At 60.6% G+C, this 217,690-nt stretch carries 199 protein-coding genes, 2 tRNA genes and 2 riboswitches; of the genes, 91 read left to right on the forward strand and 110 right to left on the reverse strand.

Features of this window, described 5'->3' with window-relative positions; translation table 11 throughout:
* Positions 1-260 precede the first annotated feature (260 nt).
* The 16 genes from AAF659_RS10730 to AAF659_RS10805 all read right to left on the reverse strand — a co-directional run bounded on the left by AAF659_RS10730 (position 261) and on the right by AAF659_RS10805 (position 19,798).
* On the reverse strand, positions 261-1,289 hold the full coding sequence (locus AAF659_RS10730) for a ParA family protein (protein ID WP_349751749.1): 1,029 nt from the start codon (positions 1,287-1,289) through the stop codon (positions 261-263).
* A gap of 486 nt (positions 1,290-1,775) precedes the next feature.
* Positions 1,776-1,976 carry a hypothetical protein gene (locus tag AAF659_RS10735; RefSeq protein ID WP_349751941.1) on the reverse strand — a complete coding sequence of 67 codons (201 nt, stop codon included), beginning with the start codon at positions 1,974-1,976 and terminating at the stop codon, positions 1,776-1,778.
* A 124-nt stretch (positions 1,977-2,100) separates the two neighbouring features.
* Positions 2,101-2,694, reverse strand: coding sequence for a hypothetical protein (locus tag AAF659_RS10740; protein ID WP_349751750.1), 594 nt, complete (start codon positions 2,692-2,694; stop codon positions 2,101-2,103).
* 62 nt (positions 2,695-2,756) lie between these two features.
* Positions 2,757-3,482, reverse strand: a complete 726-nt coding sequence (locus AAF659_RS10745; RefSeq protein ID WP_349751751.1) for a hypothetical protein — start codon at positions 3,480-3,482, stop codon at positions 2,757-2,759.
* Between the two features lie 61 nt (positions 3,483-3,543).
* Complete coding sequence (locus tag AAF659_RS10750; RefSeq protein ID WP_349751752.1) at positions 3,544-4,617, reverse strand: DUF3800 domain-containing protein; 1,074 nt, start codon at positions 4,615-4,617, stop codon at positions 3,544-3,546.
* A 222-nt stretch (positions 4,618-4,839) separates the two neighbouring features.
* On the reverse strand, positions 4,840-6,282 hold the full coding sequence (locus AAF659_RS10755) for a cobyric acid synthase (protein WP_349751753.1): 1,443 nt from the start codon (positions 6,280-6,282) through the stop codon (positions 4,840-4,842).
* A gap of 1 nt (position 6,283) precedes the next feature.
* Positions 6,284-6,895, reverse strand: coding sequence for a cob(I)yrinic acid a,c-diamide adenosyltransferase (gene cobO / locus AAF659_RS10760; RefSeq protein ID WP_349751754.1), 612 nt, complete (start codon positions 6,893-6,895; stop codon positions 6,284-6,286).
* 158 nt (positions 6,896-7,053) lie between these two features.
* Complete coding sequence (locus AAF659_RS10765) at positions 7,054-8,367, reverse strand: cobyrinic acid a,c-diamide synthase CobB (RefSeq protein ID WP_349751755.1); 1,314 nt, start codon at positions 8,365-8,367, stop codon at positions 7,054-7,056.
* A 184-nt stretch (positions 8,368-8,551) separates the two neighbouring features.
* A complete protein-coding gene (locus AAF659_RS10770) occupies positions 8,552-9,316 on the reverse strand; it encodes an ABC transporter ATP-binding protein (protein WP_349751756.1) in 765 nt (254 codons plus the stop codon).
* A complete protein-coding gene (locus tag AAF659_RS10775) occupies positions 9,316-10,296 on the reverse strand; it encodes a FecCD family ABC transporter permease (RefSeq protein WP_349751942.1) in 981 nt (326 codons plus the stop codon). Before AAF659_RS10775 ends, AAF659_RS10770 begins: the two co-directional genes overlap by 1 nt.
* 28 nt (positions 10,297-10,324) lie before the next feature.
* Positions 10,325-11,212 (reverse strand): cobalamin-binding protein, encoded by an 888-nt coding sequence (locus tag AAF659_RS10780; protein WP_349751757.1) that lies wholly within the window; start codon positions 11,210-11,212, stop codon positions 10,325-10,327.
* A complete protein-coding gene (locus AAF659_RS10785) occupies positions 11,212-11,514 on the reverse strand; it encodes a DUF2149 domain-containing protein (RefSeq protein WP_349751758.1) in 303 nt (100 codons plus the stop codon). The genes AAF659_RS10780 and AAF659_RS10785 overlap by 1 nt, the downstream gene beginning before the upstream one ends.
* Positions 11,511-11,957, reverse strand: a complete 447-nt coding sequence (locus tag AAF659_RS10790; protein WP_349751759.1) for a MotA/TolQ/ExbB proton channel family protein — start codon at positions 11,955-11,957, stop codon at positions 11,511-11,513. The genes AAF659_RS10785 and AAF659_RS10790 overlap by 4 nt, the downstream gene beginning before the upstream one ends.
* Before the next feature lie 38 nt (positions 11,958-11,995).
* On the reverse strand, positions 11,996-16,570 hold the full coding sequence (locus AAF659_RS10795) for a cobaltochelatase subunit CobN (protein ID WP_349751760.1): 4,575 nt from the start codon (positions 16,568-16,570) through the stop codon (positions 11,996-11,998).
* Positions 16,571-16,614: 44 nt separating this feature from the next.
* Positions 16,615-17,775, reverse strand: coding sequence for an NHL repeat-containing protein (locus AAF659_RS10800; RefSeq protein ID WP_349751761.1), 1,161 nt, complete (start codon positions 17,773-17,775; stop codon positions 16,615-16,617).
* A 25-nt stretch (positions 17,776-17,800) separates the two neighbouring features.
* Complete coding sequence (locus AAF659_RS10805) at positions 17,801-19,798, reverse strand: TonB-dependent receptor (RefSeq protein WP_349751762.1); 1,998 nt, start codon at positions 19,796-19,798, stop codon at positions 17,801-17,803.
* Between the two features lie 160 nt (positions 19,799-19,958).
* Positions 19,959-20,176: riboswitch (cobalamin riboswitch) on the reverse strand.
* A 154-nt stretch (positions 20,177-20,330) separates the two neighbouring features.
* On the opposite strand from AAF659_RS10805, the gene AAF659_RS10810 reads away from it, so the two are divergent.
* Entirely contained in the window at positions 20,331-22,190 is a 1,860-nt protein-coding gene (locus tag AAF659_RS10810) for a DUF3413 domain-containing protein (protein ID WP_349751763.1), read from the forward strand.
* Here the strand turns inward: AAF659_RS10810 and cobD are convergent.
* Genes cobD through AAF659_RS10835 form a run of 5 tightly spaced genes read right to left on the reverse strand, consistent with a single transcriptional unit; the run spans position 22,162 to position 27,023 of the window.
* Positions 22,162-23,175 carry a threonine-phosphate decarboxylase CobD gene (cobD, locus tag AAF659_RS10815; protein WP_349751764.1) on the reverse strand — a complete coding sequence of 338 codons (1,014 nt, stop codon included), beginning with the start codon at positions 23,173-23,175 and terminating at the stop codon, positions 22,162-22,164. The genes AAF659_RS10810 and cobD overlap by 29 nt on opposite strands.
* Positions 23,176-24,111 (reverse strand): adenosylcobinamide-phosphate synthase CbiB, encoded by a 936-nt coding sequence (gene cbiB / locus AAF659_RS10820; RefSeq protein WP_349751765.1) that lies wholly within the window; start codon positions 24,109-24,111, stop codon positions 23,176-23,178.
* 39 nt (positions 24,112-24,150) lie between these two features.
* Positions 24,151-24,465, reverse strand: a complete 315-nt coding sequence (locus AAF659_RS10825) for an AzlD family protein (RefSeq protein WP_349751766.1) — start codon at positions 24,463-24,465, stop codon at positions 24,151-24,153.
* Positions 24,452-25,174, reverse strand: a complete 723-nt coding sequence (locus tag AAF659_RS10830) for an AzlC family ABC transporter permease (RefSeq protein ID WP_349751767.1) — start codon at positions 25,172-25,174, stop codon at positions 24,452-24,454. Before AAF659_RS10830 ends, AAF659_RS10825 begins: the two co-directional genes overlap by 14 nt.
* Before the next feature lie 25 nt (positions 25,175-25,199).
* A complete protein-coding gene (locus tag AAF659_RS10835) occupies positions 25,200-27,023 on the reverse strand; it encodes a sensor domain-containing diguanylate cyclase (protein WP_349751768.1) in 1,824 nt (607 codons plus the stop codon).
* A gap of 160 nt (positions 27,024-27,183) precedes the next feature.
* On the opposite strand from AAF659_RS10835, the gene cobT reads away from it, so the two are divergent.
* Positions 27,184-28,230: a nicotinate-nucleotide--dimethylbenzimidazole phosphoribosyltransferase gene (gene cobT / locus AAF659_RS10840; RefSeq protein ID WP_349751769.1), complete on the forward strand. Its 1,047-nt coding sequence runs from the start codon at positions 27,184-27,186 to the stop codon at positions 28,228-28,230.
* Positions 28,223-28,855, forward strand: coding sequence for a histidine phosphatase family protein (locus AAF659_RS10845; protein WP_349751770.1), 633 nt, complete (start codon positions 28,223-28,225; stop codon positions 28,853-28,855). Before cobT ends, AAF659_RS10845 begins: the two co-directional genes overlap by 8 nt.
* On the opposite strand, the gene cobU is transcribed toward AAF659_RS10845, so the two are convergent.
* Genes cobU through AAF659_RS10870 form a run of 5 tightly spaced genes read right to left on the reverse strand, consistent with a single transcriptional unit; the run spans position 28,818 to position 33,145 of the window.
* The gene (gene cobU / locus AAF659_RS10850) at positions 28,818-29,360 is read right to left on the reverse strand and encodes a bifunctional adenosylcobinamide kinase/adenosylcobinamide-phosphate guanylyltransferase (protein WP_349751771.1); all 543 of its coding nucleotides are present in this window, start codon (positions 29,358-29,360) and stop codon (positions 28,818-28,820) included. The genes AAF659_RS10845 and cobU overlap by 38 nt on opposite strands.
* Positions 29,357-30,145: an ABC transporter ATP-binding protein gene (locus tag AAF659_RS10855; RefSeq protein ID WP_349751772.1), complete on the reverse strand. Its 789-nt coding sequence runs from the start codon at positions 30,143-30,145 to the stop codon at positions 29,357-29,359. The genes cobU and AAF659_RS10855 overlap by 4 nt, the downstream gene beginning before the upstream one ends.
* On the reverse strand, positions 30,145-30,975 hold the full coding sequence (locus AAF659_RS10860; RefSeq protein WP_349751773.1) for a FecCD family ABC transporter permease: 831 nt from the start codon (positions 30,973-30,975) through the stop codon (positions 30,145-30,147). Before AAF659_RS10860 ends, AAF659_RS10855 begins: the two co-directional genes overlap by 1 nt.
* Complete coding sequence (locus AAF659_RS10865) at positions 30,965-32,089, reverse strand: PilT/PilU family type 4a pilus ATPase (protein WP_349751774.1); 1,125 nt, start codon at positions 32,087-32,089, stop codon at positions 30,965-30,967. The genes AAF659_RS10860 and AAF659_RS10865 overlap by 11 nt, the downstream gene beginning before the upstream one ends.
* 21 nt (positions 32,090-32,110) lie before the next feature.
* Positions 32,111-33,145 carry a type IV pilus twitching motility protein PilT gene (locus AAF659_RS10870; protein ID WP_349751775.1) on the reverse strand — a complete coding sequence of 345 codons (1,035 nt, stop codon included), beginning with the start codon at positions 33,143-33,145 and terminating at the stop codon, positions 32,111-32,113.
* 107 nt (positions 33,146-33,252) lie between these two features.
* Between AAF659_RS10870 and AAF659_RS10875 the strand changes: the two genes are divergently transcribed.
* From AAF659_RS10875 to hemW, 9 genes are all read left to right on the forward strand, one after another.
* On the forward strand, positions 33,253-33,957 hold the full coding sequence (locus AAF659_RS10875; protein ID WP_349751776.1) for a YggS family pyridoxal phosphate-dependent enzyme: 705 nt from the start codon (positions 33,253-33,255) through the stop codon (positions 33,955-33,957).
* On the forward strand, positions 33,957-34,799 hold the full coding sequence (gene proC / locus AAF659_RS10880; RefSeq protein WP_349751777.1) for a pyrroline-5-carboxylate reductase: 843 nt from the start codon (positions 33,957-33,959) through the stop codon (positions 34,797-34,799). The genes AAF659_RS10875 and proC overlap by 1 nt, the downstream gene beginning before the upstream one ends.
* Positions 34,800-34,882: 83 nt before the next feature.
* Entirely contained in the window at positions 34,883-35,443 is a 561-nt protein-coding gene (locus tag AAF659_RS10885; RefSeq protein WP_349751778.1) for a YggT family protein, read from the forward strand.
* Positions 35,444-35,564: 121 nt separating this feature from the next.
* Entirely contained in the window at positions 35,565-37,499 is a 1,935-nt protein-coding gene (locus AAF659_RS10890; RefSeq protein ID WP_349751779.1) for a dynamin family protein, read from the forward strand.
* Positions 37,500-37,568: 69 nt separating this feature from the next.
* A complete protein-coding gene (metX, locus tag AAF659_RS10895; RefSeq protein ID WP_349751780.1) occupies positions 37,569-38,726 on the forward strand; it encodes a homoserine O-succinyltransferase MetX in 1,158 nt (385 codons plus the stop codon).
* Positions 38,716-39,309 (forward strand): methionine biosynthesis protein MetW, encoded by a 594-nt coding sequence (gene metW, locus AAF659_RS10900; protein ID WP_349751781.1) that lies wholly within the window; start codon positions 38,716-38,718, stop codon positions 39,307-39,309. Before metX ends, metW begins: the two co-directional genes overlap by 11 nt.
* An 11-nt stretch (positions 39,310-39,320) precedes the next feature.
* Entirely contained in the window at positions 39,321-39,767 is a 447-nt protein-coding gene (locus AAF659_RS10905; protein ID WP_349751782.1) for a DUF4426 domain-containing protein, read from the forward strand.
* Positions 39,757-40,365: an RdgB/HAM1 family non-canonical purine NTP pyrophosphatase gene (gene rdgB / locus AAF659_RS10910; RefSeq protein ID WP_349751783.1), complete on the forward strand. Its 609-nt coding sequence runs from the start codon at positions 39,757-39,759 to the stop codon at positions 40,363-40,365. Before AAF659_RS10905 ends, rdgB begins: the two co-directional genes overlap by 11 nt.
* The gene (hemW, locus tag AAF659_RS10915; protein WP_349751784.1) at positions 40,346-41,509 is read left to right on the forward strand and encodes a radical SAM family heme chaperone HemW; all 1,164 of its coding nucleotides are present in this window, start codon (positions 40,346-40,348) and stop codon (positions 41,507-41,509) included. Before rdgB ends, hemW begins: the two co-directional genes overlap by 20 nt.
* Before the next feature lie 59 nt (positions 41,510-41,568).
* Here the strand turns inward: hemW and trmB are convergent, their stop codons facing one another.
* Genes trmB through AAF659_RS10930 form a run of 3 tightly spaced genes read right to left on the reverse strand, consistent with a single transcriptional unit; the run spans position 41,569 to position 44,113 of the window.
* Positions 41,569-42,273, reverse strand: coding sequence for a tRNA (guanosine(46)-N7)-methyltransferase TrmB (trmB, locus tag AAF659_RS10920; RefSeq protein ID WP_349751785.1), 705 nt, complete (start codon positions 42,271-42,273; stop codon positions 41,569-41,571).
* A 32-nt stretch (positions 42,274-42,305) separates the two neighbouring features.
* Positions 42,306-43,817, reverse strand: coding sequence for a YifB family Mg chelatase-like AAA ATPase (locus AAF659_RS10925; RefSeq protein ID WP_349751786.1), 1,512 nt, complete (start codon positions 43,815-43,817; stop codon positions 42,306-42,308).
* 32 nt (positions 43,818-43,849) lie between these two features.
* Entirely contained in the window at positions 43,850-44,113 is a 264-nt protein-coding gene (locus tag AAF659_RS10930; RefSeq protein ID WP_349751787.1) for an accessory factor UbiK family protein, read from the reverse strand.
* A 302-nt stretch (positions 44,114-44,415) separates the two neighbouring features.
* Between AAF659_RS10930 and glnK the strand changes: the two genes are divergently transcribed.
* Together glnK and AAF659_RS10940 are read left to right on the forward strand one after the other, a co-directional pair.
* The gene (gene glnK, locus AAF659_RS10935; RefSeq protein ID WP_349751789.1) at positions 44,416-44,754 is read left to right on the forward strand and encodes a P-II family nitrogen regulator; all 339 of its coding nucleotides are present in this window, start codon (positions 44,416-44,418) and stop codon (positions 44,752-44,754) included.
* A gap of 71 nt (positions 44,755-44,825) precedes the next feature.
* Positions 44,826-46,070: an ammonium transporter AmtB gene (locus AAF659_RS10940; protein WP_349751790.1), complete on the forward strand. Its 1,245-nt coding sequence runs from the start codon at positions 44,826-44,828 to the stop codon at positions 46,068-46,070.
* Positions 46,071-46,154: 84 nt separating this feature from the next.
* Here the strand turns inward: AAF659_RS10940 and AAF659_RS10945 are convergent, their stop codons facing one another.
* The 3 genes from AAF659_RS10945 to AAF659_RS10955 form a co-directional block, all read right to left on the reverse strand.
* Positions 46,155-47,012: a class I SAM-dependent methyltransferase gene (locus AAF659_RS10945; protein ID WP_349751791.1), complete on the reverse strand. Its 858-nt coding sequence runs from the start codon at positions 47,010-47,012 to the stop codon at positions 46,155-46,157.
* Between the two features lie 64 nt (positions 47,013-47,076).
* Positions 47,077-48,168: an MFS transporter gene (locus AAF659_RS10950; RefSeq protein ID WP_349751792.1), complete on the reverse strand. Its 1,092-nt coding sequence runs from the start codon at positions 48,166-48,168 to the stop codon at positions 47,077-47,079.
* A gap of 18 nt (positions 48,169-48,186) precedes the next feature.
* Positions 48,187-48,921, reverse strand: coding sequence for an alanyl-tRNA editing protein (locus tag AAF659_RS10955; RefSeq protein ID WP_349751793.1), 735 nt, complete (start codon positions 48,919-48,921; stop codon positions 48,187-48,189).
* A gap of 239 nt (positions 48,922-49,160) precedes the next feature.
* Here AAF659_RS10955 and AAF659_RS10960 point away from each other — a divergent pair, with 239 nt between their 5' ends.
* Positions 49,161-50,558, forward strand: a complete 1,398-nt coding sequence (locus AAF659_RS10960; RefSeq protein ID WP_349751794.1) for an aminotransferase-like domain-containing protein — start codon at positions 49,161-49,163, stop codon at positions 50,556-50,558.
* A 3-nt stretch (positions 50,559-50,561) separates the two neighbouring features.
* Here the strand turns inward: AAF659_RS10960 and speE are convergent, their stop codons facing one another.
* Positions 50,562-51,449 (reverse strand): polyamine aminopropyltransferase, encoded by an 888-nt coding sequence (gene speE, locus AAF659_RS10965; RefSeq protein ID WP_349751795.1) that lies wholly within the window; start codon positions 51,447-51,449, stop codon positions 50,562-50,564.
* 120 nt (positions 51,450-51,569) lie between these two features.
* Between speE and speA the strand changes: the two genes are divergently transcribed.
* From speA to AAF659_RS11000, 7 genes are all read left to right on the forward strand, one after another.
* Positions 51,570-53,459: a biosynthetic arginine decarboxylase gene (gene speA / locus AAF659_RS10970; protein ID WP_349751796.1), complete on the forward strand. Its 1,890-nt coding sequence runs from the start codon at positions 51,570-51,572 to the stop codon at positions 53,457-53,459.
* Between the two features lie 116 nt (positions 53,460-53,575).
* The gene (locus tag AAF659_RS10975) at positions 53,576-54,172 is read left to right on the forward strand and encodes a sigma-70 family RNA polymerase sigma factor (protein WP_349751797.1); all 597 of its coding nucleotides are present in this window, start codon (positions 53,576-53,578) and stop codon (positions 54,170-54,172) included.
* On the forward strand, positions 54,169-54,825 hold the full coding sequence (locus tag AAF659_RS10980) for a ChrR family anti-sigma-E factor (protein WP_349751798.1): 657 nt from the start codon (positions 54,169-54,171) through the stop codon (positions 54,823-54,825). Before AAF659_RS10975 ends, AAF659_RS10980 begins: the two co-directional genes overlap by 4 nt.
* A gap of 11 nt (positions 54,826-54,836) precedes the next feature.
* Complete coding sequence (locus tag AAF659_RS10985) at positions 54,837-55,580, forward strand: SDR family oxidoreductase (protein ID WP_349751799.1); 744 nt, start codon at positions 54,837-54,839, stop codon at positions 55,578-55,580.
* Between the two features lie 84 nt (positions 55,581-55,664).
* Entirely contained in the window at positions 55,665-57,440 is a 1,776-nt protein-coding gene (locus tag AAF659_RS10990; protein ID WP_349751800.1) for an acyl-CoA dehydrogenase C-terminal domain-containing protein, read from the forward strand.
* A gap of 153 nt (positions 57,441-57,593) precedes the next feature.
* Positions 57,594-58,436: a phospholipase A gene (locus tag AAF659_RS10995; RefSeq protein WP_349751801.1), complete on the forward strand. Its 843-nt coding sequence runs from the start codon at positions 57,594-57,596 to the stop codon at positions 58,434-58,436.
* Positions 58,437-58,632: 196 nt separating this feature from the next.
* The gene (locus AAF659_RS11000) at positions 58,633-59,508 is read left to right on the forward strand and encodes a LysR family transcriptional regulator (RefSeq protein WP_349751802.1); all 876 of its coding nucleotides are present in this window, start codon (positions 58,633-58,635) and stop codon (positions 59,506-59,508) included.
* A gap of 28 nt (positions 59,509-59,536) precedes the next feature.
* Here the strand turns inward: AAF659_RS11000 and AAF659_RS11005 are convergent, their stop codons facing one another.
* Together AAF659_RS11005 and AAF659_RS11010 are read right to left on the reverse strand one after the other, a co-directional pair.
* Positions 59,537-60,139: a TetR family transcriptional regulator gene (locus AAF659_RS11005; protein WP_349751803.1), complete on the reverse strand. Its 603-nt coding sequence runs from the start codon at positions 60,137-60,139 to the stop codon at positions 59,537-59,539.
* A gap of 263 nt (positions 60,140-60,402) precedes the next feature.
* Entirely contained in the window at positions 60,403-62,529 is a 2,127-nt protein-coding gene (locus AAF659_RS11010) for a PhoX family protein (RefSeq protein WP_349751804.1), read from the reverse strand.
* 226 nt (positions 62,530-62,755) lie between these two features.
* Between AAF659_RS11010 and AAF659_RS11015 the strand changes: the two genes are divergently transcribed.
* From AAF659_RS11015 to AAF659_RS11025, 3 genes are read left to right on the forward strand one after another with little or no spacing between them, the layout of a single operon-like run.
* Entirely contained in the window at positions 62,756-63,937 is a 1,182-nt protein-coding gene (locus AAF659_RS11015; protein WP_349751805.1) for a BaiN/RdsA family NAD(P)/FAD-dependent oxidoreductase, read from the forward strand.
* A gap of 9 nt (positions 63,938-63,946) precedes the next feature.
* The gene (locus AAF659_RS11020; RefSeq protein ID WP_349751806.1) at positions 63,947-64,816 is read left to right on the forward strand and encodes an EamA family transporter; all 870 of its coding nucleotides are present in this window, start codon (positions 63,947-63,949) and stop codon (positions 64,814-64,816) included.
* Entirely contained in the window at positions 64,813-65,733 is a 921-nt protein-coding gene (locus AAF659_RS11025; RefSeq protein ID WP_349751807.1) for an alpha/beta fold hydrolase, read from the forward strand. The genes AAF659_RS11020 and AAF659_RS11025 overlap by 4 nt, the downstream gene beginning before the upstream one ends.
* On the opposite strand, the gene AAF659_RS11030 is transcribed toward AAF659_RS11025, so the two are convergent.
* The 6 genes from AAF659_RS11030 to AAF659_RS11055 all read right to left on the reverse strand — a co-directional run bounded on the left by AAF659_RS11030 (position 65,708) and on the right by AAF659_RS11055 (position 76,383).
* A complete protein-coding gene (locus tag AAF659_RS11030; protein ID WP_349751808.1) occupies positions 65,708-68,896 on the reverse strand; it encodes an efflux RND transporter permease subunit in 3,189 nt (1,062 codons plus the stop codon). The two genes, AAF659_RS11025 and AAF659_RS11030, sit on opposite strands and share 26 nt — an antisense overlap.
* Complete coding sequence (locus tag AAF659_RS11035) at positions 68,896-69,882, reverse strand: efflux RND transporter periplasmic adaptor subunit (protein WP_349751809.1); 987 nt, start codon at positions 69,880-69,882, stop codon at positions 68,896-68,898. The genes AAF659_RS11030 and AAF659_RS11035 overlap by 1 nt, the downstream gene beginning before the upstream one ends.
* 70 nt (positions 69,883-69,952) lie before the next feature.
* Positions 69,953-71,380 carry an efflux transporter outer membrane subunit gene (locus tag AAF659_RS11040; protein WP_349751810.1) on the reverse strand — a complete coding sequence of 476 codons (1,428 nt, stop codon included), beginning with the start codon at positions 71,378-71,380 and terminating at the stop codon, positions 69,953-69,955.
* Entirely contained in the window at positions 71,373-74,513 is a 3,141-nt protein-coding gene (locus tag AAF659_RS11045; RefSeq protein ID WP_349751811.1) for an efflux RND transporter permease subunit, read from the reverse strand. Before AAF659_RS11045 ends, AAF659_RS11040 begins: the two co-directional genes overlap by 8 nt.
* On the reverse strand, positions 74,513-75,700 hold the full coding sequence (locus tag AAF659_RS11050) for an efflux RND transporter periplasmic adaptor subunit (RefSeq protein WP_349751812.1): 1,188 nt from the start codon (positions 75,698-75,700) through the stop codon (positions 74,513-74,515). The genes AAF659_RS11045 and AAF659_RS11050 overlap by 1 nt, the downstream gene beginning before the upstream one ends.
* Before the next feature lie 53 nt (positions 75,701-75,753).
* A complete protein-coding gene (locus AAF659_RS11055) occupies positions 75,754-76,383 on the reverse strand; it encodes a TetR/AcrR family transcriptional regulator (RefSeq protein ID WP_349751813.1) in 630 nt (209 codons plus the stop codon).
* Positions 76,384-76,518: 135 nt separating this feature from the next.
* On the opposite strand from AAF659_RS11055, the gene tcdA reads away from it, so the two are divergent.
* From tcdA to AAF659_RS11075, 4 genes are all read left to right on the forward strand, one after another.
* The gene (tcdA, locus tag AAF659_RS11060; RefSeq protein ID WP_349751814.1) at positions 76,519-77,337 is read left to right on the forward strand and encodes a tRNA cyclic N6-threonylcarbamoyladenosine(37) synthase TcdA; all 819 of its coding nucleotides are present in this window, start codon (positions 76,519-76,521) and stop codon (positions 77,335-77,337) included.
* A gap of 2 nt (positions 77,338-77,339) precedes the next feature.
* Positions 77,340-78,182 (forward strand): fructosamine kinase family protein, encoded by an 843-nt coding sequence (locus AAF659_RS11065; protein WP_349751815.1) that lies wholly within the window; start codon positions 77,340-77,342, stop codon positions 78,180-78,182.
* Between the two features lie 189 nt (positions 78,183-78,371).
* A complete protein-coding gene (locus AAF659_RS11070; RefSeq protein WP_349751816.1) occupies positions 78,372-78,911 on the forward strand; it encodes a DUF6795 domain-containing protein in 540 nt (179 codons plus the stop codon).
* 32 nt (positions 78,912-78,943) lie between these two features.
* Positions 78,944-80,116 (forward strand): lipase family protein, encoded by a 1,173-nt coding sequence (locus AAF659_RS11075; protein ID WP_349751817.1) that lies wholly within the window; start codon positions 78,944-78,946, stop codon positions 80,114-80,116.
* 23 nt (positions 80,117-80,139) lie between these two features.
* Here AAF659_RS11075 and AAF659_RS11080 read toward each other — a convergent pair whose 3' ends face one another.
* From AAF659_RS11080 to AAF659_RS11095, 4 genes are read right to left on the reverse strand one after another with little or no spacing between them, the layout of a single operon-like run.
* Positions 80,140-81,084, reverse strand: coding sequence for an NADP-dependent oxidoreductase (locus tag AAF659_RS11080; RefSeq protein WP_349751818.1), 945 nt, complete (start codon positions 81,082-81,084; stop codon positions 80,140-80,142).
* 16 nt (positions 81,085-81,100) lie between these two features.
* On the reverse strand, positions 81,101-81,544 hold the full coding sequence (locus AAF659_RS11085) for an acyl-CoA thioesterase (protein ID WP_349751819.1): 444 nt from the start codon (positions 81,542-81,544) through the stop codon (positions 81,101-81,103).
* Positions 81,537-82,622 carry an SMP-30/gluconolactonase/LRE family protein gene (locus AAF659_RS11090; protein ID WP_349751820.1) on the reverse strand — a complete coding sequence of 362 codons (1,086 nt, stop codon included), beginning with the start codon at positions 82,620-82,622 and terminating at the stop codon, positions 81,537-81,539. The genes AAF659_RS11085 and AAF659_RS11090 overlap by 8 nt, the downstream gene beginning before the upstream one ends.
* 40 nt (positions 82,623-82,662) lie before the next feature.
* Complete coding sequence (locus tag AAF659_RS11095) at positions 82,663-83,442, reverse strand: alpha/beta fold hydrolase (RefSeq protein WP_349751821.1); 780 nt, start codon at positions 83,440-83,442, stop codon at positions 82,663-82,665.
* 105 nt (positions 83,443-83,547) lie between these two features.
* Between AAF659_RS11095 and AAF659_RS11100 the strand changes: the two genes are divergently transcribed.
* Both AAF659_RS11100 and AAF659_RS11105 read left to right on the forward strand, forming a co-directional pair.
* Positions 83,548-83,991, forward strand: a complete 444-nt coding sequence (locus tag AAF659_RS11100) for a PilZ domain-containing protein (protein ID WP_349751822.1) — start codon at positions 83,548-83,550, stop codon at positions 83,989-83,991.
* A 222-nt stretch (positions 83,992-84,213) separates the two neighbouring features.
* The gene (locus tag AAF659_RS11105) at positions 84,214-85,248 is read left to right on the forward strand and encodes an AraC family transcriptional regulator (RefSeq protein ID WP_349751823.1); all 1,035 of its coding nucleotides are present in this window, start codon (positions 84,214-84,216) and stop codon (positions 85,246-85,248) included.
* On the opposite strand, the gene AAF659_RS11110 is transcribed toward AAF659_RS11105, so the two are convergent.
* Both AAF659_RS11110 and AAF659_RS11115 read right to left on the reverse strand, forming a co-directional pair.
* Positions 85,245-86,030 (reverse strand): hypothetical protein, encoded by a 786-nt coding sequence (locus AAF659_RS11110; protein ID WP_349751824.1) that lies wholly within the window; start codon positions 86,028-86,030, stop codon positions 85,245-85,247. The two genes, AAF659_RS11105 and AAF659_RS11110, sit on opposite strands and share 4 nt — an antisense overlap.
* A 2-nt stretch (positions 86,031-86,032) precedes the next feature.
* The gene (locus tag AAF659_RS11115; protein ID WP_349751825.1) at positions 86,033-86,392 is read right to left on the reverse strand and encodes a DUF1499 domain-containing protein; all 360 of its coding nucleotides are present in this window, start codon (positions 86,390-86,392) and stop codon (positions 86,033-86,035) included.
* 79 nt (positions 86,393-86,471) lie between these two features.
* On the opposite strand from AAF659_RS11115, the gene AAF659_RS11120 reads away from it, so the two are divergent.
* Both AAF659_RS11120 and AAF659_RS11125 read left to right on the forward strand, forming a co-directional pair.
* Entirely contained in the window at positions 86,472-87,659 is a 1,188-nt protein-coding gene (locus AAF659_RS11120) for a M24 family metallopeptidase (RefSeq protein ID WP_349751826.1), read from the forward strand.
* Entirely contained in the window at positions 87,656-88,933 is a 1,278-nt protein-coding gene (locus AAF659_RS11125; protein ID WP_349751827.1) for a D-amino acid dehydrogenase, read from the forward strand. The genes AAF659_RS11120 and AAF659_RS11125 overlap by 4 nt, the downstream gene beginning before the upstream one ends.
* On the opposite strand, the gene AAF659_RS11130 is transcribed toward AAF659_RS11125, so the two are convergent.
* Positions 88,914-89,588 (reverse strand): class I SAM-dependent methyltransferase, encoded by a 675-nt coding sequence (locus AAF659_RS11130; RefSeq protein ID WP_349751828.1) that lies wholly within the window; start codon positions 89,586-89,588, stop codon positions 88,914-88,916. The genes AAF659_RS11125 and AAF659_RS11130 overlap by 20 nt on opposite strands.
* 143 nt (positions 89,589-89,731) lie before the next feature.
* Complete coding sequence (locus AAF659_RS11135) at positions 89,732-90,340, reverse strand: superoxide dismutase (protein ID WP_349751829.1); 609 nt, start codon at positions 90,338-90,340, stop codon at positions 89,732-89,734.
* A gap of 238 nt (positions 90,341-90,578) precedes the next feature.
* Here AAF659_RS11135 and AAF659_RS11140 point away from each other — a divergent pair, with 238 nt between their 5' ends.
* From AAF659_RS11140 to AAF659_RS11160, 5 genes are read left to right on the forward strand one after another with little or no spacing between them, the layout of a single operon-like run.
* The gene (locus AAF659_RS11140) at positions 90,579-91,274 is read left to right on the forward strand and encodes a GntR family transcriptional regulator (RefSeq protein WP_349751830.1); all 696 of its coding nucleotides are present in this window, start codon (positions 90,579-90,581) and stop codon (positions 91,272-91,274) included.
* Positions 91,271-91,603, forward strand: a complete 333-nt coding sequence (locus AAF659_RS11145; protein ID WP_349751831.1) for a hypothetical protein — start codon at positions 91,271-91,273, stop codon at positions 91,601-91,603. Before AAF659_RS11140 ends, AAF659_RS11145 begins: the two co-directional genes overlap by 4 nt.
* Before the next feature lie 12 nt (positions 91,604-91,615).
* Positions 91,616-93,628 carry a glycosyltransferase gene (locus tag AAF659_RS11150; protein WP_349751832.1) on the forward strand — a complete coding sequence of 671 codons (2,013 nt, stop codon included), beginning with the start codon at positions 91,616-91,618 and terminating at the stop codon, positions 93,626-93,628.
* A 14-nt stretch (positions 93,629-93,642) separates the two neighbouring features.
* Entirely contained in the window at positions 93,643-94,353 is a 711-nt protein-coding gene (locus AAF659_RS11155; RefSeq protein ID WP_349751833.1) for a sulfotransferase family 2 domain-containing protein, read from the forward strand.
* An 11-nt stretch (positions 94,354-94,364) separates the two neighbouring features.
* On the forward strand, positions 94,365-95,177 hold the full coding sequence (locus AAF659_RS11160; RefSeq protein WP_349751834.1) for a glycosyltransferase family 2 protein: 813 nt from the start codon (positions 94,365-94,367) through the stop codon (positions 95,175-95,177).
* Here the strand turns inward: AAF659_RS11160 and AAF659_RS11165 are convergent.
* The 3 genes from AAF659_RS11165 to AAF659_RS11175 are packed head-to-tail and all read right to left on the reverse strand — an operon-like array spanning position 95,174 to position 97,710.
* Entirely contained in the window at positions 95,174-95,866 is a 693-nt protein-coding gene (locus tag AAF659_RS11165; protein WP_349751835.1) for a hypothetical protein, read from the reverse strand. The genes AAF659_RS11160 and AAF659_RS11165 overlap by 4 nt on opposite strands.
* Before the next feature lie 5 nt (positions 95,867-95,871).
* Entirely contained in the window at positions 95,872-96,765 is an 894-nt protein-coding gene (locus AAF659_RS11170) for a glycosyltransferase family 2 protein (protein ID WP_349751836.1), read from the reverse strand.
* A gap of 33 nt (positions 96,766-96,798) precedes the next feature.
* Entirely contained in the window at positions 96,799-97,710 is a 912-nt protein-coding gene (locus AAF659_RS11175) for a glycosyltransferase family A protein (protein ID WP_349751837.1), read from the reverse strand.
* 263 nt (positions 97,711-97,973) lie between these two features.
* Here AAF659_RS11175 and AAF659_RS11180 point away from each other — a divergent pair, with 263 nt between their 5' ends.
* On the forward strand, positions 97,974-99,071 hold the full coding sequence (locus tag AAF659_RS11180; protein WP_349751838.1) for a glycosyltransferase: 1,098 nt from the start codon (positions 97,974-97,976) through the stop codon (positions 99,069-99,071).
* Here AAF659_RS11180 and AAF659_RS11185 read toward each other — a convergent pair.
* Genes AAF659_RS11185 through AAF659_RS11195 form a run of 3 tightly spaced genes read right to left on the reverse strand, consistent with a single transcriptional unit; the run spans position 98,980 to position 101,764 of the window.
* The gene (locus AAF659_RS11185; RefSeq protein WP_349751839.1) at positions 98,980-100,122 is read right to left on the reverse strand and encodes a CDP-glycerol glycerophosphotransferase family protein; all 1,143 of its coding nucleotides are present in this window, start codon (positions 100,120-100,122) and stop codon (positions 98,980-98,982) included. The genes AAF659_RS11180 and AAF659_RS11185 overlap by 92 nt on opposite strands.
* Positions 100,068-101,036, reverse strand: coding sequence for a glycosyl transferase family 90 (locus AAF659_RS11190; RefSeq protein ID WP_349751840.1), 969 nt, complete (start codon positions 101,034-101,036; stop codon positions 100,068-100,070). Before AAF659_RS11190 ends, AAF659_RS11185 begins: the two co-directional genes overlap by 55 nt.
* On the reverse strand, positions 101,033-101,764 hold the full coding sequence (locus AAF659_RS11195) for a 3-deoxy-D-manno-octulosonic acid kinase (protein WP_349751841.1): 732 nt from the start codon (positions 101,762-101,764) through the stop codon (positions 101,033-101,035). The genes AAF659_RS11190 and AAF659_RS11195 overlap by 4 nt, the downstream gene beginning before the upstream one ends.
* A gap of 179 nt (positions 101,765-101,943) precedes the next feature.
* Here AAF659_RS11195 and AAF659_RS11200 point away from each other — a divergent pair, with 179 nt between their 5' ends.
* On the forward strand, positions 101,944-103,011 hold the full coding sequence (locus AAF659_RS11200) for a glycosyltransferase family 9 protein (RefSeq protein WP_349751842.1): 1,068 nt from the start codon (positions 101,944-101,946) through the stop codon (positions 103,009-103,011).
* Positions 103,012-103,018: 7 nt separating this feature from the next.
* On the opposite strand, the gene AAF659_RS11205 is transcribed toward AAF659_RS11200, so the two are convergent.
* Positions 103,019-103,417 carry a DUF6165 family protein gene (locus tag AAF659_RS11205; RefSeq protein ID WP_160898365.1) on the reverse strand — a complete coding sequence of 133 codons (399 nt, stop codon included), beginning with the start codon at positions 103,415-103,417 and terminating at the stop codon, positions 103,019-103,021.
* A gap of 49 nt (positions 103,418-103,466) precedes the next feature.
* Positions 103,467-104,027 carry a hypothetical protein gene (locus tag AAF659_RS11210; RefSeq protein ID WP_349751843.1) on the reverse strand — a complete coding sequence of 187 codons (561 nt, stop codon included), beginning with the start codon at positions 104,025-104,027 and terminating at the stop codon, positions 103,467-103,469.
* Between the two features lie 170 nt (positions 104,028-104,197).
* Here AAF659_RS11210 and AAF659_RS11215 point away from each other — a divergent pair, with 170 nt between their 5' ends.
* Complete coding sequence (locus AAF659_RS11215) at positions 104,198-104,563, forward strand: hypothetical protein (protein WP_349751844.1); 366 nt, start codon at positions 104,198-104,200, stop codon at positions 104,561-104,563.
* Between the two features lie 4 nt (positions 104,564-104,567).
* Here AAF659_RS11215 and AAF659_RS11220 read toward each other — a convergent pair whose 3' ends face one another.
* From AAF659_RS11220 to lptM, 7 genes are read right to left on the reverse strand one after another with little or no spacing between them, the layout of a single operon-like run.
* Positions 104,568-107,747: an ATP-binding protein gene (locus AAF659_RS11220; RefSeq protein ID WP_349751845.1), complete on the reverse strand. Its 3,180-nt coding sequence runs from the start codon at positions 107,745-107,747 to the stop codon at positions 104,568-104,570.
* Positions 107,747-109,483: a diguanylate cyclase gene (locus AAF659_RS11225; protein WP_349751846.1), complete on the reverse strand. Its 1,737-nt coding sequence runs from the start codon at positions 109,481-109,483 to the stop codon at positions 107,747-107,749. Before AAF659_RS11225 ends, AAF659_RS11220 begins: the two co-directional genes overlap by 1 nt.
* Before the next feature lies 1 nt (position 109,484).
* Positions 109,485-110,453, reverse strand: a complete 969-nt coding sequence (gene xerC, locus AAF659_RS11230; RefSeq protein ID WP_349751847.1) for a tyrosine recombinase XerC — start codon at positions 110,451-110,453, stop codon at positions 109,485-109,487.
* Between the two features lie 23 nt (positions 110,454-110,476).
* Entirely contained in the window at positions 110,477-111,211 is a 735-nt protein-coding gene (locus AAF659_RS11235) for a DUF484 family protein (protein ID WP_349751848.1), read from the reverse strand.
* Positions 111,212-111,228: 17 nt separating this feature from the next.
* Entirely contained in the window at positions 111,229-112,173 is a 945-nt protein-coding gene (gene dapF / locus AAF659_RS11240) for a diaminopimelate epimerase (RefSeq protein WP_349751849.1), read from the reverse strand.
* Complete coding sequence (gene lysA / locus AAF659_RS11245) at positions 112,170-113,429, reverse strand: diaminopimelate decarboxylase (protein ID WP_349751850.1); 1,260 nt, start codon at positions 113,427-113,429, stop codon at positions 112,170-112,172. Before lysA ends, dapF begins: the two co-directional genes overlap by 4 nt.
* Before the next feature lie 20 nt (positions 113,430-113,449).
* Complete coding sequence (gene lptM / locus AAF659_RS11250) at positions 113,450-113,599, reverse strand: LPS translocon maturation chaperone LptM (protein WP_349751851.1); 150 nt, start codon at positions 113,597-113,599, stop codon at positions 113,450-113,452.
* A 103-nt stretch (positions 113,600-113,702) separates the two neighbouring features.
* On the opposite strand from lptM, the gene AAF659_RS11255 reads away from it, so the two are divergent.
* Complete coding sequence (locus tag AAF659_RS11255; protein WP_349751852.1) at positions 113,703-116,177, forward strand: EAL domain-containing protein; 2,475 nt, start codon at positions 113,703-113,705, stop codon at positions 116,175-116,177.
* Here the strand turns inward: AAF659_RS11255 and argH are convergent.
* On the reverse strand, positions 116,174-117,595 hold the full coding sequence (gene argH, locus AAF659_RS11260; RefSeq protein WP_349751853.1) for an argininosuccinate lyase: 1,422 nt from the start codon (positions 117,593-117,595) through the stop codon (positions 116,174-116,176). The genes AAF659_RS11255 and argH overlap by 4 nt on opposite strands.
* An 80-nt stretch (positions 117,596-117,675) precedes the next feature.
* Here argH and AAF659_RS11265 point away from each other — a divergent pair, with 80 nt between their 5' ends.
* The 6 genes from AAF659_RS11265 to AAF659_RS11290 all read left to right on the forward strand — a co-directional run bounded on the left by AAF659_RS11265 (position 117,676) and on the right by AAF659_RS11290 (position 123,666).
* Positions 117,676-118,725, forward strand: coding sequence for a sensor histidine kinase (locus tag AAF659_RS11265; RefSeq protein ID WP_349751854.1), 1,050 nt, complete (start codon positions 117,676-117,678; stop codon positions 118,723-118,725).
* Positions 118,722-119,447, forward strand: a complete 726-nt coding sequence (locus AAF659_RS11270; protein ID WP_349751855.1) for a LytR/AlgR family response regulator transcription factor — start codon at positions 118,722-118,724, stop codon at positions 119,445-119,447. The genes AAF659_RS11265 and AAF659_RS11270 overlap by 4 nt, the downstream gene beginning before the upstream one ends.
* 83 nt (positions 119,448-119,530) lie before the next feature.
* Positions 119,531-120,469: a hydroxymethylbilane synthase gene (hemC, locus tag AAF659_RS11275; protein ID WP_349751856.1), complete on the forward strand. Its 939-nt coding sequence runs from the start codon at positions 119,531-119,533 to the stop codon at positions 120,467-120,469.
* Positions 120,450-121,256, forward strand: coding sequence for a uroporphyrinogen-III synthase (locus AAF659_RS11280; protein WP_349751857.1), 807 nt, complete (start codon positions 120,450-120,452; stop codon positions 121,254-121,256). Before hemC ends, AAF659_RS11280 begins: the two co-directional genes overlap by 20 nt.
* On the forward strand, positions 121,253-122,407 hold the full coding sequence (locus tag AAF659_RS11285) for a uroporphyrinogen-III C-methyltransferase (protein ID WP_349751858.1): 1,155 nt from the start codon (positions 121,253-121,255) through the stop codon (positions 122,405-122,407). Before AAF659_RS11280 ends, AAF659_RS11285 begins: the two co-directional genes overlap by 4 nt.
* A complete protein-coding gene (locus tag AAF659_RS11290) occupies positions 122,404-123,666 on the forward strand; it encodes a heme biosynthesis HemY N-terminal domain-containing protein (protein ID WP_349751859.1) in 1,263 nt (420 codons plus the stop codon). Before AAF659_RS11285 ends, AAF659_RS11290 begins: the two co-directional genes overlap by 4 nt.
* 4 nt (positions 123,667-123,670) lie before the next feature.
* Here AAF659_RS11290 and AAF659_RS11295 read toward each other — a convergent pair whose 3' ends face one another.
* From AAF659_RS11295 to rho, 3 genes are all read right to left on the reverse strand, one after another.
* The gene (locus AAF659_RS11295; protein WP_349751860.1) at positions 123,671-124,402 is read right to left on the reverse strand and encodes a ferredoxin reductase domain-containing protein; all 732 of its coding nucleotides are present in this window, start codon (positions 124,400-124,402) and stop codon (positions 123,671-123,673) included.
* Positions 124,403-124,435: 33 nt separating this feature from the next.
* The gene (gene ubiD, locus AAF659_RS11300; protein ID WP_349751861.1) at positions 124,436-125,902 is read right to left on the reverse strand and encodes a 4-hydroxy-3-polyprenylbenzoate decarboxylase; all 1,467 of its coding nucleotides are present in this window, start codon (positions 125,900-125,902) and stop codon (positions 124,436-124,438) included.
* A 90-nt stretch (positions 125,903-125,992) separates the two neighbouring features.
* A complete protein-coding gene (gene rho / locus AAF659_RS11305) occupies positions 125,993-127,255 on the reverse strand; it encodes a transcription termination factor Rho (RefSeq protein WP_349751862.1) in 1,263 nt (420 codons plus the stop codon).
* Positions 127,256-127,568: 313 nt separating this feature from the next.
* Here rho and moaB point away from each other — a divergent pair, with 313 nt between their 5' ends.
* Genes moaB through AAF659_RS11325 form a run of 4 tightly spaced genes read left to right on the forward strand, consistent with a single transcriptional unit; the run spans position 127,569 to position 130,083 of the window.
* Entirely contained in the window at positions 127,569-128,144 is a 576-nt protein-coding gene (gene moaB / locus AAF659_RS11310) for a molybdenum cofactor biosynthesis protein B (RefSeq protein ID WP_349751863.1), read from the forward strand.
* Positions 128,144-129,364: a molybdopterin molybdotransferase MoeA gene (locus AAF659_RS11315; RefSeq protein WP_349751864.1), complete on the forward strand. Its 1,221-nt coding sequence runs from the start codon at positions 128,144-128,146 to the stop codon at positions 129,362-129,364. The genes moaB and AAF659_RS11315 overlap by 1 nt, the downstream gene beginning before the upstream one ends.
* Complete coding sequence (moaD, locus tag AAF659_RS11320; protein ID WP_349751865.1) at positions 129,357-129,617, forward strand: molybdopterin converting factor subunit 1; 261 nt, start codon at positions 129,357-129,359, stop codon at positions 129,615-129,617. The genes AAF659_RS11315 and moaD overlap by 8 nt, the downstream gene beginning before the upstream one ends.
* A gap of 1 nt (position 129,618) precedes the next feature.
* A complete protein-coding gene (locus tag AAF659_RS11325) occupies positions 129,619-130,083 on the forward strand; it encodes a molybdenum cofactor biosynthesis protein MoaE (protein WP_349751866.1) in 465 nt (154 codons plus the stop codon).
* On the opposite strand, the gene mobA is transcribed toward AAF659_RS11325, so the two are convergent.
* Both mobA and trxA read right to left on the reverse strand, forming a co-directional pair.
* Positions 130,069-130,695 carry a molybdenum cofactor guanylyltransferase gene (gene mobA, locus AAF659_RS11330; protein WP_349751867.1) on the reverse strand — a complete coding sequence of 209 codons (627 nt, stop codon included), beginning with the start codon at positions 130,693-130,695 and terminating at the stop codon, positions 130,069-130,071. The two genes, AAF659_RS11325 and mobA, sit on opposite strands and share 15 nt — an antisense overlap.
* A 15-nt stretch (positions 130,696-130,710) precedes the next feature.
* Positions 130,711-131,037, reverse strand: coding sequence for a thioredoxin TrxA (gene trxA / locus AAF659_RS11335; protein ID WP_077530165.1), 327 nt, complete (start codon positions 131,035-131,037; stop codon positions 130,711-130,713).
* A gap of 184 nt (positions 131,038-131,221) precedes the next feature.
* On the opposite strand from trxA, the gene ppx reads away from it, so the two are divergent.
* Positions 131,222-132,736: an exopolyphosphatase gene (ppx, locus tag AAF659_RS11340; protein ID WP_349751868.1), complete on the forward strand. Its 1,515-nt coding sequence runs from the start codon at positions 131,222-131,224 to the stop codon at positions 132,734-132,736.
* On the opposite strand, the gene AAF659_RS11345 is transcribed toward ppx, so the two are convergent.
* Positions 132,727-134,664 (reverse strand): ABC-F family ATP-binding cassette domain-containing protein, encoded by a 1,938-nt coding sequence (locus tag AAF659_RS11345; protein WP_349751869.1) that lies wholly within the window; start codon positions 134,662-134,664, stop codon positions 132,727-132,729. The genes ppx and AAF659_RS11345 overlap by 10 nt on opposite strands.
* A 25-nt stretch (positions 134,665-134,689) precedes the next feature.
* On the opposite strand from AAF659_RS11345, the gene AAF659_RS11350 reads away from it, so the two are divergent.
* The gene (locus tag AAF659_RS11350) at positions 134,690-135,199 is read left to right on the forward strand and encodes a DUF2390 domain-containing protein (protein WP_349751870.1); all 510 of its coding nucleotides are present in this window, start codon (positions 134,690-134,692) and stop codon (positions 135,197-135,199) included.
* Positions 135,196-135,921, forward strand: coding sequence for a BamJ family beta-barrel-assembly machinery protein (gene bamJ / locus AAF659_RS11355; RefSeq protein WP_349751871.1), 726 nt, complete (start codon positions 135,196-135,198; stop codon positions 135,919-135,921). The genes AAF659_RS11350 and bamJ overlap by 4 nt, the downstream gene beginning before the upstream one ends.
* Before the next feature lie 9 nt (positions 135,922-135,930).
* Here the strand turns inward: bamJ and rsd are convergent, their stop codons facing one another.
* Positions 135,931-136,404: a sigma D regulator gene (rsd, locus tag AAF659_RS11360; protein WP_349751872.1), complete on the reverse strand. Its 474-nt coding sequence runs from the start codon at positions 136,402-136,404 to the stop codon at positions 135,931-135,933.
* A 103-nt stretch (positions 136,405-136,507) separates the two neighbouring features.
* A complete protein-coding gene (locus AAF659_RS11365; RefSeq protein WP_349751873.1) occupies positions 136,508-137,020 on the reverse strand; it encodes a disulfide bond formation protein B in 513 nt (170 codons plus the stop codon).
* Positions 137,021-137,120: 100 nt separating this feature from the next.
* On the opposite strand from AAF659_RS11365, the gene AAF659_RS11370 reads away from it, so the two are divergent.
* Positions 137,121-137,597, forward strand: coding sequence for a flagellar basal body-associated FliL family protein (locus tag AAF659_RS11370; RefSeq protein ID WP_349751874.1), 477 nt, complete (start codon positions 137,121-137,123; stop codon positions 137,595-137,597).
* Here the strand turns inward: AAF659_RS11370 and rmf are convergent.
* The 3 genes from rmf to AAF659_RS11380 all read right to left on the reverse strand — a co-directional run bounded on the left by rmf (position 137,501) and on the right by AAF659_RS11380 (position 141,809).
* On the reverse strand, positions 137,501-137,779 hold the full coding sequence (rmf, locus tag AAF659_RS15125; protein WP_502949209.1) for a ribosome modulation factor: 279 nt from the start codon (positions 137,777-137,779) through the stop codon (positions 137,501-137,503). The genes AAF659_RS11370 and rmf overlap by 97 nt on opposite strands.
* Before the next feature lie 129 nt (positions 137,780-137,908).
* Positions 137,909-139,447, reverse strand: a complete 1,539-nt coding sequence (gshA, locus tag AAF659_RS11375) for a glutamate--cysteine ligase (RefSeq protein WP_349751875.1) — start codon at positions 139,445-139,447, stop codon at positions 137,909-137,911.
* Positions 139,448-139,460: 13 nt separating this feature from the next.
* Positions 139,461-141,809, reverse strand: a complete 2,349-nt coding sequence (locus tag AAF659_RS11380) for a Tex family protein (RefSeq protein ID WP_349751876.1) — start codon at positions 141,807-141,809, stop codon at positions 139,461-139,463.
* Between the two features lie 241 nt (positions 141,810-142,050).
* On the opposite strand from AAF659_RS11380, the gene AAF659_RS11385 reads away from it, so the two are divergent.
* From AAF659_RS11385 to pstB, 5 genes are all read left to right on the forward strand, one after another.
* Entirely contained in the window at positions 142,051-143,112 is a 1,062-nt protein-coding gene (locus tag AAF659_RS11385; protein ID WP_349751877.1) for a porin, read from the forward strand.
* 135 nt (positions 143,113-143,247) lie between these two features.
* A complete protein-coding gene (locus AAF659_RS11390) occupies positions 143,248-144,264 on the forward strand; it encodes a substrate-binding domain-containing protein (RefSeq protein ID WP_349751878.1) in 1,017 nt (338 codons plus the stop codon).
* 76 nt (positions 144,265-144,340) lie between these two features.
* Positions 144,341-145,591 (forward strand): phosphate ABC transporter permease subunit PstC, encoded by a 1,251-nt coding sequence (gene pstC, locus AAF659_RS11395; protein ID WP_502949208.1) that lies wholly within the window; start codon positions 144,341-144,343, stop codon positions 145,589-145,591.
* A 10-nt stretch (positions 145,592-145,601) separates the two neighbouring features.
* On the forward strand, positions 145,602-146,774 hold the full coding sequence (gene pstA / locus AAF659_RS11400; protein ID WP_349751879.1) for a phosphate ABC transporter permease PstA: 1,173 nt from the start codon (positions 145,602-145,604) through the stop codon (positions 146,772-146,774).
* 71 nt (positions 146,775-146,845) lie between these two features.
* Positions 146,846-147,658, forward strand: coding sequence for a phosphate ABC transporter ATP-binding protein PstB (gene pstB / locus AAF659_RS11405; RefSeq protein ID WP_349751944.1), 813 nt, complete (start codon positions 146,846-146,848; stop codon positions 147,656-147,658).
* 15 nt (positions 147,659-147,673) lie between these two features.
* Here the strand turns inward: pstB and AAF659_RS11410 are convergent, their stop codons facing one another.
* A complete protein-coding gene (locus AAF659_RS11410; protein ID WP_349751880.1) occupies positions 147,674-147,961 on the reverse strand; it encodes a PAAR domain-containing protein in 288 nt (95 codons plus the stop codon).
* 144 nt (positions 147,962-148,105) lie between these two features.
* Here AAF659_RS11410 and rep point away from each other — a divergent pair, with 144 nt between their 5' ends.
* Complete coding sequence (rep, locus tag AAF659_RS11415) at positions 148,106-150,148, forward strand: DNA helicase Rep (RefSeq protein ID WP_349751881.1); 2,043 nt, start codon at positions 148,106-148,108, stop codon at positions 150,146-150,148.
* Here the strand turns inward: rep and narL are convergent.
* Together narL and AAF659_RS11425 are read right to left on the reverse strand one after the other, a co-directional pair.
* The gene (gene narL / locus AAF659_RS11420; protein WP_349751882.1) at positions 150,143-150,817 is read right to left on the reverse strand and encodes a two-component system response regulator NarL; all 675 of its coding nucleotides are present in this window, start codon (positions 150,815-150,817) and stop codon (positions 150,143-150,145) included. The two genes, rep and narL, sit on opposite strands and share 6 nt — an antisense overlap.
* Positions 150,818-150,852: 35 nt before the next feature.
* Positions 150,853-152,706, reverse strand: coding sequence for an ATP-binding protein (locus AAF659_RS11425; RefSeq protein ID WP_349751883.1), 1,854 nt, complete (start codon positions 152,704-152,706; stop codon positions 150,853-150,855).
* A gap of 151 nt (positions 152,707-152,857) precedes the next feature.
* Between AAF659_RS11425 and AAF659_RS11430 the strand changes: the two genes are divergently transcribed.
* The 8 genes from AAF659_RS11430 (at position 152,858) to moaA (ending at position 162,807) form a co-directional block, all read left to right on the forward strand.
* Positions 152,858-153,460, forward strand: coding sequence for a hypothetical protein (locus AAF659_RS11430; protein WP_349751884.1), 603 nt, complete (start codon positions 152,858-152,860; stop codon positions 153,458-153,460).
* A 155-nt stretch (positions 153,461-153,615) separates the two neighbouring features.
* Positions 153,616-157,365, forward strand: a complete 3,750-nt coding sequence (locus tag AAF659_RS11435) for a nitrate reductase subunit alpha (RefSeq protein ID WP_349751885.1) — start codon at positions 153,616-153,618, stop codon at positions 157,363-157,365.
* Between the two features lies 1 nt (position 157,366).
* Positions 157,367-158,920 carry a nitrate reductase subunit beta gene (gene narH / locus AAF659_RS11440; RefSeq protein WP_349751886.1) on the forward strand — a complete coding sequence of 518 codons (1,554 nt, stop codon included), beginning with the start codon at positions 157,367-157,369 and terminating at the stop codon, positions 158,918-158,920.
* Between the two features lie 10 nt (positions 158,921-158,930).
* Positions 158,931-159,662 (forward strand): nitrate reductase molybdenum cofactor assembly chaperone, encoded by a 732-nt coding sequence (narJ, locus tag AAF659_RS11445; protein ID WP_349751887.1) that lies wholly within the window; start codon positions 158,931-158,933, stop codon positions 159,660-159,662.
* Positions 159,663-159,679: 17 nt separating this feature from the next.
* Entirely contained in the window at positions 159,680-160,363 is a 684-nt protein-coding gene (narI, locus tag AAF659_RS11450) for a respiratory nitrate reductase subunit gamma (RefSeq protein WP_349751888.1), read from the forward strand.
* 115 nt (positions 160,364-160,478) lie between these two features.
* On the forward strand, positions 160,479-161,291 hold the full coding sequence (locus tag AAF659_RS11455) for a peptidylprolyl isomerase (RefSeq protein ID WP_349751889.1): 813 nt from the start codon (positions 160,479-160,481) through the stop codon (positions 161,289-161,291).
* 60 nt (positions 161,292-161,351) lie between these two features.
* On the forward strand, positions 161,352-161,798 hold the full coding sequence (locus AAF659_RS11460; protein WP_349751890.1) for a hypothetical protein: 447 nt from the start codon (positions 161,352-161,354) through the stop codon (positions 161,796-161,798).
* A gap of 10 nt (positions 161,799-161,808) precedes the next feature.
* Positions 161,809-162,807, forward strand: coding sequence for a GTP 3',8-cyclase MoaA (gene moaA, locus AAF659_RS11465; protein ID WP_349751891.1), 999 nt, complete (start codon positions 161,809-161,811; stop codon positions 162,805-162,807).
* Between the two features lie 3 nt (positions 162,808-162,810).
* Here the strand turns inward: moaA and AAF659_RS11470 are convergent, their stop codons facing one another.
* The 4 genes from AAF659_RS11470 to AAF659_RS11485 all read right to left on the reverse strand — a co-directional run bounded on the left by AAF659_RS11470 (position 162,811) and on the right by AAF659_RS11485 (position 164,613).
* On the reverse strand, positions 162,811-163,275 hold the full coding sequence (locus AAF659_RS11470; RefSeq protein ID WP_349751892.1) for an Rrf2 family transcriptional regulator: 465 nt from the start codon (positions 163,273-163,275) through the stop codon (positions 162,811-162,813).
* 65 nt (positions 163,276-163,340) lie between these two features.
* Complete coding sequence (locus AAF659_RS11475) at positions 163,341-163,754, reverse strand: c-type cytochrome (protein ID WP_349751893.1); 414 nt, start codon at positions 163,752-163,754, stop codon at positions 163,341-163,343.
* Positions 163,755-163,819: 65 nt separating this feature from the next.
* Positions 163,820-164,311, reverse strand: coding sequence for a bacterioferritin (gene bfr, locus AAF659_RS11480; protein WP_349751894.1), 492 nt, complete (start codon positions 164,309-164,311; stop codon positions 163,820-163,822).
* Positions 164,312-164,406: 95 nt separating this feature from the next.
* The gene (locus AAF659_RS11485) at positions 164,407-164,613 is read right to left on the reverse strand and encodes a bacterioferritin-associated ferredoxin (RefSeq protein ID WP_349751895.1); all 207 of its coding nucleotides are present in this window, start codon (positions 164,611-164,613) and stop codon (positions 164,407-164,409) included.
* A gap of 257 nt (positions 164,614-164,870) precedes the next feature.
* Here AAF659_RS11485 and AAF659_RS11490 point away from each other — a divergent pair.
* Positions 164,871-164,947 (forward strand) — tRNA-Arg (locus tag AAF659_RS11490).
* A gap of 119 nt (positions 164,948-165,066) precedes the next feature.
* On the opposite strand, the gene AAF659_RS11495 is transcribed toward AAF659_RS11490, so the two are convergent.
* The 5 genes from AAF659_RS11495 to AAF659_RS11515 all read right to left on the reverse strand — a co-directional run bounded on the left by AAF659_RS11495 (position 165,067) and on the right by AAF659_RS11515 (position 171,204).
* Entirely contained in the window at positions 165,067-165,909 is an 843-nt protein-coding gene (locus AAF659_RS11495) for an iron-sulfur cluster assembly protein (RefSeq protein WP_349751896.1), read from the reverse strand.
* Between the two features lie 44 nt (positions 165,910-165,953).
* Positions 165,954-166,622 carry a thiaminase II gene (tenA, locus tag AAF659_RS11500; RefSeq protein WP_349751897.1) on the reverse strand — a complete coding sequence of 223 codons (669 nt, stop codon included), beginning with the start codon at positions 166,620-166,622 and terminating at the stop codon, positions 165,954-165,956.
* A gap of 16 nt (positions 166,623-166,638) precedes the next feature.
* Positions 166,639-168,402: a protein adenylyltransferase SelO gene (locus AAF659_RS11505; RefSeq protein ID WP_349751898.1), complete on the reverse strand. Its 1,764-nt coding sequence runs from the start codon at positions 168,400-168,402 to the stop codon at positions 166,639-166,641.
* A gap of 99 nt (positions 168,403-168,501) precedes the next feature.
* Entirely contained in the window at positions 168,502-169,890 is a 1,389-nt protein-coding gene (locus AAF659_RS11510; RefSeq protein WP_349751899.1) for a sodium:solute symporter family transporter, read from the reverse strand.
* Positions 169,879-169,987: riboswitch (TPP riboswitch) on the reverse strand. Its footprint overlaps the gene before it by 12 nt.
* A complete protein-coding gene (locus AAF659_RS11515) occupies positions 169,987-171,204 on the reverse strand; it encodes a protein adenylyltransferase SelO family protein (RefSeq protein ID WP_349751900.1) in 1,218 nt (405 codons plus the stop codon). (Overlaps the previous riboswitch by 1 nt.)
* 87 nt (positions 171,205-171,291) lie before the next feature.
* On the opposite strand from AAF659_RS11515, the gene AAF659_RS11520 reads away from it, so the two are divergent.
* Positions 171,292-171,864: a MarR family winged helix-turn-helix transcriptional regulator gene (locus tag AAF659_RS11520; RefSeq protein WP_349751901.1), complete on the forward strand. Its 573-nt coding sequence runs from the start codon at positions 171,292-171,294 to the stop codon at positions 171,862-171,864.
* Here the strand turns inward: AAF659_RS11520 and AAF659_RS11525 are convergent.
* Positions 171,861-172,754, reverse strand: a complete 894-nt coding sequence (locus AAF659_RS11525) for a LysR family transcriptional regulator (RefSeq protein ID WP_349751902.1) — start codon at positions 172,752-172,754, stop codon at positions 171,861-171,863. The two genes, AAF659_RS11520 and AAF659_RS11525, sit on opposite strands and share 4 nt — an antisense overlap.
* 147 nt (positions 172,755-172,901) lie before the next feature.
* Between AAF659_RS11525 and AAF659_RS11530 the strand changes: the two genes are divergently transcribed.
* The 6 genes from AAF659_RS11530 (at position 172,902) to tpx (ending at position 179,937) form a co-directional block, all read left to right on the forward strand.
* Positions 172,902-174,404, forward strand: coding sequence for an aldehyde dehydrogenase family protein (locus AAF659_RS11530; RefSeq protein WP_349751903.1), 1,503 nt, complete (start codon positions 172,902-172,904; stop codon positions 174,402-174,404).
* 79 nt (positions 174,405-174,483) lie between these two features.
* Positions 174,484-175,647 carry an alkene reductase gene (locus tag AAF659_RS11535; RefSeq protein ID WP_349751904.1) on the forward strand — a complete coding sequence of 388 codons (1,164 nt, stop codon included), beginning with the start codon at positions 174,484-174,486 and terminating at the stop codon, positions 175,645-175,647.
* A 380-nt stretch (positions 175,648-176,027) separates the two neighbouring features.
* Positions 176,028-176,774 (forward strand): ParA family protein, encoded by a 747-nt coding sequence (locus AAF659_RS11540; RefSeq protein WP_349751905.1) that lies wholly within the window; start codon positions 176,028-176,030, stop codon positions 176,772-176,774.
* Between the two features lie 150 nt (positions 176,775-176,924).
* The gene (locus AAF659_RS11545; protein WP_349751906.1) at positions 176,925-178,181 is read left to right on the forward strand and encodes an alginate export family protein; all 1,257 of its coding nucleotides are present in this window, start codon (positions 176,925-176,927) and stop codon (positions 178,179-178,181) included.
* A 107-nt stretch (positions 178,182-178,288) separates the two neighbouring features.
* Positions 178,289-179,272, forward strand: coding sequence for an NAD(P)/FAD-dependent oxidoreductase (locus AAF659_RS11550; RefSeq protein WP_349751907.1), 984 nt, complete (start codon positions 178,289-178,291; stop codon positions 179,270-179,272).
* Between the two features lie 164 nt (positions 179,273-179,436).
* Entirely contained in the window at positions 179,437-179,937 is a 501-nt protein-coding gene (gene tpx / locus AAF659_RS11555) for a thiol peroxidase (protein ID WP_349751908.1), read from the forward strand.
* On the opposite strand, the gene AAF659_RS11560 is transcribed toward tpx, so the two are convergent.
* Together AAF659_RS11560 and AAF659_RS11565 are read right to left on the reverse strand one after the other, a co-directional pair.
* A complete protein-coding gene (locus tag AAF659_RS11560; protein ID WP_349751909.1) occupies positions 179,934-180,590 on the reverse strand; it encodes a thiopurine S-methyltransferase in 657 nt (218 codons plus the stop codon). The genes tpx and AAF659_RS11560 overlap by 4 nt on opposite strands.
* A 33-nt stretch (positions 180,591-180,623) precedes the next feature.
* Entirely contained in the window at positions 180,624-181,160 is a 537-nt protein-coding gene (locus tag AAF659_RS11565; protein WP_349751910.1) for an LOG family protein, read from the reverse strand.
* Positions 181,161-181,296: 136 nt separating this feature from the next.
* Here AAF659_RS11565 and AAF659_RS11570 point away from each other — a divergent pair, with 136 nt between their 5' ends.
* Together AAF659_RS11570 and AAF659_RS11575 are read left to right on the forward strand one after the other, a co-directional pair.
* Positions 181,297-182,118, forward strand: a complete 822-nt coding sequence (locus AAF659_RS11570) for an alpha/beta fold hydrolase (RefSeq protein ID WP_349751911.1) — start codon at positions 181,297-181,299, stop codon at positions 182,116-182,118.
* The gene (locus AAF659_RS11575) at positions 182,099-183,070 is read left to right on the forward strand and encodes a sensor domain-containing diguanylate cyclase (protein WP_349751912.1); all 972 of its coding nucleotides are present in this window, start codon (positions 182,099-182,101) and stop codon (positions 183,068-183,070) included. The genes AAF659_RS11570 and AAF659_RS11575 overlap by 20 nt, the downstream gene beginning before the upstream one ends.
* Position 183,071: 1 nt before the next feature.
* On the opposite strand, the gene AAF659_RS11580 is transcribed toward AAF659_RS11575, so the two are convergent.
* Entirely contained in the window at positions 183,072-184,715 is a 1,644-nt protein-coding gene (locus tag AAF659_RS11580) for a methyl-accepting chemotaxis protein (RefSeq protein ID WP_349751913.1), read from the reverse strand.
* A 132-nt stretch (positions 184,716-184,847) separates the two neighbouring features.
* Between AAF659_RS11580 and AAF659_RS11585 the strand changes: the two genes are divergently transcribed.
* Entirely contained in the window at positions 184,848-186,503 is a 1,656-nt protein-coding gene (locus AAF659_RS11585; RefSeq protein WP_349751914.1) for an ABC-ATPase domain-containing protein, read from the forward strand.
* Between the two features lie 69 nt (positions 186,504-186,572).
* On the forward strand, positions 186,573-187,805 hold the full coding sequence (locus AAF659_RS11590; RefSeq protein WP_349751915.1) for an MFS transporter: 1,233 nt from the start codon (positions 186,573-186,575) through the stop codon (positions 187,803-187,805).
* Here AAF659_RS11590 and AAF659_RS11595 read toward each other — a convergent pair.
* From AAF659_RS11595 to AAF659_RS11650, 12 genes are all read right to left on the reverse strand, one after another.
* Positions 187,802-187,963, reverse strand: coding sequence for a hypothetical protein (locus AAF659_RS11595; RefSeq protein WP_349751916.1), 162 nt, complete (start codon positions 187,961-187,963; stop codon positions 187,802-187,804). The genes AAF659_RS11590 and AAF659_RS11595 overlap by 4 nt on opposite strands.
* A 3-nt stretch (positions 187,964-187,966) precedes the next feature.
* On the reverse strand, positions 187,967-188,962 hold the full coding sequence (locus tag AAF659_RS11600) for an ABC transporter ATP-binding protein (RefSeq protein WP_349751917.1): 996 nt from the start codon (positions 188,960-188,962) through the stop codon (positions 187,967-187,969).
* The gene (locus AAF659_RS11605; RefSeq protein WP_349751918.1) at positions 188,952-189,938 is read right to left on the reverse strand and encodes an ABC transporter ATP-binding protein; all 987 of its coding nucleotides are present in this window, start codon (positions 189,936-189,938) and stop codon (positions 188,952-188,954) included. The genes AAF659_RS11600 and AAF659_RS11605 overlap by 11 nt, the downstream gene beginning before the upstream one ends.
* Positions 189,935-191,266: an ABC transporter permease gene (locus AAF659_RS11610; protein WP_349751919.1), complete on the reverse strand. Its 1,332-nt coding sequence runs from the start codon at positions 191,264-191,266 to the stop codon at positions 189,935-189,937. Before AAF659_RS11610 ends, AAF659_RS11605 begins: the two co-directional genes overlap by 4 nt.
* Entirely contained in the window at positions 191,263-192,348 is a 1,086-nt protein-coding gene (locus tag AAF659_RS11615) for an ABC transporter permease (protein ID WP_349751920.1), read from the reverse strand. Before AAF659_RS11615 ends, AAF659_RS11610 begins: the two co-directional genes overlap by 4 nt.
* Positions 192,341-194,872 (reverse strand): ABC transporter substrate-binding protein, encoded by a 2,532-nt coding sequence (locus AAF659_RS11620; protein ID WP_349751921.1) that lies wholly within the window; start codon positions 194,870-194,872, stop codon positions 192,341-192,343. The genes AAF659_RS11615 and AAF659_RS11620 overlap by 8 nt, the downstream gene beginning before the upstream one ends.
* 162 nt (positions 194,873-195,034) lie before the next feature.
* On the reverse strand, positions 195,035-196,156 hold the full coding sequence (locus AAF659_RS11625; protein WP_349751922.1) for a toxic anion resistance protein: 1,122 nt from the start codon (positions 196,154-196,156) through the stop codon (positions 195,035-195,037).
* A gap of 2 nt (positions 196,157-196,158) precedes the next feature.
* A complete protein-coding gene (locus AAF659_RS11630; protein WP_349751923.1) occupies positions 196,159-196,815 on the reverse strand; it encodes a 5-bromo-4-chloroindolyl phosphate hydrolysis family protein in 657 nt (218 codons plus the stop codon).
* A gap of 6 nt (positions 196,816-196,821) precedes the next feature.
* Positions 196,822-197,718 carry a glycine betaine ABC transporter substrate-binding protein gene (locus AAF659_RS11635; RefSeq protein WP_349751924.1) on the reverse strand — a complete coding sequence of 299 codons (897 nt, stop codon included), beginning with the start codon at positions 197,716-197,718 and terminating at the stop codon, positions 196,822-196,824.
* Positions 197,708-198,493, reverse strand: a complete 786-nt coding sequence (locus AAF659_RS11640; RefSeq protein WP_349751925.1) for a vWA domain-containing protein — start codon at positions 198,491-198,493, stop codon at positions 197,708-197,710. The genes AAF659_RS11635 and AAF659_RS11640 overlap by 11 nt, the downstream gene beginning before the upstream one ends.
* A gap of 11 nt (positions 198,494-198,504) precedes the next feature.
* A complete protein-coding gene (locus AAF659_RS11645) occupies positions 198,505-200,232 on the reverse strand; it encodes a nitrate ABC transporter substrate-binding protein (protein WP_349751926.1) in 1,728 nt (575 codons plus the stop codon).
* Between the two features lie 94 nt (positions 200,233-200,326).
* A complete protein-coding gene (locus AAF659_RS11650) occupies positions 200,327-200,764 on the reverse strand; it encodes an OmpA family protein (RefSeq protein ID WP_349751927.1) in 438 nt (145 codons plus the stop codon).
* Positions 200,765-201,045: 281 nt separating this feature from the next.
* Here AAF659_RS11650 and AAF659_RS11655 point away from each other — a divergent pair, with 281 nt between their 5' ends.
* Genes AAF659_RS11655 through AAF659_RS11665 form a run of 3 tightly spaced genes read left to right on the forward strand, consistent with a single transcriptional unit; the run spans position 201,046 to position 205,071 of the window.
* A complete protein-coding gene (locus AAF659_RS11655) occupies positions 201,046-202,668 on the forward strand; it encodes a GMC family oxidoreductase (protein WP_349751928.1) in 1,623 nt (540 codons plus the stop codon).
* A gap of 28 nt (positions 202,669-202,696) precedes the next feature.
* Complete coding sequence (locus AAF659_RS11660; protein ID WP_349751929.1) at positions 202,697-204,415, forward strand: aldehyde dehydrogenase family protein; 1,719 nt, start codon at positions 202,697-202,699, stop codon at positions 204,413-204,415.
* A gap of 41 nt (positions 204,416-204,456) precedes the next feature.
* The gene (locus AAF659_RS11665; RefSeq protein ID WP_349751930.1) at positions 204,457-205,071 is read left to right on the forward strand and encodes a TetR/AcrR family transcriptional regulator; all 615 of its coding nucleotides are present in this window, start codon (positions 204,457-204,459) and stop codon (positions 205,069-205,071) included.
* Between the two features lie 17 nt (positions 205,072-205,088).
* Here the strand turns inward: AAF659_RS11665 and AAF659_RS11670 are convergent.
* Positions 205,089-205,164 (reverse strand) — tRNA-Gly (locus AAF659_RS11670).
* Positions 205,165-205,542: 378 nt separating this feature from the next.
* Here AAF659_RS11670 and AAF659_RS11675 point away from each other — a divergent pair.
* The 4 genes from AAF659_RS11675 (at position 205,543) to AAF659_RS11690 (ending at position 206,848) form a co-directional block, all read left to right on the forward strand.
* Positions 205,543-205,767, forward strand: coding sequence for an addiction module protein (locus AAF659_RS11675; RefSeq protein WP_349751931.1), 225 nt, complete (start codon positions 205,543-205,545; stop codon positions 205,765-205,767).
* Positions 205,768-206,145: 378 nt separating this feature from the next.
* On the forward strand, positions 206,146-206,466 hold the full coding sequence (locus tag AAF659_RS11680) for a DUF4258 domain-containing protein (RefSeq protein ID WP_349751932.1): 321 nt from the start codon (positions 206,146-206,148) through the stop codon (positions 206,464-206,466).
* Positions 206,467-206,468: 2 nt separating this feature from the next.
* Positions 206,469-206,687: a hypothetical protein gene (locus AAF659_RS11685; protein WP_095617284.1), complete on the forward strand. Its 219-nt coding sequence runs from the start codon at positions 206,469-206,471 to the stop codon at positions 206,685-206,687.
* 38 nt (positions 206,688-206,725) lie between these two features.
* On the forward strand, positions 206,726-206,848 hold the full coding sequence (locus tag AAF659_RS11690; protein WP_349751933.1) for a hypothetical protein: 123 nt from the start codon (positions 206,726-206,728) through the stop codon (positions 206,846-206,848).
* A gap of 543 nt (positions 206,849-207,391) precedes the next feature.
* Here AAF659_RS11690 and AAF659_RS11695 read toward each other — a convergent pair.
* The 5 genes from AAF659_RS11695 to AAF659_RS11715 form a co-directional block, all read right to left on the reverse strand.
* Entirely contained in the window at positions 207,392-208,411 is a 1,020-nt protein-coding gene (locus AAF659_RS11695; RefSeq protein WP_349751934.1) for a DUF4340 domain-containing protein, read from the reverse strand.
* Positions 208,412-208,414: 3 nt separating this feature from the next.
* Positions 208,415-211,288 (reverse strand): Gldg family protein, encoded by a 2,874-nt coding sequence (locus AAF659_RS11700; protein WP_349751935.1) that lies wholly within the window; start codon positions 211,286-211,288, stop codon positions 208,415-208,417.
* Positions 211,281-212,201, reverse strand: a complete 921-nt coding sequence (locus AAF659_RS11705; RefSeq protein WP_349751936.1) for an ABC transporter ATP-binding protein — start codon at positions 212,199-212,201, stop codon at positions 211,281-211,283. Before AAF659_RS11705 ends, AAF659_RS11700 begins: the two co-directional genes overlap by 8 nt.
* Before the next feature lie 183 nt (positions 212,202-212,384).
* Positions 212,385-213,923 carry a S8 family peptidase gene (locus AAF659_RS11710; protein ID WP_349751937.1) on the reverse strand — a complete coding sequence of 513 codons (1,539 nt, stop codon included), beginning with the start codon at positions 213,921-213,923 and terminating at the stop codon, positions 212,385-212,387.
* 23 nt (positions 213,924-213,946) lie between these two features.
* Positions 213,947-214,645: a hypothetical protein gene (locus AAF659_RS11715; protein ID WP_349751938.1), complete on the reverse strand. Its 699-nt coding sequence runs from the start codon at positions 214,643-214,645 to the stop codon at positions 213,947-213,949.
* 792 nt (positions 214,646-215,437) lie between these two features.
* On the opposite strand from AAF659_RS11715, the gene AAF659_RS11720 reads away from it, so the two are divergent.
* Both AAF659_RS11720 and AAF659_RS11725 read left to right on the forward strand, forming a co-directional pair.
* Positions 215,438-216,796 (forward strand): carboxypeptidase-like regulatory domain-containing protein, encoded by a 1,359-nt coding sequence (locus AAF659_RS11720; RefSeq protein ID WP_349751939.1) that lies wholly within the window; start codon positions 215,438-215,440, stop codon positions 216,794-216,796.
* 165 nt (positions 216,797-216,961) lie between these two features.
* Positions 216,962-217,636, forward strand: a complete 675-nt coding sequence (locus AAF659_RS11725) for a hypothetical protein (protein ID WP_349751940.1) — start codon at positions 216,962-216,964, stop codon at positions 217,634-217,636.
* Positions 217,637-217,690: the final 54 nt, after the last annotated feature.

Genomic DNA, 217,690 nt, shown 5'->3' on the forward strand with positions numbered 1-217,690 from the left:
CTGGGTCAGTTGTCGGTATCCCATCTGCTCTTCACTTTGGTCGGTAAAGGCGATGAGGGTACCGGCGGCGGCCCTCTTACCTCTACCCGGCTACACCAAAGTGCTGCAGTTATTATCTGAATTCAGGTTTATACCATCAAAAACGGACAAACCTTGCTCAAGATCATCTCGAAACTGTTCGCCTCCTGATTTTATATCAGTTTCTAATCGATGACGATATGAGAGCACATCAATCAGTGCAGTGTATACGTACTCAGACTTCATGAAATAGCCTCGGCTATCTTATTGATTTCTTCTCTGTATTCACTCATCCGTTCAAGCCAAGGCTCCCAAACTGAGCCATAATACATTCGTCCGTCACTTGATGCCTCTTTAGTATGTTCTTGCTCAATATCGAATATTGCACGCCCGAATAGTTGGGCGACAGGAGCCAATACAGCCACATCTTTTATGGATGCTGTATACGGATTTTTAAGATCAAAACCTGATTTAGGCTCAAACCCATTTTCTTTACATAATGAAGATTCAATTTCTTCAGTTATTTTTTCTTGCCATTTTACATATGATTCTTTAACTCGAGCCTTAGCGTGCACTTTAAAATTCTGGAGCACAATTCCTGCGAGTTTCGGTTTCCCTTCAAAAGACTCTATACCAAACGGAGTTAGGGAATCCGATATAACCCTGTGCGTTTCTATCCACTCACTTATTACATTTCCTAGCAACTTCACCGCTTGATAGCAAAACCGATCCGGAACAAGAGGAATAACTATTTCGTCACAACTTATAATAACAGTCTTTGTTATGGCACCGGTGCTTGGGCCAACATCACATAAGACATAATCGAACCCTCTGGCAGCCCCAAGATCTCTAAGCAAATTATTCAGAACAATATAACTGTTTTTTTCGTGGATATTTTCAGTTACTGCTTGATTCCAAGCAGTACCAAGGTATGTCTCGGCTCGGGAGAATTCCAGGTCACCTCTAAACAGAAAAAGTGAGTCATAGCGATTATGTTCTGTTAACTCGATTGATGCCTGATCAATATACCCCTGTTGGCCTTTAAATCTAGGGAGTAGAGCTTCATAAATTGAGCTCCCGGGAAGACCAACACTTGGATCATCAAGGTCATCGCGCGCCGCAAAGAACAATTCTGTTAGATTACACTGCGGATCACAATCCACCACCAAGACTCGCTTATTTTGTGATGACAGGTGTACCGCTAAATTAAACAACGTAGTGGTTTTAGATACGCCGCCTTTGTTGTTATAGAGGGTAACGATTTTTGACATCAGTATCTCCTTTTCTTCTTGATCCCTATTAGGTCTCCGGCACAAGCTATAAATCGGATTACGATCATGTATCAGCTGTCTGTAATTTATGTAAGATTGTCGGGGGAGCATAGCCTACGATGAGAGCATAGTCTACGAATTCATCAGAAGGATTATGAGGTAGTTTAATGATAAGGTGCGTTCAATTCTGAACGATTCATGCACCCTTGATTTAATCAGTCGCAGCATCCGCGAGGCGATCCAGGGTGTTGTTGATAATCAGTGGTTGTTTGGTCCTTTTGTAGCCCAACCCACGACAGCAGCATGCTACAAGCCTTTGCGTCATCAAAAACCCCATGGATGTAGGGTAATCCCCCGATCCAGCCGCCCATCCAATGACACCAACGGCCGCTCCAACGCACTTCCCGTCGTCACTCCACTATGAATCTCATACCCACTCATCCGCACCCCGCTTTCCGCAAAGGCGCCGGTCACCCGCCGCAGGTACTACCGTTCCACCAGCCGCATTTCAAGATCCAGCAGATTCAACCCTTCGGTTTCGCCGAGCTCGCCTTCGATGCCGCCCGGGTCGGCAAAGGTTTTGCCCTGCATCTGGAATCCACCACAGATCCCGAGGACCTTGCCGCCGTAACACAGGTGGCGCTGGATGTGATCGTCCCAGGCCCTGGGCCTTGAGGCCTTCGCGATCGGCTCGGGTGCTTTTGCTGCCGGGGAGGAGGATGAGGCTCACGCCGGGTTTGGGTTGGTCGGGGCCGATGAACGAGGAAGCTCAGCCGCGCTCCAGCCGCCCACCGTCGGCTGGAGCGCGTTATTAGCGTTCACTAGACATCACCTCGTATGCACGGAGATGGTTGTCTCCGGACAAAGTGCGACTACATGCACCAACCACTCTTGCATTAAAGGCGCCGCCAACCGCATTTATGAAGGTCTTAGGTTTGGCGGTGAAATACGACTCCACCATATCCAGCGAGTGGTCGGTAGCAAGGTCCCAGAACTCCGAATGGCCATTGTTCGGATTCTGGAAATACGTGGCCATTTCTTGGCTTGTTATGTAGACAAAATACGACCGAACCTTAACTCCTGTCGCGACATGCAGCTGTCGGTACAAGTCTTTGAAAACATGCCCGGCTTTCTGCGTTTTAGGTTGATTTAGGCCACCCGGCGGATCGCGGTCGTACTTGAATTCCAGTGCTACGGAGCCTCCGTCATACGCAGGAATCCAAGTGTCGATTTTGGCCCTATCAATCGCAGGATGAGGATACTCTAGCACCACCTCATGCGGCTTTATCCCGCTATCGAGTAGTGCCGCGAAGAACGTATATCGAACAGAATCTTCGGTTGTCACGACTCCACGCTTGAACCTCTCATCAAGTAGGTCTGCAAAGTATTCGAATATCTTGATCATCTTTTCATGGCGCTAACGCGCTGGATGAAGCGAAGCGTAATCCAGTCACGTTCAGTGTTTCGTTAGGACGTCTCTGGTTCGTTTTCATATTCCTCGACCAATTTCGGAACAATGCGCTGTATAAACCCCCTATACTTTTTCTTTGCGCGGGCGTCCGTCTTCCAAAGGAACTTCCATACACATAAAACCAAAGTGACCACGCTTGTTTGACTCGCCACTAGCGCAACATCCTTCCGCAACTCCTTTACAAATTCGTGGCCGATTTGCTTTTGCGCAAAGTCGCTCGCTCTTTCGATCTCTTCACGAACGTCACTCGGACTTTCGAATCTGGCCGCCTCTTGGATCGCTCGGTAGTACTTGTCAAGCTCAGGAAGAATTACACGTAGATAGCGATTACTGTTAATCCGAGCCGCCAGCAACGGCGAGTGCGGCGCGACGGCAGAACAAGCCTGAGAGAACCTCTCCGCGAAATCCCGGCTAAACTCCGCCCCTTGGGCTTCTTGAATGTCGGCAATGAGCTGCCGAAGCATTGGGGTCAAATTGGCGCGGTCTTGCTCACTACTATAGCCTGGATACTGATGCTCGAGTTCAGCAAAAAACACGTCGATGGCAAATCGATAATCGAGTACGGTTGCCGCCTGTAATATTCGGAAAAGCTCGATCAGATAGAACAAGGCCTCATTTATTCGGGCAATCCGCTCGACTCTCACCCGGTACCAGAAGCCCAGTCCGGACAACAGACCGCCAACGAGCGCGCCGGCTAACGCTGCCATGAGAGTTGTCGGCATGAGTACTCCTAACGTCGGCGCTCAGCTTTGCTGCGTCGGCTGTAGCGCATGGTTAGGAGTCCTATCTGTACCTCTCCAAGAATTCCGTAACTCCGTCGACAACACTCTGCCCTCCTTCATGCCGTGTATCAAGTTCATCTGGGGTTACCTCCGGCGTAGGCCAAACTGCGTCCCGGCCGAATCGGACCAGATTCGCCGCGTGAAGACCTTGCCAAAATTCACGATCACGAGGCGACATCGCAAACCCACTCATCCACTGCGCGGCAGCACTAGCCACTACGTCTACGAGCTGCAGACGCGGGTCTGAATGCGAGCTCCCGAACTGTACCTCTCTTGCTCGGAGCGGAAATACAAACTGGCGCCGGTCATAGCCGACTACCCGCTCCTCTTCCCCTCGGGATAGGAGTTTCTCAAGAGACTCCTTTTCCTCGAATAATGGCTTTGAGTCATCATGCAGTACGTCGAACTCGCCTCCAAGCTCGTCGCCCCAGAATGCACAATGCTGGACAAATGCCGGGATTGCGGGATCAAGCGAATTGCGGTCATTGGCTCGTAAAACTTCCCCGATTAACTCCTGACTTGCGATGATTGGAGCCAGTAACTGGCGATACTCGTGGTTACTACAGTTATCGTGGATTACCCATGCGGCTTGGTAGAACTGCTCGATCGTTTGCCGATCCCCAGTCCGTATCATATCTACGAAAGCATCAAGGAAAGCGCGCGTTTTTTGCTCGCCGCAGAATACTGGCATGCAATAGAAATGCAAGTGGGAGAGCGCTATGTTAGCGCCATCTTTATAAAGGTCGATTCCATCGCGGTGCGCTAGCGTTTCCACAAGGAGATCTACCACCTTTGTAACGACCATAAACCGCTTATGATAGAAGGTGGTTTTGACGTTGGAACCATCAAGCCTCTCATCCGCCAAGAGCTTTAAGATTTTCCCTCTACCTGACGCGCTGCGCTTTAGCCGAGAGTATTTGACTTCACTCGCCTGCGCAGTCCGTACTGCGTACAGGATTTCGTCCGCATCGCTGCTCGAAAGGGATGTGGACGCTAGGCAGAAAACGGGCTGATCTGCATTCAGTAGGTCCGAACCTGTGTTGCCCGATTCGTCAAAGGCGACAACCTGAATCATGATGCAGTTCCACTCCTAACAGAGGTTAGACCGCGTTATGTATTATTGAATATACAAGCGTTCTGAATAACACCACAATCGCGAACCTCGCCCTTTGACGCTTTTGATCCTCAAAACAATAGCCTATCTGATGACCAAGGGCCGGTCTATGTAATCGCTTGAATTCTCACTTTCGCGCAGCCAAAAGGATGGTCAAATTGGAAGGAGGCAAGCGGTATGGAGTCAGTCCCAGGTAAGCCGGTCCGCAGTGAAATGCTCGGCTACTGCATCAGCCAGCCGGTCCAGCTCTACCAATCTGTGTTGCTGATAATCAGAGATTGCTTGGTCGTTTTGTAGCCCAGCCCATATCAGCAGGGTGTCGCAGGCCTCTGCGTCATCAAACACGCCATGGATGTAGCAGCCCGCCACGGCCTGATCCTGATTAACCGCCCCATCCAACCGCCCATCCAATGACACCAACGGCCGCTCCAACGCCCTCCCCGTCGTAACCCCGTTATGGATCTCATACCCACTCATCGGCGTCCCGCTTTCCGCGAACACTCCGGTCACCCGTCGCAGCTGCTTCCCTTCCACCAGCCGCGTCTCAAGATCCAGCAGGTTCAGCCCTTCGGTTTCGCCGGGCTCGCCTTCGATGCCGTCCGGGTCGGCGATGGTCTTGCCCAGCATCTGGAATCCCCCACAGATCCCCAGCACCTTGCCGCCGTAGCGCAGGTGGTGCTGGATGTGTTCGTCCCAGCCCTGGGCCCTGAGCCATTCGCGGTCGGCTCGGGTGCTTTTGCTGCCGGGGAGGATGATGAGGTCGGCGCCGGGTTTGGGTTGGTCGGGGCCGATGAACTGGAGGTCCACCTTGGGGTGGAGGCGCAGGGGGTCGAAGTCGTTGTGGTTGCTCATTCTGGGGAGCGCGGGGACGACGACTTTGAGGGCGTCTTCGTCGGCGTCGGTGCCGGTGAGGCCGACGCTGTCTTCGGCGTCCAGGATGAGGCCCTGGAGGTAGGGGAAGACGCCGACGATGGGTTTGCCGGTGTAGTCCTCGAGCCATTTGAGGCCGTCTTCGAGCAGGGCCGGGTCGCCGCGAAAGCGGTTGATGAGCAGGCCGGTGACGCGGTCGCGTTCGGACTGGGAGAGGAGCTGGAGGGTGCCGACGAGCTGGGCGAAGACGCCGCCGCGGTCGATGTCGCCGACGAGCAGTACAGGGAGGTCGGCGGCTTCGGCGAAGCCCATGTTGGCGATGTCGTTTTCGCGCAGGTTGATTTCGGCGGGGCTGCCGGCGCCTTCGACGATGATGACGTCGTATCGTGCCTTGAGCGCTTCCCAGGCGGCCATGACGCTCTTGCGGGCTTCTTTCTTGAAGCCGTGGTAGTCGACGGCGTCCATGTTGCCGTAGACCTGCCCTCTGAGGATGACCTGGGCGCCGCGGTCGGTCTGGGGCTTGAGGAGCACGGGGTTCATGTCGCTGTGCGGTTCGATGCCGCAGGCCAGGGCCTGGAGGGCGGTGGAGCGGCCGATCTCGCCGCCGTCTTCGGTGACGGCGCTGTTCAGGGCCATGTTCTGGGGCTTGAACGGGGCCACGGAGACGCCCTGGCGGTGGAGCCAGCGGCACAGGGCGGCGACGATGGTGCTCTTGCCGGAGTCCGAGGTGGTGCCCATGACCATCAGCGATTGCATGTTAGAGCTCTACTCCTTTCTGGGCGCGGACGCCGAGGTCTTTGAAGGCGTGCTTGACGATCTGCATGTCGGTGACAGTGTCGGCCAGTTCGATGAGTTCTTTGGGGGCGTTGCGGCCGGTGATGACGACGTGCTGCATCTCGGGGCGGTTCTGGAGGTCGTCCAGGACCTGGTCGAGGTCGAGGTATTCGTAGCGCAGGGCGATGTTGAGTTCGTCGAGCAGGATGAGGCCGTAGCTGTCGTCCTGGAGCATGCGCTGGACTTCTTTCCAGGCGTTTTCGGCGGCTTCGACGTCTTGTTCGCGGTCCTGGGTGTCCCAGGTGTAGCCCTGGCCCATGACGTGGTAGTCGACGTTGGGTTGGTCGCGGAAGAAGCGTTCTTCGCCGGTTTGCATTTTGCCTTTGATGAATTGGACGATGCCGACTTTCATGCCGTGGCCCAGGGCTCTGGCGGCCATGCCGAAGCCGGAGGAGCTTTTGCCTTTGCCGTTGCCGGTGGTTACGAGTAGCACGCCCTGGTCTTTTTGGGCGTTGGCCATGCGTTCTTCCATGACCTGTTTCTTTTTGGCCATGCGTTTGGCGTGGCGTTCGGGGTCTTTTGCGTTCTCTCGCATCGTGTTCTCTCCTAGCCTGTTGATTCAGTGCCGGGGCGGGAGCCGGTAGTCCTGATCGGGAACCGCTATAATCCATCCATGGACGCTACGCGGTCGCCATCCATGGCGACCGAGTTTCCCGCTCAGGACTACCGGCTCCCACCCTTATACCTTTCGGTTTACCTAGCGTTGAAAAGATCCGCTACTAGTTTGGGGGCCGAGGGGAAGTAGCCGTGGAAGTAGCTCGCGGTCAATGAGCCTTGTTTGAACACGCGCTCCCCTTCACTGCCGTTTTTCTTGGTCGTTCTCATGGCCGGTTCCAGTTCCGTTTCGAGTTCGGAGTGGTGGAAGGTGTGGCCTCTCAGTTCGCCATTGTCGGTGTTCAGGGATTGGATGCCCAGAGCTTTGCGTTTGGGGGCCATGGAGACCCGGCCGGGCATGAGGGCGTAGAGGCTGTGTTCGGTGCCGTCTTCGGGGTCCACCAGGGATTCGGTGCAGGCCATTAGGCCGCCGCATTCGGCGTAGATGGGTTTGCCGGCCTGGTGGTGGGCCTGGATGGCGGCTTTCATGGGAGTGTTTGCGGCCAGTGCGCGGCCGTGGAGTTCGGGGTAGCCGCCGGGGAGCCAGAGGGCGTCGGCGTTCGGGAGTTCCGGGTCCGCGAGGGGGGAGAAGAACCTTAGGGTGGCGCCCATGGCTTCGAGGAGTTCGGTGTTGCCCCGGTAGATGAAGGCGAAGGCGGCGTCCTGGGCGATGGCGATGGTGGTGCCTTCGAGCAGCTTCGGGGGTTGATCGGGTGTTGTTGCTTCCAGGGTGACCTGGGCCGGGAGTTGGTCGAGGCCGGCTTCTTTGAGGACGTCGGCGGCGGCGTCGAGTTGTTGGTCGAGGTCGGTGATTTCGTCGGCCTGGACGATGCCGAGGTGGCGGTCGGGGATGTCGAAGGACTCATTTCTTGGGATGGCGCCCAGGAGGTTGATGTCTTCGGGGAGGCTCTCTTTGCACAGGTGGGCGTGGTAGCCGCTGCCGGTGCGGTTGGCGATGACTTCTTTGACTTCGAGGTCGTCGCGGTAGCGTGCCAGCCCGAGGGCGATGGCGCCGAAGGTCTGGCCCATGGCGTTGGCGCCGATGACGGGCAGTGCGGGGATGCCGCAGGCGACGGCCATGTCGGCGGTGCTGGGGTCGCCGTCGAAGAGGCCCATGGAGCCTTCGACCAGGATGAGGTCGGCGGTCTGGGCGGCTTCCGCGAGTCGCCAGCGGACTTCGTCCATGCCGGTCATCCAGCCGTGGACCTGGTAGACGGGATTGCCGGAGGCTCTTTCGAGGACCATGGGGTCCAGGTAGTCGGGGCCGTGTTTGAAGATTCGGACGGTGCGGCCTTCGTTTTTGTGGAGGCGCGCGAGGGCGGCGGTGACCATGGATTTGCCGTGGCCGGAGCCCGGGGCGGTGATCATGGCGGCGGCGGTGGTGCCTGTGATGGTTTTGCTTTGGTCTGTCATATCTAGTTCTCTGGTTTGTTGCCGGAGAGGGATCAGGGGTGTTCTTTCCGGGAATCGCTATAAATCCATCCATGGACGCTGCGCGGTTGCCATCCCTGGCAACCGAGCTTCCCTCCAAGAACACCCCTGATCCCTCTCTCAGACGATTTCCTATGAATTCAAAGACACTTCCCCTCTCAGCGACTCATGCCGGAACAAAGACGGGTGCTCCGTCCACTTCCGCCCATGCGAGGGGCTGGCCGTAGAGTTGTTCCAGGGCTTTGGGTTTGAGCATGCTGTCGGCCTTGCCCCAGCAGGCTTCGCCGTCCGGGTACAGGAGCAGGAGGTGGTCGCACCAGCGGGCGGCGAGGTTGAGGTCGTGCAGGCACATGACGACGGTGTGCCCGGCCCTGGCCTGTTCCGAGAGCAATTCCATCACGGCCACCTGGTGGCGCAGATCCAGGTGGTTGGTGGGTTCGTCGGCGAGCCAGATGTCCGGGTTCTGGGTCAGGGCTGTGGCCAGGGCCACGCGCTGGCGTTCGCCGCCGGAGAGGGTGCTCACGGGGCGGTCCGCCAGGTCGCTGAGTTCCAGGCGTTCCAGGGCCTTTTCGGCCATTGCGAGGTCGTCGCCGCCTTCCAGTTGCCAGGGTGAGAGAAACGGATGGCGGCCAATGAGGGCGGTTTCGAGGACGGTGGCGGGGAAGCCGTCCTGGCGTTCCTGGAAGACGAGGCCGAGCTGGCGGGCGATGGTGCTGCGGCGCAGTTGCTGCAGGGGTATGTCATCAATCCGCACGTCCCCGCTTCTTGAGCGATTAAGCCCACCGAGGGTGTGCAGCAGGGTGCTCTTGCCGGCGCCGTTGGGGCCGAGGATGCCCCAGGTCTGGCCGGGTTCCATGCGCAGGTCCAGCGGGCGGCCGTCCGCGCGCTCGGGGATGTCAATGATGAGTTGCTGGGTCTCAAGCACGGCCATCAGCGACTCCGATACAGCAGCACGAGGAAGGTCGGCACGCCCAGCAGCGCCGTAATCACACCCACGGGGAGCTGTTCGGGGGCGATGACGATGCGCGCCAGGGTATCCGCGAGCGTCAGAAGCGCGCCGCCAGCCAGCGCGCAAGCCGGGAGGATGAGGCGCTGGTCGTTACCCAGAACGAGGCGGAGCATGTGCGGGACGACCAGGCCCACGAAGCCGATGCTGCCGGCGGTGGTGACGGCCAGTGCGGTGAGCAGGCTGGCGAGGATGTAGATGGTCCATTCCAGCGGGCGCACGGCCACCCCCAGGGCGGCGGCCTGTAGTGGGCCGCGGGCCAGCACATTGAGGCTGCGGCCCAGGGGAATGACGAGCAGGCACACGAGCACGAGCAGTATCAGCGCCGGCCAGGGGGTCTGGGCGTAGGTGAGATCGCCCATAAGCCAGTAGAGCATGCCGGGGAGTTTGTCCGTAGGGCCGATGGCCAGCATCAAGGTGATGACCGCGCCCCAGCCGGAGGCGACGACGATGCCGGTGAGCAGCAGCCGCGCCGGGGTCCAACTGCCGGTGCCGTGGGCGAGGCCGAAGACCAGGAAGGTGGACAGCAGTGCACCGCCGAAAGCAGAACCTGAAAGGACGAAGGTGCCGGTACCCGCAAGCATGGCAGCCAGCGCGCCCACAGAGGCACCGCCGGAGACGCCGAGCACGTAGGGGTCCGCCAGCGGGTTGCGCAGCAGGATCTGCATAAGCGCACCGGCGACTGCCAGCAAACCGCCAGTGGCAAAGCCGGCCAGCGCGCGCGGCGCTCGCAGCTCGAAGATCAGGGTCTGATGCAGGTCACTGCCCTGCCCTGTTATGACGGCCCAGAGGTCGGCCGGCGCAATCGCGACGCTGCCGATGGCCACGGCCATAAGCAGTGCCACCAGCCCAGCTACGCCCAGCCACACCAATGGCAGAAAGGGGCGCCGGGCGGACGCGCCCATGGCGGTATTGCCCCGGCGGGCCACGGCGTCAGCGGCGTTCACGCGCGGTCTCCAGTTTCTGGCATAGCGTGGCGCCGCCTTCCAGCAGGCGAGGGGTGGGTCGCTGAAGGGTCGAAGGTGGCACGAAGAAAAGGTTGTCGCGCTGGGTAGCGGTCAGCGAATCAAACTGTTTCCATTCTTCCAGCCAGTCGCGGTTCTCTTCGCCCATACCGCCCGCCACAATGGCTTCCGGGTTACTGGCCAGCACGGATTCACGGTCAATGCGCGGCACCAGCCGGTCGAGCTCTGCATAGACGTTCTTGCCGCCACACAGCTCAATCACTTCGTGGATGAAGTGCTCGCCGTTAACCGTCATCAGTGGCTTATCCCAGACCTGATAGAACACCCGTACGGGCGCCGAATCGCCGTAGTCGCGGCGCAGCGACGCGATCCCCTCGCGGAAGCGTTCGGCTTCACGGTGGCCTTCGCTCTCACTTCCGGCCAGCACCGAGAGCCGCTCGATGGATCGCGCAATACCATCAAAGTCCCGGGGCTCCAGGTAGTACAGCGTCAGGTCCAGCTCTTCCAGGCGCTCGGTCTGCTCTTTGGGGTTGCCGGTAACCCAGGCGATGATCAGGTCCGGCGACAGGCTCAGGATCTTCTCCACATCCAAGCGCTTAAGGCTGCCAATGATGGGGAGCTCTTTCGCTGCCGCGGGGTAGTTACTGTAATTGACCACGCCTTTCACGGCGTCACCGGCGCCGGCCGCGAAGAGCAGCTCGGTGGCGCCTGGGGAGAGGCTGATGATGCGCTCGGCGGGGTCGTCCAGGCAGACTTCCTTTCCGCGGTCATCCGTGGCGCAGACTTGCGCCTGGGCCGCCGTGGCAGTAACGAGAACGACCATGACGATGGCAGTGAATCGGTGCAGCAGCCGCATCACTGGCTTTTCCCCTTGTCGATCATGATCATGCGACCGGTTTCCGGGTCTTGGTAGACCTGGCCCATGGGCTGGAAGCCTTCGCCGGACTCACCGGCGCCCTCGGGCAGTTCCGGCATTTCCCGGCCGGCTTCTACGTCCACCCCGGCCTGCTGGGAGTCGTTGGCTTTTTCCGACGCCGCCAGAGCCACCATCAGTCCAACCGCGAACACGAGCATGATATCAGCCAGGTTCGCCAGCGGGCCCATGGGATCTTCGTCGGAGACGTCGAAGCGGCTGCGGCGGTACTCAGGCACACTCATGCGTTGGCCTCCTCCAGCTCGGCCATGGCGCCGTCATACCAGCGCCGGCGCATACGCCCGAGCAGGAAGCCAAGAATGCCGGCGAGCAGCCCCAGCACCGTGGTGTTGAAGGCGACGGTAACGGCTTCAGCCAGGACGTCGAGTTCACCCCGGCCGAGGGCGGCGAGGCCGGGGCCCAGGGGAATGAGGGTGCCCATGAGACCCATCATGGGGCCGACGCGGGCGATGAGGTCGGCGCGGTCGATGCGGCGCTGGGCACGCGCGGCCAGCGGTGCGCTGTCACCGCGCTCGATCATGCGGCGCAGGCCGCCGGTGCGCTCGCCTATGGCAAGGCCGGTTTCCCAGAGGGCCAGGGCGATCAGGCCCAGAAGGGCGATGATCACCGGCTCCAGGAGGTAGCTGACCATGGTGTCCATGATGTCCAGAGTTGCGGATGTGAACATTGTTGCCTCGCTGACTTATAGGTTGTTCCGGAGGGCAGCTACGAGATACGCCTGCCGGCTACTACGCCGCCTCCAAGAAGGACCAGAGCACCGGCGCCGATAAACCATGGCAGCAGGACCTGGCCGCCTTCAGCGGACGCCTGTTCGTCCTTGGTTTGTTCGGACTGCTTGCCCTGCTTCTTCTCTTCGGCTTGTTGCTTCGCCTTTTCAGCGGCGTCCTGCTGCTGTGGTTTCTGTTTCATGCTGACCTCGCGCATGCTCACCGGCTGGGCCTTGCCGGACTCCGGTGCCTCCATGCGCGCGGCGTCGAGGACGGCTTTGAAGTCTTTCTTCAGTTCGGCGTCGCTCAGCTGCTCAGCCACCCACTGCATGGTGGGGTGGTCTGGCCGGGTGTGGCCGCTGCCGGGGAGGCCGTTTTCCACCACAAGTTGAGCAAACTCCTTACGCAGCTTGTTAAGGGTTTCCTCGTCGGGCTTCCAGAAGCCGCGGTGCGCTGCTACCAGAGTGATCGCCTGCATGTGGGTTTTAACGTGGACGTTGTGGTCCTTTTCGAGGAACTTATCCAGACCGAGATCATGGCGGTCTTCGAAGTAGACCTCGTTGATGTCGTCCCACACGGCGGATTTCACCACGTCCGGACTGGTGACCTGCCAGCCCCAAAGGTTGTCCAGAAAGTCGGCGGACATGGTGCGCGCGCCGGCGTAGCCCTGCTCCATGAGCGGCTTGATCCATTGCGGGTTGAGGTTCTGGCCGCGGAGTTCGCTCATCAGGGCCTGTTGCAGGGATTCGACCCTGGGGTTGTCCGGGTCGGCGTGCATCAGGACGCGGTTGTTCGGGGTTTCACCGGTTTCCTGTTCCACGGCCATGGAGAGACCGCCCTGGAAGTCGAAGCCATCGTCGTTGTCGAGCAGACCGTAGACGTGGCTGGCGCGCCCAAGATAAGTGCGACCCACGTTATCCAGACGATCCTTGAACGCATCGTGCGCGGCGCGGCCGCCCTGTTTGTCGCCCCCGAAGGCATAGCCCATGCGGCGGGTGTAGGCGTCGGCAACTTTGCTGCGGTCGTCCCAGGCGCCGGAGCGGTCGGCAAGGCGGTTAACGCCGGCCCCGTAGGAGCCTGGAGCCGTGCCGAAGACGCGCAGTGCGGCATCGGAGCCGGCTTTCTTGGCGTTGGCGCCGTTAGCCATCATCGCCTTGGTATCCGCCACCCAGCGCGCGGCCACGTCGTTTTCAGCCAGGCTTTCATTGCCGGGGTCACGCATGGCCTCGGGTAGCGGCTCCATAGCGGTTTCCAGGGCCCGGTCGAGCTGGGGATGCTTCGCCATGATGGTCTTGTAGGCCCCATCCAGCGCCAGACGCGAGGCCTGGTCGAGCATCACGAGCTGGTCCTCGTACAAGTCGCGGAACAGGCCGGAGGTAGTGAAGAGTGCGTCGCGGCGACGGCTGCGGTCTTCCAGCGGTACACGCTTGAGCCCTTCCACGATGCCCCGTGAGTTCCACTTGGGCTTGATGCCGAGCATGTCCAGGCCGAAGGCGATCATCACGCCTTCATCGCGGACGGTATCTGAGGCCCAGAGCACAATCGCCTCGCTGCCCTTGGCCTTGGGGTCGCCCTTGTTGCGGGCGTCCTGGGCCATTTCCGCGCCCAGAGACCAGGCGACGCGGGTCGGAACCAGGTCGCTGGAGAGGGCGTGGAAGTTGCGGCCAGTGGGCAGCACTTCAGGCGTACGCACAGGGTCATTGCCCTCGCCCGGCGGCACGAACTGGCCATCCAGACCGGCGAGCAGGTGATCCATTTCCTCGCCGGGTGACGCTTTCAGTTTTTCGCGCCATTCCGGCTGGGGTTCAGCGTCGTCACCGGCCATGGAATTGAGCATGGTGTCGATGCCTTCCTGCTTCCAGTCACGCCCGAAAACGTGCAGCCCCAGGGGCATGAAACTTTCCTGCATGGTGGTCAGGTAATGGCCCACTTCGTGCACCAGGAGCTCGTCGTCCACCTCTTCCAGGTGAACGGTTTTCTCATCCTCGTGATGGTGTTCGTGGCCGTGTTCCTCACCGGCATCGTGGTCATGCCCGTGGGCGTGCTCGCCCCCTTCCGGCTCTTTGCTGCCCTCAGCATGCTCATGATGGTGCTCGGAGTCGGCGTGTTCCTCGCCCTCCTCTTCCTCTTCACCATGCGTCTCCTCGCCATGGTGGTGCCCGGCGGCAAGCTCCTTCTCGATGTCCTGGACCATATCCAGTTCTTTGAGGCGCTTGCGCAACTCTTTAACGGCGCGGTCACGGGCGGACGAGTTCGGGTCGTTGGAGGATTCCCAGGTTTCCACGAGCTGGCGCAGTTCCAGCAGGTTATCGTACAGCTTGGTGGTCTCCAGCGGCGGCGTGAGATGGCTGACCATCACGCCCATGGCGCGGCGCTTGGCCTGGATGCCCTCGCCCACCCCGTCGACGATGTAGGGGTAGATGAGCGGCAGGTCCTTGCCCAGCAGTTCCGGGTAGTCGTCCTCGGCCAGGCCGGCGCGGCGCCGGGGCAGGAACTCGCGTGTGGAGTGGCGGCCCAGGTAGACGAGCGCGTCTGCGTTGAAGTCCTTACGCAGCCACTGATAGAACCCAAGGTACTGGTGCGTGGGCGGGAAGGTGGTGTTGGCGTGCAGCAGTTCCTCGCTCACCTCCCAGCCGCGCGGCGGCTGCGGGCCGATGAACACGTTGCCGAAGTGGATACCGGGGAACAGCATTTCGCCCTCGTGGACCATGGAGCGCCCCGGTGCCTCGCCCCAGCCAGAGAGGCCGGGGATGCCGGTTTGGATCAGGGCATCGCGCAGCTTGGTCACCTTGTCGGTGCTGTCCGTTTCATCGCGCAGCACGGTCCGCCAGCCGGTCTGGTACTGGTCGAGCAAGTCCAGCGCCCGCTGGGTCGCATCGTGCTCATAGTTGCGCAGCATGTGGCGCAGATCTTTCACACCATTCTTGAGCAGGTCATTGCCGAGCTTGGTGTGGCCATTGTTGGCGGCGTTTTTGAGCTGGGCATGGAGATAGCCCACGGGCCCGTTCTCCATCTCAGCCTGGACGGCTTTCGGTAGCTCCGCGAAGCGTTCCAGATAGGTTTCCTTACTGGTGGAGGGGACCTTGCCGGCCAGTTCCTCCAGGCCGGACTGCTGGTCCGGCAGGTTAACGCCGCGATCCTGGATCTCATCCAGCAGCGCCTCTGGCGATTCGGGCAGCTTACCGGTCTTGTAGCCGGCATCCTTGAGTCGGTTCAGAATCTCGAACAGCGACTCCGGTACGTTGAGTTTATCCGCACCAATGTTTTGCCGCCCTGGCGGGTGGTTGTAGTAGACCAGCGCCACGCGCTTATCCGAGTTGTCTTTGGTCTGCAGCGTCACCCAGCGATCCATACGATTCGCCAGGGCATTCACGCGCTCGCTCACCGGGGTTGTCAGCGTGAGCTCCACGCCGGTCTCCTCGTCAATGCGCGGCGGCTCCGCCACGGCCACCACCATGGGCTGGCTGATGCCCTGAAGTTCCGGCATGGCGAGCTGGTAGTGAACCGAGTCCCAGGGCAGGCCCTCGTCGGAGAGCAGCCATTCAGGCTTGGTCATCTTGGACAGCCGCATGCCTTTGATAACAGGCACGTCCAGATCCTTGAAGGCCGCGGTGACAGCCTCACGGCCATCGCCGCCGCCCACGGTGAAATACTGCAAGCTCACAATGCCGGACAGCGTGGCCGGTTTGATGCGTTCCTCCAGCGTCTCCACCGCCTCAACACTGGCGCCGCCCCAGCGCGCCAGAATTGTGAAGCACTGGATATCGCGTTCTTCCAGCTGTTCACAGGCCGCATCGAGCAGGTCCCGATCACCGGGGCGATCACCGGAATCCAGATCCAGAAGGGCCACGGCCGGGCCGTCATCCAGATTCAGCGAGTCCGGATCGGCACTGGCCTCGCCGTCGCGATAATAACGAATGGGCTCGCGGGGCTTGGGCTCAGGCACCTCAATGTCATACCCAGCCTGCGCCAACAGCCAGCGGAAAAGGCCATCCATGTGCTCAGGGCTGCGACCCTGGTAGAAGGCCCGGCCCTTGAGCCACTCGGACTGCTCCGGATAGGCCTCACGCTGGTCCGCCAGGTGGACGGACGGATCTTCCCCGGGCTCGGGGTTGGAGACCATCTCATTGATGGTCTTATCCGCGAGTCCATCCATCACAGGCTCGCCGTCAAGTCGGGCCAGACGTGTGATCCCCCGTTTGCTGTTCATGGCCATAATGGGCACATCGGCGCCCGGACCCTGGTCGCGCACAAGCCGGCGGATGCGGCCGGATTCTTCGCCGAACACGGCCGCCAACACCATGGCATCGGCTTCCTCCCAGAGGCTGACGACCTCCTCATCAGGGAGCGCCTTGAGCTGCTTAGGCGTCCGCAGCACGATGTTGTGCTCCGGGAAAGCCTCAAGGTGTTTCTCCGCTCCCGCCGCCATTTCAGCGGAGGAGCGGTCGGAGACGATGCCGACGATGGTGGCCGCTTGAGTAAGTGTGCTGAACATAAGCCCACAAAGCACAATGACAATGCATTTCCAGTTGCGACTGTTTGTGGACTGCTTGTTGCGCCTATGGGTTTTCACTTGCTACTCCTAATCCCTGTTGAGCGACCGACGACTGTACCCACTTATTCTGACAAGTTCGCAAATTCAATTTGCTTGGGCAGCAGATCCGTGGGAACAAAATCAACTTGCTGACTAGACTCGGGATCAAGGATGCGAATGCCGGGATTATCCGCAGCGCCGTCCGCAATCCAAAGGTTTCCGGAGGGGCCGGCTGCCAATGCACGGATATCAACGCCGTCAAAGCTTTCGATCAGTACCGGATCCTCGGCCGGTGTGGAAGGATCAAAGCGGAAGAGCGAAACATCCTTGAACGCGTTGTACTCAGTGAAATACAGCGTGTCCTCATCGATGACGGCAAGGCTGTCAACATCCTGATCCGCCACCCAGGAGGTTGTGGCATAGGTGTCAGGATTGACCTGGTCAATACCACCGAGGTTTTGGTCGTCCCTTGCACCAACACCGTGAATCACAAGGCCGGTTTCCGGATGGTAAGTGATCCCCTGAGGGTTCCGTGCAGACAGCTGAATGCCCTTCAGTTGACTGGCACTTGCGGACGTCTCGATTTCCTCGTCCGTGGCCGTATCCCAGGCGGAGACATAGGCCTCATTGGACGGACTGAAGTCACTGGCAAGTCGCTGCATGACGAGGAACAACTGATCGTTCACGACGGTTCCGGCCTGGACCCTCGGAACACTGCCATTCTTCGGTGTATACGGGGAAAGGTCCAGCTCACCCTGCTTGAACGCATCCTCGCTTTGCGCCTCAACATCAACAATCCAGGACCTCTCACTGCCATAACGCGGCAGATAGGCCTTGGAGCTATCGGTCAGCACAAGATCCCGGGGATTGGCAGAACCGCTATCGTTTTCATCAACCGTTGAGTATTCCCAGACAAAAAGACTGGGGTTCTCCAGGTCCACTTTGCCGATCTGGTCACTCTGAAAGCGCTCCGTCAGATAATAGTGCTGCCTGTCGCCGCGTACGCTGATGTCTGAAATGGTCTCGTGGTAGCCACCACTCGCCGTCAGTTCATCCTGGGTCAGGTCGATCAACTCCACCTCACCCGACTCGAAGCTGGAGTCAACCGTAGCCACAACGGCCGTGTCTGCCGATGTGCCCGAACCTGAGGGAGAGTCTGAGCTGGAGCTGGAACTGAAACAGCCACTCAACCCACCGGCTGCTGCCACCGCCACTGCGAGTACTGATAGCTTCTGAAATGTCACCTTTGGTCTCCTGATTGATACTGGTTTAAATCCGGTGTGTCACTGTGAAAAACGCCGAGCGTCCCGGCGCCGGGAATCGATTGAAATCCTGATAGAGCTCGTCACTGAGATTCCGCCCCTCCAGACGAAAGCTGGTCTGGTGGCCATTAGGCCACTGGGTTTCCCACTTGAGCGTGGCATCCAGCCTCTGACGTTGATCCGCTTTGAGCCGGTTGGCCGAGTCGTAATACAGGTCATCGTCAACACGCCATTTAAGCGTGGTATTCCAACGACCCGGGGACCATTCAATGCCCACCTGAAACGAGGTGTGGTAAATACCGGGAAGCTTCTTATCCTCGCGATCCCGTACTGATGACGACCGGTTCTCCGAGTCCTTGGCACTGACATTACCGGTCAGCTTCCAGTTGGGTGTCAGATTGATCCAGCTCTGTCCTTCAACGCCATAAATGCGAGCCTTGAGATTGACGTTGCGACCCACGCCGCGAGCATCAAATGTGGTGGCAATGGAGGGGTCGAGATCACGCCAGAACAGCGTCGTCTCGAAGCCTCCCCAGGACTGTTCAGTAAGGAGCGTCGTATCGAGATTCAGACCCTGCTCAGGGTCCAGGTCAGGGTTGCCGACAAAACGCCCCTGTTCACCGAAGCGCTCCTGGAGCGAGGGAATGCGGACTTGCTGCGCGATATTGCCAAATACCTGCCAGTTGCGGAGCGGCGAATACCCGATACCCAACTGCCAGCTGCTGTAGCTGTTGCGATCAGAGACTCGTTGGACAGTATCGTCGGGGCGGGTCTCATCAGAGCGCTCATCCAGGTGAAAATACCGGACGACGCCCTGCGTCCGCCATCTGCCATTACGACTGATCCACTCGTGACTCGAAGCCCCAACCAGCTGGCGCCGCTGCCTTTCATCGGCAGGTTCCGGATCGAGTTGATCATCTTGGTCGTAGGAAGCCTGGGAGAGATCACTCGAAAGCGTGAACGTATGTCCTCCAAGTAAATAACTGAACGAGTTGAGCAGCCCCACCCTGCTGGTTCGGGTCTCTACATCACTCCGGCCGACACCAACAAAGCCGCCCCGATTGTCGAAGTCTTCATCGCTTCTGAACCAGCTGATTCGATGGCTGCTGTGTAGCTTCCCTGAATGCCACCCCTTTTCGCCAATGTGAATCTGGCCTCGAGTCGTCTCGCGACTCAGGGATGCCTCGTTGTCGGGCCAGTTCTGAATGGTGGGAATGCCCTCGTCGCTCAGCGAGTGCTGTAGCAGAACATCCGCATCTAGGGTTTCCGAAAAGCGATGGCCTCCTTTGATGCTGAAGTCCGTCCTTTCAACGTAAGCATTACGACGCTTCGTTGTCCCCCCATCTCTCGGGTTGAACCAATCAGCTTTGTTCGGGTAGGAAAAGTCGTTATCACTCTGTAACCGGTTAACGGCCACCCACCCATGGGATCGCCCCTCCCCAACGCCCTGAAAAACACCGAGACGACGCGTCCCAAATGAACCGGCACCGGCGGTTAGTCGAGTCGTATCCGCGGCATCACGCTGCAAGGTCTCCATCAAAACCACACCGCCAATACTGGCATTTGCAAACTGCGCAGGCGGCGCGCTTGGATAGATCTGAATACGTTCGATGTTATGGAGGGAATATTCGTTGAGGTTCACGCCCCCTGTCATGGGGTCGTTGAGAAGCATGCCATCCAGATAAACCTGAACCTGATCATTCGAGGAGCCGCGAATGGAAGCCGTTGCGAAGCTGCCAACGCCGCCGGTCTGGCGGATCTGGGTGCTGGGCTGACTGGCAACGGCATCAGCGACAGTCGCCATTCGATTGCTCAGCTGATCACGCTCAACAACCCGGACCGGTGTGGTTGCATCCTCGGGGTGGGGCTGCCCGGCGATGTTGTCCTGAGCGCCCACCACGACGAGTTCCTCGGCGTTCAGTTGAGCATCCGCAGCAGTCGTTACTGACACCGTCAGGAGACAGACCGCAACAATAGGCAGAGCGTGATTCGAATCACCCCTCATGGCAAAAACCAACCTCTAACCAACTGGCCACGCTTCCCCGCGCGGCTCACTATGACTATTGCAGGAGGGACAAACTTAAGACAGGCGGTAGGAAAGCGCAGATGACACAGTGCGAACCGTGCGGGGAAGATCCAACCGGCCTGCCGTTGCCCACCGCAACGCATGGCGTTTCTTCCAGGCCGGTCTACGGACTGATGAGCAGATGCTTTGGCACCCTCAGCGACCGCCTTCCCGTGCTTCTCCGGCACAGTGGCGCGATGGCCGCCTTTAACTCAATCACCGTTGCGGGGGCAGTGCCGGAATCGCTGCTTGATGCAGCTCACCGGCTTCCCGTTTCAACCCTGTCTGCACAGGGACACCTGAAAGCGGGTTGAACCCTACCAAGGCCCCATTGGAGGGTCAACTCAGCCAATCCGGCTATTTCCGGCCTGATCGCAGGGAAACTACGGATGCAGCCGGATTTGGGCATTCAAAACAGAATAACTATAATAAACGACCTATCGATTACCGTTAAACATTGAACGAGGGTGGTTTGCAGCAAACTCAATTCAGACGCGCAGGTCAACGGGCAAGCTGGACCGGCTGGTTCCTTCTCATCAATGGCATTCTTGCACTGTTAGCCGGGCTCCGTTATCTGCCCTGGCTCACAATCCCTGACGGCATAACCAGCGTCTATTTAATACTGCTCTACCTGGCCCAGTTTCCCCTTCTGGCGCTAGTAGTTGGCCTTCCTTTGTTGGCGATCAGCCTGCTTCCCAGCAGGTGGCTTCTGATTGCGACCGGTACACTCTATGCCACCGGGGCGCTGGGCCTGCTTCTGATCGACACCGTCACCTATGCGCAGTTCCGCTTCCATCTCTCCGGTTTCGTGCTGGACATGGCGCTGAAAGGCGGCAGCCAGATCTTCTCCTTCCCCTGGCAGATGTGGGCGATTGCTGGTGCTGCCGCGCTGGGCCTGCTGCTTCTGGAACTCATGATTGGGCTTCTGTTGGCATGGCGACGCCCCCGTTTCCGCTGGCTTGCCCTTGGCCTGGCTGCGGTGTTTGCGGGCCAGCTCACGGTGCACAGTTGGCACGCCTGGGCCGATGCCAATCATGACAGCCGGATCACGTCGATAACCCGCGCGATGCCGCTTTATTACGGCGCCACAGCGAAGCGTTTCATGGAAAAAAACGGCCTTGTTGACCCGAAGGCGGTCCAGAAGAGCAGCGCCACAAGCGCCCTTTCAGGCAACCGCGGCGGTGGCCAGCTGAACTACCCCACCCAACCCCTTACCTGTGAGGCACCGGCTGAGCGGCCCAACGTGCTGATGATTGCGATTGATGGCGCTCGTGGCGACATGGTCGACCCGAAGTGGATGCCCAACATCCAGGCTTTTGCCGGTAACAACATCCAGTTCAGCAATCACTACGCCAATGGCAACGCCACCAAACCCGGCATCTTCACGCTCTTCTACTCCCTGCCAGCGGGCTACTGGGACACGTTCACCAGCCAGAAGCGGGCGCCTGTGATGATCACGCGCCTTCAGGAGCTGGACTACGAACTGAAGATCATGGGATCCGCGCCTCTGATCAGCCCGGCCTTCAACAAGAACGTCTTCGCTTCTGTGGAGAATCTGCGCCTGGAAACACCCGGAGACAAATCATGGGACTGGGACATCCGCATTACCGAGGACTGGCTCGCGTTCACTGAACAGCAGAGCAAATCCGATGACAGCGACCCGTTCTTCGGCTTTCTTTTCTACGACACGCCCCATGGTCATCGGGTTCCGGACGATTACCCGGTAAAGTTCCAGCCCTACTGGGATCCAGTGAACAAGCTCGCACTGGGACCGGATTTCAACCCGGAGCTGATGCGCAACAATTACAAGTCCACGCTTCACTTTGTGGATAATCAGATCGGGCGTGTTCTTTCGGACCTTAAGGAGCGGGGCATGCTGGCGTCCACGATCGTCATGATCACCGGCGATCACGGCCAGGAGTTCAATGAACACGGTAAGAACTACTGGGGCCACGGAAGCAACTTCGGCCAGTACCAGCTGCACACCCCCATGATTGTGCATTGGCCGGGGCACGGGAGCGAAACGCACAGCTACCGCACCGAAAACTTCGATGTGGCCCCCACCATCATGGGCAACGCCCTTGGGTGCGGGGCCACGGATCCGGAAATCTATGCCACGGGCAACGGCCTGTTCCAGCGTCGCGAGCGGGACTGGAGCATCGCCCACAGTTACATGGATTACGCGGTGCTGCTGGATGACCACCGCATCGTGCAACACGCGTCGGGGCGCGTGACAACCGTGGATAACCAGCTCAATAACGCGCCGGATTTTTCTCCGGACCCCGGAACAGTCAAGGCGGTACTTAACGAGATGTCGCGATTCTACCGTTAAGGTAATGCAGCGCACGCTCAAGGTGCTGCCATTCGGTCTGTGAGCCGGGAAGCCCGAAACGAAGGGCCGGAGGCGTTTCGAAAACCCGGACCAGTACCGCCTGTTCCGCTAATGATCTGGCGATGCGCACGGGATTGTCACAGGGGCAGTAGGCAAACAGCAGTGTACTACCCTGGGGCTCCAGCCCCGCTTCCCGCAGCATTGCGCCAAGCCATTGACTGTCGTTCCTGAGCCGGTGGGCAGCCGCCTGCTGCCAGGATGCATCCGCCAACGCCTGCTGCATCAGGTAACGAGTCGGGTGGCTGACAGACCAGGGGCCCAGGGCAGCGTCAAGCTGGTCACAGAGTTCATGCGGGCCGAACACCATCCCACCCCGCAGACCGGCCAGACCGAAGAACTTTCCCATTGAGCGATAGACGATCAGTCCAGCACGCCCGGTTTCCGGCACCAGACTCTGCTCCGGCTCCGCATCGATAAACGCCTCATCCACTACCAGCCAGCCGCCCTGCCCCACCAGCTGCTCGTGGCACGCCACAAGACGTTCCCGGCTCACCCACTCGCCGGTGGGGTTGTTGGGGTTGATCCAAACCAGTGCGTCCAGGCTTTCAATGGCCACCCTGGAAGGCAGATCGGAGAACGGGATGACGTCATGCCCAGCGGCACGCCACCATTGGGCATGCTCCGCATAGGCTGGATAGGGCACCCCGATACGCCCGGGCGCTCTAAGCCGGGGCAAAGCCTGTATCCCAGCCTGGGTTCCCGCAACAGGCAGGCATCCGGCATGCGCCGGCGCACCTGCCCAGTGCCGGGCAAGATCCGGCAGCCCGTCATCGTCTTCCGGAAGGCGCTGCCACACTCGTGCCGGGATATCCGGTACCGGCCAGGGCAATGGGTTGATGCCGGTGGACAGATCCAACCACTGCTGCGGCGGAATGCCCCATTCACGCACCGCTTGATTCAGTCGACCTCCGTGCGACACCGCCACTTAAAAGATCCCCGCCGGCGTCGATTCCACCAGCATTGCAAGCACTGCCAGCACAGCCATCCAGAGCACGAGATTGCGCCCGATCAGCTTGAGAACCTCCGGAATGGCTTCAGCGCTCGCGGGCGCCCCGGTGCCCAGAACAGGCCGTTCGCGCCAGCCATCGTGGTAGGGCGCGCCGCCCCCAAGCTGAAGGGCCAACGCCCCTGCTCCGGCCGCCATGACCGGACCGGCGTTGGGGCTATCCCATGCTGGCGCCTGCGTGCGCCAGCAGCGCAGCGCCAGGCCTGTGTGTCCGGTAAGGGCGTAACCGAGTGCCACCAGCCGCGCGGGGATCCAGTTCAGAACATCATCAAGCACAGCCGCGACACGCCCAAATCGGTTGAAGCGCGCTGTGCGATAGCCCCACATGGCATCCAGCGTGTTAACGACGCGGTGCAGAAGCAGCCCGGGCAGACCTGCCACGATGAACCAGAACAGGCTGGCAAAGATCGCGTCCGCGCCATTCTCAAGCAGCGACTCACTGGTTGCTGTGGCAACATCTGTTGCATCCAGCTCTCTGGTATCCCGGCTCACCATCATACCCACACGGGTCCGCGCTTCAGTCAGATTGCCCTCGACCAACGGACGGTAAACCGCCATGCCGTGCTCCGTCAGACTTCGCCAACCGATGCAGAGCCAAAGCAAGATGGCCGCAAGCGGCGCGCTGAAAACGACTGGCAGGAACGAGACCACTGCTCCCAGAACCACGAATGGCAACACCAGCAGCACAACCGCTAGCCCACCGTCCCTGGCCCGACCCTTACCCGTGCCATTGAAGTGTCTTTCGAGCCGGGTAATGACATACCCCAGCCCCACCAGCGGATGCCAGCGCCGCGGTTCCCCCCAAAGGCGGTCCAGGAGCAGAGCAGCAATGCAGATGATCAGCGTGAAAGCCATAGCGGTTCCGGGGTTGTTCGGGCGGCCCAGTTTACGCCATCACAACAGCTGCCGCACCAACGCAGCGGCCACGAATCCAGCGCCGATAGCCGGCAGGGAGCGCCCCGTTGCAATCATGATCACTGCCGTGGTCAGCAGCGCCGCCTTGGCGCCGAGATCGCCCGCAAACGCCATGGGCACGACAATGGCGATCAGCACGGAGCTGGCCATGGCGTTGATGAAGCTCTCCACACGCCGGCTCAGCGGCACCCGTGCCATCAGAAAAGCACCGCCAAACCGGGTGACCAGAGTCACCAGGGTCATGATGAGGATGATCGCCAGAATGCCCAGTGTGGTTGTCTCAATACGGATCACGAGCAGGCTCCAACCAGAACAGACCAACCACACCGCCAGCCAGCGCGCCCACAATCACATGGGTATGCGGCGGCAACCAGCGCCAGGCGAGCACCGCCGAGATGCCCGCCACCGTCCACGCCACCAGAATCCGGCGCGATTTCGGGCCGCCCAGCGCCATTGTTAGCAGGAAACACCCCAGCACCATGTCCAACCCGAAGGCTTCCGGGTTCTGAATAAGCCCGCCAAAATAACCTCCGAAGAGCGAGCCGACGACCCAGGCCATCCACAGTGCCAGACCTCCCCCCAGAATGGCCTCCAGATTCTCCTTCCCGGCCTGGTACTGCTGAAAGGAACGCGCCCAGTTGGCATCTGTGAGCACCACTAACAGGCCGTAACGCCGGGCCATCGGAAGCTTGCGCAGCATTGGGTAAAGCGAGGCACCCATGAGAATATGGCGAGAGTTGATCGCCAGCACGATAGCGACCAGCGGCATCAGAGACACCTCCTGACCCCAAAGCCCCAGGGCTGCAAATTGGGCGGCACCGGCAAAAACGGTCACGCTCATCAGCCCCGCCTGCCAGGGAAGCAGTCCGGCCTGGCCAGCTGCCAGACCAAAGGCAACGCCGAAAGTCGCCACGAAAACTGCTATAGGCAGCAACTGCAGGAACTCAGCCCTGACCTTGGCGGGGTTAAATCGGTAAGTCTCGTTGTACAGGTCGGTAGCCATGGCAATCCGTTTCGGGCGACTCAAATTAACCGAGTGGCGAACCGGGCCTGATCTCCTGGCTGGCATCATGCACGCAAACCCTGTTGCGCCCCTCCGCCTTGGCCTTATACAGCGCGCGGTCCGCCTGCTGAATCATTTCATTGGCTGTTGCGAACGAGTCCGGTTTCCGGATGGACACGCCAGCACTGACAGTGAATGAAAGCTCAGACTCATTACAGGGGACGCGTGTACGCGCCAGTCGCGCCCTCAGACGCTCGACAGCGCCAAGCGCGCCATCCCTGTCCGCGTCCACAAACACCAGAAGGAACTCTTCACCGCCATAACGGACCGCAATATCTGGTGCCCGGACTTCATCCGTCAGGATCCCACCAAGGATCTGAAGGCAGGCATCCCCCGCTTTGTGGCCGAAAGTGTCATTCAAGGCCTTGAAATGGTCAATATCGATCATAGCAACGCTCAGCGCGCGGTTGTCCCTTTCTGCACGAGCAATTTCCCGGGGCAAAGCATCCGCCAGGTAACGGCGATTCTTGAGCCCGGTTAGAACATCAGTGACGCTGAGCTGATTCAATCTCTGATTGGCCTGCTCCAGCTCTTCCGTGCGTGCCTGCACTCGTTCTTCCAGCTCCCGGTTATGGCGTTCGCTCTCCTCAAGCATCGCCTCCTGAGCCTCGAAACGCAGACGCCGCTCAATATTGATGCGCTGCGCCAGGGCGAACGACAGCAGAAGAATTTCCAGAAAAGACCCCACCTGGGCTGCTGAATCCGTAACGATATTGGCCGGCAGCACCCCGCCTTTACTGAGCGCCAGAATCAGCATCCCCAGCAACAGAAAGGACCAGGCAAGCAGGTAATAGGGCGCGGTTCTCTGGCCACGTACCCAGGCAACAACCCCGACAATGAAACCGTAAACTGTTGCAAAAACGGCAAGAGGGATGGCGATGATGATGGCCGAGTAGTAGCTGAGTGTTGCCGAAGCGAGCACCATCAGTCCCCCAACCACGGCCTCGCCCAACAGAATGGCATTGAGCCAGCGTGAATGGCGCCGCATCTCCAGAAAGGAACTGATGAATAATGCCGCAAAAGACAGGGCCAGACCGAAGAACACGATGAGCGACTGGAGATTCCAGTCCGGGGCGGTGGGCCATAGATAACGGAAAGTATAGCCGTTGATGGTGGCAACCAGGATCGCAATGGCGAAAACCACACCGACATACAGGATGTAATTACGATCCCGTACCGCCATGAACAGCAGCAGATTATAGAGCCCGATCGCAATCAGTGCGCCAAAATAGATCCCGTCCACCGTCGTTCTGAGCGTACTATGCGCCTGGAACGACGGCGGATCCCACAGAGTCAAGGGGACCTGAAGGGCCGTATCCGTCTGGACTCGGAGATAGAAATGGCGCGTCTCCCCGGGTTGCCAGCTGACCGGTACCGCAAATCGACGATGCTCATAGGGGCGTTCACTGAACAGTCGTTGCGCCCCCATTCGCACCAGTTTCCAGCCCGTTTCCCTATCGCTGCTGATATGCAGCCGCAGATCCTGAAGCAACGGGTAGTCAATGGAGAGGATGCGTCTGCGCGCGTGCGTCGAATCGTTCGCCAGGGACCACCGGATCCACCACGCAGAGTCATCATACCCCTTATTGAAGGTGGCCTCTGAATGCGACTCCCAGGCCTCACTCCGACGCACCTCCGCCAGAGTCAAACGCTGCCCGGGATCTTCCAGGACTTCTGTGGTTCCGGCGAGCTGCCGGTCGTGGTCGTCAGGCAACAGCGTTGCGGCCGACAGCGGTACTGCCACCACCATGAGCAGCAACAGCAGTACGGCTGACTGCCAACCTGACAATAGGCCGCACCTCATCTGTAAGACTCCCTGGAGCGTTTTTACAACGATGACTTGGCGCTAGTTTAGTTCGTGTTCTGACTCTTTGCACTTTTGCCCCACTCTGGCACTTGCGACTGCTTCAGAGTAAGGTGCAAGCATTTAACCAATGCAGTATCGAGCCATGACTGATCCTTTCTGGCAGCAGCCCCTTCCGAAACCCTCCCGCCCCCACTACAACCGGGCCACAGCCCGCCAGAAACAGTTGACCAAACCGCCCGGTTCGCTTGGGCAACTGGAAGCACTGGCCTGCCATCTCTGCGCGCAGCAGCACTGCGATCAACCGGCGGTGGATCAGGTGCACCTGGCGGTATTCGCGGCAGACCACGGTATTGCGGGAGATGGGGTCTCAGCCTTTCCTCAGGAGGTCACGGCCCAGATGGTGGCGAACTTCGCCGCTGGAGGTGCCGCTATCAGCGTTCTGGCCCGCCAGCTCGGCGCGACCCTGGAGGTCATCAACATGGGGGTGGCCCATCCCTTGCCGGACGACCGGGGCGTTACGGACGAATGGATTGCTGCAGGCACCGGCAACCTGATGCAGGAACCGGCAATGACAGCGCACCAACTGGAGCAGGCGCTGGAGGCCGGCGACCGCTCGGCGGCACGCGCGGCGGAAGCCGGCGCTGAACTGTTCGTGGGCGGTGACATGGGCATCGGCAATACCACCAGTGCCTCGGCTCTGGCCAGCCTGCTGCTGGGGGCCCGTGTCGAGGAGCTGGTTGGCCCCGGGACCGGCCTGGACGAGCTCGGCGTGGCCCGCAAGGCTCGCCGCATCCGGGCCGCTCTGCAGCGCCACGGCAGCGATACAGATCCCTTCCACGCGCTCGCTTCCCTCGGCGGTTTTGAGATCGCCGCGCTGGCTGGTGCGATGATCGGGTCGGCTCACCGGGGGATCCCAGTCCTGGTCGACGGTTTCATCGTCACCGCCGCAGCATTGGTGGCGACGCACCTGAGCCCGAATCTAATGAGCTGGATGCATTTCTCTCACCAATCCTGCGAGCCCGGCCACCGCTATGCGCTTAATGCCATGGGCGCCACGCCGGTTCTGGATCTTGACATGCGCCTGGGTGAAGGCAGCGGTGCCGCCATCGCCGTTCCAGTGCTACGCTCTGCCTGTGCGTTGCACAATCAAATGGCAACCTTCGCGGAGGCGGGAGTAAGCGATGGCTGACAGATCCGAGCGACCGGGCACTTTTTTTGACCTGATAAGACACGGTGAGCCAGAGGGGGGCCGCAAGTATCGTGGCCTGATCGATGACCCTCTGAGTAACCTGGGGTGGCAGCAGATGCAGGCTCAGGTCTTTGAATCAGACCGGTGGGACGCGGTTCTGACCTCGCCCCTGAAACGCTGCGCCGATTTCGCGGCCTCCGTGGCCGAAGCCCGGGGATTGCCCCTCTACCAGGAGCGCGATCTTCAGGAGATGAGCTTCGGCGACTGGGATGGCCACACTCCTGAGGCGATCGCCCGGGAAACCCCGGATGCCCTCAGGGCGTTCTGGCAGGACCCGGTCCACTGTCCACCGCCGGGTGGCGAGAACATCGCAACCTTTTTCCGGCGTGTCGAAGCGGCGATGACCCACTGGCGGCAGGAACTGGAGGGCCAGCGCACCTTGCTGGTTGGGCACGGGGGTGTCATTCGCATGATCCTGGCCATGGCCATGGCCACGCCCCTGGAACATGCCATGGGCGCAGTGTCTGTGCCGTTCGCCTGTCGCAGCCGCATCCGCATGGACCGGATCACGGAAACCCAGGAGTGGCTCAGCTGCCTGATGGCGCACCAGCCGGGGACCCCTTGAGTACCTGGGGTAGCCCAGCCACGCTCAGCACCACCTGATCACAACGCTGCGCCAGCGCCTGATTGAGCCAGCCCAGTTCGTCGCAGAAGCGGCGTGTCAGCGCATCCATACCGATCACGCCCAGGCCCACTTCATTGCTGACGATCACCAGCGGGCCGGGGTAGCGCTCCACCTCCGTCAAAAAGGCTTCGCGTTCGCGCTCGAGCGCACCCTCATCCGCACCCAGCAGATTCCCGAGCCAGAGGCTCATGCAGTCAATCAACAGACAGGGACCCGCTTCCCGGTGCCGAGCCAGAACGCCGCCCAGCGCTATTGGCTCTTCATCCAGTCCCCAGTCATCCGGGCGCCGCTGCTGATGGCGGGCAATGCGATCGACCATTTCCTCATCTTCAGCGGTGGCGGTGGCCACGTAGACGACAGACGACCCGCAGGCGGCTGCCTCAGCCTCGGCCAGCGCACTCTTGCCAGAGCGGATGCCCCCCAGAATCAGTGTTCGGTTGCTCATAGCCGTGTCCTTTTGCGGTGCCCCAGCGGTACCCAGAAGGGGGTCTCCGCCGAGCCCACTTCCTTGAGGGGTACGCCATACAGATGTTCCAGCCGGTCTTCGGTCAGCAGCGTCGCTGCCTCACCGGCTTCCCAGGTGCCGTCAGGGTACAGCATCAACAGCCGGTCCGCGTACTGGCTCGCAAGATTCACGTCGTGCAGCGATACCATGATCAATCGCTCATCATCCGCGTAATCCCGGAAGCGGTCCATCAGGGCCACCTCATGGCGCACATCCAGATGGTTCACTGGTTCATCCAGAAGAAGCGCTCCGGGCTCCTGGGCTAGTAGCGTGGCGATAGCCACGCGGCGCTGCTCCCCTCCGGACACCTGATCCGCCCGCATTGAGGCCAGTTCAAGAAGGCCCGTTTCCTCCAGAGCGCGCTCCACCATGGCGTGATCAGCCCGGCTCAGGGGCCGCCAGGGTGGGCGGTGGGCGTAGCGGCCGGCGCTGACCGCCTCACGCACCGAGTAGGGAAAGGCCACATCCTGATGCTGTAGAAGCAGCCCCAGCCGACGCGCCAGGACCTTGCGCGGAATACGCTTCAGATTCACTCCATCCACAGCCACCTGCCCCTGCAGCGGGGGCAGAAGGCCGGCCAGCGTGGCCATAAGTGTGCTTTTGCCAGAGCCATTCTCGCCCAGCACAGCCCAGAATTCCCCGGAACGTGCCTCAACGGTCACCGGTTCAGTAAGAGCCTCGCCGCGGTGTCCGAAAACGAGGCGATCCAGCTGCAGTGATGCCATCAGCTACCGATCCTTGTGCGCTGCAACAGGTACAGGAAGACCGGAATCCCCACGATGGCTGATAGGATACCGACCGGAACCGACCCCGGCACCAGTGGCAGATCGGCAACGGCCTGCAGGCCGTTGAGATAAACCCCTCCAACCAGAACGGAAAATGGCAGCAGGATCCGATGGCGCGCCCCGACGCGAAGCCGCACAAGATGAGGAACCACCAGCCCCACAAAGCCGATGGGCCCGGCCAGTGTAACCGCCAGCGCCGTCAGCACCGCTGCCAGAACGTAGCACACCACACGCACCCGGTGCACCTCCACGCCCAGCACAGCGGCCTGTTCATCACCGCGCACAAGCAGATCCAGTGCCGGGGCCATGATCCAGCCCGCCACCAGCGCCAGGATCAGGGTGATCAGGCCCCACCAGGGCGAGATGGGCCGGTTGAGGTCCCCCATAAGCCAGTAGAGCATGTCATGCACCGAAGCGCTGGACTCCAGCGCCAGCAGGAAGCTGATAACGGTACTCCAGCCTGCCGCCATCACCACGCCGGTCAGCAGCAGCCGTTCCCGGGGAACCCGGGCACCGTTCCCCCCCACAAGGAAGACCACTGCCAGCGAGAACAGGCTCATAAGCAGCGCGGACCCGGTAATCCACCAGCCGCTCAGCCCTAGCAGCATACAGACCAGCCCGGCGCTGGCAGCTCCCCCGGAGACACCCAGCACATAGGGCTCGGCAAGAGGTGTACGAAGCAGCACCTGCATGAGCACACCGGCCATAGCCAGCATGCCCCCGACAGCGAAACCAGTGAGCAGTTCCACCAGCAGGACGTTACCCATCATCCTGGATCGACAGTTTATCTACCGAGCTCGACAGTTCTTCCGCCGTCGCCGCGTCGGCCCCCAGCTTGATCATGAGGCGCAGGTCATTGGCGGAGTCCGCATGGGCCAGTGCATCCTTGTAGGTGATCTTGCCGTCCGCATAGAGGTGGTAAAGCGCCTGGTCAAAGGTCTGCATGCCGAGTTCACCCGATTTGGTCATCAGGTCCTTGAGTTTGTCCACTTCGCCCTTACGCACCATATCCTGAGCCAGCGGGGTATTGATGAACACCTCGATGGCCGCCACCCGACCGTTGCCATCCGGCGTGGGAATCAACTGCTGCGCGACGAGGGCCTTGAGGTTAAGTGAGAGGTCCATCCAGATCTGGTTATGCACCTCGGGGTTATAGAAGTTGATGATCCGGTCCAGGGCCTGGTTGGCGTTATTGGCGTGCAGTGTGGCCAGGCACAGATGGCCGGTTTCCGCAAAGCTCACGGCGTAGCTCATGGTCTGGGCTGTCCGCACCTCGCCGATGAGGATGACGTCCGGCGCCTGACGCAGGGTGTTCTTCAGGGCCATTTCGAAAGACTCTGTATCCACCCCCACCTCGCGCTGCGTGACAATGCAGCCCTCATGCTGGTGGATGAACTCAATGGGATCCTCCACCGAGATGATGTGCCCCCGGCTATTGCGGTTACGGTGGCCGATCATGGCAGCCAGGGAGGTGGACTTACCCGTACCGGTTCCCCCCACGAAGATGATCAGGCCGCGCTTGGTCATGGCCAGTTCGCTGATGACATCCGGCAGATCCAGATCTTCCAGTTTCGGAATCTCGGTTTCAATCCGGCGCAATACCATGCCACAGAGGTTGCGCTGGAAGAAGGCGCTGGCACGGAAACGCCCGATTCCGCGGGCACTGAGCGCGTAGTTGCACTCGTTGTGCTCGTCGAATTCACGAGCCTGTTTGTCGGTCATTGAGCCGTACACCAGCTCCCGCGTTTTCTCCGGGGTCAGCGGTTCCTTGGTCACCGGCACAATGCGCCCGTTGATTTTTACACTGGGCGGTACGCCCGTGGTAATGAACAGGTCCGATCCGTTTTTATCGACCACGACCTTGAGCAGCTTTTCGAGTTCCATGACTGGTTTCCACGCGCTTTATCAGAAATTGTCCGGCATCTTGGCCTTGGCCTGGGCCTCCTCACGGGAGATGGAGCCCTTCTGAAGCAGGTTCTTCAGATGCTGGTCCAGGGTCTGCATGCCGAGCTGACCGCCTGTCTGGATGGCAGAGTACATCTGCGCCACCTTGTCTTCCCGGATCAGGTTACGGATCGCCGCATTACCGATCATGATCTCGTGTGCAGCAACCCGGCCGCCACCGTTTTTCTTCAGCAGTGCCTGAGAGACCACCGCCTGCAGCGATTCCGACAGCATCGAACGCACCATGGACTTTTCCTCGGCGGGGAACACATCCACCACGCGGTCGATGGTCTTGGCTGCGGAGGTGGTATGCAGGGTACCAAATACCAGGTGGCCGGTTTCGGCAGCCGTCAGAGCCAGACGGATGGTTTCCAGGTCCCGCAGCTCGCCTACCAGAATGATGTCCGGGTCTTCACGCAGGGCGGAGCGCAGGGATTCGCCAAAGCCCAGGGTGTCACGGTGCACTTCCCGCTGGTTCATCAGGCACTTCTTGGAATCGTGCACGAATTCAATCGGATCCTCGATGGTGAGGATGTGGTCGTAGCGGGTTTCGTTGATGTAGTCGATCATCGCCGCGAGCGTGGTGGACTTACCCGAACCAGTGGGACCGGTTACCAGTACCAGGCCGCGCGGGTTGGAGGCAATGTCCTTGAACACCTGGCCCATGCCAAGGTCGTCCATGGTCAGGACCTTGGAGGGGATGGTCCGGAACACGGCACCGGAGCCCCGGTTCTGGTTGAACACGTTGACACGGAAGCGGGCGACACCGGGGACCTCGAAGGAAAAGTCGGTCTCCAGGAACTCTTCGTAGTCCTTGCGCTGTTTGTCATTCATGATGTCGTAGATGAGCCCGTGGACTTCCTTGTGTTCCATGGGCGGGAGATTGATCCTCCGGACATCGCCGTCCACCCGGATCATGGGGGGCAGGCCGGCGGAAAGGTGGAGGTCGGATGCGCCCTGTTTGGCGGAGAACGCAAGTAATTCGGTTATATCCATGGTGCCCTCAGACAGAACGTCGCAGAAAACCAGACATAGGTTGTAGCTTGGTTTTTCCAGGGGCAGACGTTACTTTATGAGCCGTCACATTCCCCCGGACAGAGCCAATGACCAGCATAGCAGAGAACCTTGAAAAGGCAGCCACACGCATCCGTTCTGCAGCCGAAGAAGCTGGACGGGACGCGCAAGGGGTGCGGTTACTGGCCGTATCCAAGACCAAACCGGCAAGCATGCTGCGGGAAGCTGCCGGCGCCGGGCAAACCGCCTTCGGTGAGAATTACATTCAGGAGGCGCTGGAAAAGATTGAAGCGCTTTCGGATCTGCCCGATCTGGAATGGCATTTGATTGGGCCACTGCAGTCCAACAAGACGCGTCTGGTGGCTGAGCATTTCCACTGGGTCCACAGCATTGATCGCGCCAAGGTGGCTCGGCGGCTGAGCGAGCAGCGGCCCGAGGGCATGACACCGCTGAATCTTTGCATTCAGGTGAATATTGATGATGAGCCGAGCAAATCCGGCGTTCGGCCGGAGGAGGTGCCTGGGCTGGCGCAGGCGCTGAGTGGGCTTGAAGGCTGCCGGCTGCGGGGACTGATGGCCATTCCGGACCCGGCTAATCCGCCACCGGTGCAGCGTGAGCGCTTCCGAGAACTGGCGGGGCTGCTGGCTGAGGTGCGACGCGGCGTGGATAATGAAGATCTGGATACTCTGTCCATGGGCATGTCCGACGACCTGGAAGCCGCCATCGCTGAAGGCGCCACCATTTTGCGCCTGGGCACTGCCCTTTTCGGACCCCGCGACTACGAGGCTCAGTGATGCAACAGGATTCGCAGCAACCCGCTATCTCTTTCATCGGCGCCGGCAACATGGCTCGCGCCATTCTGGGGGGCCTGGTCGCCAATGGCTATGACCCCACACGGATCTGGGCCAGTGCGCCGGAGGACAGTCACCTGCAGGGGCTGCGCGATGACTTCGGGATCTACACCACCACCGATAACCGCCACTGCGCCAGCCAGGCTGACATCCTGATCCTGGCGGTCAAACCGCAGGTCATGGCACAAGCCTGCCAGGACATTGCCAGCGTGGTTCGCAATACCCGTCCGCTTGCTGTCTCGATTGCCGCGGGGTTGGACTCGGAAACCATCAGTGGCTGGCTTGGCGGTGATGTGCCAGTAGTCCGCTGTATGCCCAACACGCCGTCCCTGGTCGGCAAGGGCGCGTCCGCGCTCTACGCGACAGAAAGCGTATCCAGGAAGCAGCGTGAGGCTGTAACCAGCATTTTCAGCAGCATCGGCCTGGGCGTCTGGCTTGAAGAGGAGCAGCAGATGCACGCCGTCACCGCCCTCTCCGGCAGCGGCCCCGCCTACTGCTACCTGCTGGTGGAGTCCATGGAGACGGCGGCGGTCGACGCCGGCGTGCCCCCGGAGACCGCCCGCCAGCTTGCCATCCAGACCATGGCGGGCGCCGCGCAGATGTGTTCGCAGGGCGACGAGGCGCCCGACCAGTTGCGGCGCAATGTCATGTCTCCCGGCGGCACTACGGAACAGGCGGTAGAGGCCCTGGAAAGCGGTGGCCTGCGCGGCATCGTGGCCAAGGCCTTCAATGCGGCGAAGACACGTTCGGCGGAGCTGTCGGAGCAGTTGAGAAAAGCTTTATAATCAGCGGCTATGCGTGACCGTTGAGCTTCACCGCAGAGCGGGGCGGTCTGATCTAGTATTTTCCAATCGGAGAAATTCGCTTTATGGGCACCGAAATCCTGGTTTCATCCCTCCAGATGCTCACCACCTTCTACCTGACGCTGCTGATCCTGCGGTTCCTTTTTCAGCTCTGCCAGGTGGATTTCTTCAACCCCATCAGCCAGTTCATTGCCAAGGCCACCAATCCGGTCACCGACCCCGTGCGGAAGATGGTGCCGCCGGTCAAACGATTCGATGGTGCTTCGCTGATTGTCGCCATCCTGTTCCAGGCGATCATGTATCTGATCATACTCAGCCTCGCCGGCTACGGCTTCCAGCCATTGGCACTGCTGGTCTGGGGCGTGCTCAAAGTGATCAGCCTGGTCATCACTATCTATTTTTTCGCCATCATTGGCATGATCGTGATCAGCTGGCTGGCACCCGGCAATCCACACCCCGGCATCCAGATCATTCACCAGATCACAGAGCCCATCATGGCACCGTTCCGCAACCTGCTGCCGCCTATGGGCGGGCTGGATCTGTCGCCGATTCTGGTCTTCCTGGTGCTGAACATGGTCCAGGTAGTGATGAGCAGTCTCCAGCAGGCCGCAGGCATGCCGTTCTGACAAACACACGCATGCAAACCGAAACATAAAAGCACGGGGGCGTTACACGCTCCGCCTCCAGGGACGTTCTATACGTCCGCATAATGTTGGTAAGCGGTTGCAGGGAGCACGGGGACCTAAGATGGCAGATGCAGTTACCCTCACCGATCAGGTCGAAGCGTACCACCGCTGGAAAAAGGATCTGGTTCGCAACATCACGCGGTACCGGCGCTGGTTGCAGTTCAACGGGCTGCTTGAGGAGGACATCGAACGCCATCTTCATCGCAGCATCCGCCTGCTCATTGAGGATGAGCTGACGATCGCCTTCGTCGGCGAGTATTCCCGGGGTAAGACGGAACTGATCAACGCCCTGTTTTTTGCCGGCCACGGTCAGCGGCTTCTGCCCTCGCAAGCCGGGCGCACCACCATGTGCCCAACAGAACTTTTCTATGACCGCCATGCGCGCTCCAGCTATTTGATGTTGCTGCCCATCGAGACCCGCAACGGCTCAATGTCTCTGCAACAACTTCGCCACCATGAGACGGCCTGGGAAACAGTTGAGCTCGATCCGGCCGACAGCAATGGCGTTACGACCACACTCGCCAGGGTGGCCGAGACACGCGCGGTACCGCGCGCTGAGGCGGCTGAGCTGGGCTTTAATGACGCCGTGCTCGACACCTCTGCGCAGGACCCGGATCTTGTGGTCATTCCCGCCTGGCGTCATGCCATGGTCAGCATCCGACACCCGGTTCTGGAGCGCGGTCTCAGGATCCTGGACACCCCTGGTCTGAACGCTCTGGGCTCCGAGCCCGAGCTGACGGTTTCCATGCTGCCCTCGGCACAGGCAGTGATCTTCCTCCTGGCGGCGGATACCGGTGTTACGGCCAGTGACATGGCCATCTGGCGGGAACACATTGATACCCGCGACTCCGATCACCGCGCCGGGCGTTTTGCGATTCTCAACAAGATCGACACGCTCTGGGATGATCCGTCCGGCAACGACCATACCGGCAGTGCCATTGAGCGAATCCGCGAGACCACTGCCCGTCAGCTCAGCCTCGGCATGGAAGACGTACTGCCCGTCTCTGCCAAACAGGGGCTTCTAGCGCGCTTGCGTGACGATGATGGGCTGCGCCGCAACAGTGGCATAGCGCAGCTGGAAGAGCTGGTCAGTGACCGCATCCTGGGCCGGCGTGAACAGCTGATCAGCGGTGAGTTGGTCGCTGATCTGCGCTCCATGATCCGCGACAACCAGGCCGCGCTGGCGAGCCAGCAGGCATCACTGGAGACCGAGCTTGAGCTTCTGGAAGCCCAGGGCAACGACCGGCAGGAAATTGCGGAACTGGCCGACAAAACCCGGCGCGACCATGATTTCTTCAATCGCCGGCTGATCACCCTGAAATCCAGCCGGCGCCTCATGGCGTCACAAGGGAAAATGCTGCGGCGGATTCTCAATCCGGAACGATTCGAGCAGCACGCTGAACACACGCGCGAGCGATTAGAGTCGAGCTGGACCACACCAGGGCTGACCGGCGCCATGAACGCCCTTTTTGAGGCGCTGGAGAACGACTTCAACAACCTCATGGCGGAAGGTCGTCGCGCGGAAAAAATGGTGGGCTCGATTTACCGCCGCCATGCGGGCAACGCCAGTGAGCGGTCGCCGGAACCGGTACCGCTGCGCCTGGGGCGCCACCTGATCGCCCTGCGCGATCTGCGCACCCGCGCCGACCGTTTCCGCCGGGACCCGCGTTCGCTACTGACGCAACAGAGCCGTCTGATCCAACAGTTCCTGACCACCATCGTCAGTGAAGCCCGCCAGATCATCCGTCGCACCATGGAGGATATTGACCGCTGGCCCGGCGAAGCCTTGATGCCGCTGCTGCAGCACACCCAGCAGCAGAAGCAGCGGCTGGAAAACCAGTTCCAACGGCTTCGCCATATCGTCGACGACGAAAAAGAGCTCAAAGCTGAGGCGGCCAAGCTGCGCCAGCAGCGCACAGTGCTGGATCAGCAGCTGCGCGTGGCGGGCAAGCTGGCTGAACGGATCGCGCCACCGCCGGGGACCCAGTTGCCTTAGGGCCGCCCCCTCGATACACTGCCCTGCCTGACCGGAACCGTTCATTACTGAAGGATCCTTTTGGCATTAATGGCTGCTCAATCCCCGGCCACCGACTCGGTGGGCATTGTCGAACCACAGAGCTTGCACTTCCCGGAGCCTCTCCGGCTGGAGTGCGGCCATACGCTGCCCGAATTCGACCTGGTGTTTGAGACCTATGGCACCCTGAACTCGGATGCCAGCAATGCGGTTCTGATCTGCCATGCTCTGAGCGGTCACCATCACGCCGCTGGCTATCATTCGCGCGAAGACCGCAAAGCCGGCTGGTGGGATGCCTGCATTGGTCCCGGCAAACCCATCGACACCAACCGATTCTTCGTGGTCTGCCCGAACAATCTTGGCGGCTGCCACGGCAGTACCGGCCCGACCTCCCAGAACCCGGACACAGGGCGCCCCTACGGGCCTGACTTCCCGGTCATCACAGTAAGAGACTGGGTCAAAAGTCAGGCCCGGCTGGCCGACCGCCTGGGCATCGCACAGTGGGCCGCCGTGATCGGCGGCTCTCTCGGTGGCATGCAGGCGCTCGACTGGGCGATCCACTATCCGGAGCGCATCCGCCATGCCGGCGTGATTGCCGCAACCCCCAGGCTCACGGCCCAGAACATCGCCTTCAACGAGGTGGCCAGGCGCGCGATCACATCGGATCCCGAATTCCATGAGGGCCGCTACCTCGAAAACGGCGTCATCCCCCGGCGGGGCCTGATGCTCGCGCGCATGGTCGGGCACATCACCTACCTGTCGGATGTCTCCATGGGCGAGAAGTTCGGCCGGGAACTGCGCGATCACGCCTACCACTTCGGTTTCGACGTTGAGTTCCAGGTGGAAAGCTACCTGCAGTATCAGGGGGTGCGTTTTTCCGAGTCCTTTGACGCCAATACCTATCTGCTGATGACGCGTGCCCTGGACTATTTCGACCCGGCCCGCGAGTTCGGCAACGACCTGACGCGTGCCATGGCAGAGGCCCGCTGCAGTTTCCTGGTACTGTCGTTCAGCTCTGACTGGCGCTTTGCACCGGAGCATTCACATAAACTGGTCAACGCCATGGTCGATGCCCGGCGCGATGTCAGCTATGCGGAAATTGATTCCGACTGGGGTCACGACGCTTTCCTGGTGCCGAACGAGCGCTACGAAAGTCTGTTCCGGGCCTACATGAACCGGGTGGCAAAGGAGCATGGCGATGCGGGCTGACCTCAAGCTGATCGAACCCTGGGTGGCGCCCGGCTCGCGCGTACTCGACCTGGGCTGCGGCGATGGCACCCTCATGGACTACCTCCAGCGCGAGAAGGGTATCGCCGGCTACGGGCTGGAAATCAACCCGGATTACATCGAGGAGTGCGTCCGCAAGGGCGTGAACGTGATTGAGCAGGACCTGGACGAGGATCGGCTGACCAGCTTCCGCGACCAGACCTTTGATACCGTGATCATGACCCAGGCCCTGCAGGCCGTGCGTCGGCCGGATCGCGCTGTCACGGAGATGCTTCGGCTCGGGCGCGAAGGCATCGTCACCTTCCCCAACTTCGGCTACTGGCGGCTGCGGCTGCACCAGCTCTGGAACGGGCGTATGCCCATGTCCAGCACACTGCCGCACACGTGGTACAATACGCCCAATATTCACCTGTGCACGGTGCGCGACTTCGAGGCGTTGTGTCAGGAACACCGAATCCGGATCAAGGATCGAACCGTGGTGGACAACGCCCATCGTTCCCGCTGGTACAACCGCCTGTGGCCCAACCTTCTCGGCCAGATCGCGGTGTACCGCGTCACCCGCTGACGGAGGTTACCATGGTAAAGTGCCGATCAAGCCTGCTGCTAGTGCTGACACTGGTAGCCGGGCTCGCCATGGGGTCGGAAAGCCCCGCCGAGTTCGACGGCTATGAAGTCCATTACGCCGCGCTGCCATCGACGTTCCTGGATAAGAAAACCGCTCGCCAGTATGACCTGGTCCGCAGTCGGGCTGTGGGTCTGTTGAATGTGTCCGTGCACCGCACCAATGGCGACAATGGGCCGGAGCCAATCACGGCTCAGGTCGAGGGGACCGTTACCAACGAGGCCCGCCAGGTTAAGGAGCTGTCTTTCCAGCGCGTACAGGAGGATGGCGCCATCTACTATCTTGGGCAGTTCCGGTACAGCGAGGGAAAGACGATGACCTTCGAGCTGGAGGCAGCGCCCTATGGAAAGTCGCAGACGCTGCCCGTGCGCTTTTCCCGGGAGCTCTATCATGACCAGTGAACACCAGTGTGTGCTGGCCAGCAACAATGCCGGCAAGATCGCCGAGTTCAACCGGCTGCTGGCGCCCTGGGGCATTGAGATCAGCGCCCAGAGGGAGCTGGGTGTGGACTCTCCTGAGGAAACCGCCACGACCTTCGTGGAGAATGCACTGATCAAGGCGCGCCATGCCTCGCGCATCAGTGGCCTGCCAGCGCTGGCGGACGATTCGGGCCTGGCGGTGGATGCCCTGGGTGGCGACCCCGGCGTATATTCCGCACGCTATGCTGGCGAGCCTGCGGACGATAACGCCAACAACCGCAAGCTGCTTGATGCCCTCACCAATAGGCCGGACGCCAAACGCACCGCCTGTTTCCACTGTGTGCTGGTGCTGATGCGCTCGCCGCAGGACCCAACGCCCATCATCTGCCACGGGCAGTGGTTCGGGCATATTGCCCATGACCCGGCCGGGGTTGGCGGCTTTGGTTACGATCCGCTGTTCATCGTACCGGAGGAGGGCTGTACCGCCGCCGAGCTGCCTGCTGAACGCAAGGCCCATCTCAGTCACCGTGGCCAGGCCATGGCCCAGCTTAGGGAGCGCCTTGCTGACACCCTCGCCTGAGCCCCTGACAGCACCGCCGCTCACGCTCTATGTGCACACGCCCTGGTGCGTGCGCAAGTGCCCGTACTGCGATTTCAACTCCCACACGGCACCCGAGACGATCCCGGAAGAGGACTACCTGGCCGCTCTGCTTGCCGATCTGGATGCGGATCTGGCAACGCCCGAGACCCGCCCCATCGAGGCCATCTTCATCGGCGGCGGCACGCCCTCGCTCATGTCGCCGGGATTCTATGAGCGGCTCTTTGAGGGGCTGGCTCACCGGCTGGATCTGTCCCAGCTCAGCGAGATCACGATGGAGGCCAACCCAGGCACTGTTGAAGAGGGCCGTTTTACCGGCTTCCGTCAGGCGGGCATCAACCGCCTGTCACTGGGCGTCCAGAGTTTCGATCCACAGCATCTGCACCGCCTGGGCCGCATCCATAATGGTGATGATGCCGCCCGAGCCGTCACGGCAGCCCAGGCCGCGGGCTTTGAACGCATCAATCTGGATCTGATGCATGGGCTACCCCAGCAGACTCCGGAACAGGCAGTGGCGGACCTTGAAGCCGCGCTTACATTCGGGACCGGTCACATCTCCTGGTACCAGCTCACCATTGAACCCAACACCGTCTTCCATTCGCAGCCCCCCACCCTGCCGGATGAAGACACCCTGGCCGCTATCCAGGAGGCAGGCGAAGCGCGCCTGCGCGAGAACGGGCTGCAGCGCTATGAGATTTCCGCCTGGTCACACCCGGGCGAGGAATGCCGGCACAACCTGAATTACTGGCATTTCGGCGACTATCTGGCTATCGGGGCCGGCGGTCACGGCAAACTCACCGAGCCTGGCGAGGACCGGATCCGGCGCTACTGGAAAACCCGCCGGCCGGAGGACTATCTCAACCGCATGGGCAGTCGCACCGCCGGTCGCCAGGATCTGGAGCACGGCGAACGGCCGCTGGATTTTCTCCTTAACGCCCTGCGCCTGAACGGGGGCGTGCCCGCCGGCTTTTTCCGAGCCCGGACCGGCCTGCCCCTGGACGCTATCGGAGGGGAACTGCAGCAGTTGCGGGCGCGCGGTCTTCTGGTGCCAGACGATGACCGACTGGCGGTAACCGAGAAGGGCGAGCGTTTTCTCAACGACGTGCTGGAGGCTTTCGTACCCTGAGACGCTTCGACGTGGAGCCACGGCCCTGATCAAGTCAAAGGGCCTACTGGTGACTGGCGTTACTGACGCTCAAACAGCATATCGGCAACCCCGTGCCCCCGGGCTTCACCGCGCTTTTCGAACTTGGTCAGCGGCCGATCCACCGGTCGCGCCACAGTGGTGCTATTTTCCGACAGATTGCGATAGCCAGCCGCGTCATTCATAACCTCCAGAATGTGCTCGGCGTAGGGCTCCCAATCCGTGGCAATGTGCAGCAGCCCACCGGGGCGGATGTAGCGGTGCAGCGTGGCAACAAACTCAGGCTGGATCAGGCGGCGCTTATGATGCTTCTTCTTGGGCCAGGGGTCCGGAAAAAGAATCAGAACCCGATCCAGACTGGCCCCGGGAACCGCTTCACTGAGCACATCCAGCGCATCGGCGCGGTAGATACGGATGTTGTCCAATCCACGCCCCTCCATTTCCATCAGAAGAGCGCTACAGCCGGGTTTGTGCACCTCCACACCAATGAAGTCCTGGTCCGGCGCCGCCTCAGCCATTTCCGCCAGCGACTGGCCCATGCCGAAGCCGATTTCCAGATTAAGCGGCGCCTGACGGCCAAACAGCTGCTGGCGATCGACGAGACCATCCGCAAGGCTGAGCCCAAAGCGCGGCCAGAGCCGATCCCAGGCATTCTGTTGCCCACGGGTCATACGTCCCGCGCGCAGCACAAAACTGCGTACGGAGCGTTCCTTGCTGCGGGCGAGGTCGTCGCTGGAATCGGTCATGGGGCCTCCGGCTCTGGAACGTGGGCCAGGGATTATCCGGATTCGGCGCCGGACTGCAAACGGTAACTCAAAGCCTCCACCAGATGCGCCTTTTCCACCCGGGCCGCGCCGGCCAGATCCGCAATGGTCCGGCTCACCCTCAGAACACGATGTAATGCCCGGGCGGACAGCCCCAGCCGACCCATGGCCTGCTCCAGCAGAGTTTCACCCTCGCTGTCCAGAGCACAGGCATGGTGCAGGGCCTCGCCAGCCAGTGCCGCGTTCAGTGCCCCACGCTGGTGCTGGATGGCGCGCAGCCCGCTGACCCGCTCGCGGACCTCAGCGCTGCTGGTCTCCCCCTTTTCCGGGCGAAGCAGCGTGCGACCGTCCTGCACAGGCACGCCCACATGCATGTCAAAACGGTCCATCAGAGGCCCGGAGAGCCGGCTCTGATAACGCAGTACCTGCTGAGCCGAACAGCGGCAGGCGATATCCGGATGGCCTTCATACCCACAGGGGCATGGGTTCATCGCAGCGATCACCTGAAAGCGAGCGGGGAAAGTCACGCGGGTATGGGCGCGGGCAATAACAATCTCGCCGGACTCCATGGGCTCGCGCAGCACCTCCAGAACCTTGCGGTCGAACTCCGGCAGCTCGTCCAGGAAGAGCACACCGCGGTGGGCCAGCGAAATCTCGCCGGGGCGCGGACTGCTGCCGCCTCCAACCAGGGCCACGGCTGACGCGGTGTGGTGGGGAGCCCGGTACGGCGGTGTGCGCCAGCCGCGTGCCTGGCTGAAGGACCCCGCCACCGAATGCACAGAAGCCACCTCGAGTGCGGCCTCACGCTCCAGCGGTGGCAGCAGGCCCGGCAGACGGCTGGCAAGCATGCTCTTTCCGGTGCCGGGCGGGCCGTGGAACAGCAGATTGTGACCGCCGGCTGCCGCGATCTCCAGGGCGCGCTTGGGAACATGCTGGCCCTGAACATCCATCAGATCCGGCACCGCGCCCTGCCCAAGGTCACCAGCCTCACGCGGCAGGATGGCGGACAAAAGCTGCACGCCTTTCAGATGGGAACAGACACTCAGCAGGTGATCAGCGGCATAGGTATCCTGCTGACTGGCCAGCCCCGCCTCGTCGGCATTGCCCTCTGGCACCATGATGGTGCGCCCCATTCCGCGGGCGCCCATCACGGCGGGCAGTATGCCCTCCAGTTGACGCAGGCTGCCATCCAGGGCCAGCTCCCCCAGGAATTCCATGCTGGCAACCGCTTGGGGCTCGACCTGCCCGGATGCAGCCAGTATGCCCAGGGCAATGGGCAGATCGAAGCGGCTGCCTTCCTTCGGCAGATCAGCAGGTGCGAGATTGATGGTGATGCGACGGGCGGGAAAATCAAAGCCGCTGTTGAGCAGGGCACTGCGAACCCGATCCTTGCTCTCACGCACACCCGCCTCGGGCATGCCCACAATGGACAGTGACGGCAGGCCGCCGGAAAGGTGGGTCTCAACGGTGACGGCGGGCGCATCAACGCCCACCCGCGCCCGCGTGTGGATCACGGCGAAGCTCATGGCAACATCCCTGTTGTTGGTGGTGGTTTCCGTTACTGCTGGTGGCTGTCCTGGCGCTCTTCCAGCTCTGCGACACGCTTTTCCAGCGCCTCGACCTTCTCCCGGGTACGCGTGAGGACTGCGGACTGGGCATCGAACTCTTCCCGGGTCACCAGATCCAGCCGGTCAATCACCGAGGTCACCGCCATACGCACGTTCTGCTCCACATCATCGCGGGCCACGCGGGCCATATCCGGCATGAACTGATCCAGCTGACCGCGCAGTTCACTGAAAAGGTCCTGGGGGCTACGTGGCATGACTCAACTCCTCGCTCGGTTGTTATAGGCATGCTAGCACAGCGCCCACGCCGGGCCCACCGCACTCACTCAGTGCCCGGTTTTGGGTCATGCCAGGGGCGAATGCGCTACAATAGGGCAATGCAACCGGGCCGCACCCCGGAAGCATCAGGTAAGTTGCTGTTTTGCAGTTTATTTCAGCGTTGGCACAGGGCGTGCAAAGGGCCACGCAGAGTCCGCACGACCTACTGCGGGCCAACGATGCACCCCGATTCAAGCCGCCATACCCAGTTCGGCTGGGCCGGCAACGAAAGGAGAAACCCATGAAACTTGTGACAGCGATTATTAAGCCGTTCAAGCTTGATGACGTGCGCGAAGCCCTGTCCGAGATCGGTGTCCAGGGTGTCACCGTCACGGAAGTCAAAGGCTTTGGCCGGCAGAAAGGCCACACCGAACTTTACCGCGGCGCGGAATACGTCGTGGACTTCCTGCCCAAGGTGAAGATCGAAATCGCCATCAGTGAAAAGCTGCTGGACCAGGTCATCGAGTCCATCTCGAAGGCCGCCAATACCGGCAAGATCGGTGACGGCAAGATCTTTGTCAGCGAACTGGAACAGGCGATCCGGATCCGGACCAGCGAAACCGGTGAAGAAGCCGTCTGACGCTGGGCGTACCCCGGCGTTCCAAGTCCTAATCCCGAATCTGAAAAGCCTTGTGCGGAGGGCTTATTCCAATGGAAAGCACAGTTAACGAACTGCAGTTTGCGCTTGATACCTTCTATTTCCTGATCTGTGGTGCCTTCGTCATGTGGATGGCGGCAGGTTTCACCATGCTCGAGTCCGGCCTTGTCCGGGCCAAGAACACCACCGAGATCCTGACCAAAAACGTGGGTCTCTACGCCATCGCCTGCATCATGTATATGGTCTGCGGTTACGCCATCATGTACGGCGGCGGCACCTTCCTGTCCGGCATCATGGACCCGGGTGTTTCCGAAGGTTTTACCTATGAAGCGGTTTCAACCTATGCGCCGGCTTCAGACTTCTTCTTCCAGGTTGTGTTTGTGGCAACCGCCATGTCCATCGTCTCCGGTGCCGTGGCCGAGCGGATGAAGCTCTGGGCGTTCTTCGCCTTCACGGTCGTTCTGACCGGCTTCATCTACCCGCTAGAAGGGGCCTGGACCTGGGGCGGTACTGCTGTATTCGGCATGTACAACCTTGCGGACCTTGGCTTCAGTGACTTCGCTGGTTCCGGCATCGTGCACATGGCAGGGGCGTCAGCAGCGCTTGCAGGTGTCCTCCTCCTGGGTCCGCGCAAGGGCAAATACGGCCCGAATGGCCAGGTCCGGGCGATTCCGGGGGCGAACCTGCCGCTGGCAACGCTGGGTACCTTCATCCTCTGGATGGGCTGGTTCGGCTTCAACGGCGGTTCCGTTCTGGCAGCGGCCAGTGTTGAGTCCGCCAACGCCGTGGCCATTGTGTTCCTGAACACCAACACCGCCGCAGCGGGTGGCGCCGTGGCGGCCCTGATCGTCTCGCGGCTGATGTTCGGCAAGGCCGACCTGACCATGCTCCTCAACGGTGCACTGGCCGGGCTGGTTGCCATTACGGCCGAACCCTCCACCCCGACACCACTGGCTGCCACACTCTTCGGTGCCATTGGCGGCATTCTGGTGGTGTTCTCGATCGTGGCGCTGGACAAGCTGCGCATCGACGACCCGGTGGGTGCCATTTCCGTCCACGGAACCGTCGGTCTGCTGGGTCTGCTGCTGGTGCCGATCACCAACGGCGGCGCGAGCTTCAGCGGCCAGATCATTGGTGCCCTGACCATCTTTGGGTGGGTCTTCGTAGCCAGCCTGATTGTCTGGGGCATCCTCAAGGCCGTCATCGGGATCCGGGTGAGCGAGGAGCAGGAGTACGAAGGCCTCGACATTGCCGAGTGCGGCATGGAAGCCTACCCCGAGTTCGAACACGCCAGCTGATCAACCACGCTGGCTCTACAGGGATGTAACGTGAACGAAAAAGGGGCGCCCGCGGGGCGCCCCTTTTTTCATGGTTCCCGCGGCTCAGCCCGAGCGCGTCTCCACCACCCGCACCACCGCATCCCCACGATTGGACGGCAGATCCAGACGTTCCCGATAATCCGCCGGATCATGAACCCGGACACTGGCAAAGCCCGCTGACCGGAACTGCTCCTCCACCTCGGTGGCATCCGCAAAATGGAAGGTCACGTCACTGGCGCTGAGACGCCCCAGCGCTTCGGCACCCAGGCGGATGGCACGGCTGAACCCGCCCTGGCGCGGCACCAGGTAGGTTTCCATGAGATAACGGCTGCCCGGATGGCGGGAACCGAGCGCGGCAATGCGTGCCCAGAACGGGGCCATATCCTCGAGCGTGAAATAGCTGGTCAGCCCCTCGGTGATCACCACAATGGGTTCACCGGGCCGGAAGCACTGCTCAACCACGCTTTCCATGGATTCCGGCCCCTCCCGGTGAAAGACATTGAGTGGTACAACCTGATGCCCGTCGCTCAAGGCCCCTTCGTGCTCGAGGGCACGACGCTTGCGTTCCGCCATACCGGGCATGTCCGTCTCCACGTAGGTCAGGCCGGGGAAACACTTCCGGAAGCGGTAACCGCGCGGGGACAGCCCGCTGGCGATCTCCAGCACCTGGGTCGCCCCCTCTTCCCGGATCCAGCGTTCCAGCAAGTGGTCCATGGTGCGGTGGCGCTGCAGCAGTATGGTGCGCAGGTTGCTGCCACCCAGGGACCGGCTGAGCCATTCCACGGGCAAAAACCCACGGTACAGCCAGGGCCCGGCCCCGGAGCCCAGAAATGCCGGTGCCAGGCTGTTGCGCCGCCAGACCTCACCGGTGTAAAGACCGGTGAAGCTGATGGAGGCGGTGTCGTCGGACTGTCGTCTCATGATTCAGGTGTCTCCCCTTTCCGGATCCCTGAAGCGGCGGTTGCACGCTGCCAGTAGACCAGCATCATAAGGCCCACGCCGGCAACCGGCAGTGACAGCACCAGGCTTCCGGACCAGCCCAGAAGGTGGTAGAGTGCGCCCGTTCCGGCGAATGGCACAGGGTCAGGAAGGCGCTGCCGCCCACGTACAGGAAGTTCCAGGCCACGCCCAGAAGGATCAGTGACGGCACCACGAAAAACGGCGCCTCCCCAGGCATGCCCGTAAGCGCTGAAAGCACCAACAGCAGGAACCCCACGCCCAGCACCCGGGTATGGCCAAAACGCTCCAGCAGCCGCCCGGTAAAGAACGACGGCAGGAACATGGCCACCACATGGAGCTGGATGGCCACACCCACCAGCGTATGGCTCCCCGGGCCAGTGTTGAGCGCCAGCGTCGACTGGACCATCAGCAGATTCATGACCAGATAGCCGGCCCCCGCACAGTACATGGCCAGGAACGCGCCTACCCCGGCCATGGAGGAAGGCACTGCCGGTGATTCCGCCCGTTCAGCAGTCGGCTTCGCCGATGAAGTGGCAGGCGCATTCAGCCCGGGCACACCCAGCATGACCAGAAAAGTAATGACACCGGCGAGCGAGAAGATCAGGTAGCTGTGGGTAAAAGACTGCCCCTCAAACAGGCCACCCGCCTCCAGGGTCAGCAGCGGCGCCAGGATGCCGGCCAGCACGCCCCCGGCCGTAACCAGGGCCACTGCCCGGGCCCGTAACGCCGCCTCAACCCCGTCAGTGGCGGCAAACCGGTAATAGTTGGCGTGGGTAATGAAGATGCCCAATAGCACATGGCTGAGGATCAACCCGGCAAAGGAGCCACCGCGGATGGCCAGGTACCCGGTCACCCCGGCCGCCATGGCAAAACAGGCGCCCATCAGGAACGCGGGCCGCCGGCCCACGGCGCCCATGAGCCGTGAGACCGGATAGGCGCACAGAATCACGACCGCAAACTGCAGCCCGTAGGGCAGTGTCGAAAGCCATGGCTGCGGTGCCAGTTCGGCGCCAACGATCGCGGCCACCGAAACGGAGGCCACGGCGCAAGTCAGGAACAGTGCCTGACAGATTGCCAGCAGATAAACCCGGAGTCGTTGTCGTGCCAGATCGTCCATGCATCTCTCCCCAGCCGTTCAGCCCACGTAATCCCTGATGGTAATGCGCCGGTTGTGTTTGCTCTTCTTCTCGATCTTTGCCACATGAAGCCCCTTGAGTTCGCCGGTATGACGGACATGGGTGCCGCCGCAGGGCTGCACATCGAGCCCTTCAACCTCCACCAAACGCAGCCGCTGCTCCGTGGTGGGTGGCAGCTTGACCGTGCGCACCTGCTTCAGGGCCTCTGCGATTTCTTCCCCGGTTCGCCAGAAATGGGTAACGCGGCGCTGGTTGGCGATTTCCTCCTGCAGCGCTTGGTCGAGTTCTTCGCGATTGAAAACGCTCTCGGGCAGATCAAAATCCAGCCGGCCGCGCTCCGCATGAATTGAGCAACCTGTCACCGGCGCGTTGATCAGGCCGCAAAGCACGTGAAGACAGGTATGCATGCGCATGTGGCGATATCGCCGGCTCCAGTCAATCTCAAAGCGGATGGTCTGCCCTTCCCGGGGCATGATTGAGGCGTCCACCTGGTGCGCGATCCGGACCTTCCCGGGCATATACTGCGCATCCGAAATACGAAGGCCTTCCCCGGCACCATCTCCCCACCTGAGCCACCCGGTATCCCCGGGTTGTCCGCCGCTCTCGGCATAGAAGAGGGTTCGATCCAGGACGATGCCCCGGGAGGTTACGTCGACCACCTCGGCCTCCCCTTCCGTTGCGTAAGCATCCTCCTCAAACAAACGTTCCGTGGACGTGATGGCACATTCCTGCATGACTTCTCCCTGATCAGTCCTCTGAATTCCTTCGGGCGTTACCATTTAAGCAGGGAGAGATGGAGAGAGTATCTCTCCCTGCGGCGGATTTTCATGTTTTCGCTCAGTACGACCACCGACGTATCAAGAGGTTGTACGGCATTATTTGTATCGATACAATAAATGAAAAATCTTCAATAAAACTTACAATTATAGAGACTATTGACCACAAAAATGATGTCAACAACAATATTGTTATCATGACAAAATGGTTTGAACGCTTCGACAGATCCGAGCGCCCCCACCACAAGCACATTGCCTCACTTATTGCACAGGGGCTGGCATCGGGCGAACTGCAACCGGGCGACAAGCTGCCCACACACCGCGCCCTGGCAGACGAACTGAATGTGACCGTGGGCACAGTCACCCGTGGCTATGCGGAAGCCGAGAAGCGGGGGCTGATCGTGGCGCGCACGGGCAGTGGCACCTTCGCCCGCTCCAGCGAGACGGAGCACGACGCCGAATTCGGCATTCCTCCGGAAAGTGAGGCGCCGGGAGCCATCAACTTCGCGTTGAGCTACTGCATCCCCGCCTACCGGGAACAGGCGCTCGCCGAGTCCCTGCAGTCTCTGGCCCAGGACCCGAAGGCACTGCACGATGCGGTCTCCTACCAGCCGCAGTTCGGGCTGGAGCGTCACCGGCGCATTCTCACGGAGTGGTTTGAACACTGGGGCCAGAAGCTTGACCCGGAGGAAACCCTGATCACCCTGGGTGGCCTGCACAGCGTGCACATTGCGCTGCAGGCACTGGTACGCCCCGGGGATACGGTTGCCTCAGCCAGCCTCACCTATCCGGGCATCATTGCCGCAACCCGCCAGCAGGGGCTTCGTCACTGCGCTCTGGAGATGGACGCAGAAGGCATACGACCGGACTCGTTCGAGGCCCTCTGCCACCAGCAGTGCCCACAGGTTCTCTATTGCACGCCCAACCAGAACAACCCCACGACCGCCTGTATGGGGTATGAGCGCCGGCAGGCGCTGCTGCGTATTGCGGCTCGCCATGGCGTCTGGATCCTGGAGGATGACATCCACCTGGTCAGCGCCGACGAGCGGCCACCGAACCTGGTTGAAATGGACCCGGAGCGGGTCCTGTACATCAGTGGCTGCTCCAAGGTCATGGCCGGCGGCCTGCGGGTGGGCGTGCTCCGTGGCCCCGCCAGCCTGATGGGGCGGCTTGGCGACAGTCTTCGCAGCCACTGCTGGATGGCGCCACCGCTGAATGCGGAGATTGCCTGTCGCTGGATCAGCTCGGGCCGTGCCAACGAACTGATGCGCTGGCAGCGTGGGGAGATCGGCCACCGCCAGGCACTGGCCGCCAATATCCTCGCGAATTACACCTACCAGGCACAGCCCTACGGGTTCAATCTGTGGCTCCACCTGCCCGAACCCTGGCGGCCCAACGAGTTCGTTGCCGCCTGCGAGCGGGAAGGCGTGTTGATCCGAAGCGGTGAGCCTTTTGCTGTGGGCCGTTCTCCCGTACCTCCCGCCGTTCGGCTCTGCCTTTCCGCAGAAGCCCATCGAGAGACAGTTGAAAAGGGTCTCAGAACCGTAGAGTCCCTGCTTAAGGAGCAGCCTCCTGCCGCTCCGAATACAATCTGAGCATCACCCCTCACCGCCGATGGGGTGATCCACGCCGATGATATCCTGCAGGAAGGGCGGTGTCGCCAGGGCTCCCCGGTGCACGTCCGCGCTGTAGTAGCGGGTCGGGAAGGGGCGCGCCCCGGCATCCGCCTCCCGGAAGTGTTCGAGCGGCGTCACCTTGCCGGCAATGGTGCAGCTCCACCAGCCCGTGGGGTAGACGGGCTGCGGGAATACCAGCGTCTTGCTTTGATGGTAGCCCGCAGCTTTCATGTCCTCATGCGCCTTGCGGATGATTGATTTCGGCTTTTCCATCAGCGGCGACTCGGTCTGCTGCACCATCAGGCCGTTCTCGCCCAGGGCCATATAACAGTCACGATAGAAATCCTTGGTGAACAGTCCTTCCGCCGGCCCTACCGGATCCGTACTGTCGATGATGATGACATCGAAATACCCCGGATCCGTTTCCTGGATCCACTTGATGCCATCACCAAAGAAGAAGTTCGCACGCGGGTCCTCATTCGCCTCGCACAGCTCCGGGAACCATTTTTCAGAAAGCTCCGTCACGCGCTGATCGATCTCCGCCTGCCAGACTTCCTCCACACCGTCATGGCGCAGTACCTCGCGCAGCGTGCCGCAGTCACCACCGCCGATGATGGCTACTCGTTTGGGGTTGCTGTGAGTGAACAGCACCGGATGCGTCATCATCTCGTGATACAGGAAGTTATCCCGGGTGGAGAGCATCACGCAGCCATCAATCGCCATGAGATAGCCGAAGGTCTCGGTCTCGTAGATGTTGATGGCCTGATAGGGCGACTGCTCCTCGTGCACCTTTCCCCTGATCCGGAGGGAGAAGGCGGAGGACTCCTCCGGGTAGATTTCGGTGAACCAGTTGTCGTCGAGTCCGCTCATGGTTCTCTCCTGCGCCTGGGTAAAGGAATCATTGTACGACCCGCCGGCACTGGACAGAAGTCTGTTCCATAAACGCGCGCGGCCTTACAATCTCTGGAAAGTCACCGACCCGGAGCCTGCATGCAAAGTGACACCCCCGGCCGCACCTGGAACATCGACCGCTGGAGTGAGGGCTACGTCACAGTCGGCAACGGGGGTGAGCTGCGCATCAATCCCGATACCCGCAGGCCTGGGCTTGTGCTGGCCGATGTGGTTACCCAGGTTCAGCAGCAGGGTGCCCGTCTGCCGGTACTGATCCGCTTCACCGATATTCTCCACCATCGTGTGAACCGTTTGTGCCAAGCCTTCAACGATCCCATCCGGCATCTTGGCTACCAGGGGGGCTACACTGCCGTGTACCCGATCAAGGTCAACCAGCAGCGCCGTGTAGTTGAAGAAATCATCCGCAGCGAGCCAGCCGCCAGCCAGGGCCAGATCGGGCTGGAGGCCGGCAGCAAGCCGGAACTGTTCGCGGTGCTAGCCCTGGCGCCCGATAATGCCTGCATCGTGTGCAATGGCTACAAGGATCGGGAAACCATCCGCCTGGCGCTCATGGGGCAGCGCCTCGGTCACCGTGTTTTTATTGTGGTGGAAAAGGCCTCGGAGCTGCCCCTGATCCTTGAAGAGTCGCACAGCCTTGGAATCAAACCACTGATCGGTGTGCGCGCCCGGCTGGCAACCATTGGCGAAGGTAACTGGCAGAACACCGGTGGCGAGAAGTCCAAGTTCGGGCTTTCGGCGAGCCAGATCCTGGCAGTGGTCGACCAGCTGCGTGAAGCAGGCGCACTGGATCGCCTCCAGCTGCTGCACTTTCATCTGGGCTCGCAGATCGCCAACATCCGGGATATCCAGACGGGCCTGCGCGAAGCCGCCCGCTTTCACCATGTGCTGCATGAGGCCGGCGCTCCCCTCAACACCGTCGACGTGGGCGGCGGCCTTGGCGTGGACTACGAGGGCACCCGCTCACGCGGTGCCTGCTCCATGAACTACAGCATGGAGGAGTACGCACGTCAGGTGGTACAGACCTTCCACGAGTCCTGCGCCCGCAATAACCTACCCCACCCGCATCTAATTACTGAATCCGGTCGCGCCATGACCGCGCATCACGCGGTGCTCGTGACCAACATCATCGACCGGGAAGCACCGGAAACAACTGACCCTGAGCCGATCCCCACCACGGCCCCGGCGCCGCTGCGCAACCTGTGGGCGGATTACCAGGCCCTGAGCGGTGACGGGCCTGAGCGTTCAGCGGTCGAGATCCATCACGACGCGGCCCAGGCCATGACAGATGTCCAGACGGAATTCGCGCATGGCCTGCTGTCACTGCAACAGCGGGCCCAGGCGGAGCAATTGCAGCGCCAGGTCGCCCTACGGCTGCGCGCGCGGCTCAACCCCGGCAACCGCGTGCACCGCGACCTGCTCGATGAACTCAATGAGCAGTGTGCGGAACGGCTGTTCATGAACCTATCAATCTTCCAGTCCCTGCCGGACATCTGGGGCATTGGTCAGATTTTCCCCATTCTTCCACTGCAGGGCCTGGACCGGTGGGGGTCGCGCCGGGCGGTACTACGGGACATGACCTGTGACTCGGACGGGCGCATTGACCATTACGTGGACAGGGACAGCATCGAAACAACCCTGCCACTCCCCGAGGACACCGACGTCGAGGAACTGGCGTTCTTCATGACCGGTGCCTATCAGGAGATCCTGGGGGACATGCACAACCTGTTCGGCGACACGGATGCCGTCGACCTGAGCCTGGATGAACGGGGCAATGCCTGCGTTACACAGCTGGCGCACGGTGAGACGCTGGCCAGTGTACTACGCCAGGTGAACCATGACCCTGACGAACTGTTGCGCCAACTGGCCTCCCGGCTTGAGGCAGCATGTCTTCCAGCCGGTGAACGCCAGCAACTGCTCAAACAGATCCACGCAGGGCTGGCAAGCTATACTTATCTCATTGATGAGTGATCCAGCCGTCATGCAGCCGCGTAAAGGACCTTACGTTTAATTTACCATCATGGCGGCGGGCACCTATAATGGAACTCAGAACAAGCAGCCAATCGGCAGCAACAAAGAGTCGGAATGTGACCACAGCCCCTGATAGCCCACGCGCCGAGCGCAGTAAGGACCATTGGAGTCAGCTTCTGGAACAGGTCGGCAGCCATCATGACAGGGCCGCCTTCCATCAACTGTTTGAGCATTTTGGGCCCCAGATCAAGTACTACGCCATTTCCAATGGCATCGCCCATCAGGCTGAAGAGCTCGTTCAGGAGGTGATGATTTCCATATGGCGCCGTGCCTCCACCTATGATTGGCGCAAAGCGGCCGCGTCTACCTGGATATTCACCATTGCCCGCAATCAGCGTATCGACATGCTGCGCAAGATCCAGCGAGGCAGCGCCGAGATGGCGATTGACACAGAAGATCTCTGGCAGATTCCAGGGGACGATGAAAAGGATCCAGTGCCATCGCTGCACCGTATCATGGCGGAGCGTCGCATCGGAGAATCCTTCGAGCATCTCCCACAAGAGCAGCTGACGGTTCTCAGGCAGGTCTATCTGGAGCACAAATCGCACCAGGACGTGGCCGAAGACCTTGATATCCCGCTGGGCACTGTCAAAAGCCGCGTGCGTCTGGCACTGAGCAAATTGAAAGTTATCCTTCAGGATCAGGATCTATGAGCACTCACCATCCCGATGAAGTCCTGCTGACGGAATACAGCGCCGGCTCTCTGAGCGATCCCATGGCTCTGTGTCTGCGCATCCACCTTGAGCGTTGCGCCCACTGCCGGAGTCAGCTCGACATGCTGAACAGTCTGGGGGCGGTCATGCTTGATCACAGTCAGCAGGCCAGCAAGGTCTCCGATGATCTTTTTGATAACATCATCGCGCAGATCGATGAAAAACCGACCTCCCAAACGAGCGGAGATCAAGCGAGCGAAGAACAGGAAGCATCTTTTGGGTCTCCGCTGGAACGGCTTCTGGGTAGCGACCTGCAGAGTCTTCCCTGGAAACGCCAGCTTGCAGACGTCAGTGTGTATGACCTGAGTGACCAGTTCCCCGGAGAGGAGCGGGTAACGCTGCAGAAGCTTTGCGCCGGCGGACGGGCACCATCCCACAGCCATCATGGTTCTGAAGCCACCCTGGTACTCACGGGGGCCTTTGCTGACGGCAATGGTGTGTTCAGCAGGGGTGACTTCGTGATTCTGGATGAGCACCATGACCATCAGCCCGTGGCGCTGCACGGCGAGGACTGCATCACTCTCTCGGTCATGGATGCGCCCGTTAAGCTGACCGGTCGGCTGACCCGGCTGCTCAACCCCTTCATCCGCTAGACGCAGAACCCATGGATACTCTGATTGCCGGCATCAGTAGCGGCATTGGCCTGGCCCTGGCAGCCCACGAGCTGCAACGCAATCCGGACACCCAGATACTTGGGGTGAGCCGACAGGCGTCGCGCAATGAGGCGGCTCTGGCATTGGCCACGTCTTTTCCCGGCCAGCTCACACTGGCTGACGCTGACGTCAGTGACCGGCAGGAACTGGGAAGCGCCCTGCAGAACCACCTGCCGGACAATACACACATGACACGTGTGTTGTTCGCTGTGGGCGTTCTTCATGGCGAAGGACTGTTGCCTGAAAAACGACTTGAGGATGTGGATCCAGAGGCGATGCTGCAGAGCTATCGCGTTAACGCCCTGGGATTTCTTAACACCGTGCAATCCCTGATCCCCTGGCTGCGCCATAAAGACCCGAAACTGATCGCCGCTATCTCTGCCAAGGTTGGCTCCATAGGGGATAATGACTTTGGCGGCTGGTATGGCTATCGCTGCAGCAAAGCGGCACTTAACATGGCGGTTCGCAACCTGGCCATTGAAACTCGCCGCCGGCTCAGACCCGCCACTGTCGTCGCCCTGCACCCCGGCACAACAGAAACAGCCCTGACCCAGCCCTTTCAGCAATCCCTGGCCCGCCTGACTGTTCATTCCCCGGAGGAGACGGCGGCCAATCTCTGGCAGGTGCTTGATCATCTGGGCCCGGAAGACAGTGGGCGTTTTCTCAACTGGGACGGCTCAGAGCTGCCGTGGTAATCGCCACCCGCTGAACCATACACCCCACTCAGGCGTATTGCCTCTCGAATTCTATGACCATTCACCATCACAGGGCGAATACCGATGGCTTATAACGCACCGGTTACAGATTACCGCTTTATCCTCTACAACGTACTTGGCGCTGACCGTCTGTGCGAGCTTGAACCCTATTCCGAGGCGACCCCGGATCTGATCAACGCCATCCTTGAGGAAGGCGGTCGTTTCATGCGCGACATCATTGAACCAACCAACGTTCCGGGAGACCAGGAGGGCTGTCAGTTCAATACGGATGATGCCAGCGTAACCACTCCCACAGGCTTCAAGGAAGCCTACAAACAGTTCTCCGAAGGCGGCTGGACCTCTTTGGATGCGCCCGTGGAATACGGCGGTCAGGGTCTACCACACATTCTCAAGTTCATCGTCGATGAAATGGTGTGCGCCACCAACCTGTCCCTCGGCATGTATCCCGGCCTGACCCATGGCGCCATCAGTGCATTGCACGAACATGGCTCGGAGGAATTGAAAGATACCTACCTGGAAAAGCTCATCTCCGGAGAATGGACCGGTACGATGTGCCTTACTGAACCCCAGTGCGGCACGGACCTCGGACTGATCCGCTCCAAAGCCCAGCCCGATGCCGATGGCAGCTATCGCGTCAGCGGCACCAAGATCTGGATCACCGGCGGTGAGCACGACCTCACTGACAACATCATGCATCTGGTTCTGGCTAAGCTGCCGGATGCGCCCGAGGGCACCAAAGGTATTTCGCTGTTCGTTGTGCCCAAGGTCATTCCGGAAACCGGTGAGCGCAACAGCATTGTCTGCGGCGGACTGGAACACAAGATGGGCATCAAGGGCTCTGCTACCTGCGTGATGAACATGGACGAGGCGCGCGGCTGGCTGGTGGGCGAACCCCATGACGGCATGCGCCAGATGTTCACCATGATGAACGAAGCCCGCCTGATGGTGGGTATGCAGGGGCTGGGGCTTGCGGAAGCCGCTTATCAGGTGAGTCTGGGCTTTGCCAAGGACCGCCTCCAGAGCCGTTCACTGTCCGGCCCGAAGAACCCTGACGGTGCCGCGGATCCCATCATCGTACATCCGGACGTGCGCCGCATGCTGATGAAGCAGAAGGTCCTCAACGAGGGCATGCGCGCAATGGCGCTCTATTCCGGGCATCAGCTGGATCTGTCCAAAGCCCATCCGGATCCGGAAACCCGCCAGACCGCCGATGATATCGTCCAGATCATGACACCGGTGGTTAAGGCATTCCTGACCGATGAAGGGTTTGCCAACTCCAATACCGGCCTCCAGGTGCTTGGCGGTTCCGGCTTCACTCAGGACTGGCCGATAGAACAGTACGTGCGCGACGGCCGCATCGCCCGCATTTATGAGGGCACCAATGGCATCCAGGCGATGGATCTGGTCGGGCGCAAACTCAGCCTTCATAAGGGCCGGTTGGTGCAGAGCCTGTTCGGGGCAATGTCCGGCTACCTGAAAGAGCACCCGGATTGCGCTCACCGTGACCAGCTCAAGGATGCCCTCGCTACGCTTGAGCACGCTGTAAACTGGCTGAATGACCATGCCAGGCAGGACCCTGAGCAGGCCGGCGCCGCCGCCACGCCCTTCCTCCGGCTGACTGGTCTGACCGTAATCGCCTGGATGTGGGTACGTATGGCTGAGGCAGCCCGCCAGGCCGAAGCCAACGGCGATGGCAACCAGGACTTCAACGAGGCCAAAAAGACCTCGGCGCGCTTTTTCTTCGACAAGGTGCTGCCGGAAAAGGACGCATTGCTTGCTGACATCGTTGATGGCAAAGACAGCGTAATGGCGCTGAATGACGATCAATGGGCTATTTAGGCTGAGACCTGGCCCATGAACCACTGATTTGACGCCGGGCCCAGGCCCGGCGTTTTTGTCTCCGGGCTCAGCCAGGCGTAAACTCGGGGTATGTGGATCCGATCGTCGTGTATACTTGCTCTGGTCAGTGCCTTGGCATGCTCCCCTCCAAGCATGGCACACCCTCATGCAGAGGGGACCACCTCCCAAAACAGCCCCAGCGGCGATGACCAGGCCCGTGAACACCTTTTCAGTGATTCCAGCATCTTCCAGCCCCACCGACGCAATTACCTGCTCCCGATAAGCTGGATCAGCTCACCCAACCAGGCTCCGGAAACACCCACCTACAGCCCCAAGCCCCACGGGGAGACGCTTGAACAAGAAGAGGCCAAGTTCCAGCTGAGCTTCCGATTACCGTTACTTACCGGCGTTTTCGAAGGCCCCAACCGGTTATGGTTTGGCTACACCCAGCTGGCATTCTGGCAGATGTACAACACGGATGAGTCGTCCCCCTTTCGGGAAATCAACTTCGAACCCGAAATCTTCCTGACCCACGATCTGGACTGGGAGCTTGGACCAGGGCAGCTGGAACTGATCACCATTGGTTACAATCACGAGTCCAATGGCAGAGAGGAACCGTTCTCTCGCAGCTGGAACCGGATCAAGGCCGGCGCGGTCTACAGAACCGACAACTGGACACTGACACTCGAACCCTGGTACCGGCTGAAACCCTCGCGAGCCGAAGACGACAATCCGGACATTGATCGGTACCTCGGTTACGGTGAGTTCAATGCGGTTTACAACCCGGCTGGTACCCATGCGCTCGGGATCACACTGATGAACAACCTGCGCGACGAACAGAACCGCACCTCTGTGGCCCTCAACTGGTCATTCCCCATCAGTGGGTCGATCAAGGCGCACGTGCAGTACTACAACGGCTACGGTGAATCCCTCATCGACTACAACGAACGCACCCACCGCATCGGGTTGGGCTTTTCGCTCAACGACTGGCTTTAAATAGGGGAGGGGCAGGCGATACCTGCCCCCGGAGGGGACCCGGCCAGCCGAGGGGCCTGACCGGTAACCGGCGGCATCACAGTGCGCGGGCAAACCCGCTCTTCCCTGACCCCGCGCGAATGATGCTGAACACACTTTACCCACAACAATCGATGATGGAAAATGATTAATTCTATTCAGTCCGTGAATTCCAATCATGATTCAGCGTCACCATCTTGAAATCCTACTGGCTCTGAATGAGAAGGGTACCCTGGGCGAGGCCGCCAGCCACCTCTGCCTGACCCAATCAGCCCTCTCACACGCCATGCACAAACTGGAGGAGCAAAGCGGTTCGCGCCTCTGGGCCAAACAGGGGCGGCGTCTGCAGCTGACCCAGGCGGGCCAGTACCTGCTGGAGCTTGGCCAGCAACTGCTGCCACGCCTGCAGGAGGCCGATGCCACCCTGCGCGCCTTCGGCGAGGGCCGGCGTGGCCGGCTGCGCATTGGTATGGAGTGCCATCCCTGCTACGAGTGGCTGCTCACCGTTGTCCAGCCCTATCTCCAGCGCTGGCCCGACGTGGACCTGGATGTGATCCAGAAATTCCGCTTCAACGGCCTGGAAGCACTGACCCAGCACCGGATCGATGTGCTGATTACCAGTGACCCGGTTTTCAGCCATGAACTCTGCCATACGCCGGTTTTCGATTATGAGCTGATGCTCGTGGCCGCTTCGGAAAACCCGCTCGCCGGGGGCAGCACCGTGACCCCCGAACGCCTGAGCCAGGCGCGGCTGATCCACTTTCCGGTGGCCCGGGAGCGGCTGGACGTCTTCACCCACTTCCTCTCGCCCGCCGGCCTTGAGCCGGCCCACCAACAGGAAGTGGAAGCCATGGAGATCATGCTCCAGCTCGTGGCGGCCAATCGCGGCGTCTGCACCCTTCCGGACTGGCTGGCCGAGCGCTATCGCGACAGCCAACCCATCACAACCCGCCGCCTGGGTGACGCTGGTGTCCACAAGACCCTGTACCTGGTGTACCGCCAGGACGACGCCAGTATTGACTACCTGGCGGATTTCGTCGGCTATGGCCAGTGATCACCAAACTTGGCCAGCATGACGCTGGTCAGTCCCCTTTGAGCCTGGCATCCAGGCCCGGAACCAGAGTTTCAGCCATCGCGCCCATGAACTGGCGGCGCAGGAAACGTTCCGTTTCCTGCTGGATGGCTTTCTGCTGCTCCGGGTGTTCAATGTAGTCCATGCCCCGGAACAACATGAAGCGGACCATGGTGCGGGCAATGTCCAGAACCGTGGTACGGCTGACCTGTGGCACCAGTGCCCGCTCGGTAACGTCATCCGCCATTTCACTCGCCGCCTCTTCCAGCTGCCGTGCCAGCGCCTGCCTCAGCACCAGGGACGGGCCATGGAGCTCGCGAACCGCCACCATGACCACCGCCGGATTGGTGCGGAAGTACTCATAGACGAAATACACCGACTCATGAGCAGCCTGGTCCGAGGTGGCCGCTGCCGTACGTAAACGCCGAACCTGGTGCTTGACCTCGGAAGCAATGCACTCAAGCACAAAAAGACCGAAATCATCCAGGTCCGAGAAGTGGCGGTAGAAGGTATTGGGGTTGAGACCCGCCTCACGGGCCAGCTCCCGGATCCCCAGTGAACTGATGCTCCGGCTGCTGGTTACCAGGCGCAATGAGGCCTGAAGCAGTTTCATCTTCCCTTCCGGGATGGACTGGGTACCGGGTCCGATCATCGCCTTAGTGTCCGCTGGTTGCGTCGGGTTTCCGAGCTCCTGCGGATGTGTTTCGTTCACCATCACCCAAGTCAGCCCGGACCATCATACGTCCGCCCCGACGGCTCGCAGGCGGTCGGGGCTTGATAGTTTACCAACCTCAACCCCCCAGCGCATGCTGGACTCGCTCTGCAACACTGGGCAAGCCCGGCACGGGGCCGGGCATTGGATGGACCAGGTCACGCTCAGAGCGCGATTTCGCCATCATCCTCGCGACGAATGGCAAGCGTCGTCGAGCGCGGCAGGTTACCGGGATCACCATTGCCCTTTGCCGGGAAGCTGTGTGACGGGCGGCTTCCGAAAGACTGGCCCGGATGCTGGACGTTGATGAACAGCGTGCGTGCATCCGGAGACAGCACAATGCCAGTAACCTCGCAGCGGCCGGGGCCTACGAAAAACCGCTTCAGGCTGGCCTGGTTCTGGGAATTCAGTGTCCGGTCACCACCAAGCCCAGCGGGCACGACCGCCAGAAGCTGATCATTGGTGGCTTCGGCAACCGCATTGCCCCCGTTGTCCGTCTCGATCCACATCACCCCTCTGGGGTCAAAGAACAGTCCATCCGGGCCAGCGAACTGGTTGGCTTCAGTCAGTCCGGAACGATTGATCGCCTCGGATTCGCCAGCCGGTGCCCCGAACGCGAAGATGTTCCAGGTGAAGCGGGTAGCGCCGGGTGCGTCATCATTCTCACGCAGGCGGATGATGTGGCCCCAGAGGTTGGGGTCACGGGGGTTCGGCGAATTGGGTGAATCCGTAACGTTGCGATCCTTGGCATCATCGCCCTTCTCGTCATTGTTGGTGAGGTTGAAGTAGATCTCACCAGTGTTCGGGTCCGTCGTTGACCATTCCGGCCTGTCCATTGGCGTTGCTTCAAGCAGGTCAGCGGCAATGCGCGCATAGGTCACCACTTCGGCCTGGCTGCTGAAGCGCGACTGGAGGGTCGGATTGCTGATATCCAGGGCCAACCATTTGCCCGTGCCATCCTCGCTGAACTGCGCCGCGTAGAGGGTGCCGTTATCGAGCATGTTGCGGTTGGGGTTGTCCGGGTTCCAGTTATCGGCGGTCACGAACTTGTAGATGTATTCGTTCTCGTCGTCGTCACCGCAGTAGAACGCGATCGGCTTACCCGCCTCGATGCGGCCGGGCTCCGCGCCCTCGTGGGCGAAACGGCCCATGGCGGTGCGCTTGACGGGCGTGCCGTTCGGATCGAACGGGTCGATCTCAACGATCCAACCAAAGTGGTTGGCCTCGTTGCGGAAGTCATCAGAGGCACCGTTACCCTTTGGCGTTGTATCCCAACGCGCGAAGTTGCCATCCACTTCACTCGAGTCGCCAGCAACGCCGTCCCAACGGTAGCCGAACCCGAAGTTGGTGATGGCGTAGCGGTTCTTCTCCTCGGGGATCGGATCCTCCTGGGTCGTAACGTAGCCGCGGAAATTCTCTTCACAGGTGAGGTAGGTATTCCAGGGTGTAAAACCGCGACCGCAGTTGTTGATGGTGCCTCGGCCCTGGGCGCCGGAGGGGCTGAATTTGGTCTGCAACACCTCGGAGCTTGCAGCCGGACCCGAGAAGGTCATGGGGGTCTCGGCGGTAATGCGGCGATTCATGCCGGTATCCGTGATGCGCCAGCGCCCGCTCATGCGCTGGATCTCAACAACGGAGACACCGTGGCTGGCCATTTCCTTGCGAACCTGGTTGGCGTTGGTGGGCAGTCCGGTTTCCGGGTCCGTCTCACGGTTCGGAACCGCTTTGCCGTCGCCGTCGAGCGTATACCCGTGGAAGAAAAGCATGTCCAGGCTTTCGTGGTTCACCACCAGCAGCCCGCGGTTGTCGGCGCCGTTAATGGGGAAGAAGTGCATGCCGTCGTGCCATTCGCCACTCTGCTGGTTCTGCTCGTCCGCAGTATTGCTGCCATCGGCATTGAACGCCGGAAAGGCGCCCAGTATCCCGGTGCCCCAGGGGATGAGCACGTCATAGGTATAGCCCTCTGGCAGGACGACGTCGTTCACGTCCTCGCCAGCAACGCCCTGCACGGAGTCGAACGAAAGCTGCGCGACCCGATCAGGATCAGAGCCACCACCGCTGGTTTCTCCGCCGTTACCGCTATCACTGCTGCACGCTGACAGGCCGGCGCCCATGAACAGAGTGCCAGCCGCCATTTCGAGGCTGCCTCGCAATGCATCTCGGCGCGACAGGCGGGCCTGGACTATGTTGCGGAAAGGCGTGCTCTGGTTGTTATGCTTGCTCGGTGACGTCTTGCCCCGCTTGGGTCTGTGCTTCCCAGGAAGGTTAAGCGTCTGATCATCTTGCCCCATGTTGATCCCTCTCTTGGTTTCTTGGTCCTCGTAGGTTCCAGCTACTTTAAGAGGGCGTTATGACACGCCGATGAATTCAGGGTCTGAAAATCCCCCTTCCCAGAATTTCAGTAACAGCACAAAGCGGCGCCCCATATCACGGGCGCCCCGGCCACTGGTTATCCGGGGTTGTCGGGCCTTAGAATATGGCCTCCACGGACCCAGCACACAGGCCAGCCCGATCATCATGCCCACCTCCTACGATGTCATCATCATCGGCGCCGGCGCCGCCGGGCTCATGTGCGCCGCCACGGCCGGCTACCGCGGCCGCCGGGTACTAGTGATCGAGCACGCCCGCCGTCCTGGCCGCAAGATCCTCATGTCCGGGGGCGGGCGATGCAATTTCACCAACCTCAACAGCACCCCGGCGAACTTCCTGTCCGACAACCCCGGTTTCTGCATTTCCGCCCTCAAGCGTTATACCCCGGACCATTTCCTGGAGCTGGTGGAACGCCACGGCATCGAGCACGAGGAGAAAGCCGCCGGCCAGCTGTTCTGCCAGGACTCGAGCCGGGAGATTGTGGATCTTCTGATGACCGAAGCTCAGTGGGCAGGCGTTGAGGTAATGACCCGAACCACGGTAGAGACAGTAGCAACACAGAATGGCGGCTATACGCTGAGCACCAGCGCCGGGCAATTTCATTCGCAAGCGCTGGTGGTCGCCTGTGGCGGGCTCTCCATACCCACCATGGGGGCAACTGGCTTTGGCTATGAGCTGGCCCGCCAATTCGGGCTCCCTGTTATTCCCACGCAGGCCGGGCTGGTGCCGTTCACACTGACACCCAATCTGAAGACACAGCTGGCACCGCTGGCTGGCATCAGCTGTCCGGTGGCGGTCTCTTGCAATGGCGAACAGTTCCGCGAACCCATGCTCGTTACCCACAAGGGGCTCAGCGGCCCTGCCATGCTTCAGATTTCGAGCTTCTGGCGCCCCGGTGAGGCACTGACGATCGACCTGCTTCCTGATAGGGACGCAGCCCAGTGGCTGGCGGACCAGCGCCAACAGCATCCTAACCGCGGGATTGGGCGAGCCCTCAGCGAGGCGCTGCCCAAGCGCTTTGCCCAGGCGTTTGCGGATCTTCAGGGCTGGCAGGAGCCGCTTCAGCACTTCAGCAAGTCAGAACTGGCCAGTACCGCAGAAACCCTGAATGATTGGCAGCTGACCCCGGCGGGCACCGAAGGGTACCGGACCGCCGAGGTCACTCTCGGCGGCGTCGATACCCAGGCATTGTCGTCAAAGACCATGGAGGTCCATGATCGACCCGGGCTTTTCTTCATTGGCGAGGTCGTGGATGTGACCGGTCACCTGGGCGGCCACAATTTCCAGTGGGCCTGGGCCTCTGGCGTTGCCGCCGGTCAGGCGGTCTAGGAGCAAAGCATGATCATCCTTGTGCTCATCACCATCCTCTGGGCCTTCTCGTTCAGCCTGATCGGGGTCTATCTTGCCGGGAATGTGGACAACGACTTCGCAGTGCTCACCCGCGTGCTGTGCGGGGCACTGGTATTCCTGCCGCTGTTGCGGTGGCGGGGCGTACCGAGCGGCTTCCAGCTGGGCATGACGCTGGTAGGTGCCAGCCAGTTCGGCATCACTTATTTGCTGCTGTACCGCTCTTTCGCCTTCCTCTCTGTTCCCGAGGTGCTGCTGTTCACCGTATTCACGCCCATCTACATCACCCTGCTGGATGATGCCCTGCACCGACGCTTCGCCCCGGTGGCCCTGCTCGCCGCCGCGCTGGCCACACTGGGCGCGGCGATCATCCGCTATGATGGACTCAGCGAGTCCTACATTACGGGGTTTGTCATGCTGCAGGGTGCCAATCTCGCCTTCGCCGCCGGTCAGGTGGGTTACCGCCGCCTGTATGAACGCTACTCACCGGCCGCGCCGGCCGCGCGCCTTTTCGGCTATTTCTTTTTGGGTGCCATTCTGGTAGCCCTGCCGTCTTTCCTGATCTTTGGTGACAGGCAGATGCTGCCGGCTACACCATGGCAATGGCTGGTTCTGGGCTGGCTGGGGTTCGCTGCCTCGGGCGCCGGGCTGTTTTTCTGGAACCAGGGGGCCCGCAAGGTGGACGCCGGCACACTGGCGGTTATGAACAACGCGCTGGTGCCTGCGGGGCTGCTGGTCAACCTGCTGATCTGGAACCGGGATGCAGACCTTCTGGGACTCGCGCTCGGCGGCGGGCTCATCGGCGTGTCGCTGTGGGTGAACCAGTTTTTCCGCAGTGAACTGAAGGGCGTGAAGCCGTGACCATCGCAACGGACGCTCCCACACGGATCCATACCCTGACGACTCCGGATAATCGCCAGCTGATGGGTCTCGAAACCGGCGCGGAAAATGGCACTCCCCTGGTCTACGCTCACGGCATGCCCGGCTCGGCGCTGGAGGCTCTGTTTCTGCATGAGCAGGCGCTGATGGCGGGATTCCGGGTGCTGGCCCTGGACCGGCCTGGCATCCGTGACTCCAGCTACCAGCCGGACCGGACGCTCCTTGACTACCCCCGGGATCTGGCTTTGTTCCTGGATCACCTGGCGATTGAACAGTGCGTCCACATGGGCTGGTCGAGCGGCGGATCTCGGACCCTGGCGGCGGCCCATGAGCTGCCGGGGCGGGTGCAACTCGCGGTGCTGCTTTCCAGCTATACCCATTTCCGGGAAATGCCAGGTGCCCAACGACTGCTGCTTCGCACGCTCTGGCCCGGGCCACTCATTGCGGATATCAGCCCGGCGCTGTTCCAGGGAGTGGTTTCACTAATCACCGCCATTGCACAGCGGCGACCGGATTTCTATATGGCACGGGCACGCAGCCTGTTCAGCGATGCGGATCACGCCATCCTGGCGGACCCTGGCCAGATCCGGCGTTTCCGGGCCAGTCAACTGGCCTGCCTGAACTCCGGCGCCCGCGCCATTGCCACGGACCTGCTGACGGAGATGGGTGACTGGGGGTTCCGGCTCGGGGATATCCATACCCGGACGCTGATCAATCAGGGCGCCGAGGACCAGCTTCTGCCCCCGGCCTATGCCCGGCATCTTGCCCGCACGCTTCCGGATTCCAGGCTCACGATGCTGCCACACTCCGGCCATTTCTACCCGTTGAGCAGGCCCTTTCAGGGCGACCTGTTCCACCGCCTCAGGGAGGAGCTCAGCTCACCTCGCGGTGGCCAATGAACACGTAGTAGGCCAGCGGTACCACGATCACCGTAAGCAGAGTCGAAAGGGCAAGCCCGAAAATCAGCGAGATCGCCAGACCGTTGAAGATCGGATCCATCAGGATGAAGAAAGCCCCCAGCATCGCGGACACGGCCGTTAACGCGATGGGCTTGATGCGCACGGCACTGGCCATGACAACGGCCTCTTCCAACGGCCTGCCCGCCTGCAGCAGCTGCCGAATGAACACCACCAGCAGAATGGAATTGCGAACGATGATGCCGGCCAACGCGATCATCCCGATCATGCTGGTGGCGGTGAACTCCTTACCCAACAAGGCATGGCCCGGCATGATGCCGATGAGCGTCAGGGGGATGGGCATCATCACGATCAGCGGCAGTCCGTAGGAACCAAACTGCGCCACCAGCAGCAGGAAGATGGCGATGATCCCAACAGCATAGGCAATGCCCATATCCCGAAAGGTTTCATAGGTGATCTGCCACTCGCCGTCCCACTTGATCGCGGCACTATCCGGCCATTCCGGCTGCTGGATGTAGTACTGAGGCAGGTTATCCAGTTCACCCGCCATACGGAACATGCCATACAGAGGGGAATCCACATCGCCCGCCATATCGGCCGTGACGTAGCTCACCGGCATCAGGTTCTTGTGATGGATGGCCCCGGGCCAGGTACTGGGTTCAATGGAAGCAACCTGTGCCAGAGGCACCAGCTCACCGGAACGGTTCCGAACCTGGAGAGACAGCAGCGCCGCCTTCTGAGCCCGATCCCCCTCATCCAGAATCACCCGTATCGGAACGGCATATTTGGCATTGGGGTCGTGGAAGTACTCGAGATTGCGTTTACCCAGGGTGGCCGAAAGCACATCCACCACCTGAGCCTGGGAAATCCCCAGGGTAGCGGCCCGCTGGCGATCGACCACCACACGCCAGCGCTCAACCGGCGCCTCCACGGTGGTGTCGATGTCCACCAGGCCCTGGATGCCCGCCATGCGCTCAGCCAGTGACTGGGCTTGCCGGGCACGAGCCTGGGGACTAGGCCCATAGACCTCAGCAACCACCGGCGACAGCACAGGGGGCCCCGGCGGCACTTCCACAATCTTCACAGCCGCCCCGTATCGTTCACCGATCGCTGTGAGCGGCGCCCGCATGGTCTGGGCAATGTCATGGGAGGCCTTTTCCCGCTCGTCTTTCAGGTTGACCTGGAGATCCCCCTGCCACGGCGCCTGACGCAGGTAGTACTGGCGGACCAGACCATTGAAGTTGATGGGCGACGCGGTTCCGGCATAGGCCTGCCAGTTGGTCACCGCCTCATGCTCCTCAAGATAACCCCCCATCGCCGTCAGAACCTGCTGGGTGGTTTCCATGGGCGTATTCTCCGGCATCTCCACCACCACCTGGAGTTCTGACTTATCGTCAAAGGGAAGCATCTTGAGGATCACCAGCATGAAGACCGGTAGAGCCGCTGCAACCAGTGTTAACGCAATAACACCCGAGGCCAGACTGTGCCGGCGCCAGCTGTGATTGCTCATGAAAGGCGTAAGCACACGGCTGAACAGGCGATAGAGACGTGGATTGACGGCTTCCGTGTCACGCTCACTTTCCCCTCCCCCACGATCACGGCGCCGCACGAGTCGCAGGGCCAGCCAGGGCGTAAGGATGAACGCCACCAGCTGTGACAGCACCATCCCGGCGGCGGCATTGATGGGAATAGGGCTCATATAAGGGCCCATCAACCCGGTGACGAAAGCCATGGGCAGCAGGGCCGCCATGATGGTCAGGCTGGCCATGATAGTGGGCGTACCAACCTCATCCACAGCCGTGGGGATCACCCGGATCGCCTCGTCATCGGCGTTCTGAATGCGCCGGTTAACGTTCTCCACGATCACAATGGCGTCATCCACCAGAATCCCGATGGCAAAAATCAGAGCGAATAGCGATACCCGATTCAGGGTGAACCCCCAAGCCCAGGAAAAGACCAGCGTGAGCAGCAGGGTCAGAAGGACGGATATACCCACCACCATGGCCTGACGCCACCCCATCAACGCCAACACCAGCAGCATCACGGAGAGTGTGGCCATGATCAGGTCCGAGATGAGCTTGCGCGCTTTGTCGCTGGCGGTCTGACCATAATCGCGGGTAGTGAGCACCTCAACAGCGTCCGGAATAACCCGCCCGCGCAGCTGCTCCAGGCGATCCGAAACCGCCGTTGTTACATCGATGGCGTTCTCACCGGTTTTCTTGGCCACCGCCAGGGTCACCGCCGGATAACGTTCCCCCGGCGCCCGCTCACCCGCAGGGCCAAATCCCAGCTGGACCGAGGCATCCGGAACCGTGCCCCCACGGCTGACCGACGCCACGTCCGACAGATGAACTGCGGCGCCGTTGTTCTGCGCCACCACGAGAGACCGCAGCGCATCCACCTGCTGCAGTGGCTCCCCTGGCTGAACCGGGATGGACAGCCCTGACCGGGTAATCCGGGTTTCCTGGCCGGTTGCGTTGGCAGCTCGGATCGCCTGCTGGAGGTCGCTGACGCTCAGACCATAACCAGCCAGGCGCGCGGGCTCGATACGAACGTCGAGACGATCCTGGATACCACCCACCGTATAGATGTCCCGCGTCCCGGGCACCCGTTTGAGTTCCGTCTCGAGGGTATGCGCAAGGCGCGTCAGATCCTCGGCGCTGTGACGCCGTTGCGGATCATAAAGCGTCAGGGTCATGACCGGGACATCATCAATGCCCCGGGGCTTCACTACAGGTTCGCCAGCGCCCAACCCTTTGGGAAACCAGTCATTGTTGGACTGGACCTTGTTGTGGATACGCACAAGCGCTTCCCGCCTGGGAATCCCAACCTCAAACTGGACCGTGATTACCGCCTGCCCCTGACGCGAGACCGAGTAGATATCGTCAACGCCTCGGATCTCATCGAGGATCTGTTCGCCCGGAGTGGCGATCAGACTTTCAACCTCACGGGCACTGGCTCCTGGGAAGGTCACCATGACGTCCACCATGGTGACGTCAATCTGGGGCTCTTCCTCCTTGGGCGTAACGATGACCGCAACAACCCCAAGCACAAGCCCGATCAGCGCGAGCAGCGGGGTGAGGCGATTGTTCTGGAAAACCCGAGCGATCTGCCCGGACGGCCCGAGCCTGCCATTGTGTGTCATCAGTAGAGAGCCTCGCGGCGCACGGATTCACCCTCGCCGACCCCGGCAAGCACTTCCACCCGATCACCCCGGTGGCTCCCCAGCCGAACCTGACGCAGCCGTGGCTCATCATCCGGCCCGCGCACGAATACCGCCCGTAACTCACCGCGGCGGTAGATGCTCGACTCAGGCACCCACAAGGCTTCCCGCTGGCCGACCGGGATGCCTACCTTGACCAGCATTCCGGGAAACAGCCGCGCCTCAGGATCCGTCAGCGCAAGCCGCAACCGGAAGCTGTGGCTCTGCTGATCTGCATAGGGGTAGAACGTCATTGCTCCGGTTTGCAGTCGCTGACCGCCATCAAGGGTAACGATCGCCTGGCGCTCAGAGCGCACGCGGCTTGCGTACTGCTGGGGCAGCGAAACCACCACCCGGAGCTTTTCCAGCGATAGCCCGCGCATCAATGGCTGCCCTGGGGAGACGGATTCTCCCATCTCAACCATGCGCTCGGTCACGATGCCACTGTAGGGGGCGTGCACACGGGTGTAGCTGAGCTGCTCGCGGGCTTCGGAGAGTGTGCCCTCAGCTCGTGAGACGCGGGCTTTGGCGCCATTAAAGCGATTCTGGGCCTGATCCAGATCCTGCTGGGAGGCGACATCGCGTTCATGCAGCTTTTGCACGCGTTCAAGATTCTGGCGGGCATCGGTGAGTTCGGCCTCGGCTTCTTCAAGACTGGAGCGAGCCTGTTCCAAACGAGCCTGCTCACTACTGTCCTCAAGACGGACGATGAGCTCACCCTCCGCAACGGCATCGTCCACATCATGGGGCAGTTCAACCACGGTTCCGGCGGTCTGGGCAGAGACCGTGCTTTCACGCACGGCCTCAATCATGCCATCAAGACGAAGCGTCTCAGTGAGTGTCTCCTGACTGACCGCCACCCACTCCGCGGAAGCGGCTTGCGTGCCACCCAGTAGACACAGAAGAACAATCATAAGAGCCCGGCGCATGCCTGCCTCCTCGAATTAGACCAAGCTAATATGAGAGTCTAGCATCCGCATGCCCGGACAGGAAGGTAACTCAGGACGGGGCGTCAGCCTCATCCAGCGCCCAGCCACCGCCCATGGCCTTGAACAGGGTCGCCGTCGCATTAAGTCGATCACGAATGGCATTGGTGAGCGTCAACTCCGCGTCGAGCAATACCCGCTGGGTATCCTGCACCGTCAGGAAATCCGTCAGACCTTCCTCATAGCGCAGCTCGGCCAGTTCCAGTGTTTTCTCCAATGCCGTCACTTGATCCCGCAGTCGGCTCACACGTTCATCCGTTGCCTTATAGACGGCCAGGGCATCGCGTACCTCACGGAACGCCTCCTGCAGGGTCACCCGGTACTGGGTCTCGGCCTGATCACGCAGACTGCGAGCGGCCTCCACCCGTGCCTTATTGCGACCGAAATCGAAGATCGGGCCAAGCACGGAAGCGCCGACTTCCCAGGTCTCCGCCGGAGCGGTGAACAGGTCGCCTGACTCGATGGCAGCACTGCCTGCGGAACCACGGAGGTTGAAGCTGGGCAGGCGTTGCGCCTGGGCCACACCGACCTCCTCTGTCGCTGCGATAATGGCTGCTTCGGCAGCCCGGATGTCCGGACGGCGCTCCAGAAGATTGGAGGGCAGAACTTCCGGGACCTGCTCGGGCAACGTGATATCACCGAGGCTGCCTTCACCGAAATCCAACTCGCTGGTGAGTTCACGTGGTGTCATGCCCACGAGCACCCCCAGAGCCGTCTTCAACTGGGCAACACGCTGGCGCTGCTGAGGCACCAGTGCACGCGTCGCTTCCAGCTCGGATTCCGCCTGGCGGAGGGTCAGCTCATCAGTGTCACCGCCTTCATAACGGGCCCGCTCGATCCGAACGGTTTCCTCGCGCGTCTCCAGCGTGCGCTCGGCAATGGCAAGGGAGCGCTGGGCCGCACGCAGCTCGGTATAGGTGGCCACCACATCCGCGATGGTGCTAAGGCGCACCGAGTCATGGGTGAACACCGACTCCTGCAGCGCCGCCTCGGCGGCATCACTCTGGCTTTCCAGCCGGCCCCACAGATCGACCTCATAACTGAGCAGGCCGGTTACCGAAAACATGTTCCCGGTGCTACGGCCACCCAGTGGATTGGCCGCGCCGGATTCGCGCCCCCGGGCGGCATCAGCCTGGCCCTCGATGGTGGGCATCTGCTCGGCATCCGCCAGCCCCAGCCGGGCGCGGGCCTCCTGCAGCCGCTGATACTGCAGCTGCATGTTGAGGTTATCGTCCAGAGCCCGTTCCACAAGGCGGTTGAGCACGGGGTCGTCAAACCGGTGCCACCAATTGGACCAGTCCGCACGCTCTTCGCCGGTCAGAAGAACCTCGTCCGGCCACTCTTCCGGCACCTCCACCTGCGGCTCCTTATATTCCGGGCCGACCGCACAGCCCGCCAGGAGTAAAGGCAACGTCAGTGTTGCAAGCAGTGCCCTACGCATCAGAAACCTCCCCGGAGCTGTTTTTGCTTCCGCTATTGCTCAACCAGATCGAGAACTCCTCGAAAAGCCGGTAAAAGAGCGGCACGAAGAAAAGCGCCAGGGTACTCGCGACGATCATGCCACCGACCACCACGGTACCGATCTCCTGCCGGCTGGAAGCACCGGCCCCGGTCGCCACCACCAGTGGCAGCGAGCCGATGATGAACGTCAGCGCCGTCATCATGATGGCCCGGAAACGCTGCTGGGCCGCGGCTATGGCCGCATCCTTGGGCGACAGCCCTTGCTTGCGGTTCTGCGCCGCGAACTCCACGATCAGGATGGCGTTCTTCGCGGCCAGCCCAATCAGCACCAGCAGCCCCACCTGGAAGTAGATGTCATTGGGGAAGCCGCGTAGCAACGAGGCCAGCGCCGCCCCAAAAACGCCGAACGGAATCGCTGTGGCCACGGCCAACGGCAGGGTCAGACGCTCATACTGAGCCGCCAGAATAAGGAACACCATAACCAGCCCGAGACCGAAGGCAATGGTACCGGCCTGGCCGGCCGCCTGAAGCTGATACGCCTGACCGATCCAGCCCAGTGGCGTATTCGACCCCAGGTTTTCGTCCGCAACCTCCTGAAGCGCCGTCATCGCATCGCCGGTTGTGTAGCCCGGCGCGGGATCCGCCGCAATGTTGGCAGCCGGGTAAACATTGAACCGGTTAATGATGTCCGCGCCGGTCTCCCGGGTCAGTGTAACCAGGGAGCTGACCGGTATCATCTGGCCGCTGTTGGAGCGCACAAAGACCCGCCGCAGATCTTCCGGCCGGCTCCGGAACTCGCCTTCGGCCTGCATGTTCACCTGCCAGTTGCGACCCTGCATGGTGAAGTCATTCACGTAATAGGTTCCGAAAGTGCTCTGCATGGCGGAGAACACCTCGCTGACCGGCACATCCAGCGCCATAGCCTTCTTGCGATCCACCTCTGCCTTATAGCGCGGGATACTGACGTCCAGATCCGTTCGCGCATTGGTCAGAACCGGGTGCGCGTTGGCGGCCTGCACCATTTCCTGCGTCAGGCTGTGCAGTTCCTTGGTGGTCATGCCGCGCTGGTCCTGTATGAACGCCTCGACACCACCGGTAAGCGACAGCCCCTGAATGGGCGGCGGTACAAAGGACATGACGTTGGCTTCCTCAACGCCAGCCCCCATGCCCATGATCTTGTTGGTCACAGCAGAGGCCGACTGACCCGCTCCCTGGCGCTTGTCCCAGTCCTCAAGCGTGACGAAGGCGATGCCGGCATGTGAGCGCATGGCGCTCGCGAGCATGTCGTAACCGGCAAACGCAGTCACATTCTCGACTTCCGGCAGTTCCAGCACGTTGTTAACCAGTTCCTCACGCACTGCTTCACTGCGGCCAAGTGACGAGGCCGGCGGCAGGTAGGAGGCCATCAACACATAGCCCTGATCCTCCTGGGGGACCAGCCCGGAGGGCAACCGGTCAAGCATCCAGAGTGTCGCGCCGATGAACACAAAGAAAAGCACAACGCCGACGACAGCATGGTTCAGGATCCAGGTCACACCGCCAACAAAGACATTGGTGACCTTTTCAAAAGCCGCGTTGAACCACTGGAAAGGATTGGAAACATCCTTGGGTTCGCTGTCCAGCAGGCGAGCGCACATGGCTGGGGTCAGTGTCAGCGCCACAATCCCCGAAATCACGATGGAAACAGCGATGGTCACGGCGAACTGGCGGTAGAGCTCACCCGTCAGCCCGCCCAGAAAACCAACGGGTGCGAAAACCGCCACCAGCACCAGAGTGGACGACACCACAGCGCCGGAAACCTGCCCCATGGTTCCAACCGAGGCGCCATAGGCACTCATGCCGTGCTCCTGCATCAGGCGCTCAACGTTTTCCATGACGATAATGGCGTTATCCACGACCACACCAATGGCCAGAATGAGCCCGAACAGCGTCAGCAGGTTGACCGAAAAGTCCAAAACCGTCATGCCCGCAAAGGTGCCGATCAGTGCCACGGGGATGGCCATCAGCGGAATCAGGGCGGCCCGCAGGTGCTGCAGAAAGACAAAGGTCACCAGCGACACCAGCACCAGCGCGATCACCAGGGTGATCACAACCTCCTGAATCGAGACTTGAATGAAAGTCGTGGTGTCGTAAGGAATCTCGTACTGGATGTCCTCGGGGAAGCGCTTTTCCAGGTCTTTGAGTACTTCCCGCACGTTGGTCGCGGTTTCCAGCGCATTGGCGCCGGGCTGCAGGTAAACACCCAAAGGAACCGCCGCCTGGCCATTGAAACTGGCGGAAAAGTCATAGTTCTGCGCGCCGAGCTCCACGCTGGCCACATCCCCCAGGCGCAGCGATGCCCCATCACTGGTGGTGCGCAGCATAATATCCTCGAATTCCGAGGGATCGCTCATCTGCTTGGGCGTGGACACACTGAAGGTGAACGCCTGGTCCACTGGGGCTGGTTGAGCACCAAGCCGGCCAGCGGCGAACTGTGAGTTCTGTGACCTCAGTGCCTTGGCCACATCCAATGGCGAGATGTTGTATTCGGCCATCTTGTCCGGCTGCAGCCAGATGCGCATGGAATAGTCTTTGGCGCCAAACAGCGACGCATTGCCCACACCCGGCGTGCGGACCAGTTCATCAATTACGTTCAGCAGCGCGTAGTTGGAAATGTCGATGGTGTCGGTATTGCCCGACTTCGAAGACAGCGCCACAACCTGAAGAATTGAAGTGGAGCGGGCCTCAACCTTTACGCCCTGCTCGCGCACCGACTGGGGCAGGCTGGACACGGCCCGCTGAACCCGGTTGTTGACGTTGATCGTCGCCTGGTCCGGGTCCGTTCCCACCTCAAAGGAGACCGTGATCTGGACGCTGCCGGCATCGGTGCTGCCTGACTCCATGTAGATCATGTCGTCAACGCCGTTGATTTCCTGTTCCAGCGGGGCAGCCACGCTGTCAGCCAGAACCTCGGCGCTCGCGCCAGGGTAGCTCGCTTCAACAACCACCTCAGGTGGGACCACATCCGGGTACTGTTTGACCGGGAGCCCCATCAGCGAGGCCGCCCCCGCAATCACAATGATGATGGACAGGACCGCCGAGAAGATCGGGCGATCAATGAAGAATCGAAACATCAGTTGCTCTCCCCATCGCTCTGGCCGCCGACTTTAACCGTCATACCGGGCTGACGGATGCCGGCCATGCCTTCAACCACTACCCGGTCACCCGTTTCCAGACCCTGCGTAATGATCCGCCGGCCATCGACGACCTGGCCGGTTTCCACAGAGCGGGGGTGGGCCTTGTTCTCATCATCGACAACAAAGACCTGAAGGCCTCCATTCTGGCCGTCAGACACAGCCTTGGCAGGAACCGTGACAACATCCTGAAGCGTCTGGAGCTTCACCCGGATCCGCACAAACTGGCCAGGGACAATGCGCTGCTGTTCATTGGGGAACACCGCACGGGCGGTCACCGTGCCCGTCTCTGGATCAATGGTGCTGGCTGTAAAGTCGATGGTGCCCTTCTGGTCATAGACGCTGCCGTCCGGCAGGATCAGCGACGCAGTACTGCGATGATCGCCCTTATCATCGGAGCGCAGGGCCTCGCGCGCCCGGCGTCGGGCTGCGGCGTCGTTTTCGGGAAGCGCAAAGCGCACATGGACCGGGTCCATCTGAGTGATGTGCGTCAACTCGGTGCCACGCTCGACCAGGTTGCCCTCGGATTGGGACTCGAGCGAAGTCACCCCGGTTACTGGCGCCTCCACATCGGTATAACCCAATTCAAGCTCGGCGCGCTCAACCTCTGCCTCGGCCACCGCGACCTGCGCCTGGGCCAGTTCAAACGCGGACTGTGCATTGTCACGTTCACGCTCACTGACTGCGTTCTTTTCGTAAAGACTGGACACCCGGTTCCATTCGCGCCTGGCCTGATTGAGATCCGCCTTGGCGGACTGCAGCTGGGCCCTGGCGGCCTGCAGCGCTACCTCAAAGGGTTCCGGGTCAATCCGGAAAAGAGCCTCATCCTTCTGAACAACCTTACCCTCATCGTACAGTCGCTCCTCCAGAACGCCCTCCACGCGGGCTCGCACCGCCACTTCACGTGACCCCCGAACCCGCCCGGCGTAATCCTCACGGATGGTCACATCCTCGGTCTCGACTTCAGTGACCGACACCGGAGGCGGCGGTGCGCTGCCACCTTTCTGGCTTTCGCCACTGCCGCCACAGGCCGCAAGGCCCAGCGTCAGTACCAGCGCGGCGCTGACGCCACCAACACGACGGGCAGCGCCGCCCGCTTTGACTTCTGTCCGGGTCAACTGATTCATGATTGCTTTTACTCCGCGACAATAACGATCGGTGTGATAAAAAAACCTTGGCCTCAGCCAGTGTGATCATCCGGTTTGAGGATGCCCCTGAACAGCAGATCGACGATTTCATCGGCTTTCCGCGAACGGGACTCCCGGTCGCCGGCCAGACGCTGGGAGAAGACCGCGCCATAGAGCAGATCGCTGAACACTTCCTGAGCCAGCTCCGGGGCCATGTCCGAGCGCATGCGTCCCTGCTCGATCAATGCCTCAAAGCGCTTACGCCACTTTTCCTTGTGACTCTCTTGATAGACGAAATAGAGCGGTTTCGTGTTTCTGGGGAATTCAGCGCGTTCCTGGATGAAGAGCTCGACGGTCTCCGGGTTCTGCTCAAAGAACTCCAGGTACCGATGAATCCCGAGCCGGAGCTGCTCCAGTGGATCCGTCAGCGTATCCACCACGTCGTTCACATGCCGGGTCAGATCCTCGAGCGCTTTTTCAACCGTGGCCATGAACAGCGCCTCCTTGCCCGGAAAGCAACGGTAGACCGTGCCCTTACCCGCGCCGGCGCGTTCCGCAATACGATCCATTTCGGCACAACGGAATCCCACCTCGGCGAATACCACCGCAGCGGCTTGAAGCACCTCACTTCGGCGTTGCTCCGGTGTTTTGTGAGTACGGGTTGAGCGTTGGGAATGATCCAAACGTCGCTTCCTCTTTGCGGACTGACCAGTCCGTCTAATGATACAGAGACCCTTGCGGACTGACAAGTCCGTCCTTCTGATATCAACTTTCTGGTAGAATCCGCAATAACCGATACACCCTGTATGGAGCCCTCCGTGACACCAGACTCCTTCACTCAACGCTTTGGCGGCATAGAGCGCCTTTACGGCGAGACAACCGCGCGCGCATTCGCTGATGCCCACATTGTTGTTGCCGGACTCGGTGGCGTTGGCTCCTGGGCCGCAGAAGCTCTGGCCCGCAGCGGCATCGGTGCGCTCACCCTGATCGATATGGATGAAATCTGTGTGACCAACACCAACCGCCAGCTCCACACACTGGCGGACACCATCGGGCGCTCCAAGGTTGAGGTAATGGCCGAGCGACTCCAGGCGATCAACCCGGAGTGCCGCGTCACAGCCGTAATGCAGTTCGTCACCCTTCGGAACATGGAACAGGTTCTGCCCCGGGAGTGTGATGCAGTGGTGGACGCCATCGACAGCGTCAACCACAAGGCCGCCCTGCTCGCTAACTGTCGCAGGCGCAAACAATGGGTGATCTGCGCCGGCGGAGCCGGTGGCCAGACCGATCCCACGCGTATCCGGGTTGCCGATCTCAGCCGGACCACCCAGGATCCGCTTCTGGCCAAAGTGCGCAACCTGCTGCGCCGGGAATACGGCTTTTCCCGCAACCCGAAGCGACGCTTCAACATTCCGGCAATCTACTCCGAGGAGCAACTCACCTACCCGACCCCGGAAGGCGGCACCACCCGCCAGAAACCCAGCGACGGGCCCACCCGTCTGGATTGCAGCTCGGGCTTCGGAGCCGCCAGCTTTGTGACCGGTACCTTCGGTTTTGTCGCGGCCTCAAAGGTGCTTGAACAGCTGGCCCGCCGCCATGAAAAAATGCGGGCCAAAGCAGACACTGAAGGCAAGTGATCATGGCCGGTGTTCAGCAAGCTCTGGCAAATCAGCTTAACAGCGCGGTAACAGCCATTCAGCCAATCGGCGGGGGCAGCATCAACAACGCGGCACGGCTGACCCTTGCGGATGGCCGGACACTGTTCCTCAAGACCCATCCATCCCCGCCCGCCGGCTTCTTTGAAGCGGAAGCAGCCGGCCTGCAGGCACTGGCAGCAGCCCATGCCGTACGCATTCCGGCAGTGATCGCGGTTGCTGAACAAGGGCTGTTACTGGAATGGCTTGAAGGCCGGCACGGGCGGAACTTCGCCCGCCAGCTTGGGGAACAGTTGGCACAGCTTCACAGCACCACTGCCAGCGAGTTTGGCTTTGAGCGGGACAACTTCTGCGGCCTGACCCCTCAGCCCAACCCGCGCATGCGCGACGGCTTCCGGTTCTTCGCGGAAGCGCGCCTGCTGCACCAGGGGCGGATGGCGCGCGACAGTGGCCGACTTGGCAAGAACGACATCCAGCAGCTGGAATCGCTCGCCGGCCGGTTGCACCGCTGGATACCGGAACAACCCGCCAGCCTGATCCACGGCGATCTCTGGTCCGGCAACATTCACTCCGGCCCGGAAGGCGAGCCGGTACTCATCGACCCGGCCACCCATTACGGCTGGGCCGAAGCGGACCTGGCCATGACCACACTGTTCGGTAGCCAGCCACGCGCTTTCTACGAGGCCTACCTCACCAACAGTCCGGTGGAGAGGGACTGGGAGGAGCGGGCACCGCTTTACAATCTTTATCACGAGCTGAACCACCTGAACCTTTTCGGTGGCCCCTGGGCCAGCGGCGTTCGGCAAACCCTTAAACGGTTTGGGTGAAACAGGTTTGTGAGACGCATCACACTGGCGTTCTGTGGCCGACTTGACGGGGTGCGGCCCAATGGCATAATTGAACCCAGATTAAGAGACAGGATGTCAGCCACAGGACACGGAAATGGTCAGCACCCCCGCACCAGCTGCAACTTCTGCGACTGATAAGCGACGCGCCGCCACTACGGTACTCCCGGTATGACCCATCACCGCACCGTTGCCTCATGGCGCAGGCTCAGCCTGATCCCGTTACTGATGGCTACCAGTTACTTTCTGTATTCCAGCGAGGTTATGGCCGATATGTTCGGATGGTTCAAACGTTATGATGTGCATCTTTCGCCGGAGGTTAAGGGGCGGATTCTGGAGGATGGGGAGCCGATAGCCGACGTCGATGTTTATCGGGAACTCATATACGCGGAACACTACATGGAGAAAACTGTCACCGATTCCGAGGGCCGTTTTTCATTTCCAGAGAAAACGATACGCTCACGTGAGCCTGGGAAACTCCTTGGCGTGGAACATATCACGCAGTCCATCACAGCAGACCACGGTCAAAAAACCTACCTCCTGTGGCGAACTACCAGTACCAGCACAACTCCTGAAAGAGTCATAGTGGAAAAGCTGAATCATATGGAATGTGATCTAAGCAATGCTGAAACGCTGCACCATTTCACTATAGCTGAACACCCTAATTTCACTCACAACGTTAGGGGCATCTGCCGCTGGCAGGATAGCTAAACCAAGGAAAATAAATCACAAAAGGATTTGTTATGAGCACACTCACCCCGAAGATAGCATCGGAATTAGCGGATGCTGTTTATCAGGTTCGACAACCAGACCGTACAGGAAACTACGCTCTGGAAATCAATCCGGGTCTTCAGAAGGCCTTCAACATTGAACCTAAGAAGAACCTCGTCGTTGGAGAAACTGGCGGTTTCTTTGGGCTTTATACCAAAAAGTCCGGATTTGCCGTTATTGGAGAAGGCCAAAATCGATTCCGTAAGGACACTGTCATTGCAGTACGCGGTAGCAAGACGGATGCTGATTACCTGACCAACTTCGACGTTGGCATCTCGACTGCAACGAATAATCAGAGCGTTCATTCAGGATTCGAAGAAACCTTTTCAAGCATGCGTCCGATAATGGAGAAAAAGCTCCAGGCACGTATGCATCAGCTTCGTGGCGAGCACACCATTCACTGCGTAGGACACAGCCTCGGCGGCGCTTTAGCATCGCTGATAGCGGATTGGGTTAAAGCTCGCTTCCAAACCCAAGTCAAACTCTACACCTTCGGCGCACCACGGGTAGGCCTGAATGGTTACGCTCTAACCAATACAGCCCGTATTGATAATCACTACCGCTGCACTCATGGAGCCGACCCGGTTCCACTGGTTCCTGTTTGGCCATTCATCCACGCACCCACTGAAGGCGCCGGGGAATACCGACTCGATGGTGCCGAAAGCATCAGCTTCACGGCCCACTCCATGGGAATCAACGGTACACCTGGCTATCGCAATACCGCGATGGCCGATGATTGGAGTGAGCTGAAACGCCAATCCAAACGCTTTCTTAATCAACCCGTCAGACTGCGTCACGAAGACCGGCTACAAGCTTCTTTTACTAATTACTGGTCGGAAAAGCTCAACGCCGCCCTAATCACCCTGTTAAAAGATGCCGGATACTATTCCGCTCTCGCAATTCAAAACACCATGAGTTCTGCTCTGACCTTCTATGACCGACTAGCTCGATCCTTGGAAAAAATTGCGGAAGCATCAACGAAATTTGCCGAACAGACGGCAGGCCTTCTGGGTCATATGCTGGTCTTCGCGGGAAAAGCTGCGGTAACGGTGACCAAGCTCACCTATCAGTTCATCCGCTGGGTCTTCGAAACCACCATTGGAGCACTGAACAAGTGCGTTAAAAAGGCGCTGGAAGCACTGTAGTGGCTCCAGAGCCGCTCTACGTCTTAAGGCTGCAGCACCAGCTTCCCCCGCACATGCCCCTCCTCCTGCCGGCGATGGGCCGCGGCCGCGTCGCCCAGGGGGAAGGCGGCGGCGACGTGGAGGTCCGCGTCGCCGCGATTGAGCAAAGCCAGAATTTCTTCCAGCTGCTCAGCGTCCGGCTCCACCACATAACCGACGGCCTGAATCCCTCTTGCCGCAGCAGCGTCGTTGATCTGCTGCGCGGTCACCGTGGGTGCCGTAACAAGCTTACCGTGCTCGCCCAGAGTGGTGAGCGCAGCTTTGCCGGCCTCGCCGCCGACCAGATCGAGCACGGCGTCAAGACCGTAGCAGACGTCATGAACGTCCTCGTTTTCATAGTTGATCACGTCGTCGGCGCCCAGCTGATGGAGGAAATCTTCATTGGCCCCGGAGCCGGTGGTGACGACATGGGCACCATGCTGAGCCGCGAACTGCACCGCGAAGTGGCCCACACCTCCGGCGCCTCCCAGGATCAGGAGCTTCTGGCCAGGCTGCAGCCCGAGATGGGTAAACAACCCCTGCCAGGCCGTGAGCGCGGCCAGCGGGACAGCACCGATTTCCTCCAGCCTCAGGCTCTCCGGGGCCCGACAGAGCTCGTCGGCCTGCACCAGGGCCTGTTCGGCGTAACCGCCGCCGGCCCGGGGGAAACCGGTCATGCCTACCACAGGATCGCCCGGATGCCACTCGTCTACGTCGGCGCCCACCGCCTCAACGGTACCGGCCAGTTCAAAGCCCGGCACCCAGGGAAGATGCTCCCGAATGGCGTTGGCCACGAACCCCTGACCGGCGCGGGTCTTGAAGTCGATGGGATTTACCCCGGCGCTGGCTACGCGCACACGTACCTGGCCCTCACCGGGTTCAGGCACTGCTGCTTCCCGCAACTCCAGGGCGCTGGCATCACCGAATTCAGAAATGACGATCTGGCGCATGAGGTATCCTCCGGGATTACTGATCGTGGCTGGCTTTTTTCAGCAGATCCGCCATGGGCTGCGGAATGCGCGCCGGGCGTTGGGTCGCAGTATCAATACATACATGGCGGGACTCCGCTTCCACCAGGGTCCGGCCATCACTGGGCCGCACCAGCTGGAACAGACGCCCGGAACGCAGCTTGCCATCGAACTCGATCAGCCAGGTGCCAAGGATCAGTTCGTCCCCCGCCAGAGCGGCCGCCTTGTAATCAATCTCGGTGCGCACAATGGCCATGGCGCGCCCGAGTTCCTCCTGAAGCTCCCAGGTCAGCCCCACCGACTCGATGTGCGCCCAACTGATCTCTTCCATCCACTGCAGGTAGATGGTGTTGTTGGCATGCCCGAGCCGGTCCACATCCTGTTCCGCGACCCCGATGGTCATCGTGAAGGGGGCGGGCAAACGCCATTGCCAGTCACTCATCCGGTTGCTCCCTCAGGGCCCTGAGCGCCCTGTCGTATTCCAGTCGACCGATACGGTCATTATAGAGTGACCCGAAGTAGAGCGCACCATCGCGCGCTTTCACTGACGTGATCATTTGCAAGCGCTGCCCGGTAGGATCATGCAGACTGCCCAGCATCCGGCCCTGCTGATCAAACGCAAGTACAAGCCCATAGGCTTGCGGTGCAGGCTGAAGCGATTCCGGCAGCTTAGCCACCTGCTCTTTAAGCCAGGGGTTTGGATGGAACGCATCCATCTGTGGATTGCGCTTAGTGGGCAGGGCAACCCAGATAATGCCATTGTCATCTGCAGCAAGATTATCCGGAAAACCGGGCAGGTTGCGGGCAAAAACCTCGCTCGTTCCAGCTTTCTCCCCTTCGAGCCAGTACTGCTGGATGCGATAGCGCCAGGTTTCGTTCACCAGAACCGAGCGCTCATCCTTAGTGAGTGCCACGCCGTTGGCGAAGTACAGATCGTCCATCAGCGTTTCAGTTTCACCGGTTTCCGGATCATAACGCAGAAGTCGCCCATGAGGGCGTGACTCCAGCATATCCAAACGGTAGTCCGGCTGATGGAAGCGGCTGCTGGCATCCGTGAAATAGATGCGCCCATCCGAGGCAATGGCCAGATCATCAGTGAAGGCGAAAAGCTTGCCTTCGGAGCCGGTGCTCAGCACCTCAATCGAGCCATCGGGCGCCACGGACAGCAGCCCCTTCCAGGCATCCGCCACAATCAGATTGCCGTTGGCATCAAACTCCAGGCCCAACGGCCGCCCGCCGGTATTAGTAAAGGTTTCCACCGCCCCTGCCGGAGTCACACGGATGATCCGCCCGTCGTCCAGCCCTGCATAGACGTTGCCGTCGGCATCGACCTCGGTGTCTTCCGGGCCCTGGATCTTCCCCCTGGCCAGTACGTCCGCATGCTGCAGCGCCTTATTCGGTTGGGCTGGCCCTTCCAGCCCCGGTCCCTGCGGGGGATCCCAGGCTACGGAATCAACCGGCGACGGCCAGAGGAGGAAGGATCCGATGACCAGCAGTAAAGCGATAAGGAGTGTGAGCAAGATTTTTTTCATTGTTATTCGAGATCTCAGGTTTCTGTATTCAGGTGGCCCCGGCAAGAAAACGATGGCAGACGCGGGCGAACAGTTCGGGTTTCTCCGCATGCAGCCAGTGCCCGACTTCCGGAATCACCTTCAGATCGGCATTCGGGAAATAACGCTGAACGGCGTCCTGATGGCTGCTTTGGATGTAGTCGGAATTGCCGCCACGGATGAACAGGGTTGGCCCCTCGTAGACGCCATCCGCCATCGGCGCCGCCATGATCTGTTTGTAACAGGCCAGGATCCCGCTCACATTCATTTGCCACCGGAAGCCGCCTTGAGCCGGTATCAGGTTGGTCAGAAGGAACTGTCGGACGCCCTTTTCCGCGATGTATTGCGACAGCACGGCATCGGCTTCACGGCGGGATCTGACAGCCGCCGGATCCAGCGTTTCCAGCGCCTGCTGAATCGCGTCATGATGCGGCTCATAGGTCACCGGCGCAATGTCTGCAACAATGAGGTCCGCCACGCGGTGCGGTGCCATCAGGGCCAGTTCCATGGCAATCTTACCTCCCATGGAATGTCCCAGAAGGTGGGCCTGTTCCAGACCCTCCCCGTCCATGTAGGCCCGCACATCCGCCGCCATCTCGAGGTAGCTCATGCTGTCGGTATGCGGCGAGTCACCATGATTACGCAGATCCAGGCTGTGCACCTCATAATCCGGTGCCAGGCGCCGGCGAACACCCCCCAGGGTATCACCGGCCCCGAAGAGCCCGTGCATGAGTATCAGGGGCGGACCTTCTCCCTTGACACTCGCGTTGAGCTTCACGATTTCGGTCAAAACGATTTCTCCGTGTCATACTTCACGTTCGGCACTAGCGAAGAACCGGCGACGAACTTAGACTCGTGACATCAAGCAGTGTAAGCCTAAATGGAACCCAGCCCCATGGCCACAGCATCACCTCTTGCGGATGAGCGCCGCCAACTGACGCGATTCCCCGCCGCAGAACTCGAAGTCCGGCTTCAAGTGGGACACACCCGCTTCAGTCGCAGCGAAACAGTCGAAGCAGCTGATTTCACCCGAGAGGGTGTTGCCATCATCACATCCCGGAGTCTGCGCCTGGGACAGAAAGTGCGAATTGACCTGATCCTGCGGTTGGACCGCAGTGAAATCCGCCAACATCGATTGGTTGCCATGGTTACCAATGTTCGGGCAGAGGGAAACCGGTACCGCTATGGCCTGAGGTTTGACTATAGAGCTAATGCAACCATGCGGGCGCTCGAGACACAGGCTCGGCTCGGCCGTATGGAAGGGATTCTGGCGCGGATCGAAAAAATGAAGGCCCGTCACCGCAGCGGTGAGGACCTCATCAGGGATTACGGTTCCTGAGCGCTATCTTCAGTTGAATACCGGGATCTCGCTGAGATAATCGAAAAGAGCCTTGAGATTGGCCTTTTCTTCGTCGGTATGCGGAACGCAGATTGCCGGATTGAGCTCCATATCCATAACGCAACTCCTTGGGTTTGTCATCAATTCAGGTATTATTCTATCCCGCAATGCCTGACCCGGCTTGACGCACCCGCTCAACCTTTTGACAGGTGGTAACAGTCGATGACAGACAGCCCCACGGTGAGCGCCTCCGGCACTCTTGCTCTCACCCACTACCTGACCAGCCGGGGATTCGCCACCCAGGACCATATCGATGGCATCCTTGGGATCTCATCCGAGGAGCTTGAGGATCCAGACTGCCGCGTGGCTGTACACAGCCATAACCAGCTGTGGCAGGAGGCGCTTCTCCTGACCGGAGACCCGGCCCTGGGGCTGCGCTTGGGTGAGATCGTGGACCCCGACCGCATGGGGCTGATGAGCCACATCGTGTTCAACAGCGACACCATTGAACATGCGCTCGAGGAATACATGCGGCTCCACCGGCTCGTGAACGAGGCGGTGCACCTGTACCAGACCCGCGAGGGCGACCGGATACGGGTCACCTGGCACGTACCGGATCCGGCGCTGTACTGCATTCCCGACATGGACCGCACCCTCTCCGCTGCGGTTACCCGTGCACGCCACTTCATCCATCCCAGGCTGGCCATTGAGCAGCTGAGCCTGGCGCATGAGGACCCCGGGTATCGCGCCCACTACGAACGGATCTTCCAGTGCCCGGTGACTTTCGGCGCTGGAGAGACCAGCCTGTGCTTCCCGGCCCGTTATCTGGACTCACCGCTGCCCCACCGCAACCCCTATGTGCACTCGGCCCTGACCACGCACGTCAATCGACTGCTGCGCCAGCTACGCCCACGCAAGACGGTGTCCGAGCGGGTCCGGCGGATCATCCAGAAACACCTTCCGCGCACGCCGGATGTGGATCGGGTGGCGTCAGCAATGCATATGAGCCGCCAGACACTGTACCGCAAGCTGAAAAAGGAAGGGGAAAGCTTCCAGAACCTGGCTGAAACGGTACGCCGGGAGCGCGCCCTACAGTACGTCGCCGAGGGCGAGTATGGCCTGACGGAAGTAGCCTTCCTGCTGGGGTTTTCGGAGCTGAGCGCCTTCAGCCGCGCCTTCAAGCGCTGGACGGGCGAAAGCCCCGGCCATTACCGCACCAGGCACCGTGAGACACAGACCTCGACCATCGCCGACTAGTCCTCCCCGAACCGCAGCACCAGATGATTCACCAGCCGCTGCAGGCGCGCCCGAACATGGCGGGCATGGGCGGCTACCTGTTGGTCGCAACCCGGCTCTGCCAGAGCCTCAGGTGACAGATCCGGCTGATACAGCTCACTCGCCAGCCCCAGTTGCGGGATGCGCCCACCCAGCAACCGGGGCAGACTCACCACGCCGCTCTGCTCCGTGGCCCGGCGCAGGTGCGCGGGCAGAGGGGCCGTAAGAAAGCGCGCTGCCGATGGTATGGGCACAGGCCGGCCCAGCCTTGCAGTACCGCTATGGGCAAGCAACAGCACAGGCACTTGCGCCCGAACCGCCGCCTCAATAAAGCGGTGACTGCGGAAGGGCTGTATGTCGATGCCATTGCCTACGTTGCTGTACTCACCCTCCGGCATGATCGCGCAATCATTGAAGGTGGCACCACCCAGCTTCGCAACGAGATCGTCCACCCCGGACTCCGCGGTGGTCTGCACCAGCCGCTGCGCCAGTGGCCCGACTCCGGGCAGCCGATGAAAACCGCGCCAGGTCACCCCAAACGGCACCCGCTCACCCCCTCCGTGGCGCACCATGGTCCGCACCAGTGCCGTCAGTGCTGGGGCGGGCCCGAGCATAGGGCCATGGTTCATGATGATCAGAAGCTGCGGATGAGCTTCCAGGACTTCAGCCAACTGGTCCATACCTTCGCCCTCAGCCTCATCGCGGTAGAACAGCGGGGCGAGGCGATCAGCCACAGGCAGGAGATCGCGATAGGTCCGCGCCATGGCTAACGCTTCATCAGCTTACCGCGAACGACTTCCAGCCGGCGACGGTTTGCACCGAAATCCGAATACCCGAGCCGCGAGGCCGAACGCACCTGGATCAGGCCCTGTTCCCTATCATGAACAAAATCCAGGTCATCCACGAACCGCAACAGCTTGGTTCGGGCTTCCGCTCGCAGGGTCTGCGGCGTCTGCTCAACAATCGCCACCCCGGGCATAGCCTCAAGGATACCCGGGAGGCGCTCCCAGCTGCTTTCATCATCTGGAAAAGGCTCAATGTACTGCTTTCCGTGACCCTGGCTGGAAACACAGTTGGGGGTGCGTGGGCAGGGTCTGAGCTGGGGACTTCCTGCATCAGTACTCATACGGACTCCATTCTTAGCGACAGAATCGGGCTGAATCTGCTTCACTTACGTGAGGATCAGACATTACCAGAGGCCAGCAATGGATCACACCGCTTACCTTGAGGCACTGCGCAGCACAGCTGCAGGCACCGAGCACAGTTTTGACGCCAAGGAATTCCGTTTGCGCCGTCAGCGGGTCGCCACCGCCATGAACGAGGCCGGCCTGGAGGCACTGCTGGTAACCAACCCCGGGGAGATCAACTACCTCACCGGTTACCGGACGTTTGAAGTTTCCGTTCATGCAGCCCTTATCTTCCGACCGGAACGCTGTTTCCTCCAGGTTCCTTCCATCGAAACCGGCCCGGCAGCGGCCACTGCTCTGGTGGACGAGGTGGATGGCTACCGGTGGGAGTCTGTCCAGTCCGTGATCGCGCCCCTGGTGGACCAGCTTCGTGACTGTCGGTGGATCGGCGTCAATCAATGGGGTAATGGCTTGCGCCCTGGCGTTCTGGACGCCCTTAGGGCACAGCTGCCCAATACCGTATTCCATGAATCCAGCGCCGTAATGGACAGCGTCCGGCGGGTTAAGACGGCGGCGGAGCTGGAACGCTTGCACGAAAGCGCCCGCATGACCATGGCAGGTCTGGAAGCCGCCATGGCCGTAATCGAGCCCGGAGTGAGCGAAAACACCATTGTCGCCGAAGGTTCGCGGGCGATGCTGGCAGCCGGCAGCGAGTTCATGAGCCTGCAGCCTATTGTAGTAAGCGGGCCGCGCAGCAGTGTGATTCACCTCAACCACCAGAGCCGTGTTGTGGCCCCCGACGAATCCGTCTTTCTCGAATTCGGTGCCGTCCGTCACCGCTACACGGCTCCCCAGATGCGCACAGCCGTGGCCGGGCACGCCTCAAAGCGGATGGAACAGCTCAACGATGTGTGCCGCCGTCTGCACGACACACTGGTCACCCGGATGCGTCCGGGGCAGCGCTTCTGCGACGCTGCAACGGCAGCCAACCGGGTACTGGCAGATGTGGCGGATGACGTCTTTTTCTCCGGTGTATTCGGCTACACCGTGGGTGCGCAGTTCCCCCCGAGCTGGGTCGAGGGGACCGGCTTCATCGCCGAAGGCGAGCAAACCCCCTTCGAACCAGGCATGGTGTTCCACCTGCCCTTGTGCCTGCGTGCACCGGGCGAGTTCGGAATCGGCATGAGTAACACCGTGGTCGTGGCTGAAAACGGGGCTATACCGATCACCAGCAACGACTGGCAGCTGCGGGAGTCATCATCATGAGAGCCATTATCGTTGGTGCTGGCATCGTCGGTATCACCACTGCCCGGATGCTGGCACGCAGAGGGTATACGGTGACCGTAGTGGATGCCCACGAGGGGCCGGGCCTGGAAACCAGCTATGCCAATGCCGGCCAGCGTTCCTATGGCCATGTCTCTCCCTGGGCGGCGCCGGATCTGATCGCGGTTGGGCTTAAGGGCCTTATTCGCCGGCAGGGCCCGCTGAAGATGCACATGCCGCCTGCCCCGAGAACCCTCGGTTTCCTGCTTCAGACGCTGCGTTACGCCTGGGAAAACGGCCGCTATGAGGCCAGCAATCGCGCGTTGCTCCAGCTGGGTCAGGTCAGCCGCGACGCTTTCAACGCTATTGATCACGAGCTTCCGGAAGGCTTTGATGGACACCATCAGGGACTTCTGGAAATCAGTCGTGATCCGGTGGAATACGCTGGCCTCCAGAACAAAGCGAAAGCGCTTCTGGAACAGCAGATCGAACACCAATGGCTCAACGCCAGCTCGGTCAACCATCAGGAACCCGCTTTGGCGGCAACCGGGAATCTTCAGCCATCGCTGCTGATCAACGGCGATGGAACAGGTGATTGCCACCGTCTTTCACAGCTTCTCATGGCGCAATGCCGCGAAGCGGGTGTCCGGTTTTTGTTCAACACAACTGTGACCCAATGGGAACACGATGGCTATGCTCTAGAGGGGGCGCACGTTTGCGACGGCAGCAGCAACTGGCTGGAAGCGGCTGATACAACCGTGGTCTGTGCCGGCTGCGCCTCGCGGGACCTCACTCGACCACTCGGCGTAAAACTGCCGGTCTACCCGGTCAAGGGCTATTCGCTGACGGCGCCGCTCGATAACCCCGACAAGGCGCCCCGCTCCACGGTCGTGGATCTGGATAACAACGTCGCCATCACGCGGCTCGGGGACCGGATGCGCGTTACCGGGTTCGCCGAGCTTACGGGCTTCAATCGCCGCATTCCCGAGTCACGCCTGCAGGTCCTGCAGGAGGCCGTGCACGAGCGCTTTCCCGGCGCTGCGGATTTGCGACACGCGGAACCCTGGACCGGCTTCCGCCCGATGTTGCCGGACGGCCCGCCTGCCTTGGGAGCCGGCAACCTCCGGAATCTGTGGTTGAATACCGGTCATGGAACCTTTGGCTGGACACTGTCAGCCGGCAGTGCCGAGCTTCTGGGGCGCATGATGCATGGCGAGGCCGCGCCTATTGATGTGAGGGCTTTCGACCCCCGCCGCTTCAGCAACGTAACTCGCTGACAGCTGACCTCAGCCCCGTATTTCCTTCAATGACAGGCTGCACCAGGGGCAACGGAATGTCCGGGTGACGCCAGACCTCAACACCTCCCATATCAAAACCAGCCCCCTCGAACACCCGACGGGTGTCGCGGTTGATGTTGCAACCGCAGGCAAGCGACCTCCATAGGGGATTGAGGCGCTGCTGCCAGCGGGCCAGGCCCGGTTCACCGGCACTCACGTGTTCAAAGAACAGCAGCCGGCCACCGGGCTTCAGTACCCGAGCCATCTCAAGCGCAGCCCGGTCCGCCTCCGGAATGGTGCAGAAAACGAGGAAAGCCACCACGGTATCAAACCGATTGGCCCCGAAGGGCATAGCCTCAGCCCCTGCCTGCATCAGCTCCACCGGGGGCCCGTCATGTCGCCTCGCCACGCGCTCGCGGCACTCGGCCAGCAATACCTCCGAAGGCTCCAGGCCTGCAATGCGCTCAACATGCGGCCCGTAATAGCTCAGGCTGAGACCGGTACCGATGCCGATTTCCAGTACCTGTCCTGACGCCTGGCTGAGCAGTTCCTTCCGGACATCGGCCAGTCTGCGTTCTGCCAGCTTCAGTACGGGTGAGAAGACATACCGTTCATAAACCGCAGCCAATGACACTGGAACTGTCTCCCGGAACATGGCGAAACACTCAGAATAACCGGAACACAACTACGCAAACACCCAAAGACTCGCCTGTCCATAAACAGTAAACCCCCGACCGGGCAAACCCGGGCGGGGGTTGAACTGACCATGCACCCTTTCAGAGGGCGGAGAGTACCCGCTTACGCGTTGTTGAGCTGCTCTTCAGCGTACTCATAATTGGCCAGGTTGTTCAGGAAGTTCATAACGTAATCCGGACGACGGTTGCGGAAGTCCAGATAATAGCTGTGCTCCCAGACGTCCAGCGCCAGCAGCACCTTGCCTTCGCCGGTTGCCAGCGGGTTAACGGCGTTCGGCGTTTTGGTGACCTTCAGCTTGCCGTCGTTGCCAAGTACCAGCCAGCCCCAGCCGGAGCCGAACTGGCCAACAGCCGTGGTCTTGAACTGCTCTTTGAAGTCATCCACAGAGCCGAAGTCTTCAGCGAGCTTCTGTTCGAGCTTGCCAGGAATACCGCCACCATTCGGAGACATGTTTTCCCAGAAGAAGTTGTGGTTCCAATGCTGACCCGCCTGATTGAATACCTTCTGCAGGTCATCACGACCGTAGGCGAACTTGACGATCTCTTCCAACGTCTTGCCCTGCAGGTTGCTGTCCTGCTCAACCAGGCTGTTCAGGGTCGTGACATAGGTGTTGTGGTGCTTGCCGTGGTGGAGCTCAAGCGTTTCCTGGCACATCCCCCTTTCCGCCAGTGCGTTGTAGGAATAGGGAAGACTGGGGAGTTCAAAAGCCATAGTGTTTCCTCCTTAACGGCTTTGAGTGTTCGGTAGAGAGCCTCAGTTATGGACGTTAACACAATTTTCGACCCCTCAGTGCTCATGCTTGAGTCGATCCTGACGCCCACGCCAAAGGTCTACGATTAAACCATGGGATCGGTTTGACGGAAATCAAGGGGGCGATCTTGAAGAACCGCTGATTTGTGCAAAGATGGCATGATACGATTCAACCGAAGAATGAGCCTGGGTGCCGGCAATGCAGTCATTCAAACCCCGCGAAACCCTGAGTGAACAGGTTGCCCGTCACCTCGAGAACATGATCGCTTTTGAGCAGCTCCAATCCGGTGACCGCATCCATGAAAGCAACATGGCCAAGGAACTGGACGTCAGCCATGGAGCGGTGCGGGAAGCGCTGCTGATGCTCGAGAAACGCCACCTGGCGCAAAGCGTACCGCGCAAGGGTACATTCGTGACCACTCTGGACGAAGACTTTGTGCGCAGTCTCTATGAGGCGATGAGTGTTTTCCTCAGCCACACGGGGCGCAAGCTTGTTCGCCAGTGGGAAACCGCCGATATGGAACGACTTGAAGCGCTCTATGAAAGCATGTGCGAATCTTACCGCAATGGTCAGCTTCTGGAATTCCTGGATACCGGCATTGAATACACCCAGGCTTCATTGGCCTACGCCAACAACTATTTCATTTCAGCCGCCATCAATGACCTCTGGCCCTCGGCCAAGCGCTGCGCTTTCGTGGCCCTGCGCCAGGGCAACCGGGTGCTGGAGGACAACCTGAGCCATATGCGCGCATCACTCGATCTGCTGCGTGCACGGGACGAGGAAGGACTGGTGCAGAGCGTCCATGATTACGCGATGAAACAGTGTGAGCAGGTGATTGCGTGTTTGCCCGAAAACGCGAACGGAACGGGGGCTCAGGGAGCGGCCGGATCATGAGGCGACACCAGGTTCTGCTGCTCACACCGCTGATACTGCTGCTGGCTGGCTGCAGTCTGGTCCAGCCTGAAAAAAAGACTCCTTCGGAGCCGGAAGCGGACATTGACTGTGAATGGACGGTAATGCGTGGCGTTGCGGAACTGGTGAGTTTCGAGGAAAATACTGCGGCGATGGACTTCTTCCCCGGGGAGATCCGATTCCATACTGAGATGGGTGATCGCGACTGGGCTCCAGGGGATGAATTCAAGGTGCTTCTCGAAACATCGGACCATCCTGAATGCGGAGAGCCCAGAGTGGTCGAATTGAGCCCACTCGAGCCTGACGCCTGACCGGAGTCGACATTGCCCTTTTCCCTTCATGCTCTGGTCGCATTTGCTGTTACCAGCCTCTTTGCAGTCGCAATCGCCGGCTCCCTGATCGTTGACAGCCTTCTTTCCGGCGCCACCTACGGCGTTGCGCTTGCCGGCCTCGGATTCATCGTCATAGCCAGGCTGCGCGGCGGCCGTGCGCTTCCTCCCGCTGACCGGGAGATCAAGCTGATCGGCTTTGCCCTGGCGTTCTTTGCACTCGTCAGCCTTGCCACCTGGGCCCTGAACGGTTTCGGGTACGAGGATTTCAAGAACCTGGGCAAACACGGGCGCCTACTGCTTTTCTGGCCACTTCTTGTCGCGCTGGCACACTCAGGCCTGCGCGAGAGACCTGCTTTCCTGGGCCTCGCGGCCTGCGCTTCCCTTTCCGGGCTGGTCTCGCTGGAACCCCTGCTCTGGGGGGAGACCGTTCACCGGGCGAACGGTGGCACCAATGCCATCCCCTTCGGCAACCTGGCCCTGCTCAGCGGCCTCATGCTTCTGAGCATGGCGGGCCCCCTCTTTAGCAACAGACGCTATCCGCCCTGCCTCCTGGCCCTGCTGGCGGGCGCACTGGGGCTGGCTGCCGCCTACCTTTCAGGCACCCGGAACAACCTTCTCGCCCTGCCAGTGCTGATTCTGTTTCTGGTTCTTGTTGCCGGCCCCCGTCAGCGTGTTCTCTCAGCTGTTGTGGGCGTTCTTGTTCTGGGACTCTTTGTGGGCCTGGAATCACGACTCGGACAGGGCGTTCTGTCCCTGCTGAATGGCAACTACGGTCGGGGCATCGAGTACCGTTTCGACGTCTGGCAGCATGCTCTGGGCCTTTTCACCAGCAGCCCGCTTACGGGCGTGGGCGTGGAGGGCTACGCTCAGGCCCTCCAATCCGGCATCGAAGCAGGCGAGCTGCCCCAAGGGCTGGCTCGCTGCTGCCTCGACCACGCGCACAACGACCTGCTCCAGATCCTGGCGACCCGCGGTCTCGCCGGGGCGCTATCCTGGCTGTTGCTGCTTGCCATTCCATTCGCCCAGTTCCTGCGCTATACACGCCATGAAAGCGCCCGGGTCGCTGCACTGGCCAGAGCCGGTGCCCTGGTACCGCTCGCCTACCTGGTATTCGGGCTGACCGAGGCCGCGCTTGAACGTGGCATCTACATCACCTTCTACCTGCTGACCGTTACCACACTGACCCACCTTCTGTTCCGGGCTCTCGATGAGAGCCTGACCTGTACTCGGGGCCAGCGCCTCAGCGCCACCGTGATCACCTACAACGAAGCGGACAACATTGGCCGCTGCCTCGAATCCCTGAAGGGCCTCGCGGACGAAATTATTGTTGTGGACAGCGGGAGCACCGACGACACGGTCGCCATTGCCCGGCAATACACGGACAGAATCACTGTCACTGACTGGCCCGGCTTCGGCACCCAGAAACAAAGAGCCCTGGAACAGGCAACAGGGGAATGGGTATTGTCCATCGATGCCGATGAACGGATAACGCCCTACCTCGCCCGGGAAATCAACCACAGGCTTGCCGGAGAACCCAATGCGGATGCCTTCAAGCTCCGCTGGGCCGTGACCATTTACGGCAAACGCCTGGACTTCGGCCGCAGCGCCCGCGCTCCCTTGCGGCTATTCCGCAGGGAAGGGGCAGCGTTCTCCAGTGCCCGGGTTCATGAAGCCATACTCCTTCCGGATGGGGCCCGTATCCGTACCCTGCGCGGTCGCCTGACCCATTACACCCACCGGGATTATGGTCATGCTCTGTCCAAGAGCGCGCAGTACGCCTGGCTCAGCGCCCAGCAGAAAGCGGCGAAAGGACAGCGTACCCGAACACTGCTTTACCCCAGCCTCAGGGCCATTACAACCTTTGTTCAGGTCTATATACTACGGCTTGGATTTCTGGACGGGCCTGTTGGGTACCTGATGGCGGTAACCTATGCCCAGACCAGCTTCACTACCTACGCGGGACTCTGGACCATGCAACGGCAAAGTCACTCCACGCACAGCTGAACGACGTATCGAACATGAAGCATTTCCTGGTCAATCGGGTTATCACGAGCTGGCGACCTTTCTACCGACGTTACCCCCTCAACAGCCAAGCCTCGGTCACGAGCATCAATGACCGCAACCTGGTGAATTTCGAGCTGGGCGTTTTCTGCAGCAGAATCCCCAAGGCTGCGAACTCTGCGGTCGTCACCAACCTCGCTTTCCTCAAGTTCGGGGAACACCTGCTCGATCGTGACGCCAAAAAGTGCTTCAAGAGCCCAGCCGAGCTTTCCCGGGATGAAGTCCAAGCACTCGATAACCTCTATAAATTCTCGATTGGCCGCAACCCTTATACCCGAGTGCTATCCGCCTACCTCGACAAGGTGGAGCGGGTCACCAAAAAGCACCGGCAATATCCCTCATTTCCGGATTTTATTCGTTACCTTGAAACCAAAGGCCTTTACAGCAATGCGCACTGGGTCCCGCAGACCGAACTGTTGACCCTCCCTGCTCACCAATACCATCTGCTTGGCAGGACTGAAGACCTGGAAAACACCCTGAGTATCGTGTTCAGCAACCTGCAACCTAAATACCAGCTTGATGCCCCAATTACAGCAAAACGTCAAACCCTGGGGGCCAGCAAAAGGTTATCTGAATACTACAGCCCGGATCTTGCAGACAGGGTATACAGATTATACGAAAATGATTTCGAAACCTTTGACTACCCTAAAGAACTATCGCTGGGATAAGACGCGCCATCATGCAACTATCAGTCATCATAACGACCTATAACTCTCCGGTGTGGCTGGAGAAAGTCCTGTGGGGCTATACACAGCAATCCCACCATGACTTTGAGATCATCATTGGTGACGATGGCTCGGGCCAGGAAACCCAGGCATGCATCGACAGGTTCCGCAACGAGACCAATCTGGATATCAAGCACCTGTGGCAGGAAGACAACGGTTTCCGAAAATGTCACATTCTTAACCAGTGCATCCTTGAAGCCAGCGCTGAGTACCTCGTATTCACAGACGGCGACTGCATCCCACGCCATGATTTCCTTGAAACACATGCCCGGGAAGCCCGACAAGGCTGTTTCCTGTCCGGTGGTTACCACAAACTTCCCATGACAACCAGTGAAAAGATAGCCAAGGATGACATCCTTTCAGGTCGATGCTTCGACCTTGCATGGCTCAAGTCCAACGGACTCCAATCGAGCTATAAGAACAAAAAACTGACCGCCTCGCCTCAAGCGGCAAAACTCTACAACGCCATCACGCCAACCAAGTGCAACTTCAAAGGGTCAAATGCTTCTGCCTGGAAGGAAGACATCATCAATGTCAACGGATTTGACGAGCGAATGGTTTGGGGTGGACTTGACCGGGAGTTAGGGGCAAGATTGAAGAATGCGGGTATAAAGCCCAAACACGTTCGTTACAACGCCGTCGTGCTTCACCTGGACCACAAAAGGGGCTACAAGGATCCTGCCGCGGTTCAAGAGAACAAGAACATAAGGCTGAGAATTGAAAAGGAAGGCATAACCTGGACTGAGTGGGGAATCCGTAAGGCCTAACCCAAAATACGCTTCAAGAGGCTGGAGCCGTTTTCAGTGAAGGCCCTGTTAACAACTTCCGTTTCGTAGCGGTCTGAGCGGTACTTTTCATCATAGATTGAGTCCTCTGTTTCCTGTGAAGCCAGATAGCCGGATTCATGACCCAGGTGCCAGATCGGGACATTGTGCGATCTGGCATAAACAGCGAACCAGATATCAGCCATATTCCTGGCCTCAAACGCCTCTATCGGCACCTGGAAGTAACGCGTATCAAACGCCATGACGCCAGTCCCGCCAAAATCAACCTTAAGCGTCTCGGGTTCATGCCTTGCATAACGGTACTTGTAGGACTTACTGCGATAAAAGCTCCTCACGGGATACTTCCTGAAGGTCCTTCCGTTATAGGTCACCACTCCCAGTTCATCCACTTTTGCGATGGTATCCCTAACGTAGGTGGGAGGGTAGATGATGTCATCATCGCATGAAAAATAGTAACCCTTGTTCTGCGCCTGAAACAGGAACTTCCCTGCGTCACCAAGGGAATTGTCAGAAATCAAGCCATTGATTTTACTGTCCTGGGCATAGGGGTCCGTTTCATACCCATTGAGGCACAGATTGATCTCATCAACTTGATGGTAGAGACTCTCTATCGTCCTATCCAGCTTCTTTTGCCTTGAAGGCACGGATGCAATATTAGCTGAAATGACCAACTGCCCTACCCCCATAGCTTGCGAAGCGACACTTCCAACTGACTGAGCAACTTTCGCCAGCCGGTACCTGTCAGAGGGTTATATGCCCATGGCCTGGGCGGTGTTACCGGAACGCACTCCAGGTAATCCTCGGCGATGGCAATCCGCTCAGGCGTACGCTCCAGTAACTGCCTGCTTTCGGCCTCATCCATGATCCGGAATGGATAGAAACCACACTTCCTTTTCCTTTCCGCAAGCCGGAGACCAAGTGTCTTTTTCTTTCCTCTATAGGCCGGTACCTCCGGCAACCACATGGCGAAAGGGGCTTTCAGGAACCCCATCGGGGCGCTTAACGAGCTTGCCTTTCGTTCATTATCCGGCTCCGAACCTTCAAAGCGCCATCCGAGGCTCATAAGCCGATCCGGCTTCGCTATGAAAAGCGCGGAAAAATAGCGCCCAGCACTGCGTTCGTCTGGCTCGCGAAAGAAAAGCTGGCGTTTTTCGTCAAACTGATAGGAAGCCCCTTTAGCGACACTTCTGCCTCGAGCAAAACAGGGGCTCAAAAAAGCGATGTCCGGATTCGCGTCAAAGGTGGCTTTGATCTGCTCAACTTCAGCCTCATCTACCCTCCTGACCACCTGGGTGTCATCCTGAAGAAAGCAAACCAGGCGTTCGTTCCGGCATGCGTCAAGTGCGGCCTGCATATTATTATAGAGGCCCCCAAGACGCCCCATGGAGGTTTTCCCGGACCTCTTTACCGGATACTTCTCTGAGAGCCGATCAAGTATTTCCACCGTTTCGGCATCATCACTATCATCATCAAAAATGAGAATATCAGCGCTGGGAACGCAACGCTCTATGGAATCCACACAGTTGGCGAGGAAACGGCCACGATTGAATGAAAAGATGCAGAAAAACACGTGCTACTCCCTAGAGGCAGGCCTTATGAAAGGCTATTTGCGTTCCCGGTACCATGACTGCAGCAGCCGCAACGCGGTTCGGAGCCGTTTATGGGTTTCTCCCCCGGAGTAGCGGCCTTTCTGGACATGCCGTATACGATAGACGCCCGGAATCTGGATAGGGCTCCCTTGAGTCCGAACCAGCCAACGAAACGCCCGGTCCTCATGGGCCTTCCTCCAACGGTCCGCCGGCGTCTGGTACAGCCTCAGCGAGCGGCAATACCCCACCGCCCGACAAACGTCACCATGGGTAACCTGTAGCGGGCCGGTCGCACGAGAGGGATAATGGGCCGTAAAGGCATGGTCATCGACATCCACGAGCGAGGGTTGCCCTGCGCCCTGCTGCAACATGGGATTATCTTCCCGCAAAAGCTCAGAACACCGTTCTTCCGCAGGGTACAACAAGGCATCGCGACGACCCTGCAACTGCTCAGCCAGGGCATCAAAGCACCCATCGCGAAACATCAGATCACAGTCCGTGAACCAGACCCAGTCCGCCTGTGTATTCAGCGCGGCCTGGTTACGACCGATGCCACGTCGAAACAGCTCTTCCTTACGGTAGGGAACCCAGTTCCAGGTCACATTGGGAACATCCTGTTGCTCAAAGAACGCCAGTAGCCGCTTTGTCTGTTCATCCTCGGGGCTATAGCAAACCGTCATGGTGACATGAAGCCCGGAACCGGAAGGGGGATAATGAACCAACGAACTCAGCTGGTAGATCAAAAAATGGGCGTACTGCCAGCAATGGCTGACCACCTCCAGTTTGAGCGGCCCGGTCCGGGCAGCGCGCTGAGATGGTTCGGGGAGATTTGGCTCAAACCAGCGTGCCGGCACCCAGCCTTTGGCTGCCAGACGGTAGAACCAGAGTACAAAATAGGCGTAGAGGCCTTTTAATCGAGAGCCCATAGGAGACCGTTGCGCCACTCATAGAGCGTTTTTAGCGAGGGCTGATGGTAGCACGCTGATTACCCGTGCGACAGCTTCCCCGTTGGCCGCCGTAATCCCCTCCAGGTCGTTGATGGTTCCCGATCAACCGGCATGCGCCTAGAATGGGATACCGTTGCACTGTCACTCATCGGCGAAACCCATCTTCAAGCGATGGTCCAGGGGGAATGCCAGCGTTGTTCACAAGAAAACACAACCGAACGCAATTCGGCTTGGTGAATTGCATGAATAACCGGGGCCTGGGAACCGAATCCCGTCTTTTGCGGGATTTTTTCAAGGCCCATTTCCCCGATGTCGATTTTCAGATCTACCAGATCCCGGCAGGACGCAAAGGGAAGGATTTTGACGCCACATGGCACACCAAGCGTTCATTCCTGAGATGGCTGAACAGCAAGGACGTGGTGATGACGATTGAGCAGTTCATGCCCAACCTCTTTCAGGCCTGCCGTGAACGTGGCATTCGTACCATATGGCGCCCCAACCACGAATGGATCCCCCCCCACTATGGGCCGGAAGACTTCCGCCAGGTGGACATCATCATGGCGCCACAGCATGCCTGCGCCGACTTGCTGGAACAGCACTTCGGGCTCAGGAACGTCGTCCGGAACCCCTGGATTACCGAGCTTCCGATCCAAGAGAAACAGCCTTCACGGGACAAAATCTTGTTCCTGTTCAATGCTGGTCGCGGCGGGCTTGGCGAACGGCGTAACCATCAGGTGGTAATAGACGCGTTCAGCAAGGTGCTCGCCGAGAGAGACGATATCCACTTCACCCTGAAAACCCAGACGGACCTTGATGTCTCTCCCTTGGCGCCATTTCGGGGGGAAAGCTTTACCTATAGCCACAGGAACACCTCCTACAGGAAGAACCTGGCCTATTACCGCTCCGCCGACTTTTCCGTGGCGCCTTCAAAATGGGAAGGGGTTGGCTTCGCCATCCTTGAAAGCCTTTATTGCGGTACCCCCGTGCTCACTACGGACGCCCCGCCCATGAACGAATGGGTTCGGCACCGGGAGACCGGTTACCTGGTGCCTGCAACCTACCCGGATCTGGCACTCCCCATTCCCCATGACCGGATTAACCTCAAAGGCGTCAACTGGGTCCGGGCAGCACTTTGCGAAGTGAATGACGTAGTCGAGGGGATTCACTGGCTCGCTGATAACAAAGACAGCGTTTATGAGCAATTCAATAGCATTAACGGCCGCGAGTTGGCGCAGCGCCAATCGGATTTCATTGCCTGTTTTCGGGCGTTGATTGATAACGGGTTTCAGCTAGATCGCGCTGAAGCCGGAACCAGATCCTCAACTTCCGCCATAGATTGAGCGGCTTGGAGGCAAGATGGCTGTGCTCCTTTGCCAGGAAACGGTCAACTGCTTCAAGAACCCGCTCACTTGAACAGCCATCCGCAAAACTGTGCAGTTCCCGGCAGTAGGCCCGCATAGCGGCGACGAGGTGTTCCGGTCGCTGCAGGGCCCGCTTCAGGGCAGGCTCAACCTCGGATGCCTCCCCCACGTCAATCAACCAGGGCCCCGGCATGCGGGTATTGAGGGTAACCACCGGGCGATCAAGGAACATGAATTCAAACATGATGGAGGATGTATCACAGAGCATCACATCCGCCATGGGAAGGGTTGCGATCAGGTCTTCGTCACTTTCAATGAAGGTCAGGTTGGGGCCTGACAGAGCCCGGTAGCGCGCCACCCATTCCGGGTCCATCTTGGGGTGCAGCGTGACCAGTAAATGCCAGCGGCCGGAATCGGCCATGCGGGCAATCTCGTCATACAGTGCCGGGGCGGCTGTTACGCTGCGGCTGAAGGTGGAGGCGAAGAATACGGTCGGTCTGTCGCTGCTCTCCGCGGGGCCCGGGCTCTCAGCCTCCTTCAGCAGCGGGTCCAGCTTGGGCCAGCCGGTATGAGCCACGGAGAAGAATCCCTTCTCCCGGGCCAGCTCCTGGAAACGTTCAGTGTCTCCCTCGGCATGGGTGCAGTACAGGTCGAACCAGCCGCGGATCCGGTAGTGGTCGCTCTCCGCCTCGGTCTCGTGGCCCCGCTTGTTTCGTGCCAGACCGTGGAACACCTCCACCTTGATGCCCGGAAAGAACCAGGGTACCCAGTCGCCCGGCACAAAGGTGGCGACCGCGCCGTACGCCATGACCTCCCGCACCGTCTCCAGCCTCAACTCGTCCTCCCGCAGTGGAGCCGTGCTGCACCCGGCCACGAACCACGCGACCTCGTCCCCACGTGCACGAATGGTCTCCTGGAGGGGGCGCAGGATGGAGTAGGAATAGGGCTGGTTCACGAAGAACAGATAGCGCGCCATCAGGCCTCGACCTTCTCGAAATAGCGCCTCATGACCAGCAGCGAGATCAGCCATTCGCGGCGTGTGTCCATGAAGCGGGCCACATGGGCCTGTGCGTTGCGGATGATGGCTTCGGCCGCCTCCGGATGGGCATTGTAGTAGCGGATTTGCTCTTCCAGATCCGAATGGTCATCCGCCAGGCAGGCGTAGTGCACATCGGGTTCCAGCGCTCCCTCCATGAACCAGGTCTCGTAACGGGGCCGACGCATCAGGCACAGGGAATTGGAGGCGAGGATCCATTTCAGGTTGGTGGCCACATCGTTCCCTTCAATGCTCACGATGTAGCGGTAGCCAAGCTGTTCCGAGGCCGGCATGAATCCCGTATGCCAGGGCTTGCCGATCGACTCCTCATGGTTGCAGCCGACATCACAGAGCGGGCTGTCATGATAGCGCTCGAGAAAGGCCTTCCGTTGGGGCTGGCTGCCCTTGCCCCGCCAGATGGCAATGGGCTCTTTATCCCGGAATTCCTGATGATCCGGCACCATGAAGTAATGGCGAACCTGGTTGAGCTTGAGCAGCACGGAGTTGGCGTTCTCTCCGGCTGGCGCAACAGGGCGGCTTTTCACGAAACTCGGGTATTCCGGTATCCAGGTCACATCCCCGAACTCATAGCGGAAGGGGCGGTCATCCGGAAGGCACCTGAGCAGGCGCTTGAAGTCGAGATAGTAAGCGGATCGCTGGCCCCGGCGTGAGAACTGCTGTGGCCGTATCGCCTCGGGGCCTGGATTGAACGGTGCTTCCAGCCGGTTGTACCAGGCCACCCGCGCCTCCACCTCCGCCTTCGCTTCCGGCTCCAGCGCCGCGTATTCCTCCATCAGGCGCTGCCCGTGCCACAACCAGTAGGAGCGGGGTACCAACAGGTCGAACAGTGCGGTGAGGTAATAGCCCAGCTTGTGCAGATTCCGTTCATACCGGGTCGTCAACTTCATGGGTGACCCGCTCCTTCACTGTAGCCCGCAAGAACATGCTCCCAGGCTGTGTCCAGCCCCAGTGGCGAGTCAGTCCAGTCCAGCTTCAAAAGTGACCGGTGAAAGCGGTCCAGGTTGCCACGCTGCCAGCGTGCCCCCGTAATGCCGCGCGCCCGCTGTCGCCCCTTGTCGAAATCAATCACGTAGACCGAGCCATTAACCCAGAGGATATTGAAGGCGTTGAGATCCGCATGATCGATGCCCTCGTCATGAAACCTGCGGACCGTTCGGCCCACCGCTTCCCAGTGTTCCGCTGCCAGGGTACCGAGCACGGATGGCAATGGCTGGGCGGATTCCAGCCGCTCCACCAGGATCGCCGCCCGGTAGAATACCCCCGCCCGCGGCCAGAAAGCAGCAGCCACCGGCGCTGGAACAGGCAGCCCCCGTTCGACCATGCGCTGAAGCAGTTCAAATTCCGCAAAGGCCCGGCTCTGGGCAACCCCGGTGCGGACATAGGCATCCCTGGAAAGATGGGCCATAAGCCCACCGCGCTGGTAGAACCGCAACACCAGTTCACCACCCGGCGCCGTCACGAACCAGGCACCACCCCGGCCGCCCGCGTCCACCGGCCGTGCAGCGCTTCCCCAGGCATCGGGTCGGAACCAATCAGTGTTGAATGAAGGCGACCAGACGGCGCTCACCCGGAAACGGGCACCATCATCGCCGAAAAAGTCTGAGGAATGGCTCATCGGGGCTGCCCTGATCGGATTCGCTCGCGTCGATTTCCTGCGGGAAATGGGACGTCACAGGCATACTGCGTTATGATATGCCTTCGTTGATGCAGATGGGTGATGGTGCGCCCGCTGCCTGCGGCATTCTAGCAAGCAACAATCAGACGACTCCAACCCGGGCCAGTCCGACCTAATCCATGCTGAATGATTCAGCCGGCACATCCGTCAACTCCATCTGCATCCTCCGCCTTTCCGCGATCGGCGACGTCACGCATGTACTGCCGGTCATACACAGCCTGCAGAAACAGATGCCCGGCGTACGCATCACCTGGATCATCGGTAAGATGGAAGCGCGCCTGCTCGAGGGGCTGCCCGGTGTCGAGTTTATTGTATTCGACAAGAGCGCCGGTCTGCGTGGTTACATTGACCTCTGGCGTCAGCTGCGGGGCCGGCGGTTTGATGTACTGTTCCACATGCAGGTGGCACTGCGCGCCAATATTGCAGCCCTGCTTGTGCCAGCGAGCACCCGGGTTGGCTACGACCGCGAGCGCAGCAAGGACCTCCACGGCCTGTTCATCAACCAGCGTATCCCCAGAAGAAGCGGGCAGCACGTGCTTGACTGCCTGGCCAGCTTCCCTACGGCCCTGGGGCTCAAACCAGCGGAACCCGAGTGGCACCTCCCGGTTGCCGAAACGGACAACGCATTTGCGGACCGTGTACTGGACCCTGCCCGCCCGAACCTGGTGATCAGCCCCGTTGCCAGCCATGAGCTCCGGAACTGGCCTACACAACGGTATGCGGCGCTGGCGGATTACGCGGTACACCAGTACGGGGTACGCATCATCCTGGTCGGTGGTCCTTCGGAACAGGACCGGCAGTACTGTCAGGCGATCGAAGAAGCAATGCAGGAAGAGGTGCTCAACCTCTGCGGGCAGGACACCCTGAAACAGCTCGCGGCCCTCATGGCCCGGGCGGATCTTGTCATTGCCCCGGATACCGGACCGGCGCATATCGCCAACGCCATGGGCACCGACGTTCTGGGGCTCTTTGCCAGCTCCAATCCATACCGCTCAGGTCCCTATAACTCAATTGAGTGGTGCGTTAACCGTTACCCACAGGCATTGGAGCGCTTTACCGGCAAGCGGGTCGAGAGCGCCCGTTGGGGCGCCAAGGCAGAGTTCAACGGCGCCATGGAACTGATAACCGTTGACGACGCCACCGCCATGCTTGACCACTGGATGGCCCGGCGCCGTCAGACTGCCTGAGCCTCCATCAGCGGCTGTAATCGCGATAGGATTTCTCTTCCACGAAACGTGACCCCAGGGTGAGGTTGACCCGTTTCTTGAGCGCCGCGCGCTCGTCGTTGGTGAAATAGACCGAGCGGGCCAGCTCAATAAAGCGCTCACCGAAGCGCCCCGCAGCCTCCTCTTCCCGGATAGCGTCCTCAATCTCCCAGAGTTTCTCGTTGACCGCCTTCAGCTCCCGGCGCTCCGCAGCAACACGGTCGGGCTCCGTAATAGCCTCCTGCCAGTGCTGGCTCAATGCTTCGAGTTCCGTGTGCACGTGTTGGAGCTTGTCCGCATCCTCGATCCGCTCAGACTTGATCTCGAGGATGGTGATCTTATCCAGTACTTCACCAAAGGAAACCGGTATCCGGATCGTGTCAGTCATTGGCGTTCTGTCGCACCCCTGATGGCATGAAATCGAGCGCAGCAGTCTATCATCCGTTGCCCGCCTTTGGTTCATCAGCCAGTGACAGATGCGAAACATCCGGCGCCGGCGGCTCGGGCTTTTCCTCTTCAGCTCCGAGATCCTCGCCGGGCGGCGCCACCGACCATTCATCCAGGTGCTCGAAAACGGGTTCCGGTTCCTCCCGTGTGTCCCCCAGCCGCTCGCCCGGAGCGCCCAGGCTGAGATCCGAGCCGGCCAGAATGGAATCCACCTTCTCACCCGCCACCGGCAGCCGGTCACCCGGTTCCACGGCCACATCGCCGCCTGCAGGCGATGGGTCACGGCCCTCATCCGAGCGGGCTTGTGGTTGCTCCACCGTCCCGGCCTGCTGCATGGGCTCAATATGCGCCACCAGCCCGTTCTTCTTCATGGCGGCCTGATACTTGTGCGCCGTGGCCTCATCAAGACGGTTTCTGATCACCACACGCTCGCCGGAGAACATCTTGTCCAGCTGGGCATCATTGGCCTTGAACAGACCCTGCGCCCTCTGCCGCGCCTGCTGCTCATCCAGGCCGGATTCCCATTGCCCGCGAAATACCAGTTGATACATAGCATCTGCCTGTTGTTGCGTGTGTCTGTTTCACAGCATAGCGCACATGGGGCCTGTGATCGCTGTATCACGGTAGAAACTGAAACGTAAAAACGCTGTCAAACCGGCTGCATTATCCCGTGCACCCTAGGATAATCACACCGTTATGCCCTGTTACGCCGGATGCAATCATGAACCGACCTTTCACAAAGCAGTGGCTCACTCTCCTGGCGAGTGCGATTCTGTCTGGCCTGAGCACACAGGCTGTTGCCGAGGATGATCTTGGCGAGCGCCTGGGGGCAACCCTGAAGCAGCTGCATGCCAGCTATGAAGGATATGAGCGGGCAACGATTCCGGAAAACGGACACCCCAAGACCTATCTGCTGCTGGACTTTGAAGGCGACAACCTCAGCCGGAACGAGCAGCGCCAGGAACGCATTCACCACATCTGCAGCCGCATACTCACCAACCGGGATCTGGTGGCAGATCTCTCCAGCCAAGGGGTTCACATGGTCTCAGTTGCTTTTAACCAACGCTATCAATACGACTGCCTTTGATCCCCTACGCCTGGTCCTGCACAAACCCTTCCCCGGCGAACTGCTCCAGCAGCTGCTGGACCCGATCCAACTCGAAACCATCAACCGCGTCGGCCAGCTGATTCGCAAACACAGCCAGCTCCTCCACGCCAAGCTCGCGGGCTTGTGTCTGCAGTTCCTCCGCAAAGGCCTGGAGTGCTTCCGGATCGCCGCTATCGACCAGTGACGTCGCCTGGGGAATCAGCGAGTAACGCAATACCCGCATCACTCGCTTCTGGTGTTCCTCACCACATTCATGCCAGAGGGTGAAGTCCTCACGACCACCCCCGTCCTCCGTCGAGTCCAGGTCGATGCGTTCGTGGCGAAGGTAGTCGGCCAGCTCGCCAAGCAGGATTTCACGGCTAACCGGTTTATGCAGATAGCCATCGAACCCGGCTTCACGGATGCGCGCCGCCTCACTGGTCATGACCGAGGCGGTAAGCGCTACTATCGGAATATCATTGAGCCGACGATCCTCACCAAAGGCGCGCAAAGCCTCAAAGCCATCCATTTCCGGCATGCGGATATCCATCAACACCAGCGCCGGCTGGAAATCGCGGGCACGCTCCAGCGCCTGGACACCGTTTTCCGCCTCATCCACCTCAAGCCCTTCGGGCTCGAGCACATCCCGCACCAGCTGGCGGTTTACCGGATTATCATCCACGATCAGAACCCGGCTGCGCTCAAACCGGTAGCGCACCGCCACGCTCTCATCGTTCACATCCGGAGCGGCCAACGCTGTTTCCACATCACGCAGGTGCACGCAGAAGGTCGTACCCTCGCCGGGCTGGCTGCGCACACTGAGCTCGCCGTTCATCATCTCGACCAGCTTGCGGCTGATCGCCAGCCCCAGACCAGTGCCGCCGTACTGCCGACTGCTCTGCCCAACCTGCTGCTCAAAGGCCTCGAAGATCCGCTCCTGTTGCTCCTCGGGAATGCCGATGCCGGTGTCGACCACCTCGATGCACAACTCGGGGGCCTCGCTCTCCTTCCAGGCCACACGCACCCGGACTTCACCATGGTCGGTGAACTTGATGGCATTACCCACCAGGTTGAACAGCACCTGGCGCAGGCGGGTTTCATCCAGCACCATCACCGGTGGCATGTCCTGATCCATTTCAAAGACCAGATCCAGCCCCTTTTCGCGCGCGCGGATTGCAAAGATATGCCGCACGTCCTCCAAAAGCCGACTCAGATCCAGCGGCCCGTACTCCAAGCGCATCTTACCCGCTTCCACGCGCGAAAGGTCCAGAATGTCATTGATCAGCGTCAGAAGACTTCGGCTACCCGCTTTGATGGAATCCAGATAGCCCCTCTGGCGGTCATCCGTAATGGTACGCTCAAGCAGCTCCGTGTACCCAATAACAGCGTTCATGGGCGTGCGAATTTCATGGGACATGTTAGCCAGGAACTCGCTCTTGGCGCGGTTCGCCTCCTCCGCCTGGTCCGCCAGATCCTCCGCACGCTGTTTGGCATCAATCAGTTCCTCCTCACTGCGCCTGAGCGCCTGTTCGGAGCGTACCCGTTCACCCACCTCACGCGAGAGCTTACGGTTCCAGTAAAAGAACGCCGCCAGTACCAGAAACGCGATAATGGCGACACGACGGACCACGGTGTAATCCGCCTGCTGTTCCACGTCGAGCTTGATCCAGCGGTTATAGACCTCATCAAGCGCTGATCGGTCGATCCGGCTCAGCGCCTTACCGAGAATTCCCACAAGTTCCGGGTGCTGGGCACGCACGGCCAGCCGCAGATCGTACTGGAACGGCGCAATGCTGGTGATACGCAGGTTATCCAGCCCGAGTCGCGAAACATTATAGCTGACGCCCGGAATATGGGTGATCATCACATCGAGCTCATCCTCCGAGACTTGCCTCAGCCCCTGCCTGATGGAGGCGGTTTCCGTGATATTCAGGGCTGAATGATGCCGATTGAGGTATTCCCCAGCTGCCATGCCCTGGACCACACCAACCCGGTCTGAACCATCAAGCTCGGACAGATCCCCCACGAACCGGTGATCGTCCCTTACCACAATCGCCACAGGCAGGCTGAGATAGCTGCGTGTGAACAAATGTTCGTCCTGACGATCCGGCGTACGGGGCAGCGCCGGCACCACGTCCACCGTTTCGTCACCGAGCATGGCATCCGCGTTCTCTCCGGGCTGGACCGGAACACGCTCAAACGTGTAATCCAGCTCCTTCTCCACCAGTGCCAGAAGATCGGGAATCACTCCTTCCAGCTCACTTTCGCCCCGGAATTCAACCGGCGGCCAGCCAGTGCGCATGGCCACCTTCAGCTCCGGATGATCCGCCAGCCACTCACGCTCCTCCGCGGTGAGCACCACCTTCTCTTCCTGATCCCCGAAGATGACGTCGTGCCCCATCCAGGCCCCCTGAATATTGCGGTGTTCCAGGGTCGTCATCGAGTCAATAGCAGCATCCAGAACCCCCCGCAGGCGGCCCTGCTCAAAGGGCACAGCATAGGACATAGGCAGCGGCCGCTCTTCCAGAACCTGTACCCGCTGGATAGCACGCAGCTCATTGTTTTCCAGATAACGATCTCCCACGGGCACAGGGGCAAGCAACGCATCCGCCTCCTCGCTGCGCAGCATATCCATGGCCTCGCTGAGCGTCAGCGCCGCCAGTGGGGTAAAGGAAGGGATGCGATCCAGCAATTCAAAGGGATAACGGTCGCCATCCAGAAAGACCACACGTTGATCCTCCAGGCTCCCGAGCCTGCTGATACTGGCGTTGTCACGGCGAGCATAGATGGCGTAACGCACCTGCATGTAAGGGCGGGTAAACCGGTATTCACCGGCGGAGCGGTTGGCAAAGCGCATACTGATCGCGTCGATCTGACCCTGAGCCAGCATACGCTCCAGAAGCAGCGGGTTGCCGCCCACCATTTCCACCCGCTTGCCCAGCTTGCGCTCCAGGAGCCGGGCATAACCTGATTCGGTGCCCAAAACCCGACCGAATTCATTACGGTATGCCAACGGCGGTCTTCCCGAGGGAATCCCGAGGCGGATACGCTCCTTATCCTGCAGCCAGAGCTTCTGTTCCACACTGAACTCTGGGAGGTTGTCGGTTGCAGGAAACGGAACCGCCTGGGCTGCAACCGGCAGAATCAGCGCCCACGCTATGGCGAGAAACATCAGCAAACGCATCAGCGTTCAGCTCCGGAGCGTCTGTCCTGCTCACCGCCCAACAGCACCTGATTACGACCATTCTCTTTGGCGCGATAAAGCGCACGGTCTGCAAGATCCAGCAACTCGTGTGGCCCATCAACTTCCATGAAACCGGTGACACCCCCGGAAAAAGTCACCTCCACGCGCTCATGCCGGAAATGGAATGGCAGCGACCGGATGCGCTCGCGCAGTTTCTCCAGTACCTCAACCGCCGTATCCGGGGGCGTGGAGGGCAACAGAACAATGAACTCCTCACCGCCGTAACGGGCGATGTAATCCGTTTCCCGAAGGTTCTCCCGCACCGCTCGGGCCAGAAGCTGCAGCACCTTGTCGCCGGCCAGGTGGCCATAGGTGTCGTTGATGTCTTTGAACCAGTCGATATCAATAATGGCAAGGCTCGTTGGCTCACGATAGCGATGCCAGCGCCGGTACTCCTCGTCCAGCCGTTCCTCCAGTGCCTCGCGGTTGGGGAGCTGGGTCAGCATATCGGTAGCAGCCTTTTCCCGCTCCTTCTTGAGCTCTTTCTGTGCCTCGTGGGACTCCGCTTCCATGGCAGCCACTTTCTCCTGCAGGTCCTCAACCTGAGCCCGGAGCGTCTGCTCGCGATCCGCCTCCGTCTCACGGTACTCTTTCAAAGTGGCGTTAAGGCGTTCCACATGCTCGCGTACCGCATGCTGCAGCCCGCCCAGTTCGGTCGCCCCAAGCGCACTGCTGCCCATCTCATCCAGTTCCTGATCTATACGCTGATCAAACTGTTCGGACACTTCCTGCCAGTGGCCAAAGTCCAGCGCTCCGGTTTCAAACTGGGTTCGCAACCGTACCAGCCGCTCATCCAGCCCAGCGAGAAACTGCTCGAATTCGCGCTGTCCACGACCCACAGCAGCGACTATAAGATGCACAACCTCATCCAGTGCCGCCTGGAGATTGCTCCAGCTCTCACTCTCGCGAACCCGTTCAACTAAAAGCTCAACCCGTTCCTGGGCCGGTCCAGGCAGCACAATATGCTGCTGGATGTGGCGAAGCAGCTGCAGCAATCGGGCGCTGAGGTTACGGAACTGCTCATCATTCGCACTCGGCTCACCACTATCGAGTTCAAGTCCACCGGCCTCCTCCGCCACTTCTTCCCGGGCAGCGGCGCTCGCACTGAATTCCGCCATATCTTCACCCGAAGCGGTTTCAGTACCACTGTCATCACCCGCTTTTCCGCGGCGTGCGAAAAGACGCTGTAGCAACGACCCTTGGGTTGATGACTCACCCGAGGCATTAAGAACCCGCTCCTGGACATCCGCGAGCTGCTCAAAAAGTTCCGGAAGGGCATTGAAGCGCCCCAGCGTCTCCGTCGGAGAACGTTCGAGTGCCTTCAGTTTCCGGCGATCTTCTCGCTCCGCTTTGGCACGCAGCGGTTCGATCAAGCGCGCGATGGCCTCCTGAAGCCGGCGGATGATCTCATCACGCTCCTCATCAAATCCTGACACCCGTTCTTCAAGCGCTTCCTGGAGCCGCATCAAGCGATCGGTATCCGGCGTCTCGGAGCGTGCCAGTTCGCGCAACTCGCCGAGTGAGCGATCCAGCTTCGTATCCTGGCCCTCGGCAACGAGCGACACCCGAACAAGCAGCCGCTGCAGGCTGTTCTGGCGCCCCTGCCACTGCTTCTCGTCCTGTTCGTGCTGTTCCAGTGCGGCAATATATTTCTGCCGCCAGTCCTGGTCACTCATGTCACCCCTGCTCCGTCCCGGATTCCGTTTTTCTGTCTTTCCGCCGTCGCGCGCGGGGATGCGCGCTGTCGTACACCTGAGCCAGGTGCTGGAAGTCCAAATGAGTATAGATCTGTGTGGTAGCGATGTCAGAATGGCCCAGTAATTCCTGCACGGCGCGCAGATCACCACTGGATTCCAGCAAATGGCTGGCAAAGGAATGACGCATAAGATGCGGGTGAAGTCCCTGGTCAGCCTGCCGCAGCTGGCCCCAGCGGCGCAGTCGCGCTTGCACGGTACGACGGTGAATGCGCCGGCCATGGCGGCTCACGAAAACGGCCCTTTCATCCGCACCGGTAAAAAGCGCACGCTGCTCCAACCAACGATCCAGAGCCACCAACGCAGCACGCCCGACCGGCACAATGCGAGCCTTGCCGCCCTTGCCCGTAACCCGAACGCTGGCATCATCACGATCCAGATCAGGCTGGTCCAGTGCCACCAGTTCCGCCAGTCGCAGCCCGCAAGAGTAGATCAGTTCCATCATGGCGAGGTCGCGTACCTCCAGCGGGTCTTCCGGGGTCTGCTCCAGCAGATGATGCATCTGGTCCACATCCATCACACTGGGCAGCGGGCGCTGATCGCGCGGCGGACGGATATCGAGGGCGGGATTATCGAAGACAATGCCTTCCCGGATCAGGAAACCGTAGAACCGCCGGATAGCGGAAAGATGGCGCGCGATGGTGCGACCGGAGCGCCCTGCACGGGCCAGGCCAGCCACATAATGACGCAGCTGCGATTGGCTCAGCGCAACGGGATCGGAGCCCTGGCTCTGACACCACTGGCTCAGCTTCTGAAGATCCCGCCCATAGTGTTCACAGGTCCTGTGGGCGCTGCGCTTTTCCGAGGCCATGTAGCGCAGGAAGCGTTGCATCGGCTCCGGCAGCGCCCCGGCCGACTCTATCCGTTCAGCGTGCGCATCAGTGGACGCCATGCGGGAGCTCCAGGAGTGGTGGTTCAGTGACCGGCTTCCGACTCGGATGCAGGGATAGAGCCTTCCGGCGCCAGTAGTGGCGGCAGAAGCCGGCCCAGGGTATCGCTGATGTAGGTCATGAACAGTGACCCCATGCTGCTGTGGAAATAGCCCTCATCGACGCTGGCAATGGCAATCAGTCCAACGCAATCATTACGTCGAACGGGGATCACGGCGGCTGATCCCACCTGTTCCGGGGCGGCAAACAGAGCATCGCGGTGGCTGTCGCGCAGGCGGCCAAACAGCGGCTGGCTTTCATCCAGCACTTCGCCGAAAGTCTCTCGGGCCTCGCTGCGATCCAGATAGCGCACTGCCCCACACTGGGACGGCACCTCACCCTCCGTCAGGATCGTCAGGGTTGCCCCCTGAAGCTGGAATTCACCCCGGATGGTCTCATCGAGCACCGCCGCCACTTCCTCAGCGCTACGGGCATCCAGCAGCTGCATGAGCAGGCGCTTGCTGCGCGCAAACAGCTGATCGTTCTGGCGTGCGATGCCGATCAGACCGGCAAGTTCCTCGCGCAGGGCGTCCCGCTGCTCACGGAACAGGTGCACTTGGCGTTCGACCAGGGAGATGGCCGAGCCACTATCATGAGGTAGACGTAGCCTCTGAAGTAGATCCTCGTGACGCTCAAAGAAATCCGGATTAGTCTCGAGATACTCGGCCACAGCCGCTTCAGAAACCGTCGCGCTAGCCGGTTCGGCTGTCGGGTCTGTCATTCACTACCTCCCGTCTGTCAGGCGGAGTTGCCGTCCCGACCCTTTTTCTTCCTGTTGTTCTGGGGGCGGCCACCACCCTGGCGGGAACGGCGTCCGTCACCGGGTGGCTTGATTCGCCCTTCGAAGACCCGCATGGCGGGCCCTTCCATCGTAACAGCTGCCCCGTCTCCCGGCCACGAAATGGTCAGCGTGCCACCAAGCAGTTCCACTGTGACCTGCTCAGCCAGAAGTCCACGCAGGCGCCCCGCCACAACAGCGGCACAGGCGCCACTGCCGCAGGCCCGTGTTTCCCCGACACCGCGCTCGAACACCCGCAGCCGGATCCGATCAGGTGCCACCACCTGCACGAATCCGGCGTTGGACCGTGCCGGGAAACGTGGATGGGCCTCGATCGATGGCCCCAAACTCGCCACAGGAGCTGCGTCGACGTCATCCACTATCAGCACGCCGTGAGGGTTCCCCATGGAGACAGCGGAAAGGATCAGCTCCTCACCGTCGACCAGTACCGGATAGGCCACCGCCTGTTCATCCGCTGCGAACGGAATGGCCGCAGGCGCCAGCTCAGGCACCCCCATATCCACACGAACCAGTCCCTTCTTCGTCACCTCCAGTGTCATGATACCAGTAGCCGTCTGCACCCGTATCCGGTGCTGGCGGGTCAGTTGCTGATCACGCACGAAACGCGCAAAGCAACGAGCGCCGTTACCACACTGCTCTACCTCGGAACCATCCGCGTTGAAGATGCGATAGCGGAAGTCCACATCCGGCCTTTCCGGCGGCTCCACCATCAGAAGCTGGTCAAAGCCCACACCCAGATGCCGGTCCGCCATTTTACGGATCTGACCAGCCTCCAGCTGTACCGGCTGGGTAATGGCATCCACCACCATGAAATCATTGCCCAGACCGTGCATCTTGGTAAAACGCAGCCAGCCGCCACGGCCCCGGCGCCCGTCACCGCTCATGAGCCCAACTCCGGCAGCGGCATTTCCGGTGCCAGCTGCTCCTCCAGTGTCTCTCTGCGGCGAACCAGATGCACGTCAGCGCCATCCACCAGAATTTCCGGCGGACGATTCCGGGTATTGTAGTTTGAACTCATGACGAAACCGTAGGCGCCAGCCGAACGCACAGCAAGCAGATCGCCCGCTTCAATGGCCAGCGACCGTTGTTTACCCAGAAAATCCCCGGTTTCGCACACTGGCCCCACAACATCGTAAACCGCTAACTCAGTGTTGGTGCGCTGTGTAACCGCCTCAATCCGCTGCCAGGCGGAATACAGTGAAGGCCGGATCAGATCGTTCATCGCGCCATCCACAATAGCAAACCGATGCTCATCACCACCTTTGATGCCTTCCACACGGGTCACCATGATCCCGGCATTCGCGGCAATAGAGCGCCCCGGCTCCAACAGCAGCTCCAGATCCCGGTCAGCCAGGCGCTGCTTAAGGGCGTCTCCATAGACGCCTGGGCTGGGTGGCTGCTCATCGCCGTAGGGCACGCCGAGTCCGCCGCCCATGTCCAGATGCTCAATGACAATACCGTCCTCAGCGAGTGCATCGATGAGCGCCAGCATACGCTCCAGGGCGTCCATCAACGGCTCCAGAGTCTGGAGCTGGGAACCGATATGGCAATCCGCTCCGACAACGTCCAGTCCAGGCATTGCCGCAGCCCGACGATAGAGCTCATGGGCCTGTTCAATCTCGACACCGAACTTGTTCTCCTTCAGGCCAGTGGAGATGTAGGGATGCGTCTGCGCGTCCACATCCGGGTTCACCCGCAGCGACACTGGTGCGGTCTGGCCCCTTGCGGAAGCCACGCTGCTGATCATCTCAAGCTCAAAGTCAGACTCCACGTTGAAGCAGCGCACGCCGGCCTCGAGAGCCCGCTCGATCTCCCAGCGCTGCTTGCCCACCCCGGAGAAAACGGTTGCCGCCGGATCCCCCCCAGCCCGGATCACACGCTCCAGCTCGCCCCCTGAAACAACATCGAAACCAGCTCCAAGGCGAGCGAGTACGTTGAGTACGGCCAGGTTACTGTTGGCCTTGACCGCGTAGCAGATGCGGTGCGATCGCCCTTCGAGAGCCCGGTCATAGGCGTTGAAATGGCGCTCCAGCGTCGCCCTGGAATAAATGTAGCAGGGCGTTCCATGCGTTTCGGCAATGCGGCTTACCGGTACCGATTCTGCGTGAAGCTCACTGTTGTGTTGATTAAAGAAGTCCATGGATCGACCATTCGCCCTGATCAGCAGAGGTGACTGGAGATGGTTTGCACAACCGGTGAGCGGGCATTACCCGGTGCGTCCCGATCGCCTTCCCTATAGAGCGGCCCCTTCTGCCCGCACCCGGCCAGAATCAGCATCAGCGCCATCAGCGCCAGCAGTGATCCGCGCATAAGCCATCTCCCCAAATAAACGGAGTATTGTAACGCCCCAGTGGATGGATCTCATACACAGATGTCGCCCTGCTCACCGCACTTTCTGCTAGTCTCGGGTGTCATGAGGGAATATCTGATCAAGCGGGTCCGCACCGAACCAGGCACCAACAGCAACGCCGAGCCGGCCAGCCTGCAGGTTGATGACGAGGGCATCATCCAGGCAGCCGATGACGCTGCCGAGGCCCTGTTCGGCTACGGTATTCTGGAGATGCAGGGGCTGCCCATGCACCAACTGGTGGCCAGCCGCGAGGACAACCCCCTTATGCCCCCGCTCAGTGACGCTCTGGAGCAGGGCCAGAACGCGCTCATCACCGTCCGCCACGCCTCCGGCTACTTCTTCTCCATCAGCCTGCGCAGCGCTACCAGCGAAACCAGTGGGAATACTGAGGATGCCATGCGCATCCGGCCGCGCCAGGCCACACCGCTCGATACCCGGGTATTCCGCCTGGCGGAACACAGCGGCGGCATTGGCATCTGGGAAATGGACCAGGATTACAATCGTCTGCACTGGTCAGAAGGCCTTTATCACCTCCTGGATCTGCCCCCGGGCAACCAGCTGGACCCTGAACATGTGCTGTTCTACTTTCAGGAGCACCAGAGCCAGGTCCGCCAGGCCATTCTGCAATGCCTGCGCCAGGGCGAGCCGTTTTCCATGGAAGTACCGGTTCTCACGGCTAACCAGAACCACCGCTGGCTCCGGCTCACTGGCCGCAGCCTTGACGATTCCGGTAAACGTCGACTGATCGCCGGAAGCGCCGTGGACATTACTGCCCGCCGAGCGGATGCCCATTCCGCGCAGGTATGGAAGTACCGGACCGAAAGCGTCATGGCAGCCTCCAATGACCTTATCGTCATCATGAACCCGGAGCTGGAGATCGTGGCGGTCAATCAGGCCTACAGCGAAGCCTTCCATGCCGCTTTCGGCGTTACCCCCAACGTGGGTGACAAAATGCAGGATCTGCTTGTCGACCACCCGGAAGAGCGACGGCTCTACGCCCGCCTCTGGGAGCGAGCCATGCGCCAGGAGGGATTCTGCATTGAAATGCCGCTGGCTCAGTCCGAAGAACAGCAGACGGTCTACGAGGTCCAGTTCAACCGGATCTTCTCGCCCGGCGGCGAACTGCTGGGCGCCGCTCATGTGGGGCGGGACAAACGGGTCGCCCAGCTCGATGGCGAGGATCACGTCCATTACCTGAACCGGCATGACCCGCTGACCGGACTTCTTAACCGTCGAGAAATCCTCCAGCGCCTGCATCGTGCCCTTAACCTCCAACGTGAGGCTGGTACCCCGCATGCCTTGATGCACATGGACCTTGACGGGTTCAGCACCCTCAACGCACGTTTCGGTTCCGGCGGTTGCGACCGCTACCTGCGTGAGCTCAGCAGCATGATCTCGGGCCGGCTCCGCCACCGCGACGCCATCGCCCGGGTCGCCAGCGACCAGTTCGTGGTCATCCTGGACAACTGCGCCACAGAGGAGGCGGTTAAAGTCTGTCACAACCTCCGCGACGCCATTGGCGGATTCAGCTTCGAATGGCGGGGAGACACCATCCAGACCACCGTCAGCTCCGGACTCCTGCCGCTGCATCTGGTGCCGGACGCGCCGCCGGAACAGTGCCTGACCCTGGCCGCCGACCTGTGTGAAACCGCCAAGGCTACCGGTCCCGCCAGCGTGAATGTCTACCGCACCGACGAAGACTCTAGCCAGGAGACCGCAACCCGCGAGGATCTGGCACAGCTGATGTATGCCATCACCACCGATGCCATAGAACTTCACTTCCAGGCACTGCGGCCGATTGCCAGCGCTACCTGGGGTGACCATGTGGAAGTGCTCGCACGCCTTCAAAGAGAGCCGGACGACCAGGGCCGGCGCGAGGAAGAACTCTGGCGCCCGACTTCCTTCATGCCGCTGGCGGAACGCTTTGACATGGGCTATGCCCTGGACCGGCGCGTCATCGCCCGCGCCCTGGCGTGGCTTGAGGACAACCCACTGATGCAGCCCCGGCTGAAGATGATCAGCTTCAACCTGTCCACCAGCAGCCTCATGGACGAGAGCTTCGCCGACGAGGTGGCACGGCAGATCGAAGCCAGCTCCTTTGAGGCGAGCAGCTTCTGCTTTGAAATCCAGGAAGCCCATGCCTGCCGGCACCCGGATGAGGCCCGTCGCTGTGCCGAGGCGCTGCGGGCGGCAGGCTGCCGGATCGCACTTGACGCGGCTGGCGTCAGCGGCCAGACCCATAACCTGATTAATGACCTGGGAGCCCGTATTATCAAACTGGATGAAAGTCTGGTGCAGAACCTGGCGGACAACCCACTGCAGGCCATCATGGTTGAGGCCATCCACCGCATGGCTCTTATGTGCGAGGCGGTGACAGTCGCCCCCTTCATCGAGGACGATGCCACCCTTCGCAAGGTGCGCGAGCTGGGCCTGCACTTCGGCCAAGGCTATCGCCTGACCGCCCCCGAGCTTCTGGACAGACTCGCCCCTCCGCCCCAGCCCGGCAACCGGGGCGGCCTGTTCAGGGCTCGCAGTTAATCCGACGCACTCGCATAACCAAGTCCCTCAAGCCTCTGCATGGCATCCCGAGCGGCTTCCCGGACCCGTTCCGGTGCCGTCCCGCCCACATGGTTGCGGGCGCTCACCGAACCATCCAGCGTCAGCACCTGGTAGACATCCTCAGCAATCACCCCGCTGAACTGCTGCAGCTCACTCAGTGTCAGATCCTCCAGATCCCGGCCGTCATGGTCGGCCCAGGCCACTGCCTGCCCGACCACCTCGTGCGCATCCCGGAATGCCAGACCCTGGCGCACCAGGTAGTCCGCCAGATCCGTAGCAGTGGCAAAGCCACGCCGGGCCGCGGCCCGGGTGTTATCCCCGCGCACAGAGAGGGCCGGCATCATGTCAGCGTAAGCGCGCAGGCAACCCCTGACGGTATCCACCGTGTCAAAAAGGGGCTCCTTATCCTCCTGATTATCCTTGTTGTAAGCCAGCGGCTGGCCCTTCATCAGAGTCAGCAGGGAAACAAGGTGGCCATTCACGCGGCCGGTCTTACCGCGTACCAGCTCAGGCACGTCCGGGTTCTTCTTTTGCGGCATGATCGAGGACCCGGTACAGAAACGATCCGGCAGATCCACAAAACTGAACTGAGCAGACGTCCAAAGAACCAGCTCCTCGCTGAAGCGCGAAAGATGCGTCAGAAGCAGAGCGCCAAAGCTGCTGAATTCGATGGCGAAATCCCGGTCACTCACTGAATCCAGCGAGTTGGCGGTAGGGCCGTCAAAGCCCAGCAACTGGGCAGTGTAATACCGGTCGATGGGATAACTGGTGCCGGCCAGCGCTGCAGCCCCCAAGGGCAGCCGGTTAACGCGTTTACGGCAGTCGAGCAGACGCTCATGATCCCGCTGCAGCATCTCGTTCCAAGCCAGCATGTGATGACCGAAGGTCACCGGCTGGGCACTCTGAAGATGGGTGAAGCCGGGCATAATGGTGTCTGCCTCGCGTTCCGCCAACGCCACCAGCCCGGATTGCAGGCGCGCCAGTTCCACGGCGATGGCGTCGATCTCATCGCGCAGATAGAGCCGGATGTCAGTGGCGATCTGGTCATTTCGGGAACGTCCGGTGTGGAGCTTCTTCCCGGTGACGCCAATGCGCTCGGTAAGCGCCGCCTCGATATTCATGTGCACATCTTCAAGACTCACCGACCACTCGAAACGTCCCGCCTCAATGTCCGCATGCACTGCTTCCAGCCCCGCGATGATCTGATGCTCTTCCTCACCGCTAAGCACACCGACTTTCGCCAGCATTCGAGCGTGGGCAATGGAACCGCGAATGTCATGGTGGTAGAGCCGCTGATCAAACCCCACTGAGGCCGTAAACCGCTCTACAAAAGCATCCGTGGGCTCGCTGAACCGCCCGCCCCAGAGTTTGGCCGCCTCTTTCCGCTCGTCGCTCATGGTCTATCCTGTTGTCATGGAATCAAATGCACCTGCAGACCGCGTAGTATAACAGCCTTCCAATCCGGGCCCTATTCACCATGAAACAGACCCATGCAGCACAACATGATGGCGGCTTCATCCCGGACCTGTGCCAGGTCCGCGCCGTCTTTCTACTAGTGCTCACCACTGAGCTGGTGGTACTGCTGTTCGCCCTGGCCCGTCCCTCTGATGGGCTTCTGGACTGGCATTATCTGGGTCTGGCCTCACTGCTGGCTCAATGGGTTACCCTGACCGCCGCTGGCCTGATCTGCGCCCTCAGACATTACCTGGAAAGGCTGGGTATCGCGGTGGCCGCCACGGCCATCACCGTTCTGGTGCTGGCAGATACCGCCGCTTTCACGCTGCTCGGGCAGTGGTTGCTCAACCCGGCCCTGTCGCCACTGGACGCCCCATCCACGCTGCTGCGCAACCTGCTCATGGCTGCGCTGATCACACTGATGCTGTTGCGCTACTTCCATCTGCAGTACCAGCGCCGTCGCCAGGAGGAGGCGGAAATCGAAGCCCGAGTCGCCGCCCTTCAGGCCCGCATCCAGCCGCACTTTCTGTTCAACAGCATGAACACCATCGCCAGCCTGATCATCTCGGATCCGGAGCGTGCCGAGGAAGTGGTTCTGGATCTGTCCGAACTTTTCCGGGTCAGCCTCAACACTGCAGGTGATCGGCTCATCCCGCTGGCAGAAGAACTGCGCCTGTGCGAACGCTACCTCGCTATCGAGCGGCAGCGCCTGGGGCCGAGGCTGCAGATTGAATGGGATCTGGACGAGGCAGCGAGCAGCCTGCCTGTGCCGCCCCTGATCCTGCAGCCACTGCTCGAGAATGCGGTCTATCATGGCATACAGCCACTGACCACCGGCGGGACCATACGGGTGGAATGCGAGCTGACACGACGCTGGCTCTACATCCTCGTCCATAATCCGCTTGCCGACGACCAGGCAGGCCGCCACCAGGGCCAGCGCATGGCGCTGGACAACATCCGCGCACGGCTGCAAGCGGTCTACGCAGACGCGGCCGCACTCAAGACCAGCGTGGGAGCGGATCAGTTCATCGTAACGCTGAGACTGCCAGGAAACAGGGAGAACGACGCATGACGGAGCACCGCGTCCTGATCGTCGATGATGAGGCTCTTGCCCGAGACCGCCTGCGGCGGCTGCTCGAAGCCATGGACGGCTGCCATGTCTGCGCGGAAGCCGCCAATGGCACTGAGGCACTGGAGCAGGCGGGCGAACAGCGGCCGGATGTAGTCCTCATGGACGTACGCATGCCGGGCATGGACGGCATTGCGGCGTCTCGTGAGCTGACCGCCCAGGCCACACCTCCGGCGGTAATCTTCTGCACCGCCTATGACGACTACGCGCTCAGCGCCTTCCAGGTGGAGGCCACAGACTACCTGGTCAAGCCCGTACGCCGCGAAGCTCTGGCCAGCGCTCTGGCACGGGCCGCCCGCGTCAACCGCCTCCAGCACCGGCAGCTGGCACCGGAGGAGAAAGCCGCGATCGTGGTCCGTAACCAGGCAGGCGTCGAACGGATTGAGCTCGACAGGCTCTACTACGCCAACGCCGACAACAAGTACGTCACACTGGTGCACGATCAAGGCGAAACCCTGTGTGACTACAGCCTGCGCGATCTGGAGCAGGCCCACGGCGAACAGCTGCTGCGCATCCATCGCCACTCGCTGGTCAATCGACGCTACCTTAAGGCACTGACCCGCACCCAGTCCGGTCATCAGGCCCAGCTCTCGGATCCAGCGAACACCCGTCTGCGTGTCAGCCGCCGTCATGCGGCCGCAGTGCGCGATTACCTGGAAGGCTGAAGCGCCAACAGGCGACAACCGCCCCCTGAAACGCTACCCTAGGACCTGCTAATACCATCCACCCATTGAGGAACCGCCACTCCATGGCCCGAGACACCCTGCGCATCGCCACCCGCCAAAGCCAGCTTGCCCTTTGGCAGGCCGAACACATCCAGGCCCAGCTCGAGCACGCCCACCCGGAACTGAACGTGGAACTGGTGGGCATCAAGACCCGTGGCGACAAGATCCTGGACGTGCCACTCGCCAAGATCGGCGGTAAAGCGTTGTTTGTGAAGGAACTCGAAGAGGCCATGCTGGACGGGCGTGCGGACATCGCGGTGCATTCCATGAAGGACGTTCCCATGGTATTTCCGGAAGGATTGGATCTAATGGCCATCTGCGAACGCGGTGCACCCACGGACGCCTTTGTCAGCAACCACCATGCTGACGTGGACGCCCTCCCCGAGGGCGCCGTCATCGGCACTTCCAGCCTCCGCCGCCAAGCGCAGCTGGCGGCGCACCGGCCCGACTGTCGGATCGATACCCTGCGCGGTAACGTCAACACCCGCCTCGGCAAACTGGATGATGGCCAGTATGACGCCATCGTGCTGGCCACCTCCGGCCTGCGCCGGTTGGGCTTCGACGAGCGCATCCGCTATGAGATTCCGCCGGAGATCAGTCTGCCAGCAGTTGGCCAGGGCGCACTGGGCATTGAATGCCGCAACCACGACGCCGAGCTCGTCGCCATGCTGGAACCGTTGATCCATGCGGATTCACGCGACCGTGTACTGGCGGAACGCGCCCTGAACACACGCCTGGAAGGGGGCTGTCAGGTCCCCATCGGCGCCTATGCTGAACTGGAAGGAGATGACCTTTATCTGCGCGGCCTGGTCGCTTCTCCGGATGGCAGCCGCGTCCATCAGGTTGATGGCCGTGCCCACCGCAGCGACGGCGAAGCGCTTGGCCGGCGACTGGCTGAACAGCTTCTGGAAAAAGGTGCCGGGGCCATACTGGCGGAAGTCTATGGTTACGAACCCGAGTAATGCGCCCCTCGCCGGGCGGCGGATCCTGGTGTCGCGCCCGGAGCCCAAAGCAACGCAAACCTGCCGGGCACTAGAACAGGTCGGTGCCCGCACCCAGGCCCTGCCACTGATCGCCATCCAACCGAGGACACTGGATGGCCGTGAGCGCAGTCTGATCCAGGAACTCGATAATTTCCAGAAAGTCGTCGCGGTCAGTCCCAACGCCGCCCATCTGCTGATGGAGCAGGCGGATGAATGGTGGCCCCAGTGGCCTGTTGGCCTGGAGTGGTGGGGCCCGGGAGAAGGCACAGCGCGGGTCTTCAGTGAGGCTGGAGTTCCGGGGCAGGCCCCGGCCGGCGGTCATAACTCCGAAGCGCTTCTGAACTGTACAGCCTTCCAGCCGGAGGCAGTTGCCGATCAGAAAATCCTGGTCGCCCGTGGCGAGCAGGGACGGGAACTGCTTTTGCGCACGCTTACACAACGGGGCGCTCGGGTTGAGGTACTGCCACTGTACGCACGCACCGCCGTGGAGTGGCCGCAAGCGGGAATCCAGGATCGTCTGGTCAGCTTTGACCCGGATACCGTGCTCGCGCTTTCAGGAGAAACATTGAAGCACCTGCTCGAGGTGGGTCAGAATACAGACACGAAGCTGCGGCAACGCTGCCTCGTGGTACCGGCGGAGCGGGTTGCCCAGCAGGCCCGGGATGCCGGCTTTCGCGACGTCCGGGTGGCCCTGGCCATGAGTCCGGACGGGCTGATCGACGCCTGCATGGCGTCTTCCTCAATGCGGAGTAACGGACACTCGTGAACAACACCAACAAACAGCTCCCGGCGACCACTAAAGCCAGCCCCCAGCCCAGCCCGGCACGGCTCTGGCCGCTGTGGCTGATCATTCTTGTTCTGGCCTTGGGTCTGCTCGGCTCCGGTCTCATGCTATGGGAACAGCATCGCAACCTGTTGCAACAGCACCGCAGCCAGCAGCAACTCAGCGAGCGCCTGGATACTCTGGACAACGCAACCTCAGAACTGCGCCAGAACCGACAGTCTCGGCTCAACGCACGTGAACAGCGACTCAACCGCCTTGAGGCCAAGCTCGACGAACAAGCCAGCACTCTCAACACGCAGTCCCGCCAGATTGCCCATAACGCGCGCTCATTGCTCGGGCTTGGTCAGCGCACCCAAACCGACTGGCTGCTGGCGGAAGCGGAATACCTTCTGCGCGTGGCCAACCAGCGGCTGGAACTTGAAGGCGACCACCAGGGCGCCCTGCGCCTGCTGCAGAATACTGATGACCTGCTCGCAGGCACCGATGCAGCCGGCGTTCACCCCATTCGTGAGGCCCTTGCCGAAGAGATCCTGGCACTGCGCACCATGGAACCGGTGGACCGGACCGGGATCCATCTGCAGCTGGAAGCCGCCATGGGCATGATTCCGGATTTGGGCAGTGCCCAGTCAATGGATGGAAACGCCCCGTTGCCGGGCACCAACAACACAGCCTCCCAGGAATCGGACGCCGGCGCCTGGCACAAAGTGCTGGGCATTCTTGATCGTATGGTGCGTATCCGCCGCGTAAACGAACCCTCTCAGGCACTGCTGACACCGGCCCAGGAAACCCAGGCGCAACTGCATCTTCAACTGATGTTCGAGCAGGCTGCCGCCGCCCTTCTGCGTGGCGATGATGCGATCTATCGGCGCTCTCTCGGGCGCGCAGATGACTGGCTGGAGCGTTGGTACAACACCAGCAACCAGACCGCTACGGCCCTGCGCGATCTGATCAGCGAACTCCGGGACGAACCCATCAACGCCGTAACGCCCGACATCAGCGACTCTCTGGCACTGTTGAAGGCTCGGATAAGGAGCCGTGCGGAGACATCGGGCCCGCAGCAGTCGGATGAGAACAGTGACACACCAGAGCAGCCACAAACTGACGCTGGCGGCAATGGGGAGACTGGCGAATGAGAGCCCTGCTTATTGTGCTGTTGGTCGCCCTGCCGGCTGGCACCCTTCTAAGCCTTGGTATAGCCGAGGACCCTGGCTACATTCGCGTCAGCATAGGCTCCTGGCTGGTCGAAACCAACTTCTGGGTGGGCGTTTCATTAGCGGTTCTGGCCGCACTGCTCCTGCACTGGCTTCTGGATATGCTACGGGGGCTTCGCCTCAGCCCCGGGGCCATGGGCCAATGGGTGCGCAACACTGGCCGCCGACGGTCCCGACGCGTAACCACGCGTGGTCTGCTTGAATTGGCCGAGGGCAACTGGGGGCGGGCACGCAAACTACTGGAAAGCGGAGCCGGCAATGCGGAGACACCGCTCATCAATTATCTGTCAGCTGCGGAAGCAGCACATCAGCAGGGTGATCAGGAAGAAGCGGATCGTTTTCTGCGCCTGGCCTGGGAAAGCACCGCCGGCTCAGACTTGGCTGTGGGCCTGACTCAGGCACGACTGCAACTCAACGCTGAGCGCAACGAGAAGGCCCTGGCGACGCTGCTGCGCCTGCGCCGCAAGGCGCCCAACCATCCGCATGTAATGCGCCAGCTCGCCAACGTCTATCGCAACCTTGAGGACTGGCAGGCCCTCAGCGAACTGCTACCCGAGCTGCGCCGTCACGCGGCTCTGGATGAGAGCAGCCTCAACGAGCTGGAGCAGGAAGTCTGGCTCAATGTCCTCGACCAGGCCGCCGAGCGGCTGGAACGCCAGCCTGCGGAGCAACGTAATCTGGATCACCTGGATCGGGTCTGGGATCAGCTTCCTCCGGCCCGGCGCAAAGATGAATCCGTTGTCCATCATTATGCAGATCACCTTGCCCGTCTGGGAGCGGAATCCCGGGCCGAGAGCCTGCTGCGCAAGGTGCTTCGCCAGAACTGGAGTGACCTGCTGGTTAATCTTTACGGCCGCATCCGAGGGGCGCGGGCGGATGAACAGCTGCTCATGGCTGAGAACTGGCTCCACCAGCGCCCCAATAACCCTGAGTTACTACTGGCGTTGGGCCGCATCAGCCTGCGCAACCAGCTCTGGGGCAAGGCGCGTGAATATCTGGAAACCAGCCTGAGTGTGCGTCACAGCCAGGAGACTGCTGCTGAACTTTGTCGACTCTACGCCCATCTGGGGCGCTATGAAGACAGCGTGCGGCTGCTGCGCCAGGGCGTTCTGGAACATCATGGTCTTCCCAGGCTGCCCATGCCGGAACCGCGGCGCCGAAACAGTACCCCGGCTCGCTGACGCATCACTCCCGGGGAGCGTACTGCAGTACGTCTGAGTGAAAACAGGCAGAATCCAACCCTGCCGGCGTCAGACCATCCAGAACACTGTAAACCATGGCCGGTGACCCGCTGGCCATGACCGTAACCTGATCCAGCTCATGACCATCCGCCAGTATGGCTTCGGCGAGGCGCTCATGATGGCAATCCGAGGCCGCATCCGCCTCGCATACCACCGGGCGAAAGCGGAATCCAGGCCAGTCCTGTTCCCAGCGCTCGGCAGTGCTGCGCAGATACATGTCACCGGCTTCCCGGGCTCCCCAATAGAGAGTCACCGGCTGCTCCATCCGGCTCGAGCGCAGATAATCCACGATGCTCTTGGCCTGGGCGAATCCAGTCCCCGCCACCACCAGTAGAAGCGGCATCTGTGGTGGCTCGGTCAGGAAGGCTTCGCCATAGGGCATGGAGATCCGGGCGCAGCCTTCGTGGCGGAGATACGCCATCACTTCACTGGCGTTTTCCCATTCCGGCGGCGCCTGGATGTGCAATGTCAGCTGTTCGGCGCCGGGCGCGCTGGCAATGGAGAACCAGGCCGGATCCCGACCCGGCAGGTGGATGGCCAGATACTGGCCCGCACTGAAAGGCACGGGCCGCCCATGAGGCCACTCGAACCTGACCTGATAGATGTGATTACCAACCTGCCCGATTTCATTGAGATGGAACAGGTCTGTCTTAGGCTGTTGCGCGTTGACGTTCATACTCTCCTCTTACGCGCGCCAGGCCAGCACGGTTCAGTCGAGACCGAGCTGCGGCCAGAGTTCGTCCACCCGGCGCTTAACGTCGTCGCTCATGCTGATGGGGCGCCCCCACTCTCGATCAGTCTCCCCGGCCCACTTAGTGGTGGCGTCCAAGCCCATCTTGGAACCCAGTCCGGCCACCGGCGAAGCGAAATCCAGGTAATCGATGGGCGAGTTATCCACCAGGGTGGTGTCGCGGGTCGGGTCCATACGGGTCGTGATCGCCCAGATTACGTCCTGCCAGTCGCGGGCGTTAATGTCGTCATCCACCACGATCACGAACTTGGTGTACATGAACTGGCGGAGGAAAGACCATACACCCATCATGACGCGCTTGGCATGGCCCGGATACTGTTTCTTCATGGTCACAACGGCCATGCGGTAGGAGCAGCCCTCGGGCGGTAGATAGAAATCGACAATCTCCGGGAACTGCTTGCGCAGGATGGGCACGAACACCTCGTTCAGGGCCACGCCCAACACCGCCGGTTCGTCGGGTGGGCGCCCCGTATAGGTGCTGTGGTAAATCGGATTTTTCCGGTGAGTAACACGCTCCACCGTGAACACAGGGAAGGTTTCCACTTCGTTGTAATAACCGGTGTGGTCTCCGAAGGGCCCCTCGGGCGCTGTGTCATCCGGGTAGATATAGCCTTCCAGAATGATCTCAGCACTGGCCGGCACCTGCAGCTCGCCAACACCGGCGTTGACCAGCTCCGTACGGGAACCACGCAGAAGCCCGGCAAACGCGTATTCTGAAAGCGTATCCGGAACCGGCGTCACCGCGCCCAGAATAGTGGCCGGGTCAGCGCCCAATGCCACAGCCACCGGAAAAGGTTCGCCCGGATGCTGCTGTTGCCACTGCTGCAAATCCTGGGCACCGCCACGATGGGCCAGCCAGCGCATAATCAGACGGTTACGCCCAATACGCTGCTGGCGGTAAATGCCCATATTCTGGCGTTCTTTCTCCGGTCCACGCGTGACCACCAGTGGCCAGGTGATCAACGGCCCCGCATCCCCGGGCCAACAGGTCTGAACCGGCAGCTGGTACAGGTCCACATCCTGGCCCTCCCGAACCACCTCCTGACAAGGCGCGGAACGCAAGATCTTCGGCCCCATCTTCATGACCTGACGGAAGATCGGCATCTTGTCAAAAGCATCCCGGAACCCCTTGGGTGGCTCGGGCTCTTTCAGGAAAGCCAGCAGTTCGCCAATCTCACGCAGGCTGTCGACACTGTCGCGCCCCATCCCCAGCGCCACGCGCCTGGGCGTGCCGAAAAGGTTCGCGAGTACAGGCATGTCATGGCCGGTGGGGTTCTCGAACAGGAGCGCTGGGCCCTCACGACGCAGGGTCCGATCAGCGATCTCGGTCATCTCAAGGTTCGGATCCACCTCGGTGGTGATACGCTTGAGTTCGCCCTGCTGTTCCAGCTGCTCGATGAAGTCGCGCAGGTCTTTGTATTTCATCGATGCCTCGAGGAGTGGGAATCAAAGGATAGGAACGAGAGGCAGGCATCATAGGCTCCTGCTTCCCGTTCCCTGTTACTTACACCTCAATCACCGCTTCTTCATGGCCTGGAAGAATTCTTCATTGGTCTTGGTGTCACGCAATTTATCGAGCAGGAACTCCACGGCGGCCACGTCGTCCTCCATGGAATGCAACAGCTTGCGTAGAATCCAGACCCGCTGCAGTTCGTCTTCACTAACCAGCAGATCCTCACGGCGGGTGCCGGAACGTCGCACGTTAATGGCAGGGTAGGTGTGACGCTCGGCAATGCGGCGATCCAAATGCACTTCCATGTTGCCCGTACCCTTGAACTCCTCGTAGATGACCTCGTCCATCTTTGAGCCGGTATCCACCAGAGTCGTGGCCATGATGGTCAGGCTGCCACCTTCCTCGACATTACGTGCCGCCCCGAAGAAACGTTTGGGCTTTTCAAGGGCATGGGCGTCTACACCACCGGTCAGCACCTTGCCCGAGGACGGGATCACGGTGTTATAGGCCCGGGCCAGACGGGTGATGGAATCCAGCAGGACTACCACGTCTTGCTTGTGCTCGACCAGGCGCTTGGCCTTCTCGATCACCATCTCGGCCACCTGAACGTGGCGAGCCGGTGGCTCATCGAAGGTGGAGGCAACCACCTCGCCACGGACCGTGCGCTGCATCTCTGTAACCTCCTCCGGGCGCTCATCGATGAGCAGCACCATCAGATGACAATCCGGGGAGTTGCGCACAATGGACTGGGCAATGGTCTGCATCAGCAGTGTCTTACCGGCCTTGGGCGGAGACACGATCAGGCCGCGCTGGCCCTTACCAATGGGGGAGACGAGGTCCAGTATCCGCGCCGACAGATCCTCAGTGGAACCGTTACCGGCCTCCAGCCGCAGCCGTTCTTCCGGAAAAAGCGGCGTCAGGTTCTCGAACAGGATCTTATGTCGCGAATTGTCCGCTTTGCCAAAGTTGATGTCATTGACTTTCAGAAGCGCGAAATAGCGCTCGCCATCCTTGGGTGGCCGGATCTTGCCGGAAATCGAATCCCCGGTTCGCAGATTGAACCGCCGGATCTGGCTTGGCGAAACGTAGATGTCGTCCGGCCCTGCCAGGTAGGAAGAGTCAGCGGAACGCAGGAACCCGAACCCGTCCTGGAGGATCTCGAGTACGCCATCGCCGTGGATGTCCTCACCGCTTTTGGCGTGTTTCTTGAGAATCGCGAAGATTACATCCTGCTTTCGCGACCGGGCCATGTTTTCGAGGCCCATTTCCTGGGCAACCTCAATCAGTTCGGGAACAGGTTTTTTCTTGAGTTCGGTCAGGTTCATAGATTGTCTGGGATTACGTCTGGATGGATAGGATGAAGTTGGTTGTTATCAGACTGCCGGGGAAGCGTATGTCCGGATTGCCCGGTTTCTGCCGATCAGGGGCGATCCAGTGAAGCCAGAGTCAGAACGGAGATCCGGGATTGGCGGATTAGTGGGGCACTGATCCGCCCGCCTTGAATCAGGAAATATCAAAATACACCATTTTCAGGGGCAGTGCAAAACCCCCATGCTTACCTCGCAGGAGGCATTGGTTCAGCCCATGGCGGGCCTTACCATAGCCCCATCAAGGACCTGTCACAGGAGATCCGACTCTATGGCCGCAGCCAGTGAATTTGTGCCCCTCAATCTTGCTATCCTGACAATCTCAGACAGCCGGGGGGCCTGTGAAGACAGCTCCGGGCAGTTCCTGGTGGATGCCGCCCTGGAGGCAGGCCACAGCGTCGTGGCACGGCGCCTTCTGCACGACGACACCTGTCTGATGCGGGCGCTGGTCAGCCGCTGGATTGCCGATCCGCACATTCAAAGCATTCTGATCACCGGCGGTACTGGTCTGCAGGAGCGGGACAGCACCCCTGAGTCTCTGGGACCGCTGTTCGACAAGACCGTTGAGGGCTTTGGTGAAGAATTCCGCCGCCTCTCGGCGCAGGAAATCGGTAACAGCACCATCCAATCGCGCGCCCTGGCGGGACTGGCGAATCACACCGTCGTTTTCTGCATGCCAGGCTCCACCGGCGCCTGCCGCACCGCCTGGGAAGGCATTGTCCGCGACCAGCTCGACAGCCGCCATCGCCCTTGCAACTTTGCCGCCCTCATCCAGCGTAAACCGGAAAAAGACCTCAGCGGATTGGATCAGCCCATTCCACTGGATGCCGCCCGGGGAGCAAACTGATGGCCGGCGCCGACACACTGATCAGCGTGGATGAGGCCCGGGCCCAGCTGATGCAAGCCGCCCGGATTCTGCCCGGCACCGAAACCACGCCCCTGAACGGGGCGCTCCAGCGGATCCTGGCTGACAGTCCGGTTTCAGCAGTACAGGTACCACCGGCAGACAATAGCGCCGTCGATGGCTATGCCCTGCGTGCAGGAGACGCACAGGCGCAAACTTTGCCCGTCTCTCAGCGCCTCCCCGCCGGGCAGGCACCGCAGCCACTGGAACCGGGGACTGCCGCCCGCATTTTTACTGGCGCCGCCATTCCGGAGGGCGCCGACACCGTTGTGATGCAGGAGAACACGCAAGCCGAAGGCAACCAGATTCGGCTGCTCCAGAGCCCAGCCGCTCATCAGAACATCCGGCGCGCGGGCCAGGACATCGATACCGGCGCCACGCTGATCAACGCCGGTACCCGGCTGGACCCCTGGCATCTGGGGCTTCTGGCCTCCGCCGGGCTACCGCAGGTCACCACCTTCCGGCCCTTGCGCGTGGCCATCATCAGCAGCGGTGACGAGCTGGTCCCGCCCGGCCAGCCTCTTGAACCGGGGCAGATCCACAACTCCAACCAACCCATGCTGACCACACTGGTGCGCGCCGCCGGCTGGGACCCTGTCCCCTTCCACACCATGGCCGATACCCTCGAAACCACAAAGCAAACACTGGCCCAGGCCTCACAACAGGCGGATGCGATTCTCACCACCGGCGGCGTCTCAGTGGGTGAAGAGGACCACATCCGCGACGCTATCCAGGCGCTGGGCGAACTGAATCTATGGCGCATGGCCATCAAGCCCGGCAAGCCGCTGGCTTTTGGTCATATCAGTGACACGCCAGTACTCGGGTTGCCCGGCAACCCAGCCGCGGTTCTGGTCACCTTTCTGATCCTGGGCCGCCCCTTCCTGAGAGCTTGCCAGGGGGAAAGCGGTGAACTCATGCCTCAGGCCTACCCGCTACCCGCGAGGTTCACAGTGGACCGGCCTCAGGGTCGGCGCGAGTTCCAACGGGTACGCTGCCGCTCCAGCGAGGGCCGAAGCTGGCTTGAGCCTGCCCCGACCCAGAGCTCGGGCGTTCTCAGTAGTGCCTGCTGGTCGCACGGCCTGGCGGTCATTCCGGAGCACCAGAGCGTGGAAGCAGGGGATCTGATTTCATTCATGCCGTTTGCGGAGCTGCTCTATGGCTGAATCCAGTATCGCCCTCCGATTCTTTGCAAGCCTGCGCGAACGCTTGGGTACCGGGGAAGAGCAGTTGCCAGCCAATAACATTGCCTGTGTTGGAGATGTGCTGGAACAGCTGCGCCAGCGTGGCAGTGAGTGGACTCAACTGCTGCACGGTGACCGCGTGCTCATGGCGGTCAATCAGGCCATGGCCCGCGAGGATACCCCGGTCCAGCCAGGCGACGAAGTTGCCTTTTTCCCGCCGGTAACCGGAGGCTGATATGCTCCGAATCCAGTCTGCCCCCCTGGTCACGGAACCGGCATTAACCCTGCTGGAGGGCGACGCTCCTGCGATAGGCGCCGTCTGCAGCTTCACCGGCCTGGCCCGGGATCTGGGCGACCACAGTGGCGTTGAGAGTCTGTTTCTGGAGCACTACCCGGGTATGACTGAAGCCGCTATACAGGATGTGATCGAAAAAGCGGCGCAACGCTGGGCAATCCACCGCACGGCGGTACTGCATCGTGTAGGCGAGATTCAGGCAGCCGAGCGGATCGTTTTTGTGGGCGTCAGCAGCCGTCACCGCCAAGAAGCCTTCGAGGCCTGCCAGTTCATAATGGACTATCTGAAAACCAGCGCGCCTTTCTGGAAGAAAGAAATAACAGCGGATGGCGAGGGAGAATGGGTGGAGCAGAAAGTCAGTGACCGCGAGGCAGCGCTACGCTGGTCAGACTCAGACAGTGCCTGACTCGGGAGTGCTGCGGACCCGAGCCTGATCCGCAGGCTGGTTCACATTGATAAAGCCTTGCGCCATGGCGCGGCAATCCATCCATTCCGCACCCAGCTGCTCCGCCAGAGCCAATGCCCGACGCTCGCCACGGCAGAGATAGCGTTCAACGCGACCCAGCAGCGCCACCGGGTAGTAACCGTGCAGCGGGTGACGCCGGTCCCCGGTATCCGAAAGACAGGGAATGGCTGGACGGCACCGTGCCGCTTCCAGAATCTGGACTGCCCAGCCCGGGGGCAGGCCTGGCGTATCGCAGGGAGCCGTTATGACGCCCATGAACCCCTGCATCCGCGCCCAGCGCAAGCCCTCGGTCAGCCCCGCCACGGGGCCGGCCTCGGGAAAGGCGCAGTCGGGCAGAATGGTATCCGCCCAACTGCTGTAACGATCCATGTTACGGTTGGCACTGATCGCCATGGAGGCGACGACCGGCGACAGAACGTCAACCAGATGGGCCACATAGGCGCGCTCGTCGAGCCTCAGAAGCCCTTTGTCTTCACCACCTATCCGGTTTCCGCGGCCACCCGCGAGAATCAGACCACCAACCACCATACTGCCTCTCAGCGCCTCGGCCATGCCCGGGCGGGCGTATCACAGGTTACTGTCGAGGAAGGCCGTCAACTGCGATTTGGACAGCGCACCTACCTTGGTGGCGTCCACGTCACCGTTCTTGAACAGCATCAGGGTCGGTATGCCCCGGATGTTGAAGCGCGGCGGTGTTTGCTGGTTCTCGTCGATGTTGAGCTTGGCGATCTTGAGCTTGCCCTCGTATTCGTCCGCGATTTCCTCGAGAACCGGGTGGATCATCTTGCAGGGCCCGCACCATTCAGCCCAATAGTCTACAAGAACCGGCACGTCCGACTTGAGGACCTCGTCTTCGAAGGTGCCATCAGTCACGCTCACAATGTTGTCGCTCATCGCCCTACTTCCAAATTGCCGCTGTATGAATGGGAATTGACGCATCGCGCCCGGTTGTTACCGAACACGCTGGCTTTCCCTCTGTTACATAGACCGTTCCGCAGGTTAGTATCCGGCTCAGGAAACCAGCCCTGGACACGGCGCTGTTCAGAATATATGGGCTTTCAACAGGATTTCAAGACAGGTGACTTCTCCGAAAAGTTCCCAGGATGCCCCCCGGCTACTGGCCGCCGTCGACCTAGGCTCCAACAGCTTCCACATGGTTGTAGCTCAGGCCGCTCACGGCGAGATCCGCACCATTGAAAAGATGGGCGAGAAGGTCCAGCTGGGTGGCGGGCTGGACAGCGACAACTACCTCTCCCCTGAAGCAAGCGAGCGCGGCCTGGCCTGCCTGCAGCGTTTCGCCCAGCGCATCCGCAGCATGAAGGCCGACTCAGTGCGGGTAGTGGGCACCAATGCGTTGCGCGCGGCACGCAACGCGGATCACTTCATCCAGGCCGCCGAGCAGACACTGGGCTGCCCGGTTGAGATCGTGGCCGGGCGCGAGGAAGCACGACTGATCTATCTGGGCGTTTCCCACACCCTCTCAGATGACATCGGCCCCCGCCTGGTCATCGACATTGGCGGCGGCAGCACGGAATTCATCATCGGCGAGCGCTTTGAAGCCCTTGAGACGGAAAGTCTGCACATGGGCTGCGTCTCGTTCCGCAACAGCTACTTCCCGGATGGCAAAATCTCACGCAAACGCATGGATAACGCCATCACCCACGCGCGCCAGGAGCTGCTCAACATCCAGCAGCGCTTCCGCCGCCGGGGCTGGCAAAGCTGTGTCGGCTCTTCCGGTTCCATCAAAGCCATCGCCGGTGTAGTGAGCGAGCTCAGGCTGGCCCGTGAAGGCGTTACCTGGGAGGCCATGAAATCGCTGCGCAAACGCCTGATCGACATTGGCAAAGCAGACAAACTGGATAGCATAGGCGTACGCGAGGATCGACGCAGCATCTTTCCGGCAGGCTTCGCGATCCTCTATGCGGCCTTCGAAGCCCTGGATATCGAGTCGCTGAGCTTTGCCGACGGCGCCCTGCGCGAGGGCGTGCTCTATGATCTTCTGGGGCGGGACAACCACGAGGATGTGCGTGAACGCACCATCCAGGCGCTGCAGGGACGCTATTCCGTAGACCTGGATCACGCCGCAGCCGTAGAGGCCACGGCTACCCGCGCACTGAAAGAGGTCAGCCCGGCGTGGGGGCTGGAAAGCGGCTATTACCACAACCTGCTTTGCTGGGCCTGTAGGGTGCACGAAATCGGGTTGGCACTCAGTCACACCCAGTACCATAAGCATGGCGCCTACCTGATGACCCATTCGGACCTCCCAGGGTTTTCTCAGGATGATCAGCGTGCACTGGCAACCCTGGTTCGCACGCACAGGCGCAAGTTCCACAACGGTCTGTTCAAGCACCTGTATACGGACGAGATCCAGCCCATCAAGCGGCTTGCCGTGATACTGCGGCTCGCGGTGCTATTGCAGCACGCGCGTACCGGCGAGGCTCCGCCGCCGTTCAGTCTCAGTGCCAAAGGCCCAAGGCTGACAATCGCCTTACCGGATGACTGGCTGCAGGCCCACCCGCTGACGCGCGCGGACCTGATCAGCGAACGCGACACCATCAAACAGGCGGACATCAACCTGGTCGTTCAGGAGTAGGCGTCCGCCTCCAGTGATTCAAGCGTCTCACTGGCCTCCAGCCAAGCCGATTCAGCCTCGGATTCAAGGCGCGCCAGCTCCGCCTGACGATCCAGCAGCTGCTTCAGCTCGCTCTTGCGCTCAGTGTCATAAAGGCCGTTGTCGCCAAGCGCTTGCTCCACCTCGGCCTTTTCCCTGGCAATACGGTCCAGCTCTTTTTCACAGCGCTCAACCTCCTTTTTCCAGGGCACCAGCTTCTGACGCTGTTGTGCAGCCGCCTTCTTCCGCGCTTGACGCTCAGCGGCGCTTTCCTTGATCTCCGGCTTCGCTGCCGGCGTCTGCGCGCCTGCCTTTTTTTTTCCGCCCCCGGATCCGGACTCCCCGCCTTCGGCGAGCCAGCGCTCGTATTCGTCCAGATCGCCATCGAATTCGGTGACGGTACCGTCTGCCACCCGCCAGAAGGTGTCCACGGTATTGCGCAGCAGGTGGCGGTCGTGGGAGACCAGCACCATGGCGCCGCTGAACGACTGCAAGGCCATCGTCAGGGCCTGACGCATTTCCAGGTCCAGGTGGTTGGTGGGCTCATCAAGAAAAAGCACGTTGGGCTTCTGCCAGGCGATGATGGCAAGCGCCAGCCGCGCTTTCTCACCCCCGGAACAGTTGCGGATGCTTGCCAGCGCGTCATTCCCCCGGAAGCCGAAACCACCCAGAAAGTTGCGGATGGACTGATTCGAGGCCTCCGGCGTGAGGCGCTGCAGGTGCAGGAAGGGACTGGCGCCCAGGTCCAGTTCATCCAGCTGGTGCTGGGCAAAATACCCCGGGCGGAAATGTTCACCCGTGACCCGCTCGCCACTCAGAAGGGGCGTGGCCCCACGCAGCATGCTGATCAGGGTGGATTTGCCGGCACCGTTCACACCCAGAAGGCCGATACGACTGCCCGGCAACAGATGCAGATGGATGCCACCGAGAAGCGGCTCGCCATCATAGCCCACAGCACCGCCGCGCACCGTCAGCAGCGGATTGGACACCTTGTCCGCCTCTGGAAAACGGAACTCGAACTGCGAGTCCACGTGCGCCGGGGCGATGCTCTCCATGCGCTCCAACGCCTTGATGCGGCTCTGTGCCTGCTTGGCCTTGCTGGCCTGGGCCCGGAAACGATCGATGAAGGCCTGGATCTCGGCCACCCGTTTCTGCTGCTTCTCGTACTCCGCCTGTTGGCGTGCAAGCCGTTCCGCCCGCTGGCGCTCAAACGCATGATAGTTACCGGCGTAGTAAAAGAGCTCGCGGTGTTCGAAGTGGATGACATGGGTCGCTACCCGATCCATGAAGTCCCGGTCATGGGAAATGAACAGCAGCGTGCCCGGATACTGCTTGAGCCAGCCCTCCAGCCAGTAGCAGGCCTCAATATCCAGGTGGTTGGTGGGCTCGTCCAGCAGCAGCAGTTCCGAGGGCACCATCAGCGTCTGAGCCAGGTTGAGACGGATGCGCCAGCCGCCGGAGAAGCTGTCCACCGGCCGGTCCATGTCGTCATCCGTGAAGGCCAGCCCCCGTAGCAGGGCCTCTGCCTGGCGCGGGGCATCCCAGGCCTGGAGATTGTCCAGCTCGCCATGCACCCGGACCATCTCATTCTCATCACCACTGGCTTCAGCACGCGCCAGGCGCTCTTCCAGCCGGCGCAGTTCGGCGTGGCCGTCGAGCACGAAGTCGCGCGCGGTACGCTCGCTACCACCGACTTCCTGGGCCATGTGGGCGATACGGCAGCCACCAGGGATCTGGATCTCGCCCTGCTCGGGGGCCAGCTCCCCCAGGATCATTTGAAAGAGACTGGACTTGCCGGCACCATTACCCCCAATGAGTGCAACCCGCTGCCCGGGCTGAATGGTGGCGGAGCAATCCTCGAGCAGCCACTGGCCGCCGCGCTGAAGTGTTAGGTTATTAAATGCGATCATAACGGCATTCTACAGGAAAGACCCCATGCCACGGCAGGAGCCTCCGGACAATCTCTTACTGGACAACCCCTTCTGGCAGTATGTGCTGGCTCTCTGGGGTCACGGGCAGTTTGCGCAGCGATGCCTTGAAGCCCAACGCCAGGGTCAGGCGGTCGCCCCCATTCTGGTCGCGTTGTTCTCTGCCGCCCGTCACCAGTATGCGCCCGCAACCGAACCGATCGCGATCCAACAGTGGCGCGAGGCGGTCACCAGCGACCTGCGCGCCCTCAGAATGGCCCTATCGAAGCGCAGCAACGCCACCACGCCACTGCGCGACACCATCAAGCAGGCGGAGCTGAAAGCCGAGCAGGTGGAGCTGGCCTGGTGGTGGCAGTATCTGGCGGATAACGAATCCGTCACGGATCCGGATCTTTCGCGGGCCCTGCTGGCCCGGCATAATCTGGAAAGCCTTCTGCCGGAACTCGACCCAGGCCTTGCGCAATCGCTGGTCCAGCTCTGGCGGGAGATCGAGCAAGCCAACGGAGAACCAACATGATGCGACGCACTCCCCTTGCGCTGCCCCGCAGCACCATTGCCGGCGCCTGCCTGATGCTGGCGGTCGGCTGCAGCGCCGAATCCAACGTCCCCCTGGAGTCCGACAAGCAACGTCTCGGCTACGCCATGGGCACCATCTTTGGTGATCGAATCAGCCAGAACATCGAAGATTTCGACCGCGAAGCCTTCATGAGCGGCATCCGGGACAGCCTGGAAGAAGGCGAACCACGGCTCTCCGACAAAGAGGTCCAGCAGATTGTTCGTGATTACCAGCAGCGTATGACGGATGGCACCAGCGGTAACCAATCTTCGGATTCGGAAAGCCGAGGTGATGGCGAAGACAACCTGGCTGCTTCCAGAGCCTTTCTGGAAAAGAACCGCCAGCGCGAAGGCGTAACCACCACTGACTCAGGGCTGCAGTATGAGGTGATCGAGGAAGGCAATGGCGAATCACCGGAGGCAAACGGTCGGGTCACAGTCCATTATACCGGTGAATTGATCGACGGCACGGTTTTCGACAGCTCCCGGGAACGGGGGGAGCCCACCACCTTCGGATTGCAGCAGGTCATCCCGGGCTGGACCGAGGGACTACAGCTGATGAATGAGGGCGATCGCTATCGGCTCTACATACCACCGGAAATGGCCTACGGCGAGAACGCCCCGTCTTCAATCGGCCCCAATCAGGCACTGATCTTTGATGTGGAACTGATCGAGGTCAAGTAAGAGCCCGGATCAGGCCACCTGGTCGGAATGCGCGTTATGGAGGTTCTCAATCAGCAGATCCTCCAGTTCAAAACGCTCCTCCATGATCTCACCCAGGCGTGAGACACGGGCGTACATGGCGCGCATGTCTTCCTCGGTTTGCTCGCTCACCTCGAGCAGATCATTGAAGGCCAGCATTTCCTGAGTGGTCTTGCTGATCTTGGGGTAGACCCGGTTGGCTACCTCAATACCGCCGTCATCGAATTCCAGCGCCTCATTCATGAGCTGTTCGTACACTTCAAAATGACCGGCGGAACTGTAATCCAACAGCTGCTCACACAGCGAGGCCAGCTGCTCATAAAGCGCCTCGGGCTGGCTGAAGTCCGGGCTGTTGGCAAGACCGCAATACTGTACGATCAGTTGCTGGCGAGACTTCAGCCAGCGGTCGATCAGCTCACTGACGCCTCCCCAGCGCTCCCGGGCATCCTGGCAGTCTTCGAGCATATTCCCCTCCCCTCAACAAATCAGCTGCTCTCGGGAACCCCGGGCGGGCCCCCTGATTGCTGGCATTCAGCGTCATGTGCATTTTCAAAGTACCGCAACATCATTAGTCCAGCAACCCATGCTGCCGCTGTCCAGAGCCGGCTACCAGCAGTCCGATGCCTGCCAGCACGGCAGCCGCGAACAGCACAAAACTCCAGCCCGGGATACTCAGCCCCATAAACTGCCACTGGACTTGGGCACAGTCACCTGACCCCTCCAGTGCCATCCGGACCACCTCCGTCAGCGGGAATGTCTCACGCAGATAATCATAACCGGGCCCACAGGGCGGCACCTGGTCCGCGGGCAGATTCTGGAGCCAGAGCTGGCGCCCGGCCAGCCCCATGCCGGCCAATGCCGGAATCGCCAAAAGGCCTCCCCCGAGGCGCACGCCCCATCCGCGAGGTCCGATCAGCGCCGCCAGCAATGCCACCAGACCCAGCCCCACAAACGCCATGCGCTGAAGCATGCACAGGGGGCAGGGCTCCAGGCCCATCATATACTCCATATACAACGCCACAGCGAGCACCCCCGCGCATGCCAGCGCAATAAGGGTGAACAGGGCCCGGTTGAATCGCATGAACGCTCCTGCTTCCATTTGTCCGTACCGGATGCACAACCGCATTCGGCCACCTACAATGGCAACAAGTTACCACCTACAATCACAGGCAGCATCCTTCATGCGTCAATTCATCGCTCTACTGATGATCCTGGTCTCACCCTTGGCACTGGCCGCTGGCGGTGGCGGTGATAAGGGACCACCCTCCACCTACCTTGAACTGTCTCCGGCGTTCGTGGTCAATATTGGCGACAAGGAGCAGACCCGCAGTTACGCCAAGGCACAGGTGACACTGCGCTTCCATGAAGCCAAAGCACGCAAGAAAGCCGAGGCACACACGCCCTGGTTGCGGCACGAAGTGGTGATGCTGATGAGCGACCGGTCTGTCGAGGCACTGCGCAGCTCTGAGGGTCAGAAGCAACTGCGTGCGGACATTCGGAAAGCGGTCAGTAAACGGCTGGTCAGTGAGATCCCGGCACTGGCGAAGACCTCAGAGGCGGGTCAGGCCGACAAGGAAGACAAAAGCCAGGACAAGCCGGAAGCTTCAGGGCCATTGCGTGAAGTACTCCTGCCTGATTTCATTGTGCAGGCGCGGTGACCGTCCTCCCATCCCGCCTCCCAGGCGGCCTGGACAACTTCCGTGCGGTACGGACAGCGCGATGGTTCCATGTGCACAGAAGCCGCCATGTAGCCATGCTGGTATGCCTTGTTCAGCGATTCCAGATCCCAGCCCAGATCTCCGCTCCTGGCCATGACCCCGCCCCTCCGGATGCCGATCATCGATAACAGGCAATACACTGTTACTCTTTGCAACAAACAGTAACAGCGCCCCCTGTGATCAACAACTGAACATTCCTGGACTGTGCGCTACTACAAGCTGTCAGTCTGACGGCAATCACAACACATCATTCATTCCGCCAGGTAGCGGGCGAGAAAGGTCTCGAAATCCTCGTTTTCACTCGCCTCAACGGCTTCCTGTTCCGCCAGCGACTGGGTCGCCTGCGCCGCCAGGTGCGCATGCCAGCCATCAGTTGCCTGCTCGCGAAGCTGTTTCTGCTGGCCGCTGGCCCTAGCCAGCCCCCAGTCCACCAGCGCCTGACCGTCGCCAAGCTCCTTGAGGAGGCGACCCGAGGGCGTCTGGGCGGGATCATCGAGGCGCGTACGCATGGTTGCCAGTACAGCCCGGTAGCGTTCACTTCCCGGCAGAACCGCCGCCAGCTCTTGCATCTGGTCCAGAATACGATGCCCCGCCTGCGCCAACGGTTCCGCCCCGGCTCCGAAGCAGAAGCGGGCACCCTGATCGCGCCCATGGCGAACCACATCCTGGAAGGCATTATCCAGGCTGTCGCACTCATTATCGTCGATCAACGGACTGTCTCTGACCAGACAGTTCAGCAGGAACAGATCCATGAAATCCAGCTGGTCCTCATTCACGCCCACCGCCGAGAACGGATCCAGGTCAAGGCAGCGCACCTCCACGTATTCCACGCCCCTTTCCTGCAGGGCATGCAGCGGTTTCTCACCGGATTCGGTGGTGCGTTTGGGGCGGATGGCGCTGTAATACTCGTTTTCGATCTGCAGCACACTGTCGTTGATCTGGATGCGTTCGTCATCATGGAAAAGACCAATATCCCGGTAGGGTGGCCAGGTGGTGTGGATGGCGTTTTCCAGAGTGTCGGTATAGGTCTCAAGCCGGTTGAAGCAAATGTCGAGCGAGGACTGGGCCTGATTGTTATAGCCCAGGTCACTCATCCGCAGCGAGGTGGCTCCCTGCTGAAAAAGCGTCTGTTCACCAAGCGGTTGCAGACGGGAGCGGTTGCCGTCCATGAAACTGGTATCCAGCGCCGGCGAGGCGCCGAAAAGGTACATTAAAAGCCAGCTGTGGCGGCGGAAATTGCGGATCAGCCAGAAGTACTGCTGGGTACGGAAGTCCGCCAGTGGCCCCGGATCGCCCAGCTGCTGCTGCCACTGCTGCCAGAAGGCATCCGGCAGCGAGAAATTGTAGTGGGTGCCGGCGATGCTCTGCATGATGCGCCCGTAGCGCCAGGCCAGGCCCCGGCGGTAGACGGTCTTGAGCATGCCGATATTGGAGGTGCCATAATGCGCAATGGGAATGCTCTGCTCGCCGTCCAGGCGACAGGGCATACTCAGGGGCCAGAGCTTTTCCTCACCGAGATGGCGATGAACATAGGCATGGATGCCCTCGATGGCGGCCATCAACTCACTGGTGGACGCACACACCGGGGTCACCAGCTCGAGCAGCGCTTCGGAGTAATCAGTGGTAATTGCCGGGTTGGTCAGCGCCGAGCCCAGTGCTTGCGGATGCGGCGTCTGAGCAATGGCGCCTTCAGCGTCGACCCGCAGCCCCTCTTTCTCCAACCCTTTGCGGAATCCAGGCCAGTCATCTCCGGCGATCGACTCCAGAGCCCTGAAACGGCGTTCCCCCATGCAATACTCCCGGTTAATGCTCTTTGTCAGACTGGCGGGCGCGGGCAAAGGCTTCCGCCATGGTGCCGCCAGCTTCCGGCTGCTTCGGTTGCGACCCACGGCCGCCTGCGCTCTTACGCCGCTCTTTCCCTGTGGGTTCACTCTTACCCGCATTCTGCGGCTTGCCCTTGCCCTGGGTGGCCTGCCCGGGCTCATCACCCATACGCATGGTCAACTCAATACGCTTGCGATCCTGGTCCACGGAGAGCACTTTGACGGTCACCACATCGCCAGCACGGACCACATCACGCGGATCCTTCACAAACTCAACGGACAGCGCCGAGATGTGAACCAGCCCGTCCTGATGGACCCCGATGTCCACAAAAGCCCCGAAGTGGGTCACGTTGGTGACGTTACCTTCCAGCTTCATGCCGGGTTCCAGGTCAGCGAGGGTCTCCACGCCTTCACGGAACTGTGCGTGCTGGAATTCCGGACGCGGATCCCGGCCAGGCTTTTCAAGCTCATTCAGAATGTCGCGGACCGTGGGTTCACCAAAGCGCTCATCCGCGAGTCTGGCTGAGTCCTGCGCCCGCGTGAATGCGTGATCACCGATAATCGCCCCCAGGGAGCGCCCCTCCCTCTTCGCCAGGGCCTCAACAAACCCATAGGCTTCCGGGTGCACCGCCGAGGCGTCCAGCGGGTTCTCTCCGTCCATGATGCGCAGAAAGCCGGCGGCCTGCTCGAAGGTCTTTTCCCCCAGCCGGCTGACCTCCATCAGTTCGCGGCGGCTGCGGAACATCCCCTTCTGTTCCCGGTGGCGGATGATGTTCTCGGCAATGCCCGTGTTCAGCCCGGCCACCCGAGTCAGCAGCGGTACGGACGCGGTATTGAGGTCCACGCCCACGGCGTTCACACAGTCCTCGATTACGGCATCCAGGGTGCGCGCCAGCTGCACCTGGGAGACATCGTGCTGGTACTGGCCCACGCCGATGGACTTGGGTTCGATCTTGACCAGTTCGGCCAGCGGGTCCTGAAGGCGGCGGGCGATGGAGACGGCGCCCCGGATGGTCACGTCCAGGTCCGGCAGTTCCCGGGAGGCGTACTCCGAGGCGGAATAGACCGAAGCCCCGGCCTCGTTCACCATGACCCGGGTCACGCCCAGCTCCGGATAGCGCTTGATGAGATCCCCTACCAGTCGGTCCGTCTCGCGGGAGGCGGTGCCGTTGCCAATAGCGATCAACCCGACGCCATACTGGCGGCACCAGCCGGCAAGCTGCTCGATGGACTGGTCCCACTGGTTCCTGGGCGCGTGCGGATGAATACTTCCCTGATGGAGGAAGCGGCCCGTGCCGTCCACAATCGCCACTTTCACGCCGGTACGCAGCCCCGGGTCCAGACCAATGGTGGCCGTCTTGCCGGCGGGCGCGGCCATCAGCAGGTCTTTAAGATTGCTGGCGAAAACCTGGATGGCCTCGGATTCGGCGCGCTCGCGCAGGCTGCCCATGAGGTCCGTCTCCAAGTGAGTGCTGAGCTTAACGCGCCAGGTCCAGCGCACCACCTCGCCCAGCCAACGATCAGCCGGGCGCCCGTCATCGCGGATACCCCAGTGCGAGGCAATCATACCTTCCGCCGGATGGGGCGCACGGCTGTCCGCCTCAGGGTCTGCCACTTCAATGCTGTACTGCAGCACGCCCTCATTACGACCACGGAAGATGGCCAGAGCGCGATGGGAAGGGACTTTCTTCAGTGGCTCGCGGTGGTCGAAGTAATCGCGGAAACGCGCGCCTTCTTCTTCCTTGCCGCTAACCACCTGGACCCGGAGCTGACCGTCCTGCCACAAGAAATCACGCAGCCGGGCCAGCAGGTCTGCATCCTCGGCGAAGCGCTCCATCAGAATGTATCGGGCACCATCCAGAGCGGCCTTGGTATTTTCAATGCCGGTCTCGCTGTTGAGATAGTCCCCGGCCAGCCCTTCCGGCTCCTGATCAGGATCCGCGAACAGGGCGTCCGCCAGCGGCTCCAGCCCTGCCTCCCGGGCAATCTGCCCTTTGGTACGGCGTTTGGGCTTATAGGGTAGATACAAGTCTTCCAGCCGGCCTTTGGTGTCCGCCTTACTCAGGCTGGCCAGCAGCTCGTCGGTCAGCTGCCCCTGTTCCCGGATGGTATCAATGATGGTGGAACGCCGGCCCTCCATCTCACGGCGATAGCGCAGCCGTTCGTCGAGCTGGCGCAGCTGGCTGTCGTCCAGCGAGCCGGTGATCTCCTTACGGTAACGGGCGATGAAGGGAACCGTTGCGCCCTCATCCAGAAGGGCGACGGTGGCATCCACCTGACGCTGGCTGATGCCCAGTTCGTTGGCAATGGCCTGATTGATCGAGCTCATGGGGAACCATTTCCGGTGGGTTGAAATCCGGCGCCATTATAGCGATGCGGCCGAGCAGGTACAGGCCCAGGTGTTTTTCACCCTTTTCGAACACTTCCTAGCCCGTAAAAAAAATGTCACAGTTTTGCAACCTGAGGAGTTCTTTCTGTCTCGCTTTTCTTTTGAATGTCAAATAAGCATAGAACGGTGGGCATTGCCTCATAACCACCTGCTGATTAAACCAATAACCGGGAACCGAACCATGACACGCAAGCACCTTCTCGCCGCCGCTGTTACCGCAGCCCTCGCCGCGCCCAGCGCCCAGGCCGTTGAATTCACTGCCCAGAAAGGCCTCAGCCTGGCGGAGAACACCACTTTCAATCTTTACGGCACTGTTGAGCCCAAGGTCATTTCTGAAAAGAAGCGGACGCCAGATGAAAATGGAGACGTAGACCGCTCGAACGAATTGGCAGATGAGGACTCCACCCTCGGTTTCGCCTTCGAAACCCGCCTCGGTAACGCTGTGACCGCCTTTGGTCAGATCGAGCTGGAATACGAAAGCGATGGTGACGACGGCAGTGGCGCCTTTGACGCGCAGGACAGTGCTTTTCTCGGCGTCAAGGGCGACTTCGGCAAGGTACAGGCAGGCAACTTCGACAGCGTCTACGAGGATCTGATCATTGATGCCACTGAAGTCGCCGAGGATGCCGAAATCTCGGATGAAGCCTTCGCTGGCGAGGACAACCAGATCGCCTATTACAGCCCGGACTGGAACGGCTTCAGCTTCCGCACCCAGGCCCGGATCCAGGGGCGTGATGAGGGCCCGGCCAGTGAGGACAGTAATGAGATTGGCCTTTCCGTTGCCGGTGGTTATACCGCGGCTAACTGGGGCCTGTATGCCGGTTACGATGACCGCAAGGCGGAAACAACCGATGAATTCAGTGACGGCAGCACAATCGGTACCGGTGATGACATCTACGTGGGTGAAAACACCTACGGCATATCTGGCACTTACAGCATCGACCAGCTCGAATTCGGCGCCAAGTACTCAATCCAGGACAACCTGGAAGGCGATCCCGCCGGCGACGAAACCACCTTTACAGCCCTGCGCGGCACCTTCAGCCAGAACCGTACTGAGTACTACGGCGCTATCCAGCGCGTCTCCCCGGATAACGAAACATCCGTCAAAGAGCGGGACGAATTCACCGTAGGCGTTTCCCATCAGCTCTACCAGCCGCTGAGCCTGTGGGCAGAAGCTGGCTGGTACGACAAAAAGAACGACGAAGGCGACAACGTCATGGTTGGCGCCATCTTCAGCTTCTAACGTCCCGGGCATGGGCTGCTGCCAGGGTGTGGCGCTCTGGCAGTGAGCCACTCCAGCGCTCTGTCATAAAAATGTCACAAAACTCTCATAAAGTGACAACCTGATTGATCACGAGGCAACCATAGGAGTCGCCTGATGCAGACCTGGAAAAAATCCGCCATCGCCCTGGCCGCACTTGTGAGCGCGAGCACGGCTTCTGTCGCCCAGGAGCGCGACCAGATCCGGATCGTTGGTTCAAGCACCGTTTACCCCTTCGCCAGTTATGTGGTCGAAGAGTTCGGGGCCACCACGGAGTATCCCACTCCAACCATTGAATCCACGGGGTCTGGTGGCGGCATCCGGCTGTTCTGTGAAGGCACTGGTGCCGGCACGCCGGACATCACCAACGCCTCCCGCCGTATGAAACCCAGCGAATTTGACCGCTGCCAGGACAACGGCGTAAAGAAGATCACTGAGGCCATGATCGGCTCCGATGGCATCGTCCTGGCCCAGAGCAAAGCCAATGATGATTTCAACGTTACCCGTGAAGAGATCCTGTTGGCAGTGGCCGATAAGGTTCCGAAGAACGGCGAACTGGTAGACAATCCCCACGACAACTGGAGTGACATCGACTCGAGCCTTCCGGACCGTGAGATCGAAATCCTTGGCCCGCCAACCACCTCCGGCACCCGCGATGCCTTTGAGGAACTGGCTATGGCGGCTGTCAGTGAAGAAGCCGGCTACCCAGGTGAGTACACCGATGTCCGCTCTGACGGTGCCTACGTGGATTCAGGTGAAAACGACAACCTGATCGTCAAACGCATTCAGGAAAACAAGGCGGCTATTGGCGTCTTCGGTTACAGCTTTCTGGAGGAGAACCGCGACAGCATCAAGGCCCTCAGCGTGAATAGCGTTGAACCCACGACCGAGAGCATTTCCAAAGAAGATTATCCCATCGCGCGGAGCCTGTGGTTCTACATCAAGAACGCCCACGAAGGGGACGTGGTGTCGGGTGTTGACGGCTACGTCAGCCTCTTCATGGACGATCTGATGATTGGTCCGAACGGGCTGCTCGTTGGTGAAGGCCTGATTCCCCTGAATGGCGAAACCCGCAGCAAGTGGCAGGAACGCGTTGCCAATCGGGTTGAACTCAAACGTAGCGATCTCAAGTAATCTCTGGTAATTTCCCGGCTGCTTTCCGCCGCCTGCGGGCAGTCGGGTTTTCGAGTGTACAGGGGAGGCAACAACAGTGGGCGTAGGTGAAACCACGCTGTTCATGCTCGCGGGACTGATCCCGCTGGGTTACGCCGGATTCTTCCTGGGCCGGCGCAAGGCACTGGCAACCCAGGCCGATGGCAACCGCCTGCACTCCAGGCCCCAGCAGTACGGTTGGTACTCAGTAGTCGCCATGGCGGTGCCCGCCATCGGGGTCGCCTTTGCCGCCTCCCTGCTCAATCTTCTCGGCTGGATTGCTCTGCCTTCAGAGCTGGTGCTGATCATGACGCTGGTCACAGCGGCAGTCGGCTTCGCCTGTGGCCTCAAGGCAATCCGCCCCAACCTGCGCGCCCGCAATACCCTTGACCGGCTGATTCGCTGGCTGCTGCTGGGCGCGGCTCTGATTTCCATCATGACCACCCTCGCCATTGTGCTGTCGGTCATTTTCGAGGCCATGCGCTTCTTCCGGGAAGTCAGTGTCTGGGAATTCATAACCGGGACCGTCTGGTCGCCCGGGGATTCTTTCCTGGAAGCTGCCGGCCGCGGTGATGAAGTCAGTGAGGGCGGTGGTGGTGTCTTCGGTTCGGTACCTCTGTTTGCGGGTACCTTCATGGTCACCGCCATCGCCATGGCAGTGGCATTGCCCATCGGGCTGCTGTCCGCGATCTTCATGTCCGAGTACGCATCGCTGCGCACCCGGGGCGTGGTCAAACCAATCCTCGAGATCCTCGCCGGCATTCCCACGGTGGTCTATGGTTTCTTCGCCGCCATCACCGTAACGCCCATTGTGGTGGACATTGCCGGCTTATTCGGGCTCGACGCCTCCTACAGCAACATTCTTTCGCCCGGCATCGTCATGGGCATCATGATCATTCCTTTCATCTCGTCACTTTCGGATGACGTGATCAACAGCATTCCCCAGAGCCTGCGCGAGGGCGCCTTCGCGCTGGGCACCACCCGTTCTGAAACCATCAAGAACGTGGTCGTGCCCGCCGCATTACCCGGCGTGATATCCGCCTTCCTGCTGGGGGTCTCACGCGCCCTGGGCGAAACCATGATCGTGGTGATGGCGGCGGGCGTTCGTCCCAACCTGACCTGGAACCCGCTGGAAGACATGACCACGGTCACCGTCAACATTGTCTATTCGCTGACCGGAGACCAGTCCTTCGACAGCCCTCAGACGCTCTCCGCCTTTGCCCTGGGGCTGGTGCTGTTCATTGTAACCCTGACGCTGAACATCATCTCCACGGTGCTGGTGCGGCGCTTCAAGCAACAATACGACTGAGCGATCCGATATGAGTACGCGCAAACTGACCGGCTCCGCCAACGATGCCCGCATCCGCCGGCGCTACCGTGCCGAACGGCGCTTCAAGGCGTACTGCATTGGGGCGGTTACCATCGCCTTCGCCATCATCGTGGCGTTCTTCAGTGACATTATCAGCCAGGGTTACACCGCCTTCTGGCAGCATGAGGTCAAGGTCACGCTTGAGTACAACGAGCGCTCCGCCCGTCTGAGCCAGTTCGCGCTGCCCGGGGAGATGCGTGAGGTCGCCTCACGGGGTGCAACACGCTCCATACCCTTAGCCATTGACCGCAACCCCGACCTGATGGGCACCACCGATGAAAAATGGGTGCCCGTGAAAGCGGAAATTGACCAGTATCTCAAACACGGTCATTCCATCAGCAACGATCTAAAGAAGAAGGTCGATACCCTCTTTGCGGAAGGCCAGATCCGCGAGGCTTTCAATACCCGCTTTTTCACCACCGGCGACTCCAAGCTGCCGGAACTGGCGGGTATCTTCTCGGCGGCTGTGGGCACCCTCTATGTTCTGGGCATCACTCTGATCTTCGCCTTCCCCATCGGGGTCATGTCGGCGGTCTATCTGGAGGAGTTCGCCCCGGACAATAAGCTGACCCAGACCATCGAGGTCAACATCAACAACCTGGCTGCGGTGCCGTCGATCATCTTCGGCCTGCTGGGTCTGTCCCTGTTCATCAACTTCTTCGGGGTTCCCCGTTCCTCAGCACTGGCCGGTGGCCTGACCCTGGGTCTGATGACTCTGCCGATCATCATCATAAGCACCCGCGCGGCATTGCGAGCCGTACCCGATCCCATCCGCCTTGGCGCCTTCGCCATGGGTTGCTCCCGCTGGCAGGTGGTAAGGGACCATGTGCTGCCGTCATCACTGCCAGGCATACTCACCGGTACCATCATCGGGCTGGCCCAGGCCATGGGCGAAACGGCGCCGTTGATCATTGTGGGCATGATCGCCTACATCCCGGAGGCGCCTTCCGGCATCTTTGAGTCCGCCACGGTTCTTCCGGCACAGGTCTTCACCTGGGCCTCGGAACCCCAGCAAGCCTATGTGGAGAAGACGGCTGCCGGCATCCTGGTGCTGCTGGCGGTGCTCCTGACCCTGAATGCAACGGCCGTCTTCCTGCGGCGCCGGTTCGAACGCCGCTGGTAGCGCTAGTCGAGGTGCTTATGTACTCTGAAGCCACAACCGAATCACCCGAGACCACGGAATCAGTGACCGCTATGACCGGGCAGACCGACACCGACACACCGACCCCCAGGGCCGAAGCCGCCAACAAAGACGTCAAGGTCAGGGCCGAGAATTTGAATCTCTGGTATGGCCAGACACAAGCGCTGCACAACCTTAATCTCAACATCTATGATCGGGAAGTAACGGCCATGATCGGCCCCTCGGGCTGCGGCAAGAGCTCATTCCTGCGCTGCCTCAACCGCATGAATGACCTGATCCCGAGTGTGCGGATTAACGGGGAAATCACCCTGGATGGCGAAGACATTTACGATCCCGATGTGGACGTCGTCCAGCTGCGCAGCAACGTGGGCATGGTCTTCCAGAAGCCCAACCCCTTCCCCAAGAGTATCTACGAGAACATTGCCTACGCACCACGATTGCATGGCATCGTGAACAGCCGCAGAGACCTGGACGAATTGGTGGAACACTCGCTAAAACGCGCAGGACTCTGGCGGGAAGTATCGGACCGGCTCGAAACACCGGGTACGGCCCTCTCCGGCGGCCAGCAGCAGCGTCTGTGCATTGCCCGTGCGATTGCCGTGAACCCGGAAGTCATCCTGATGGACGAGCCGGCTTCCTCCCTGGACCCGTTGGCCACGGCCACCATTGAGGAATTGATCGACGAGCTGAAGGACCGCTACACTATCGCCATCGTCACCCATAACCTCCAGCAGGCTGCGCGCGTAGCCAGCTATACCGCCTTCTTCCATATGGGCGAAATCGTGGAGTTCAATGACACGGACACGCTCTTCACTAATCCGCGCGAGCAGAAGACCGAAGACTACATTACCGGTCGCTACGGCTGATCCGATTATCCGGGCTCAGCCGATGAGCACCGTCGGGTTGCCGACCACCAGCTTACCCCCGTGGGCTGTCGCACAGCCCAGGGTGGCGGCAGGCCTGCCATTGATGAATACCGTCGGCGAGCCTTCACTGACGGTGTCCGGCGGTCCTAGACAGACGGCCTTGTCGCCCTGACGGACGGCGGGGCACCCCCCGATCAGCACATCCGGTGCGCCTTCAACGGCAGGACCGCCCACATGGGGTTTGGGCCCATCAAACTGGGGACAGACGTGAAAATCGCCGAGGGTGGCAGCGGGTTTGCCCATGAACCTCTCCCTGTTCCTTTTCTGATCTGATACCTGCTTTGCCGATTCGGGGTGAATCGAATTCCTTGTGCGCCTGTGAGCGCACAGGACGGAATTAAATCACTGCTGCCAGCGCCAATCAAGCCACGCCCTCTCAATGCTATAATGCAATGCCATTCAGGAGGACTGCCCGTGGCCGATCTCAACCCCCGCCAACGCGAAGCCGTTAAATACCTGGACGGACCCCTGCTGGTGCTCGCCGGCGCCGGCAGCGGCAAAACCAGCGTCATCACGCGCAAGATCGCCCATCTGATTGAGTACGCCGGCTACCCTGGGCGCCACATCGCTGCCGTCACTTTCACCAACAAGGCAGCCCGTGAGATGAAAGAGCGGGTCAGCAAACTGGTCGACCGGCGCGCCGCGCGGGGCCTGACCGTGGCCACATTCCACAACCTCGGACTGACCATCCTGCGCGAAGAACACGACGCGGTCGGCTACCATCCAGGCTTCTCCATCTTTGATGCCGAGGACGCGCGCGCCCTGCTGCGTGATCTGTTAGCGGAGCACGCCCCGGACACCGGCCTCGGGATTGGTGATCTGCAGGCGACCATCTCCAGCTGGAAGAATGCGATGCTGCTGCCCGACCAGGCGCTGAGCCGGGCCAACGAGGCCCGCGAGGAGCGCTTTGCGGTCATTTACCAGCATTACGCGGACTACCTTAAAGCTTATAACGCCCTGGACTTCGACGACCTGATCCTGCTGCCGGTGCTGCTGTTCCGCAACCACGAGGAGGTGCTGCAGAAATGGCAGCGCCGCATCCGCTACCTGCTGGTGGATGAGTACCAGGACACCAACCTGAGCCAGTACGAGCTGGTACGCATGCTTGTGGGCCACCGTCAGGGCCTGACGGTGGTCGGTGACGACGACCAGTCCATCTACGCCTGGCGCGGCGCGCGGCCGGAAAACCTGGCCCAGCTCAAAGAGGACTTCCCGTCGCTGAAGATTGTCAAGCTGGAACAGAACTACCGTTCCATGCGCCGCATCCTGAGCACAGCCAATACCGTTATCGCCAACAACCCGCATGTTTTCGACAAAGCCCTGTGGAGTGACCTGGGTGTGGGCGATCCCATCCGCATTCTGCGTACCCGTAATGAGGAAGGCGAGGCCGAACGCATCGCCTCCGAGATCCTGGACCAGCGGCTTCGCAATCGCTCGGAATACCGCGACTTCGCCGTGCTCTATCGAGGCAACCATCAGTCGAAACTGCTGGAGATCAAGCTCCAGGCTTACCAGATCCCCTACAAAATCTCCGGCGGAACCTCATTTTTCGCGCGCAATGAAATCAAGGATGCGATGGCGTATCTGCGCCTTCTGACCAACCCGGATGACGATGTCGCCTTCCTGCGCGTGGTCAACGTCCCGCGCCGGGAGATCGGCCCGCGCACGCTGGAGCAGCTCACCGGCTACGCTCGCCAGCGACAGATGAGTCTGGTGCGTGCTCTGGATGAAGTAGGTGCCGAAAGCCATATCCAGGGCCGGGCCCTGGAGAAGCTGCGCCGTTTCACCCACTTCCTGCACGACGTTCGCGCCCAGCTGGAAAACGGCGATGACACCCTGGACGTGATCCGCCGGATGTTTACTGAGGTGGAATACGAAGAATGGTTGCACCAGAACGCTTCCAGCGCCAAGCAGGCCCAGAAGCGCATGGAGAACGTGTGGTACCTGCTGGATTCCATCGAGCAGATGGAACCGGACGAAGACGACGGCGATACAGAACAGACCCTGGAGGACGCCGTCAGTCGCCTGGTACTGCGTGACATTCTGGATCGCCAGGAGGAAGAGGACGACAGCGACCGGGTCCAGCTGATGACCCTGCACGCCTCAAAAGGGCTGGAGTTTCCTCATGTCTTCGTCATGGGGCTGGAGGAGGAACTGCTGCCGCACCGCAGCAGCATCGAGTCAGAAACCATCGAGGAGGAGCGGCGCCTGATGTACGTGGGCATCACCCGCGCCCAGCGCACCCTGACCCTGACCTACACTGCCCAGCGCAAGCAGTACGGCGAACTCATTGAGCCCATTCCCAGCCGCTTTCTGGACGAAATGCCGGACGACCATGTGGAACGCGAGGGCAGCTCGGACAAAGACCCCGAGGCGAACCAGCGCCGCGGCCGAGCCACTCTGTCAGCACTTATGGACGACCTCTCATGAGGTTTCGGAGTACCCCTCCTGCACCGCCCAGACGGCGGCTTCCACCCGGGAACGCAGCCCGAGCTTCTTGAGCAGGTGCTTGACGTGCACCTTCACGGTGCCCTCGCTGATATCCAGCCGCCGGGCCACCATCTTGTTGGAAAGCCCCTCCGCGATGTGGCGCAGAATGTCTTTCTCGCGCGGGGTCAGGCTGGCGTAGTCCGGGCCCTGCGTTTCCGGGGTTTGCTGCTGGCGCAGGGCATCCGCCAGCAGGGTGGTCAGCCGGTCACTGATCACCAGCTTGCCTACGGCCGCCTGGTGCAGACGACCCATCAGATCCTCGGGCTCCATGTCCTTGAGCAGATAGCCATCCGCTCCGGCACGCAGCGCCGTGACCACATCATCCTCGGCATCCGATACCGTGAAAATCACAATACGCCCGGGAAAGCCATCATCACGGAGCCTGCGCAGCGTTTCATGCCCATCTGTCCCGGGCATATTCAGATCCAACAGGATCAGATCCGGATCCAGTTCTTTTGCAAGCCGCAAACCCTCCTCGGCATTACTCGCCTCTCCTGCCAGGGTCATGCTGTCTTCCATGTCCAGCAACTGGGTAATACCCCGGCGAAGCAGGGGGTGGTCATCAATCAGAAGAAGGCGAGCGGGGTTGTTTTCTTCTGGCTGGCTCATGGTTTTATCCCGTTACTGGTCAGTTGCCGAAAAGTTCAGGAAGCCTGGATCAGGCTGGAGTTGTTCTGGGGAATCATCAGGCGCACTTCAGTGCCCCCTTCCTCCCGGTTATGCATGCTGATCTCGCCGCCCAGGGTCTGGCTGCGATCACGCATGATCACGATGCCATAGTGACTCGGTGGTACCCCATCATCAGGCAACCCGACGCCATTATCCCGAACCACCACCCGCAGAGCCCCATTGTGCTGGTAGACGTGCACGGAAGCCTGGGTCGCGCTGGCATGTTTGAGCACGTTCGCCAGCGCTTCACGCACAATCTGAAGCACGTGGATCTCTTCATTGGGTGAGAACATCCTGGGCGCCATATTGTATTCCAGTGACACGGGGTAGCCCAGCCGCTCACTGAACTCTCTCACCGTCTGGTTCAGGGCCTCCTCAAGCCCGGGCGAATCGAACTGCAGACGAAAGGTTGTCAACAGCTCACGAAGCTGGCGGTAGCCGTTGTTGAGCCCGTTTCGAAGCTCCTGGATCACCTCCCCTTCGCGGGCATCCACCTCACGGCCGGATTCCTGCTGGATTCGCTGAAGGCGGGCCACCTGCATCTTGAGATAAGACATCGATTGCGCCAGCGAGTCATGCAGCTCACGCGCGATCACGGTGCGTTCTTCCATCAACGTCAGCCGCTGCTGCTCGGTCATTCGCTGATTCAGGTAGACAGCGGTACCCAGCTGGTCTGCCAGGGTCTCCAAAAGCTGACGTTCATGTTGCTCAAGCTCCCTGCCTCTCGGGTACCAGACCTCCAGGGTCCCCACCAGCTCATCACCGGTACGCACCGGCAAAAGCAGGCGCATACGGTCTTCCTCGGGCTGATCCAGAAAACTGTGGCAACCAACCAAGCAGGCATCACAGTTGAAAGAACGGCAATGGTCCGGGCGGGTTTCCGCGAACGTCGTCACCGCCTCAAACGAGGCCTCGTTCTCCCGTTCATGCAGATAAAGACTGACTGGTCCAATGTTGAGCAGGCTTTCAAGCTGCTGCAATAAAGGAACGGATCCTTCACACAGATCCGTCGCCGCGTAAAGAGACCGGCTGGCGCTGTGCAGAAGCTGCAGCGCCCGGTGACTGCGCTCCAGTTCATCAGCACGGGCGGCGGCCCGGGACTCCAGATCCGCATACCGTCGCGAGAGGGATGCACTCATCTGATCAAAGCTGCGGCCAAGCACGCCCAGCTCATCCTGGCCCCGGAACTCTGTGCGCCGGGAAAAATCCTGATGCGCCGCTGCCCGCGCTATGGTCAGAAGCCGGTTCAAAGGCTCAACCACACGCCGGCGCACATCAATGAACAGAACAATCACCACTGCCAGGGTCAACAGCAGGGACAGCACCTGCACCATGGCCAGCAGCGTAATCCGGGATTCGGCGCGGCGTTCAAGAGCGCCCACCAGATCATCGACCTCCGTTATAAAAGCGGTGGTGGTACGCACGGGCATGCTGGCGATACCGTCACCCTCAAGCGCGCCTTGATAGGCAGGCCGGATCAGAGCCAGCCAAGTCAGCCGCACCCGCTGATAGCGGGCTGTTACCGGATGATCCAGACCGGGCATGACACTGTTGAGCAGTGGGCTCTCCAAACGGTGCGTGATCTGCTGCATCTGCTGTTCAAGCGCCTGCCGCGCCCCGCCAGGCGATTCCTCGCTCTCAACGCCGGCAAGGGTTACCAGGCGCTGCAGCTCCATACGGATCAGACCCGAGTGGTTGATGGCAGTGGCATCACCTCTGGCACTGGCAGAGATGATCAGCGAAACCACAATATTGATCAGTGCCACGATCACAACGGCGGCCAGCGCCACACCAACGCGGGCAATCAATGAATCCCTGAAAAGACGCATGAGGCTCTCGGCAAGTGATAACGGACTCGGCGTACGCCGAAAGTAATAGACATACTACACCAATTCAACAGCCAACTACCTCTTAAGATCTTTTGACCCTCTCAGGGGTTGAGCAGACACTTGAACAGTTGAACCACAAGTGGTCGTTACCATGGATAAGGTCTTGAATCTGATGCCACCCACAGGCCACAAATGGAATCTCTCCAGTTCCCTGCCCCTGGCCACGCTGGTTCTGGCACTGGCGGCGGGCAGTTGGGGCGTTTTCTGGGCGCTGATCACGCTGGTCGCTCAGGGCTTCGAACTGACCAGCACGCAGTTCAGTGCCATCCTGCTGGCGCCGGCCATCGTGAGCGTTCCGCTCCTGTGGCCGTGCTACCGATGGGCCCTGGGTGCCAGCAATCCCGGCAATCTACTGTTAATCGCCTTTATCGCCCTGATACCGTCGCTCGCGGGGCTGGCGCTGGCCAGCCACTTCAGCCACCTGCTGCTGGTAGGCATGGGGCTCGGCATTGTCCCAGGCTGCTTTGTTATCGGGATCGTTTACCTGCGCAAGCTCACCCACATTCCCTGCGTCATTCTGACCGTTACCCTCCTGATGCTGAGCATTCTCGGGCTCATCTTCGCCTATGCCTCCACGCCCCTCATCACCGAGGCTTTCGGCTGGCGTTTCACGCCCCTGATGAGCATCGCGCTGATTGTGATCGCCGCCAGCTTTCTCGCTGCTCTCGGCGAAGCCCCTGAACCTCAGGTGTGATGCCCGCCTATCCCTTGATGGGTAGACCCCGGTTATCTCGTGGTATCCATGCAGACCCAATGCTTCTTTTTGCCCAGAATAGGATCCATAAGCCTGGACATTGAGAAAGCTCAACATTCAGGTAGCGCGAACAGGGCAACCCTGAGGAGATCAAAATGAGTAACTTTCTGGACCGACTGACGTTCTTCAAGCGCCAGAGGGAACCCTTCGCCGATGGCCACGGGGTTACCGTGGACGAGGATCGGCGCTGGGAGGACGGCTACCGCTCACGCTGGCAGCACGACAAGGTGGTGCGTTCCACCCACGGCGTGAACTGCACCGGCTCGTGCTCCTGGAAGATCTACGTCAAGAACGGGCTGGTCACCTGGGAGACCCAACAGACCGACTACCCGCGCACGCGCCCGGGGCTGCCCAACCATGAGCCGCGTGGCTGCTCCCGCGGTGCCAGCTTTTCCTGGTACATCTATAGCGCCAACCGCCTGAAATACCCCATGGTTCGCCGCCACCTGGTGGAACTCTGGCGCCAGGCCAAGCAGCAGCATAACGACCCGGTCGAAGCCTGGGCCTCCATCGTCCAGGACCCACACAAAGCCCACGCCTATAAGTCCCGGCGTGGCCTGGGCGGCTTTGTGCGCGCCGACTGGACCGAAGTACAGGAAATCATCGCCGCCGCCAACGTCTACACCGCGCGCGACTACGGTCCGGACCGGATCATCGGTTTCTCCCCGATTCCCGCCATGTCCATGGTCTCCTACGCCGCCGGCACCCGTTATCTGTCGCTGATCGGCGGCGTCTGCATGAGCTTTTACGACTGGTACTGCGACCTGCCGCCGGCTTCACCCCAGACCTGGGGCGAACAGACGGATGTGCCGGAGTCCGCGGACTGGTTCAACTCCACCTTCCTGATGATGTGGGGCTCCAACGTGCCGCAGACGCGCACGCCGGACGCCCACTTCATGACCGAAGCCCGCTACCGGGGCACCAAAACGGTCACGGTGACGCCGGACTATTCCGAGGCGTCCAAGTTCGGCGACGTCTGGCTCAACCCCAAACAGGGCACCGATTCCGCCCTGGCCATGGCGCTGGGCCATGTCATCCTCAAGGAATGGCACGTTGAGGGTAAGAGCGATTACTTCGACGACTACGTGCGCCGTTACACCGACCTGCCCTACCTGGTGCTTCTGGACGAAGAGAACGGCAATACCGTCCCCGGGCGTTTCCTGCGTGCCTCAGATCTGGCGGACGATCTCGGCGAAGACGACAACGCCGACTGGAAAACCATTTCCTGGGACGAAAACAGCAGCACTCTGGTCGCGCCTACCGGCTCCATCGGTTTCCGCTGGACTGAAAACAAGGGCAAGTGGAACCTGGAGCAGAAGACCAGTGACGGCAAGGACATCCACCTGCGCCTGAGCCACATTGACAGCGCGGATGACGTCACCAGCGTGGCCTTCCCCTACTTTGGGGGCGGCGGCAACCCGCACTTCTCCCATACCAGCCACGATCCGGTACAGCAGCGCCGCGTGCCGATCCGCACCATTACCCTGGCTGATGGCAGCAGTGCGCGTGTCGCCAGCGTGTTCGATCTGATGGTGGCCAACTACGGCATCGACCGGGGTCTGGGCGGCGACCACGTGGCCAGCTCTTACGATGACGATGTGCCCTACACCCCGGCCTGGCAGGAAGCAATTACCGGTGTACCGCGCGAGAAGGTCATCACCATCGCGCGCGAGTTCGCCGACAACGCCCACAAGACCCAGGGCAAGTCCATGATCATCATCGGTGCCGCGATGAACCACTGGTACCACATGGACATGAACTATCGCGGCGTCATCAAGATGCTCATGCTGTGCGGCTGTGTCGGCGTCTCCGGCGGTGGCTGGGCGCACTACGTGGGCCAGGAGAAGCTGCGCCCGCAGACCGGCTGGGCCCCCGTCGCCTTTGCAATGGACTGGCACCGGCCACCGCGCCACATGAACTCCACCTCCTTCTTCTACAGCCACACCAGCCAGTGGCGGCACGAGACCGTGGATATGGAGGAGATCCTGTCACCGCTGGTCAATGCGGATGACTGGAACGGCTCCATGATTGACTACAACGTGCGCGCCGAGCGCATGGGCTGGCTGCCGTCCGCGCCGCAGCTGTCGCGCAACCCGCTGCAGGTGGCGCGCGAGGCCAAGCAGGCCGGCATGGAGATCAAGGACTATATCGTGCAGTCGCTGCGCGACGGCAGCCTGCAGTTCGCCAGCGAAGATCCGGACAATCCGGCCAACTTCCCGCGCAATATGTTCGTCTGGCGCTCCAACCTGCTGGGCTCCTCGGGCAAGGGTCACGAGTACTTCCTCAAGTACCTGCTCGGCACCGAGACCGGCCTGCAGGGCAAGGATCTGGACAGCATTCCCAATGCGGAGAAGCCCGAAGAAGTCCAGTGGCGCGAGGCGGCTACCGGCAAGCTGGACCTGCTGACGACCCTGGACTTCCGCGTGTCCACCACCTGCATGTATTCGGACATCGTGCTGCCAACGGCCACCTGGTACGAAAAGCACGACATGAACACCTCCGACATGCATCCGTTCATCCACCCGCTGACGGCGGCCGTGGATCCGGCTTGGGAGTCACGCTCGGACTGGGACATCTACCGCGGCATTGCCAAGAAGTTCTCGGAGCTGTGCCAGGGCCATCTGGGTGAGGAAACCGATGTGACCACCCTGCCGCACATCCACGACACCCCGGCGGAGATGGCCCAGCCCAAGGATGTGAAGGACTGGAAGAAAGGTGAGTGCGAACCCATCCCGGGTAAGACCATGCCCAACATGGTGGCGGTGGAGCGCAACTACCCCGAGACCTACAACCGCTTTTCCGCGCTTGGCCCGCTTATGGACAACGCAGGTAACGGCGGCAAAGGCATCACCTGGAAAACTCAGGATGAAGTCGAGTTTCTGGGCGATCTCAACGGTCGCGTGACCGAAAACGTCAGCACCAAGGGTCGCCCCAAGATCCGGACGGCAGTCAACGCCTGCGAGACCATTCTGAGTCTGGCGCCGGAAACCAACGGCCACGTGGCGGTGCGCGCCTGGGATGCGATGAGCGAACAGACCGGCCGCGAGCACGCGCACCTGGCACGCGCCCATGAAGGCGAGACCATCCGCTTCAACGATATCGTGGCCCAGCCGCGCAAGATCATTTCCTCGCCCACCTGGTCCGGCATCGAGTCCGACAAGGTGAGCTACAACGCGGGCTGGACCAACATCAACGAGCTGATCCCGTGGCGAACCCTGACCGGGCGCCAGCAGTTCTACCAGGATCACCTCTGGATGCGCGCCTTCGGCGAGACTCTGTGCGTGTACAAGCCGCCGATCGATATGAAAACGATCGACCCAATCATGAACCAGAAGGGCAACGGCAACACCGAGATCGTTCTCAACTTCATCACGCCGCACCAGAAGTGGGGCATCCACAGCACCTACACGGACAATCTGTTGATGCTCACGCTTTCGCGCGGCGGCCCGATCGTATGGATGAGCGAGAAAGACGCGGCCAAGGCCGGGCTTGAAGACAACGACTGGATCGAAGCCTTCAACATCAACGGTGCGATTACGGCGCGGGCAGTGGTCAGCCAGCGGGTGCCCGAGGGCATGTCGATGATGTACCACGCCCAGGAGAAGATCGTGAACACGCCCGGATCCGAGATCACCGGCAACCGCGGCGGCATTCACAACTCCGTCACCCGGGCCGTTCTCAAGCCGACGCATATGATCGGCGGCTACGCGCAGCAGAGCTACTTCTTCAATTATCACGGAACCGTGGGTTCCAACCGCGACGAATTCATCGTCGTCCGCAAGATGAGCAACATCGACTGGATGGACGAGGAATCGGGCGATGCCATGCGAACAGAGGGGGCATGACATGAGGATACGCGCACAGATCGGCAAGGTGCTGAACCTGGACAAGTGCATCGGGTGCCACACCTGCTCAGTAACCTGTAAGAACGTCTGGACCTCCCGCGAAGGCATGGAATACGCCTGGTTCAACAACGTCGAGACCAAGCCCGGCGTGGGCTACCCCAAGGAGTGGGAGAATCAGGAACGCTGGAAAGGCGGCTGGAAGCGCCTCGACGACGGCAGCATCCAGCCCCGCATCGGCGGGCGCTGGCGGGTACTGGCGAACATCTTCGCCAACCCGGACATGCCGGCGATTGATGACTACTACGAGCCCTTCGACTTTGACTACGCGCACCTGCAGAAGGCCGGCGACGCCAAGACCATGCCGACGGCACGGCCGCGCTCACTGCTGACCGGCAAGCGCATGGAGAAGATCGAATGGGGCCCGAACTGGGAAGAAATCCTGGGCGGTGAATTCAAGCACCGCTCGCAGGATTACAACTTCGAGGGCATCCAGAAGGAGATCTACGGCCAGTTCGAGAACACCTTCATGATGTACCTGCCCCGGTTGTGCGAGCACTGCCTCAATCCCACCTGTGTGGCGTCCTGCCCCAGCGGCGCCATCTACAAGCGGGAAGAGGACGGCATCGTACTGATCGACCAGGACAAGTGCCGGGGCTGGCGTATGTGCGTCTCTGGCTGCCCGTACAAGAAGATCTACTACAACTGGAAGTCCGGCAAGTCCGAGAAGTGCACCTTCTGCTACCCACGTATCGAAGTGGGCCAGCCAACCGTGTGCTCCGAGACCTGCGTGGGCCGGATCCGCTACCTGGGCGTGATGCTCTACGACGCCGACCGCATTGAGGAGGCCGCGAGCACCCCCAACGAGCAGGACCTCTACGAAGCGCAGATGGATGTGTTCCTGGATCCGAACGATCCGGAAATCATCGACGAAGCGCGCCGTCAGGGCATCCCGGACGACTGGCTCGAGGCCGCCCAGCACTCCCCCGTCTACAAGATGGCCATGGAGTGGAAGGTCGCGTTCCCGCTGCACCCGGAATACCGGACGCTGCCCATGGTGTGGTACGCGCCGCCGCTGTCGCCCATCCAGTCGGCCGCCGAGTCCGGCAAGATCGGCTATAACGGCGCCATCCCGGATGTGGACCAGCTGCGCATCCCGGTGCGCTACCTGGCCAACCTGCTGACTGCCGGTGAGGAGCAACCCATCACCCACGCACTGGAGCGGATGCTGGCCATGCGGGCCTTCATGCGCGGGCGCAACGTGGACGGGGTCGAGAACATCGACGTACTGGAACGCGTCGGCCTGAGCGTGGAAATGGTCGAGGAGATGTTCCGTTACATGGCCATTGCCGACTACGAAGACCGCTTCGTGATCCCGACCAACAAGCGTGAATACGCCGAATCCATCTACGACGGCCAGACCGAACGTGGTGGCTGCGGCTTCAGCTTCGGCAGTGGCTGTAACGCCGGTGGCGGCGACGACGCCGACGTGTTCGGCGGCAAGCCCAACAACAAACGCCAGTTCTTCGCCGTGCGCGTGGACAAGGTCGGGAACTGAGGAGATCGAAATGCTGGCATTAAGAGCACTGGCGCACCTGATGGCCTACCCGAACGCAGCCATGCAGCAAGCGCTGCCGGAAATGGCCGAGGTTGTCCGCAACGAGCAGCGGCTGGCGGACGGCCCCAAACAGGCCGTTGTTGATCTGATCAACGAACTCGAAAACCAGCCCCTGGGTGAAATTCAGGAGGAGTACGTGAGCCTGTTCGACCGCGGCCGCCACCTCTCACTGCACCTGTTCGAGCATGTGCACGGCGAGTCCCGGGACCGCGGCCAGGCCATGGTGGACCTGATGGAACACTATCGCCTCAACGGCTACGAGCTGGACGCCAAGGAGCTGCCGGATCACATTCCGCTGTTCCTGGAATACCTCTCCACCCAGGACGAAACCGAGATCACCGACATGCTCGGTGATGCCATGCCCGTCATGGTACTGCTTGGTGCACGTCTGCAGGAGAAGGAATCGTCCTACGCGGCGCTGTTCCACGCCCTGGAAGCCATCGGCGGCAGCTGTGAACAGGCGCGGGATATGCGTGAGCTGGCCTCCACCGAAGGCCCGGACGAAACCATTACGAAAATGGACGAGATCTGGGAGGAGGAGCAGATCACCTTCCTTGGCAACAATGACCCGGCCGGTGGTAGCTGCGGCAACACGAGCTCTGGCGCCGCCACCAGCCCAACGGACGAGATCCCGGTGCGCTGGGTGGACAACCCCGGCGCCCAGGCCGCCGGCCAACGCTGATTGAGGGGAGAGACACCATGGAAACCTACATCAACCAACTGATCTTCGGCGTCGGCCCCTATCTGGCCGGCACCATCTTCCTGCTCGGCAGCTTCCTGCGCTACGAGCGTGGCCAGTACACCTGGCGGGCCATGTCCAGCCAGACGTTGAATAACCCGCCGTGGTTCCGTTGGGCGAGTATTGCCTTCCACGTCGGCATACTGCTGCTGTTCTTTGGCCATCTCTTTGGCCTGCTGACGCCAACACCGGTCTACAAAGCCGTCGGCCTGACGCCCGGCGCCAAGCAGCTGATCGCCATTGTTGCTGGCGGCATCTTCGGCCTGCTGTGCTTTACCGGACTGAGCTACCTGGTCTACCGGCGGCTGTTCAATGCCCGGGTGCGCGCCAACAGCAGCCCTATGGACACGTTCATCATCTGCCTGATCTATCTGCAGCTGATCACCGGCCTGGGGACGCTGTTTATCTCCACAAGCCATCTGGACGGCTCCGTCATGGTTCAGCTGGCCCACTGGGCCCAGAACATCGTCACCTTCCAGGCAGGGGCATGGCAGTACATCGTGGACGTGCACTGGATCTACAAGACTCACATCTTTCTCGGCCTGCTGATGTTTACCGCCTTCCCGTTCAGCCGGCTGGTGCACATCTGGAGCTGGCCGGTGGAATACGTGGCCCGGCGGTACCAGATCGTAAGGCCGCAGTGACCGGACTCTTTCCAATGGGTCGACAGGAGCCGGGGATGCTTTCCGGGAACCGCCACAAGTACACCTGTGCAAGCATCCCCGGCTCCTGCCGCCCCAACCGACCCCCGGAGGTAGCATGCAAGCCATCCCTATTCAGCAAGTCGCCGGTGGCGAAATCCTGGTTAACGGTCGCACTATTACCGAAGATGCCATTGATCAGGAGGTCCAATATCATCCGGCATCATCCTTTCAGGAAGCCCGAAAAGAAGCGGCACGCGCTCTGTCTATCCGCACAATGCTGATCACAGAAGCGGAACGCCAGGGCATCACCGGTGAAAACCGTGAGACAGCAGAAACCCAGGAAGAAGCCCAGATCCGCCTTCTGCTCGACCAGGAACTGGACAACCCGGAGCCGGACGAAGCCGCCTGCCGCCAGTACTTCGAAAGCAACCGCGAGCGCTTCCGGTCACCCAGCCGGTACCATGTCTCCCACATCTTCCGCCCAGCACCGGCTGACGATGCCGAGGCCCGCGTGGCCGCCCGTGAGCGCTGCCGCCGCATCATCCGCATCTGCCAGGCGGACGCCAACCGGTTCACCCGGCTCGCGTTCAAGCACTCAAAATGCCCCTCCGCTGAGGCTGGCGGCGATATGGGCGTCGTGGGCCCCGGCGACACCGCCCACGACTTTGAGAAAGCACTGGATCGCCTCCCGGAGGGTGAGATATCAACCCACCCCCTGGAAACCCGCTACGGCTTCCACGTGGTCTGGCTGCACGAGCGCCAGCGCGGTGAGCTGTTATCCTACGAAGCCGTTAAGGAAAAAATCGCCACCTATCTGAAGGAATCCGTCTGGCGCCGCTCCGTCAGCCAATACCTCCAGATCCTGGCCGGTCGCTCGCGCATTGAAGGGATTGATCTCAACGGAGCCGATAACCCATTGGTACAGTAGGGGCTATACTGTTGAGGTCAAAAGAAGCTGGCGACAATCACCGAATACAGAGGCATTCAAATGGCGGTAGAAACCTTCACCCCCGAACCAAGCATCACCACCTTCGACGACCTGGCCAAAATGTCCGAGATGGACGGCCCCGGCACCAAGCTGCTGGTCGTGCTCATCAACGTACAGCGTCTCCAGGAAAAAACCGCCAGCGGCGAACACGCTGCCATGGACGACCAGGGCTCCCTCATGCCCCTGATGGTGCGTGACTTCCCCTTGACACCCGAGACCCGCCTGAAAGACATTGTTGCAGAGGCGGATCAGGTCAGCACCAATTGGGAATTTCTGATGACGGCCGTTCTCCCCGGGCGCAACGGCGAGCCCCTGCCCGAGGACGAAACCGAGCAACACCTCACGCGGATGGCCCAGACCCTCACTACCGGGGAGAACCTTGATCAGTTCGCTATCTTTACACGTGAAGGCGAACCCGTACAGCTCCAGGCCATGAGCGAGCAGTAAGGAGAATACGATGTCCGAACCGCAAAAAGCGCTGGTCGACCAATTCGGGCGCACCATCACCTATGTGCGCATCTCGGTCACGGATCGGTGCGACTTCCGCTGCGTCTACTGCATGAGCGAGGACATGGAATTCCTGCCGCGCCAGCAGATACTCAGCCTGGAGGAAATCGCGCGCATCGCCCGGATCTTCCGTGGACTCGGCGTTGAGAAAATCCGCCTGACCGGCGGCGAACCACTGGTCCGCAAGGATATTGTGAAGCTGGTCGAGGACATCGGAAATCTTGAGCTCAATGATCTTGCCATGACCACCAACGGCAGCCAACTGCCTCACATGGCCCATGACCTCAAGGCCGCCGGCATGGACCGGCTCAACATCAGCCTCGATTCACTGGACGCGGAAAAGTTCCGTAATATTACCCGAACCGGGGACCTCAACCGCGTCATCAAAGGCATTGATGCCGCCGTCGAAGCCGGCTTCAAAGGCATCAAGCTCAACAGCGTCATCATGAAGAACAGTAACGACCATGAAGTGCTGGACCTGGTTGAGTTCGCACGTTCACGCGGTATCGATATCAGCTTCATCGAGGAAATGCCGCTGGGCGAGATCTCCGATCACACCCGGGACGAAACCTTCTGCTCCAGCGACGAGGTTCGGGAAATCATCGAGCAGCGTTACAGCCTCATCCCCAGTACCGCGGATACCGGTGGCCCCTCGCGCTACTTCCAGATGCCGGACTCACCGAGCAAGGTAGGCTTCATTTCTCCGCATACCCATAACTTCTGTGGCGACTGTAACCGCGTACGTCTGACCGTGGAGGGGCGGCTGCTGCTTTGCCTGGGGAACGAACACTCAAAGGATCTGAAGGGGCTGATGCGGCGCTACCCTGAGGATGACGAACCAATCCGGGAGGCCATTATCAGCGCCATGGACCTCAAGCCCAAGGAGCACCACTTCACTACTGACGGCGATGTTCAGATCCTGCGATTCATGAACATGACTGGCGGCTGAACGTCACGCGGTCTCTGCGCCAGGCTCATCAACAGGGATGTTTAGAAGCCGGATCAGTTGAGGGGCATTATTTTCAGAGATGAGATCACTCAGAGTATAACGATCCAACGTTGCCAGAAACGCTTCCAAGGCCTCACTCAGGATACCCTTGAGCGAGCACACCGGTGATATAACGCAGGTGTTATCCGGCCCGAAACATTCGACCAGATTCAGATCAGGCTCCATCTCACGCACCAGCACACCCAGATTGACGTCCGAGGATGCCATACGCAGTCGGATTCCACCTTTCTTACCTCGAATACTGTCAAGATACCCTTTACGGGTAAGCTGATGAACCACCTTCATCAGATGGTTTTTGGAGATCCGATACCGGTCAGCGACCTCCTGTATGGTCGCCAACCGGTCACCCTGGAGGGAGACGTACATCAAAACCCTGAGGGAATAGTCTGTGTAGCTGGTAACTCGCATTGACTGCTCTCAAATGCCCGAGACTGCACTCGCCCCCCACTTCGTTTAACCGAGGGAAAGCTTATTTATTCGCCCTCTGCGACCAAGTAGTCAACGGCATTCTCGATTTCTTTATCAGAGCAATCACTGCAGCCACCTTTGGCCGGCATCGCGTTGTAGCCATTAATCGCGTGGCTGTAGAGAGTCTCCTTACCTTTGCTGATACGATCCGACCAGGCGCCTGTATCACCCAGCTTGGGCGCGCCTGCAGCACCGGAGTCATGGCAGGCCGCGCAGGCATCTGCGTAGACTTCTTCTCCGCCTCGGGGCCCACTGGCCTGTTGCTGCATCTGCTGGCCCTGCTCACCCGCAATATTCACGTTGCCAGTGGGCTTAATGCGATTCCTTATCTGATCCTCAACAGCCGCCAATGTGAGCGCGGAACCACCCAGCGCTGCAATGAGGCCGAGACTTACGAAAATACGGGTCAGTTTGTTCATTACCACACCTCAATCGTCAGAAGCGCCCCAATTATACCCGCTCCTGGCCGATGATACGAGCCTGCTTACTCGCCATCTTCCTCTGCAGTTCCACTGGACTGGAGCTGGCAGTAGTTTTCAAGACCCATACGGTCAATCATATCGAGCTGAGTCTCCAGGAAGTCGACGTGGCCTTCCTCTTCTGACAGCAAGGAGGCCAGCAGATCCCGTGAACCGTAATCCTGAACGGACTCCGCCTGCTTGATGCCAGCCCGGTAGATCGCAATTCCGTCGTGCTCCGCCTTAAGGTCACACTCCAGAATCTCCTTGACATTCTCACCGATCAGCAGCTTGTTAAGGTCCTGCAGATTGGGGAGCCCGCCCAGAAATAGAATGCGTTCAATCAGCCGATCGGCGTGTTTCATTTCGTCGATGGATTCGTCGTATTCAATCTTGCCCAGCTTATCGATGCCCCAGTCCTTGAGCATACGGGCATGAAGGAAGTACTGATTGATAGCGGTCAGTTCCGCAGCCAGCGCTTGATTCAAATACTGAATGACTTGCTTGTCGCCCTTCATGAGACCTGTCTCCTGATCCGATTCGTCTGTGCTAATGCCGTTAAATTAGCACAAGCGGGTCAGGGGCGACCAGCCGGTAACCGTGTAGACGGGCGTTATGCCGGCCGTGCCAGTGTGTTGAGCAGATCCAGGTCGAGGCTCTGACGATGCTCGTTCAGGATGTCCCTCGCCATGGTTCCACAGCGGCCACACTGACTGGCAACACCCAGCTCGTTACACAGCTGGCGCATACTGGAGCAGCCATCCTCTGCCGCGCGGCGGATTTCGTGATCAGTAATTTGATTGCAGACACAGACGTACATGACAACTCCTGCATGGCAGCTAACGAACACCTTAATGCTAATTATTCTTATTTCCTCAAAAGAATGCAAGTGTTTTGCGCAAAAAATGGTCTCACTGGATACTGATACAGTGGACAGGCGCTGGTCGGTACCGAAATGTCAGAAGGGATGGACTTGCAGGCCAACGGCCCTTATCATGCGACTCAGTTTCGAAGGCGCTGCTCGCAGGGCATAAGCCCTCGAACCGACACCGGCGTGACCCATTCCGGTGTTGCCCACCGCCCGTAGCTCAGCTGGATAGAGCGCTGCCCTCCGGAGGCAGAGGTCATAGGTTCGAATCCTATCGGGCGGGCCATACAATCGAGGGGCTTGCGAAGCATCGCAGGCCCTTTTCTTGAACTGGCCAGATGCTGGGCGCGAGCCGGCCCTAAACCAGTGCCCCGTCGATTGAGTGGGTGGCTCCTTTGCAGCCGCTCATAGAAGTCCCAGCTCCAGCCGAGCCGCATCACTGACCATGTCGAAGGTCCATGGCGGATCAAAGACAATGTCCACCTCAGCGTTTTCCACGAACGGCACCTCCATCAGGCGGTTACGGGCATCACCGGCAATTACATCGCCCATGCCACAGCCCGGCGAGGTCAGCGTCATCCGCAGATACACCGAGTTTTGTTGCGCATCAACAGTCAGCTCGTAGACCAGGCCCAGACTGACGATACTCACCGGAATTTCCGGGTCGTACACCTGCTCCAGCGCTTGCCAACACTGGTCCTCGCTGATTTGCCCATCCTCCGGGGTTTCGAATATGGCCACGTCACTGCGCAGACCGACCTTGCCGGCTTCTTCTGGCGAGAGGCGGTAGAGATTACCCTCATGCTTCACCGTTACACTGCCGCCGAGTGCCTGAGTCACGGAAACTTCAGCGCCCTCTGGCAGAGTAACCTCATTGCCATGGGGCACACGCCGCGCCACACACGCCATTGGGAGGGCTAACTCTTTGGGCGGCGTCGCTGGCTGCTTGGCATAGGGTGCCCTGATAGTGAGCGTCTCGGACTCGCCCGCCGCCTCAATATCGATGCGACTTTCCCGCAGGTAGGGGAGGCTCGGCGCATCCAGATAGAGCGTGACGTCGCCAAACGTCAGTGGGGTGTCACTGGTTTCCTCCTCCCCGGGCGGACAGAACGCCAAACACGTCTCCGCCTTTGATGTACCGCCATTGTGGACGAACATCCGCGCCGCTATGCCAGGGGTCTCCTGCTTCGCCAGGAGCTCGGCCAGGTAATCCCGCGCTGCGTCGCTGACGTCAACATCAACACTCATGCTATTGATTCCTTTAAACTGTTTTCTAATTGGATTGACGGGGCTTATGCACCACCCACCTCAAGCCCCATATCCCAGAATGCCTGCTCTAACTTCGTTGCATCAGTGAAGATCCGTGAAAGTCTATTGAATCGTTCCTTTTGAGCTTCCTGAGCATAAAGGTCATTCATCAGTTGCTGAACATTGGTGGCAAGCGCCTGGAATTCATCCCCCGAGTAGGTCTCAATCCATTTCCCGAACGGATGATGCTCAATGTCACCGCCCGCTTTGTCAGCACAATTACGTCCAATCTCGGCGTAGCCCAGTACGCAGGGAGCCAGGGCCGTCATAAGATCCAGCAGATCACCGGAAAGGCCCGCATCCAGAACATACCGTGTGTACGCCATATTGGCCCGGGCTTCCTGCGCCTGCTCAATCTGCTCTCTCGATATTCCCCATTGGCCGCAGTACTCAACGTGCATCGCCATCTCATGATTCAACAGTCCATCCAGCACCGCCACAGCTGATTGCATTGTTGAGATGGAATCGGCCTTGTACACAACCAGCGCCCAGGCACGGCTGAAATGCTTCAGAAAGATATAGTCCTGGATGAGATAGTGCCGGAAGGCCGAGCGCGGCAGCGACCCCTCGGCGAGACGGGCAGGGAACGAATGGTTGATGTAGGCCTGCCACTCCTCCCCGCATTGCTGCTTGAGCGTGTTAAAAAGATCCATCGCTGCATCCCTCCAGTCATGACGAACAGTTGTAATAGGAAACACCGCCAACATTGAACAACTCGGGCGGCTTCAGTCTGTAGAATGCCGTCTCAACCTCATTTGACTGCTCGGCGTAAGGCTGGGTCATGACGTCCTGCAGCTGCCGCAGTGGTGCGTAGTGGCTCTTGGAGGCCTGCTGGTAAGCGGGTACAACGAACCACTCGCGCAGCGTGTATTTGGGGTTCACGCGTTTCATCTGGTAAGCAAGCGCCTCACGGCGGCCCTGCGGGCCCGCGTTTGAATCGCTCGTGCTGTCGACACCGACAAGTGACTGCCATTTTCTGAGCCATTCTGACCAGCGTTTTTCCAGACCGTCGCGGTCCTCGTTCGCCATTGAAGCCTCCACGGATCCCTCGCTGTCCAACGCCCTGTAAAAGCTTTTCCTGAGCGGACCAATATCGTCGGGTATCTCCGAGAGCTCCCGGAAGAGGATCGTGTAATCCACAGGGGTCTGCGCCATCAGCGTCTTGAGCTCACCGAACAGCTCGGCGTCAAAGGCATCAAGGCCCAGTTTCGCCGCCCACATCGCTTCCATTTGGGCCTGCATATGCGCGGGAAACGCTCGCTCAATCTGATCGAGTTGCCAGAGATGATCCTGATTGCCCTCCAGAAGCGGACGCAACGCGGAGCAAAAGCTATGGAAGTTGCGGTGCGCTGCCTCGGGTTGATTCAGGAACGAGAAGTGATTGCCGCCACCGGTCCAGGGCTGATAGTACGGATCAAAAACCTCACAGAAGCCGAAAGGCCCATAATCCAGAGTGAAGCCACCAGCAGCGCAGTTGTCACTGTTGAAGTTGCCCTGGCAGTAGCCGACCCGGATCCAGTTGGCAATAAGAGACGTGAGTCGGCTGCGGAATTCGCGCGCAAGCAACAGCACTTTCTGGGGTAGATCGAGTTCATGGTCGATCACGTCCCCGTACTCCGTGCCAATCAAGTGCAACACGATCTTTTCAAGCTCTTCCATCGCATGTGGATGCTCATTCCTGCGGGCACGGCGACTGAACAGCTCCAGCTGGCCCACACGGATGAACGAGGGAGCAACACGGGTGGTGATCGCCACCGGCTCGGCAATAACCGTATCCGGCTCTGTCGAGCGTGAGCCACCCGAGTACCACGGCCGCCTGACCTTTTCGGTTTTCGAAACATACAGGCTCAGGGACCGCGACGTGGGAACGCCGAGCGCATGCATGTGCTCCTGTGCCAGGAACTCCCGCGCACTTGAGCGAAGAACAGCACGACCGTCTGCACCCCGGCAGTACGGCGTCCGGCCCGCCCCTTTAAGCTGCATTTCCCAGCGTTGTCCCTCGATGACGACCTCCACAACGGAAATGGCTCGACCGTCGCCGTAACCATTTCCGGTTTGGAAGGGGCACTGCTGGACCAATTCAGTACCATAGATGGAAAGGGCATAACCACAGGCCCAGCCGACCTTCCTCATCGACTCGGGAACAGGCGTGATATCGCCTGAAAAAAGAGAGACGAAGTCGGCAGATTGCGCCATGCTGTCGGCGAAGCCCAGCTCGCGAAACAGATCCTTGCTGTGGGCAACGTATTCCGGGTCCTTAATCGGCGTGGGGGTAACCGGCACATAATGACCCCTGAAGACCTGGCGCGGCTCATGGTCTTTCCCGCTGGCGTTCGCTTCCGGGTCGGCGTTGAGTCGGTCCATGAACGAGTAATCCGTCACCTGTGCGAGGTCATTGAGGCTCGCACAGGTGAATGAGGTTTGTTCGGCCACCTTATCGCCCCTATTCATGCAAAACGTGTTGCCGGTCAATCAGGCTTGTGAGGCATAACCGGACGTGTTTTTTAGTGTCGTATCGACATCAACAGCCTGTCAATGCGGGGCTGAAGCCCTCGCCGGGCGCAGCACAGCGATGAGCATGCTCACGCCGGTCGATGCCAGCAATGCGCCCAGGAAAGGCCCCAGTGTTGGCACACTATCCGGGAAACTCGCTGCCAATACGCCGCCGGTAAGGCTGCCTGTTGTGACCCAACCCGGCAGTATTGCCCCAACAAGACCAGCCACGCCGCCAGCCAGAGCCGCCAGGGCCGACATGCGCTGCCAGGGCCCCAGCAACACCGGCACCACGATTGCCGCACACAGCAAATCAGCAATCAGAAACAGACGAAGTACTGAAAACCCCTGGAGACCCACCCAGACGACGGGCACCATCAGCAAAACGGTGATCCACTGCGCGCCGCGCATCGACAGCCCCTTGCGACCGGTGCTGGCGACTGCCATGGAGGCAATGGCGTTCTGTAGGGTATCCACACTGGAGGCGACAAGAGTTACCGCCAATACGAGCGCCGGCAGGCTCAGCCAGCCCGGGGCTGCCGAAACGAGGGCAAAAAACGGGATGGGCGGCTCGCCCAGGGATAACGCCTGCATAGCCGCCAGCATCCCCAGTCCGCCGACAATCATCACCACGACCAGGGTGGCAACGGCGCCAAAGAGGGCGCCACGCCCCAGAGCCCGATTATTCTCGGCGGCCCAGACCCGCTGCCAATAGCCCTGATGGAACAGATTAGCCGCGGTGACCGCAATCACCAGGGTAAGCCCTACCGAGAGCGCACTTCCCATTGGCGCCGCGGGCATCGTCGCTTCCGGCGGCAAAGGCGGGAGCCCCCACCATGCCACCGCGGCCACGAGCAGCAACAGCGCCAGAAGCAACCAAGCCTGCCAGCGATCCGTTGCCATGCTGGCGCGTAACCCGCCCAGAGTTGTGTAGACAAGTGTGACCAAGGCAATACCGATGATAATCAGTGACGGATCGACGTCGGAAAGCAGTCCGGCAATGGAACCGATGGCGGTCAGTTCGGCTGCCAGGAAACAGGCCATGTAAGCCACCGAAACAAAGGCGACCCACCTCCGCACACCGGGGCCATAACAGGCCTCGGCGAACTCACTGATGCTGCGCCCCTCCGGCAGGCGCCTTCGGATCGCTGGCCCATAAAGCCCCAGAACGACAAAGGGAAGCGCGGCGCCAATCGCGTAACCAGCCAACCCAACAGGACCCACGAATGCTGCAATCTCCGGTGGCGCAAAAAGAATCCAGGCCCCCATGCTTGATGCAAGAAACGAGAGCCCAATCGACTGAGTCCCCTGGGAGTTGCGGGCTGTCACATAATCATCAAGGCGGATACCAGCCCGGCTTGCGCGCAGACCGAGCGTACCAAAGAGCGCCAATGCCGCACCGAGCGCGGCCAACGTCAGATAAGTCATTCGCACTTCCTCCGCCGGAATAAACCGGGTCAGGTTCCAGGGTCGGTGTTTTACCCTCTCAGCCTCGGATTTACACGAGGCTCCCCTGGCGACAAATTAATAAGGTTTGCAAATAGGGTCCCTGTCACCGGCCAACGCGTGGCCACCATAGGCTGTCAGAAATCGATCGATTGACGACCAATCCCCCTCTACAACCTCTTCAACGGTCGCTGATAGCGTGCGCGATCTGGGAGTGCCCCTGGTGGGCTCAACCGCGGGGCGCTGGAGATAGCCAATGCGGTGCTGTTCATATCGGTTGAAGAAGCCATCCAGACGGCCCTGTATGCGGCTGCCGCTGCCTTTTCCCTCAGGTCCGGTTAATGGCCGCAGCACATTGGCAAACCGGCACAGGTTCCAATGGGCGGCAATGGGTTGGGCGGAAAACGCATAACGGCCTGTTGCATCCGAGGGATGCCTGATGCGGTCAATATCAGAGTTGTCCATGAACCCCGAATAGGGGGTCAGGGACATACCACCATCGATCGCTGTCAGATGCGTATCGAGTTTGCTGTGGATGAACCCAACGCTTGCCCACTGCGCCATCGTTACAGCGAGCTTATCGCAGACCCGTTCAAAAAATGCTGTGTAGGGTGTGTCGCTATTGATCAGAGCAGGGTCGATTCGGGCAATGGCATAGTCGGTAAGACGTTCAAGCTCTGCCAGCCCCAGTTGGCTGAACGCGTACTCAAACGCGCCGATGGTCAACGGTGACTCGCCAGTCTTGATGACCGATGCGCGAGCCTGATCCAGTTTTCCACCCGCATCGTCATAGGCAATCGCAAGTACCCGCGGTGCTTGAACCCCCATTGCGTTGAGCACTTCGCCCATCAAAAGCTGGTGTAAGCCGTTTCTGACCGAGAGTTCAGCGCCAGCCAGGTCATGATCACTGTCTTCGTGTTGCTGCAATGACAGATCGCAGCGCTGGAAGCAACGATCAATATGCTCGCCCAGAGCAATCTCAGCCGTGGCTCCATGGCGTGGCTCGGGGGCACCCCAGGGCCGTTGTGCGACTTTGCGTCTGATTGGCCGGGCACCGAATGGTACCCGGTGGCCACTGGCAAATGCCGTGATCAGTTCCTGCGGTTGGCCACCAAGACCAAGCACGCTGGCAAGCGGTGCGTTAAACCAAAGCAGTTCAGGCTCCGCCAAGGGTTCCGGCTCCGCCGGGCTGTACATCACCTTTGGCAATCGGGCGTAACTGTTATCCAGTGCCAGACCCGGCCACACAGCCCTAGCATCACCCAATTGCAGGTTATGACTGCTGACAGAATTCATGACTAACCCCGCTGTATAGTTTTGTTTCGACATTAATTGGGCGGTGATACTTTTGTCAATCTGATGTCGTTTCGCTATCATTAACCCATGAGTGACAATGCCAGCACCATCATCGCCGACCGCATCATCCATCTCGCCTGGCAGAGCCACAGCTCTGAGCATGGGCGCGAGTGTGAACTGAGTGGCGCCCAGTGGGCCGCCGTCCGGTTTCTGGCACGCTCGAATGCGATATCGCGCAAGCCGTCGGCCTTTGCCGAATTTCACGGCACCACTCGTGGCACGGCATCGCAGACGCTGAAATCACTCGAATCGGCAGGGCTGGCGAAGCGGGAGAAGGACAGCCGCGATGGCCGGAGCGTGCGCTTCTCGCTGACTGAGGCGGGTGACGCTATCGCGCTCAATGACCCGGTTCTGAGCCTTAAAGAGGCGGTACAGCGCCTCCCTGAGGCTCAAAGGCAGTCGCTGGGCCACCTCATTGAACAACTCACCATCACCCTCTCAGAGAAAGACGGTCATCATTGCTTTGGATGCTGTCATGACTGCGTCCACTTCACTCCCAACGCACGGGAGACGAACGACGGCATCTGTCGGCTGGACGATCAGGCGTTACCCGTGGACGATCCCAGCGCGCTGTGCGTCTACTTTGAACCAGATTGCTAGCCGGAGAACGCCTCGTCCAGAAGCGATAGTATCCACTGCTGCAACGGATCCTGGCTGGTACGGGGATGCCAGGCGGCAATCACGTCGAAGCAGGGCGGCGACTCCTCAAGCTCAATGGGGCGTACCAGCGGATGAGGCAGGATTCTCGAGGGCAGAAAAGCGACACAGTCGCTGGATGCAACACAGGTTGGCGCTGCGGAGAAGCTTGGCACCGACATCACTATATTACGCCCATACCCTTTGCTGGCGAACCAGTCATCGGCGGAACCAATCAGGTTGGCACGCGTTGGCGAGACGATGAGCTGCGGTAACTCAGCGATCTCGCCGATGGTCAGCTGTTGCTCATGCAGCGATGACTCATTGCCCGCCACGCAGATGTGATACTCCGAGAACAACAGCTTGGTCTGGCAGCTTTCCGGTGCGAAGGCGGGAAAAGTCAGCGCCATGTCCAGCTCCCCGGAGGCCAGCATGGCGTGCACTCGGTCACTCTCAAAATCACGTACGATCAGCTTCAGCCCCGGCGCCTGCTGCCGGACCCTGGTGACCAGCTCAGGCAGCACCACTTCCACCGCGTAATCGGTGGCGGATATGACATAGGTCCCCTGCACACTTGCCGGATCAAACCGCTCCGGGGGAATCAGCTGCTCGATACTGTCGAAGACCGCCTTCACTCGCGGCTCAAGCTCTTCCGCCAACGGCGTTGGGACAACGCCCTGGCGTGAGCGCAGAAACAGCCGGTCCTGAAAGATCTCGCGCAGCTTGTTCAATTGCGCACTCACCGCCTGCTGCGTCATTCCCATCTGGCCCGCGGCCCGAGTCAGACTTCTCTCTTTCAGCAACGCCCTGAGCACACGCAACTGCTTCAGGTCGATGTTACTCAAACCACTCATGTTTGTATTTTTCACCAAAAATTACTGTTTCTGTTTGTGATGATACGTCCTTAACCTTGTCCCTGTCATCGACGCTATTCAATGGGTACGCAGCCTTCTGCGCCCGTCCGCCTGATACGTCAGGCCCGCAACAAACAGGAGCACGACATGGTCGAGATACTGCCGAAAGCGCAATACCAGCAACTGATCAAGCCCAACTATCGGATGCTGATTGGCGGCGAATGGACTGATAGTGGGTCCGCTCGGACGATTGCGACGATCAATCCAGCCACCGGCGAGCCCCTATCGCACCTGCCCCTGGCGGATGCCGACGATGTTAACCGGGCTGTGAAAGCAGCGCGTGGAGCCTTCCCAGCATGGCGCCAAACATCGCCTCAGCAGCGCCAGCAGGCACTGCTGACGATTGCGGATCGGCTGGAGGCGCGTTCCCAAGAGTTTTACCACCTGGAGACACTGGACAACGGCAAGCCCATCAGGGAATCAAGCCAGATGGACATCCCGATGGCGATTGACCACTTCCGCTACTTCGCCGGTGTCATCCGCTCGCACAGCGACGAGGCAACGCAGCTTGACGAGAATACGCTGAGCTTGGTTCTGAGTGAGCCCATGGGCGTCGTCGGGCAGGTCATCCCCTGGAACTACCCGTTGCTGATGGCCGCCTGGAAGCTGGCGCCGGCGATTGCCACCGGCAACACCGTGGTTATCAAGCCAGCGGAGATGACCTCCATCACGCTGCTGACGCTGGGTGAAATACTGAATGAGGTGCTGCCCGCCGGGACCGTCAACATCATCACGGGTAAAGGCTCCGAGGCCGGCCAGACACTGCTTGATCATCCGGACGTCGATAAGCTGGCGTTCACTGGCTCCACGGACGTGGGCTATCGCGTGGCGAAAGCCGCGGCCGACAAACTCGCGCCCACCACGCTGGAGCTGGGCGGCAAGTCGGCGAACATTGTCTTCCCGGATGCCAACCAGGAAAAAGCCCTGGAAGGCGCTGCCCTTTCGATCCTGCTCAACCAGGGCCAGGCCTGCGAATCCGGCGCCCGCCTTCTGGTGCACCGGTCCATCCTGGATGACTTCCTGGCATCGCTGAAGAACCGGTTCGAAACCATCAAGGTTGGCGACCCCATGGATCCGACGACCCAGATGGGTAGCCAGGTAAGCCAGCAGCAGACGGAACGCATCTTGGGCTATGTCGAGCTCGCGTCCCAGGAAGGCGCCACCATCCTGACCGGCGGCAAGCGTCTTGAAGACGAAAGCCACAGCAATGGCTGCTTCATCGAACCCACACTCATTGTGGATGCCAACAATGAGATGCGGGTTTCCCAGGAGGAAATATTCGGCCCGGTTCTGGTGGTCATGCCCTTCGATGACGAGGACCACGCGATTGAACTGGCCAATGACTCTGAGTACGGGCTGGCGGGCGCTGTCTGGACGCAGGACATCAATCGCGCCCTGCGGGTGGCACGCGCGGTCAGGACAGGCCGGATGTGGGTCAACACCTACCATGAACTGCCGGCCCACGCGCCTTTCGGCGGCTACAAGAAGTCCGGCATCGGGCGCGAAACCCACAAGATGATGCTGCACGACTACACCGAGACCAAGAGCGTCATCATCAGCCTGAACGAGGCCACCAACGGCCTCTTCTGACCCCTGCGCCACGGGGCCTGCCAACCAATGGTCAGGCCTCGCTTCCATCTCCTCATTCAACTGAAAAGGTTTGAAAATCATGAATACGGAATCGCTTTTTGAATCCGTCAGACTCGGCGATCTGACACTGACAAACCGTATCGTTCTGCCACCGCTGACGCGCTCCAGGAGTACTCAGCCGGGCAACGTGCCCAACGACATGATGGCGACCTATTACGCCCAGCGGGCGTCGGCCGGCTTCATGGTCTCGGAAGGTACCCAGGTCGAACCCCGGGGTCAGGGCTATGCCTGGACGCCTGGTATTTCCACCCCTGAGCAGGTCGAGGGCTGGAAAAAGGTGACCGAGGCCGTTCATACCCAGGGCGGCACCATCTTCTGCCAGCTCTGGCACGTGGGGCGGATCTCACACCGCTCACTGCAACCTGAGCGGGCAGCACCGGTGGGTCCGTCGGCCATCCGCAACGAGACCGTTAAGGTGTTTGTTGAGACCGGCCCCGGTGAAGGCATGATCACTGATTCCGACGAGCCCCGCGCCCTGAGCACTGATGAAGTCGGCGAAATGGTTGAGCTGTACGCCCGGGCGGCGCGCAACGCCATGGAAGCCGGCTTTGACGGGGTGGAGATCCACAGCGCCAATGGCTACCTGGTCAACCAGTTCATCTCCGAACACAGCAACCACCGCACTGACCAATACGGCGGCAGCCTGCGGAACCGGTTGCGCTTCCTTGAGGAGATCGTCAGCGCGGTTTCCCGGGAAGTGGGCGCCAACCGCCTTGGTGTCCGGTTCTCGCCGCTGTTCGAGAGCACCGACGAAGAACGCGTTTACCTCGGGCTGGTTGAATCCGATCCCCACGAAACCTATGTGGAAGCGGCCAAAATGCTGGACCGCCAGGGCATCGCCTACATCTCGATTGCCGAAGCAGACTGGGACAACGCCCCCGAACTGCCGGACAGCTTCTGCCAGGCATTACGGGACGCGTTCAGTGGTGCGCTGATTTTTGCCGGCCGCTATACGCCGGAGAAAGCCCTGCGTATGCTGAATGCGGGCTATGGTGATCTGTTCGCATTCGGCAAACCCTTCATTGCCAACCCGGATCTGCCCCATCGCATCCGGCATGACCTCCCCTGGAACAAGGTGGACCCGGCGACAATGTACGGTGGCACCGCCCACGGCTACACCGACTACCCCACCTATGAGCAGCAGGTCCAGCAGAGCGCCCCGGAACCGGAAGGCGTTTCCTGAAAGGCACAGCCACACGCACCAGGCCCTCCTACCGCAGGGCCTGGCGCAATCCGTATCACCGGTAACAGCCACACCGATTTAAGTCAGCCCACCCTCAGGGGGTAACGCTGATTGCCGCCCATTGACGTCACCTTCAGCAATACTCGAAACGCGGCTATCGGATTTCGGCGCCCCCCGGCGAATACTGAAATACCGGGGTTTACCCTTACTGGGAGAGTCCGGTCTCGGTTGAAGGCTCGCATGAGGGCGTGGGTTACATGGAGCTGACCGGTTACCCCGATTAAGCCATAGTGGCTGCTGACGCCAGTCCGGCCGGGGCCAGCGCTCCGCCACTGGCATGTTAGCCTGCACAACTCATCCACGCTGTAGGGTGCTTATTCATGCAGATCATTGCGTTCCATACGCTTAAGGGTGGCACCGGGAAGACCTCAGCCGCCGTTAATGTTGCCTATCTGGCCAGTCAGGCTGGCATCCCAACTGTACTATGGGACCTTGACCCTCAGGGGGCAGCAACCTGGCTTCTGAGCCAGGATCAGGCGGAAAATGGCCGTAAGCTTGGCCCACTGGTTAAAGGCAAGAAGCCGATTGGTGCTTTCATCCATGCCACACCCTACGCTCGGCTCGAGCTGATCCCTGCCCACCGGAGCGCACGCAACCTCGACATCAAACTGAGCCAGTTGAGCTCCAGTGATGCCCTCAAGCGCTGGCTCAAGTCACTCTCCGAGGAAACAGCGCTGGTTATTCTGGATTGCCCACCATCGCTCTCCGAACTGGCTGAGCAGGTGCTGAACGCCGCCAATGCCATCTTCGTGCCCGTGGTCCCGGCTCAGCTGTCACTCAACAGCTGGCATCAGATGCGCGACTTCGCCAAGGAAAACAACATCAAGGCCAAACGATTACGCCCCTTCCTTTCCATGGTTGACCGCCGCAAGACGTTCCATAAGGCCATGGCAGACGGTGAGCTGAAGCCTTTACCCAAGCAACTCCAGACCGTCATTCCCAACGGCGGCGTGATTGAGCGGATGGCCGAATCCAGATTGCCGGTGGAATTGATGGACCGCCGCAGCCGGGCAGCAACCGCATACCGGGCTCTGTGGGCCGAGATCCACGCCATGCTGAAGCTGTGATGGGTACAAAACCTACCCCTTAAGATCTAGCCTGCTGATACTGAAGAGAAATCAAGCTGAAAAGTTGATAAGAATCATTTAAAATATTTCTTTGAGGGGAGATACTCGGCTGAGAATTCATCCTCAGCCGGCCGTTGGAGGCCCTACCCCATGACAACGCGATCAACGATTACGACCGCCGTGCGCTCTTACCTTGGCAAAGCACCCCTGGTGGTTGCTGTTGCCGCATTTTCCGGAGGCATCTGCGCGGCCCCCATCACGGATGCCATCACCAATGGCACATCATCACTGGACACGCGTTATCGTTACGAAAACGTGGACGACGATGGCGCCCAGGACGATGCGCGGGCATCAACGCTGCGCGCCAGGCTGGGCTATGAAACCGCGGAGGTCGCCAACCTCAAAGGTTACCTGGACGTGGAACATGTCACGTCGGTCGGCCCTGACAATTACAACAGCACCATCAATGGTCGCACCAGCCGCCCAGTGGTTGCCGACCCAACCGAGACTGAACTGAACCAGGCTTATCTGGCGTACAGCGGCCTGGCGGAAACGAAACTGACATTTGGCCGCCAACGCCTGAAGCTGGATAACGACCGCTTCATTGGCAATGTGGGCTGGCGCCAGAATGAGCAGACCTTTGACGGCTCAACGCTGGTCAACACCTCACTGCCGGATACCACCATCACGGCGGGGTATCTCTATAACGCCAACCGCATTTTCTCGGATGCCAGCCCCAAGGGTGACCTCGCCATGGATACCGGCATCCTGAATGCGCAGTACGAGGGTTTGGAATACGGCTCAGTATCAGCCTACAGTTACCTGATTGCGCTTGATAACAAGCCCGATGACTCCACCAAGACGTTCGGGCTGCGATACACCGGTGATGCACCGCTCAGCGACGGTGTGAATGCCCTGTACACACTGGAATACGCTCACCAGAGCGATTACGACGATAACACCCGCAGCCTGGACCAGAGCTACTACAGCCTCGAAGCCGGGATCGATATGTCCGGCGTGCAGTTCAAGCTCGGTCAGGAAATGCTGGGCAGTGACGACGACACTGCCGCCTTCCAGACCCCCCTTGCAACGCTGCATGCGTTCAATGGCTTCACCGACCGTTTCCTCTCGACGCCGAAGTCCGGGCTGGTGGACAGCTATGCCAGCCTCTCAGGAACTCTGAGTGGCGTCGACCTGATGGCGGTCTACCATCAGTTTGACAGCGATGAAGGCAGCGACGATTACGGTTCTGAAGCCGCATTACAGGCAACGTACAGCCTCAACGAGACCTATTCTCTGGGCGTTAAATACGCCGCTTACGATGCCGACGGCTACAGCCAGGACGCTGACAAAGCCTTCAACCGGGACGCGGATAAGGGCTGGGTCTGGGTACAGGCTTCTTTCTAGGCTCAACCTGCCCTCTACAGCCGGGCCCCTTCCCCAGCAACGGCCCGGCTGGTTACGATCTCGCTGGAGCAGTCATCCATAACGCCAGCGCCAACGAATAACCCTCCATGACTGACAATACACACATCGCCATTATCGGGGCTGGCATCGCCGGCCTAACAGCTGCCCTGCGCGCGCGCGAGGCCGGGTTCACGCCTGTACTCTTTGAAAAAAGCCGGGGCCCTGGTGGGCGCCTTGCCAGCAAGCGCACCCAGGACGGCGCCAGCGTAGACATGGGGGCGCAATTCTTCACCATCCGCAATTCACGTTTCAAAGCGCTTCTGGCGGACTACGCCGGCGAGGAGGCATTGCAACTGTGGGACGCCACGCTCTGGCATGAGAATACGCAAGGCGCCGTGGGCAGCTTTCATCAGGCGCTGCGCTATGTAGGCACGCCCCGCATGACCGCCGTCACGCGGGCGCTCTCTGCCAATTTCGCCATCAACACCGGAATCCGTATAACCGCAGTAACGCCGGAGCCCGACGGCTGGACGCTAACGACCGACGAGGGCCCACAGGGGCCATTCGCTCGTGTGATCATCACCACCCCCCCAGAGCAGGCCCGAAATCTGGTTGCGGAGTCCGTGGTCGCTTCTCTGGGGCTGGAAGCGTTCCGGATGCTGCCCTGCTGGACGCTGGCACTTCGCTTCGAGCAAGCGCTTACACCAGGCTTTGACGGCATGCAACTGGCGCACGAGTGCCTGGGCTGGGTCGCCCGGAACACCAGCAAACCGCAACGCGGCGCTGGGGAGTGGTGGGTTCTGCATGCCAACAGCACCTGGTCAGAGTCGCACCGGGATACGGCCAGCAGTGAGGTTGCCGCAGCCATGACCACCGCTTTCCGCCAACGCTTTGATATCCAGCAGCCAGCCAGCGACTACCTGGTACACCGCTGGCTCTACGCCCGCCCGGCTGGCGGGCCGACTCCCGGTTTTCTGAGCACAGCCGAGGGCGGAATCGGGCTCTGTGGCGACTGGCTGGCCGGAGGGCGTGTGGAGGGCGCGTTTGAAAGTGCGGATGCACTGGCCGCCCAATGGTTCGGTCAGCCGTAGACGTGACGCTCAGGAGTCAAAACACCTATCTCACCAACAAAGGCTTGACCTTGCGGCTGCATTGTTTCGGAGTAGAGTAATGCTGATGCTTGATTCCGGGCGTATACCCGCTGCGGCGTAAAGTTCAGCATGGGTTCAATAACGGATGAACAAGGAGAAGACGAATGGCACAGGTAACACTTGGCGGCAATCCGGTTGAGGTCAGCGGCAGCCTTCCGCAGCCCGGCGACACCGCACCGGATTTCACCCTCACCAACCCGGATATGGAAGAGAAAACGCTGAGCGACTGGCAGAGTCAGCGCAAGATTCTCAACATCATTCCCAGCGTGGATACCGGCGTCTGCGCCGCCTCCACGCGCACGTTCAACGAGAAAGCCAGCGGCCTCGACAACACAGTCGTTCTGGTGATCTCAGCGGACTTGCCGTTCGCCGCTGCGCGCTTCTGTGGTGCGGAAGGGCTCAACAATGTGCTGCCCCTTTCGTGTTTCCGCAACGACAGCTTCCGCGAAGACTATGGCGTCAATCTGATCTCCGGCCCCTTCAGTGGCCTCTGCGCCCGCGCCGTGGTCGTGCTTGATGGCAACAATCAGGTGCTCCACAGCCAGTTGGCGCCGGAGATCGGTGAAGAGCCGGATTACGATGCGGCTCTGAAGGCCCTCAACTAGGCCGGTTGATCGGTGCGCACCAGCCTGTAGGCGGTTTCCACCAAGGAGGTTACCCCCGCCTCCCGCAGGCCGGTGTAATGATCAATGACCTGCTGGCGCTCAAGCTGGTCCACCTGCAACCAGTCCTGAGCGTCCAGCTCTGGGCGCCGCACCGGAAAAGGCGGCCCTTCCATCTCGCTACTCGGGTATTCAAACGTGATCAGAATGCCCTCCGCCCCTGGAGCCAGCAACTCGGCGAGACGCTGTAGGTATCGCTGGCGCATCGATTCAGGCAGAGCAATGAGAGCGGCACGATCGTAGAACGCATGCCAGGGAGTCGCTGGCTGCAGCTCAAAGAAATCACCCACCACCAACTCCACAGCGCCAGCCCGATAGTCTGTCAGCCCATCCGCACGCTCGTATTTTGCGGGTTCATGCCCCCATTCAGCGAAGAACTCGTCAACCGCCCGCTGATCAAGTTCAACACCCGTGACACGGTGTCCTTCTCCCGCCAGCCAGCGCATGTCCAATGTCTTGCCGGACAGTGGCACCAATACATCCATGCCATCGCGACGCAAGGCGGGCCAATGGCGACAGAGCATGGGATGGCTATCCGAACGGTGAAAACCGATCTTGCGCTCAGTCCAGATGGCATGCCAGAACTCGGGCTTCATAATATTCTCCAGTTATTTGCTAAGACAAAATTATTATACCCAGAGCCGTTCCAGCAATCCTTCGGGAGTAGCATCCACTGTCAGCATGGCGCGATGACGCGGATGCACGAAACTTTCAGTGACGGTGCCATCAAGAAAACGGACCAGATCATCGTAATAGCCGCTGGTATTGAGAAGCCCGATGGGTTTCTCATGGAAGCGCAACTGGCCCCATGTAAGTATTTCGAACAGTTCCTCCAGAGTCCCGAGCCCCCCCGGCATGGCGATAAAGGCGTCCGCGCGCTCAGCCATAAGGCGCTTGCGTTCGTGCATGTCCGCTGTAACCAGCAACTCCGTCAGCCCCGCATGAGCAACCTCCTTCTGCTTGAGGGCTTCCGGAATCACCCCAGTCACCGCACCACCAGCCGCCAGCACTTCATCGGCAATCAGACCCATCATGCCGATGGCGGCACCTCCATAGACCAATTCCAGCCCCTGATCGGCAAGAGCCCGCCCCAGCTGGCGTGCCGCTTGCCCATATCCATCTCCGCAGCCAACACGCGAACCGCAGTAGACACAGATCGATTGCATGGCATCCTCCCCGGCCAGACTGAGCGCAGACTTTAACCTGACCTATCATTTTGCACCATAACGCGCTCCAGCGGTGGCGACGCCCGCGAAAACACACCACAATGACGGGTTAATTGATCACAGGAACACGAGCGCCGTGGATATTCTCAAGCGTAACCATGTCCATATAACCGGTGACGGTCAGACGCCATTGATCCTCGCTCACGGCTTTGGCTGTGACCAACAGATCTGGGACGGCGTGCTGCCTTACCTGACGCCCCGCTACCGCGTTGTTCTCTTTGACTATGTGGGATGTGGCCGGTCGGACACCCGTGCATGGAGCGCCGAACGCTATCACCACCTGGATGGCTACTGCCAGGACCTGCTGGAGGTCTGCGATGCACTGGCGCTGGACAATCCGCTGATGGTCGGGCACTCGGTCAGCGGCACCATCGGCATGCTCGCCTCGGTCGCCCGTCCCGGTTATTTCCGCCAGCTGATCGCCATTGGGCCGTCACCATGCTACCTGAACAAAGGCGATTATCAGGGCGGCTACAGTGAAGCGGACATTGCCGGTCTTCTGGATATGCTGGAACGCAACCGCTATGAGTGGGCCGGCTACCTGGCGCCGCTGGCGATGGAGAACAGCCACCGCCCTGAACTGGCCGAACGCCTCAGGCAGAGTTTTCTCGCCGGCGATCCCTACCTGTCACGGATCTTCGCCGAAGCCACCTTCTGGTGTGATGTCCGTGACCGCATGCCCTCGGTGACGGCGTCCGTCGACCTCCTGCACTCAAGTCATGACATCATCGTGCCCTACAGTGTCATTGACTATCTGCATAAGGTGCTGCCCCGCAACCGTGTAACACCACTGAACGTGGCTGGACATTACCCTCATGTCGCTGAGCCGGAACAGGTCGCCAGCGCCATCCTGACGTGCCTTGATCAGACGGAGTTCCATGGACCCCTGGCTGGATGAAGCACCCACAGGCTATCTGGGGCTTGACCCCTCACATGGTATAACCCGGGTTAACGGTCGACTGGCCGAATGGCTGGGCACGACGCCAGAGGCGCTTGTGGGTCAGTCATTCTTCACGCTGGTGGATACCCCTGGCAGGCTGTTCTTCCTGGCCAGCATCCAGCCACTGCTGCAGAATACTGGCCTTGCCGACGAAATCTTTATGCGCCTGCAGCTCTCCGACGACGGGAGCTCCATGCCCGTTCTTGCAAACTTCCGGAGCACTCAGGCACCAGATGGCACCTGCACCCTGATCGGACTGATGCCGATCCACCAGCGACAGCTGCTCGAGGAACAGCTCGTCCAGGCCAAGCGCACGGCGGAAGAGGCCGTCGCGGAGCGGGAACGTTCCAATCATGAGCTCGAGGAAACCCGCCGGGTGCTGGAAGCCAGAAACCAGGAGCTGAGCGAGCTCAATGAGCAGCTGCAGTACCTGGCGACCACTGACCCCCTGACGGAGCTTGTGAACCGGCGTACGTTCGACTCTTTTCTCACCCAGGAACTGGCGCAGCAGCACCGGCGCAACCAGAAATTCTGCCTTGCGATGATGGACATCGACCACCTCAAGGCCATCAACGACGACTACGGGCACCAGGTGGGCGATGAAGCGCTGCGACAGGTGTCAGCACTCATAAACCATTGCATACGCGAAACGGATATTGTGGCCCGGATGGGCGGCGAAGAGTTTGCCGCCATCCTGCCGGACACCGGACTGGACGACGCCCTGGAGGTCGCACAGCGGATCCGCGAAACGCTTGCCACGGCGTCATTGCCCTGTGGCACCGTGACGATCAGCCAGGGCATTGCCGAGAGTCGCGCCAACGACACAGAAACCAGCCTCATGTCGCGCGCCGACGGCGCGCTCTACGAAGCCAAAAAAGCTGGCCGGGACCGGGTGAAGCCATCGCACTGAATCAGTACACCCGGAACTGGCGCACCATTGAGCCAATGGAATCGGCCGCACTGCCAAGGGACTCTGATTGCTCCTGAATGCTGTTAAGTTCCTCACGGACCTGTCCCGACAGTGTGGTCAGGTGATTGAGACTGGCCGAAATCTCACTGGAGGCCTGCGACTGCTCCTCCGCTGAAGTAGCCACATGCTGGGTCATGTCGGTAATGGTGCTGACCGAGCCGGCAATGGCATCCAGCGCCTCGCGCGCTGAATCCACGCTTGTCTGCATGCTCTGGGTCTGCTCGCTGCTGCGCTGCATGGTCTCAACCGCATGGCGGGTACCCTCCTGGAGCTGGTTGATCATCTCGCGGATCTCATCCGTGGACTGCTGAGTACGACTGGCAAGATTACGCACCTCATCCGCCACCACCGCAAAGCCTCGCCCGTGCTCACCCGCGCGGGCCGCCTCGATGGCCGCATTCAGGGCCAGCAGGTTGGTCTGGTCCGCCACACCATGGATCACATCCAACACCTGGCCGATATTCTGGGCATGCTCATCCAGCTTGCCAATGGCATCGCTCGACTGCTGCACTTCCTGCGCCAGGTTCGCCATCCGGTCCCGGGCCTCCTGAGCCGTGTGTTCGCCCTCGCTGGCACGATCATTGGCGGTGCTGGCAGCATCGGCTGCCTCGCTGATGCGCTTGGCGACGTCGTCAACGGTCTGGGTCATCTCTTCGATGGCAGAGGCCACGGTGTCCAGTTCGGATTTCTGCTGATCAAACGATTGCCCAGCCTCTGTTACAGAATTGCGCACGCTCCCGGCTATGTCCTGGTTGGTGCTCACCACATCCCGCAGTTCGCGGACCATATCCTGGATCCTGGCCACAAAGCTGTTGAATCCACGGGCCACGCGTGCCACTTCATCGCTGCCGGAGTCATCCAGCCGCCGGGTCAGATCGCCCTCACCTGTCGCAATACTTTCCATTGCGGCGGCCGCGGTGCCCATGGGCAGAGTAACACTGCGCACAATGAGCCAGCTTGCACCGATCAGAACAAGCAGCCCGATCACCGCCAGCGTGACCACACCGCTCATGGCGGCGGCGTACTGCGCCTCCTGCTTGTCGAGGTAGATGCCCGTGCCGATCACCCAGCCCCAGGGCCCGAAGCGCTGCACATAGGAAATCTTACGTACCGGCTCGTCAAAACCCGGCTTTGGCCAGTGGTACGGCACAAATCCGGAGCCGCCCTCGTTGCGGATGGTTCTGTTCATCTCTGCGAACAGGCGAACGCCGTTGGGATCCTCATAATCAGCCAGTGATTCGCCTTCCAGATCCTCACTGAAGGGATGCATGACCATGGTCAGATCCATGTTATGGATCCAGAAATAGTTATCATCGCCGTAACGCAGACTGCGGACCGCTTCCGCCGCACGGCGCTTTGCCTGCTGCTCACTCAGTTCACCGCTCTGCTGGCGCTCATGATAATGCGCCACCATTGTCATGGTGCTCTGCACTAGATTGCGGGTCCGCTCCTTGCTGCTATCGTAGAGCCCCTGCTCAAAGTCATTCGCCACCATGACGACAAGCGCGAGAAGCACCAGGAAGGCAACGCCCACCAAACCCATCAGACGCTGGCGGATGGTGAAGCGGCGCATCAGGGTCAGCATAGGGTGAACTCCGGATTTGAGTCGGTCATGACTGCAAGATAGACCGGAATGTGGAATCCGTCACACAGAGAATTCAAACACCTGTTCGATAAATACCTGTTAGTATGATGTCTTTTTCAGTCGGAATCGCTCATGAAAGAACTTGCCTCACTGCTGACCAGACTCGACGGCAAAAGCTACAAAGCCTATAAAGATCTGCTCGGGGAACACCGTTTTGACGGCTGGACACTGATCGTTGATCACATCCAGGCAGACCCGTTTGCGGCACCCTCACGCATGCGGGCGCGGGTGGACGCCGCCACGGCGGACCTCCCCGAGGGCGTATTCACAACCCAGGCCCGACAGTGCGCATCTCGGGATTACATCGCCCGCGCCTTCCGCCAGGCCACGGAGGGTGAAAAGGCACTGGGCATCGATGCCGGCACCCAGACGGTCATTGACCGCACAGCGGTGCTGCTGAATGAAGGCTCAGTGGAGCTGCGCCTGAGCCTGAGTCTGCCGGCTCGCGGGCGCAGCATTCTTGGACACCAGGCCAGCAAGCTGATCTGTGAGCGGCTGCCCAAAGCTGTCCTGACCGCTGCCACGGCCCGCTCACTCGACCTGAAAGCGCTGGAAAGGCACATGGCCACCGTGGAAGACCAGCAGGCCCTAAGGACGCAGCTGGCAGAACAGGCGCTGGTGGCGTTCGTGGCGGATGGCGCCGTGCTGCCCCGGCGTTCCGGCGTCGACGACCGCCCATTGGCGGATGCCATTGCCTTTGAATCCCCCGTGTCACTGTCGCTGACCCTGCAAACCCCTAACCAGGGTGCCATCACCGGTATGGGCGTGCCCGAAGGCATTACCCTCATTGTCGGTGGTGGCTTCCACGGCAAATCCACCCTGCTGGCGGCCATGAGCCTGGGCGTTTACGACCACATTCCGGATGACGGCCGGGAGCGGGTGGTTGCCCGACCGGCATCGGTCAAGATCAGGGCCGAGGATGGACGCGCCGTGCATGGAATGGATCTGTCTCCCTACATCAACCGCCTGCCTTTCGGTAAGACCACCGAACAGTTCAGCACCGACCTCGCCTCGGGCTCCACCAGCCAGGCGGCCGCGCTCCAGGAAGCGTTGGAGGCCGGCGCGGATACGCTGCTGGTGGACGAAGACACATCGGCCACCAACTTCATGATCCGTGACCGGCGGATGCAGGCACTGGTGGCCCGGGAAAGCGAGCCCATCACCCCCTTCGTGGACCGTATCCGCCAGCTGCGGGACGATCTGGCCACCTCGACGGTGCTGGTGATGGGCGGCTCGGGTGACTATTTCGACTGCGCGGACACCGTCATCCAGATGCAGGATTACCGCACCCATGACGTCACCGATGATGCTCACGCCGTGGCGCAGCGTTTTGCGACCGGCCGTGAATCCGAGGCGGGCGATCGTCTCAGTCGGCCGCGGCCACGCATGCTCAGTGCCGGTCGCCTGAGCGCCGAAACCAAGCCTGGTAAGACCAAGACCCAGGCCCGTGGCCGCGACACTCTGGTATTCGGACGGGATGATGTGGACCTACGCGCGGTAGAGCAGATAGCGGATGCCTCCCAGGTGCGCGCCATTGGCCAGCTGCTGGCCGCGCTGGCGAAATCCGGCGAGACGCTGGACCAGCCCCCGGAGGCCATAGCCCGCCGGCTGGCCGAAGGCCCGGGCGCACTCAGCCATCGCCCGGATGGCGACCTGGCACTGCCCCGGGTATTCGAGGTGATGGCAGCCCTCAACCGGCTTCGCCAGAACGGCTTCGGAAGGTCCTGATCCAGGGCTGGTGTTCCCGGCAGCATCTGCTGGGTATGATAGTAGGCTCTGCCGCATACGGAGCCCACTTTGACGCACCTACTGCCCCGTTTCATCCGGACCAATCCCTCGCTGGCGCTGTTCGCGCTGCTGGCAACGGCGTTCTCCGGCTTTGGCCAGACTTTTTTCATCTCCGTTTTCGGCAGCAGCCTGCGCCATGAATTTGCGCTGAGCAACGCCGCCTATGGCAGCTATTACAGCCTGGCCACCCTGGGTTCCGCTCTGGTCCTGCTGCGCCTGGGCACCATTGTGGACCGCTGGTCACTGGCCAACACCATCACACTGGCATTGGCCCTGCTCGGCGCCAGCGGCCTGCTGCTCGGGCTGGCGCCCCACTGGCTGCTCCTGATTCCTGGCTTCTTTCTGGGCCGACTCGGTGGCCAGGGCATGATGACCCACATCGGCTTCACCGCCGCCAGCCGCTACTTTGACCGCGACCGTGGCAAGGTGATGGCGCTTACCGTCTCCGGGCTGCCGCTGTCTGAAGCGCTGTTGCCAGCTGCTGGTGGACTGATACTGGCCGCCTGGGGCTGGCGTGCGCCCTGGCTGCTGGCGGCCGGTTTCCTGCTGTTGCTGGCACTGCCGCTGATGCGCTGGCTCTCACGGGATGCCGCCCACCCGGAAACCGTAAGAGCCCAGGCCGCTCAGGATGACACTGGCGGCGGCAGTGGTTTCACGCGCCGCCAGGCTCTCAGGGACCCCGGGCTGTACATGATCCTTCCGGGCGCCCTTGCCGTGCCTTTCACAGTGACCGCCATCCTGTTCCATCAGACCGCTATTGCGGAACTGCGCGGCTGGCCGCTTGAGACCATTGCGCTGGCGTTCAGTGGCTACGCGCTCGGCCACTTCGCCATGCTCTTTGTGGCCGGACCCACAGTGGATCGGATCGGCGCCCGTAAGGCTCTGATGATCGGGCTCTACCCCATGGCCGCCGGCCTGGTCGTAATGGCCATGACCCACGCCAACTGGACGCCCTTTCTCTATCTCGCGCTGGTGGGTATGAGTCAGGGGTTTGCCGGCACGGCAGGCAACGCGCTCTGGCCGGAACGCTACGGTATCGGCCACATCGGCGCTATCCGTTCACTGGCGCAGGCGTTGATGGTGCTGTCCACGGCCAGTTCACCAATACTGGCGGGGCTTCTGCTGGATGCGGGCACCACGCCCGGCGGGCTGGCCCTGGGCTTTGCCGGTGGCACCGTGCTGGCCTCGCTGCTGATCGGGCTGGCCCCGGATGTGAAACCGCCGCACGCGGAACCGCCCTAACGGCTGCGCACAACGCCGGCGGTGAAGCAGAAAACCCCGGCGAACAGCACCGCGTAGGCCAGAAGCGACAGCACTAGTGACGGCGCCATTCCCCCGGACACCATGGCCAGAAGCGGCGCCAGCGCCGCCAGCATCAACAGCAGCCCAACCGCTCGCAACGCTCAGCCCCGCTCCGGATCCTGGAGCCAGCAGGCGCAATATTGCCCGGGGTCCGGCTCGAACATGGGCGGATCCTGCTGGTCGCAGAGCCCCGCCATGGCGCGGGGGCAGCGCGGGTGAAAACGGCAGCCTTCAGGCGGCTCGAGCAGGCTGGGTGGCTCACCGTCCGGTACGTCACGCTCATCCAGGGCGTTATCCGCATCCACGTCCGCAATCGCCGCCAGAAGCGCCCGGGTGTAGGGATGCTGGGGGGTGTCGAGAAGCCGCTCTACCGGCGCTTGCTCCACCACCCGGCCGGCGTACATCACGAAGATGCGATCGGCATAGTGGCGCACAGTTGAGAGATCGTGGGTGATGAACGCCAGAGTCAGGCCGCGCTCCTGCTGGATGCGCCGCAGCAGGTTGAGGATCTCCACGCGCACCGAAGCGTCCAGCATGGAGACGGGTTCATCCGCGATCAACATCGCCGGATCCAGTAGCAACGCCCGGGCGATCACCACCCGCTGCTGTTGACCACCACTGAGCATGTGCGGGAACTTGGGCAGGATTTCATCCACCTGGGTCAGGCGCACTTCCTCCAGCGCCCGGCGGATGCGGCGCTCGCGCTCGTCGCGGTCTTTCACACCATGGATGATCAGCGGCTCCGAGAGCAACCGGCGTACGTCCATGAACGGCGGCAGCGCGCCGAAGGGGTCCTGCTGCACATAGCCCACGCGTGCCAGGTATTGGCGGCGGGCCTTGCCCTTGAGCTCACTGAGATGCTCACCCTCAAAGATCACATCCCCATGGCTGGGCTTGTGAAGCCCGAGCAGGGTGCGCGCCAGGGAGCTCTTACCGCAGCCACTCTCGCCCACGAAGGCCACGGATTCGCCCCGGGCCAGCTCAAAGTCCACGCCGTCCACGGCGCGCACCGAGCCCACGCGCAGGAAGCCCCACTGGCGCAGCTCAAACCAGGTGTACAGGTTGCTCGCCTGGAGCAGTGGTTCCTCAGCCGTCATGGTCGGTACCCTCCTTATACAGCCAGCAGCGCACACGGCGTTCGCCTTCCAGTTCGAACGCGGATGGGTCATCGCTGCAGCGCCCGAAACGCTGCGGGCAGCGGTCGGCAAAGCGGCAGCCCGCCGGCGGGTCGACCAGATCCGGTGGCTCGCCCGGAATGTAGCCCGGCGGCTCACTCTGGTGCAGGCGCGGCACGCTGTCCATCAGCAGCCTTGAGTAGGGATGAGCCGGATGATGGAAGAAATCCCGGGCATCGCTCTGTTCCACCACCTGCCCCGCGTACATCAGCGCCACCCGGTCCGCCAGCTCGCTGGAGGTGGCCACATCATGGGTGATCAGGATGAAGCTGGTGCCCTGCTCGCGCTTGATGCGCTTGAGCACGTTCATGATGCTTGCCTGGGTCAGGACATCCAGCGCCGAGGTGGGTTCATCCAGGATGACCAGCTCCGGCTCGGTGATCAGTGCCATGGCCAGAACCACGCGCTGGCGCATGCCGCCGGAGAGCTCAAAGGGGTAGCGGCTCACGAAATCCCGGGAGACCCCGACTGTGGCGAAGGTCGCCACCACCCGCTCCATCGCGGCCTCTTTCGACCAGCCACGATGGACCCGCAACGGCTCGGCCACCTGCTCACCCACCCGCACCACCGGGTTGAGGGCGTTCATGGCCGCCTGCATGACCATCGAGATGCGGTTCCACTGAACGCTGGAACGGAAATGCTCATCGCCCATGGGCATGAGCTCGTCACCACCGAGCAGCACCTGGCCACTGTAGCGGGCCACGTTGCGCGGCAGCAGCCGCATCAGCGCCTTGGCCAGCGAGCTCTTGCCGGAGCCGGACTCGCCCAGCACTACCAGGGCCTCGTTGCGCCCCACATCCAGGTCGACGCAGTCCACCGCCCGGGCCGTGCCGCGGCGGGTGCGGTAATGGAGCTGCAGATTGCGGACCTTGAGCAGTGGCTCACGTGCGTCTGTCATTGCGTTCTCAGCCTCGGATTGAAAACACGGTCCAGAGCGAAACCAAACATGGCGAAGCCCAGCCCCGTCAGCATCAGCAGCACGGCGGGGGCCACCACCCAGTAGTAGAAGCCGTTATAGAGTGCGCTCTGCTGCTGGGCGTCATTGAGCACCTTACCCCAGGTGGGCAGTTGCGGATCGCCCAGTCCCAACACCGCCAGAGACGCCTCCAGGAACACGAAGGTCGGGATCAGCGTCACGAAGGTCGGGATCAGCACCGGCAGGATGCGCGGGATCATGTAGCGCAGGATGATGCGCGCGTTGCCCGCCCCGTAGGCCCGGGCCGCCTCGATGTAGGGCGCCTCGCGGATGGGCAGCAGCATGGCCCGGTAGGTCTTGATACCAGCGCTGAAGATGCCCAGGGCGATGACCACGCCCAGCATCAGCCAGATGCTAGTGGAATAGAGGGTGCCCACCATCACCAGTATCGGCAGCATGGGCAGGATCATGTTCACCTCGGTCAGGCGCTGGATCAGCGCGTCCACCCAGCCCCGGAACCAAACCCCGGTGGCCGCAATCACCAGAGTCGTCAGGGTGGTTCCCACCGCCGCCAGCAAGCCGAAGGCCAGTGCCACTGGAGTGCCCCACATCAACGCCAGCATCAGGTTCCGGCGCTGGTAATCGGTGCCGGCCAGCCCGTGAACCCGGCCATAAACGGCCAGATCGGCCTCCAGCTCGGCCTTCGGATCAAACAGCATGGCGTCCACCGTGAGTCGGTATTCGCCCTGCTCGGCCTGCGGGTCCGCCGGATCACTGGCGCCGGCGAACAGCCCCACGTGCGGCACCATGCCCAGCCGCCCTTCCAGTGCGCGGTTCTGGGAGATGGAAATGCGGTCCTCTTCCGAGATGCGCCGCCCGCCCAGAGGGATGGTCTCACCAGAGGGTGTATGCCAGGTCAGCCGCACAAAAGCTTCCTGCTGGGTGCCCTTCTGATTCAGGAAGAGGTTGAGTTCGCTGGGGAAGCCCTCGTTGTCGTACTCGAAACTGAGCGGAATCCGCACCTGCTTGCCACCCTCAAAGGGGGCCTCGCGCACCTCGGCGTCGTCGCTCGCGACGACGCGGGTTTGCGGCAGATTGCCGCCCAGCAGCCGATCCGCCCAGACCGGGCCGGCGTTGACCGGGTTCATCTGCCAGTGATCCCCGCCGCGCCAGCGCTCCAGGGCCTCGGAATAGGGAATGGTGATGACGGTGTAAAGCGACAGCGCCACCAGGAACACAATGATCGCCAAGCCACCGACCGCGGACGGATACCCCTTGAGTTCCCGCAGCCCCTGCATCCAGCGGCTCATTGCTCACCTCCTTCAATCCGCACGCGGGGGTCGAGAATGGCGTAGAGGAAATCCAGCATAAACACCGTGACTGCCAGCAGATAGGCAAAGATCACCACGCCGCCGATGATTACCGGCGTGTCCCGGTGCCCGATGGCCTGGAACAGCAGCGTGCCGAGGCCGGGCCAGTTGAACACCTGCTCCAGGATGATGGCGCCACTCCAGAGGCCGATCAGCATCAACAGAAAGTTGGTGATGATGGGTGCCAGTGTCGGGCGCAGGATGTAGCGGCTCTGGATCAGGTTCGAGGGCAACCCCTTGGCCCGCGCCATTTCCACGTAATCCTCGCTGGAGTGGATCAGGAAGAAGGTCCGCCAGGAATAGATGGAGATGAAGATGGATGACAGGAACATGGCGACGACCGGCAGTACCAGGTGCTCCAGCACACTCCAGGCGTAGGCCCAGGGATCCTCGGGCGGCGGAATGTCGACCATGCCGCCGGCCGGCAGCACCGGCACCACGAAGGCGAAGAGCAGGATCAGGAAGATGCCGTAGAACCAGGCTGGGGCCGCCGAGCTGGGCGCCAGGCCGATAACGGCGCGGTCCAGCCGGCTGCCGTAACGCCGCGATAGGTAGAGCGCGGCGTAGACGGACACGAAGAACACCAGCAGATTGGCCGTGCCGAACAGCAGCAGCGTCGCCGGCAGCCGCTCCACGATGATGTCGTAGACGGCCCGCGAGCCGGAGTCACTGTGCATTTCCTCCGCCCGGCCCAGATCCAGCTGGATCGCCTGGGCCAGGTAATCGAAGCTGCGCCAGATGAAGGGTTCGTCCAGGTTGCGCTGCTCAATCCGGAGCTGCACCTGCTCGTCGATCAGCTCATTGCGCTCCTGGGAGCCCATTTCCATGAACGCCGGGTCCGCGCGCACCGACTCCGAGACCGTCGCGCGGATCTGGATCTTGCGCAGCTCATCCACCTTGCCGCCCATATTGGCGATGAGGATGGTCAAATAGACACCGATCAGCACCGTCACGAACAGCGCCAGCACGCGGCGCAGGGTGAACCCGCCCAGACGGCGGAAATCGCGCAGGCGGCTATTCATCGTCCACCTCCATCAGCCGGGTGCCTTCCGGGACCGTGGCAAAGGCATGGGAGGCAAACGCCGGCAGTGCCACGCGGGATGACGTGACCGCCACCTCCAGGCTGTTCGCCCCGTCATCCAGGCCGGACAGGGTGTCCGCAGTCAGCGATACCCGCCATTGCCCGCCACCAGCCGGTTCCGCCTGCCCACGCGCCTGAAGGTTGCCGTCAGCATCGTAAAGCAGGTATTCGAGGCTTGTGATGGCGTCTTCCGGATAGGTCTCGCCGCCAAAGGTCACCTTCACGTTAAAGGCCGCCGACTCCCCCTGGGTCACCATCATGGGCCCCTCCAGGGTCACCTCGGGAATGGCCGCCTCGCTGACATCCAGCCATTTATCCGCCGGGTCCGGGAAGTCCTTGTTACGCCGCAGCACCACCGTCTTTTCCACCGGGTGAACCGAGTGCAGGTAGAAGGGCCCGTTGCCCACCCAGAAATGGCCGCGCTCGCGGTACCAGTCCTGGATGGCGCTGTAGCGCCGCTGTGCCGGGTTCTCGCCTGCCGTCATGTCGCCCAGAACCGAGGCATAAGGCAGGTAGCCCTGGTCGCGGGCGCGCCCCAGATGCCGCTCGAGGGTTTCCAGGCTGGGGCCGGACACCAGGCTGAGCCAGGGGACCCGGTTCGCATCCGCCTTGTGGGATGAAAAAGCAAGATCCCCAGCCTTTTCCGCCCGCATGCTCAGCGCCAGCATGTGCCAGGGCAGCGGCGACAGGGCCTGCTGAGCGACAATGGTCTCAGCGTCCGGGAAAACCTGGTCGCTGTAGACCTCAATCACCAGCGGCTCACGCTGGACGATGCGCCAGCCCTTGAAGTACTGCTGGAATACCTGGAAACGCGGAACGTGTGACGGATCAAAGAAGGGGCTGTTCTCGTCCGCGCGGGCAAAGTTGAGGATCCAGGGCAGCACCAGATCCGCCAGCGACATCTCGGTACCGTCGTGCCACTGGCCATCCAGATAACCCTCCTCATAGCGGATACGGGTGCGCGAGCGCGCCGTGGTGCCATCGGGGTGAGCGTCCGCTACCGTGCGCAAACGGTTTTCTTCCGCGTTCCAGCCAATCCAGGCGTCCGCGGGCACCTCAATGCTCGTCTCATGCTTCAGTTCAACCCAATCATGGGTGCGCTGGGTAACAGTATCAGCGGTGACTGTGACCTCCGCGCCCTGAATACTCTGGGGCCGGTACAGCCCGGTATAGGGGTCCGGGAGCATCGGTGGGTCATTGAGCGCCCGCGTGATCATGGTGTCAAACAGCCAGTTGCTGCCGGCTACCGGGTTCCAGGGCTCAGTCAGCATGCTGGGCGCCGCGAACGTCATGCTGCCGCCCAGCCGGTCCTTATAGCGCAGGGTGTAGGGCCACATCCGCGAGCCTGCGATGCCACCGGCCAGATCAGCGGCCAGGGCCACATTGGCGGCGCGCGGGATGATGCTGAGCTGGTCCACCAGCCAGATGCGGTAGGACTCCTCCATGGCCAGCTCCATACCCTCGGCCATCAGCTCACGGCGTTCCTCCATGCTGGTGTAGTCCCGGCGCTGCAGCCGGCGGGCGATGTTATCCAGGGTCTCGCTCGGGTCATAGGCCTGCCACAGCGGATCCGGGCGGCCCCGGTCGGTGTAGTAGAAGCTCAGGTTGCTGGAGACATCCCGGTTGATGGCGGTCGAGACCCAGCTGCCGGTGTAGATGTGCCACTGGCCGGAAGCGGGGTCACTGGCGATCCAGATGCGCGAAGCCTCCTGGGCCGTGCGGTACTGGCGTCGCACGTTGAACCCGACCCCGCTCATGAGGTTGCCCACGTAATCCCCGACCTGTTTGCGGGCGTCCTCGGTGCGAATCAGGATCTTGAGAGTGACCGGCTTGCCTTCGTGATACCACTGGCCGTCCCGGCGGCTGGCGCCCATGGTTTTCATCTCCTGCTCGATGATCCGGCGCGCCTTTTCCGGGTCATGACCGTACTTGAGTTCCAGCGACCGGGCGGTTTCCGCCAGCCGCGCGTAATCGGGGAAGGCGGTGTTCATCGGCAGGTAGCGCGGCACCGCCATGCCGCCGTAGATTTCTTCGGCCACATGTCGACGGTCCACGAGCCAGTTCATGGCCTCACGGATGCGGCGGTTACGGAAGGGGTTGAGACCGTCTTCAAATTCCGCCGGGTTGAGGGAGAGCTCGGTGTTGGAGCCGTAGGCGGTCTCGTAGTCGCCCTTGCGAGAGTCGCGCAGGCGCTGATAGGCGGTGATGTTGGTGATGCCCTGGGCGAAGACCTGCTGGCGGCCCCGCTCGATCAGGCCGGCGATCTTGCCCACGTCCGATTCCTGGGTGAAAACCACCTCGTCCACCAGCGCGCCACGGCGGCCGGTTTCATCAATGGCGTCACGCAGATCCACGGATTCCTTTCCGGAATGGGTGGACTCAGGCTGCTCCGATGGGCGCGGCAACAGCATCAGCAGGGCCAGCATCACAAGCCCCGCCAATACCCAGGCGATGGGTTTCTTCAAAATGACTGACGCTCCCATTCCGTTATGCTGTAACGGCACAGATTATACGAAGCTGAGCCAGTGCGAAAACCAAATGCATCCCGCAATGGCTGTAGTGCCAACCTGTTGGCGAACAGGCAGCGGGGTCTGTCAGCGGTCTTGCCCCGCAAGGGGCAAACGCCTCTATGTTGCCGTGCGTAACGCGTCCTTGAGCGACACCTCACAGTCCCCCAGCCGTTGTTCGGCTTCCGCGCGTTTTTCACGTCCTTCACGGGTGATCTCGAGTGACTCCTCAATGGTATCGATCAGGGTCTGGTTCGCCTGCTCAACGCTCTCAATATCGAAGGCGCCGCGCTCTATTTCCTTGCGCGCTTCGGCGTTAGCTTCCTTGAGGTTCTCCGCGTTGGCCGTCAGGAACTCATTATTGGCATCGGTCACGGTTTTCTGGACGCCGGCTGCCTCGCGCGTGTTGGCAATAGCGATCGCCTGGGCCATCTGGGTACGCCACAGATTGAGCGTATTCACGATGGAGCTGTTCATTTTGTTGATGAGCGATTTGTCCACTTCCTGGGTCATGCGGATCGTCGGCAGGAACTGCATCACCGCCTGGCGGGTCAGCTTGAGATCGTGGATCTTGCGCTCGATGTCGTCCCGCGCCGTCTGCAGATCCTTCTGCGACTGGGCATCGACCATGTCGTCGCTTTGTTCCGCCTTTTCACGCGCCGCGGGAATGTCTTGCTCATCCAGCTTCTTGAGGCGCATCTCGCCGGCGATGATGTAATATTCAAGTTCGCGGTAATAGGTCAGGGTTGAGTTGTACAGCCGATCCAGCTTTTCTACATCGCCACTGAGCTTCTGGATCTGTTTGTGCAGCTGTTTCTCAGCGCTCACAACCTGGGACTCAACGCTTTCATACTGCTGCATGAATTTGGCAATGGGCTCCACGGCACCCAGCATCCGGCGGAAAAACCCCGGCTTCTTGCCCTCCTTGATCTCGGAGGTATCCAGGCCACGCACCTTGCTCATCATGTCATTGAGGATGTCGCCGGCAGGACCGGAGTCTTTGTTCTTGACGCCCTCCATCATGTTCTGGGAAATGGTGGTCATCTCAGACTGGGCGCCGGACCCAAAGTGCACGATGGAGTGGGAGTCGCCGGGCACGAGCTCCCCCATCAACCCCTCGACCTTGGTGCGCTCATCCTCGCTGAGTTCCGACAAGTCCTTGCCCGGCTGGCCCTCGTCATCAACCAGGCCGGTCTTTGCCTCGGTGACATCCTGCAGCGTTTCATCACTCACTTCCATCATTTTCAGTACCCTTCCCTTTTTAAGGTCTTGGACAGTACGTCCAGATCCACATCCACATCCAGGACGTCATTCTCCAGATTCTTCTCGTATTGGCGGATGAACAGATCCCGTATATCGCACAACACCGTGTAGCTCTTCGCAACCACCTCCTGGACGCTTTCCGAGGCATTGGCGCTATCCGTTCGCCGCAGGTCCACAACCTTCTGAGTCACCTCTACAGCCGTTTCCAGGTGCACTTCAAAACGCGTGGACCGGGCAATATCCCCCGGGTCATCCACCACGCCATCAATAATGCGGTTGGCCCAGTCGACAATCTCGTCGATCACCGTGCGCGTCTGCTCGTCCATATCATCGCGCAAGGCCTGCATGCGGGCGACCTGGGCGCGGTTTTCCTCGACAAAACGACTCACGTTGGTCAGATCGCCACCCTCCAGACTCTGGCGTTGCGCCAGCACCTCGGAGAGGCTGCGCCGTCTCGGCAACGCTAGGCTGAGTCCGGCAAACACCATAAGACCCAGAACCGTCGAGTAAAGAAGGGACGGATACGGCATGGTCAGCACACCATGAGCCGCTACGAAGGCGACGCTTGCGCCGATGCCGGCCAGCAGCGAGCGCTGCAGCACGGAGGGTCGCCACTGCTCCATTGCGTCAAAAGCCATGAGCCGTCACTGCTCTCCGGACATCCAGTAGTCGACGCGGTCCCGGTTGCTCTTGATCCATTCGTGGATCGCTTGACGGTGATTCGTTTGCCGGGCTGACGCCATCAGGGCCTCAACCTCCGCAATACTCAGCTCCAAACGCCGCAGAAATCCGGCAACCGCGGGTTGGCGTTCTTCAAAGCCCTTATTGACCACGGCGTGGACGGATTCGCTACCGCCGAACACGCCCTTCGGGTCTTTGAGATAACGCAGCTTGTACCTGTCGAATTTCCAGTGCGGACGCCACCCCGTGGCCACGATCCACTCGTCCCGGTCGATGGCCTTACCCAGCTCCTGGGCCATTTTAGGACCTGTGCCGGTTTGCAGCTCATAGTCAAAACCGTAGGCATCAGCGGCGTCCCGGGCCATCTCCATGACACCGGAGTTGGCACTGATGCCCTGGATACGGCCACTCAGTTTTTCCCGCACGTCCGCCTTGGCCAGATCGGCCACGGAATCCAGTTGCGACTCCGGCACCGAAGCGGGCACGACCAGTCCCAGATCAGCGCCCTCATAAATCGGCCCAAGATCCGTCAGCCGGTCCGAGTACTGGTCAAGAAACGTTTTATGGGTCAGCGGCTGCCAGGACATCAGCATGGCGTCCAGATCGCCATTGGCCACGCCCCGGTACTGCACGGCGATATCCGCAAGAGTCAGCTCCACATCTTTGTTCATGCCCTGCTGAAGGATCACTGTGGCCAGTTTGGACACCACCTCGGCGTCGCCCCAGGTGGTCCAGCCAATGGCCACATCCGGCTGGCGCTGCTGCGCCGAGGCCGGCACCAAGGCCAGGGCAGCCGCCAATACAGCCGAAAGCCCGAGACCACCGAGCCTCTGTGTTAGTCGCTTTGCGTTACAGATCATCCTGAGCAAACTCCTTGGTCGGCACAAAGGTACGCGATTCCGCCAGCACGCTATCGAGCCCCTGGGCAAGCTGCTCGGGGTTCTGGGCACTGCGGTAAATAGTCGTTCCAGGCTGGTTCAATGCGGAATCCTCGATGCAAAAGCCCAGCGTGTGAATCTCGATGGGGTTAGCGGGATGGCCTGCAATACGCCCCACCTCTTTGCGTGGGTCCTCGCCCTGGCTATGCTCGCCATCGGTGATCACCACCAGCCGATAGGTTCCATAGCCACGCTGGCGCCGGGCCCCGCGCTCAAGCTCCTGGTGCGCCATGGCCACCGCGCTCTGCAGCGGCGTCCCGCCCTCGGGGCTGGCGTCATGCACGGCCTCAAGGAAGGGATCCCGGTTGTTGCGACCCAGCGGCGTGCGGATGGAAGTGCCCTGCTGACCAAAAACAATCAGCCCCAGGTTGGCCTCATCGGGCACCCCCGCCAACCAGCGCTCCATAGCAGCTTTCGCCGCGTGGGCTTTGGACTCATGCGACCCGGCGCATTCCGGCGTGGCCATGGAGCCACTCATATCCAGAACCACCATGTAGTTGGCCCGGGTCAGCTGCGTATCCAGCCGCTCGGGGTCGGGCTCATCCCCGGCATCCGGCCAGGTGCGCGCAACCGCGCTGGCCAGTGTGAAATCGGCCGGCTTGCTGTTGCCAGCTTCATCCGGGGTGTCACTGTTATCACTGCAGCCGCCGAGCATCAGGCCCGCCAGAAGCACAAGCAGCACGGTTCCTTGGCGCATGGTGTCTCTCCTTACCAGGAATTGGCCGGCGTAAAGGTGTCCGCCTCGGCTTCGACGTTCACCACCCGGAAAACCACCCGCATGTTGGATTTCCATTCAGCCTCGGTTTCCGGAGCACAGGGGTCGCCCTCGCACATGCCAGTCTTGGGCTCATCAATACCATGCCCCATGGTCACGAACTGGCTTTTATCCATGGACTCACCCTGCTGGCTGGCATAGGCAAGCAATGCATCACGCACCTCCGTGGCGCGGCTCATGGACAGGTTGCGTGTGGCCTGACGAATGGATTTCAGTTCCTGGGCGCTGGCACCGTTGTGCTTTTTCTTGAGGTAATTCAGCGGATCCGAATGGCCCTCCACGGTCAGAACCGCACCGCCGTAGGTCGCCGCCTGCTCCAGGACCTCGTCGAACTTGTCCTGATACTCATTGCTTTCAAACCGCGTCTGGTTGGGCTCGAAATGAATCTCGAACTCGACCAGCGCGTTCTCTTCCAGCCCTTCGCCCGAGCGCATGTCCTCAACCACGGAGGCCGCTTTGTCATTGTCAAAGCCCGGCAACTCGCTGCGGCGCTGATCGAAGATGCCACCGGCAAAGTCGTTGTAGTTCCACTCCACCGCCCCCAGGGTATAGGCGCTTTTCAGCAGGCCCCTGTCTACCAGCGTACTCTGGATCTCATCGTTGAGGCTTTTCCAGGAGCGGCGCTTGCTGGGCGTATTCCAATCGATATTGCCCTGCAGCCCCACGGTCTCCACATCGCGCCACAGCTGGCGGGCCGGCTCTACGGCACCCGGATCGTCCAGCAGCGCTTCAGAGACAGAGGACCATTCGATAACCTGTTTGACCACATCCTCGCGTACGGATTCCTCAGCATTGAGAATCGATTTGACGAAACGCCGCACCTGGTCGCGGTTCTTTTCCAGATAGTCCGCGCGCACCACATAGACTTCAGAGATCAACCGATTGGCCGAGCGCGATGACAGCATGATTTCAGCGCCCTTGACTGATCCCTCGGCACCGGTTCCCACTTCGCCGCCGCTGGTCAGAGTACGCCCATCGGTGGCGGTGACCACGGCGGCATCCACGGACGACTCCTCCAGCAGGGCCGCCCCGGGCGTGTTGCCGTAAAGGCCAACCAGCTCCTCAGTGTAGGCCAGGGTTGGTTCTTCCCAGTCACCGCCATCATCCTCAACCTGCTCACGGGCATCCGACAGAATCCGGTTCAGGTAATTCAGGTGCGGTCCGTGCGCCTGGATCGCGATACGGGCGCCGGAAAGGTCTGTCACGCTCTCGATGGATTCACGCGTTACCAGGGCGTCTGCCCCGTTTGAGAAACCATGCTGGTAAATCGCCATCATTTCGGTGCGCTCATCAGCCTCGGTAATATCAGCCACGGCGTTGAGCATGCTCTGGCTGCCGCGCATGATGGGCACGTCACAACTCAGATAGTCCTCGAGCTGGGCGCGGATATCGTTTTCGAGGTGAAGCTTCACATCCAGATCATTGCCCGCGAACAGACTGCCTTCCGGGGTCTCCAGGGCATAGTCATTGGCATACAGCGGTACCAGATCCATCCCGGAGGTGCGCATGGGAACACGCAGCTGGTCTGACTGGCGGCAGGCCTTAACCGCGGTGTCCACGGAATCGACCAGAGGTCCGGGCGTGACGAAGTCCACCGCGTGCCCCTTGCCAGCCAACAGAACCATCAACAGAAGTGACTGCCTGATTACTTGTCGCGTCATTGTTTTCAGTTCCTTTGCAGGATGAATAAAGCCATGCGTTCAAGTCCGATTGATGGCTGGCTGACCACCTCCGGAATCTCCATAACGATTGGCATCAAGGTGCCACCACGATTTCCGCGCGTGGCAGCCGGCGCTGGAAAGCCCGCTCGGATTCATCCGGGCGCCGCTCAAGAGCTTCACTGCCCGCCTTGCCCAGGGTGGTAATGCGGCCTTCGTCCACCCCGGCTTCCAGCATTTTGCCTGCTACCGTTTCTGCCCGTCTTGCGGACAGCGCCTGATTAGCGGCCGTATCACCGCGCGTGCCAGTATGCCCGCTTATAACCACCCGAGCATGCTCCCTCACGAGAGCATCCTCAATTGCCCGCTCAATCTCAGGCCGCGTTCCCTCGGCCAGATCAACACCACCATCGAACCCGACTCGGTAAGTGCTGGGCTGCTGCGCTTCGCCCAGACTATTGAGAATCAGGGCGCACACCACAGCCACACCGAGAATCGCAAGGCCGGACAAACGTTTGAGGAGCGTCTTGGACATGTCAGAACACAGACGGGAATGTGGAAGCAGTATGCCACGCCCCGACACACCCGGTCACGAACGGCAGTAAGGGCCATACCCGGCAGAAATGGCGGCAGCGGCAATGCGCTGCAGCGCCTCATTACTCTGATAGGTGCCTCGCCGATACCCAGTGGGCCCCTGGTGATGGGCAATGGGCCAATCCTGTATAGATAGCCGTACATTAAATTTGGACAAGTGTCCGATTTTATGATTCGCTGCTCGTAATCTGATCAAAAACAACAAAAGAGAAGGATAAGGTCATGACCTATGACTACGTGATCGTCGGCGGCGGCTCGGCCGGCTCCGTGCTCGCCTCCAGACTGAGTGAAGATCCGGACGTCAGCGTCTGCCTGCTGGAGGCTGGCGGCCATGGCAACCACCTGCTGATCCGTGCCCCGGCAGCGGTTGTGGCCATGATGCCGGGCCACGGCAAAATCAATAACTGGGCGTTCGAGACGGAGCCCCAGGCAAGCTTCAACGGCCGGCGTGGCTACCAGCCCCGGGGCAAGGGCCTGGGCGGCTCAAGCGCCATTAACGCCATGCTGTATGTTCGCGGCCACCGCCGCGACTACGACCACTGGGCCGAGATGGGCTGTGAGGGCTGGAGCTGGGACGAGGTCCTGCCCTATTTCCGCAAATCCGAGAACAACGAAAGCGGCGCCAATGCCGTCCACGGCGACAGCGGGCCCCTCCAAGTCAGCCACCAGAAATCACCACGCCCCATCACACGGGCCTTCATCAGGGCGGCCACCGAGTGCGGCCATGCCGAAGCGGCCGACATCAACGACGGCGACAACGAAGGTGTCGCCCTCTTCCCGGTCACGCAGTTCCACAGCCTGGAGCGCAACGGCGAGCGCTGTTCCGCGGCGGCCGCCTACCTCAACCCGGTCATGGACCGCCCCAACCTGGCGGTCATCACCGGTGCGCACGCAACCCGGATCCTCACCGAAGACGGGCGCGCGACCGGCGTGGTGTACCGCCAGGGCAAACAGGATCATACCGTTCAGGCAAGGCAAGAAGTCCTGCTCTCCGGCGGTGCCTTCCATTCGCCGCAACTGCTCCAGCTTTCGGGCATCGGCCGGTCTGAGCGCATCCAGCCCTACGGCATTAAGATGGTGCATGAGCTGCCCGGCGTAGGCCAGAACCTGCAGGACCACCTCGACCTGATTATGGCCTACAAGTCCAGCAACACCGACACCTTTGGGTTTAGCGCGGCAGGTTCCCTGAAGATGCTGCGCCATATTCTTCAGTGGCGCCGGAATGGCACGGGCATGATCGCCTCGCCCTTCGCCGAGGGCGCGGCCTTCCTGAAGACCGACCCCGCGCTGGACAAGCCCGACATCCAGCTCCACTTCGTGATCTCGATCGTCGAGGACCACGCGCGCCGGCTGCACTGGGGCCATGGCTTCAGCTGCCACGTCTGCGCCGTGAACCCCCACTCCCGTGGCGAGGTCTTCCTCAAGAGCGCGGACCCGCTGGCCGCACCGGGCATCGACCCGAAGTTCCTGGACGACCAGCGCGACCTGGACACCATGATCAAAGGCGCCCGGATGACGCGGGAGATCCTCCAGGCACCGGCGCTGGCGCCATGGCGCCAGAAAGAGCTGTTCGGCGTGGGTGATGGCATGAGCGACGCCGACTGGGAGCAGCAGATCCGTGCCCGCGGCGACACCATCTACCACCCGGTGGGCACCTGCCGGATGGGCCCGGAAGGCGACCCCATGGCGGTGGTCGACCCGGAACTGAAGGTGCAGGGCATGCAGGGGCTGCGCGTGGTGGACGCCTCCGTCATGCCCACCGTGGTCAGCGGCAACACCAACGCGCCCACCATCATGATCGCGGAAAAGGCGGCGGACCTGATCCGCTCCGCCCGGACCACTTAACACTGCAGGAACCAAAGGAACACCGACCATGACCAACGACAACGCGCACCCCGACTTCGAGGCCCTGCAGTCCCAGCTCGACACGCTCGCCGCCGCGAAGGACCAATGGGCCCGCACGACGCTGGATGAGCGCATCGCCATTCTTGAGTCGGTCAAGGATGCTCTTATGGGCGTCGCCGGTGACTGGGCCCGGCAGGGCGCCAGCGCCAAGGGCCTGTCGGGTTCCCCCCTGGAGGGTGAGGAATGGATGTCCGGCCCCTACGCCCTGATGGGCGCCTGTAACGGCCTGATCGAGACGCTCTCAAAGATGAACGGCAAGTCCTTCCTGCAGGCTATTCCCCTGCGGACACTGCCCAACGGTCAGCTTGCCGCGCGCGTCACGCCCCACAGCATCTGGGACCGGCTCCTGCTCTCCGGCGTCAGCGCCGAGGTCTGGATGCAGGACGGCGTCACCCGGGACAACCTCGCGGCCCATACCGCCACCGCCTACGACACCCCGGCCGGGCAGCGCCAGGGCAGGGTCTCGCTGGTGCTGGGCGCCGGCAACATCGCCGCCATTGCCCCGCTCGACGTCTTCCAGAAGCTGTTCCTGGAACATCAGGTCGTGATCCTCAAGATGAACCCGGTCAACGAGTACCTCGCCGGGGTCCTGGAAACCGCCCTGGCCCCGCTGATCGAACGGGACGCTCTGCGCATCGTGAAAGGCGGCGGGGATGTCGGCGCCTGGCTCACGGAACATGAGCTGGTCGAGGAAATCCACATCACCGGCTCCCAGGCGACCCACGACATGATCATCTGGGGCAAGGGCGAGGAAGGCGAGAAGAACCGTGCCGCCGGCACACCGCGCCTGGACAAGCGCATCACCTCGGAGCTGGGCGCGGTCTGCCCCACCATCGTGGTCCCCGGGAACTGGTCGGAGGCGGACATCCGCTTCCAGGCGGAACAGATCGCCACCCAGAAGCTGCATAACTCCGGCTTCAACTGCGTCGCCTGCCAGGCCCTGCTGATGCCGCGCGGCTGGGACCAGGAAGACGCCCTGATGCGCGAGCTCCGCGACGTCATCAGCCAGTCCGCCCGCCCCACCTACTACCCCGGCACCGAGGACCGTCTGGCGGCGTTCCGGGACCATGCCAGTGAGGTAGACGTTGTCAGCCGTGGGCACGCGCCGGAGCTGCTGATCAACAACCTTGAGGACCACGACCGGTTCCGCTCGAACGAGGTATTCGCCCCGGCCTTCTCCGTGCAGCGCCTGGAGGCCCCGGACGCCGAGCAGTACCTGCGCAACGCCATCGAGTTCGCCAACAACCAGCTCCACGGCACCCTGGGCGCCAACATCGTGATCCACCCGGACACGATCCGCGCCATGGGCCGCGAGCGCTTCGAGGCCCTGCTGGCGGATCTGCACTACGGCACCATCGCCATCAACGCCTGGACGGGCCTGGGCTTTCTCAACACCGTCTGCCCCTGGGGCGCCTTCCCCGGCCACACCCTGGACGACGTCCAGAGCGGCATCGGCTCCGTCCACAACACCTTCATGTTCGACGCGGCCGAACGCTCAGTGGTGGAAGCCCCCTTCCGACCCTTCCCGCGCTCCGTCGCCAACGGCGACTGGAGCCTGCTGCCACGGCCGCCCTGGTTCATCACCAATACCCGTCAGCACAAGCTTGGTGAACTGCTGACCCAGTTCGAGTACAAACCGGCCTGGCACCGGATTCCCGGCATTTTCCTGAACGCGCTGATGGGCTAGGGTTCCGCGCTCCACGTGGATGGTCAGACGAGGTAGTAGGCATGAGCACGGTTGCCCCCGACAAACTGCAGGCACGCGCGGACCGCAAGACGCGCAAGCGCCAGGAGAAGAAGGACCTAATCGCTCGCAGCGCCATGCAGGCCCTCCAGGAGCTGGGGTACGCCAACACCAGCCTGCGCGACATCGCCGCCAGGGCGGACCTGTCACTGGGCATGCTGCACTACTACTTCGAGGACCGGACCCAGCTGATCCTGCACTGCGTCTCGCTCTACAAGGCCGCGTTCATCTCCGGGCTGGAAGAGGCACTCCAGGAAGCCAATGACCGGGAATCGGTCGTCAACGCGCTGGCCAACGCACTCGCAACCTCCATCGTCGAGGACGCATCAACCCACCGGCTGTGGTACGACATCCGCAGCCAAGCCCTGTTCGACCCGGCCTTCCGGCCCATGGTGCGTGAGCTGGAGGCCGCGCTGATCAGCGTGGTTGAAACCGCTGGTAAAAAGACTGGCTCAGCCCGACCCGGCACGGGCGAATTCGGCTACGCACTCATCGACGGCGTCTTCCGCTACCAGATGCAGAACCAGATAACAGGCACACCGAGAGACTACGAGTCACTTGCCAGGGAAATGAAGGCGGTACTGGAAACCCTCTTCTAGAGGGCGGGAAGGGAAACTGGAGCGGGCGACGAGGCTCGAACTCGCGACATTCAGCTTGGGAAGCTGATGCTCTACCAACTGAGCTACGCCCGCGAACGTGGACAGGGAACCACCGCGGGCGGCTTCTGTCAATCGTGCGCCGCGCTGACCCTGCGGTCTGGGAGACTGCAGGGCCAGCGTTCCCACCTCACCCGCAAAACCTCTGAATCCATACAGTCAGTCCCATCGGATGCGTGTAACCGGGAATCCGACGATTCCATGGAACCTCACCACCACATGCGCTAGGCTGCTCTTTTAGAAGAAGTTCAAAATCACCCTGGTCTGCTGGAGAAATGGCGCTATCTGGAATTCACGAATATCAATATCGCTGAGTTCTCGCGATTGCCTGTTAAAGCGACCAGCACTGATGCCGTGGCACTGATCAGGCATTCGTGTCAGAATTTCCCCGTAGACAAAGGAAAGGTTATTCCTATGGATCTACAGAAGATTGAAAACGAAGCTCTGCACCTTTCCAAGGAAGACCGCGCCCAGTTGATTCAGCGACTGGTGCTTAGCCTTGACTCTCCGTCCCCGGAGGAGCTCAGGGCCGAGTGGCTGAGTGAAGCCCAGCTCAGGGCCAAAGAACTGGATGAAGGGACGGCTCAGGCGATCCCTGGAGAACAGGTATTGAGGAAAGCACGAGCACTGGTTAGATGATGTATGATTTTCACCCGGCAGCGGAAGCCGAATTCCTGGAGTCAGTGGGCTATTACGAATCCCGTGTCCCAGGTTTGGGTGACGCCTTTATTGAGGAATTTGAAGCGCTGATAACCCTCGTCTGTGAGACGCCAAAGGCGTGGCAGGTTGAGGCTGAGCCTAATATCCGCAGCGCCCCTCCACCGATTTCCATTGTCGCTGATTTATCTCGAACAAGCGCACATCATACAGATTCTTGCCGTCGCTCATGACCGTCGTCGTCCCCAGTATTGGCTCGGCAGGCTTTAACAAGTGCGTCAATTGGGACGCTCGCAAGCTCGCGCCCATTACGCAGGCGTTATGCAGACATGAAGCTGAGAGTGGTTCGGAGAATTCAGCGTGAGTAATTTGCTGGAGCGGTTGCAGGAACTGGTTGAGAGGGGTGAGGTTCGGGTATCGGAGCACGGGTACGATGAGCTGGCAGATGATGGGGTCACGGCTCGTGAGGCGGTCAGCGGAGTATTCGAGGCAATGGTAGTGGAGGATTATCCGAACTATCCGAAGGGGCCAAGCGTGCTACTGTTACCAAAGGATAGAGGCGGTGCTCCGATACATGTCGTATGGGGGATCCCCAAAGGGTATGACAAACCTGCCGTTTTGGTTACTGCATATAGGCCGGATCCGGCTCGGTGGGATGAAGATTTCATGAGGAGGAAGTAGCCATGGCACAGCGGGTTAAGACAAAGTATGTGCACGAGGGCAAGTATGTTGCTGAGGTAGAAGTAGCACTGATTGAAGACAATACCCAGTGGTCTCCCTACCTCAGCGTCGACGATGCATACAAGCTGGATGATGTACGTGATGCCCTTCGCGAAGGTGATCTCGATGCAGCCGCGCGGTATGGGCGAATTTACGAGATGCGGCCCGTAGCCTCCCAGTAACTGCATAACTTAGCGTTATAACCGACGGATAAAGATCTATGGCCAACGGTCTGCAACAGTTCAAGAATCATCTGAGCTATTCACAGATAGCTGACGAAATGAACACGGCTTGTGAAAATGCCCGCAGGCTGGTTGAGGATGCACAGATTCTCCTCGACTGATCTGCCCCGCTGAAAACGGACACTCGGAACATTCAAGCGAAGCAGCAACGAGCTCTCCGACAACATAAACGACGCCCTCATTCACAGTCGTGATGCTGCCTGCCACGCTTTTCCCAGCAAACACCTCAACGACCTTACGCACATATCGCCGGTCTTTACTCGTGATCTCAACACTTCCTGCCATGCATCACCTCCTTGTAATGGATTGAATAAGGCGGTCGAGCGACCGCTTTTTAGCGTCAATCATCATGAAAAATTGATCACTTTGATTGGCCGATTGCATTATTTGCCGTTCTGTTGCTTGGAGTCAGCGTTGCAAAGGAGTTTCTGCACTTTTCAGTGAGTCAGAAACTGAAGATGAACATCGCTATATTCGTCGTGATGTTGGCGATCCCCTTAACCGTTATGTACCAGCTGAGCCCGGGGGTTTAACCTTCCGTTGAATCAATAAGCGGCGGGTGTCATTAAGGTCACACGCCCGCCGATCCCGGGCATCGAGGACCGGCAGCTGGCGCTGCCGTTTCCCATCTGGTGGCCCTTCCTTCAGTCACCCTCGGCGGACTGACCGTCCTTCGCACTGCTTCCCTGGTCGCCACTGGCGGACGGGGCGAGCAGCGCTTCACTGCCGGCTGACTTCTGGATGCTGTCGAAGACCGGGGTGTTCACGGTGAAGACAGTGTCGTACTGATCCGTGACCAGCAGCGCGTCTTCCCCTTTGTCACCGGCATGGAACCGGTACTCGCGGGGGGCATCGTCGCCGGTTCCGAGGCGGAGGGTCAGGTCGGGCTCGCTGTCCGGCACGCTCCGGTCGCCCGCTGCGCCGGAGATCCTCAGGGCGGCAACGCGGCTGACCAGATCCGCCACCGCCTTCGGGTTCGCCTGGACGGCATTCTCGGTGCCGGAGACCGTCCACTTGCGGTCCGCTCCGTCACCTTCACCGGAACCGCCACCGTTGCTGGCTTCTTCTGGTGCCGCGCGCTCAAGCCGGATGTCGTTGACCTCCAGGGACTGGATCGTCTGCTGGTCCAGGCTCAGCAGGTCCTTGGCCAGCCACTGGTCCGCCTCGAGGGGCATCATGTGCGTGCCCACGCCGACGCGGTAGACGCTGGTCTCCCCCTCGCGGCGGGCGTAAATCTCGCCGGCGCCGGGAGTGTCGCCGAAGAACAGGACCCGCTTGCCGTCAGAGTCCGCCAGCGGCAGCACCAGGCGGCGCTTGTAGTCGTCCTCCGCGACCCGGAAGCGCTGCGCGGCGCCTTCCGAGGTGGCCACCGGCAGCCCGGTACTGGCCTCGCGCAGCCCTTCAAGCAGCCTGGTGACCTGGCTCGTACCGGCCGGCAGGTCATCCAGGGCGGGAATGCGCCATTCCTCTCCTTTCTTTGTGAGCTGGACGCTGCTGCCTTCCGGCCCCTTGAGTTCAAGGCTCGATACGGCCTCGGTGGCCACGTCCAGGAAGGGCCCACTGTTGGCCGCCCCGGTGGTTCCGGTCGCGGGCCAGTAGGCCACCGCCACGGCAACCACCTGAATCACCACGAGCAGGCTGAGAATCCGGATTGCTTTCACCATGGCTTACACCTCCGCCTTGATCGTCCGGTAGAACGCCTCGTCACGCCGCCGCACAAGGCGCCGCCACAACCAGATCACGACGAGCCCGAGGCCACTGAGGGCGTAGTTGCCGTACTCCCAGTAGCGCTTGCTCTGCGGGTCCAGCGGCACCAGCGTGCGGGCCTCGTGGCTGCTGCCACGCAGCGCGAGCAGGGCCGGATCCTCCAGCGACCAGGCCACGGTGTTGCGCAGGAACGTCAGGGGCTTGCTGTAGAGCGAGCCGCCGGTCTGCGACAGCAGCTGGAGCGTGGCGTCCGAGCCGAAGGCGTTGCTGGCCACCAGGACCAGGCTGGCGGATTCAGGGGACTTTTCGATGACCCGCGTGTAGTTGGGCGAGTCGCTGCCCTTCTCCTGGTTCGACTGTTGCTCGGCCTTCTTGTCGCTACTGTCACCCAGCAGGGGCGAGGGCTTACCAGCAAAGAAGGAGTTAAAGCGCCCCTTGATGCTGACCGCCATGGGCTGCGCGCCCGCCTGGTCAGATTGGGCGAAGCCGGTCTCGGGGTAGGTCTGGAAGTCCGGCAGCACCGATGCCTTCTTCTGCAGCCATGTCTGGCTGGAACTGCGCAACAGCTCCGTCACGGTCCGGTCGCTGTTGGCCTCGGAGTCCACCCTGATGGGCGAGGCCCAGGTCATGGTGAGCTGGTTCATCGAGGCCGTTATGGGCGAGTCCGGGTTGAGCTGGTTTCCGCGCAGGTCCGGCGCAAAGGGATAGGGCTGCATCCGGATCTCGCGGAACCGGCGGCCGGAGACCGTCCGGGTGACCGGCAGCGGGACGGTCGCGTTGCGCCCATCCGCCACCAGCCGGTCGCGCACGGTCAGGCCGTGATGCTTCAACCACTGGCTGACGCCGGACTCATGCCGGCTGGCCCGCAGTGAGCGGCCGACCGTCACCTGATAGGGCGAGGTCGCCATCACGACCTTGCCGCCGCGCATCAGGAACTGGTCGATGGCGAACAGCTGCTTGTCGCTCAGGGTCTCCGGGGCCATCACCATCAGCAGGTCCGTCTGTGGCGGCACCCGGCCGTTACTGAGCTGGCTGGTCTCCACCTGCCGTGACTCGGCCAGGGCGTTATTCAGGCGACTGAAACGCGGCCCCCCGGCAGCGGCCCTCCGGCGGCGCCGGCCCTGGTCGTTCGGGGTCACCAGTGTGACCGTCTCCAGGGCACCGGGGGTGAGGCGCTTGAGCGCCGCCTCGATATTACGCCGCAGGGCGGCCTTGGTGAGCTTGTCCGGCAGCGTGACCTCGACCTGCTGGTCGCCACGCTCCAGCAGCAGATGGAACCAGAACGGGTTGGGGTCATTGAGCCCGGCCACCAGGGGTTTCAGGCCCAGTTCGCCGGTGAGGCGGTTCTCGACCTCCGGGTCCGGCGTCACGACATCGGTGGCCAGCCCACCGTTCGATTCCTTACCCAGCGTCTCGAACAGGCCGCCCAGGTTCCCGCGGAGTTTGGCCAGAGGCTCGGGCAACTGATCCGCGGACGAGGCATAGGCGGTCAGCCTGGTATTGCCGTCCAGCCGGGCAAGCAGATTGCCCCCGGCCGCGTACTTGCCGGCCAATTTGCGGATGGCGCGGGTGATCTCGTATTCCGGGTTGTTCAGCGCGACGTCGATCTCGCTGCCCGAACCCCGCTCGACGCGGATCAGGTCCCGGAAGCCGAGGGTTTCATGCTGGTTGCCGTACTCGATCACCACGTTGAAGTAGGCGTTGACCACCGAGGACTCGTAACGACTGCTGGTCTGGAAGGGCACCGGCTCCACGCCGTAACGGCTGGCCGCACGCTTTTCCGCTTCCTTGTTCTCGGTCGGGTCCACCACGCGGACGCGCACCCGCCTGTCGGTCATCACCGCGTATTCGTTCAGCAGGTCCCGCAGCCGTGGCACCAGCGGCGATAGCATGGGATGGGTTTTGCCCGAGAAGTAGGCGCGGATGGTCACCGGCTCCTGAAGGCGTTGCACGCTCTCCAGCGTGGTGGCGGAGAGGGTGTAGCGGTTGCCCTCGGTCAGGTCCAAACGCAGGGTGTTGACCGGCGCCAGCCAGACGTTCACCAGCAGCAGGTTCGCCAGCACCAGCACCGTGGCCGCGCCCCAGAGCCGATGGTTGCGGTTGCGGGGGTTGCCGGCCCAGCGCAGCCGCTCCAGGGACAGGCGGTTGAGGGCCAGGAAGACGCCGGCGATGGTGAGGTAATAGAACAGGTCCCGGATATCGAGCACGCCCCGGGTAATGTCATCAAAGCGGCTGCCGGTGCCGAAGTGTTCCAGCCAGTGCCCGATGCCGTACCCGAACAGGCCGGTGATCACCGGCGCCCCGATGACGTAGAGCACGCCGCAGGTGGCGGTGGTCAGGATGAGAGCGATCACCGCGTTGCTGGTCAGGCTGCTCATGCACAGGCCAATGGCCAGGTAGGCCAGCCCGAGGAAGAGCGTCGCCACATAGCCACCGACCACGGGCCCCCAGTCCAGCGGCCCGAGCAGCGAGACCGTGATCGGCAGGGGCAGCGTCAGGCCAAGGCCCACAATGAGCAGGGCCAGCCCCGCCAGCAGCTTGCCCGCGATCAGGCTGCCGGGGCTGACCGGCACCGTCAGCAGGGTCTGGAGCGTGCCGGAACGGCGTTCCTCGGACCAGCTGCGCATGGTCAGCGCCGCGACCAGGAAGATCAGCAGCAGCGGGAACCATTCGAACAGAGGGCGGAGGTCAGCGGTGTTGCGGGCAAAGAACGCCTCGCCCCAGAAGACGATGAAGTGGACGGCCACCAGGAACACGCCCAGGAGCAGGTAGGCCGCCGGCGAGGCGAAGAAACTGCGGAATTCCTTTCGGCACACCTGGAAGGTCTCACGCATGGGAAGCCTCCTGGATCACACTCTCGAACAGGGTTTCCAGATCCCGCCGACCGGGCTCGACGGCATGCACATTGAAGCCGGCGCCCACCAGGGCGTTGACGGCGGCCGGGACGGCCTCGTCCGTTCCGGAGAGCCGGTAGCGGTGGCCCTGATGATCGGCCTCCATAGCCGTGACCTCCGCCACACCGGCCACGGACTCAAGAACAGCGGCGGCGTTGCCGCTGCCGGAGACCACCACGTCCACGGCCTCGGAGGCGGTCAGGTCCGCCAGCCGTTCGTCCACGGCCAGATTGCCGCTGCGCATGATCAGCACCCGCTCGCAGACGGCCTGCACTTCCTGAAGCACGTGGGTCGAGAGGATGACGGTCGCCTCCCGGGCCAGGTCCCGGATCAGGTCGCGCATCTGGTGGATCTGGGAAGGGTCCAGCCCGTTGGTGGGCTCGTCAAGGATCAGCAGTTCCGGTTCATGGAGCAGCGCCTGGGCCACGCCGACGCGCTGCTGATAGCCCCGGGAGAGGGTATCAATTCGGTCACCAGCTTTTTCGACCAGGTCCGTGCGGCGGATGGCGCCGGCAATCGCCCGGTTGCGTTGCTCCGGGGGGATCCGGCGCAGTTCCGCCATATAGGCGAGGTAATCAATGACCGTCATCTCGGGCCAGAGCGGGCAGTTCTCCGGCAGATAGCCAATGCGCTGCTGGATGGCGGGGGTGTCCTGACCCATGACAAGGTCATCCACCCTGACAGCCCCCGAGGTCGGCTCCAGTGCGCCGGTGATCATCTTCATGATGGTGGTCTTGCCGGCCCCGTTGGGCCCGAGGAGCCCGACCACTTCGCCGCGCTCGATCCGGAACCCCACGTCCCGGACCGCCGTCAGCGCCCCGTACTGTCTTGTCAAGTGCTCGACTTCAATCATCCGGTGGTCTCCCTGTTTCGGAATCGGATAACCTGCTGGCCGGGGAATCGATTCCCGGCGGCCGGATTGCAAAGGAATCAGGGGCGAGGTTTCAAGAGGTATTCAAGAGCTGAAATAGGCAGCCGGGCCCCTGTTGGGTAGGGGCTCGGCTGATAGCCAATCGAAGGTAATGTAAGGGAGTCTTTAAAGCCCGGTCTTTTCCGTCGTGTGGGCCACGGCAGCAGCCTCGGAACAACGGATGGTTGTCCTGACATCGATTGGTTCGATCGGCCCCTGGCAGTCACTGACACCGGGTTTGCAGAGCTGAATTCCGTAGTTCTTGGATGAAGGCTCTGAAAGCTGAAATGCAAAGGTCGCTTCCTTCGATGCCTTCACCAGATTGTCCTGCTCCATCGCCAACGGGTTGTCTGAATCCCCCTTGAAAACCATCATCTCATACCCGTCAGGGATGGAGACTGTTCCCTCGTAAGAGAGCTCGTAGAGTTCACACACCGGAAAGGAAATTGGTGAGTTGTCAGTCCACAGGGCATTGTTACAGCGACTAGGGTCAGCAAGAACTTGCTCGGCAGTAACACCGCCTTCGATCAGTGGACCAAAGGCATTCTCCACCATCAACGGTGCGTTAAGAACACCTGGCCCCAGCGTTTCGCTGGTGTTTGAGAAAGCTGTCGCTGAGGCATTCACCAGATCCCGGTCAACCTGCGGGTCCTCGTTTCCCGTCAAGCTTCGGGTGTAGGCAATAATGCCCGCGACTATCGGGCTGGAAAACGAGGTTCCGGCCCATTCCGCACTCACATAGCTCCCGTTGCTATCCATCCCATCTTCACCAACCACACCCTTTCCTTGAGCAGCGATATCGATAGCGCTGCCGTAATTAGAGAAGTAGGCTTGGTCACCACCTTCGTTGACAGCTGCAGCCGTAATCACGCCATCACAGTTGGCAGGCGACACACCACCAGCATCCTTGCTGCTATTACCCGCGGCGACCACGATCGTGATGCCCAGTGAGTTGGCGTAGTCGATTGCATCCTGAACCTGCACGGGACAATCTTCTCGACCGCCCGAAATACTGATATTGATCACATCCACGGGTTCATCAATGGCCGGATACCCCTGATCAACCTGAGAGGAATGGCGAGCGGCCCAGTTGATCCCCTCTGTTACATCACTCATGAGACCTGAATTATTGCAGCCAAGAACGCGTACGCCGTACAGCTCAACCTCTGCAATACCCGCATGAAGCGTGTTGTTGTCCGCGGTTGCGCCAATAATACTGGTTACAGCCTGACCATGTGTGTTGTCACAGGTCTCGGGGTCGTACTGGCGGAAATCATCGCCAAGTTCGATGCCTTTATCATCATCAATCTCGCTGAGGTTTATACCGCCCTGCCACTCAATGTCCGGGCTGTCGTAGAAACCACCATCAAGCACAGCAACACGCACGGGCTCCTTCGAAAAATCCTCAAAAGCTTCGTGGACTGACTCAATCTCAGAGCGTCCTCGATAGAAATCGGTGAGAACATCCCAATACTGTTGATCCGGATAGCGGGCATCGTTGTAGAGAGTAACGTCCGCTGGCACAACGCCGTTCGCGTTGTCGACGCGCTTGGGCTCCTCTGGGAGCCCCGGGTTACTGACTACGATATCGGAAGCGTTGGCCAGACCTGATCCAAAAGCAACAGCCACAATCAGGATAGCCGCGAAAAAAGCAGATCGATTCACGATAAAACTCCCTTTCAAACCCATCACGAAGAAACCGCCGTTTCGGTATTGCACATAATGTCTCCGGACCCTTGGGCAATCTCCCGCAACCATACGTAGGCGTCAGAGAAGCTGAACGAGCCATTATCGTGTTGCCCAAAATGGGAGTTCCCATAGAACCGGGTATAGCCCCTGGCCTGATCACTGTAGTGAATCCTCGTCATCTTCAGATCCGGCATGAAATCCGAGGCCGAATCCGGGATTTTCTCTACATTGTGCAGATTGATATCGCCCGCGGTTCGCATCTCGGCCTCGAACCGGTCGGTCGCCGACTCAAGCTTCCTGTCGCCGGTCTCGCCATTGCGATACTCCGCCAGGGTGCTTTCAACGTGATCAGCCCGGTTGCGCAACGATTGTTGCCAGGATTCAGACCGGTCATCATAGTCAGTCAGTAGCCGTGTTTTTTCGCTCTCAGTGATATCGCCACGCAGGTAGAGAAGATCAAGGACGTACGCGAAGAAGCGTCGATCCTCGGGAAGTGCGATGACCGTCTCGGTTTGGTGGGTAATCAGCTCTGCTTCACGGATAACGGCCACAGCCGACGTATTGATGACTTCAATCTTCGAGGTCCGAACAAAATCGCCATCCGCCGAAATCGCTTCCAGGGTAAAAGTTACAGGTCGATCGATATCGCCCAGGCTGGTTTCGAAAAGGCCATCCTTAACCCTGGAAATGGAGATCACTTCAACGCCGCCAGGAACTGAAAGCTTATCAGCACCTTCGGCTTTAAGCCTGACGGTGCCCGATTCGTCTAGAGCAAGCGACTCGGAAAGCTCAATGGTTTTCGGTTATGATGAACCAGAGCCCGAACTGTCTCCACCGCCAATGCAGCCCGTCAGAAACAGAGCTACAACCATACTCACAAGAGTTCGTTTGCTGAGTCCCAGGTTCCGGACCGATGAATGCGACATACAACCTCCCTATCGCACTGACTTGTGTAATGACCAGACTAGTCTCCGTGCTGGCCGTATTTCATAGGGAATTATGGAGCCTTTTCCCGTGCACGGCGCGAGAGGACAACAAACCGTTACACAGCGCGGACCACCTGCCTATACCACTCCTCCACGGTCTCCCAAAGTGAGCAGAGTCAATCGACACTCCCTCGCTCATGAAAATCAGACAGTTGCGTGACAAAATCCGTTTCCTGCTCAACCTGGGTTCGTGATTTCTCGCCTTTGTTTCGAGAAAAATCAAATGATTTCACGTGGCCAACATATTTCAGCTGTTAATAACCTGAAACACAAAGAGGCGCTGAAGCTCTCAGAACGGATTCTATACTTGGAGGAACGAACCCGCGTCTATAACGCGTTATTTCAAATGTTCTGGCAAACAAAAGTAAGGGGGATTGCTATGCATACTCGAGTAAATAGCTGTGTTATCGGACAACCTGAATCCCGGAGTGCACGATTTATTGTTTAGCGTGATACAGCGTGTAATCGACGGATCAAGATCCTCGATAAACTAAGGAGTAAAGTATGTTTGGGAAGAAAAAGCCCTTCTTGGTATCAAGTCTATCCATGGTGATAGGAGTTACGGGCTGCATAGACAGCAGTAGTGACAACAACGAACCCGGCGGGCCTGGTGACGAAACATCAAATCAGGCCATTACGGGCACAGCCGCCCAAGGCGCACCCCTTAGGGACGCCACTGTAACAGTGCGCTGTGTCAATGATGACACGGACGAGACGCTCACAGCCGTTACCAACGACGCGGGCGTTTTCAAAACAGATGACGTCGCGGAAAGTTACTTTCCTTGCGGCCTAAAGGCGGATGATCCCGATTCGGAGCAGACTTTTTATAGCTTCGCGCAAGAACCTGGGCAGGCAAACATAACCCCTTACACTGACATGGTGATCGCAGTCGGCGCCTCCAAAGATCCCGTTCAATGGTTCGAAAACCTGAAGCGTGATGGATTCGTTATGGATCAGGCGCGAATTGATAATGCCATGAAGGTTCTGAATGAGGGCCTTAAGGCGCTGGGCCTACCGGTTGACGGCAAGAATCCGATGAAGACCGAATTCGAGATCGGCGATGACTACGATCTGAGTATGGACCGATTTATGGCAGGCGTTTCCAGCACCAGCAACCTTGGGGGGTACGAGGCGCTGAGGCCGCTTCTTAAAGATGGCAACGTCCTTGAAGGCGTTATAGACAACGTGCCTGAACAGGCGCCCGATCAGGACGATAACAATGACACGGCACAAGGCTACGCCCAATGCTGGAACGAAGACTACTTCAGATCAGCGCACACCAGTGAGCTTGAATTCGAGGTCACAAACGACTCAGGGACCTATACAAACACCGTTAAGCGGAGCGTGGAAGAGCGCTCCGGCAATGAGATCGCTATGACGATCGATACAGTCCCAAAAGATTCAACCAGGGCGAGAGTTAAGCAGACTCACATCCTGAACATCAACTACTCTGGTAAGAAAACGAATCTGAAACAATTAACAACCACCACGTTCACGGATCAAGGAGATATTACGACCACTTACGACTATGATCCTGCCTTCACTGAGGATCTGAGCAAGGATAGCGGTGAATCAACTACTAACACTTACACCCAGACGCTTGATGGTGATCCGGATTCTGCTTTTGAAGTCAACACTGAGTACACCTTCACGGGAGTGCGGACAATCAGTATTGAGGGGCTGGGAGAAATCGAGGCATGTCGTGTGGAAAAAGAGATCTCCGGAGAAAATAGTAATACCTCCGGGGTTTTCTGGGTTGGAAAAGGAAACGGCATCGTCGTCCGGGATGAGGTCGAAGGTGGGACCACCGAAGAGCTCAGAGGGGGGACCTTTATAGGTGAGGATGTGGCTAACGTGTTCTGACACATGCTGGAAAATAAAAAGCTCAGGCCATTCAATGGCCTGAGCTGCCCTAACATCTTGGATTCAATGAGGAAGCACGTTCTTTTTACCGCATTGGCTACAAGTTTTTGCTTGGCGGCTGGCACCCAGACAATCCAACCTACTGACCTGAATACAGAGCACTCCATGGCTACTTCAGATTCAGGCTCTCCTCCCACTGAGGCGCCAGTCCGAAACGTCGTCATCTTTGATGTGGATGAGGGAGGATTCGCCACGGCTCGCAGAGCAGACCTTGGCCGCTGGCTTCGCAGGGCTCTCGATGAAACCCTCACCGACGCCGGCCGGACACTTGCAGACCGCAACCTGGCCCAGGTATTGAAGGAGGAGACTGAACGTGCCGAGATGGGTAATGCCGGCACTTACGAAGGCGCCCCCATAGCGGGTTTTGCAGTCCGCACGAAGATTACCCAAGCTGACTTCTCTCAGGAATTCAACCCTGCCTACACCAACTTTGCAGGTTTTGATGTGTCGGCTGAATGCGAATACGCCTCTTGCGTCAAAGTTACAGTCGATGTCTACACAGTGCCGGAGCTCGAACGTGTGAAGGATTTCCGGAACCAGGCTTCGGGTAGCAAATCAGAGGAGGTTGATACTGAAAGCGACTGCCGTGAGATGGATCCGCGTATGCTCCGCAGGACATCCCGGGACGCCATGGCAGGGCTCCGGGAGTCTCTTCAGAACTATTTCGCCTCACCCGGGCACGTGCTGGCGGCCTACGATTGGAACGGCCCTATGCGTCAAGGTAGTTGTCGCCTGATGATTTCAGAGGACAACCATGCCCCATTATTCACCGGAACGTAAGGAAGCCATCCTGCAGAAGATGGCGCCACCGCGCAGCTTGACTGTGGCCGAGTT

It is taken from the genome of Salicola sp. Rm-C-2C1-2, from assembly GCF_040196175.1.
In the GTDB taxonomy this organism is placed as follows: Bacteria; Pseudomonadota; Gammaproteobacteria; order Pseudomonadales; family Oleiphilaceae; genus Halospina.

Excerpts from the sequence above, each read along its gene's own strand:
- AAF659_RS11180 (WP_349751838.1), top strand. The coding sequence starts at position 97,974 with ATGAATAACCGGGGCCTGGGAACCGAATCCCGTCTTTTGCGGGATTTT.
- AAF659_RS11065 (WP_349751815.1), top strand. The coding sequence starts at position 77,340 with ATGGCCGGTGTTCAGCAAGCTCTGGCAAATCAGCTTAACAGCGCGGTA.
- AAF659_RS11220 (WP_349751845.1), bottom strand. The coding sequence starts at position 107,747 with ATGCGTTTGCTGATGTTTCTCGCCATAGCGTGGGCGCTGATTCTGCCG.
- AAF659_RS10905 (WP_349751782.1), top strand. The coding sequence starts at position 39,321 with ATGGTAAAGTGCCGATCAAGCCTGCTGCTAGTGCTGACACTGGTAGCC.
- AAF659_RS11640 (WP_349751925.1), bottom strand. The coding sequence starts at position 198,493 with ATGCGCCAAGGAACCGTGCTGCTTGTGCTTCTGGCGGGCCTGATGCTC.
- AAF659_RS11365 (WP_349751873.1), bottom strand. The coding sequence starts at position 137,020 with ATGCGATTCAACCGGGCCCTGTTCACCCTTATTGCGCTGGCATGCGCG.
- tpx (WP_349751908.1), top strand. The coding sequence starts at position 179,437 with ATGGCACAGGTAACACTTGGCGGCAATCCGGTTGAGGTCAGCGGCAGC.
- ubiD (WP_349751861.1), bottom strand. The coding sequence starts at position 125,902 with ATGAAATACAAAGACCTGCGCGACTTCATCGAGCAGCTGGAACAGCAG.
- metW (WP_349751781.1), top strand. The coding sequence starts at position 38,716 with ATGCGGGCTGACCTCAAGCTGATCGAACCCTGGGTGGCGCCCGGCTCG.
- AAF659_RS11120 (WP_349751826.1), top strand. The coding sequence starts at position 86,472 with ATGGATCACACCGCTTACCTTGAGGCACTGCGCAGCACAGCTGCAGGC.
- narI (WP_349751888.1), top strand. The coding sequence starts at position 159,680 with ATGGAAACCTACATCAACCAACTGATCTTCGGCGTCGGCCCCTATCTG.
- AAF659_RS11105 (WP_349751823.1), top strand. The coding sequence starts at position 84,214 with ATGACAGACAGCCCCACGGTGAGCGCCTCCGGCACTCTTGCTCTCACC.
- mobA (WP_349751867.1), bottom strand. The coding sequence starts at position 130,695 with ATGGCCGAGGCGCTGAGAGGCAGTATGGTGGTTGGTGGTCTGATTCTC.
- AAF659_RS11550 (WP_349751907.1), top strand. The coding sequence starts at position 178,289 with ATGACTGACAATACACACATCGCCATTATCGGGGCTGGCATCGCCGGC.
- AAF659_RS11010 (WP_349751804.1), bottom strand. The coding sequence starts at position 62,529 with ATGGGGCAAGATGATCAGACGCTTAACCTTCCTGGGAAGCACAGACCC.
- trmB (WP_349751785.1), bottom strand. The coding sequence starts at position 42,273 with ATGACCGATTCCAGCGACGACCTCGCCCGCAGCAAGGAACGCTCCGTA.
- AAF659_RS11585 (WP_349751914.1), top strand. The coding sequence starts at position 184,848 with ATGAAAGAACTTGCCTCACTGCTGACCAGACTCGACGGCAAAAGCTAC.
- AAF659_RS11425 (WP_349751883.1), bottom strand. The coding sequence starts at position 152,706 with ATGCGTCTTTTCAGGGATTCATTGATTGCCCGCGTTGGTGTGGCGCTG.
- AAF659_RS11545 (WP_349751906.1), top strand. The coding sequence starts at position 176,925 with ATGACAACGCGATCAACGATTACGACCGCCGTGCGCTCTTACCTTGGC.
- AAF659_RS11160 (WP_349751834.1), top strand. The coding sequence starts at position 94,365 with ATGCAACTATCAGTCATCATAACGACCTATAACTCTCCGGTGTGGCTG.
- tenA (WP_349751897.1), bottom strand. The coding sequence starts at position 166,622 with ATGGATCTTTTTAACACGCTCAAGCAGCAATGCGGGGAGGAGTGGCAG.
- bfr (WP_349751894.1), bottom strand. The coding sequence starts at position 164,311 with ATGAAGGGCGACAAGCAAGTCATTCAGTATTTGAATCAAGCGCTGGCT.
- AAF659_RS11540 (WP_349751905.1), top strand. The coding sequence starts at position 176,028 with ATGCAGATCATTGCGTTCCATACGCTTAAGGGTGGCACCGGGAAGACC.
- AAF659_RS11075 (WP_349751817.1), top strand. The coding sequence starts at position 78,944 with ATGAGCACACTCACCCCGAAGATAGCATCGGAATTAGCGGATGCTGTT.
- cobU (WP_349751771.1), bottom strand. The coding sequence starts at position 29,360 with ATGAGCAACCGAACACTGATTCTGGGGGGCATCCGCTCTGGCAAGAGT.
- AAF659_RS11030 (WP_349751808.1), bottom strand. The coding sequence starts at position 68,896 with ATGACACACAATGGCAGGCTCGGGCCGTCCGGGCAGATCGCTCGGGTT.
- AAF659_RS11720 (WP_349751939.1), top strand. The coding sequence starts at position 215,438 with ATGTTTGGGAAGAAAAAGCCCTTCTTGGTATCAAGTCTATCCATGGTG.
- AAF659_RS11435 (WP_349751885.1), top strand. The coding sequence starts at position 153,616 with ATGAGTAACTTTCTGGACCGACTGACGTTCTTCAAGCGCCAGAGGGAA.
- AAF659_RS11660 (WP_349751929.1), top strand. The coding sequence starts at position 202,697 with ATGACCAACGACAACGCGCACCCCGACTTCGAGGCCCTGCAGTCCCAG.
- AAF659_RS10830 (WP_349751767.1), bottom strand. The coding sequence starts at position 25,174 with ATGGCTACCGACCTGTACAACGAGACTTACCGATTTAACCCCGCCAAG.
- AAF659_RS11485 (WP_349751895.1), bottom strand. The coding sequence starts at position 164,613 with ATGTACGTCTGTGTCTGCAATCAAATTACTGATCACGAAATCCGCCGC.
- AAF659_RS10745 (WP_349751751.1), bottom strand. The coding sequence starts at position 3,482 with ATGCCGACAACTCTCATGGCAGCGTTAGCCGGCGCGCTCGTTGGCGGT.
- AAF659_RS10730 (WP_349751749.1), bottom strand. The coding sequence starts at position 1,289 with ATGTCAAAAATCGTTACCCTCTATAACAACAAAGGCGGCGTATCTAAA.
- metX (WP_349751780.1), top strand. The coding sequence starts at position 37,569 with ATGGCTGCTCAATCCCCGGCCACCGACTCGGTGGGCATTGTCGAACCA.
- moaB (WP_349751863.1), top strand. The coding sequence starts at position 127,569 with ATGGCCGCAGCCAGTGAATTTGTGCCCCTCAATCTTGCTATCCTGACA.
- AAF659_RS11475 (WP_349751893.1), bottom strand. The coding sequence starts at position 163,754 with ATGAACAAACTGACCCGTATTTTCGTAAGTCTCGGCCTCATTGCAGCG.
- speA (WP_349751796.1), top strand. The coding sequence starts at position 51,570 with ATGCAAAGTGACACCCCCGGCCGCACCTGGAACATCGACCGCTGGAGT.
- AAF659_RS11350 (WP_349751870.1), top strand. The coding sequence starts at position 134,690 with ATGCCACGGCAGGAGCCTCCGGACAATCTCTTACTGGACAACCCCTTC.
- AAF659_RS11000 (WP_349751802.1), top strand. The coding sequence starts at position 58,633 with ATGATTCAGCGTCACCATCTTGAAATCCTACTGGCTCTGAATGAGAAG.
- AAF659_RS11005 (WP_349751803.1), bottom strand. The coding sequence starts at position 60,139 with ATGAAACTGCTTCAGGCCTCATTGCGCCTGGTAACCAGCAGCCGGAGC.
- AAF659_RS11460 (WP_349751890.1), top strand. The coding sequence starts at position 161,352 with ATGGCGGTAGAAACCTTCACCCCCGAACCAAGCATCACCACCTTCGAC.
- AAF659_RS11085 (WP_349751819.1), bottom strand. The coding sequence starts at position 81,544 with ATGAGTGACTGGCAATGGCGTTTGCCCGCCCCCTTCACGATGACCATC.
- AAF659_RS10785 (WP_349751758.1), bottom strand. The coding sequence starts at position 11,514 with ATGAGTGTGCCTGAGTACCGCCGCAGCCGCTTCGACGTCTCCGACGAA.
- AAF659_RS11455 (WP_349751889.1), top strand. The coding sequence starts at position 160,479 with ATGCAAGCCATCCCTATTCAGCAAGTCGCCGGTGGCGAAATCCTGGTT.
- glnK (WP_349751789.1), top strand. The coding sequence starts at position 44,416 with ATGAAACTTGTGACAGCGATTATTAAGCCGTTCAAGCTTGATGACGTG.
- AAF659_RS11370 (WP_349751874.1), top strand. The coding sequence starts at position 137,121 with ATGCGTCAATTCATCGCTCTACTGATGATCCTGGTCTCACCCTTGGCA.
- AAF659_RS11520 (WP_349751901.1), top strand. The coding sequence starts at position 171,292 with ATGAGTGACAATGCCAGCACCATCATCGCCGACCGCATCATCCATCTC.
- AAF659_RS11655 (WP_349751928.1), top strand. The coding sequence starts at position 201,046 with ATGACCTATGACTACGTGATCGTCGGCGGCGGCTCGGCCGGCTCCGTG.
- moaD (WP_349751865.1), top strand. The coding sequence starts at position 129,357 with ATGGCTGAATCCAGTATCGCCCTCCGATTCTTTGCAAGCCTGCGCGAA.
- AAF659_RS10980 (WP_349751798.1), top strand. The coding sequence starts at position 54,169 with ATGAGCACTCACCATCCCGATGAAGTCCTGCTGACGGAATACAGCGCC.
- AAF659_RS11110 (WP_349751824.1), bottom strand. The coding sequence starts at position 86,030 with ATGGCGCGGACCTATCGCGATCTCCTGCCTGTGGCTGATCGCCTCGCC.
- narL (WP_349751882.1), bottom strand. The coding sequence starts at position 150,817 with ATGAGCCAGCCAGAAGAAAACAACCCCGCTCGCCTTCTTCTGATTGAT.
- AAF659_RS11650 (WP_349751927.1), bottom strand. The coding sequence starts at position 200,764 with ATGTCCAAGACGCTCCTCAAACGTTTGTCCGGCCTTGCGATTCTCGGT.
- AAF659_RS10960 (WP_349751794.1), top strand. The coding sequence starts at position 49,161 with ATGACAAAATGGTTTGAACGCTTCGACAGATCCGAGCGCCCCCACCAC.
- AAF659_RS10930 (WP_349751787.1), bottom strand. The coding sequence starts at position 44,113 with ATGCCACGTAGCCCCCAGGACCTTTTCAGTGAACTGCGCGGTCAGCTG.
- AAF659_RS11215 (WP_349751844.1), top strand. The coding sequence starts at position 104,198 with ATGAACCGACCTTTCACAAAGCAGTGGCTCACTCTCCTGGCGAGTGCG.
- AAF659_RS11385 (WP_349751877.1), top strand. The coding sequence starts at position 142,051 with ATGACACGCAAGCACCTTCTCGCCGCCGCTGTTACCGCAGCCCTCGCC.
- AAF659_RS11050 (WP_349751812.1), bottom strand. The coding sequence starts at position 75,700 with ATGAATCAGTTGACCCGGACAGAAGTCAAAGCGGGCGGCGCTGCCCGT.
- AAF659_RS11675 (WP_349751931.1), top strand. The coding sequence starts at position 205,543 with ATGGATCTACAGAAGATTGAAAACGAAGCTCTGCACCTTTCCAAGGAA.
- AAF659_RS10860 (WP_349751773.1), bottom strand. The coding sequence starts at position 30,975 with ATGATGGGTAACGTCCTGCTGGTGGAACTGCTCACTGGTTTCGCTGTC.
- pstA (WP_349751879.1), top strand. The coding sequence starts at position 145,602 with ATGAGTACGCGCAAACTGACCGGCTCCGCCAACGATGCCCGCATCCGC.
- AAF659_RS11190 (WP_349751840.1), bottom strand. The coding sequence starts at position 101,036 with ATGAAGTTGACGACCCGGTATGAACGGAATCTGCACAAGCTGGGCTAT.
- AAF659_RS11630 (WP_349751923.1), bottom strand. The coding sequence starts at position 196,815 with ATGGCTTTTGACGCAATGGAGCAGTGGCGACCCTCCGTGCTGCAGCGC.
- AAF659_RS10875 (WP_349751776.1), top strand. The coding sequence starts at position 33,253 with ATGACCAGCATAGCAGAGAACCTTGAAAAGGCAGCCACACGCATCCGT.
- AAF659_RS10805 (WP_349751762.1), bottom strand. The coding sequence starts at position 19,798 with ATGAGGGGTGATTCGAATCACGCTCTGCCTATTGTTGCGGTCTGTCTC.
- AAF659_RS11100 (WP_349751822.1), top strand. The coding sequence starts at position 83,548 with ATGGCCACAGCATCACCTCTTGCGGATGAGCGCCGCCAACTGACGCGA.
- AAF659_RS11380 (WP_349751876.1), bottom strand. The coding sequence starts at position 141,809 with ATGAGCTCGATCAATCAGGCCATTGCCAACGAACTGGGCATCAGCCAG.
- AAF659_RS10995 (WP_349751801.1), top strand. The coding sequence starts at position 57,594 with ATGGCACACCCTCATGCAGAGGGGACCACCTCCCAAAACAGCCCCAGC.
- rho (WP_349751862.1), bottom strand. The coding sequence starts at position 127,255 with ATGAACCTGACCGAACTCAAGAAAAAACCTGTTCCCGAACTGATTGAG.
- AAF659_RS11270 (WP_349751855.1), top strand. The coding sequence starts at position 118,722 with ATGACGGAGCACCGCGTCCTGATCGTCGATGATGAGGCTCTTGCCCGA.
- AAF659_RS11580 (WP_349751913.1), bottom strand. The coding sequence starts at position 184,715 with ATGCTGACCCTGATGCGCCGCTTCACCATCCGCCAGCGTCTGATGGGT.
- AAF659_RS11515 (WP_349751900.1), bottom strand. The coding sequence starts at position 171,204 with ATGAATTCTGTCAGCAGTCATAACCTGCAATTGGGTGATGCTAGGGCT.
- trxA (WP_077530165.1), bottom strand. The coding sequence starts at position 131,037 with ATGAGCGACAACATTGTGAGCGTGACTGATGGCACCTTCGAAGACGAG.
- argH (WP_349751853.1), bottom strand. The coding sequence starts at position 117,595 with ATGAGCGACGAGCGGAAAGAGGCGGCCAAACTCTGGGGCGGGCGGTTC.
- AAF659_RS11315 (WP_349751864.1), top strand. The coding sequence starts at position 128,144 with ATGGCCGGCGCCGACACACTGATCAGCGTGGATGAGGCCCGGGCCCAG.
- AAF659_RS11665 (WP_349751930.1), top strand. The coding sequence starts at position 204,457 with ATGAGCACGGTTGCCCCCGACAAACTGCAGGCACGCGCGGACCGCAAG.
- AAF659_RS10945 (WP_349751791.1), bottom strand. The coding sequence starts at position 47,012 with ATGAGACGACAGTCCGACGACACCGCCTCCATCAGCTTCACCGGTCTT.
- AAF659_RS11645 (WP_349751926.1), bottom strand. The coding sequence starts at position 200,232 with ATGACGCGACAAGTAATCAGGCAGTCACTTCTGTTGATGGTTCTGTTG.
- AAF659_RS10985 (WP_349751799.1), top strand. The coding sequence starts at position 54,837 with ATGGATACTCTGATTGCCGGCATCAGTAGCGGCATTGGCCTGGCCCTG.
- AAF659_RS10865 (WP_349751774.1), bottom strand. The coding sequence starts at position 32,089 with ATGGAACTCGAAAAGCTGCTCAAGGTCGTGGTCGATAAAAACGGATCG.
- AAF659_RS11525 (WP_349751902.1), bottom strand. The coding sequence starts at position 172,754 with ATGAGTGGTTTGAGTAACATCGACCTGAAGCAGTTGCGTGTGCTCAGG.
- AAF659_RS11135 (WP_349751829.1), bottom strand. The coding sequence starts at position 90,340 with ATGGCTTTTGAACTCCCCAGTCTTCCCTATTCCTACAACGCACTGGCG.
- AAF659_RS11325 (WP_349751866.1), top strand. The coding sequence starts at position 129,619 with ATGCTCCGAATCCAGTCTGCCCCCCTGGTCACGGAACCGGCATTAACC.
- AAF659_RS11070 (WP_349751816.1), top strand. The coding sequence starts at position 78,372 with ATGACCCATCACCGCACCGTTGCCTCATGGCGCAGGCTCAGCCTGATC.
- AAF659_RS11155 (WP_349751833.1), top strand. The coding sequence starts at position 93,643 with ATGAAGCATTTCCTGGTCAATCGGGTTATCACGAGCTGGCGACCTTTC.
- AAF659_RS11205 (WP_160898365.1), bottom strand. The coding sequence starts at position 103,417 with ATGACTGACACGATCCGGATACCGGTTTCCTTTGGTGAAGTACTGGAT.
- AAF659_RS10950 (WP_349751792.1), bottom strand. The coding sequence starts at position 48,168 with ATGGACGATCTGGCACGACAACGACTCCGGGTTTATCTGCTGGCAATC.
- AAF659_RS11530 (WP_349751903.1), top strand. The coding sequence starts at position 172,902 with ATGGTCGAGATACTGCCGAAAGCGCAATACCAGCAACTGATCAAGCCC.
- AAF659_RS10955 (WP_349751793.1), bottom strand. The coding sequence starts at position 48,921 with ATGCAGGAATGTGCCATCACGTCCACGGAACGTTTGTTTGAGGAGGAT.
- AAF659_RS11390 (WP_349751878.1), top strand. The coding sequence starts at position 143,248 with ATGCAGACCTGGAAAAAATCCGCCATCGCCCTGGCCGCACTTGTGAGC.
- AAF659_RS10755 (WP_349751753.1), bottom strand. The coding sequence starts at position 6,282 with ATGCAATCGCTGATGGTCATGGGCACCACCTCGGACTCCGGCAAGAGC.
- rsd (WP_349751872.1), bottom strand. The coding sequence starts at position 136,404 with ATGCTCGAAGACTGCCAGGATGCCCGGGAGCGCTGGGGAGGCGTCAGT.
- AAF659_RS11185 (WP_349751839.1), bottom strand. The coding sequence starts at position 100,122 with ATGGCTGATCTCGCTGCTGGTCATGAGGCGCTATTTCGAGAAGGTCGA.
- cobO (WP_349751754.1), bottom strand. The coding sequence starts at position 6,895 with ATGCGAGAGAACGCAAAAGACCCCGAACGCCACGCCAAACGCATGGCC.
- lptM (WP_349751851.1), bottom strand. The coding sequence starts at position 113,599 with ATGCGCGGATCACTGCTGGCGCTGATGGCGCTGATGCTGATTCTGGCC.
- speE (WP_349751795.1), bottom strand. The coding sequence starts at position 51,449 with ATGAGCGGACTCGACGACAACTGGTTCACCGAAATCTACCCGGAGGAG.
- AAF659_RS11040 (WP_349751810.1), bottom strand. The coding sequence starts at position 71,380 with ATGCGTAGGGCACTGCTTGCAACACTGACGTTGCCTTTACTCCTGGCG.
- AAF659_RS10925 (WP_349751786.1), bottom strand. The coding sequence starts at position 43,817 with ATGAGCTTCGCCGTGATCCACACGCGGGCGCGGGTGGGCGTTGATGCG.
- lysA (WP_349751850.1), bottom strand. The coding sequence starts at position 113,429 with ATGGACTTCTTTAATCAACACAACAGTGAGCTTCACGCAGAATCGGTA.
- AAF659_RS10890 (WP_349751779.1), top strand. The coding sequence starts at position 35,565 with ATGGCAGATGCAGTTACCCTCACCGATCAGGTCGAAGCGTACCACCGC.
- AAF659_RS11510 (WP_349751899.1), bottom strand. The coding sequence starts at position 169,890 with ATGACTTATCTGACGTTGGCCGCGCTCGGTGCGGCATTGGCGCTCTTT.
- AAF659_RS11725 (WP_349751940.1), top strand. The coding sequence starts at position 216,962 with ATGGCTACTTCAGATTCAGGCTCTCCTCCCACTGAGGCGCCAGTCCGA.
- AAF659_RS10855 (WP_349751772.1), bottom strand. The coding sequence starts at position 30,145 with ATGGCATCACTGCAGCTGGATCGCCTCGTTTTCGGACACCGCGGCGAG.
- AAF659_RS11225 (WP_349751846.1), bottom strand. The coding sequence starts at position 109,483 with ATGAGTGACCAGGACTGGCGGCAGAAATATATTGCCGCACTGGAACAG.
- AAF659_RS11280 (WP_349751857.1), top strand. The coding sequence starts at position 120,450 with ATGGTTACGAACCCGAGTAATGCGCCCCTCGCCGGGCGGCGGATCCTG.
- AAF659_RS10780 (WP_349751757.1), bottom strand. The coding sequence starts at position 11,212 with ATGCGGCTGCTGCACCGATTCACTGCCATCGTCATGGTCGTTCTCGTT.
- AAF659_RS11290 (WP_349751859.1), top strand. The coding sequence starts at position 122,404 with ATGAGAGCCCTGCTTATTGTGCTGTTGGTCGCCCTGCCGGCTGGCACC.
- proC (WP_349751777.1), top strand. The coding sequence starts at position 33,957 with ATGCAACAGGATTCGCAGCAACCCGCTATCTCTTTCATCGGCGCCGGC.
- AAF659_RS11695 (WP_349751934.1), bottom strand. The coding sequence starts at position 208,411 with ATGGTGAAAGCAATCCGGATTCTCAGCCTGCTCGTGGTGATTCAGGTG.
- AAF659_RS11295 (WP_349751860.1), bottom strand. The coding sequence starts at position 124,402 with ATGAACGTCAACGCGCAACAGCCTAAGACAGACCTGTTCCATCTCAAT.
- AAF659_RS11210 (WP_349751843.1), bottom strand. The coding sequence starts at position 104,027 with ATGTATCAACTGGTATTTCGCGGGCAATGGGAATCCGGCCTGGATGAG.
- AAF659_RS11195 (WP_349751841.1), bottom strand. The coding sequence starts at position 101,764 with ATGAGCCATTCCTCAGACTTTTTCGGCGATGATGGTGCCCGTTTCCGG.
- AAF659_RS11345 (WP_349751869.1), bottom strand. The coding sequence starts at position 134,664 with ATGATCGCATTTAATAACCTAACACTTCAGCGCGGCGGCCAGTGGCTG.
- pstB (WP_349751944.1), top strand. The coding sequence starts at position 146,846 with ATGACCGGGCAGACCGACACCGACACACCGACCCCCAGGGCCGAAGCC.
- AAF659_RS11690 (WP_349751933.1), top strand. The coding sequence starts at position 206,726 with ATGGCCAACGGTCTGCAACAGTTCAAGAATCATCTGAGCTATTCACAG.
- AAF659_RS11705 (WP_349751936.1), bottom strand. The coding sequence starts at position 212,201 with ATGATTGAAGTCGAGCACTTGACAAGACAGTACGGGGCGCTGACGGCG.
- cobT (WP_349751769.1), top strand. The coding sequence starts at position 27,184 with ATGACTGATCCTTTCTGGCAGCAGCCCCTTCCGAAACCCTCCCGCCCC.
- rmf (WP_502949209.1), bottom strand. The coding sequence starts at position 137,779 with ATGATCGGCATCCGGAGGGGCGGGGTCATGGCCAGGAGCGGAGATCTG.
- bamJ (WP_349751871.1), top strand. The coding sequence starts at position 135,196 with ATGATGCGACGCACTCCCCTTGCGCTGCCCCGCAGCACCATTGCCGGC.
- rdgB (WP_349751783.1), top strand. The coding sequence starts at position 39,757 with ATGACCAGTGAACACCAGTGTGTGCTGGCCAGCAACAATGCCGGCAAG.
- AAF659_RS11255 (WP_349751852.1), top strand. The coding sequence starts at position 113,703 with ATGAGGGAATATCTGATCAAGCGGGTCCGCACCGAACCAGGCACCAAC.
- AAF659_RS11115 (WP_349751825.1), bottom strand. The coding sequence starts at position 86,392 with ATGAGTACTGATGCAGGAAGTCCCCAGCTCAGACCCTGCCCACGCACC.
- AAF659_RS11495 (WP_349751896.1), bottom strand. The coding sequence starts at position 165,909 with ATGAGTGTTGATGTTGACGTCAGCGACGCAGCGCGGGATTACCTGGCC.
- AAF659_RS11535 (WP_349751904.1), top strand. The coding sequence starts at position 174,484 with ATGAATACGGAATCGCTTTTTGAATCCGTCAGACTCGGCGATCTGACA.
- AAF659_RS10990 (WP_349751800.1), top strand. The coding sequence starts at position 55,665 with ATGGCTTATAACGCACCGGTTACAGATTACCGCTTTATCCTCTACAAC.
- AAF659_RS11615 (WP_349751920.1), bottom strand. The coding sequence starts at position 192,348 with ATGAATAGCCGCCTGCGCGATTTCCGCCGTCTGGGCGGGTTCACCCTG.
- AAF659_RS10845 (WP_349751770.1), top strand. The coding sequence starts at position 28,223 with ATGGCTGACAGATCCGAGCGACCGGGCACTTTTTTTGACCTGATAAGA.
- AAF659_RS11635 (WP_349751924.1), bottom strand. The coding sequence starts at position 197,718 with ATGATCTGTAACGCAAAGCGACTAACACAGAGGCTCGGTGGTCTCGGG.
- AAF659_RS10790 (WP_349751759.1), bottom strand. The coding sequence starts at position 11,957 with ATGTTCACATCCGCAACTCTGGACATCATGGACACCATGGTCAGCTAC.
- AAF659_RS11265 (WP_349751854.1), top strand. The coding sequence starts at position 117,676 with ATGAAACAGACCCATGCAGCACAACATGATGGCGGCTTCATCCCGGAC.
- xerC (WP_349751847.1), bottom strand. The coding sequence starts at position 110,453 with ATGGCGTCCACTGATGCGCACGCTGAACGGATAGAGTCGGCCGGGGCG.
- AAF659_RS10750 (WP_349751752.1), bottom strand. The coding sequence starts at position 4,617 with ATGATTCAGGTTGTCGCCTTTGACGAATCGGGCAACACAGGTTCGGAC.
- AAF659_RS11200 (WP_349751842.1), top strand. The coding sequence starts at position 101,944 with ATGCTGAATGATTCAGCCGGCACATCCGTCAACTCCATCTGCATCCTC.
- AAF659_RS10870 (WP_349751775.1), bottom strand. The coding sequence starts at position 33,145 with ATGGATATAACCGAATTACTTGCGTTCTCCGCCAAACAGGGCGCATCC.
- AAF659_RS11470 (WP_349751892.1), bottom strand. The coding sequence starts at position 163,275 with ATGCGAGTTACCAGCTACACAGACTATTCCCTCAGGGTTTTGATGTAC.
- dapF (WP_349751849.1), bottom strand. The coding sequence starts at position 112,173 with ATGAGCGGTGACGGGCGCCGGGGCCGTGGCGGCTGGCTGCGTTTTACC.
- AAF659_RS11130 (WP_349751828.1), bottom strand. The coding sequence starts at position 89,588 with ATGTTCCGGGAGACAGTTCCAGTGTCATTGGCTGCGGTTTATGAACGG.
- AAF659_RS10885 (WP_349751778.1), top strand. The coding sequence starts at position 34,883 with ATGGGCACCGAAATCCTGGTTTCATCCCTCCAGATGCTCACCACCTTC.
- AAF659_RS10770 (WP_349751756.1), bottom strand. The coding sequence starts at position 9,316 with ATGGCCGTGCTTGAGACCCAGCAACTCATCATTGACATCCCCGAGCGC.
- AAF659_RS11600 (WP_349751917.1), bottom strand. The coding sequence starts at position 188,962 with ATGACGGCTGAGGAACCACTGCTCCAGGCGAGCAACCTGTACACCTGG.
- gshA (WP_349751875.1), bottom strand. The coding sequence starts at position 139,447 with ATGGGGGAACGCCGTTTCAGGGCTCTGGAGTCGATCGCCGGAGATGAC.
- AAF659_RS11575 (WP_349751912.1), top strand. The coding sequence starts at position 182,099 with ATGGACCCCTGGCTGGATGAAGCACCCACAGGCTATCTGGGGCTTGAC.
- AAF659_RS10940 (WP_349751790.1), top strand. The coding sequence starts at position 44,826 with ATGGAAAGCACAGTTAACGAACTGCAGTTTGCGCTTGATACCTTCTAT.
- AAF659_RS11020 (WP_349751806.1), top strand. The coding sequence starts at position 63,947 with ATGATCATCCTTGTGCTCATCACCATCCTCTGGGCCTTCTCGTTCAGC.
- AAF659_RS11045 (WP_349751811.1), bottom strand. The coding sequence starts at position 74,513 with ATGTTTCGATTCTTCATTGATCGCCCGATCTTCTCGGCGGTCCTGTCC.
- AAF659_RS11625 (WP_349751922.1), bottom strand. The coding sequence starts at position 196,156 with ATGATGGAAGTGAGTGATGAAACGCTGCAGGATGTCACCGAGGCAAAG.
- AAF659_RS11145 (WP_349751831.1), top strand. The coding sequence starts at position 91,271 with ATGAGGCGACACCAGGTTCTGCTGCTCACACCGCTGATACTGCTGCTG.
- narH (WP_349751886.1), top strand. The coding sequence starts at position 157,367 with ATGAGGATACGCGCACAGATCGGCAAGGTGCTGAACCTGGACAAGTGC.
- AAF659_RS11610 (WP_349751919.1), bottom strand. The coding sequence starts at position 191,266 with ATGAGCCGCTGGATGCAGGGGCTGCGGGAACTCAAGGGGTATCCGTCC.
- AAF659_RS11140 (WP_349751830.1), top strand. The coding sequence starts at position 90,579 with ATGCAGTCATTCAAACCCCGCGAAACCCTGAGTGAACAGGTTGCCCGT.
- rep (WP_349751881.1), top strand. The coding sequence starts at position 148,106 with ATGCAATGCCATTCAGGAGGACTGCCCGTGGCCGATCTCAACCCCCGC.
- AAF659_RS11700 (WP_349751935.1), bottom strand. The coding sequence starts at position 211,288 with ATGCGTGAGACCTTCCAGGTGTGCCGAAAGGAATTCCGCAGTTTCTTC.
- AAF659_RS11015 (WP_349751805.1), top strand. The coding sequence starts at position 62,756 with ATGCCCACCTCCTACGATGTCATCATCATCGGCGCCGGCGCCGCCGGG.
- AAF659_RS11125 (WP_349751827.1), top strand. The coding sequence starts at position 87,656 with ATGAGAGCCATTATCGTTGGTGCTGGCATCGTCGGTATCACCACTGCC.
- AAF659_RS11430 (WP_349751884.1), top strand. The coding sequence starts at position 152,858 with ATGGATAAGGTCTTGAATCTGATGCCACCCACAGGCCACAAATGGAAT.
- AAF659_RS11685 (WP_095617284.1), top strand. The coding sequence starts at position 206,469 with ATGGCACAGCGGGTTAAGACAAAGTATGTGCACGAGGGCAAGTATGTT.
- AAF659_RS10765 (WP_349751755.1), bottom strand. The coding sequence starts at position 8,367 with ATGACAGACCAAAGCAAAACCATCACAGGCACCACCGCCGCCGCCATG.
- AAF659_RS11080 (WP_349751818.1), bottom strand. The coding sequence starts at position 81,084 with ATGCGCCAGATCGTCATTTCTGAATTCGGTGATGCCAGCGCCCTGGAG.
- AAF659_RS11605 (WP_349751918.1), bottom strand. The coding sequence starts at position 189,938 with ATGACAGACGCACGTGAGCCACTGCTCAAGGTCCGCAATCTGCAGCTC.
- cbiB (WP_349751765.1), bottom strand. The coding sequence starts at position 24,111 with ATGGCTTTCACGCTGATCATCTGCATTGCTGCTCTGCTCCTGGACCGC.
- AAF659_RS11175 (WP_349751837.1), bottom strand. The coding sequence starts at position 97,710 with ATGGGCTCTCGATTAAAAGGCCTCTACGCCTATTTTGTACTCTGGTTC.
- AAF659_RS10775 (WP_349751942.1), bottom strand. The coding sequence starts at position 10,296 with ATGGGCGCGTCCGCCCGGCGCCCCTTTCTGCCATTGGTGTGGCTGGGC.
- AAF659_RS10740 (WP_349751750.1), bottom strand. The coding sequence starts at position 2,694 with ATGATCAAGATATTCGAATACTTTGCAGACCTACTTGATGAGAGGTTC.
- AAF659_RS11235 (WP_349751848.1), bottom strand. The coding sequence starts at position 111,211 with ATGACAGACCCGACAGCCGAACCGGCTAGCGCGACGGTTTCTGAAGCG.
- AAF659_RS11560 (WP_349751909.1), bottom strand. The coding sequence starts at position 180,590 with ATGAAGCCCGAGTTCTGGCATGCCATCTGGACTGAGCGCAAGATCGGT.
- narJ (WP_349751887.1), top strand. The coding sequence starts at position 158,931 with ATGCTGGCATTAAGAGCACTGGCGCACCTGATGGCCTACCCGAACGCA.
- AAF659_RS11565 (WP_349751910.1), bottom strand. The coding sequence starts at position 181,160 with ATGCAATCGATCTGTGTCTACTGCGGTTCGCGTGTTGGCTGCGGAGAT.
- moaA (WP_349751891.1), top strand. The coding sequence starts at position 161,809 with ATGTCCGAACCGCAAAAAGCGCTGGTCGACCAATTCGGGCGCACCATC.
- AAF659_RS11035 (WP_349751809.1), bottom strand. The coding sequence starts at position 69,882 with ATGCGCCGGGCTCTTATGATTGTTCTTCTGTGTCTACTGGGTGGCACG.
- AAF659_RS11410 (WP_349751880.1), bottom strand. The coding sequence starts at position 147,961 with ATGGGCAAACCCGCTGCCACCCTCGGCGATTTTCACGTCTGTCCCCAG.
- hemC (WP_349751856.1), top strand. The coding sequence starts at position 119,531 with ATGGCCCGAGACACCCTGCGCATCGCCACCCGCCAAAGCCAGCTTGCC.